The 162,976-nt window shown below is 67.4% G+C and carries 147 protein-coding genes, 2 pseudogenes and 1 riboswitch (1 of these 150 only partly in view); of the genes and pseudogenes, 61 read left to right on the forward strand and 88 right to left on the reverse strand.

What is annotated here, in order from left to right; all coding sequences use genetic code 11:
• Positions 1 to 695, forward strand: partial view of an MFS transporter gene (locus tag HB681_RS09325; RefSeq protein WP_256734869.1) — the 3' portion only. It extends 511 nt beyond the left edge of the window; 695 of the gene's 1,206 nt are visible here — the last part of the coding sequence; its start codon lies off the left edge, out of view; it ends in the stop codon at positions 693 to 695.
• A 24-nt stretch (positions 696 to 719) separates the two neighbouring features.
• On the opposite strand, the gene HB681_RS09330 is transcribed toward HB681_RS09325, so the two are convergent.
• The 8 genes from HB681_RS09330 to HB681_RS09365 all read right to left on the reverse strand — a co-directional run bounded on the left by HB681_RS09330 (position 720) and on the right by HB681_RS09365 (position 11,404).
• A complete protein-coding gene (locus HB681_RS09330) occupies positions 720 to 884 on the reverse strand; it encodes a hypothetical protein (protein WP_213954518.1) in 165 nt (54 codons plus the stop codon).
• Between the two features lie 222 nt (positions 885 to 1,106).
• Positions 1,107 to 2,459, reverse strand: a complete 1,353-nt coding sequence (locus tag HB681_RS09335; protein ID WP_213954519.1) for an APC family permease — start codon at positions 2,457 to 2,459, stop codon at positions 1,107 to 1,109.
• Positions 2,456 to 3,571: a phosphotransferase gene (locus HB681_RS09340; protein WP_213954520.1), complete on the reverse strand. Its 1,116-nt coding sequence runs from the start codon at positions 3,569 to 3,571 to the stop codon at positions 2,456 to 2,458. The genes HB681_RS09335 and HB681_RS09340 overlap by 4 nt, the downstream gene beginning before the upstream one ends.
• Positions 3,572 to 3,599: 28 nt before the next feature.
• A complete protein-coding gene (locus tag HB681_RS09345) occupies positions 3,600 to 4,895 on the reverse strand; it encodes an aminotransferase class III-fold pyridoxal phosphate-dependent enzyme (protein WP_213954521.1) in 1,296 nt (431 codons plus the stop codon).
• A 34-nt stretch (positions 4,896 to 4,929) separates the two neighbouring features.
• Positions 4,930 to 5,925, reverse strand: coding sequence for a YCF48-related protein (locus HB681_RS09350; protein ID WP_213954522.1), 996 nt, complete (start codon positions 5,923 to 5,925; stop codon positions 4,930 to 4,932).
• 16 nt (positions 5,926 to 5,941) lie between these two features.
• Entirely contained in the window at positions 5,942 to 8,329 is a 2,388-nt protein-coding gene (locus tag HB681_RS09355; RefSeq protein ID WP_345944651.1) for an efflux RND transporter permease subunit, read from the reverse strand.
• A 69-nt stretch (positions 8,330 to 8,398) separates the two neighbouring features.
• Positions 8,399 to 10,036, reverse strand: a complete 1,638-nt coding sequence (locus HB681_RS09360; RefSeq protein WP_213954523.1) for a DUF1302 domain-containing protein — start codon at positions 10,034 to 10,036, stop codon at positions 8,399 to 8,401.
• A gap of 24 nt (positions 10,037 to 10,060) precedes the next feature.
• Entirely contained in the window at positions 10,061 to 11,404 is a 1,344-nt protein-coding gene (locus tag HB681_RS09365; protein ID WP_256734892.1) for a DUF1329 domain-containing protein, read from the reverse strand.
• Positions 11,405 to 11,737: 333 nt separating this feature from the next.
• Here HB681_RS09365 and HB681_RS09370 point away from each other — a divergent pair, with 333 nt between their 5' ends.
• The gene (locus HB681_RS09370; RefSeq protein ID WP_213954525.1) at positions 11,738 to 12,529 is read left to right on the forward strand and encodes an SDR family oxidoreductase; all 792 of its coding nucleotides are present in this window, start codon (positions 11,738 to 11,740) and stop codon (positions 12,527 to 12,529) included.
• A 145-nt stretch (positions 12,530 to 12,674) separates the two neighbouring features.
• Here the strand turns inward: HB681_RS09370 and HB681_RS09375 are convergent, their stop codons facing one another.
• Together HB681_RS09375 and HB681_RS09380 are read right to left on the reverse strand one after the other, a co-directional pair.
• Positions 12,675 to 14,135 carry a DUF1254 domain-containing protein gene (locus HB681_RS09375; protein ID WP_213954526.1) on the reverse strand — a complete coding sequence of 487 codons (1,461 nt, stop codon included), beginning with the start codon at positions 14,133 to 14,135 and terminating at the stop codon, positions 12,675 to 12,677.
• A gap of 42 nt (positions 14,136 to 14,177) precedes the next feature.
• Complete coding sequence (locus HB681_RS09380) at positions 14,178 to 15,605, reverse strand: DUF1254 domain-containing protein (protein ID WP_213954527.1); 1,428 nt, start codon at positions 15,603 to 15,605, stop codon at positions 14,178 to 14,180.
• A gap of 98 nt (positions 15,606 to 15,703) precedes the next feature.
• Here HB681_RS09380 and HB681_RS09385 point away from each other — a divergent pair, with 98 nt between their 5' ends.
• Complete coding sequence (locus tag HB681_RS09385; protein ID WP_213954528.1) at positions 15,704 to 17,107, forward strand: DUF1254 domain-containing protein; 1,404 nt, start codon at positions 15,704 to 15,706, stop codon at positions 17,105 to 17,107.
• Between the two features lie 118 nt (positions 17,108 to 17,225).
• On the opposite strand, the gene HB681_RS09390 is transcribed toward HB681_RS09385, so the two are convergent.
• From HB681_RS09390 to HB681_RS09420, 7 genes are all read right to left on the reverse strand, one after another.
• Positions 17,226 to 17,540, reverse strand: a complete 315-nt coding sequence (locus HB681_RS09390; RefSeq protein ID WP_213954529.1) for a hypothetical protein — start codon at positions 17,538 to 17,540, stop codon at positions 17,226 to 17,228.
• Positions 17,541 to 17,575: 35 nt separating this feature from the next.
• Complete coding sequence (locus HB681_RS09395) at positions 17,576 to 18,391, reverse strand: methyltransferase domain-containing protein (RefSeq protein ID WP_213954530.1); 816 nt, start codon at positions 18,389 to 18,391, stop codon at positions 17,576 to 17,578.
• A 252-nt stretch (positions 18,392 to 18,643) separates the two neighbouring features.
• Positions 18,644 to 20,062 carry a DUF1254 domain-containing protein gene (locus HB681_RS09400; RefSeq protein WP_213954531.1) on the reverse strand — a complete coding sequence of 473 codons (1,419 nt, stop codon included), beginning with the start codon at positions 20,060 to 20,062 and terminating at the stop codon, positions 18,644 to 18,646.
• A 197-nt stretch (positions 20,063 to 20,259) separates the two neighbouring features.
• Positions 20,260 to 21,042: an adenylate/guanylate cyclase domain-containing protein gene (locus HB681_RS09405; RefSeq protein WP_213954532.1), complete on the reverse strand. Its 783-nt coding sequence runs from the start codon at positions 21,040 to 21,042 to the stop codon at positions 20,260 to 20,262.
• Positions 21,042 to 22,127, reverse strand: a complete 1,086-nt coding sequence (locus tag HB681_RS09410) for a carboxymuconolactone decarboxylase family protein (RefSeq protein ID WP_213954533.1) — start codon at positions 22,125 to 22,127, stop codon at positions 21,042 to 21,044. The genes HB681_RS09405 and HB681_RS09410 overlap by 1 nt, the downstream gene beginning before the upstream one ends.
• Before the next feature lie 174 nt (positions 22,128 to 22,301).
• Positions 22,302 to 23,774 carry an aldehyde dehydrogenase family protein gene (locus tag HB681_RS09415; RefSeq protein ID WP_213954534.1) on the reverse strand — a complete coding sequence of 491 codons (1,473 nt, stop codon included), beginning with the start codon at positions 23,772 to 23,774 and terminating at the stop codon, positions 22,302 to 22,304.
• A 203-nt stretch (positions 23,775 to 23,977) separates the two neighbouring features.
• A complete protein-coding gene (locus tag HB681_RS09420) occupies positions 23,978 to 24,928 on the reverse strand; it encodes a helix-turn-helix domain-containing protein (RefSeq protein WP_213954535.1) in 951 nt (316 codons plus the stop codon).
• Positions 24,929 to 25,038: 110 nt separating this feature from the next.
• On the opposite strand from HB681_RS09420, the gene HB681_RS09425 reads away from it, so the two are divergent.
• From HB681_RS09425 to HB681_RS38010, 3 genes are read left to right on the forward strand one after another with little or no spacing between them, the layout of a single operon-like run.
• On the forward strand, positions 25,039 to 26,049 hold the full coding sequence (locus HB681_RS09425) for a helix-turn-helix domain-containing protein (RefSeq protein WP_213954536.1): 1,011 nt from the start codon (positions 25,039 to 25,041) through the stop codon (positions 26,047 to 26,049).
• Entirely contained in the window at positions 26,046 to 26,483 is a 438-nt protein-coding gene (locus tag HB681_RS38005; protein ID WP_256734870.1) for a helix-turn-helix transcriptional regulator, read from the forward strand. The genes HB681_RS09425 and HB681_RS38005 overlap by 4 nt, the downstream gene beginning before the upstream one ends.
• A complete protein-coding gene (locus HB681_RS38010; protein WP_256734871.1) occupies positions 26,456 to 26,779 on the forward strand; it encodes a hypothetical protein in 324 nt (107 codons plus the stop codon). The genes HB681_RS38005 and HB681_RS38010 overlap by 28 nt, the downstream gene beginning before the upstream one ends.
• Before the next feature lie 275 nt (positions 26,780 to 27,054).
• Here HB681_RS38010 and HB681_RS09435 read toward each other — a convergent pair whose 3' ends face one another.
• Complete coding sequence (locus HB681_RS09435) at positions 27,055 to 27,870, reverse strand: DUF3313 domain-containing protein (RefSeq protein WP_213954537.1); 816 nt, start codon at positions 27,868 to 27,870, stop codon at positions 27,055 to 27,057.
• Between the two features lie 509 nt (positions 27,871 to 28,379).
• On the opposite strand from HB681_RS09435, the gene HB681_RS09440 reads away from it, so the two are divergent.
• The 4 genes from HB681_RS09440 (at position 28,380) to HB681_RS09455 (ending at position 32,029) form a co-directional block, all read left to right on the forward strand.
• Complete coding sequence (locus HB681_RS09440; RefSeq protein ID WP_213954538.1) at positions 28,380 to 30,275, forward strand: ATP-binding protein; 1,896 nt, start codon at positions 28,380 to 28,382, stop codon at positions 30,273 to 30,275.
• A 223-nt stretch (positions 30,276 to 30,498) separates the two neighbouring features.
• Complete coding sequence (locus tag HB681_RS09445; RefSeq protein ID WP_213954539.1) at positions 30,499 to 30,930, forward strand: DUF202 domain-containing protein; 432 nt, start codon at positions 30,499 to 30,501, stop codon at positions 30,928 to 30,930.
• Positions 30,930 to 31,325: a hypothetical protein gene (locus HB681_RS09450; protein ID WP_213954540.1), complete on the forward strand. Its 396-nt coding sequence runs from the start codon at positions 30,930 to 30,932 to the stop codon at positions 31,323 to 31,325. The genes HB681_RS09445 and HB681_RS09450 overlap by 1 nt, the downstream gene beginning before the upstream one ends.
• 86 nt (positions 31,326 to 31,411) lie before the next feature.
• Positions 31,412 to 32,029, forward strand: a complete 618-nt coding sequence (locus HB681_RS09455; RefSeq protein WP_213954541.1) for a response regulator — start codon at positions 31,412 to 31,414, stop codon at positions 32,027 to 32,029.
• Positions 32,030 to 32,073: 44 nt separating this feature from the next.
• Here HB681_RS09455 and HB681_RS09460 read toward each other — a convergent pair whose 3' ends face one another.
• A complete protein-coding gene (locus HB681_RS09460; RefSeq protein WP_213954542.1) occupies positions 32,074 to 33,243 on the reverse strand; it encodes a cation:proton antiporter in 1,170 nt (389 codons plus the stop codon).
• A gap of 258 nt (positions 33,244 to 33,501) precedes the next feature.
• Here HB681_RS09460 and HB681_RS09465 point away from each other — a divergent pair, with 258 nt between their 5' ends.
• On the forward strand, positions 33,502 to 33,903 hold the full coding sequence (locus HB681_RS09465) for a response regulator (protein ID WP_213954543.1): 402 nt from the start codon (positions 33,502 to 33,504) through the stop codon (positions 33,901 to 33,903).
• Here HB681_RS09465 and HB681_RS09470 read toward each other — a convergent pair whose 3' ends face one another.
• Positions 33,904 to 34,350 (reverse strand): glycine zipper 2TM domain-containing protein, encoded by a 447-nt coding sequence (locus HB681_RS09470; RefSeq protein WP_213954544.1) that lies wholly within the window; start codon positions 34,348 to 34,350, stop codon positions 33,904 to 33,906.
• Positions 34,351 to 34,700: 350 nt separating this feature from the next.
• Here HB681_RS09470 and HB681_RS09475 point away from each other — a divergent pair, with 350 nt between their 5' ends.
• The gene (locus HB681_RS09475; protein WP_213954545.1) at positions 34,701 to 35,303 is read left to right on the forward strand and encodes a hypothetical protein; all 603 of its coding nucleotides are present in this window, start codon (positions 34,701 to 34,703) and stop codon (positions 35,301 to 35,303) included.
• A gap of 87 nt (positions 35,304 to 35,390) precedes the next feature.
• Here HB681_RS09475 and HB681_RS09480 read toward each other — a convergent pair whose 3' ends face one another.
• The 12 genes from HB681_RS09480 to HB681_RS09535 all read right to left on the reverse strand — a co-directional run bounded on the left by HB681_RS09480 (position 35,391) and on the right by HB681_RS09535 (position 50,995).
• Positions 35,391 to 36,590 (reverse strand): fumarylacetoacetate hydrolase family protein, encoded by a 1,200-nt coding sequence (locus HB681_RS09480; RefSeq protein ID WP_213954546.1) that lies wholly within the window; start codon positions 36,588 to 36,590, stop codon positions 35,391 to 35,393.
• A 338-nt stretch (positions 36,591 to 36,928) separates the two neighbouring features.
• Positions 36,929 to 40,672, reverse strand: coding sequence for a molybdopterin cofactor-binding domain-containing protein (locus tag HB681_RS09485; protein WP_213954547.1), 3,744 nt, complete (start codon positions 40,670 to 40,672; stop codon positions 36,929 to 36,931).
• A 124-nt stretch (positions 40,673 to 40,796) separates the two neighbouring features.
• The gene (locus HB681_RS09490; RefSeq protein ID WP_213954548.1) at positions 40,797 to 41,279 is read right to left on the reverse strand and encodes a (2Fe-2S)-binding protein; all 483 of its coding nucleotides are present in this window, start codon (positions 41,277 to 41,279) and stop codon (positions 40,797 to 40,799) included.
• A 10-nt stretch (positions 41,280 to 41,289) separates the two neighbouring features.
• Complete coding sequence (pncA, locus tag HB681_RS09495) at positions 41,290 to 42,000, reverse strand: bifunctional nicotinamidase/pyrazinamidase (RefSeq protein WP_213954549.1); 711 nt, start codon at positions 41,998 to 42,000, stop codon at positions 41,290 to 41,292.
• Positions 42,001 to 42,064: 64 nt separating this feature from the next.
• Positions 42,065 to 42,799 (reverse strand): ABC transporter ATP-binding protein, encoded by a 735-nt coding sequence (locus tag HB681_RS09500; protein ID WP_213954550.1) that lies wholly within the window; start codon positions 42,797 to 42,799, stop codon positions 42,065 to 42,067.
• Positions 42,800 to 42,983: 184 nt separating this feature from the next.
• A complete protein-coding gene (locus HB681_RS09505; RefSeq protein WP_213954551.1) occupies positions 42,984 to 43,751 on the reverse strand; it encodes an ABC transporter ATP-binding protein in 768 nt (255 codons plus the stop codon).
• Positions 43,748 to 45,685: an ABC transporter permease gene (locus HB681_RS09510; RefSeq protein ID WP_213954552.1), complete on the reverse strand. Its 1,938-nt coding sequence runs from the start codon at positions 45,683 to 45,685 to the stop codon at positions 43,748 to 43,750. The genes HB681_RS09505 and HB681_RS09510 overlap by 4 nt, the downstream gene beginning before the upstream one ends.
• A 58-nt stretch (positions 45,686 to 45,743) precedes the next feature.
• The gene (locus HB681_RS09515; protein WP_213954553.1) at positions 45,744 to 46,949 is read right to left on the reverse strand and encodes an ABC transporter substrate-binding protein; all 1,206 of its coding nucleotides are present in this window, start codon (positions 46,947 to 46,949) and stop codon (positions 45,744 to 45,746) included.
• Positions 46,950 to 47,146: 197 nt separating this feature from the next.
• On the reverse strand, positions 47,147 to 47,731 hold the full coding sequence (locus HB681_RS09520) for an amino acid synthesis family protein (protein WP_213954554.1): 585 nt from the start codon (positions 47,729 to 47,731) through the stop codon (positions 47,147 to 47,149).
• Positions 47,732 to 47,816: 85 nt separating this feature from the next.
• Positions 47,817 to 48,458, reverse strand: a complete 642-nt coding sequence (locus HB681_RS09525; RefSeq protein ID WP_213954555.1) for an amino acid synthesis family protein — start codon at positions 48,456 to 48,458, stop codon at positions 47,817 to 47,819.
• A gap of 10 nt (positions 48,459 to 48,468) precedes the next feature.
• Positions 48,469 to 49,377, reverse strand: a complete 909-nt coding sequence (locus HB681_RS09530) for a UPF0280 family protein (RefSeq protein WP_213954556.1) — start codon at positions 49,375 to 49,377, stop codon at positions 48,469 to 48,471.
• A 10-nt stretch (positions 49,378 to 49,387) separates the two neighbouring features.
• Positions 49,388 to 50,995: a 6-hydroxynicotinate reductase gene (locus tag HB681_RS09535; RefSeq protein ID WP_213954557.1), complete on the reverse strand. Its 1,608-nt coding sequence runs from the start codon at positions 50,993 to 50,995 to the stop codon at positions 49,388 to 49,390.
• A gap of 175 nt (positions 50,996 to 51,170) precedes the next feature.
• Here HB681_RS09535 and HB681_RS09540 point away from each other — a divergent pair, with 175 nt between their 5' ends.
• The 4 genes from HB681_RS09540 (at position 51,171) to HB681_RS09555 (ending at position 54,680) form a co-directional block, all read left to right on the forward strand.
• Positions 51,171 to 51,944: a ferredoxin--NADP reductase gene (locus HB681_RS09540; RefSeq protein ID WP_213954558.1), complete on the forward strand. Its 774-nt coding sequence runs from the start codon at positions 51,171 to 51,173 to the stop codon at positions 51,942 to 51,944.
• Between the two features lie 147 nt (positions 51,945 to 52,091).
• The gene (locus HB681_RS09545) at positions 52,092 to 52,790 is read left to right on the forward strand and encodes a TetR family transcriptional regulator (protein WP_213954559.1); all 699 of its coding nucleotides are present in this window, start codon (positions 52,092 to 52,094) and stop codon (positions 52,788 to 52,790) included.
• Between the two features lie 20 nt (positions 52,791 to 52,810).
• Positions 52,811 to 53,437 (forward strand): LysE family translocator, encoded by a 627-nt coding sequence (locus HB681_RS09550; RefSeq protein WP_213954560.1) that lies wholly within the window; start codon positions 52,811 to 52,813, stop codon positions 53,435 to 53,437.
• A gap of 43 nt (positions 53,438 to 53,480) precedes the next feature.
• A complete protein-coding gene (locus HB681_RS09555; protein WP_213954561.1) occupies positions 53,481 to 54,680 on the forward strand; it encodes an amidohydrolase family protein in 1,200 nt (399 codons plus the stop codon).
• A 48-nt stretch (positions 54,681 to 54,728) separates the two neighbouring features.
• On the opposite strand, the gene HB681_RS09560 is transcribed toward HB681_RS09555, so the two are convergent.
• The 5 genes from HB681_RS09560 to HB681_RS09580 form a co-directional block, all read right to left on the reverse strand.
• Positions 54,729 to 55,121 carry a GtrA family protein gene (locus HB681_RS09560; RefSeq protein ID WP_213954562.1) on the reverse strand — a complete coding sequence of 131 codons (393 nt, stop codon included), beginning with the start codon at positions 55,119 to 55,121 and terminating at the stop codon, positions 54,729 to 54,731.
• On the reverse strand, positions 55,118 to 56,122 hold the full coding sequence (locus tag HB681_RS09565) for a glycosyltransferase family 2 protein (RefSeq protein WP_213954563.1): 1,005 nt from the start codon (positions 56,120 to 56,122) through the stop codon (positions 55,118 to 55,120). Before HB681_RS09565 ends, HB681_RS09560 begins: the two co-directional genes overlap by 4 nt.
• On the reverse strand, positions 56,119 to 57,789 hold the full coding sequence (locus HB681_RS09570; RefSeq protein ID WP_256734872.1) for a hypothetical protein: 1,671 nt from the start codon (positions 57,787 to 57,789) through the stop codon (positions 56,119 to 56,121). The genes HB681_RS09565 and HB681_RS09570 overlap by 4 nt, the downstream gene beginning before the upstream one ends.
• 150 nt (positions 57,790 to 57,939) lie before the next feature.
• Positions 57,940 to 60,684, reverse strand: coding sequence for a methionine synthase (metH, locus tag HB681_RS09575; RefSeq protein WP_213954564.1), 2,745 nt, complete (start codon positions 60,682 to 60,684; stop codon positions 57,940 to 57,942).
• Positions 60,685 to 60,709: 25 nt separating this feature from the next.
• Positions 60,710 to 60,806, reverse strand: a riboswitch (S-adenosyl-L-homocysteine riboswitch).
• A gap of 57 nt (positions 60,807 to 60,863) precedes the next feature.
• Positions 60,864 to 61,304, reverse strand: coding sequence for a PACE efflux transporter (locus HB681_RS09580; RefSeq protein WP_213954665.1), 441 nt, complete (start codon positions 61,302 to 61,304; stop codon positions 60,864 to 60,866).
• Positions 61,305 to 61,405: 101 nt separating this feature from the next.
• Between HB681_RS09580 and HB681_RS09585 the strand changes: the two genes are divergently transcribed.
• On the forward strand, positions 61,406 to 62,314 hold the full coding sequence (locus HB681_RS09585) for a LysR substrate-binding domain-containing protein (RefSeq protein WP_213954565.1): 909 nt from the start codon (positions 61,406 to 61,408) through the stop codon (positions 62,312 to 62,314).
• A 6-nt stretch (positions 62,315 to 62,320) separates the two neighbouring features.
• Here HB681_RS09585 and HB681_RS09590 read toward each other — a convergent pair whose 3' ends face one another.
• The 9 genes from HB681_RS09590 to HB681_RS09630 form a co-directional block, all read right to left on the reverse strand.
• A complete protein-coding gene (locus HB681_RS09590; protein WP_213954566.1) occupies positions 62,321 to 63,064 on the reverse strand; it encodes an SH3 domain-containing protein in 744 nt (247 codons plus the stop codon).
• Positions 63,065 to 63,212: 148 nt separating this feature from the next.
• Positions 63,213 to 64,265 carry a homocysteine S-methyltransferase family protein gene (locus HB681_RS09595; protein WP_213954567.1) on the reverse strand — a complete coding sequence of 351 codons (1,053 nt, stop codon included), beginning with the start codon at positions 64,263 to 64,265 and terminating at the stop codon, positions 63,213 to 63,215.
• Between the two features lie 126 nt (positions 64,266 to 64,391).
• Positions 64,392 to 65,519 carry an ABC transporter substrate-binding protein gene (locus tag HB681_RS09600; RefSeq protein ID WP_213954568.1) on the reverse strand — a complete coding sequence of 376 codons (1,128 nt, stop codon included), beginning with the start codon at positions 65,517 to 65,519 and terminating at the stop codon, positions 64,392 to 64,394.
• 208 nt (positions 65,520 to 65,727) lie between these two features.
• Positions 65,728 to 66,543, reverse strand: a complete 816-nt coding sequence (gene hutG, locus HB681_RS09605) for an N-formylglutamate deformylase (RefSeq protein WP_213954569.1) — start codon at positions 66,541 to 66,543, stop codon at positions 65,728 to 65,730.
• Positions 66,540 to 67,919, reverse strand: coding sequence for a formimidoylglutamate deiminase (locus HB681_RS09610; RefSeq protein WP_213954570.1), 1,380 nt, complete (start codon positions 67,917 to 67,919; stop codon positions 66,540 to 66,542). The genes hutG and HB681_RS09610 overlap by 4 nt, the downstream gene beginning before the upstream one ends.
• The gene (gene hutI, locus HB681_RS09615) at positions 67,916 to 69,136 is read right to left on the reverse strand and encodes an imidazolonepropionase (protein ID WP_213954571.1); all 1,221 of its coding nucleotides are present in this window, start codon (positions 69,134 to 69,136) and stop codon (positions 67,916 to 67,918) included. Before hutI ends, HB681_RS09610 begins: the two co-directional genes overlap by 4 nt.
• Positions 69,133 to 69,723: a HutD family protein gene (locus HB681_RS09620; protein ID WP_213954572.1), complete on the reverse strand. Its 591-nt coding sequence runs from the start codon at positions 69,721 to 69,723 to the stop codon at positions 69,133 to 69,135. Before HB681_RS09620 ends, hutI begins: the two co-directional genes overlap by 4 nt.
• Positions 69,724 to 69,943: 220 nt before the next feature.
• Positions 69,944 to 71,683, reverse strand: a complete 1,740-nt coding sequence (gene hutU, locus HB681_RS09625; RefSeq protein ID WP_213954573.1) for a urocanate hydratase — start codon at positions 71,681 to 71,683, stop codon at positions 69,944 to 69,946.
• 42 nt (positions 71,684 to 71,725) lie between these two features.
• On the reverse strand, positions 71,726 to 72,733 hold the full coding sequence (locus HB681_RS09630; RefSeq protein WP_213954574.1) for a cytosine permease: 1,008 nt from the start codon (positions 72,731 to 72,733) through the stop codon (positions 71,726 to 71,728).
• A 138-nt stretch (positions 72,734 to 72,871) separates the two neighbouring features.
• Here HB681_RS09630 and hutC (HB681_RS09635) point away from each other — a divergent pair, with 138 nt between their 5' ends.
• Positions 72,872 to 73,612, forward strand: coding sequence for a histidine utilization repressor (gene hutC, locus HB681_RS09635; RefSeq protein WP_213954575.1), 741 nt, complete (start codon positions 72,872 to 72,874; stop codon positions 73,610 to 73,612).
• A gap of 376 nt (positions 73,613 to 73,988) precedes the next feature.
• Here hutC (HB681_RS09635) and hutH read toward each other — a convergent pair whose 3' ends face one another.
• The 5 genes from hutH to HB681_RS09660 all read right to left on the reverse strand — a co-directional run bounded on the left by hutH (position 73,989) and on the right by HB681_RS09660 (position 79,282).
• Positions 73,989 to 75,548 (reverse strand): histidine ammonia-lyase, encoded by a 1,560-nt coding sequence (hutH, locus tag HB681_RS09640; RefSeq protein WP_213954576.1) that lies wholly within the window; start codon positions 75,546 to 75,548, stop codon positions 73,989 to 73,991.
• A 52-nt stretch (positions 75,549 to 75,600) separates the two neighbouring features.
• On the reverse strand, positions 75,601 to 76,344 hold the full coding sequence (hutC, locus tag HB681_RS09645; protein WP_213954577.1) for a histidine utilization repressor: 744 nt from the start codon (positions 76,342 to 76,344) through the stop codon (positions 75,601 to 75,603).
• Positions 76,345 to 76,498: 154 nt separating this feature from the next.
• A complete protein-coding gene (locus HB681_RS09650) occupies positions 76,499 to 77,284 on the reverse strand; it encodes an ABC transporter ATP-binding protein (protein WP_213954578.1) in 786 nt (261 codons plus the stop codon).
• A 58-nt stretch (positions 77,285 to 77,342) separates the two neighbouring features.
• Complete coding sequence (locus HB681_RS09655; protein ID WP_213954579.1) at positions 77,343 to 78,173, reverse strand: ABC transporter permease; 831 nt, start codon at positions 78,171 to 78,173, stop codon at positions 77,343 to 77,345.
• Between the two features lie 149 nt (positions 78,174 to 78,322).
• Positions 78,323 to 79,282: an ABC transporter substrate-binding protein gene (locus HB681_RS09660; protein WP_213954580.1), complete on the reverse strand. Its 960-nt coding sequence runs from the start codon at positions 79,280 to 79,282 to the stop codon at positions 78,323 to 78,325.
• A 336-nt stretch (positions 79,283 to 79,618) separates the two neighbouring features.
• Here HB681_RS09660 and HB681_RS09665 point away from each other — a divergent pair, with 336 nt between their 5' ends.
• Both HB681_RS09665 and recQ read left to right on the forward strand, forming a co-directional pair.
• A complete protein-coding gene (locus HB681_RS09665) occupies positions 79,619 to 81,013 on the forward strand; it encodes a hypothetical protein (RefSeq protein ID WP_213954581.1) in 1,395 nt (464 codons plus the stop codon).
• Between the two features lie 124 nt (positions 81,014 to 81,137).
• The gene (gene recQ / locus HB681_RS09670) at positions 81,138 to 83,009 is read left to right on the forward strand and encodes a DNA helicase RecQ (RefSeq protein ID WP_256734873.1); all 1,872 of its coding nucleotides are present in this window, start codon (positions 81,138 to 81,140) and stop codon (positions 83,007 to 83,009) included.
• A 9-nt stretch (positions 83,010 to 83,018) separates the two neighbouring features.
• Here recQ and HB681_RS09675 read toward each other — a convergent pair whose 3' ends face one another.
• The 3 genes from HB681_RS09675 to HB681_RS09685 form a co-directional block, all read right to left on the reverse strand.
• Entirely contained in the window at positions 83,019 to 84,569 is a 1,551-nt protein-coding gene (locus HB681_RS09675) for a S41 family peptidase (RefSeq protein WP_345944652.1), read from the reverse strand.
• 56 nt (positions 84,570 to 84,625) lie between these two features.
• Positions 84,626 to 86,137 carry a S41 family peptidase gene (locus tag HB681_RS09680; RefSeq protein ID WP_256734874.1) on the reverse strand — a complete coding sequence of 504 codons (1,512 nt, stop codon included), beginning with the start codon at positions 86,135 to 86,137 and terminating at the stop codon, positions 84,626 to 84,628.
• A gap of 165 nt (positions 86,138 to 86,302) precedes the next feature.
• Positions 86,303 to 88,627: an ATP-binding protein gene (locus HB681_RS09685; RefSeq protein ID WP_213954584.1), complete on the reverse strand. Its 2,325-nt coding sequence runs from the start codon at positions 88,625 to 88,627 to the stop codon at positions 86,303 to 86,305.
• Positions 88,628 to 88,746: 119 nt separating this feature from the next.
• On the opposite strand from HB681_RS09685, the gene HB681_RS09690 reads away from it, so the two are divergent.
• From HB681_RS09690 to HB681_RS09700, 3 genes are all read left to right on the forward strand, one after another.
• Positions 88,747 to 89,946 carry a threonine ammonia-lyase gene (locus HB681_RS09690; RefSeq protein WP_213954585.1) on the forward strand — a complete coding sequence of 400 codons (1,200 nt, stop codon included), beginning with the start codon at positions 88,747 to 88,749 and terminating at the stop codon, positions 89,944 to 89,946.
• 168 nt (positions 89,947 to 90,114) lie between these two features.
• On the forward strand, positions 90,115 to 90,267 hold the full coding sequence (locus tag HB681_RS09695; RefSeq protein ID WP_213954586.1) for a hypothetical protein: 153 nt from the start codon (positions 90,115 to 90,117) through the stop codon (positions 90,265 to 90,267).
• A gap of 154 nt (positions 90,268 to 90,421) precedes the next feature.
• Entirely contained in the window at positions 90,422 to 92,272 is a 1,851-nt protein-coding gene (locus HB681_RS09700) for a phosphoenolpyruvate carboxykinase (GTP) (RefSeq protein WP_213954587.1), read from the forward strand.
• Positions 92,273 to 92,474: 202 nt separating this feature from the next.
• On the opposite strand, the gene HB681_RS09705 is transcribed toward HB681_RS09700, so the two are convergent.
• Complete coding sequence (locus HB681_RS09705; protein WP_213954588.1) at positions 92,475 to 93,014, reverse strand: hypothetical protein; 540 nt, start codon at positions 93,012 to 93,014, stop codon at positions 92,475 to 92,477.
• Positions 93,015 to 93,121: 107 nt separating this feature from the next.
• On the opposite strand from HB681_RS09705, the gene HB681_RS09710 reads away from it, so the two are divergent.
• From HB681_RS09710 to HB681_RS09730, 5 genes are all read left to right on the forward strand, one after another.
• Positions 93,122 to 94,114 carry a LysR family transcriptional regulator gene (locus HB681_RS09710; RefSeq protein WP_213954667.1) on the forward strand — a complete coding sequence of 331 codons (993 nt, stop codon included), beginning with the start codon at positions 93,122 to 93,124 and terminating at the stop codon, positions 94,112 to 94,114.
• Complete coding sequence (locus tag HB681_RS09715) at positions 94,111 to 94,914, forward strand: metallophosphoesterase (RefSeq protein WP_213954589.1); 804 nt, start codon at positions 94,111 to 94,113, stop codon at positions 94,912 to 94,914. The genes HB681_RS09710 and HB681_RS09715 overlap by 4 nt, the downstream gene beginning before the upstream one ends.
• 158 nt (positions 94,915 to 95,072) lie before the next feature.
• Positions 95,073 to 95,600: a hypothetical protein gene (locus tag HB681_RS09720; protein ID WP_213954590.1), complete on the forward strand. Its 528-nt coding sequence runs from the start codon at positions 95,073 to 95,075 to the stop codon at positions 95,598 to 95,600.
• A 188-nt stretch (positions 95,601 to 95,788) separates the two neighbouring features.
• Positions 95,789 to 97,018, forward strand: coding sequence for a spore maturation protein (locus HB681_RS09725; RefSeq protein ID WP_213954591.1), 1,230 nt, complete (start codon positions 95,789 to 95,791; stop codon positions 97,016 to 97,018).
• Positions 97,019 to 97,143: 125 nt separating this feature from the next.
• Positions 97,144 to 97,683: a flavin reductase family protein gene (locus tag HB681_RS09730; RefSeq protein WP_213954592.1), complete on the forward strand. Its 540-nt coding sequence runs from the start codon at positions 97,144 to 97,146 to the stop codon at positions 97,681 to 97,683.
• A gap of 27 nt (positions 97,684 to 97,710) precedes the next feature.
• On the opposite strand, the gene HB681_RS09735 is transcribed toward HB681_RS09730, so the two are convergent.
• On the reverse strand, positions 97,711 to 98,016 hold the full coding sequence (locus tag HB681_RS09735) for an NIPSNAP family protein (protein WP_213954593.1): 306 nt from the start codon (positions 98,014 to 98,016) through the stop codon (positions 97,711 to 97,713).
• A 9-nt stretch (positions 98,017 to 98,025) separates the two neighbouring features.
• Positions 98,026 to 98,946: a 2-oxoglutarate and iron-dependent oxygenase domain-containing protein gene (locus HB681_RS09740; protein ID WP_256734875.1), complete on the reverse strand. Its 921-nt coding sequence runs from the start codon at positions 98,944 to 98,946 to the stop codon at positions 98,026 to 98,028.
• Positions 98,947 to 98,996: 50 nt separating this feature from the next.
• Between HB681_RS09740 and HB681_RS09745 the strand changes: the two genes are divergently transcribed.
• Both HB681_RS09745 and HB681_RS09750 read left to right on the forward strand, forming a co-directional pair.
• Positions 98,997 to 99,548 (forward strand): BON domain-containing protein, encoded by a 552-nt coding sequence (locus HB681_RS09745; protein WP_256734876.1) that lies wholly within the window; start codon positions 98,997 to 98,999, stop codon positions 99,546 to 99,548.
• Positions 99,545 to 100,477: a DMT family transporter gene (locus HB681_RS09750; RefSeq protein ID WP_213954595.1), complete on the forward strand. Its 933-nt coding sequence runs from the start codon at positions 99,545 to 99,547 to the stop codon at positions 100,475 to 100,477. The genes HB681_RS09745 and HB681_RS09750 overlap by 4 nt, the downstream gene beginning before the upstream one ends.
• A 46-nt stretch (positions 100,478 to 100,523) precedes the next feature.
• Here HB681_RS09750 and HB681_RS09755 read toward each other — a convergent pair whose 3' ends face one another.
• The 3 genes and pseudogenes from HB681_RS09755 to HB681_RS09765 form a co-directional block, all read right to left on the reverse strand.
• Complete coding sequence (locus HB681_RS09755) at positions 100,524 to 100,694, reverse strand: hypothetical protein (RefSeq protein ID WP_213954596.1); 171 nt, start codon at positions 100,692 to 100,694, stop codon at positions 100,524 to 100,526.
• A gap of 192 nt (positions 100,695 to 100,886) precedes the next feature.
• Positions 100,887 to 102,248 carry an amidase family protein gene (locus HB681_RS09760; protein WP_213954597.1) on the reverse strand — a complete coding sequence of 454 codons (1,362 nt, stop codon included), beginning with the start codon at positions 102,246 to 102,248 and terminating at the stop codon, positions 100,887 to 100,889.
• A 201-nt stretch (positions 102,249 to 102,449) separates the two neighbouring features.
• A pseudogene (locus HB681_RS09765) lies at positions 102,450 to 102,816 on the reverse strand (carboxymuconolactone decarboxylase family protein).
• A gap of 132 nt (positions 102,817 to 102,948) precedes the next feature.
• Here HB681_RS09765 and HB681_RS38015 point away from each other — a divergent pair.
• From HB681_RS38015 to HB681_RS09775, 3 genes are all read left to right on the forward strand, one after another.
• Positions 102,949 to 103,413: a GntR family transcriptional regulator gene (locus HB681_RS38015; protein WP_256734877.1), complete on the forward strand. Its 465-nt coding sequence runs from the start codon at positions 102,949 to 102,951 to the stop codon at positions 103,411 to 103,413.
• A 68-nt stretch (positions 103,414 to 103,481) separates the two neighbouring features.
• Positions 103,482 to 103,961 carry a hypothetical protein gene (locus HB681_RS38020; RefSeq protein WP_256734878.1) on the forward strand — a complete coding sequence of 160 codons (480 nt, stop codon included), beginning with the start codon at positions 103,482 to 103,484 and terminating at the stop codon, positions 103,959 to 103,961.
• Positions 103,962 to 103,980: 19 nt separating this feature from the next.
• On the forward strand, positions 103,981 to 104,907 hold the full coding sequence (locus tag HB681_RS09775) for a glutaminase (protein ID WP_213954598.1): 927 nt from the start codon (positions 103,981 to 103,983) through the stop codon (positions 104,905 to 104,907).
• A gap of 12 nt (positions 104,908 to 104,919) precedes the next feature.
• Here the strand turns inward: HB681_RS09775 and HB681_RS09780 are convergent, their stop codons facing one another.
• The 4 genes from HB681_RS09780 to HB681_RS09795 are packed head-to-tail and all read right to left on the reverse strand — an operon-like array spanning position 104,920 to position 106,832.
• A complete protein-coding gene (locus HB681_RS09780; RefSeq protein ID WP_213954599.1) occupies positions 104,920 to 105,480 on the reverse strand; it encodes a DUF427 domain-containing protein in 561 nt (186 codons plus the stop codon).
• Positions 105,477 to 105,995, reverse strand: a complete 519-nt coding sequence (locus HB681_RS09785) for a DUF2867 domain-containing protein (RefSeq protein WP_213954600.1) — start codon at positions 105,993 to 105,995, stop codon at positions 105,477 to 105,479. The genes HB681_RS09780 and HB681_RS09785 overlap by 4 nt, the downstream gene beginning before the upstream one ends.
• Positions 105,996 to 106,005: 10 nt before the next feature.
• Positions 106,006 to 106,485 (reverse strand): RidA family protein, encoded by a 480-nt coding sequence (locus HB681_RS09790; protein WP_213954669.1) that lies wholly within the window; start codon positions 106,483 to 106,485, stop codon positions 106,006 to 106,008.
• Positions 106,485 to 106,832: a hypothetical protein gene (locus HB681_RS09795; protein WP_213954601.1), complete on the reverse strand. Its 348-nt coding sequence runs from the start codon at positions 106,830 to 106,832 to the stop codon at positions 106,485 to 106,487. Before HB681_RS09795 ends, HB681_RS09790 begins: the two co-directional genes overlap by 1 nt.
• A 168-nt stretch (positions 106,833 to 107,000) precedes the next feature.
• Here HB681_RS09795 and HB681_RS09800 point away from each other — a divergent pair, with 168 nt between their 5' ends.
• The 4 genes from HB681_RS09800 (at position 107,001) to HB681_RS09815 (ending at position 110,861) form a co-directional block, all read left to right on the forward strand.
• Positions 107,001 to 108,479, forward strand: coding sequence for a PLP-dependent aminotransferase family protein (locus HB681_RS09800; protein ID WP_256734879.1), 1,479 nt, complete (start codon positions 107,001 to 107,003; stop codon positions 108,477 to 108,479).
• Between the two features lie 146 nt (positions 108,480 to 108,625).
• Positions 108,626 to 109,582, forward strand: a complete 957-nt coding sequence (locus HB681_RS09805) for a 5'/3'-nucleotidase SurE (protein WP_213954602.1) — start codon at positions 108,626 to 108,628, stop codon at positions 109,580 to 109,582.
• Between the two features lie 10 nt (positions 109,583 to 109,592).
• Complete coding sequence (locus HB681_RS09810) at positions 109,593 to 110,279, forward strand: hypothetical protein (RefSeq protein WP_213954603.1); 687 nt, start codon at positions 109,593 to 109,595, stop codon at positions 110,277 to 110,279.
• A gap of 72 nt (positions 110,280 to 110,351) precedes the next feature.
• Complete coding sequence (locus HB681_RS09815; protein ID WP_213954604.1) at positions 110,352 to 110,861, forward strand: hypothetical protein; 510 nt, start codon at positions 110,352 to 110,354, stop codon at positions 110,859 to 110,861.
• Between the two features lies 1 nt (position 110,862).
• Here the strand turns inward: HB681_RS09815 and HB681_RS09820 are convergent, their stop codons facing one another.
• On the reverse strand, positions 110,863 to 111,537 hold the full coding sequence (locus HB681_RS09820; RefSeq protein ID WP_213954605.1) for a class I SAM-dependent methyltransferase: 675 nt from the start codon (positions 111,535 to 111,537) through the stop codon (positions 110,863 to 110,865).
• 195 nt (positions 111,538 to 111,732) lie between these two features.
• On the reverse strand, positions 111,733 to 112,170 hold the full coding sequence (locus tag HB681_RS09825) for a YXWGXW repeat-containing protein (protein WP_213954606.1): 438 nt from the start codon (positions 112,168 to 112,170) through the stop codon (positions 111,733 to 111,735).
• Positions 112,171 to 112,297: 127 nt separating this feature from the next.
• On the opposite strand from HB681_RS09825, the gene HB681_RS09830 reads away from it, so the two are divergent.
• Complete coding sequence (locus tag HB681_RS09830) at positions 112,298 to 113,191, forward strand: ion transporter (protein WP_213954607.1); 894 nt, start codon at positions 112,298 to 112,300, stop codon at positions 113,189 to 113,191.
• A gap of 90 nt (positions 113,192 to 113,281) precedes the next feature.
• Positions 113,282 to 113,599 (forward strand): EthD family reductase, encoded by a 318-nt coding sequence (locus HB681_RS09835; protein WP_213954608.1) that lies wholly within the window; start codon positions 113,282 to 113,284, stop codon positions 113,597 to 113,599.
• 5 nt (positions 113,600 to 113,604) lie between these two features.
• Here the strand turns inward: HB681_RS09835 and treF are convergent, their stop codons facing one another.
• From treF to HB681_RS09850, 3 genes are read right to left on the reverse strand one after another with little or no spacing between them, the layout of a single operon-like run.
• The gene (treF, locus tag HB681_RS09840; protein WP_213954671.1) at positions 113,605 to 115,239 is read right to left on the reverse strand and encodes an alpha,alpha-trehalase TreF; all 1,635 of its coding nucleotides are present in this window, start codon (positions 115,237 to 115,239) and stop codon (positions 113,605 to 113,607) included.
• Positions 115,236 to 116,471 carry a CaiB/BaiF CoA-transferase family protein gene (locus tag HB681_RS09845; RefSeq protein ID WP_213954609.1) on the reverse strand — a complete coding sequence of 412 codons (1,236 nt, stop codon included), beginning with the start codon at positions 116,469 to 116,471 and terminating at the stop codon, positions 115,236 to 115,238. The genes treF and HB681_RS09845 overlap by 4 nt, the downstream gene beginning before the upstream one ends.
• Positions 116,472 to 116,473: 2 nt before the next feature.
• Positions 116,474 to 117,673 carry an acyl-CoA dehydrogenase gene (locus HB681_RS09850; RefSeq protein ID WP_213954610.1) on the reverse strand — a complete coding sequence of 400 codons (1,200 nt, stop codon included), beginning with the start codon at positions 117,671 to 117,673 and terminating at the stop codon, positions 116,474 to 116,476.
• Between the two features lie 178 nt (positions 117,674 to 117,851).
• Between HB681_RS09850 and HB681_RS09855 the strand changes: the two genes are divergently transcribed.
• Together HB681_RS09855 and HB681_RS09860 are read left to right on the forward strand one after the other, a co-directional pair.
• Positions 117,852 to 118,754 carry a LysR substrate-binding domain-containing protein gene (locus tag HB681_RS09855; protein ID WP_213954611.1) on the forward strand — a complete coding sequence of 301 codons (903 nt, stop codon included), beginning with the start codon at positions 117,852 to 117,854 and terminating at the stop codon, positions 118,752 to 118,754.
• A gap of 130 nt (positions 118,755 to 118,884) precedes the next feature.
• A complete protein-coding gene (locus HB681_RS09860) occupies positions 118,885 to 119,571 on the forward strand; it encodes a hypothetical protein (RefSeq protein WP_213954612.1) in 687 nt (228 codons plus the stop codon).
• On the opposite strand, the gene HB681_RS09865 is transcribed toward HB681_RS09860, so the two are convergent.
• A complete protein-coding gene (locus tag HB681_RS09865) occupies positions 119,559 to 121,361 on the reverse strand; it encodes an NAD(P)/FAD-dependent oxidoreductase (protein WP_213954613.1) in 1,803 nt (600 codons plus the stop codon). The genes HB681_RS09860 and HB681_RS09865 overlap by 13 nt on opposite strands.
• Before the next feature lie 191 nt (positions 121,362 to 121,552).
• Here HB681_RS09865 and HB681_RS09870 point away from each other — a divergent pair, with 191 nt between their 5' ends.
• Genes HB681_RS09870 through HB681_RS09880 form a run of 3 tightly spaced genes read left to right on the forward strand, consistent with a single transcriptional unit; the run spans position 121,553 to position 124,524 of the window.
• On the forward strand, positions 121,553 to 122,341 hold the full coding sequence (locus tag HB681_RS09870; RefSeq protein WP_256734880.1) for an enoyl-CoA hydratase: 789 nt from the start codon (positions 121,553 to 121,555) through the stop codon (positions 122,339 to 122,341).
• Positions 122,342 to 122,390: 49 nt separating this feature from the next.
• Positions 122,391 to 123,797 carry a selenium-binding protein SBP56-related protein gene (locus tag HB681_RS09875; protein ID WP_213954614.1) on the forward strand — a complete coding sequence of 469 codons (1,407 nt, stop codon included), beginning with the start codon at positions 122,391 to 122,393 and terminating at the stop codon, positions 123,795 to 123,797.
• A gap of 43 nt (positions 123,798 to 123,840) precedes the next feature.
• Positions 123,841 to 124,524 (forward strand): hypothetical protein, encoded by a 684-nt coding sequence (locus HB681_RS09880; RefSeq protein ID WP_213954615.1) that lies wholly within the window; start codon positions 123,841 to 123,843, stop codon positions 124,522 to 124,524.
• 51 nt (positions 124,525 to 124,575) lie between these two features.
• Here HB681_RS09880 and HB681_RS09885 read toward each other — a convergent pair whose 3' ends face one another.
• Complete coding sequence (locus HB681_RS09885; protein WP_213954616.1) at positions 124,576 to 124,968, reverse strand: cupin domain-containing protein; 393 nt, start codon at positions 124,966 to 124,968, stop codon at positions 124,576 to 124,578.
• Positions 124,969 to 125,081: 113 nt separating this feature from the next.
• On the opposite strand from HB681_RS09885, the gene HB681_RS09890 reads away from it, so the two are divergent.
• Positions 125,082 to 125,975 (forward strand): AraC family transcriptional regulator, encoded by an 894-nt coding sequence (locus HB681_RS09890; protein WP_213954617.1) that lies wholly within the window; start codon positions 125,082 to 125,084, stop codon positions 125,973 to 125,975.
• Here the strand turns inward: HB681_RS09890 and HB681_RS09895 are convergent, their stop codons facing one another.
• Entirely contained in the window at positions 125,976 to 126,539 is a 564-nt protein-coding gene (locus HB681_RS09895) for a hypothetical protein (RefSeq protein ID WP_213954618.1), read from the reverse strand. It lies immediately after the preceding gene.
• A gap of 178 nt (positions 126,540 to 126,717) precedes the next feature.
• Here HB681_RS09895 and HB681_RS09900 point away from each other — a divergent pair, with 178 nt between their 5' ends.
• The 4 genes from HB681_RS09900 to HB681_RS09915 all read left to right on the forward strand — a co-directional run bounded on the left by HB681_RS09900 (position 126,718) and on the right by HB681_RS09915 (position 132,336).
• Positions 126,718 to 127,377: an ATP-binding cassette domain-containing protein gene (locus tag HB681_RS09900; protein ID WP_213954619.1), complete on the forward strand. Its 660-nt coding sequence runs from the start codon at positions 126,718 to 126,720 to the stop codon at positions 127,375 to 127,377.
• 302 nt (positions 127,378 to 127,679) lie between these two features.
• Complete coding sequence (locus HB681_RS09905; protein ID WP_213954620.1) at positions 127,680 to 130,514, forward strand: molybdopterin cofactor-binding domain-containing protein; 2,835 nt, start codon at positions 127,680 to 127,682, stop codon at positions 130,512 to 130,514.
• The gene (locus HB681_RS09910) at positions 130,511 to 131,065 is read left to right on the forward strand and encodes a (2Fe-2S)-binding protein (protein ID WP_213954621.1); all 555 of its coding nucleotides are present in this window, start codon (positions 130,511 to 130,513) and stop codon (positions 131,063 to 131,065) included. The genes HB681_RS09905 and HB681_RS09910 overlap by 4 nt, the downstream gene beginning before the upstream one ends.
• 2 nt (positions 131,066 to 131,067) lie before the next feature.
• Positions 131,068 to 132,336 carry a cytochrome c gene (locus HB681_RS09915; RefSeq protein ID WP_213954622.1) on the forward strand — a complete coding sequence of 423 codons (1,269 nt, stop codon included), beginning with the start codon at positions 131,068 to 131,070 and terminating at the stop codon, positions 132,334 to 132,336.
• A gap of 233 nt (positions 132,337 to 132,569) precedes the next feature.
• Here HB681_RS09915 and HB681_RS09920 read toward each other — a convergent pair whose 3' ends face one another.
• Together HB681_RS09920 and HB681_RS38710 are read right to left on the reverse strand one after the other, a co-directional pair.
• The gene (locus HB681_RS09920) at positions 132,570 to 132,896 is read right to left on the reverse strand and encodes a DUF427 domain-containing protein (RefSeq protein WP_213954673.1); all 327 of its coding nucleotides are present in this window, start codon (positions 132,894 to 132,896) and stop codon (positions 132,570 to 132,572) included.
• Complete coding sequence (locus HB681_RS38710) at positions 132,866 to 133,189, reverse strand: hypothetical protein (RefSeq protein ID WP_213954623.1); 324 nt, start codon at positions 133,187 to 133,189, stop codon at positions 132,866 to 132,868. Before HB681_RS38710 ends, HB681_RS09920 begins: the two co-directional genes overlap by 31 nt.
• Before the next feature lie 58 nt (positions 133,190 to 133,247).
• Between HB681_RS38710 and HB681_RS09930 the strand changes: the two genes are divergently transcribed.
• Entirely contained in the window at positions 133,248 to 135,143 is a 1,896-nt protein-coding gene (locus HB681_RS09930) for an adenylate/guanylate cyclase domain-containing protein (RefSeq protein ID WP_213954624.1), read from the forward strand.
• 86 nt (positions 135,144 to 135,229) lie between these two features.
• Here the strand turns inward: HB681_RS09930 and HB681_RS09935 are convergent, their stop codons facing one another.
• The 6 genes from HB681_RS09935 to HB681_RS09960 all read right to left on the reverse strand — a co-directional run bounded on the left by HB681_RS09935 (position 135,230) and on the right by HB681_RS09960 (position 142,192).
• Complete coding sequence (locus HB681_RS09935) at positions 135,230 to 136,024, reverse strand: SDR family oxidoreductase (RefSeq protein ID WP_256734881.1); 795 nt, start codon at positions 136,022 to 136,024, stop codon at positions 135,230 to 135,232.
• A 26-nt stretch (positions 136,025 to 136,050) separates the two neighbouring features.
• Positions 136,051 to 136,980 carry a branched-chain amino acid ABC transporter permease gene (locus HB681_RS09940; protein ID WP_213954626.1) on the reverse strand — a complete coding sequence of 310 codons (930 nt, stop codon included), beginning with the start codon at positions 136,978 to 136,980 and terminating at the stop codon, positions 136,051 to 136,053.
• Positions 136,981 to 137,005: 25 nt separating this feature from the next.
• Positions 137,006 to 138,322 carry an ABC transporter substrate-binding protein gene (locus tag HB681_RS09945; RefSeq protein ID WP_213954627.1) on the reverse strand — a complete coding sequence of 439 codons (1,317 nt, stop codon included), beginning with the start codon at positions 138,320 to 138,322 and terminating at the stop codon, positions 137,006 to 137,008.
• Between the two features lie 94 nt (positions 138,323 to 138,416).
• Entirely contained in the window at positions 138,417 to 139,319 is a 903-nt protein-coding gene (locus HB681_RS09950) for an NAD(P)-dependent oxidoreductase (RefSeq protein ID WP_213954628.1), read from the reverse strand.
• A gap of 13 nt (positions 139,320 to 139,332) precedes the next feature.
• Complete coding sequence (iolC, locus tag HB681_RS38715) at positions 139,333 to 141,273, reverse strand: 5-dehydro-2-deoxygluconokinase (protein WP_213954629.1); 1,941 nt, start codon at positions 141,271 to 141,273, stop codon at positions 139,333 to 139,335.
• A 37-nt stretch (positions 141,274 to 141,310) separates the two neighbouring features.
• Entirely contained in the window at positions 141,311 to 142,192 is an 882-nt protein-coding gene (locus HB681_RS09960) for a MurR/RpiR family transcriptional regulator (protein ID WP_213954630.1), read from the reverse strand.
• 110 nt (positions 142,193 to 142,302) lie between these two features.
• Here HB681_RS09960 and HB681_RS09965 point away from each other — a divergent pair, with 110 nt between their 5' ends.
• Genes HB681_RS09965 through HB681_RS09980 form a run of 4 tightly spaced genes read left to right on the forward strand, consistent with a single transcriptional unit; the run spans position 142,303 to position 145,437 of the window.
• Complete coding sequence (locus HB681_RS09965; RefSeq protein WP_213954631.1) at positions 142,303 to 143,346, forward strand: branched-chain amino acid ABC transporter permease; 1,044 nt, start codon at positions 142,303 to 142,305, stop codon at positions 143,344 to 143,346.
• A complete protein-coding gene (locus HB681_RS09970) occupies positions 143,343 to 144,089 on the forward strand; it encodes an ABC transporter ATP-binding protein (RefSeq protein WP_345944653.1) in 747 nt (248 codons plus the stop codon). Before HB681_RS09965 ends, HB681_RS09970 begins: the two co-directional genes overlap by 4 nt.
• Positions 144,086 to 144,793 (forward strand): ABC transporter ATP-binding protein, encoded by a 708-nt coding sequence (locus HB681_RS09975; RefSeq protein WP_256354230.1) that lies wholly within the window; start codon positions 144,086 to 144,088, stop codon positions 144,791 to 144,793. The genes HB681_RS09970 and HB681_RS09975 overlap by 4 nt, the downstream gene beginning before the upstream one ends.
• A gap of 5 nt (positions 144,794 to 144,798) precedes the next feature.
• Positions 144,799 to 145,437 carry an ATP-binding cassette domain-containing protein gene (locus HB681_RS09980; RefSeq protein WP_256734882.1) on the forward strand — a complete coding sequence of 213 codons (639 nt, stop codon included), beginning with the start codon at positions 144,799 to 144,801 and terminating at the stop codon, positions 145,435 to 145,437.
• Positions 145,438 to 145,467: 30 nt separating this feature from the next.
• Here the strand turns inward: HB681_RS09980 and HB681_RS09985 are convergent, their stop codons facing one another.
• From HB681_RS09985 to HB681_RS09995, 3 genes are all read right to left on the reverse strand, one after another.
• Entirely contained in the window at positions 145,468 to 147,468 is a 2,001-nt protein-coding gene (locus HB681_RS09985) for an acetoacetate--CoA ligase (RefSeq protein ID WP_213954633.1), read from the reverse strand.
• A gap of 32 nt (positions 147,469 to 147,500) precedes the next feature.
• Positions 147,501 to 148,769: a GAF domain-containing sensor histidine kinase gene (locus HB681_RS09990; protein ID WP_213954634.1), complete on the reverse strand. Its 1,269-nt coding sequence runs from the start codon at positions 148,767 to 148,769 to the stop codon at positions 147,501 to 147,503.
• A 93-nt stretch (positions 148,770 to 148,862) separates the two neighbouring features.
• Positions 148,863 to 150,167, reverse strand: coding sequence for an AsmA-like C-terminal region-containing protein (locus tag HB681_RS09995; RefSeq protein ID WP_213954635.1), 1,305 nt, complete (start codon positions 150,165 to 150,167; stop codon positions 148,863 to 148,865).
• Positions 150,168 to 150,238: 71 nt separating this feature from the next.
• Here HB681_RS09995 and HB681_RS10000 point away from each other — a divergent pair, with 71 nt between their 5' ends.
• On the forward strand, positions 150,239 to 150,661 hold the full coding sequence (locus HB681_RS10000) for a hotdog fold thioesterase (RefSeq protein ID WP_213954636.1): 423 nt from the start codon (positions 150,239 to 150,241) through the stop codon (positions 150,659 to 150,661).
• Positions 150,662 to 150,762: 101 nt separating this feature from the next.
• Positions 150,763 to 152,064, forward strand: coding sequence for a solute carrier family 23 protein (locus HB681_RS10005; protein ID WP_213954637.1), 1,302 nt, complete (start codon positions 150,763 to 150,765; stop codon positions 152,062 to 152,064).
• Positions 152,065 to 152,219: 155 nt separating this feature from the next.
• Here the strand turns inward: HB681_RS10005 and HB681_RS10010 are convergent, their stop codons facing one another.
• From HB681_RS10010 to HB681_RS10020, 3 genes are read right to left on the reverse strand one after another with little or no spacing between them, the layout of a single operon-like run.
• Positions 152,220 to 153,368 (reverse strand): acyl-CoA dehydrogenase family protein, encoded by a 1,149-nt coding sequence (locus tag HB681_RS10010; protein ID WP_213954676.1) that lies wholly within the window; start codon positions 153,366 to 153,368, stop codon positions 152,220 to 152,222.
• Positions 153,369 to 153,421: 53 nt separating this feature from the next.
• A complete protein-coding gene (locus tag HB681_RS10015) occupies positions 153,422 to 153,940 on the reverse strand; it encodes a MaoC family dehydratase (protein WP_213954638.1) in 519 nt (172 codons plus the stop codon).
• A 48-nt stretch (positions 153,941 to 153,988) separates the two neighbouring features.
• On the reverse strand, positions 153,989 to 154,807 hold the full coding sequence (locus HB681_RS10020; RefSeq protein ID WP_256734883.1) for a CoA ester lyase: 819 nt from the start codon (positions 154,805 to 154,807) through the stop codon (positions 153,989 to 153,991).
• Between the two features lie 134 nt (positions 154,808 to 154,941).
• Between HB681_RS10020 and HB681_RS10025 the strand changes: the two genes are divergently transcribed.
• From HB681_RS10025 to HB681_RS10040, 4 genes are all read left to right on the forward strand, one after another.
• Positions 154,942 to 155,727 (forward strand): GntR family transcriptional regulator, encoded by a 786-nt coding sequence (locus HB681_RS10025; RefSeq protein WP_213954640.1) that lies wholly within the window; start codon positions 154,942 to 154,944, stop codon positions 155,725 to 155,727.
• Positions 155,728 to 155,811: 84 nt separating this feature from the next.
• A complete protein-coding gene (locus tag HB681_RS10030; protein ID WP_213954641.1) occupies positions 155,812 to 156,795 on the forward strand; it encodes a tripartite tricarboxylate transporter substrate binding protein in 984 nt (327 codons plus the stop codon).
• Positions 156,796 to 156,928: 133 nt separating this feature from the next.
• A complete protein-coding gene (locus HB681_RS10035) occupies positions 156,929 to 158,410 on the forward strand; it encodes an MmgE/PrpD family protein (RefSeq protein ID WP_213954642.1) in 1,482 nt (493 codons plus the stop codon).
• Positions 158,411 to 158,420: 10 nt separating this feature from the next.
• Positions 158,421 to 159,683 (forward strand): CoA transferase, encoded by a 1,263-nt coding sequence (locus tag HB681_RS10040; RefSeq protein ID WP_213954643.1) that lies wholly within the window; start codon positions 158,421 to 158,423, stop codon positions 159,681 to 159,683.
• Positions 159,684 to 159,746: 63 nt separating this feature from the next.
• Here HB681_RS10040 and HB681_RS10045 read toward each other — a convergent pair whose 3' ends face one another.
• Both HB681_RS10045 and HB681_RS10050 read right to left on the reverse strand, forming a co-directional pair.
• Complete coding sequence (locus HB681_RS10045) at positions 159,747 to 161,492, reverse strand: wax ester/triacylglycerol synthase family O-acyltransferase (RefSeq protein ID WP_213954644.1); 1,746 nt, start codon at positions 161,490 to 161,492, stop codon at positions 159,747 to 159,749.
• Between the two features lie 59 nt (positions 161,493 to 161,551).
• Entirely contained in the window at positions 161,552 to 162,367 is an 816-nt protein-coding gene (locus HB681_RS10050; RefSeq protein ID WP_256734884.1) for an alpha/beta hydrolase, read from the reverse strand.
• 231 nt (positions 162,368 to 162,598) lie between these two features.
• Here HB681_RS10050 and HB681_RS10055 point away from each other — a divergent pair.
• Positions 162,599 to 162,976, forward strand: a pseudogene (locus HB681_RS10055) (septum site-determining protein MinC); the annotation flags it as partial.

Consider the following 162,976-nt stretch of genomic DNA (forward strand, 5'->3'; position numbering starts at 1 on the left):
TGTGGGTGCTGGCTGCGATCCACCTCTGCATCTGCGTGCCCTTGCATGCCACCATCTTGCTTGGCGCACCACGGCCGCAGGCGCGCCACGAGGCCGGCGCCGCGCCGACGGCACAGCGATCCGCCTCGCACTTCCTGCGCAGCAAGCCCTTCCTGCTGATCGGCGTGTTCTCGGTGCTGCTGATGGCCGTCACGGCCGCGCTGCCACCGCACATGGTGAGCCTGCTGCGCGGCAGCGGCCTGCCGGAGGCGTGGGCCATCGCGGTGCCGGCCAGCATCGGCATCGTGCAGGTGTTCGGGCGGGCGCTGCTGTATTTCTTCGAGCACCGCTTTGACCTGCATCTGGCGAACCGGCTGATCCCCTGCCTGATACCGCTGGGCTTGATGGCGCTGCTCGCGGGCAGCGGGCACGCGGGCGCGGCGCTGTTGTTCGTCGCGCTGTATGGCATGGGCAACGGCATGCTGACCATCGTCAAGGGCACGGCCATTGCGCAGTATGTGAGCCGCGAGCATGTGGCCACGCTGAATGGCGCGCTTGGCTTGCCGATGGCGATTGCACGCGCCCTCGCACCCCTGATGCTCGGCGTGCTGTGGTCACCCGCGAACGGCTATGCCGCCGGGCTGTGGATGCTGCTCGTCGCCAGCGTGGTCGCCGTGCTGGCGCTGGTCGCGGCGCAACGCGCTCGCACGCACTGAGCCGATCGAGCGCCTGGGCGACGCTCAGTGCACCCAGTGGCAGCTGCGATGGTGGTGATGGTCGTAGTGGCAAACCTCGTGAACGTGATGATGATGGTCATAGGACGCCGCAGAGGCGAGGCCCGGAATGAAGGTGGCGAAGCCGCCGAGGAGGATGGCGACGGAGAGGACGATGCGCTTGGTATTCATGTGGCCTGCGATGTGGTTTGTGAAAGACGGATCACATCGTGCTGCGCCACATCGTTACGAGATGTAGGAAGGCGCCCGCAGGTTTCGTGAGCATGAGGGGCGACAGCAGGCCGCGCACGGCCGGGTTGCGCATCGAAAGGCAAGCGTGGTGGCGGTGCTGCCGCCAGTGGCGGCGCAGTGAAGTGCAGCATGCCGAGCGTTGCCCTGCAGCGCCCGGACGCCTCACACGCCGACGCGCGAGTCCATCACTTCATCCACAGGCAACCCATCCGAAGCCGGCCGCCCGCGCAGCGCCACCGCCCACAACAGCAACCCCGCCACCAGCCATCCCGCACCCACTTCCAGCGCCAGCGGACTCAAGCTCAGCATCAGCCCCACGCTCACCAGCAAGCCGATGCACGGCACCAGCCGATGGCGCACGAATCGCACGCTCTTCTCGCGCTTGCCAAAGAAGCGCAGCACCGACAGATGCAGCAGCAGGAAGCCCCCGAGCGCGCCGAAGTTGATCATGGTCGACAACTCATCCGCATGGTCCACGCCCACCAGCGCCACGACCAGCGCGATCACCGAGGTCAGCAGCATCGCCACATGCGGCGTGCCGTGCTTCGCATGGACGCGGCCGAGCACGCGCGGCAGCTGGCCGTCGAGCCCCATCGCGTACATGAGGCGCGCCACGCCCGCGCAGATCGGCACCATCGCGACGATCGCTGCGACCACCACGGTCCACGTCATGACCGCACCCAGCGTCGGGCCCAGCGTGGCATTGGCGACGTCGTAGGCCAGCGATGCCGGATCGCGGATGTCGAAGCCCACCATCAGGTCACTCAGCAACGAGGCCTGCACCACGAACAGCACGCCGGTCAGCAGCAGGCTCAGCATGATGGCGCGCCCGATCAGGTGGCGATGCTCCGGCCGCACCTCTTCGCTCAGCGTCGAGATGCCGTCGAAGCCCAGGTACGACATCACGCCCAGCGCCACGCCCGGAAGCAACGACTGCCAGACGATGTGCGACGGCCAGAGCGATTGCATGCCCACGTGGCCCGCACCCTTGCCACCGTTGAGCGCGATCACCGCCGCGATGACGAAAGCCCCGACCGCCGCCACCGACACCCAGAACAGCACCGCGCTGATGCGCGCGCTGACACCGATGCCGAACCAGTTGACCGCCAGGGTCACGAGCACCAGCCCCACCACCCAGGCCTCGCGCGGGATCGCCGGGATCTGGCTGTTGAGCCCGATCGCCGCGAACACGCAGGTCAGCGCCGGAAAGAGGATGTAGTCCAGCAGCATCAGCCAGCCGGCCATGAAGCCCGCGAACGGCCCGAGGGCTTCGCGTGCATAGGCGTACACCGAGCCCGCGCGCGGCACGCGTTCCACCATCGTCGCGTAGCTGGCCGCGGTGAAGACCATGCAGCCCATGCCGAGCAGGTAGGCCAGCGCCGGCGTACCGCCCGACGTGACGTGCAGGAAGCCGAAGATGACCCACGGCGCCACCGGCACCATGTAGGTCATGCCGTAGATCAGCAGGTCGGAGAAACGCAGGACCGGTCGCAGCTTGCCGTGGGCTTGGCTCATGTGGACTCCAGGGATGGACGTTGCGCTGAAGAAATAGAAGGGCCGTTCGATGCGGCGCCGGATGTCGGCGTGCCGAGTGCTTCGACACGACGGCGAGCGCGTTGCGCCAGGTAGTCCTCGACCACGCTGCAGGCCAGTTCGATGAGCATCGGCGTCAGCTCGATCGCCGTGGCCGTGCCCTTGCGCTCGTGCACCCAGCCGAGGTACGTGGTGCTGCGCGCGGCGAGGAACATCGGCAGGCTGGCCAGGGCCTGGTCGCCCAGGTCACGGTGGCGCCGATAGCCTTCGATCAACGCGGCTTGCGCAACATCGAAGTACGGCTCCAGCTTGAGGAAATAGAGCGAAGTCGCCACGTCGAACAGGTGCCAGCCGAAGCCCGCATCGTCGAAGTCGATCACGCGCACGTCATCGCCATCGACGAGGAAGTTCTCCGGCACCAGGTCCGCATGGATGAGGCCGTACACCTGCGCGGACTTGCCGATGGCGAGCAGGTCTTCGCGGATCGCCATGCGCGCGGAGCCGAGCAGGCTGCGCTGCGACGGCAGCAGCGCATCGAGTTCCCAGAAGCGCCCCCACAACGGACGCAACCCGGCCAGTCCTTCCTCGCACCAGCTATGCCGCTCGAAGCCCTTCGCCGGCTGCCAGCGGCTCGACTGGTTGTGCATGCGCGCCATGGTCTCGCCGACGATGCGGTACTTGCGCGCGATCTCGGCGTCGCCGCCGCTGACGCCGGCCTCGACCGAGCCGAGTTGGCGGCCGTCGATCCACTCGATGATGTCGACCTGGTGGCCGATCGCGCTGCTGGTCGCGCCGATGAGTTCGAAGGGCCGGCCATGTCGCGATGGGATGACCCGTGGCACTTGCAAGCCATCGCGTTCCAGCGCGGCCAGCCATTCGGATTCGGAGCGCAAGGCATCGTCGGAGTGATAGCCCTGGCGATGCACGCGCAGCACCGCCTTGCGGCCATCCGCGCAGTCGACGCGGAACACCGCGTTCTCGCGCACCTTGATGAGGCTGATGCCGGTCGACCGCAGGTTCCAGTGGATCAGGGCCTGCAGCGCGATCTGCCGGAAGGCGTGTTCGTCCGGCGACGAAGGCATGGCGTCGTTCACGTCGTGCGGTTCCGTGTGTTCCGGTGCGTCAAGCCGTGACGCGCAGCGTGGACATCACGCGGTCGAGCGTGTCGATCAGCTGGTCCGCGTTGGCGCTGGTGAAGGGCATCGGCGGGCGGATCTTGAGGATGTTGTCGAAGGGGCCGATGCGGCTGATCAGTACGCCGGCGCGGCTCATCGCGTTGATGATTTCCTTGGCGGCATCGGTGGCCGGGCGCTTGCTCTCGCGGTCCTGCACCAGCTCCACCGCGAAGAAGAGTCCCCTCCCGCGCACGTCGCCGATCAGCTCATGCCTTTGCGCCAAGTCGCGCAGTTGCGCCAGCACGTAGTCGCCGGTGGTCTTCGCGTTGGCCACGAGGCCTTCGTCTTCCAGCACGTCCATCACGGCCATGCCCGCTGCGCACGACACCGGGTTGCCGGCGAAGGTGTTGAAGTACATCGGGTTCAGCTCGGTGAACCGCTCGACGATGTGACGGCGCGCGATCACCGCGGCCATCGGATGACCGTTGCCCATGGGCTTGCCCAGCGTCACGATGTCGGGCACCACGCCCTGCACCTGGTGGCCCCAGAAGTGGCTGCCGAAGCGGCCGAAGCCGCCCTGCACCTCGTCGGCGATGAAGTAGCCGCCGGCCGCGCGCACCTGCTCGGCGACGCGGCGCATGTAGCCCGCGGGCTGGGTCGGCAGGCCCTCGGACGACAGGCCGGTGCAGAGGATCATGCCGGCGAACTTCCTGCCGTTGTTCTGGAAGCTGGCGATGGCGCTGTCGACCTCGGCGCAGTACCCATCGACGAGCGGGGCGTCGTCTTGCTGCACGCGGTCACGGTACGGGTCGATGACCGGGATCATGCGCACGTCCGGGCCGCGCTGGTCGGGCGTGCTGAGGATGGCGCTCACCTGCGACACCGCTGCCGTGTTGCCGTGGTACGAGTGCGCCGTAGAGATCACGCCCGTGCCACCGCTGCATTCGCGCACCATGCGCAGCGCGAGTTCATTGGCCTCGCTGCCGCTGCAGCAGAACATCACCATCATGTCGGGCTGCGCGAAGGTGGCGGCGAGGCGTTCGGCGTAGCGCACGATGGTCTCGTGCAGATAGCGCGTGCTGGTGTTGAGCGTGCGCGCCTGGGCGCAGATCGCATCGACCACGCGCGGGTGGCAATGGCCGACGTGCGCGACGTTGTTGTAGGCGTCGAGGTACTTCCTGCCGTCGGCGTCGTGCAGCCACACGCCTTCGCCGCGCACGATGTGCAGCGGCTTCTCGTAGAAGAGCGGTGCGCGCTTGCCGAGGATGTCGAAGCGGCGCTGGAGGAGTTCGGTGGATGACATGCGATGTCCTTGGCGTGTGATGTGTGTGTCGGGGTCAGCGGCTGGCGGCATCGACAGGGCCGCTGCGCGAGAGCAGGATGGCCTTGTCGTCGGGCAACAGCGTGGCTGCCGTGAGGCTGAGGCGGTCCTCGCGCAGGGCGGGTTTGAAGTGCGCGCCGCCGTCCTGGCTGTCCAGCACGAGACCGTCCAGGCCCACGGCCAGCACGCGGCTGCCGCGCGCGGCCAAACCGGTGATCGATGAGGTGCTGTGGGTGTCGATGCGGTCCCAATGCGCGCCGTCGTCGGTGCTGCGATAGAGCGAGCCGCGCAGGCCGGCCACGACCCAGGCGTTGTCGACGGCCACACCGGTCCAGAACGAGCCCTTGTAGCCCGTCTCGATGTAGCGCCACGCGTGGCCCTGGTCGTCGGAGACCAGCAACATGCCCTTCTCCGCGGTCGCGAGGAGCCGACCCTTGCCATCCGCGAACAGCGCGAGCAGGTTCAGGTCCGCGGTCTTGCTGCCGGGAGGCGGCGTGAGCTTCTGTTCCTTCCAGCTCTTGCCGCCGTCGTCGGTGACGAGCACCAGCGACCACAGGCCGACCGCCACGCCGTGGCTGGCGTCGAAGAAGTGAACGGCGAACAGCGGCCGGTCTTCCTGCGCGGCCATGCGCTGCAGCGCCCAGGTCTCGCCGCCGTCCTGCGTGTGCAGGATCACGCCGCGATGGCCTACGGCCCAGCCCTGCTTCGCGTCGACGAAGCTGGTGCTGTTCAGCTTGACGTCGACCGGCACCGACTTCGCCTGCCGCCATGCCTTGCCTGCGTCATCGCTGAGCAGCACGACGCCGTGGTCGCCGACGGCGACGAAGCGCGGGCCGGCGCCGGCGATGCCCAGCATCTCGGCCTGCAGGGCATGCGCCACACGTTGCGCCGGGACCGCCACGGGCGGGGCGCCGTCCGCGGAAGCCTGCGCGATGGCTGCGAGGCTCGCCAGGCCGCAGCCCAGTGCGACGAGCGAGGCACGCAGGGTGCGCGTGATGAATGCGTTGTTCATGGTCTTGCTCCGCATCTCAATGGCTCAGCAGGCCGGGCGCGCGCATCGGCACCTTGCGCGGGAAGATCCGCTCCAGCCACACGGCAAAGGCCGGCAGCGCAGTCATCGCCATGATCATGTTGACCATGAACATGAAGGCCAGCAGCTTGCCCATGTCGGCCTGGAACTTGAGGTCCGAGAACGACCAGGTCGCCACACCCACCGCCAGCGTGATGGCGGTGAAGATCGTCGCGGTGCCCACCTCCAGCATCGCGTGCTCGATCGCCTTCTCGATCGGCTCGCCCTGGCTCAGGTGCAGTTGCAAGCGGTTGTAGATGTAGAACGCATAGTCCACGCCGATGCCCACCGCCAGCACCATCACCGGCAGCGTCGCGACGGTCAGGCCGATCTGCAATTCCTTCATGAACCAGTAGCCGATGAAGGTGCCGACCGTGAGCGGCAGGCAGCAGGCCAGCACGGCGCGGAAGTCGCGGTACACGGCGAACACGAGGATCACGATGGCCGCGTAGACGTACAGCATCATCGGCAGTTCGCTGCGCTCGACTTCCTCGTCCACCGCGGCCAGCACGCCGGCGTTGCCGGTGGCGAGGCGGATGGTCACGCCCGGCTGCGGATGGGTGTCGCGGAAGGCCTTCACCGCTTCCACCACGCGCTGGATCGTCGTGGCCTTGTGGTCGGTGAGGAACAGGTGCACGGCCGTCATGCTGCAGTCCTTGCGCATGGTGCCGCGGATGCGCGCGATCTCGGCGGCCAGCGCGGCATAGTTGCCGGCGTCGGTCGGCACCACGCTCATCTTCGGATTGCCTTCGTTGTAGCCCTCGTTGTAGAGGCGCAGTTGCTGCGAGAACGACGACACCGAGAGCACGCCTTCCACTGGCTGCAGCGCCCAGGTGAAGCGGTCCTGGTAGAGGCCGATGTCGATGTTGCTGCAACTGTCGGCCGGGGCCTCGAACACCACCGTGAGCCAGTCGAGGCCGGTGTCGTAGTTGGTGGAGATGGCCACCGCGTCGCGGTTGAAGCGCGACTCGGGCCGCAGCTCCGGCGCGCCCGGCTGCAGCGTGCCGACCACGCGGTCGCTGCTCTGCCACACCGCGGTCGCGAAGATCGCGCCCACCACCAGCAGCGTGATCGCCGCATTGCGCGGCTGGGCCACCTTGACGAGCACGCGCAGCCAGCGCGCGCGCTGCTCCTGCTGCACCATCGCGCGGTCGGCATAGGACTTCGGCACGTCGAAGAAGGATGCGGCCACGGGCAGCATCACCAGGTTGGTGACGATCTTGAAGGCCACGCCGAGCGAGGCGGTGATGGCCAGCTCGCGCACCATCGGAATCGGGATCAAGAGCAGCGTGACGAAGGAGACGAAGGCCGTGACCAGCGCCAGCGTGCCGGGGATCAGCAAGCCGGTGAAGCTGGCGCGGCAGGCGTCGTAGCAGCTCTTGCCGAGCGAGATCTCGCGCACGATGAAGTTGATCTGCTGCACGCCATGCGACACGCCGATGGCGAACACCAGGAAGGGCACCAGCACCGCCAGCGGATCGAGCCCGAAGCCCAGCAGCCGCAGCGCGCCGAACTGCCACACCAGCGAGGTCAGCGAGCACAGGATCGGCAGCACCGTGAAGCGCACCGAATGGCTGTACCAGTACACCGCGCCCGCGGTCAGCAGCAACGCCAGCGCGCAGAACTCGATCACGGCCGAGGCGCCGTCGGCGATGTCGCCGATCTGCTTGGCGAAGCCGATGATCTGCACCTCGAAGCCCGCGTCCTCGAACTTCTGGCGGATCTGTTCCTCGAGGACGCGGTTGTAGGCGACGTAGTCGAGCTTCTTGCCGTCCTTGTCGAACTCGATCAGCTCGGCGGTGACCATCGCGCTGGTCTGGTCGCGCGAGACCAGCGAGCCGACGAAGCCGCCCTGCGCCGTGGCCTGGCGGATGTCGGCGATGCGCTCGGGTGTGAGCTGGTCGGGCGCGATGGTGCCGTCGATCAGCGGATCGGCGCGGAAGCCTTCCTCGGTGATCTGGTTGACGAAGCTGTTGGGCGTCCACAGCGACTGCACGCCCAGGCGTTCCACGCTCGGCAGGAAGGTCACGGCCTGCGTCACCTCGTAGAGGCGCTTGAGCCCGGCCGGCGTCCAGATGCTGCCGTTGCGCGCCTTGACGACGATGTTGAGCCGGTTGGCGCCAAGCACGTCGTTGCGGTACTGCTGGAAGGTGCGGATGTACTCGTGGCCGATCGGCATCTGCTTTTCGAAGCCGGCGTCCATGCGCAACTGCGATGCGAGCACGCCCATCACCGCGGTCAGGAGCGCGAGCGCGATCAGGAGCGGCTTGCGCCGCGTGAAGAAGAAGTCCTCGAGGCGGGCCAGCAGGCGCACCGCGAAGGAAGTGGCGAGGGATGAAGATGACACGGCGTGGAATCCGGTGAGCGCCGGGCGAGAGGCACGCGGCCCCTTCGCCCGGCAGGAGCGGCAGGGCGCCTAGAAGTTGCGCGAGGCGTAGACGCCCACGAAGTCGCGGTCACGCAGCGGCTGGTCGAACACCGATTCGCCACCCCAGAACTTGGCGTAGTTGACGCCGAACTGCCAGGTCGCCGGGTTCTTGATGAAGCTGACCGTCAGGTTGACCGACTTCGCGCCCTTCATGAAGGTGGCAGCGAGGTTGGGCGTCCGGCCGCTCAGTGCCTGGAAGTAGTAGACCTCCGGCACCACCTGCCAACCCGGGATCAGGTTGCCGTCGTAGGTCCAGCTGAAGTCGAAGTTGAAGCCGCTGGAGTACTTGCTGCCGACCGGGTATTGCGCGTTGGTCGCCGCATTGATGGCCAGCTCGTTGCCCCAGCCCCAGCCGCCCGCCGCCACCGGGTCGCCGCCATAGGTCTGCTTCAGGTTCGGATAGCCGATGACGACGGCTTCGGCCAGCAGCGTCGCGGTCTGCGCGCCGAGGAACTTGAGCACCGGCTCGGCGTTCGATGGCGTGAGGCTCAGCATGCCCGTCAGCGCCCACTGGAAGCGGCTCGAGTCGACCCAGCAGTTGCCGCCCTGGCTGGAACAGCCCGAGACGTTGGGCGAGATGAAGACCGCGTCCTTCGGCCGGTATGACAGCTCGCTGCCGATGGCCCAGTCACCCACCGGCAAGTTCATGCTGACGCCGAACATCTTGCGGTCTTCCAGGTACTTCCACTGCGGGCCGTATTGGGTCAGCGCGAGGTTCGGTGTCTTGTCGGTGTAGCTCATCGCGTACAGGCCGAGGTTCAGTGCCGTGCCGTCGGGCTGGTAGCGCAAGGCCACGCCGCCCTGCCCGGTCTGCTTGGGCTGGCTGTCCTGGATGCCGTAGGTGTTGGCGCCCTTGCCCAGGCCGTTGGTGACGGACCAGTAGCTGCCGCTCGGCGGGAAGTAGCTCTTGTTCCAGTCGGTCTGCACATAGGCTTCGGCCGCGAAGCCGTGGCCCAGGCCGGAGGCAACGCTGATCATCGGCGCGGGCAGCACCGCTTCCTTCAGTTGCGTGCCCGGCTGCGACAACCGCATGATGTCCATGGCGTTGGTGGCATTGATGCCGCCCGGCAGGAACAGGCTTTCGCCCCAGCTGATCACCTGGTTGCCGACGCGCACGCGCACCTGCTCGTCGCCGACAGAGAAGGACTTGCTCACCCACAGGTCGAGCAGGCGGGCCTTGAAGTTCAGGTCGCTGCGCGCGTCCGGGGCGAGCCCGTCGGCGGAATTGATCGGCGGCGTGGAGCTGATGAAGCCAGTGGTGTTCGTGGCCGTGAGGTCCCTCAGCCAGGTAAACCGGCCCATGACCGTGACGCCCTCGGGCATCTTCAGCACCAGTTCATGGCTGCCCTTGAGGTAGGTCGTGAAGGCATCGCCCTTGGCATAGTTCAGGTTGCCCTGGTCGCCCATGCCCGACAGCGGCGAGAGCTCGCCCGCCGGGCCGCCTGTGTTGCCGGCGTTGATGAGCGTGGTGCTCGGGTCCTTCAGGCGGACGCCTGTCCCCGCGCTGACGGTGGAGTCGAAGCTGCCCGAGAGGCTCTCGGTCTGGAAGGTGACGGCGTGCGCGCCCGACATGGCGAAGAGCGCACAGGCGGCGGCGATGCAGGTGGGAGCGAGGCGATGAAGCATGGTGTGTTGCACGGTGCCGCTGCCTCAACGCTCGCTGATCGCGCGCAGGTTCTCGGAGGTGTAGAAGTTCTCCTTGAACTTCGGCTCCTTCGACTCGACGACCCAGCGGATGTCCTTGCCGGCGGCCAGCGGCGTCTGGTCGAACAGGTAGCGGCCTTCGGGCAGGTTGTATTGGACGAAGGCCGGGTTGTCGCAGCTGCCCGTCTCGTACACGGGGATCACGAAGGACTCGCGCACCTTGGCGATCTTTCCCTGCGCGTCGTAGTCGTCGGCCACCACGGCGGACCAGCTGTCCTCGTCGAGGTAGAAGGTGCGCTTGGGCGCGGAGTGGCGCACGCCGGCCTTGACCGTGGCCTCGACCACCCACACGCGGTGCAGCTCGTAGCGGCGGCTGGCCGGGTCGATGGAATCCTGCTTCGCCACCTGCTCGAACTTCACCGACGGGTCGTACATGCCGAAGGCGTTGTAGCCGACGTAGATTTCCTTCTTGCCGACCAGCTTCCAGTCGAAGCGGTCCATGGTGCCGTTGAACACGCGCGGCTCGTCCACGGTGTACTGGTTCTCGAAGCCGACCTGCGGCGCGTCGTAGGCGTAGGTCGGCATGCGGCGCACGCGGCGCTGGCCGGGGAAGTAGTAGAAGGCTTCGCTCGGCTTGTCGGTGTAGAGCACGTACACCAGGCCCTGGCCCGCGAGTGCGGCTGGCGACTCGTAGGCGAAGTAGGTGTAGTACTCGACCGGCGGCAGGGTGGACAGCAGCGTCGAGCCCTTCTTGCCCCACGGGAAGTAGTAGCTTTCGGTCGCGCCGGCCTGGACCCATTCGGTGCTGCCCTTGCGCGGCGACAGCGACACGTAGTTGAGGGGCCATTCGAAGCCCACGCCCGCGTACTTCATCTTGTAGTTCCACATCGCCTCGGCGCCGTTGGATGGCATCGGGAAGGGCACGCCGGGCACGACCGCCTCCTTCAGGCTCCAGCCGTCGTCGCCGAGCCTGGCGACGCCGACGTTCTTCTTCGTGTTCTCCTGCACGAAGTCGGGCACGCTGCAGGTACGGCGCGTGGGGTACACGTCCATGCGGTAGCCCTTGGTCTGCTTGATCAGCGCGACCTGGCCGGGCGAGAGCTTGTCGGCGTACTTGTCGACGTTGCCCGCGTCGATGGAGAACAGCGGCTTGTCGCCCTTGAACTTGAAGAAGTCCTCGCGCTTCTTGCCTTGCGACCAGCCGCCCGTGGACGGATCGGCCGCGGCGAAGGCGGGGATCGTGCCGTCCTTGCTGGCGGCTTTCTCGGCGCCGGTGGCCGTCAGCTCCGCACCCAGGCGGGAAGCGTCGGCAGCGAAGGACGAAGTCGCTGCCGACAACGAAAAGGCCATGGCGATCGCGACTGCGATGCCGGTGGGGGCGGATCTGGATCTCATGAAAAAGCCTCGCTTTGAGTGGTGCGCAAGCGTCTGAATCAGACGGGTGTGTGGCCGCTGGAGCGGACATGTCAAAGGTACGTGCGCACCCTCGCGGCCGCTTGGACTGGCGTGCACAACCTGCCGGACTAGCGTGCAAGCGCTGCGCGCGTGTTGCACGCGTGTCCGGCATGACGTGCACGCAAATGCCAGCCGCATCGAGGCGTGCTGCCTACGCTCGACGCCGAGGCGGGCCGGTGCGCCGCACCAGCGCCTGCGCCTCGCACGCACACGGCATCAAGGAACACCATGATTGGAGATTTGAAGGGCAAGGTCGCGCTGGTCACAGGCGCGGGGCAAGGCATCGGGGAAGGCATCGCGCGCGGGTTTGCCGCGGCGGGCGCGAAGGTCGTGATTGCCACGCGCACCGCGCAGAACGGCCAGGCCGTGGCGCAGGCCATCCACGACGATGGCGGCGAAGCGCTGCTGGTGCAGGCGGACGTCGGCCGGCGCGAGGAGATCCGCAAGGCCGTCGCCGCTGCCACGCAGGCATACGGCCGGCTCGACATCGTCGTGCACAACGCGGCGGTGTACCCGGTGATCGCGATCGAACAGCTGAGCGACGACGACCTCGAACGCACACTGGCGGTGAACCTCAAGGCCGCCTTCTGGCTGATCCAGGAATCGCTGCCCGAATTGCGCAAGCAAGGTGGCGGGCGTGTGCTGTTCACTTCGTCCGTGACCGGCCCGCGCGTCGCGATGCCGGGCACCGCGCACTACGCGGCGTCGAAGTCGGGCATGAACGGATTGATCCGCACCGCGGCGCTGGAGTTCGCGCGCGAGAACATCACGGTGAACGGCGTGGAGCCGGGCTACATCATGACGCCTGCCATGTCGGCGCTGGGCGATGGCGACGAGTTGAAGCAGATGGCCGCGTGCATTCCGATCGGGAAGATCGGCAAGGCTGCGGACATCGCGAATGCGATGCTGTTCCTGGCGTCGGACGAGGCGTCATACATCACGGGGCAGACGATCGTGGTGGATGGCGGGTCGACGCTGCCTGAGAGTCCGATCGTGCTGGATGCGTTTTATCGGGGGTGATGGGCTTGCTTTAACGGCAGGTGGTATTTTCGTCTGGAGCGGATTCCATTGGCTGCGCACGAGGGGCTGGGACGACGCTGATGGGCCCTTAAGCGACGTCCCTCCGAACTCTTTGAAGGGCCGCTCCTCGACCCGGAGCACTCGTTCAGACGGCCTTCTCTATGTCCGGCAGCGCCCAAGTCCGATCGAAGTACGGCCCCAGCGGGCCATAGAACCTGAACAACCCAAACCACGCCTTGCCCGGAATGGTTGGGATCCAATTCTTTTCCAAGCCAGCAGGTTTCGTTGGCCCCATGTAGAGATCCACAGAACCGTCCGGGTTCTTGACGATGTCCGCGCGCGAGGATCGATCGACGATCCCGCCCGGCGTGTCGTCGAGGAAGGATCGCGTCCCGGTGTCGTAGACAGTCAGGGACCAGAAGAGCTTGGCCGGTGCATTCGCAGGAACGTGCAGCCGATAGTTCTGGCTGCCATCCAACCAGGCGCCATCCTTGTCGTGCGCGGTCCCGATGTATGCCTGGCCCACGCCGGGCGTGCGACTGACCATGCCGTGGCTGGTCGTGACAGCCTGGTAGAAATACGAAGTCCGCTCGTCCAGTGGCGCGAAGGTGCCGACGTCTTGGCCGGGATCGAAGGTGAAGAGGTATTCCCAGCGCGCGTCGGGCCGATAGCGTGCCGCCGGATCCCGGTTCGAGAATGCCAGCGACTGGCCCATCAGTTCACCTGCCGCAGCGCCGTCCACCAGCAGCTTCTTCTGGCGATCGTCCGGTGCGAACGTCTTGCCCTTCTCGATGCCGAGTGGTTTAAGCATGGCCATGTAGAAGCGGTCGCGCTCAAGCACCGGTTCACGCTGCAAGATGTCGTTCAGTCGCTCCCAATAGGCCACGCCCTTCGGCGGAATTTGGGTCCACGCCCTGCCATCGGGCTTCAGGAGATGGGTCGGCGCGGGCTTGGCACGATCGGCATACGAATACATTCGAAAGCGCGAGATCGCCTCCTTGGCCTTCACGGGATCCGGATCGAGAGCCCGAAAAGCGACGAACACGTTGGTCGTCGGCGACTTGACGATGCGGTAGCCCGTCGCGCCGGCCGGCACCTCCTGCCCGGGGCCGACCACCAGGTACTTGCCACCCTTGCCCTTGTCAGGTCCCGACTCGCCCATGTCCGTGACCGGACGCTGCCAGAAGTCGCCGATGCCACCCGCGGTCGCGCCCGATGGGTAGTCGACGACGAGCGGGCCGGTCTTCGACAGATCCGGCAAACCGATGATGTAGGGCGTGGTGGCGTTTGGCGTCAGGATGCCGAGCTTGTCCTTGACGCTCTCGTATATGACCATGTCCGTCTCACCCGCCCCGAACACGCGGCGATGCGCGTCCTGCCACGACGCGAAGCCGACGATCGGCAAGGCCCACAGATAGGCCTGGCTGGCTCGCTGGAAGTCCATCTCGTCGTAGATCTTCCCGACCGTGGCGCTGTCCGCCGGAAGGCCGAGCTGCATAAGGATGGGACCGAATCGTGTATCCATGGTTTGCGCTCCTGCAAAGGATGACAAGAACAAAGCGCACGCACCCAGCGCGGCCGTGAGTGCCTTTTCATGGTGACGCATGTTTGGAGGGTTGTCTTGTGGTTTTAAAGAGGAGAGAGCACATCAGGCTTGGCGCTCGATGTCCGCAGGAATCCAGGTCTTGTCGAAGAAGGCTTCGGTGGGACCGTAGAAGCGCAGGATCGGAAACCACCCCTTGCCCTCCAGCGTGCGAATCCAGTTTTTCTCCCTGCCTGCAGGGGCCTCGGGGCCGAAGTCGATGTCCACCGAGCCGTCCGCGTTGACCTCGGGACCGGTGTATTGGCTGACCGTCGGAAAGGCCTGCCCGTTCTGCAGCATCGAGCGGCTGGCGGCGTCGTAGACCACCACCGACCAGAAGTCCTTGACGGGCACGCCCGCCGGAATCCGCAACCGATAGCGGCGAGCGCCGTCGAGGTAGTCGCCAGTGGCGTCGCGGCAGGTCCAGATGTACTGAGAGCCGGCACCCACGATCTTCATGGCCATGGCTGGCGTGTTGCCGGTCGCCGAGTAGGCGAAGCCTGAACGCAGGTCCGGGTTCGGATAGCCGAGCGGAGAGAACGTGTAGCTGCCGCCCACGAAGGCCCATTGCCATTGCCGGCTCTCGTAGATCAGGGCCCCGGGCGCACGGTAGGCGAAGCCGTTGGCCCTCGCTGCCGCCTGGCCGACGACAGCGGCCTCGGACAGCAGCTCCCTGAGCTTGGCGTCAGGCTCGAACGGCTGGCCGAACTGCATTCCGATCTGCGTCAGATAGAACCGCTCCATCGGTAAGACCGCGTCGGGCGGCTCCTGCTCGACGAGCGCTCCCAATTGCTCGAAGAAGCGATAGTCGTCGGGCGCGATCGTGTCGATCGCTTGCCCGGAGCCATCGAGAAACTGCATCGGCGGCGGGTTGGATGCGCGGGCCAGCGGGTAGACGCGAAGACGCTTCGACCGCGCCGCGGCATCCGCTGGCTTCGGATCGATGGCCCGCAGCAGCATCCACACGCCGAAGGTCGGCGAGCGCAAGACGAAGTGGTCCGACGGCACCTCGCCGTCATAGCCCGGAGGCAGCACCAGGTACTTGCCACCTTGTCCCTTGTCCTGGCCGGTCGGACCGACATCGCCGACAAAGCGCATCCACATGTCGTCGAGCACGCCGAGCATGCCGGCCGGTGCCTCGACGACGGTCGGCCCGTCCTGCTTGAGGTCGAGGAAACCGATGAGGTAGACGGTTTCGGAATTGCCGGTCAGGAGCAAGGTGTGGGCATCGAGCAGGCTCTCCCAGACCACGACTTGATGGCTGCTCTGGGCGCCAAATTCAGCCAGGCCGCGGCGGAACTGGAACATCGACACGGCAGCCAGATGGTGCTGGTAGATCTCGACGGCGCGGTTGAAGGTCATCATCTGCGCAAGCCGATCGGCGGAGTCGCTGTCGGGGAAGCCATTCTTGAAGGAGAACTCTCCGAAGCGCGTCTTCACGCGGGTGTTCTCGAACCAGGCATGGTCCTGCTGGGCGTTGCTCTTGGGGGGCATTCCAGGCTCCTGAAAACGCCACACTCTACCTGAGCGTTGTCGCAGGCCGATGATGCTGCGCTGCTATGCTGGCATCAAGTTTTTTGCTGGAGTGGCGCATGCGCAGCATTCATCAACTCGCTCTCGTCTTCGGTGTCATCGCGGCCGGTGTCGGCGTGCAGCACCCCGTGCTTGCAGGTCCGGCGCCAGCGCAAGCTCGCTCGATTGCCCAGGAAGCCTACATCTACGGCTACCCGATCGTAGAGGCCTACAAGACGCTCTACGCGCAGGCCGTTGATAAGGGCGGCCCGAACTTCAAGGCCCCCTTCAATGAAATCGGCAACTCAGCTAACGTGTTCACGCCCAAGGACACGGCGATCATCACGCCCAACTCCGACACGCCCTATTCCTTCGTCTGGATGGACCTGCGTGCGGAGCCCATCGTGCTGACACTGCCGCCGATCGACGCGAAGCGCTACTACTCCGTGCAGCTCATCGACCTGTACACGCACAACTTCGCCTACCTCGGGACACGCTCAACCGGCAACAAGGGCGGCGTCTTCGTCATAGCAGGACCCGGCTGGAAAGGTTCGAAGCCGGCAAAGGCCACGAAGCTCATCCGCAGTGAATCGAGCATCGCGTACGCGATCTACCGGACACAGGCCTTCGATGCCGACGATCTGGCCAACGTGCGCAAGATCCAGGAAGGTTACAAGGTCCAAACGCTGAGTGCCTTCCTCGGCAAGCAGCCGCCGGCGCCCGCAGTGGCCATCGAGTGGCCGCGCCCCCAGGACGGCATGACCGACTCACCCGCGCTGTTTCGATACCTCAACTTCATGCTGCAGTTCGCGCCGACCGATCCGAGCGAAACCGCGCTGATGAAGCGCTTCGCGAGCATAGGTGTGGGCGCTGGCCGTCCTTTCGACGACGCCAAACTCGACCCCACCATGCAAGAGGTGCTCGCGGGCGGCATCGCAGACGGCAAGGCGCAGTTCGCGCAGTTCAAGAAGACGAAGGTGGACTCGCGGGAGGTCGCAAGCGGCGACTTCTTCGGGACGCGCGCCTTTCTGAAGAACAACTACCTTTACCGGTATACGGGCGCTGCTCTGGGCATCTTCGGCAACTCGGCCGAGGAGGCGAGTTATCCCGCCTACTTCACAGACAACCACGGCGAGCCACTCAACGCGGCTGCCTCCCGCTACACGATGCACTTTGCCAAGGGCGAATTACCACCTGCAGAGGCCTTCTGGTCGGTGACCATGTACGACGGCAAATCCAAACTGCTGGTGGACAACCCGATCAACCGTTACCTGATCAACTCGCGCATGGTCGATGCACTGAAGCGCGACCCGGACGGCAGCTTGACGCTCTACGTGCAACATGACTCTCCGGGCGCGGACAAGGAAAGCAACTGGCTGCCGGCACCCAGCGGACCTTTCTACGCGATCATGCGGATTTATATGCCGAAGCCTGAAGTCGTGAGCGGCAAGTGGCAGAGGCCCCCACTCGCGAAGGTCGAATAGCGTGAGTCCGTGAGGACTGATCAATCTTCTCTGAGGGTCTGCAATTCGTTGCAAAGGGGACTGTTCCCGCTGGGCGGCGAACGACCGGGTCTGGCCGATCGCCCCCTCGCGGCAAGATCTACCTGCCAGCTCGAATTTCCACCGCCGCCACAACCGGCTTCGATTCGTCGACGGCACCACCGGGCTTCGACGTCAGCGGGATCGTGCGCCGATCAATGACGCGAATGCGCCGAACGACAAGCTCGTCGATCTCCAGCCGCCGTATTCGTGCCTGGCCCACAAAGAGCCGGCCGATCGCCAAGGCACCGATGGCCAAGGCGCCAAGGGCCGCGGCGCCAATCACGATGGAGCCCAACGCGGCCGTGCCGATGGCGTGCGCGCCCGTTGCGGCAGCTGGCAGGGCCCGCGGGGACTTTGACGGCCTCAAGTTCATGGCAACTCCTGCAGGAAGCGCGATCGATCCGCCGGTCAGGGCTTCGTGACGGTCACCCGCAGGAAGGTGGCCGGAACCTCCGTGTGGCCGCTGCGGCCGCTCTGGTTCTGCGCTGCGAACAGGGTCTCCAGCTCGCCCTGCAACAGCGCCTCCTTGCCGTTCTTCGCGGCCGCATCGAAGGCGTTCATCGTGGGGCCGTACCACTGCCGGAACTCGTCGACGAATCCAGCTGGCGAACCCTCGAACCGAAAGACGAAGGTGTCGCGCGAAAAACTGATCGCGTCGGCCGGCACGCCCGCCGCCGAGAATCGCTCGAGCACATGGCTCTCCACACCCCACAGCATCGGGCTGACAAAGCCCTCTGGCGGCGGCGGCGCGTAGGCGGCGCTGATCTTCAGGAGCTGCGCGACCAGCGTCGGGTCGTTCGGGATCCAGTTCCCCATGACGATGCGTCCACCGGATCGGGTGACGCGAACCATCGCTTTCGCGACGTCCACGGGTCGCGGCGCGAACATGGCGCCGAAGATCGTCACGACCAGGTCGAAGAGGCCGTCGCCTATGCCTTTCAGGTCGCAGGCATCGCCCTGCCTGAAGGTGATGTTCGAGAGCCCCATCTCCACGGCGCGGCGCTGCCCGGCTTCGACCAGGTTGCGTGCGATGTCGACGCCCAGCACTTCGGCGCCCAGCCTGGCCTCCGGAATCGCGGTCGTCCCGTCGCCGCACCCGAGGTCCATGACCCGCATGCCGGGTCGAATACCCAGCGTGCTGACCAGTGCTTCTCCGCTGGACCGCATGGTCGATGCCAGGCGCGTGAAATCGCCTTTCTCCCACAGGACTTGATTGGGGTTCATCTCGATTCCTCCAAGTTGTTGCGGAAGTCGGGTGTGGCCGGGCCGGCCGAAAGACTAGCCGATATTCCCGGCCGAAACCAGCCAGGACGATGCCGCGCGCGTCGGCGTCGCAGCGCCCGCGATACGCCGCTCATATGAATGGCCATGAGCGGTGCTCGGCCTGCGCCAACCGAAGGTCGGCGACAGACTGTTCCTGCCTGTCATTGGAGAATCAACGCAGCAAAGCGGCCCTTCTCGGTCGCCGTTCCTTGCCTACTTCACTGGCTCGATGTCCGGCAACTTCCACGTCTTGTCGAAGAACACCTTGGTCGGCCCGTAGGCCCGGAACATCACCTCGAAGCCGCGCTTGGGGTCGGTGGGCACCCAGTTGCTCACCTTGCCGGTGGGCGCCTTCGGGCCGAAATACACGTCGACCGAGCCGTCGGGGTTCTTCGCCATCTCCGGGATCCGCGACGAGCGGCTGGCGCGCGACATGTTGCGGATGAGCGCATGCGTCTCGCGGTCGTAGGCCGTCGTGGACCAGTACTGATCCACGGGTGCGTTGGCCGGCACCCGCAGTCGATAGGTCTTGCCGCCGCTAAGCGATTGCCCCCTGCTGTCCTTGAGGCTGATCAGATAGAACTGGGCCGTCCCCAGGCGCTTGAGGCCGATGAAGACGTAAGAGTAGGTCACGCCCCGAAGGTCGATGGGGTATTTGTCGGCATCGGTGTAGGAGGTCTGGGCGGCATGGACCAGTTCGGGGAAGGCCGGCGTCAGCCATCGGCTACCGGGGTAGAACGCCTGCAGGTCGGAATCGTATTTGGCTGCCAGCCACGCATGCGCCTCCTTGGCGGCTGAATTCAGCGTAGCCTTTGTCTTGGCATCGGGATTGAAGGGCTTGCCCTTTTCAATACCGAGCGACCTGAGCGGGTCGATCATCGCCCGATCGCGCTCCAGCCAGGGCTCAGTCTGCACGATGCGGTTGAGCGAATCGAAGAAGCTCGAGTCGTAGCGGATGGTCGAGTCGAACACAACGCCGATCGCGTCGGTGAACACGGTGGCCGAAGGTGCCGCGGCCTGCGACAGCGGGTAGACCTTGAGCTTCTTGGCGTAGGCCACCGACCTGGCCACGTCAGCGTCGCCGTGGCTCTTGAGGTTGGAGCGCAGGAGCGCGTAGCTGCCGAAGGTGAGCGGGCGCAGCACGAAGTAGCCCTCGGGCACCGCATCCTTGTAGCCTGGGGGCAGCAGGAGGTACTTGCCGCCCTTGCCGGCATCGGCGCCGGCGGGGCCGGCATCTTCGAGCGGCATCTGCCAGACGTCGTCGATGTTGATGTTGAGCGAGCCTTCTTCATCCGCCGGCGGCACCTCGAGCACGACCGGGCCGACCTCCTTCGTGTTGAAGAAGGCCATCACGTAGATCGCATCGGGGTTTGGCGTGAGCGACTGGTTGTGCCAGTCGAGCGGGCGCGACCAGTAGATGATCTGGTTGACCTTGCCCGAGGTCTTGTTGAGCATCTCCTGCAGCATCAGGTCGTAGTTGACAGCCGGCATGCCCCAGCTCACCGCCTCGACGGCGCGGCGATGGACAGTGCGCTCGGTCAGCTGGGCGGGCGTCGGTGGTTGCGCCTGGCTTGCGGAGGAAGTCGCCATCAGCGCAAAGATGGCGATGCGGGGGACGAGAGATCGACGCATTGAGGAGTCCTCGAATTTGTCCGCAGGTGGCATCCTCATCTTCCCACAGGGCTTGGTTGGGATTCATCTCGATTCCTCCAGGTTGTTGCGGGCAGTCGGATTGGCCGGGACGGCCGAAAGACCAGCCGATATTCCCGGTGCAAACCAGCCTGGACAATGCCACGCGCGTCGGCGCCGCCGCGCCCGCGCAACGCCGCTCAGGCTTCGCCTTCGACGCAATAGGTCTGCACCGGCTCCGCCTTCCCCTTGACGATGGCCGGTGGCATGGGCCGCAGCCGGAATTGATCGTGGACGGCGCGCCGGATGTCCTCCGTGACCAACAGGTCGACTTCGAACTTGCTGGTCAGTCCCTCGACGCGCGAGGCGACATTGATCGGATCACCCGTCACGCTGAACTTCGACAGGCCCGCGGTGCCGATCACGCCCGCCACCACTTCCCCGCCATGGATGCCGATGCCGAAGCGCAGTTCCGGCAGGCCCTTCTCGCGCAGGCCCGCGTTGTAGCGCGCCAGTTCCGCGCGCATGTCCAGCGCGGCCATGACGGCGTCGCGCGCCTGCCAGGGATTGGGCTCCATGGCGCCGAACAGGGCCAGCAAGCCATCGCCCACGAACTCGGTCACATGTCCGTGGTGGCGAAGGATGGCGGCCGTCATGTGGCGGAAATAACCGTTCAGGATGCTCACCGTGACGGTGGGGTCGAGCCGGTCGCACAGGGCCGTGAAGCCGCGCAGGTCGGCGAACAGCATCGTCACCTCGCGCCGCTCCGGCGTGAAGGCGTCACCGAAATGGGTGAGCCGCTCGACCACGTCGGCCGGGACGAAGCGCTCGAACTGGCCTTGCAGTTGCTCCAGCTTGTCGTCGGCCGCCAGCAACAGCCGCTCGAGTTGCCGGTTCTGGCGGCGCCCGCGCAGGACCAGCGCCGCCAGGCCGACGAAGGCAAGGGTGCCGAACGCGGCCAGGACCGACCAGGCCAGGGCCATCACGCCAGCAGCATGGCAAGCCGGACGGTCGCGTTCGCCAGCGAGGCGATGCCGATGGCTTCCAGCAGCTTGGCTTCGCCTATTTCGGCGCCGAGGGCCCGTGTCCGCTGCTGGATCGCGGACGGTTCGTAGTACACCGTGTCGCGCGCCCACGCCAGCAAGCCGCTTTCGCCCGCCGCCAGGCGGGGGCAGCGCAGCGTTGCCAGGGCGCTCTCGATCTCGGCCTGGTCCAGGCCTTCGTCGAGCAGCATCCGGGTCGCCGCGGCATCGCAGTGCGGGCATCCCATCGTGCGCGAGACCACCGCGAACATCAGCGCCTTCGCGCTGCGGCTCAGCGCCCCGGTCTGGAACGCACCGTCGAGCGCGGCCTTCATGACGTTCCCTGCCCGCAGGCCGGCCAGCGGCGCCACCACCACGCCGAAGGGGCCGGCGGCCAGCGCCGCATCATCGAGCGGCGCTTCCGCCGGCTTGCCCTTCGCGAACTTCTTCATCAAGGGCAACGCGAAGCCGAGTAGCCCCCGCAAGGGCCCGCTGGCCATGCGTTCGAAGTCCTTCTCCGGCGGGCAGGCCAGCAGGGTGGTGATGCGGTTGAAGAGGCAGCCTAGAGAGATCGCAAAGGCGATCTCTCCTATTTGCGCCTGCGTGTAGCCGCCCTTCAGCAGCGCGGCACGCTCGGCGGCGGCCGGGCGCGGCCTCGATCGGGCCAGGCTGCGGCAAAAGGCGATGTACGCGCGCTCCTTGTCGTCCAGTTCGGCCATCTGCGTGTCGCGCTCGACCTGCTGGATGAAGGATTCCGGATAGCCCAGGACCTTCATGTAGGCGCGCGTCGCGCCATAGCAGTAGCGGCATGCGTTCTCCTGCGCGGTTACCATGTTGCCGATGCGGTACAGCCGCTCCGGCAGGTTGACGGGCACGTAGCTGAGCGCTTCGTAGGCCGCCTCGCGCAGCCAGGGAATGGGCGCGACGCGGCGGTCCACGTCCATGATCCGGACGCCCCGACGCTTGAGTTCGGCTTCCCACTCCGCGTCGTGCGCCACCGGCAGGACCGGGTCACTCCACTGGATTTCGTTCAGCAAGACAGCCATGGCCACTCCACCGAGGATGAACACGAGGGTTCCTCGCCGGCATTGTCGCGCGGAGCGTGGCTGCGCGGAGGCTTTCGAGATGCGGCCCCGCTGCAGGTGTTGGCGCAGGATGGCTGAGCGCCGGGCGCGACGATCCGGGGCGCAGCGAGCCGCGTGCGCCCCGCCCGCTAACGGTCACATCACCACGGTCACGACCTTCTCTTCCAGGTAGCCATCCAGCGCGCTCTGCGACAGGTCACGCCCGATGCCGCTGTCGCCGCGGCCGCCCCATGGCAGGCGCGCATCGAGCGGGCTCCAGCCGTTGACCGCCACTGCGCCCACGCGCAACCGCCCCGCGATCTGATGCGCCTTGGCCACGTTCTGCGTCCACAGCGAAGCGGACAGGCCATAGACCGTGTCGTTGGCCATCGCGATGGCTTGTTCCTCGGTGTCGAAGGGCATGATGGTGCCGACCGGGCCGAACACTTCGTCGCGTGCGATGCACATCGACGGATCCACGTCAGCGAAGATGGTCGGGCGCACGAAGAAGCCGTTCTCCGGCAGCGCCTCTTCGCCGGCCACCATGCGCGCGCCCTGGCGCACCGCGTTGTCGATGTGGGCCTTCACGCGGGCCTGGTGCTTCGCGCTGATGAGCGCGCCCATCTGCGTTTTGGCATCGAAGGGGCAGCCAAGCTGGATCGAGCGGGCCGCGCCGCCGATGGCGCCGACGAATTCCTCGTAGCGCGAGCGGTGCACCAGCACGCGCGTGCCGGCCGCGCAGGTCTGGCCCTGGTCGACGAACAGGCCCATCGCCACGCCGCCGATCGCCTGCCCGATGTCCGCGTCTTCCAGCACGATCTGCGGCGCCTTGCCGCCGAGTTCCAGCGTGAGGCGCTTGAACCTGGGACCGGCCTCGCGGGCGATGCTGCGGCCGACCTCGGTGCTGCCGGTGAAGCTGACCTTGTCCACCCCGGGATGGTTGACCAGCGCGCTGCCGACCGTCGCCCCGATGCCGTGCACGAGGTTGACCACGCCTTCCGGAAAGCCCGCTTCATGGGCCAGTTCGACCAGCGCCGCGACCGCCAATGGTGCATCCTCCGAAGGCTTGAGCACCACGGCGCAGCCTGCGGCCAGTGCGGGTGCGAGCTTCCAGCAGGCGATCATCAGCGGTGCGTTCCACGGCACGATCAGCGCGGCCACGCCGACGGCTTCGCGCACGGTGTAGTTGAGTGTCGGGCGGCCCATGAAGCCGCCGGTCGGGATCTGGCGGCCTTCGAGCTTGTCGGCCCAGCCGGCGAAGTAGCGCAGCGTGTCGATCGACACGGGCAGGTCGAGCATGCGCATTTCCATCAGCGGCCGGCCCTGCTCGCGGGCCAGCACCTCGACCATCTTCTCGGCATCGCGTTCGAGCAGGTCGGCCAGCTTGTTCAGCAGCTTGCCGCGCTGGGCGCCGGGCATCCTGCTCCACGCGCCGCCATCGAACTGCGCACGCGCTGCGGCGACGGCGGCATCGACGTCCTGCGTGGTGCCGGCCGCGACGCGCGCGAGGACCCGGCCGCTGGCGGGCTCTAACTTGTCGAAGCAGGCACCGTCGGAAGCGTCGCGTTGCTGGCCGGCGATGAAGTGCCGGGTGGAATAGGTGGCGGTCGACGTTGCGGTGGCGGACACGGAGTCTCCTGTCTTGGGAATGGCGTTGAACGAGGCCGGCGGAAGGCCGGCCCCTGCGTTTCCGAAGCTTAGGAAGATCGATGCGCAGCAGCTTGCACTGGCGTGCAGGGACTATGGGACTTGCGTGCAGACTCGCGGGAAGAGAGCCGAACAGTTGCGAGTCCTGCGGGAAGAGCGGCGCGCCGGCAGTGCGCGCCCGAGGCTCAATGTGCGAGCGCTTGCGCGCGGTACTTCGACGGCGTGCTGCCAAAGCGCTGGCGGAACACGCGCGTGAAGTAGGCCGGGTCGGAGAAGCCGAATTCGAGCGCCAGTTGCGTGATGCTCGGGCCCTGACCTCCGGCATGCGAGAGCACGTCCCGGCAGCGCTCCAGGCGCAGGCGCTGCACCATGGCCTGCGGCGTTTCGCCCGCCAGTTCGAAGGCGTGATAGAGCGTGCGACGGGACACGTGGATGGCCGCGGCGATCTGGTCGGGCGAGAGGTCGTTGCGGTCCAGGTTCTGGCGCACATAGTCCTGCGCCTCGCGCAGCAGCGCATCCTGCGCGCGCTTGCGGGCCGCGCCATTGCTGCTGTCGACGTGCTGGATTTCCTGGGCCAGCAGCGAGGTGACGAAGTCGGCCACGCCAGCCTGGCTCTGCGGCGCCACGCGACTGCCCTCCCCGCGCATCGCGGCCAAGGCGGCCAATGCCACCGCGGCGCCGCCCTCCGTCGGCATCGCCCGGCCGGCGACGCGCTGCGCCAGCGAGGCCAGGCCATCGTGGCCGCCGGTGTCGCAGACCATCGCCGTGAAGGTCGTGTCGCCTTCCATGCGCAGCGCGTAGGAGCGGCTGGCCTCGTAGACGGTCCAGTGGCCGGCCGGCAGGTCGACCGCGCGCGCGCCCATGTCCAGGTGCCCGTGCCCGCGTTCCTGCCACAGCACCTTGATGTAGCGCTGCCCCAGATGCCGGCAGTCTTCGCCGCTCATCGAGGCCGAGTGCGCGCCGGCGCGCACCTGGGCGACCTTGCAGCGCGAGAAGTTGCCGAGCTGCACGGACGCTTCGAACGGCTGGCTGCGGTCCACCGAAAGCTCCAGTGGAAAGAAATTGCGCCGGACCTCGGCGGCCCAAATGACCGGGTTCACTTCGGTCGGCGACATGACGGAGGCTGCGTGCGTCATCGTGTTTCTCTTGGCCAGTGGCGTGTGATGTGGAATGATATTTAGGTATGAATCAATTCAAATTCATGGTTTCCCCGCGGTTGATGCAAATTCCGGACCAAGAGCAACCAATGAATGACATTTCCTTCGCCACCCGGACTTCGCGCGATGTGGACGAACACGCCACCAGCGTGAGCGCCTGGGACCAGCAGTACGAGCAACTCACGCCCGGCCCCTTCGAGGGCCGCACCGAGGAGCTGCGCCTGGGCCCGGTGCAGCTGTTCCACGAATCGGCCAACCGCGCGGTGCTCCAGTGCGGCAGCTCGCGCCCCGGCACGCACACGCTCGGCCTGGTGCAGCCGGCGGGGGACGCCGGCTGGTTCTGCGGCCACCCGATCGAGGCGGACCGCCTGCTGGCGGTTTCCTCGGACCACGCGTTCGAGTTGATCGCCGGCGCGGGCATGCGCATCACGGGCGTCTCGATCGACACCGCGCACCTGCGGCGCACTGCCGCGCGCCTGCATGCCGGGGACGACGGGCCGCCATCGCGCCTCGGGCCCCGTGCCGTCGACATGCCACCGCCGGTGCGCGAGGGACTGAAGGCGCTGATCGCGTCGGCCCTGTCGCTGGCCCGGCAGCAGCCGGCCCTGATGCAGCAGCCGACGGTGCAACACTCGCTCGCGCAGACATTGACCGAAGCCGCGCTCGACTGCATCGCGCCCGGCCCGAGGTCGGCATCGGTGCGGCCCGGCGCGGCGACGCGCCGGCGCATCCTCCACGGCGCGCGCGAGTACATGCGTGCCCACGTCGACGAGCCGATCACCGTGCCCGACCTCTGCGCGGCCACGGGCGCCTCGCGCCGTGCGCTGCAGTACGCCTTCGAGGAGACCCTGCAGCTGAGCCCCGTGACCTACCTGCGCGTGATGCGCCTCAACCGCGTGCGCAGCGAACTGGTCGCGCAAGCCCATGCGACCGTCGGCGACATCGCGGCGCGCTGGGGCTTCTGGCATCCGTCGCGCTTTGCGACCGAGTACCGGCGGCACTTCGGCGAACTGCCCTCGGCGACGCGGGCGCGGCGGGGGCAAGGCGGCTGCAACTCGCTTGTGCTTGCACAGGGGTCATCGGCAATTTCGATGAAATGACCGGCAAACTGGTCATTTATGGCGTGAATGTCTGGAATTCTGGACAGATGACTGCTCCCAGCGACTCAAGTTCGGTTCTGGATCGACAACTGCTCCTCCAGTTGGGCGAGCGGCTCAAGCGCGTTCGTCGGCAGCAAGGCCTGTCAGGCGCCGCCCTGGCTCAGCGCGTCGGCATCTCGCGCACCACACTCGCCGCCATCGAATCCGGCGACCCGTCGCCCTCCATGGGGAACTACGTGCGCGTGATGTCAGCGCTTGGCGTCTCGGCAGACCTGGCCCTGTTGTCAAGCGACGCCATGCAAGTCACCCCGCGTATCGCCGAAGGGCCGCGCGAGCGCCGGGTGCCCGCTGTTTCGGTGCTGGTCAAGGCGGAGGCAGTCACGACGCACAGGATCTTCAAAGCCCGATGCTGCACGAGGAGGCGATCAAGTTGATGCGCAGCGATCCGGCATTGATCGCGCAAGCCCTCGCGACCCTGGAAAACTGGCGCGACTCGGGAAGCACGCACTCACGCTTTCTGTGGGACGAATGGTCGGTCATCCTGCACCGGCGCGAATGGCGTCGCACCCTCAGCACCTCTCGCCGAGGGAAGGAGTTGCGGCAAGCCTCGCCGGTGCCGACGATCCTGCCGCCGCTCGTCCGTGCTGCCGTCCTTGAACAGGTCGGCGCGCTGAAAAAGGGCGTACAGCTCGGGTCGAAGCCACGCGCGACACAGAAGGGGGTTGGATGAACCGGGAAGATCTCGAGCACACCATCCGAGCCGCTGCCGATGTGACCAACGAGTACGAGTTCATCGTCGCTGGCAACCGATCCATCCTGGGTCCGATCTCGACGATACGGACAAGCGGAACATGCGGGCGCGCATCAGACGCTAGGTGAAGCTGCTGCGCGAGCGCGGTTATGCCGTACCGTAGCCCCGGCACGGTCAACACGGCAGCGCGGCGGGCCGCACGGTTCGCGTGAGCGGCCCCGTGCCGGATGTCCGACGCCCGTGCCGGGAGGCCGCTATGGCGCGCCACCAGCGCCGCGCAGCTCGGCCAGTCGCCGGGCCACGAGCAGCGACCACTTGTCGAACGCATTCCTGGCGTACGCCCAGCTCTGGAACGAGCTCATGTAGCCGTTCGCCCAGGTCTGTGCGGCGCCTGCTGTGCCGTTGTCGACGTCGGCCGCGTACTTCCGGCCGATCTCCGTGTCGCGGCATTCCGCAAGGACCTTGCCTGCGGCGCCATCGCGGAACTGCATCTCCATGCCGGTCTGGCCAAGGTACGGCGTCGAGCCTGCGGGCCGGCCCGTGGCGACGCCGGAACCCGCTTCCGCAATGAACGCATAGGGCACGAGGGTGCCGGTCACGCTCTCGGCGACACCCGTGGGCACCAGGTCCGTGAGCGCGACCCGGATCACCACGACGCCCGGGCCGGCCTGTTCGACGACCTGCATATTGGCCTGGAGGGCCGTCTGCAACGAACGGTAGAAATAGTCGGTCAGCGTCTTCAGGTCGCTGGGGTCGACGGTCGACGGCGCTGCGTTCTTCGCGGGCGCGAGCGACACCACGATGCGCGAGACCATGGCCTTGTCGTAGCGCTTTGGGTCGAGGGCCGCGTCGCGCCAGCATTCGATGCCGTCGAGCCCGGCCGCCGGCTTGAGCCTTGCGTAGTCGCTCAGGAATCCGCTTCGCGTCATGCGCGTGGCGTCGCTGGCTGTCACCGCGGTGCCGCTGCCGAGCGCCGCGTTGTAGGCTTGGCATCCGGCCAGGCATGCCGCGGCCAAGGCAAGGAGCGCGAGGCGCGAGAGGCGTGCCGTTGCCCCAACCCGTCGGGACATGCGTCTACTTGTGGTCATCGATTTTTTCCATTCAGGGTTGCGCGCGATCGCGCGGAGTGGGCGGGCGAGGGACGCCCGTCCGAAGCGAGTCGCAGCGCGCCACGAAGTTGACCAGCACGCTCGCCGTCCAGGCAACGGCGAAGATACCCGACATCGCAATGACGGGCGGCACCATTGGGGCCCACGAAGTGGGCCGGTCACGGCGGATCGCTGGATCTCGACTGTCCCGACCAGGCCGAATCAGGGCAAGCCAATCCGCTGGAATTTGGTTAACGTCCGGCGGCGGGGAGCAGACACCATCCAAAGGAGTTCGCTGTGCCCGAGACTGCCCATCGCGGGACCACGCAGGCCCGCCCCGCCGCGCCGACCCTGATGTCACGCGCGCCCGCCTGAGGTCCCACCTCCCCTTGCCGGCTCATCCCTTGCCCATGTCGCTTGCGGCGCTCCCGCAGCGGCTGCCGTCGCGCCAACCGCGTTCGGGGCTTTGGCTGCATCTGGTCGCACTCTGCTTGCTCCTCGCGTGTGGCAGCGCCACGGCGCAAGCCAGCCGTAATGTCCTCGTCCTGTATTCCAACGGCAGGCTGGTGCCCGGCAACGTCGATGTCGAGGCCGGACTGCGAGCATCGATCGTCAGCACCATCGACAGGCCGGTGCACATCAACAGCGAATTCCTCGACCGGCCCGAGTTCGTGGGAGATGGCTACGAGCAGGTGATGCTTGCGTACCTGCGCGACAAGTACGTGGAGCATCCGCCGCAGGTGGTCGTGGCGGTCGGCCGCGATGCGCTGGACTTCCTGCTGCGCCAGCGTTCGCAGCTCTTTCCGGGCGTGCCCGTGGTGCATGCCGCGGTCATCGCCGCGATGCCGCCACGCCTCGGCCCGCTGCCCGACGACGTGGTCGGCGTTCCGATCGACTACGACATCCAGGGCACGGTGCTGCAGGCCTTGCGCTGGCATCCCGCGGCGACGCACTTGCTCGTCGTCACCGGATCGACGAAGCGCGACCGCGAGTGGGAATCCATGCTGCGCGAACGCACCGCGCCGTTGCGCGATCGCGTGCAGATCGAGTTCGCAGCCGGCGTGCCCACCGACCAGCTCGAGCGGCGCCTCGGCAACCTGGATAGAGACTGGCTGGTGCTGACAGGCGGCTTCTACCAGAGCGGCAACAGCCTGTGGTCCACGCCGCGTGACGCGGCCGAGTTCATCGCGCAGGCATCCGCCGTGCCCGTCTACGGGCCGATCAGCACCTTCATCGGCACGGGAGTGGTCGGCGGCCGGGTGCCGCGCTTCCAGAACGCCGGCGACCAGGCCGGCGAGATCGTGAACCGGCTGCTCGACGGTGAGCCGCCCGCCTCGCTCAAGCTCCCCGCGGTGATGGCCAATACGCTGATGGTCGACTGGCGGCAGGCGAATCGCTGGGGCATCGCCGACGAGGACATCCCGCTCGACGCCGTGGTCCAGTTCAAGCGGCCTTCGTTCTGGGAGACCTACCGGACGGCCGGCCTGCTGGGCGGTGCGGCCATTCTTCTGGAGACCGGCCTGATCGCGCTGCTCCTGTTCGAGCACCATCGCCGACTCAACGCGGAGACCGCGCTCGCCCAGCGGGGCACCGAGCTGGCGCACGCCTCGCGGCTGGCGGTCGCCGGCGAACTCACCGCATCGATCGCGCATGAGATCAACCAGCCGCTGGCCGCCATCCTGTCCAACGCCGAAGCGGCCGACCTGCTGCTCAAGTCGGGCCGCGGCAGCCCCGAGATGCTCGATGCCATCCTGGCCGACATCCGGCGCGACGACATCCGCGCCAGCGAGGTGATCTCGCGATTGCGCACGCTGCTGGCCCGGGAGGTCGGCAAGCGCGAGCCCTTCGAGCTCAACGCCGCGATCGCGGATGGTTGCGAGTTGCTGGCTGCGGAAGTGCGACGGCGCGACATGCGGCTCGCGGTGCGTCCTTGCGCAGATCCGGTGCAGGTCGTCGGCGACGCGGTGCAGCTCCAGCAGGTTCTCATCAACCTCGTCATGAACGCGATGGATGCCATCGGCGACCGACCGGAGAACCGCCGCTCGATCCGGGTGGCGACCGTCGAGCAAACCGAACATGTCGAGATCAGGGTGAGCGATCGCGGCGAGGGCGTGACCCCGGAGAACCTGGCCAGGTTGTTCGATTCCTTCTTCAGCACCAAGAGCCGCGGCATGGGTCTTGGACTGTCGATCACGCGCAGCATCGTCGAAGCGCACGGCGGAAGAATCTGGGCCGTGAGCACGCTCGGCGTGGGCACCACGTTCCACATCCAGTTGCCGAAGTACGTCCAGGCAAGCGGCGCGCCGATGCAGCACACGGGCCCCGAGGCGAGCCATCCGGGAGAGCCTCATGCGGGCCACGCCGCTGGCGATCCTGCCCGGGCATGAAGTCCTGCAGCGGCCTGCGTGCTCGTGCTGGGTCCTGGCGAAGATGGGGGCTTGGTTGCCATTCATCTCTCCATTGGTTGCAGACCTTCGGCGCAGCATCGTGGCAGGGCATGCGGCCTTTGGAAATCAGAACGACGGGCAGCCGATTTGCCTCGAAGGGCAATCGCTCGCCAGGCTGTAGACGCGTGCCTTCGCTGCATGCATAGTCGCGTCCGAACGCGCCATGAACGATCCATCCGCACCATCGCCTACACCATCGCCCGCCCCAAGGTCCGCGAACGACCTCGCGCAGGAGCGCACCGACCTCGCCATCGATCGCACGGTGATGGCAGCGGACCGCTCGCTGATGGCCTGGGTGCGCACCGGCCTGTCGATGATCAGCTTCGGTTTCACGATCTACAAGATCATCGAAGGCTTCACGCAGCAAGGCGGCCAGGTGCACAGCGCCAGCATGGCGCGCAACGTCGGTCTCTTCCTCACGGGCCTCGGCACGGTGGCCGTCGTGATGGGCACCGTCGAATACTGGTATCGGCTCAAGGGCCTGCGCCGCGACCGCCCGAACCTGCGGATCCTGCAGCCCTCGCTCGTGATGGCGCTCGTCATGTCGGTTGCGGGCGTGCTCATGTTCCTCGGCATCGTCTCGCGCGTGCTCTGATGCATGAGCTGCTCGAACCCTTCGTCCGCACCTGGGCGGACATCACCAACGGCAGCCATCGGCATGTGCCGCTGGCTTTCCGCTTCATCCTGCAGCCCTGCGTCGCGGCCTTCTTCGCCTGGCGTGCCGGCCGGCAGGACGCGCGCGAAGGCCGTCCGCTGTACTTCTGGGGCCTGCTCACGGACTCCGCCCACCGGCCCGACGCGCTGCGGGAGGGCTGGAAGCACATTGGCAAGGTCTTCAGCCTCGCGATCGTCATGGACTGCGTCTACCAGCTCATCGAGCTGCGCTGGATCTACATCGGCGAGGCCTTGATGATCGCGACGCTGCTCGCGGTGCTTCCCTACCTCGTGGTGCGGGGCCTGGTGCATCGCGTGCTGCGGTCGCGAAAGTAGGGACTGCGCCTGCGCTGCCCCAACGTGCAATTGGCGGCGATGCGATGCCTCGGGAGAATGCCCACTCCCCGCCACTCCCGCTGCGCATGCGCCAGAACCCTGTTGTCCACGTCATCGACGACGACGACGCCCTGCGCGTCGCGCTGCTGCGACTGCTCGACGCGGCCGGCCATGAAGCGCGCGGCTATGCATCGACTGGAGAATTCCTCCTCCATACGATGCCGCCCGAGCACGCCGGCTGCCTGTTGCTCGACGTCAACCTGCCCGGCCCGTCCGGCCTGGAACTGCAGGAAGTGCTGGAGCAGCATGGCTGCACCTTGCCCGTGGTCTTTCTCACCGGCCGCGCCGATGTCGCCTCCGGCGTGCGAGCGATGAAGGCCGGCGCGGTGGACTTCCTGCAGAAGCCGGTGCAGCGCGAGACCCTGCTCGCCGCGCTCGAGCGCGCGCTTGCCAAGGATGCCGCCCAACATGCACTGCGCGACGAGTCCCGGGAGCTGCATGCCTTGTTTGCCAGCCTGACCCCGCGCGAGCGCGAAGTGTTCGACCTCGTGATCGCGGGCAAGCTCAACAAGCAGATCGCGGACCAGCTCAAGACCAGCGAGCGCACGGTCAAGACGCATCGCGCGCAGTTGATGCTGAAGCTCGGCGCCGAGTCCGCAACGGATCTGGGCGCGCTCGCCGAGCGGCTTCGCCGGACAGGCTGAGCGCATACCCCGCGCGGGGACCAAGTCGAGATGGCAAAGCCACATCAACTCAAGATCTTGGGCCGCGGCTGCAGCACGCCCGCCAGCGTGGGGAACAGCAGCACGCTCAGCAGCGCGGCGCCGAGCAGCGCCGCCGAGGCGTCCGGCCTCATCGAGCCGGTGTGCGAGCCGATCTCGCTGATCACGACGACGATCGACAACGACGGCACCGCAGAGGACAACGCGAAGGGCAGCGACTCCCCCTTGGCCAGCTGCCCGCGATAGAGAAGCACCGGCACGCCACGCACCAGCAGGAAAAGCAGCGCGAACGCCGGCACCAGCAGCATCGTCCTGGTGTCGCGAGCGAGCGCGGTGATGTCGAACTTGATGCCGGTGCCGACGAAGAAGAAGGGATAGAACCAGGCGAACGACAGGGTCTCGAGCTTGTGGCGCAAGGGTTTACCGACCGGCCCGCGCGTGGCCTGCCCCACCACCATGCCGGCGGCGAACGCACCCAAGATGTTCTCGAAGCCGAAGGACTGCGCGATCAGCAACATCACACCCAGCAGCAGCAACGAGAAGCGCACCGGCATCTGCGTGCTGCTGTTGATGTGCCGGTCCAGCATGGCCTGCAACCGCGGCGGCCGCGCGCGCAGGCCCGTGACGATCGCAGCGCCGACGATGACGAGGAAGACGAGCAGGAAGCCGGCCTCCTTCAGGCTGCTGTACTGGGTGGACAACAGCACCGACATCGCGACGATCGGCGCCACCTCGCCCATGGTGCCGGCCGCCATGAGGAGCCGGCCGAAGCGCGAGTCCATCCGTCCGTCGTCGCGCAGCGCGGGCACCAGCATGCCGAGCCCGGTCGTGCAGAGTGCGAGCACCGTCATCAGCGGCGCATCGACGTTCGGAATGAGGTGCATCGCCCCCACCACGGCGAGGCCCACCCCCACCGACAGGACCCAGCCGCCGACCCCGAGCAGCAGCGGCCTTCCCTTGATCTCGCCGAAGTCCAGTTCGATGCCGGCCATCAGCAGCGTGGCCGCCATGCCGAAGGTGAACATGTGCAGGATGAAGCCATCGAAGGTCGCGAAGCCGAGCACGTGCGGACCGATGACGATGCCCAGCGAGACCTCGAACACCACGACCGGCACCCTGGATCCGATCGGGATCTCGCCGAGCAGCGGCGCCAGCACCGATGCGACGAGGACCCAGAAGACCGGTATGTGGTTCAAGGGAGTGACTGCGGGTGATGTGCCCGCCATGGTGCGATGTCGCGAGCCGCAGAACCATCGGGTCGAAGGGCAGGCGAGCTTCCCTTTCGGGCAGCCGGATTGCCCAACGACCCGCTTTCGCCGGGCCGGCGCGCGCGCAATGATGAGACGCGATGAACGCATCCATCAGAAAAGGACGGCAAGCCATGACCCTGCTCACCCGAGGCGTCGGCCGACCCGGCAACCCCTGACGCGTTGCGGTCGCCACCGGTCCGCTCGATGAACCCGATCCCCAGCGGCGCAGTTCTTGTGGTGGACGATGACGACAGCATGCGGCAGGCCATCGAGCGGTTGCTGCACGCAGCCGGATCGAACCCGCGAACGTATCCGTCGGCGGAAGCGCTGCTGGCCGAGAGCCCTGTCGAAGGCGCCGCCTGCATCGTCACCGACTTCCAGTTGCCGGCGATGTCCGGTCTGGAACTGCTCACGGAATTGCGGTCACGGGGCAACCAGACGCCGGTGATCGTGGTCACCGCGCACGACGCGCCAGCGCTGCGGCAGGAGGCGATGCGGCGCGGTGCGTGTGCCTACCTGGCCAAGCCCTTCCTTGGCAGCGACCTGCTCGCCGCGATCGAAGTGGCGCGCGGATCGGCGCCCTCACCTACCGCCGAGGATGCATGACTACTGCCGCGGGACGACGCGCGCGCCTTCGCCGCTGCCTTCGATGTAGACGCGTTGCCCCACGCGCAGGCCCGGGTTGACAGGCTGCGAGATGGACAACAGCACGCCGCTGCCGGTGCGCACGACGACCTGCTGCCCCGGCGCGGGCTGGTCGTATCTCTTCTGCACCTCGTTGCCGGCCACGGCGCCACCCACGGCGCCCAGGACCATGGCCACGTCGCGCCCGGTGCCGCCACCGATCAGGCTGCCGATGCCCACGCCCGCGAGCCCGCCAGCGACGGCGCCGAGGCCTGCGTGATGGTTGCTCTGCAACTGCGTCGGGGTGATCTGTTCGATCGTGGCCTGGCGGACCTCCATCGCGCCGGGTTGCGCGCCAGGCGCCGCGCAGGCTGCAAGCGCCACGGTCAAGGCCACAGCGACGATACGGGAAACGAGATGACCAGTCATGAATGCTCCTTGGGTTGGGATTCGTGCATGCAACGCAGGAGGAAGGCCTTTGAGTTGCACACGCGCGTGAGACCTTGAATTTACGCAATCCAACATATCGCTGGCCACAATTGTTGATCAATTGTTATAATAAAGTTCTAGGGTGTAGCGCCGCAATCGTGCGGTGCACAGGTCAAGCGTCGGTCGGGCCGCCACGCGGATGAACCACGACCATGCACCACAGGCCTCGCGCCCCGCGGCATTCCCACGCGACCTCGAATCAAACTTCGCACGATCATGTCGACTCGGCATGGCTGCCTGAGGGCTCGACCTCCACATCCACGCCGAGTGCCCGGCGGGCGCGCGATGAATTGCCGTGGCGCAAGTTGATGCGTGCAATTGCCGGCAAGAGGCAGCCATTCCATCGACGGACACCTCAAGAGCTCGCGCGGTTCCTGGAGCAACAGCACGCGGGCTGCAAGGCGCCGCTGCTTGCGGAAGATGTCCTGCAGATGATCCACGAGGGCCGCGGCGAGTTGGTGGCAAGCCGATCGGCGCTGGCCTTCGTCGTCGACCACGGGCCGCAGGTGGGCCTTGAGCTTCGATACCTGTTCGTCATGCCCGGCCACCGCAAGCGTGGTGCAGGCCGCGCCTTGATCGCAAGGTTGCGCGCCCGGTATGCAGACTTTCAATTCTTCTGCAGCTTCCGGGATGCGCACTGGATACGCTTCGCGCAGCTCGCCGGCTTCGAACCCCGCCAGCACGACGACGGCCTGTGGCATGTGACGACCGCGCCCGCTCAATTGCAGGGACATCCGGCACCCAGCCAGTCGCTTCGCGCGCCCGGTTCGCATGCGCCGGGCTCCGCACCGGACGGCGCAGGAATCCAGCGCCCGGGTCGACCACGGGGCAGGTTCGCGCGATTCCTGGGCCGTCTGCGCGGCCGTAGCGACCGCCGCGGTTTCATGCCTTGAGGCCTGAACCGCCCGGCGCGGCAACATGCGCTGCGCCTGCAGGCGCTCGCGCCGGCTGGGCGCGTGAACCCCTGGGCCGAAGGCCGACTACGACTGCTGCCCGAGCAGCCCGCGCTTCGCCAGGTTGCGCATCAACGCCCCGATGCCGAAAGTCCAGCGCTCGGCCTGCTGCGAATGCACGACCCGGTTGGTCAGCGCGCCCAGTTCGGGGGCCGAGACCGTTACCCAGTCGCCCACCATGTGCGTGAAGCCCTGGCCCGGGCCGTGCCGGTCCTGCGTCGGCGCGAACATGGTGCCGAGGAACAGCATCAGGCCATCGGGGTAGTCGTGATGCCGGCCGATGGCCTGGCTCACCAGGTTGAGCGGATCGCGGCTGATCTTCGAGAGCGAACTCGCGCCTTCCATCTCGAAGCCGTCCGGCCCGGTGACCTGCAGGCCGACCGTGATGCGGCGCACGTCCGCGATGCCGAAGTGCTCGTCGAACAGGCGAATGAACGGCCCGATCGCGCAGGAGGCGTTGTTGTCCTTGGCCTTGCCGAGCAGCAGCGCGCTGCGGCCTTCGAAGTCGCGCAGGTTGACGTCGTTGCCCAGCGCCGCGCCGCGCACGTGGCCCTGGCTGTTGACGGCCAGCACGACCTCGGGCTCGGGGTTGTTCCAGACCGAGCCTTCGTGGATGCCCGCATCGGCGCCGGTGCCGACCGCGGACAGCACGGGCGCCTTGGTGAAGATCTCGGCGTCGGGGCCGATGCCGACCTCGAGGTACTGCGACCACACGCCCTGCGCGATCAGCACCTCCTTGACCTTCGCGGCTTCCGGCGAGCCCGGCACGATGCCGGCCAGGTTGTCACCGAGCACGCTGCTCAGCCCGGTGCGGATCGACTCGGCCTTGGCCGCATCACCGCGCGCCTGTTCCTCGATGACGCGCTCCAGCAGGCTTGCGACGAAGGTGACGCCGCTCGCCTTGATGGCTTGCAGGTCGCACGGCGCGAGCAGCCACGGCTTTTCCGTGTCTCGCAAGCCTTCGTCGCTGTTGGCCAGCACGTCGTCGAGCGCGGCCAGGGACGGGGCGGAGCCGTCTTTCAGGGCCGCACGGATCTTCGCGACCGGCACGTCGAGTTCGAGCAGCTGGCTGGCGGTGGGCGCGATGTGCGACAGGTCATGCAATTGCCCCTGATGCACCGCCACCAGCACCGGCCCGACATCCGGCTGCCACATGCGCCCGACCAGCGTGGCGCGGTCGGCATCGGCTGGCAAGGCTTGCTGGGAATTGAACGTGGCTGTGGGCATGGAGGTCTCCGGAGGCGGTGGTTTCGGGAAGGCGGTCTGCGACGCCGGCATGCAGGGCCGGCGCGCGTGCTGCGTTTCGGCAGCGTTGTGCGAGCTGCCGATTCAACCACGCTGAGGCGCATTGCGCACGCATCGAGGTGCGAGCGGCCAGGCTGCGGTCGCGGTGTGGCATCGGGCAGTCATCGGCTCGCTTGCGGAGACTCTGGACACGGCCCCATGAGGCGCTTCGCTACTTGCGAATCACCGCCGATCCATCCGGCTCGGTGCAATCTGCGCGGTAGACGCCGTAGACGTGGTGGGCAGCCACTTGACCGCGACGGCCCGTTCGGCCCACGGACTCAACGTGCAGCGGTCTGCGCGGCATGCGCTTGTGCGGCACGCACCCGCGCAACCTGCGCCGGCAGATCGGCCCACACCGGTTCCTGCGGCGCAAAGCGCGCCCGCATGTAGGCGGCCAGTTCCGCAATCTGCCGGTCGTCGAGCGCGTCGCGGAACGCAGGCATGAAGCCGATGTCGCGCGATGCCGGCTCGCGCACGCCGTCGAGAATCGTTTGCAGCAGGTTGTCAGGCGAGGCGCTCGTGAGGTTGCTGTTGAGCGCGAGCGGCGTGTTGACGCCGAGCAGGGTCGGGCCGTTGCCGTCATGGTGGCAACTGGCGCAGGCGCTGTCGAACATGCGTTGCGCGGGGCCCAGCAGCAGGCCCTGGCGGCTGGCTGCATTGGCAACGACCTGCCTTGCCTTCATGGCGGCGGCCGCTTCGGTCGATGCCGGGTTGAACGACGCGAGGTAGGTGGCCATGGCGCGGATGTCGGCATCCGCCACGGCGCCGAGTTCGCGCACCACCTCGGCCATCGGGCCGCCGGCGATGCCGTGCTGCGCGCTGTGCCCGTTGCGCAGGTAGCTGTAGAGCGCATCGGCGTTCCACGGCACCGCCGATGTAGCACGCGCGGTGAGCGCGGGGGCCTCCCAGCCGTCGACCATCGTGCCGGCAAGGTAGGCGTTGCCGCCCTGCTCCGCGCCGAGCGCGTTGCGCGGCGTGTGGCAGGCGCCGCAGTGGCCGAGTCCGTTGACCAGGTAGGCGCCACGGTTCCATTCGGCGCTCTGCGTGGTCACGGGTTGATACGGCGTGGGGTCATGGAACATCGCGTTCCAGAAGCCCATGAGCGGGCGCACGCTGAACGGGAACTTGAGTTCGGATGCCGGCGTTTCGTTGCGCACCGCGGGCTGCGACATGAAGTACGCATAAAGCGCGGTGAGGTCGTCGTCGCTGGTCTTCGCGAAGGCGGTGTAGGGGAAGGCCGGGTACAGGCGATGGCCGTCGCGCGAGATGCCTTCGCGCATGGCGCGCTGGAAGGCGCTGAACGACCATTGGCCGATGCCCGTGCCGGCGTCCGGCGTGAGGTTGGTGCTGTAGAGCGTGCCGAAGGGCGTTTCCATCGCGCGGCCGCCGGTGTTGGGTTGCCCGCCGGGCGCGGTGTGGCATACGGCGCAGTCTCCGATGGACGCGAGGATGCGGCCGCGCTCGATGGTGGCTTCGGTGTAGACCGGGGCGCTCAAGGCCACTGGCGCGATGGTGGAGCGCCAGCCGAACAGGCCGGCGATGGCGCCGATGCTGCCGAGGACAAAAGCCGTCACCCAGGCGGCCTTGCTCCTTCTCCCTCCGGGAGAAGGCTGGGATGAGGGTGCGGCTGAGTCAGCGCTTGGCGACCGCTCGCCCTCACCCCTGCCCTCTCCCGGAGGGAGAGGGAGTAAGTCCGGTGCACCTTGTCCTGGAGGGAGCGGATTCAACGCCGCCAGCACCACCTCCGGCGTGAACGGCGGCGAGCGGAAGCGCACGCCAGTAGCGTCGAAGATCGCATTGGCAATGGCCGCCGTCCCCGGCACTGACGACGACTCGCCTGCCCCCAACGCCGGCTCTCCGGGGCGCGGCATGTGGACGACATCGATCACCGGCACTTCGCGGAAGTTGATGATCGGGTAGCTGCCCCATTCGCGACTCGCCACCGTACCGGCGTTCGGCGTGCCCTGCGGCGTGAACCGCACCTTCTCCTTGAGCGCACGGCTGGTGGTCTGGATCACGTTGCCGTGGATCTGGTGTTCGACGCCGGCCGGATTGATGACCAGCCCGGCGTCATGCCCGACAACCACGCGGCGCACATGCACCTCGCCGGTCTTCTGGTTGACCTCGACATCGGCCACCCAAGCGGCCCATGCGGCGCCGAAGCCCGGCCACTTGCTGTGCATGTAGCGGGCATAGGCCACGCCCTGTCCGAAGAGGATGTCGCCACCGGCCCCAAGCCCGCCATCGGCGTTCTCCCGCGGCCCGGTGCGCATGCGCCAGCCGGCCTTTTGCGCGGTGGCGCGCAGCAGTTCGGCCGCGCGCGGATCGGGCAGGTGCCGCAGCCGGAATTCGACCGGGTCGATGCCCGATGCGGTCGCCAGTTCGTCGACGTAGGACTCGTGCGCGAACGAACTCGGCAGCGCCGACACGCCGCGCAGCCACGATGCGCGCACGATCGGCGGCATGTCGTTGACCTTGACGCGCAGGTTCTCGTACGCATACGGCGGGCGCGCAGTGCGGTCGCCCATCTCGAAGGCCTGCGCGACAGGCTCGATGGTGCGCGTCAGCAGCAGCGCGAGCGTGGGCGCGCCGTTCGAGGGGTACGAGGTCTCGAAGTCGTAGGCAGCCACGCTGCCGTCCGCCGCCAGCCCGCCATTGACCTGCATGAGTTGCGCGGCGCCCTTGGGCTCCCACACGTGCTCCTGCTCGCGCGTGAGCTGCACGCGCACTGGCGCATGAACCGCGCGAGAGAGGAGCGTGGCATCGGCCGCAACGTCGTCGGCGCCGTTGCGGCCGTAGCAGCCGGCCGCTTCCATGCGGATAACCTCGATGGCGACATCGGGCTGACCAGTGAGGCGCGCGAGGTCGGCGCGCAGCACGTGCGGGTTCTGCGTGCCGGCCCACACGGTCAGCATCGGGCCGCCATGCGCATGCGTCGAAGCGTCACCGCGCCAATCCGCCAACGCGCACGACGGGCCGATCGACGCATGCATCTGGTACGGCCACACGTAGGTGCGCGGCATCGGCTGGGCCGCGCCGGCGAGCGCGCCTTCGACATCGCCCTCGTCGACCAGCAGGCGCTGCGTCGACGGATTCGCACGCAGGGCGCCTTCGAGGTCATCCAGCGAAGGCAGGCCCGGCCACGCCTTCCATGTCACGCGCAGTTCGCGCAGCGCCTGCTCTGCATGTTCCTCGCGCTCAGCCACGACGCCGACGAAATCGCGGATGACGACGACGGCGCGAATGCCGGGGATGTGCGCGATCGACGACTCGTCGACCGATTCCAGCGTATTGCCGATGAAGTCGCCGTGGTCCGCGCCGGCATACGGCGGCCGCACGACGCGACCGTGCAGCATGCCGGGCACCCGCATGTCGTGCACGAACACGGTGTCGCCCGCGAGCTTGGCCGGGATGTCGACTCGGGGCACGCGGGTGCCGACGAGGCGGTAGTCGCCCACCGGCTTGAGGCGGATGTCGCCTTCGAGCATCAGCACGCTGCGCTGGCCTTGCAGCAACTCGGCGAAGCTGCGGCCCACCGTGGCATCGGCGCGCGCATGCACTCGGCCTTCGGTCACGGTGAGTTCGGCCTCCTGGATGCCGAGCCATTCCGAGGCCTGCGCGATGAGCCAGTGGCGTGCCTGCGCAGCCGCCATGCGCAGCGGCGCGGCATGGATCTGGATGGAGGCGCTGGCAATGGTGGCGCCCTGATTGGGAGCGCGCGAGGTGTCGCCGAGCACCATCTTCAAGCGCGCCAGCGGCAGGTCGAGTTCCTCGCACACGATCTGCGCGAGCGAGGTCTGCAAGCCGGTGCCGAGGTCGACGTGGCCGTTGAGCGCGGTGGCGCTGCCGTCGTCCCAGAGTGCGAGCAGGATATCGGGGCCTTCGGCTGGATTGCCGGGTACGCCGGGGGGCTGGCCCGGCGCGGGTGCGGGCGGAGGCGGGGTGTCGCGCACGATGACGAGTGCGCCATCGACCTGGAGGAAATCCGCGCGGGTGCGGGGCTGGTCGGCGCGGCGTGTCACTCCCTCTCCCTTCGGGAGAGGGCTGGGGTGAGGGTTTGCGGCGGTGGCATGGGCCGCGCTTCTTCGACCGCTGCGGCCCTCCCCCTGGCCCTCTCCCCGAGGGGAGAAGGGATAAATCCGGCGCTCATGATTTGGCGCTCATCAGCACGGCGGCGCGCCGCACGGCATCGAGGATCTCGATGTGCGTGCCGCAACGGCACAGGTTGCCCGACAGCTCGGCGCGGATGCGTTCCTCGCTCGGCTGCGGATCGCGTGCCAGCAGGGCTGCCGCCTGCATCACCATCCCGTTGAGGCAGTAGCCGCACTGCGCGGCCTGCGCATCCTCAAAGGCCTGCTGGACCGGATGCCAGTCTCCGCGTGAGCCCAATCCTTCGAGCGTGGTGATGGCGCGCCCGGCCACGCCATGCGCCGGGATCACGCAGGCGCGCGCCGCCACGCCATCGACCCAGACGGTGCAGGCACCGCACTGGCCGAGGCCGCAGCCGTACTTGGGCCCGTTGAGCCCGAGGTCGTTGCGCAGCATGTGCAGCAACGACGCCTCGCGCGACACGCCGGGCAGCTCGACTTCGCGTCCATTGACCGTGCATGCGAGCCCGCTGCTTCTCATGCGTCCGTCGTCAGGCGATGTCGGAGGACTGGATGCGCTTGACGCCCTTGGCCGTCATCTGCTTCCACGCTGCGGCCAGCGAGCCGTTGAGGTCGATGCCGCGCGTCGCGTCCTCGATCACGTAGACCTCGAAGCCGGCCTTGCGCGCGTCCATCGCGGTCCAGGCCACGCAGAAGTCGGTCGCCAGCCCGGTCACGAAGATCGTCTTGATGCCGCGTCCCTTGAGGTAGCCCGCCAGCCCGGTCGCGGTCTTGTGGTCGGCTTCCTCGAAGGCCGAGTAGCTGTCCATGTCCTTGTGGAAGCCCTTGCGGATGATGAGCTGCGCGGTGGGCAGCGCGAGCTCCTTGCCAAGGCCGGCGTCGTCCGTGCCCTGCACGCAGTGGTCGGGCCACAGCACCTGCGTGCCGTACTTGAGCTTCGTGGTCTCGAACGGCTTCTTGCCCGGATAGGTGCTGGCGAAGGATGCATGGCCTGCCGTGTGCCAGTCCTGCGTGACGACGATGTTGTCGAAGGCCGGCGCGAGCTTGTTGATGACCGGGATCACCTCGTTGCCGCCCTTCACCGCGAGCGTGCCGCCGTCGAGAAAACAGTTCTGCACGTCGACCACGATCAATGCGGAATTGCCGGCGGGCTTGACCTTGGCGGCCGCCCAGACGAGTTGCGGCGCGATCGCGGCCAGCCCGAGTGCGGCGCCGGCGTGGAGGATGGTTCTGCGTTGCATGGTGGTCGCTCCTGTGACGGTTGAGGAAACTTCTTCGGTCAAACGCTGATGTCAAACGCTGATGTCAAACGCTGAGGTAAGCGCGGCGCACTTCGTCGTTCGCCGCAAGTTCGTCCATCGAGGCCTGGTAGCGGATCTGGCCTTTCTCGAGCACATAGGCACGGTCCGACACCAGTTCCGCGAAGTGCATGTTCTGCTCCGACAGCAGGATGCTCACGCCCTGCGCCTTGAGTTCCAGGATCATGTGCGCCATCTGCTCGACGATCACAGGCGCCACGCCTTCCGACGGTTCATCGAGCAGCACGAGATACGGATTGCCCATCAGCGTGCGCGCCACCGTGAGCATTTGCTGCTCGCCGCCGCTCATGCGTCCGCCGGGGCGGTTCGGCATCTCGCCGAGATTGGGGAACAGCTTGAACAGCCGCTCCGGCGTCCACACCGGCGCGACGGAGCCGTCGGCCCAGCGGCGCTCGGGCTGCTTGCCGACTTCGAGGTTCTCCATCACCGTGAGATCGGTGAACACGCGCCGGTCTTCCGGCACGAAGCCAAGGCCCAGCCGTGCCGCGACGTGCGGCTCGCGCTTGGAGATGTCATGGCCCAGGAAGCTCACCGCGCCGCGCCGCTTGGGCAGCATGCCGATGATGGCCTTGAGCGTGGTCGACTTGCCCGCGCCGTTGCGCCCCATGAGCGCGACCACCTCGCCGCGCCGCACTTCGAGGTCCACGTCGTAGAGGATCTGCGCGGCGCCGTACCAGGCGCACAGCGCCTTGGTGGTGAGCAGGGTTTCCGGGGTGCTCATGAGGTCTCCTGAATGCGGACTTGACCGTACGCGAAGGGCGCGAAGATACGCGAAGGACGCGAAAGAAGACAAAAAAATTCTTTGCGGTTTTCTCTTCTTCCTTCGACTTCTTTTCCTCTTTGGTTTTCTTTCGCGTCCTTCGCGAAACCTTCGCGTCCTCTGCGTACGGTTCCCGATCCCGTATTCATACCGCCTCCACCTTCTCAAAGGTCTTTCCAGTGCCGAAGTACACCTCCTGCACCTTCGGATGGTCGCGGATCTCCAGCGGCTTGCCCTGCGCGATGAGACGGCCGCGCGCCAGCACGATCATGCGATCGGCGTAGGCGAACACGACGTCCATGCTGTGCTCGGTGAACAGCACCGCCAGGCCGCGCTGGATCACGAGTTCCTTGGTCAGCGCCATCAGCGAATTGCGCTCCTTCGGCGCCATGCCGGCCGTGGGCTCGTCCATGAGCAGCAGCTTGGGGGAGTTGGCCATCGCGATCGCGAGTTCGACGCGCTTCACGTCGCCATACGCGAGTTCGCTGCAAGGCCGGTCGGCCTGCGCCTTCATGCCGACCTGGTCGAGCAGCGCCAGCGCCTCGTCGCGCTTGTGGTCCGACGCGCGGCGCCACATCGCATAGAGCTTGCCGTCGTGCGACAGCAAGGCCATCTGCACGTTCTCTGCCACGGTGAGCGAGGCGAAGGTCTCCGCAATCTGGAAGGTGCGGCCCACGCCGAGCTTCCAGATCGCGCGCGGCTTCTGCCCGACCAGTTCGTGCCCGTCGAACGTGATCGAGCCCTGGTCCGCACGGAGCTGCCCATTGACCATGTTGAAGGTCGTCGACTTGCCCGCACCGTTCGGGCCGATCAGCGCGAGCAGTTCGCCCGCCGCGAGGTCGAAGCTGATGCCGTCCACGGCCTTCACGCCGCCGAAGGACTTGCCGAGGTTGTTGACTTGAAGAAGCGTCATGTGGATTGGCTCCCGCTCGCGCCCGCCGTGGACGGTGGCGCCACAGCCTTGCGCCCTCCGGTGGCCCGTTCGAACAACTGCTTCGCGAAGCCCGCGATGCCCTGCGGGAACAGCAGCACCAGGATCAGGATGATCGCGCCCAGCATCGCGCGCCAGTAGTCCGTGTTGCGCGCCACCGTGTCATGCAACCAGCTGAACGTCACTGCGCCCACCACCGGCCCGGCCAGCGTCTGCACGCCGCCGAGCAGCACCATCACCAGGCCGTCGACCGACTTGTCCACGCTCAGCGTCTCGGGCGAAATGCTGCCCTTGGAGAATGCATACAGCGCGCCCGCCAGGCCCGCCGCCGTGCCCGCGATGACGAAGGCCGTCCACTGCATGCGCTTCACGTCGATGCCGATGGCGTCGGCGCGCAGCACCGAGTCGCGCCCCGCGCGCAGCGCATAGCCGAAGGGCGAGAACAGCACGCGGCGCAGCAGCAGGATGCCGGCCGCCACCAGCACCAGCGTGAGCCAGTAGTAGGCACGCTTGTCCGACAGCCATTCCGATGGCCACACGCCCGTGAGGCCGTTGCTGCCGCCGGTGAACGCATCCCACTGGTAGACGATGGCCCAGGTGATCTGCGCGAAGGCCAGCGTGAGCATCGCGAGGTACACGCCCGACAGCCGCACCGCGAACCAGCCATAGACGAAGGCGCCGATGGCCGCGACCAGCGGCGCGACGACCAGCGCGAGTTCCATCGGCATGCCGCTCGACTTCACGAGCAGCGCCGCGCCATAAGCACCGAGGCCGAAGTACGCCGCATGGCCGAACGAATGCATGCCGGCCGGGCCCATGATGAAGTGCAGGCTGGCGGCGAAGAGCGCGGCCACCAGCAGGTCGATCATCAGCACCGTGGTGTAGGGCGAGTCGGCCGTGACCAGCGGCAGCGCCATCAGCGCGATGCCGAAGGCGGCCATCGCCCACGCATAGCCCTTGCTCGCGCGGCGCAACGGCTCCTCCGCCATGCCCACATAGCGGCTCGGCGCCTGCGGCCGGCCGAACAGGCCCCACGGTCGCCACACGAGCACGATCGCCATCACGACGAAGTCGGCCACCAGCGTGAGCTTGGAGAAGGACACGTCGTAACCCAGGATGTTGACCACCCCGAGCCAGATGCAGACCGCCTTGATTTCCGACAGCAGCAATGCCGCCGCATAAGCGCCCGGGATCGAGCCCATGCCGCCCACCACCACGACCACGAAGGCCGCGCCGATGGTGTTGAGGTCCAGCACCAGCGTCGCCGGCTCGCGCGGCAATTGCAGCGCGCCGCCGAGCCCCGCGAGCGTCGCGCCCAATGCGAACACCGCCGTGAACAACCACGCCTGATTGATGCCCAGCGCGCTCACCATCTCGCGGTCCTGCGTGGCCGCGCGCACCAGCGTGCCCCAGCGCGTGCGGGTCAGCAGCAGCCACAGCAGGCCCAGCACCACCGGCCCGACCACGATCAGGAACAGGTCATAGCTCGGGAACTGCCGCCCCAGGATCTCGACCGAGCCCTTGAAGCCCGGTGCGCGCGGCCCGAGCAGTTCGTCAGGCCCCCAGAGGTACAGCACCGCGTCCTTGATGACCAGCACCAGCGCGAAGGTCGCGAGCAACTGGAACAACTCCGGCGACTTGTAGATGCGGCGCAGCAGCACCATCTCGATCAGCGCGCCCAGCACGCCGACCGCCAGTGCCGCCAGCACCACGCCGGGCCAGTAGCCGACGCCGCCGCCGAACCGGTCGACGATGGTGTACGCCAGGTACACGCCGAGCATGAAGAACGAACCGTGCGCGAAGTTGACGATGCGCGTGACGCCGAAGATCAGCGACAGTCCCGCGCCCACGAGGAACAGCGAGGAAGCCGAGGACAGCCCGGTGAGGAATTGCAGCAGCAGCGACGAGAGACTCATCCGGACTTCCCTTGAGACAGCAAACGATCAGGTCAGACGCGAGGCGTGCGGCCTCGGCTTAGTTGGCGGCGCGAGCCTTCTTGATCTCGGCCGCCGGCGGCTGGAACTTGGCACCGTCGAGGTACACGTAGTCCACCATCACACCCTTGCCGTTGTCGTTCTTCGTCTTTCCGACGAAGGCGCCCATGGTCGACTGGTGGTCTTCGGCGCGGTAGGTGATTCGGCCGAACGGCGTGTCGACAGGCAGCCCCTTGAAGGCTTCGACCAGCTTGGCCGAATCGGTGCTCTTCGCCTTCGCGATGCCGGCCGCGACCGACTTGATCATGCTGTAGCCGACGACCGAGCCGAGGCGCGGATAGTCCTTGTACTTCTCGTGATAGGCCAGGAAGAAGGCCTTGTGCTCGGGCGTCTGGATGCCGTACCACGGGTAGCCGGTCACGATCCAGCCGTTGGGCGAATCGTCCTTCAGCGGGTCGAGGTACTCGGGCTCGCCGGTGAGCACGCTGACGACGGCGCGGTCCTTGAACAGGCCGCGCGTGTTGCCCTCGCGCACGAACTTCGACAGGTCCGCGCCGAACAGCACGTTGAAGATCGCATCGGGCTTGGCATCGGCCAGCGCCTGCGCCACCGCGCCCGCATCGACCTTGCCCAGCGGCGGCGCCTGTTCGGCGACGAACTCGACGTCGGGCTGCGCGGCCTTCAGCAGGTTCTTGAACGCGGCCACGGCCGACTGGCCGTATTCGTAGTTGGGGTACACGATGGCCCAGCGCTTCTTCTTCAGCTTGACCGCCTCGGGCACCAGCATCGCGGCCTGCATGTAGGTGCCGGGGCGCAGGCGGTAGGTGTAGTCGTTGCCGCCCTGCCAGGTCATCTTGTCGGTGAGCGGTTCGCCGGCCAGGAAGAAGATCTTCTTCTGCTTGGCGAAGTCGGCCACGGCCAGGCCGGTGTTCGACAGGAAGGTGCCGGTCAGCACGTCGATCTTCTCGCGCGCCACCAGTTCCTCGGCCACGCGCACGGCGTCGCCGGGGTTGGCGTTGTCGTCGCGCGTGATGAGCTCGACCTTCTTGCCGTCGATGCCGCCCTTGGCATTGATTTCCTCGACCGCCAGTTCCATGCCCTTCTTGTAGGGATCGAGGAAGGCGGGCTGCGCCTTGTAGCTATTGACCTCGCCGATCTTGATGACGCCCTGCGCATGCGCGGGAACGAGGGCGGTGGCCAGCGTCGCGATCGCCGCGGCGGTGAAGGTGTGGCGCAGGGGGTTCATGGAAAGCTCCTTAGGGAATGGAAAGATCTTGAATTCGGACTTGACCGTACGCGAAGGTCGCGAAGATACGCAAAGGACGCGAAAGAAGACAAAGAAAACCCTGAAGATCTTTTCGGTTTTCTTTCGCGTCCTTCGCGAAACCTTCGCGTCCTCTGCGTCCGGATGTCCGCATCTGTATTTGCAGCATTTGACGCGCCTCAGCGCAAGCCATCCTGGCCCTTGATCTCAGACACCTGCAATCCGCCGATGCGCGGCAGCGGGCGGCCGCTGTCGGTGACGGCGACGGCGACGACGATCTCGTTGGCGCGCGGCGCATCGGACACGCGGGCCTCGACCGCATCGAAGTGGCTGCGCACGAACGCAGCGTCCTTGTGGCCGAGCGGTACGTCGATGGCGGTGCCCAGCGTGCCGCGCTTCTTGCTCGACGGCACGAGTGCGGCGCCCTTCTCGACGGCCACGCGCAACGGTGCGCCGAGCTTGGGGTGCAGGATGGCGGCGGCGTGTTCCAGCTCGCCGGCCTCGCCGACGATCGCGGCCTTGCCGTAGCTCTGCGCCTCGCCCGGCGCGATGCCGAGCGCCTTCACGCACTTCTCGCCAAGCAGCGCACCCAGCTCCTCGCCGATGGCAATCAGCTCGTCGAGGTTTTCGGAATAGCGTCCCGCGTAGGGGTTGTCGATCACGGCGATGGCAACGGCACGGCGCGTCGGCGGCTCGATGGCCTTGCCCATCTCGATGCGGGTCTCGTCCACCTGAACGACGAGCTTGCGAATATTGGCTGGCATGTCTGTCCTTACTCTTTCATGTCTTCTTTTGCGACTTCTGCGAAACCTTTGCGACTTCTGCGTTCGGCTGCCCGGATTCGGAGGTTCAACGCAATCCATCCCACTTGCTGATGTTCTCCGCCAGCAGCCCACCGACACGCGCGTGGACGCGATAGCCCGTCGTCATCGCGAGGATGAACACGATCTCGTCGGCCGCCGGCGCGCCGGGCACGCGCACTTCGATCGCGTCGAACTGGCCGCGCACATAGCTTGCATTGATGTTGGTGAGCGGCACGTCGAGCGTGGCGCCGGGCGCCCCGACCTTCTTGGTCGAGGGCACGATCGACAGCGCGTTGCCGGGCTGCCCAGTCTTCTCCTCGACCTTGCCCGCACGGTAGGCGGCGCGATCGCCCTTCCATCCGAGCAGTTCGCGCATCGCGTAGCCGCCCGGCACATGCCACAGCGCGCCGTGTTCCAGTTCGCCGGCGGCGCCGACGATCGCGCCCTTGCCGTAGGTGGCGATCTGCTCGACGCTCACGTCCATTGCGGCCAGCAGCTTGTGCGCCATCTCGACGCCCACCGGGTCGAGCAGGGTCATCATCGGCAGGATGTCGGGCTCGTAGCGGCCGGCGAACGGATTGGTCAGCACGGCACCGATGGCGCCACGCACCAAAGGCGTGTCGGCGCGCGGGCCGAACTCGTGGTGGATCTGCTCGACCTGGGTGAAGACGCGGCGGATTTCGATCATGCGGATTTCATTAAGCAAATACTGAACCAACTGCCATCGCCGGCGCCGATTCAGGCGCTGCGGCAATGGAGCATAAGGGCTCGACGACACGGTGCTGGTTCTGGCAAACCAGCACGGCCGAGAAGATGAGGCCGGCGCGTTGCAGCTCGCGTGCACGTGCCACGCCCGCATCGAGTGCGCGGCGCACCTGCGCGGGCGGCAGGGTGTCCACGCCGACCGTCACCGGGATGTCGCCGAGATCGCTGTCGTCCTTGCATTCGCTGGCCGGCCGGCGATGGATGCCGGCATCGTCGACGTTCACGGCGTTGCCGATGATGGTGGCCGCTGCATCGGCCTGTGCGGCGGTCGCGGCGAGCACCGTCGCGCTGTCGGCGATGCCAAGGGAAAAGCTGCGCCCACGCCAGCCGCTGGTGGCCACGCCACGAACCGGCATGTCGGCCGTGATGTCGAAGTGGCCGTCGACGTCGATGCGGCCCGCGTCGCGCGGATCGAAGCGCGCGATGTCGGCGAACAGCCCGACACGCGCCGACTGTCCTGACGCGAGATGCAATGCAATGTCGCCTCCGTTGTTGAGCCATGCGCGCTCGATGCCGGGGCGTTGATAGAAGGAAATCAGCTCCTGCGCAACCGAGCCGGCCACGGCCGCCATCGGCGTGATGAAGCCTGCACGAAACGGTTCGCACGCACGCCACATCCGGCATGCCGCGACGCCCTTCACCGCGCAGTGCGCACCAACAGGCTGACGCAATGCCGGCAACTCGCCCACGAGTTCGCCCAGCACCGTGCCGAAGCGCTGCCATGCCGCCTCGTGCGCCTCGGCGACGACGTCAGGGGCGCCATGCGCCTCCGCCACGATGTCGATCGGGCCGTGGCTCCAGTGCAAGCGATGGTTGTCGAGCGCGACGCGCAGTGCGTTCATGGCGAGCGGCCTAACCCAGCATCGGCGGCTGCCCGAGCGGCCAAGGGTTGGCCTCGTCGACGGCCAGCCATTGGCGCGAGAGCGGCGCACCATCGTCCTGCCACGCGCCGCGCGCCAGCGCCTGCTCCAGCGGGAACACATGACCGGTATGCCCGCCCAGCGCCGCATAGTCATCCAGCCGCATGCTGAACTCGATCGGCGCGACGATGGCCGGCGTGGGGACGGCGCCGAAGCTGTTGTCCGGCATGCGCATCACATCCACCATCACGGTGATGCCACCGCCCGGCCACACATAGGCCGGCGCGCCGCCGCAGGTCACGTTGACCAGCGCCTTCTTGATCGCTCGTGTCAGCAGCACCGGGTTCTCGCTGACGCCCGCACGCAGGCTGCCGCCAGCGCCGCCGAGGAACAGCACGGTGCACAGCGAGGGCTCGCAGTTCTCGCCAATGCGCTCGACGATGCGGCGCACCTCGGGCGGCATCGGTTGCTCGACCGGCTTGAGCTCGCCGTCGAGCACATACCACTGCGCATGCTCGCCGGTCGTCGACGTCATCAGCAGGCGCAGGCCGGGCTTCGCGACGCCCTCTTCCCAGCCTTCGATGATCGACAGCGGATCGGCGATGTCGGTGCCGCCCCATCCATCGCCCGGATTCGCCACCTGGAAATAGCGCCCCGGCGTGGACTTGCGCCCGCGCATCTCGATGCCCGACTTCGGCATGTCGAGGCAACGGCCGGCCTGGTGCTCGGTCAGCACGCCGGTGATGTGGTCGTCCACCACCACTACCTCGTCGGCCACCCCCGCGAACTGCCGCGCGAAGATGCCGACCGCCGCCGAGCCACAGCCGACGCGCATGCGGTGCTCTTCCACGCCGTTGACGATCGGCGCCTTGCCCGCCTGCACGATGAGAGTGGCACCGCCGTCGATGGTGATGTCCACCGGCTTCTTGTTGCCGAGCAGTTGCATCAGCTCTGCCGTCATCCGGCCTTCCTTCTTGCTGCCACCGGTAAGGTGATGCACGCCGCCGAGCGACAGCATCTGCGAGCCGTATTCCGCCGTGGTCACATGCCCCACCACTTCGCCCTTGTAGCGAACGTTGGCCTGCTCCGCGCCGAGGAAGCGGTCGGTGTCGATCTTGATCTTGAAACTGCAATAGCTGAAGATGCCTTCGGTGACCACGGTGACCATGTCGACGCCGTTCGCCTTCGAGCCGACGATGAAGGGCGCGGGCTTGTAGTCCGGGTAGGTGGTCGACGAGCCGACGCCGGTCACGAACACCTCGTCGGCCAGCAGGAGGTCGCCGTTCCAGTCCGGCTCGCTATCGGCCGGCGCTTCGGCCGCAGGACGCACGAAGGGCACCAGTTCGCCCGTTCCGCCGGTCACCGCGCGACGCAAGAGCACCACCGGATCGACCCGCACCAGCGTGCCCGCCCGGTTGGCGTAGCGGTCGCACGCCCCGGTGCGGCCTTCGGAGATCTGGCACAGCACCGGACAGGCGTTGCACTCGACCTTGGCCGTGCTCATCTTCTCGTTGCGCAGGGGTGCCCGCTCGGGGATGCCGGCGCCGATCACCGGCATGTCCATGCCGGGAAGCCCGTCAGTCTTTGTGTGTTCGGTCATCGTGGAAAATCGCTGGTTTCACCGGCACGGCCCGCGATGGGTGGTGCTTGTGATCGTCTTGCTCTTTGTGTAGCATTCACTCCAATTTGATGTTGTGAACGCTACATCAAACCAATGTAGCAAACGCGACGCCAATGTGCAACGGCGTTTTTACCGAACCAACCTCAAGCCAGCCATGAGCGCCTTCAGCGAAGAAACCGTCCTCACCGTCCATCACTGGACCGACCGCCTGTTCACGTTCACCTGCACGCGCGACCCGGCGCTGCGGTTCTCGAACGGCCACTTCACGATGATCGGCCTGCGTGTCAACAACAAGCCGCTGCTGCGCGCCTACAGCATCGTCAGCGCCAACTACGAGGAGCACCTCGAGTTCCTCAGCATCAAGGTGGAGGAAGGCCCGCTCACCTCCAAGCTCCAGCACATCCAGCCCGGCGACAAGATCATCGTCGGCCGCAAGCCCACCGGCACGCTGCTGATCGACTACTGCCTGCCCGCCAAGCGGCTCTACCTGCTGGGCACCGGCACCGGGCTCGCACCGTTCATGAGCGTGATCCGCGACCCGGAGACGTATGAGAAGTTCGAGCAGGTCATCCTGGTGCACGGCGTGCGCGAGGTCGACGAACTGGCCTACCACGACTTGGTGGTCGACCACTTGCCGGCGCATGAATTCCTGGGCGACCTGGTCAAGAAACAGCTGCTCTACTACCCCACCGTGACGCGCGAGGACTTCCGCAACATGGGCCGCATCACGGAGCTGATCGAGAGCAACAAGATGACCGACGACCTCGGCCTGCCACCGATCAACGTCGCCGAAGACCGCGTGATGCTCTGCGGCAGCCCCGGCATGCTGACGGACCTGAAGCACATGCTGGAATCGCGCGGGTTCAAGGAAGGCAACACCTCGACGCCGGGCGACTTCGTGGTCGAGCGGGCCTTCGCGGAGAAATAAAAGAAAGCGGATTGCCGAACGCAGAAGGAAGACAAAAACTTCGCAGAAGTCGCAAAAGGACTTGCAGATTTCTTTCTGAATTCTTTTGCGTCCTTCGCGAAACCTTCGCGTCCTCTGCGTCCGGACCCCGCATTCATCGACCCATCCATGACCAAGGCCACCAGCACCGTCAACAGCGCCCCGCGCCGCGGCACCGGCGTGCGTGACGCTGCTGCCCAGGCCACGCGCAAGGCCATCCTCAGGGCCGCCACCAAGGTGTTCGCGAAGTACGGCTACGACGGCGGCAGCGTCGAGAAGATCTCGAAGGCGGCCAAGTCGTACGACCGCATGATCTACTACTACTTCGGCAGCAAGGAAGGCCTGTTCATCGCGGTGCTCGAAGGCATCTACCGCGAGATGGACGAGGCCGAGTCGGCGATCCGGCTCGACGCCGACCGGCCCGTCGAAACGCTCACCGAGGTGATCCGTTTCGTGCACGGCTACTACCGCAAGAACCCCGAGTTCGTCACGCTGCTCAACACCGAGAACCTGCACAAGGGCCGGCACATCGCAAAGTCGTTGCGCGCCGGCGAATACTCGTCGCATGCGATCGCCGTGATCCACGAGGTGCTGGCCAGCGGCATTGCGAAGGGCATCTTCCGCGGCGACGTCGCGGCACGCGAGGTGTACCTGCTGATCGCATCGACCGGTTACTTCTACATGTCGAACCGGCACACGCTGACGGCCTTCCTCGGCGAGCCGCTGGAGACGGCGGAAGCGGTCAAGCGCTGGGAAGACTTCGCGGTCGAGACGGTGTTGCGCGCGGTCAGCGCGAGCACCTCCATTGCTTCCATGGCACACGCCTGACAACCACCGAGGAACCCCAAATGCCCGTCGAACTCTGGCTTGCCTTCGTCGCCGCATCGGCAGTGCTGCTGGTGATTCCGGGGCCGACGATCCTCACGGTGATCAGCTACTCGATGGCGCATGGCCGCCGTGCCAACGTGCCGCTGGTCGCGGCGGTGGCGCTGGGCGACTCGACGGCGTTGGTGCTGTCCCTGCTCGGCCTCGGCGCACTGCTGTCGGCCTCGGCCTTCTGGTTCACGGTGATCAAGTGGGCCGGCGGGCTGTACCTGCTGTACCTCGGCATCAAGATGCTGCGCGCAGGTGTCTCGTCCGCCGAGATGGTCGCGCCGGCCGCGCCGCATTCGCGCTGGCGCCTGTTCGCCAACACCTGGCTGGTCACCGCGCTGAATCCGAAGGGCATCATCTTCTTCGTCGCCTTCCTGCCGCAGTTCATCAGCCCGGCGCGGCCTGTGGGACAACAGATGTGGGTGCTGGCAATCACCTTCGTCGCGATGGCCACGCTCAACGCCACCTTGTATGCGGTGTTCGCGGCGTCGGCGCGCAAGCTGCTCGCTTCGCCACGGGCGCAACGGCGCTTCAACTTGGCGGGCGGCTCGCTGCTCTCCGGGGCGGGCATCTGGGCGCTGCTTGCGAAGCGGCCGGCGTAGGCGACAGACAAGAACGAGATTCACAACCCACGAGGACAGTCCCATGGCAGAAGCAGTTGCAGGCGCGAAATCCGGCAAGGTCGTCATCCAGAACATCGGGCTGCTGCTCTCGGGCGACATCGACAAGCCCATCCTCGACGCCGACACCATCGTCGTGAACGACGGCGTCATCGTCGCGGTCGGCAAGCTCAAGGATTGCGACGTCGAGGGCGCGAAGACCGTCATCGACTGCAAGAAGACCTGCGTCGCGCCCGGCCTCATCGACAGCCACGTGCACCCGGTGTTCGGCGACTGGACGCCGCGCCAGGGCCAGATCGGCTGGATCGATTCGACGATGAACGGCGGCGTGACCACGATGATCTCGGCCGGCGAGGTGCACCTGCCCGGCCGGCCCAAGGACATCGTCGGCCTGAAGGCGCTGGCCATCACCGCGCAACGCGCCTTCGACAACTTCCGCCCCGGCGGCGTGAAGGTGCTGGCCGGCGCGCCGGTGATCGAGAAAGGCATGGTCGAGAGCGACTTCAGGGAACTGGCGGAGGCCGGCGTGGGGCTGCTGGGCGAAGTGGGCCTGGGCTCGGTCAAGGCCGGCTACGAGGCGAAGGAGATGGTTGCCTGGGCGCGCAAGTACGGCATCCAGAGCACGATCCACACGGGCGGCCCGTCGATCCCGGGCTCGGGCCTGATCGACAAGGACGTGGTGCTCGAAGCCGACGCCGACATCATCGGCCACATCAACGGCGGCCACACCTCGCTGCCGGAGGCGCATGTGTGCGAGCTCTGCGAGAAGTCGTCACGCGCGATCGAGATCGTGCACAACGGCAATGAGAGGGTGGCCATCGCCGCCGCCAAGGCGGCGCTGGAACTCAAGTGCCCGCACCGCGTGATCCTCGGCACCGACGGGCCGGCCGGCTCGGGCGTTCAGCCGCTCGGCATCCTGCGCATGGTGGCGATGCTGTCGTCGATTGCGAACATCCCGGCGGAGCTGGTGTTCTGCTTCGCGACCGGCAACACGGCGCGCATCCGCAAACTCAACTGCGGGCTGATCGAGGTCGGCCGCGATGCCGATTTCGTCTTCATGGACCGCGCGCAGCATTCGCCCGCGGCCGGCCTGCTCGAGAGCGTGCAGCTCGGCGACATCCCGGGCGTGGGCATGGTGATGATCGATGGCATCGTGCGCTGCGGGCGGAGTCGCAATACGCCGCCTGCCACTGAGATCCCAGTGGTCGTCTCAGGGGCTCACTGAATACGGACATCCGTACGCAGAGGACGCGAAGGTTCCGCATTCAATGCGCTACCGGTGCGCCTTGAACACCAGATACCGTGCCGACAGGAAGTTGACCGTGAGCCCCGACAAGCTGCCCAGCGCCACACCCAGCGCCGCCACCCACACGCCCTCCAGCCAATGCAGGGTCAGCACATACACCGTGTAGTTGACCGCCGCGCCGCCCAGCATCGCCATGAGGTAGCCCAAGTACTCACGCAGCAGGGACGCGTGCCGCGCGGCATCCGCGAAGGCGTAGTTGCGGTTCACCAGCCATGTCGTCGTGGCCGCCGCAAGGAAGGACAGCACGCGCGCCGCATACCAGCCGAACAGCGGCGCCAGCACGTACAGCACCACCACGTCGACCACCAGCCCCAGCACGCCCGCGACGACGAACCAGGCAAAGCTGCGCGCCCTCTTCATGGACGGCGGACGGGGTCGCGTGCGTTGCCTTGCGCGACCGACAGCACCCCGGGGATGACCAGGTAGCGCAGCCGCTTGGCCTCCTGCCGGCCCACAGTCACGGTGTTCAGCACGATGCCGCACACCAGCGACAGCATCGCGCCCAGCATGATGCCGGTGACCAGCACGGCGGTGGGTAGCCGCGGCACCAGGCCGGTTTCCAGGTAAGTGAGCACCAACGGCTCGACCAGCACCAGCGACAGCAGGAACAAGGCCGTGGCCACCAGGGAGAAGAAATCCAGCGGCCGCTCGCTGATGAAAAGGCGCGTGATGGTGCGCATGATCCGCCAGCCGTCGCGGTAGGTGGATAGCTTGCTTTCCGACCCCTCCGGCCGCGCGAGGTAGCGGCAGGGCATCTCGGCATAGGGCATGCGCAATTCCAGCGCGTGCACGGTCAGTTCGGTCTCGATCTCGAAGCCCTTGGCGAGCGCCGGGAACGATTTGGCATAGCGGCGCGAGAACACCCGGTAGCCCGAGAGCATGTCGGTAAAGCCGCTGCCGAAGAGCCACGCGACCGAGCCGGTCAGCACCCGGTTGCCGAAGCGATGGCCGCGGCGGTAGGTCTGCCCTTCCTGCGGGTCCTCCACGCGCGTGCCCACGACCATGTCGAGGTTGCCGGCTACCAACATGTCGACCATCTGCCGCACGTTGCTCAGGTCGTAGGTGGCGTCGCCGTCGACCATCACGTACACGTCTGCCTCGACGTCGGCGAACATCCGCCGCGCCACGTTGCCCTTGCCGCGCAGGGCCACGTGCGTGACGTGAGCGCCCGCCTCCGTCGCAACCGTCGCCGTGTCGTCGCTGGAGTTGTTGTCGAAGACGTGGATCTCGGCCTCGGGAAGCAGCGCGCGGAAATCGGCCACGACCTTTCCGATCGCCAGCGCCTCGTTGTAGCAAGGGATGACGGCGGCCACACGAAGTGCAGGCAATGCAGCAGGCTTGCTGGCGGAAGACTCGGTCATGGCTCGATGGGAAGGATGCGGTAGGCCCTGACGCCGTCCTTTTCGAGGATCAGGCGGAAGTAGCGGTCGAAATCGGGTTGGGTGTGAATGTAAGGCGCAAGCGCCGTCTTGATGACGATGCTGCCGAAATCCTGCGCACGCAGTTTGCGCGCCAGTTGGGCCGGCGGCAGCATGATGAAGTCGGCATAGCGCCAGGGTCCGAACACGTCGCCATACATCAGGTCCGGCCCGAAGTAGAGCGAATCGTTCAGCATGACCTGGTAGGTCTTGCCTTCGACCGGATGCTCGCGCAGATGGTGCAGCACCTCGTAGCCGGCGACGCGGCGCCTGAAGAACTCCTCGCGGCTTTCAGGCGTGGGCGAGATCTCGCGGATGTTGCGCGCGGAGTGATAGACGCAGGCAGCGCCCAGCAGCAGGATGGCCACGACGCCGATCGCCTTGCCCAGCGTGGTCTCCCGCCCGCCAGGCGGCAGGCTGGCAAGGTCCGCCGCGCCCGCGCCGCGCTTGCGCCAGGCATTGCGGATCCACAGGCCAAGCTGATGCCAGCCGACCGCCGCCATCAACGCGATCAACGGCAGCGCCGGCGTGAGGTAGCGCGGGTAGCGCGAGGTCACGGCCCACACCAGCAGCGACCAGCCGCAGAACAGCATGGCGCCACGCGCGGCGCGCGATCGCCGCACCACCTCGCCGAAGGGCGCGAGCAGCACGGCCCACAACACGCCGTTGGGCGGGTTCGAATGGTTCTCCTGCACGTCGACGAGCTGATGCTGGTAGTCGGCCTCGTTCCAGTTGGTGAAGCCGAAGAGATGCGCGCCCAGGGGATTGAAGGGGTCGCCCGTCATCAGCGCGTTGCGCGCGTACCAGTAGATGCACGGCAACAGGAAGCAGCCTATGGCCAGCAGCCACACCTGCGGCCGGCGCTCGCGCACCAGCACGATCAGGCCCACCAGCGGGAGGAAAGTCAGCGCCTGGTACTTGGAACCCGCCGCCAGACCGAGGAAGAAGGCGCAGAGCGCGAGCCAGCGCACCCCGCGGTCCGGCGCCTCGGCATCGTCGAAATTGCGCCACCACCACCACAGCGCGACGAAGGCCACCAGCACGAACAGCGACACGGCCATGTCGATGTAGGCGTTGTCGTACTGCCCCATGAACAGCCAGATCGCGGCGCCCATGCAGGCGACGACCCGGCTCGCGTACATCACCCCCAGCCGGTAGATCACCAGCACCGAAAGCCAGCCCGCCAGCGCATGCACCAGGTGCGGGAACACGTCGTCATAGACCTGCAACACGGCCGCGTAGAGCAGGTCGTAGTTGTACGGGAACCAGGGATAGCGCAGCCAGTCGTAGACGCCCAGCCGCCCGCTTTCCGCGACCTGCCGCGCATAGGGCAGGTGGTACATGATTTCGTCGTAGGTCACCGGCGGCGCGAGCGGCGCCGACAGCGTGGGCACCAGCGCGAGGAGGAGCCCGACCAGTGCGTAGCGGTCCACCCACGTGACCACGGGCGGCGCGGCAAAGGTCTGCCTGCGCCATCCGCGCCACTGCAAGAGGGCAGCGATCACCCCGGCCGCGACAAGTCCCAGCACCGGCGCCCGCTGCAATGCGCCCACCAGCCCGAGCGCCTGCATCGCCACCACGAAGAGGCCCAGGCCCAGCGAGGTCGCCATGCCCCATTCGAGCCAGCGATCACGCTGCGCCGGTTCAGCCAGGCGTGCAAGGACGGCCTGGCCCAGGCCCCAGCAGGCCGCGACGATGACGGCGAGCGCAGCGTAGTGCGTCGCCGCGAATATCAGCTTCAGAATGTCGGTTCCCCCGCGTCAGAGATTGGGCGCCAGCAGGCGCTCGAGATCGGCCTCGCTGGCCTGGCGCCGCTGCGCCTGGTCCACCAGCTGGTCGTGGCCGATCTTGCCGACATTGAAATAGGTTGCGTCCGGGTGCGCAAGGTAGAAGCCGCTCACGCTCGCAGCCGGCAGCATGGCCAGGCTTTCGGTGACGCTCATGCCGATGTCGTTGCAATGCAGCAGGTCGAACATCGGGCCCTTCACGCTGTGGTCGGGGCAGGCCGGATAGCCGGGCGCGGGGCGGATGCCGCGGTACTTCTCGTGGATCATGTCTTCGTTGCTCAGCGACTCCTGCGGCGCATAGCCCCAGAGGTCGGTGCGCACGCGGTGGTGCATGGCCTCGGCAAAGGCTTCGGCCAGGCGGTCGGCCAATGCCTTGAGCATGATGGCGGAGTAGTCGTCGAGGTCGTCGATGAAGTACTTCTCCTTCTTCTCGACGCCCAGGCCCGCTGTCACGGCGAACATGCCGACATAGTCCTTGATGCCGCTGTCCTTCGGCGCGACGAAGTCGGCCAGGCAGCGGCTCGGGCGCATCACGCCGTCGATCATGTGCTTCTCGGTTTGCTGGCGCATGCCGTACCAGGTGAGCGCGGCCTCGGTGCGTGATTCATCCGTGTAGAGCACGATGTCGTCGTCGTTCACCGTGTTGGCCGGCCAGAAGCCGACCACGCCGCTCGCCGTGAGCCAGCGGCCTTCGATGAGGCGTTGCAGCATGCGCTTGGCATCGGCGTAGACGCGCACGGCCTCGGTGCCGACCACTTCGTCCTTGAGGATCGCGGGGAACGGCCCGGCCAGGTCCCAGGTCTGGAAGAACGGGCCCCAGTCGATGTACTTGGCCAACTCGGTCAGGTCGAAGTTCTTGAACACGCGGCGGCCGATGAACTTGGGCACCGTGGGCGTGAAAGCGGACCAGTCGACGGGCGTCTTGTTGGCGCGCGCCTTGGGCAGCGGCCACAACGGCACCTGCTTCTTGTTGGCATGCTGGTGGCGCACCTTGTCGTAGTCGGCATTCACCTCGTCGATGTACTTGCCGGCCTGGTCCGAGAGCAACGATTGCGCCACGCTCACGCTGCGCGAGGCATCGGGCACGTAGACCACCGGGCCTTCATAGTGCGGCGCGATCTTCACCGCCGTGTGCACGCGGCTGGTGGTCGCGCCGCCGATCATCAGCGGGATCTTCCTGATGCGGAAGTGGTCGTCCTTCTGCATCTCGCCGGCAACGTACTGCATCTCCTCGAGGCTTGGCGTGATGAGGCCGCTGAGCCCCACGATGTCCGCGCCCTCGACCTTGGCACGCGCCAGGATCTCGTGGCACGGCACCATCACGCCCATGTTCACCACTTCGAAGTTGTTGCACTGGAGCACGACCGTCACGATGTTCTTGCCGATGTCGTGCACGTCGCCCTTCACCGTGGCGATGATGATCTTGCCCTTGGTGCGCACGTCGCGGCCTGCGGCTTCGTCGCGCTTCTTCTCTTCCTCGATGTACGGGATGAGGTGGGCCACGGCCTGCTTCATCACGCGGGCCGACTTCACGACCTGCGGCAGGAACATCTTGCCCTGGCCGAACAGGTCGCCCACGATGTTCATGCCGTCCATCAGCGGGCCTTCGATGACGTGAAGCGGTCGGCCGCCCCTGGCAACGATGGCTTGGTACGCCTCTTCCGTGTCCTCGACGATGAAGTCGGTGATGCCGTGCACCAGCGCGTGGCTCAGGCGCTGGCCCACCGTCTGCGGCGCCTCCGGCGTGCCGCGCCATTCGAGCTTCTTGCTCTCGTCCTTGGCGCCGCTCCTGGCGGTCTCGGCCACTTCGACCAGGCGCTCGCCGGCATCGGGGCGGCGATTCAGGATCACGTCTTCCACGCGCTCGCGCAGCGTCGGCTCCAGGTCGTCGTACACGCCGACCATGCCGGCGTTGACGATGCCCATGTCCATGCCCGCCTTGATCGCGTGGTACAGGAACACCGTGTGGATGGCTTCCCGCACCGGGTCGTTGCCACGGAATGAAAAGCTCACGTTCGACACGCCGCCCGACACCTTCGCCCCCGGCAGGTTCTGCTTGATCCAGCGCGTCGCCTCGATGAAATCGACCGCGTAGTTGTTGTGCTCCTCGATGCCCGTGGCCACCGCGAAGATGTTCGGGTCGAAGATGATGTCCTCAGGCGGAAAGCCGATCTCGTCGACGAGGATGCGGTAGGCCCGCTCGCAGATCTCGGTCTTGCGCTCGTAGGTGTCGGCCTGGCCCTTCTCGTCGAAGGCCATGACGACCGCCGCGGCACCGTAGCGGCGCAGGAGCTTCGCATGGTGCTTGAACTGCTCCACCCCCTCCTTCATCGAGATCGAGTTGACGATGCCCTTGCCCTGGATGCAGCGCAGGCCGGCCTCGATCACTTCCCACTTGGAGCTGTCCACCATGATCGGCACGCGCGCGATGTCGGGCTCGCTGGCGATCAGGTTGAGGAAGCGCACCATCGCGGCCTTGCTGTCGAGCATGGCCTCGTCCATGTTGATGTCGATCACCTGCGCGCCGTTCTCGACTTGCTGGCGCGCCACGGCCAATGCATCCTCGAACTGGCCGTTCAGGATCATCCGCGCGAAGGCCTTGGAGCCGGTGACGTTGGTGCGCTCGCCGATGTTGACGAAAAGCGAGCCCTCGCCGATGGAGACCGGTTCGAGGCCGGACAGCAGCATGGGAGGAACGTGATCGGTTGTCTGGGACATGGCACTCACCTGTGTGAATCGGGTCAGCAGGTGAGCGTCGTTGCGGAAAGACCTGGAGAAACCCCAAGCCTGACATGCCCGGCGTGCATGACGCCGGGGATGTTGCAACGCTCCTTGGGAGCCGGGGATTTTAAGCGCTATGCCCCCACGTCTGTCGCGCCACCCTCAAGACGAAAGGCTCAGGCCGCCTGGGCCTTGCCGCCCATCGCCGAGGCCGGCAAGCCGAAGACGCGGTCGAAGCCCCAGTTGAAGGCGAAGGTGTAGACGAGGAAGTAGGCCGACAGCGCCAGGTCCATCACGAGCGCCTGCCAGAGCGTCACGTCGAGCCACCAGGCCACCAGCGGCGCCAGCAACGCGATCAGGCCGCCTTCGAAGCCGATGGCATGCACGATGCGCCGCTTGAGGCTGCGGCCGTGCGTCGTCTGGCGCGATTCCCAGGCCTCGAAGCCCAGGGTGTAGAAAAAATTCCAGGCCAGCGCCACCGCCGACATGCTGACCGCCAGCGGACCCGAATGTGACAGCTGCTGGCCCGACATCAGCGACAGGCCCACGCTGGAGCACAGGATCGCGATGCCCTCGTAGAGGCTGAGGTAGACGACTTTGCGCTGGATGCCTTGCATGATGGAACTGCCACTGGATTCGTTGGGATGGGGTGACTTTATGGCCATCTTTCTGATATAAAAAGTCATCTTCTTTCAGTTTCATTGATAGATCAGACGTCGTGGCCTTCACCAGCGAAACCGTCGAACTCTTCCTGGCCGTGCTGGACCAGGGCTCGTTTTCAGCCGCTGCGCGTTCGCTGGGCCGGGTGCCTTCCGCCGTCAGCATGGCCGTGGCGCAACTCGAGGCGGAGCTCGACCTTCAGCTGTTCGACCGCACCGGCCGCGAACCCAAGCCGACCTCGGCGGCGCGCTCGCTGGAGCCTCAGGCGCGGCTGCTTTCGGCGCAGCTCAAGGCGCTGCAGGTTCAGGCGCTGGGCCTGACCCAGGGCCTGGAGAACCGGCTGACGCTGGCGATTGCGCCGGAACTGCTCTCGGCACCCTGGAGCGCACCCCTGGCCGCGCTGGCGCAGGAGCATCCGCTGCTCGAAGTCGAGGTGCTGGCCGCGCCGCAGGCCGACGCGCTGGCGATGCTGCACACCGGCCGCGCCCAGCTCGCGCTGGTGTTCGAGCGCCCCAGCATCGACGGGCGCGAGGGCTTCCAGGAAGTCGCGAGCGAGGTGCTGGTCACGGTGATCGCACCCACGCATCCGGTCTACGTCGCGGCCGGCAGCCGCCTGGGCGAGCAGCACCTGATCAATACGCGGCAGGTGGTGGTGGCAGGCCGCGACTTCGCATCGCGCGATCCGCGATTCGTGTTCGCGCGCCACACCTGGCGCAGCGACAACGCGCTGGCCGCGCTGAGCCTGATCACGGCGGGCGTCGGCTGGGGCTGGCTGCCGCGCAGCTTCGTGCAGCCGCATGTGGCGACCGGCGCGCTGGTCGAGATCGTTTTCGACAACCTGTCGAACGGGCTCGACCTGTGGGTCGACGTGGTGTGGTCGCGCGAGCGGCCGCTGGGGCTGGGTGCTCAGCGCTTCATCCAGCTTGTTCAACGCGCCGACAAAGGTGCGCTCAAGGCAAAAGGCTGATCCCGTTCAGAACTTGTTCGCCGGCACGCCCGGCGCAAAGTCCTTCATCGGTTCCGTGTACTGCCCCGGCTGCCCCGGCACGCCTCCGGCGCGTGGCGGAGGGCCGCCCGGCGCCTGGGGAGGCCGACCCGGGTTGAATCCTGGCTGAGCGGCGTGTCCCGGATGCGGGGCATAACCCGGATGCGCGTCGTAACGCGGTCGAGGGTCGTAGTAGCCCGGGTGCCCATAGCCGGGGCCGCCCGGCGGCCTCGGCGGCGGCACGTAGCCCGGACCGGGCGGGCGGGGTTGCCAGCCCGCGTGCGGCGGCGGCGGTGGCCGCCATCCGGGCACGGGCGGCGGCGGCGGGCGGCCACCCCACCAGCGGGGTTCGCCGTACCACGGGCGGTCGCGGTAGTAATTGCCCCAGTAGTTGCCGATGCTGAAAGTGACGATCGGCACGCCGATGATCGCGCCGTAGCTGGCCAGCGGCACCGTCGCGCCACCGTAGGGATACGCGAGCCGCGTCGCCGCGGCCCAGCCGCGCAAGCCGTCTGGCAGGACCACATCGCACCAGCCGTAGCCGCCCGTGCATCCGACGACGGAGACCGCCTGGCCCGGCGCGAGCCGCGTAATCAAGGGGTAGTCGTTCGAGGGGCCGGCCCGGAGGTTCACCGAACCACGGGTGTAGGCCTCCTGGGCGGATGCCACGAGCGGGAGCATCAGCGCAAGCGCCCCGATGCCGATCCATCGCATGCCGAAGGTGTTGCTCATGGGTTTGTTTCCTTTATGCGTCAGGGTAGGCCGCACGTGAAACAGTTGTCAATCGGCGGTCACCTTGGCAGACAACGGCTCGAAAGCGCGCTCCGTGCACCGATGCGCGCGTTGGCGCCGGGCTTTACGCCCGCTTCACATCAAGCCTTCAGGCGTCTGCGTCGGCAGGCTCGCGATAGAACGGCTTGAGTGCACGGCGCGCCAATGGCGCCACGGCCTGACCGATCGCCGCGATGTGGTCCGGCGTGGTGCCGCAGCAGCCGCCCACGATGTTGACCAGCCCTTCGGCCGCGAATTCATGCAGCAGGCGCGAAGTGTCGGCCGGCGTCTCGTCGAAGCCGGTGTCGCTCATCGGGTTGGGCAGGCCGGCGTTGGGATAGCAGCTGATGAAGGTGTCGCCCGCCACCTTCGACAGTTCCTGGATGTAGGGCCGCATCAGCGCCGCGCCGAGCGCGCAGTTCAGGCCCACGGCCAGCGGCCGGGCATGGCGCACGCTGTGCCAGAAGGCCGTGACGGTCTGGCCGCTGAGGATGCGGCCCGAGGCGTCGGTCACGGTGCCGCTGATGATCAACGGAAGCCGGTGGCCCGAGTTGTCGAAGTACTCGTCGACAGCGAACAGCGCGGCCTTGGCATTGAGCGTGTCGAAGATGGTCTCGACTAGGATCACGTCGGCGCCGCCTTCGACCAGCGCTTCCGTCTGCTCGTAGTAGGCGGCGCGCAGGGTCTCGAAGTCGACGTTGCGCGCGCCGGGGTCGTTCACGTCGGGGCTGATGCTGGCGGTCTTGGGTGTCGGGCCAAGGGCGCCGGCGACGAAGCGGGGCTTGTCCGGCGTGCTGAACTTGTCGCAGGCTGCGCGCGCGAGCCTCGCGCTTTCGAGGTTCATCTCGCGCGCCAGGTGGGCCATCTTGTAGTCCTCCTGCGCGATGGTGGTGGCGCCGAAGGTGTTGGTCTCGATGAGGTCGGCGCCGGCTGCGAGGTAGGCCTCGTGGATGTCGCGGATTACGTCGGGCCGGGTGAGCGAGAGCAGTTCGTTGTTGCCCTTGACGTCGCGTTCGAAGTCCTTGAAGCGCTCGCCGCGGTACTGCGCCTCGTTGAGCTTGAAGCGCTGGATCATGGTGCCCATCGCGCCGTCGAGGATGGCGATGCGCTCGGCGAGGATGCCGGGCAGTTGCTGGGCGCGGGTGTAGGGGATGGGCTGCATGGCGGGAATTGTAGAAAGCCCGGCAAAGCCGGCGCGGCGCAGGGTCAGCCCGCGATGCACATCACCGAATCGTGGCTGCCACCCGATCGACCTCCGCGTCACGCCCGGCCTTCGCCGGCGCCACGTTCAGCGCAGGAACTTGCCGTCCGGGCGCACCTGCACCAGTTCGACGAATTCCGAGCCCGTGATGCGGCCGCCGGTGAAGTCGGCGTTGAGCGTCGCTACGCGCGTCTTCAGCTTGCGCAGGCTGCTGTGCAGGCTGGCCCGGGTGAGATCGCGGCCGGCCGCGCGCATCGCCTGGACCAGGATCCGAGCGGAGATGTAGCCCTCGTAGCTGTGATAGCCCACCGGCACGCTGGCCTTCTGCGCCAGCTCCCGGAACCGGACGGAGTCTGCCTGGGAGGAATCCCAGGGATAGGGCGTGACCTGGGAGATCGCGATGCCACGCGACTGGTCGCCCAGCAGCTTGGCCGCGACCTCGCCGGCCAGGATCGACATGCCATAGAACGTGGGCGTGGCGCCGTTGGCCCGGGCGGACTGGATGAAGCTCACGGCCGGCGCCGCGGTGAGATACAGGATGGTGGCCTGCGCCTGCATCGGCGCCAGCGCCTTGCCACCGGCGGCGGCATTGCTGGCGTCGGGCTCCACGGGGACCGCACCCACGATCGCGACCTTGGTCTTCGCCGTGGCCTGCTTGATCTGGGCCAGCACTTCCTCGCCGCCCGGCGTGCCGATGTAGGCCACGGCGATGCGCTCGATGCCCAGCGTGTCCAGGTGCGCCACGAGCGTGGCGGCCTCGCGCTGCTGGTTGGCACGGGTGTAGTAGGCGACGCCCTCGGACTTGTCGCGCACCGAGTCGACCACGGCGGTCGCGCCGACCAGTGGCGTGTCGCTGGCGCGCAGCAGGGGGAGGCCAGCCAAGGTGGGCGCGGCGCCCACGCCGCAGTAGCAGGCCAGCGCGTTGTGCTTCTCGATCAGCGTCTTGTAGTTGGCCTGCGCGGTCGCGGGATTGAAGGCGTCGTCCAGCGCGATCAGGTTCAGCGTGCGCCCGCCGATGCCGCCTTGCGCGTTCACCTCGTCGAACACCAGCCGCCCTCCGCTTTGCATGAGCAGGACGCTGGGGCCCAGCGCGCCGCTGAGAACGGCACTCTGGCCGATCACGATGTCTTTGCCGGATTCGCTGGCGTGAACCACCGAGCCACATCCCAATGCAACGCCTGCGCCAGTCGCCAGGACAAATGAACGTCGATCCATGAAGGCAATGTCTCCGATAGGTGGTGCTTCAGCGCGCGGCGCGCCCTTGCATCGCAGCGATGCGGGCCGCTGCGCGCGGCGATGTTAGCCGCGGTGGTAACGCTTGGAAACAAACGTGGCGGAGGGCCTACACCGCGCTTACATCGATTGCCATCGCGAGAGACATGGGGTTGGAAACGCGTGCGCGCATGCGCAGCGTTGCTCGATTTCAGCGTGCCTCGACGAACCCCAGCACCGCCTCCACCATCCGCCGCACATGCGGCTGCACCTTCGCCGCCACCTCCGGCAGGTAGTCGAACGGCAAGGCTTCCTGCATGTAGCTCGACTGCGTCATCTCCAGCTGCACCGCGTGGATGCCGCGCGAGGGGTCGCCGTATTGGCGCGTGATGTAGCCGCCCTTGAAGCGGCCGTTGAGCACGCCGGTGTAGCCAGCGGCCGAGGTGGCGATGCCTTGCAGCTTCAATGCGAGGCCAGGATCGCAGCTCGCGCCATTGGCGGTGCCAAGGTTCAGATCGGGCAGCTTGCCGTCGAAGAAGCGTGGCAGCACGGAGCGGATCGAGTGCGCGTCCCACAGCGCAGCGGTGCCGTGCGCGGCCTTGAGGCGGGCCAGCTCGGTCTGCAGTTGCGTGTGATACGGGCGCCAGATGGCGTCGCGCCGCGCGGCGATTTCCATCTTGCCCGGCAGGTCGCTGGCCGAGTAGATGGGCGTCTTGTCGAAGGTGTCGACCGGGCACAGGCCGGTGGTGTCCTGGCCGGGGTAGAGGTTCTGGTCGTCGGGCGGGCGGTTGACGTCGATCACGTAGCGCGAGTGCGTGGCGACGAGCACCGAGGCGCCGAGTTCGTCGGCGAAGTCGTAGAGGCGCTCGAGGTGCCAGTCGGTGTCGGGCACGTGGCGCGCCTCGGCGGTGAAGCGGCTTGCCAATGCCAGCGGCACATGCGTTCCGACGTGCGGCATCGAGATCAGCAGCGGGCGGGTGCCCTGCCGAAAGCGGAACGGGGGTTCGGTGGTTTGGAAAAGGCTCATGGGGTGTTCGACAGCAGTTGACTGCGCGCGGCGACGAAGCCCGCCGTGGCGCTTTCGCGAAGCATATGCCGGCCGGACGTCGTGCGCGGCTGGCCTGCGACCCAGACTTCATCGATGGCACTGGTGCGGTGGCTGGCGAAGACATGCGAGGAGAGCATGTCGGGCGCCGGCAGGCCGGCCAGCGCGGTGTGCGTCGCGTCGAGCATGACGAAATCCGCTTGCTGGCCAACGGCCAGGCCGGCGACCGATCGGCCTGCCGCCTGCGCTCCGCCGCGCACCGCTGCCAGCGTCATTGCGGTGGCAACCTGCGGATGCGTTGTATCGGCCGCGACATTTCGCTGGCGCGTGGCCAGGCGCTGGCTGTATTCGAGCATCAGCAGTTCCTCTGCCGCATTGACGCAGACATGGCTGTCGGAACCGATGCCCCAGGCGCCATGCCACTGCGGCAGGTCGAAGATGCCGTCGCCGAGGTTGGCCTCGGTCGTCAGGCACAGTCCCGCCACCGCGCCCGTCGCCGCGGCGCGGCTGTACTCGCCAGCATCCATGTGCGTGGCGTGCACGAGGCACCAGCGTGCGTTCACGTCGGCGTGATCGAGCAGCCATGCGACGGGGCGTTGGCCGCTCCATGCGATGCAGTCGTCGACCTCTTTGGTTTGCTCGGCGATGTGGATGTGGATGGGCGCGGTGGAGTCGATCGCGTTCAGTCCGGCGAGCGCCTCGCGCAGGCCATCCGGCGGCACGGCGCGCAGCGAATGCGGCGCGAGGCCGAGTCGCACTCCCTGTGCATCGCACGCCGGTTTGAGCCGTTCGAGCAGGCGCAGCATCGAATCAGTCGAGCGAATGAAGCGCTTCTGTCCGTCGTTGGGCGGCAGCCCGCCGAAGCCGCTGGTCTGGTAGAGCACCGGCAACAGCGTGAGGCCGATGCCCGCGCGCCGTGCCGCGCTCAGCAGCGCCAGCGACAGGGTGGCATCGTCGGCGTAGGGCTGGCCATCGGCATCGTGGTGGACATAGTGGAACTCGCAGACCGAGGTGTAGCCCGCCTCGATCATCTCGACGTAGAGGCCGAACGCGATGGCTTCGAGTTGCGCGGGGTCGAGGCGCGATGCGAAGCGGTACATCAGCGTGCGCCAGCTCCAGAAGCTGTCCTGCGCTTCACCGCGGTATTCGGTGAGGCCGGCAATGGCGCGCTGGAAGGCGTGTGAATGCAGGTTGGGCATGCCGGGGATCACCGGGCCGCTGGCGGTCGGCATGTCCGCCGAGGGTTGCGCGCCGGGCTCCGCGCGCGTCAGCCGGCCTGCGTCGTCCCATGCGAGCAGGACGTTCTTTGCCCAACCAGCAGGCAGCAGTGCATCGGCTGCGAACAGCGAGGTCGTCATGCTCCCTCCCCCACGGCGATGCAGCCCTGGCGCACCACCGTCCGCACCGGGCGCTGGCCGAACCAGTAGGCGAGCTCGGCGGCATCGTTCAGGTTCCACAGCACGAAGTTGGCGGGTCGCCCGACGGCCAGCGTGCCGTGCGTGTCCTGCAGGCCGAGCGCGCGTGCTGCATGCACGGTGATGCCGTCGATGGCTTCCGGCACCGTGAGGCGGAACAGCGTGCAAGCCATGTTCGCCATCAGCAGCAGGCTCAGCGCGGGCGAGGTGCCGGGGTTGTGGTCCGTGGAGACGGCCATGGGCACGCCGGCGGCGCGCAGTGCGGCGATCGGCGGGACTTGGGTGTCGCGCAAGGTGTAGAAGGCGCCGGGCAGCAGCACGGCCACGGTACCGGCCGCGCGCATCGCCTCGATGCCGGCTTGCGACAGGTGCTCGATGTGGTCGCACGACAGCGCGCCGTAACGTGCCGCCAGGGCCGCGCCGCCCATGTCGGAGAGTTGCTCCGCATGCAGCTTGACCGGCAGGCCGAGCGCTTGAGCCGCCTTGAACACGCGCTCGGTCTCTTCGAGCGAAAAGGCGATGCGCTCGCAGAACACGTCGACCGCATCGACCAGGCCATCGGCGGCCAGCGCGGGGAGCATCTCGTGGCATACCAGGTCGATGTAGTCGCTGCTGCGGCCCGCGTATTCGGGCGGCAGCGCGTGCGCGCCGAGGAAGGTGGTGCGCACCGTGACGCCATGCGCCACACCGAGCCGCCGGGCGACGCGCAACTGTTTGCGTTCGTGTTCCAGAGCCAGGCCGTAGCCGGACTTGATCTCGATGGCGCAGACGCCTTCGGCCAGCAAGCTCTGCAGGCGCTTCGATGCGCTGTCGAACAAAGCGTCCTCGCTGGCCTCCCGCGTGGCGCGCACGCTGGAGACGATGCCGCCGCCGGCCTTGGCCACTTCTTCGTAGGTCGCGCCTGCGAGGCGCATCGCGAACTCGTTGGCGCGCTGGCCGCCGTAGACGAGGTGCGTGTGGCAATCGACGAGGCCCGGCGTGACGAGCGCGCCGCCGCCGTCGCGCGAGGGCCGGTCGGCTGCCGCGGCCGGCAGCGCAGTGCGCTCGCCGATCCAGCGGATCACGCCTTGCGCGACGACGATGGCGATGTCCCTGCCGTCCCTGTCGCGCAGGCCGGTCCAGAGGCCATCGGCCGAGGGAAGCGAATCGAAGGGTTTCATGTTTCCTGTGTTCCGGTTGTCGTGCGCCGCGACCAGTGCACCGCCACGAGCGCGGCATTGGGTGTGAGCGGCTCCAGCGTCCACGGACGCGGGGTGTCGGCCCACCAGAGGCCTTCGCCGCTCGCAAGCGTTTCATCACCGGCGCGCCAATCGCCGTGGAGGCTCAGCAGCAGGCCTTCGCGTGCGGCGTCGAGTGCCTGCGCCTGCGCGATCACCGCCACCTGCGCGGTGCAGCGTTCGCGGCGGCTCATCACGTTGAAGTCGCTCGACGCGCCGCCGAGCAGCGTGCAGTTCAGCGCCACATCGCCACTGAACGCGAATGGCTGCAGCGCCTCGTCGAGGCGGTGCTGCACGCCCTCGCCTTGCAATGCGACGCCATCGCCGTCCAGCAGCATGATGGTGCGGTCCACGCCCTCGAACTTCGAGAACGGGCCGCTGGCGGCGATGGTCGCGATGCTGACGCGCCAGTCGAAGTCATCGAGCCCCGCACCGGGCGGCCAGCACGCGATCTCGCGCGTGGCGCCGCCGCCGTTTTTCCAGGGTGTGGGCACGAGGTCGGCGCGGGAGAAGCGATGAAGCGTGGTCATTGTTGGGAGCTGTGGCTGTCACTCCCTCTCCCTCCTAGAGAGGGTCGGGGTGAGGGAGCATGAGCCCAGCGCAGCGCCACTGCGCTACGTTCACTCCCTCTCCCGCTCGCGGGAGAGGGCTGGGGTGAGGGCCGGCGGCGCGAAACAGGACCTGCGCCTGATCGAAGGCCACCCGCCTTCACCCTGCCCTCTCCCGGAGGGAGAGGGGAAAGGCAGGAAGTCACTTGACCATCGGCAGCTTGAGGCCGTGCTTCTTCGCCGTTGCGATGGCCTGCTCGTAGCCAGCGTCCGCATGGCGCATCACGCCCGATCCGCAATCGTTCACCAACACGCGCGCCAGCCGTGCGGCGGCTTCGTCGGTGCCATCGGCCACGATCACCATCCCCGAGTGCTGCGAATAGCCCATGCCCACGCCGCCGCCATGGTGCAGGCTGACCCACGTCGCGCCGCCCGAGGCGTTGAGCAGCGCATTGAGCAACGGCCAGTCGCTCACGGCGTCGGTGCCGTCCTTCATGCTTTCCGTCTCGCGGTTCGGGCTGGCGACGGAGCCGGTGTCGAGGTGGTCGCGGCCGATGACGATCGGGCCCTTCAGCTCGCCGTTCTTCACCATCTCGTTGAAGGCCAGGCCGGCCTTGTCGCGCTCGCCCAGACCGAGCCAGCAGATGCGCGCCGGCAGGCCCTGGAAGCTGATGCGCTCGCGCGCCATGTCCAGCCAGCGGTGCGTGTGCTTGTTCTCGGGGAACAGCTCCTTGATCTTGGCGTCGGTCTTGTAGATGTCTTCCGGATCGCCCGACAGCGCCACCCAGCGGAACGGGCCCTTGCCTTCGCAGAACAGCGGGCGGATGTAGGCCGGCACGAAGCCCGGGAAGTCGAAGGCGTTGGCAACGCCCTTGTCGAACGCCACCTGGCGGATGTTGTTGCCGTAGTCCACCGTCGGGATGCCCATGGCCTGGAAGTCGAGCATGGCTTGCACGTGCACGGCGCAGCCTCGGGCGGCTTCGTCGGTCAGGCGCTTGTGCTGCGACGGGTCCTTCTGCGCGGCCTTCCACTGGGCCACGGTCCAGCCCACCGGCAGGTAGCCGTTGATGAGGTCGTGGGCAGAGGTCTGGTCGGTGACGAGGTCGGGCTTGATGCCGCCGGCCTTCGCGCGCTTCACCAGTTCGGGCAGCACGTCCGCCGCGTTGCCCAGCAGCGCGATCGACACGGCTTCCTTGGCGGCCGTGTGCTGCTGGATGAGTTCGATCGCGTGGTCGATGTCGCGGGCCTGCTTGTCGACGTAGCGCGTGCGCAGGCGGAAGTCGATGCTGCTCTGCTGGCACTCGATGTTGAGCGACACCGCGCCCGCCAGCGTCGCGGCCAGCGGCTGTGCGCCGCCCATGCCGCCAAGGCCGGCCGTGAGGATCCACTTGCCCGACAGGTCGTTGTCGTAGTGTTGGCGGCCGGCTTCGACGAAGGTCTCGAAGGTGCCCTGCACGATGCCCTGGCTGCCGATGTAGATCCAGCTTCCAGCAGTCATTTGGCCGTACATGAACAGGCCCTTGCGGTCGAGCTCGTTGAAGTGTTCCCAGTTGGCCCACTTGGGCACGAGGTTCGAGTTGGCGATGAGCACGCGCGGTGCGTTGGCATGCGTCTTGAACACGCCGACCGGCTTGCCAGACTGCACCAGCAGGGACTCGTCGTCGTTCAACTCTTTCAGCGAAGCCAGGATCTGGTCGAAGCAGGCCCAATCGCGCGCCGCGCGGCCGATGCCGCCGTAGACGACCAGGTTCTGCGGGTCTTCCGCCACTTCGGGGTCGAGGTTGTTCTGCAGCATGCGGTAGGCGGCTTCGGTGAGCCAGCTCTTGCAGTTGAGCGTGGTGCCGCGCGGGGCGCGGATGACGCGGGTCGGGTCGTGGCGCGGATCGGTGGCGGCGGGGGCGGTTGCTGCGGCCTTGGCGAGGAACTTGTCGGGTGCGTTCATGGTGGGGTCCTTGGAAGAAGTCGAATGTTTGGAGGATGGTGCTCAGGCCGGTTGCCGGGCCTCGGACGTGGCGACGGGTGCCGTCGGGTGGGCGGTTGGCGCACTGCCGGGCCGCACTGCCCCTTGGGGATAGATCATCGTGGCCGGCACTTTCATCGTGCGCTTGGCCAGCGGGTAGTACACGAGGCAGGTGACGACCAGGCTCACGATCCAGGACACGTCGGCGCCGCCGAGCATCGTGGCGATCGGGCCCTTGTACATCGCCTGGTTCAGGAACGGGATCTGCACCACCACCCCCAGCACGTAGCAGCCCAGCGCCACCGGGTTGTAGGCGCCGTAGCGGCCATTGCAGTCGTACAGGGCGGGAATGTCCACTTTTTCCTTCGAGACCAGGTAGTAGTCGACCAGGTTCACCGCGCTCCAGGGCACGAAGACCGCCAGCAGCAGCAGCACGAAGTTCTTGAAGTTGTTGAGGAAGTCGGCGCTGGCCAGCAGCGCCACGCCCATCGAGACCAGGTAGCCGAAGCCCAGGATGCCGACCACGGTGGCGATGCGGCCGACCACGTGGATCAGCCGGTAGCCGACCACCGCCACCAACGCGGTGAGCGAGCCGAACACGAGGATGCCGAACTCCGGCGCCGCGACGCCGAAGATGCGGTTGATCGCCTGCCCCGACAGCACGGTGCCGGTGGCCGCGAAGCCGAGGTACATCAGGATGACGAGCACCAGCGGCAGCGCGGCGCCGCGCACGCCGAACTGCACGCGGCTGGAGATCATCTGCGGCAGTCCCAGGCGCGGGCCTTGCGCCGAGTGCAGCGCCATCACGATGCCGCCGAGCACGTTGCCGATCAGCAGGCCGACGATGGCTGTCAGCGCCTCTGCGCCGAAAACGATGGCCAGCGCGCCGTCGACCACGGCGGTGATCTGCATGTTGGCGCCGAACCAGAGGGTGAACTGGCTGCGCGGCGCGCCGTGGCGCTCGTGCTCGGGAACCATGTCGATGGTTCGGGTTTCGACGCCGGCGACGGGCGTTGTCGATTCGATGTGCATGTGGGGCCTTGCGTGTGGACTCGGAAAATCAACCGTACAACTTTTCTATTTCTCCACTAAGTTGTATATACCAATTGTGTGGTTTACTCCGGCAAACGTCAATACGTTTGACTAGCCATTACCCACTGGTAAACCCCTATGAAGACGCTTTCCCCGCCTGAGCCCACGGACGCCAAGGCTGACGCCAGCGTGCCGGCCTTCCAGCGCATCAAGGACCATGTCCTGCACCAGATCCACACGGGCCAGTGGCTCGAGGGGCAGTCGATTCCCAGCGAGGCGATGCTGGCCAGGCAGTTCGGCGTGTCGCGCATGACGGTGAACCGCGCGCTGCGCGAGTTGAGCGACGACCAGACGCTGGTGCGCGTGCAAGGGTCCGGCACCTTCGTGGCACAGCAGAAGTACCAGGCCACGGTGGTCCAGTTGCGCAACATCGCGGAGGAGATCGCGGCGCGCGGCCATGTGCACCGGGGCGAGTTGCAGCGGCTGGAGCGTTGCAAGGCCGAGCCCGCATTGGCGCGCCAGTTCGCGCTGCCGGGACATCCGACGCTGTTCCATTCGGTGGTCATCCACTTCGAGAACGACCTGCCGATCCAGCTGGAAGACCGTTACGTCAACCCGGCCGTGGCGGCGGACTACATGGCGCAGGACTTCTCCAGCCAGACGCCCAATGCCTACCTGATGCGCGTGGCGCCGCTGCAGGGCGTGGAGTTCTCGATCGAGGCATGCCTGCCCCCTGCGGAGGTGGCGGAGCAATTGCACATGGCGGCGATGGAGCCGTGCCTGGTGCTGCGGCGGAAGACGTTGTCGCAAGGGCAGGTGGCGAGCGTGTCTGCGCTCTGGCATCCGGCTTCGCGCTACCAGTTCACCGGGAGCTTTTGAAGACATCGCAGCAGCGCGCTTACAGGCTGCGGGCGGGATCACGCCGACGGCGTACTCCCCTCCGCGAATGTCCCCCGCCGTCAGTCTTCGACTGCCGCCTCCTCCTTTATTTCGCTGCGGGGAGCACACCATCGACGTGATCCGAGACGCGCAGTGGTCGATCAACCGAATCCACGGACGCCACGAACCGTCCCTCGTGTCGAGGGCATCGGGTGTCTCCCGCAGCGAAACAAAGGAGGAGCGGCGGGAGCCGAAGGCGGGGGACATTCGCGGAGGGAGATACCCGGTGTCCTCGGCACGCGCCCCCGATTCGACTCGATCCGCCGAGTAAGGTGCTCAATGTCAATCGAGCACCGATACGAGCACCAGCGCCGGGTCAGCCGGCGTGGCTCGGCAGGATGTCCAGCAAAGCGCCCGGCATGTCCGCATTCAATGCCCACAGCCGCATGGCTTCGATGTCGGGCGCGAGGTAGCGGTCACGTTCGAGGTAGGCGACCTTCGTGCGGATGGTGGCGAACTCGGCTTCGACCAACGGCGAGCTCTTGAGTCCGCGCTTCAACTCGATGCCTTGCGCTGCGGCCATCGCTTCAATGCCGACGACGACTGCCGTGTTGTTGACCATGTCGCCCAAACGGCGCGCGGCATAGGTCGCCATCGACACATGGTCTTCCTGGTTGGCGGACGTCGGCAGGCTGTCGACGCTGCCGGGATGCGCGAGCGACTTGTTCTCGGAAGCGAGCGCGGCGGCCGTGACCTGCGCGATCATGAACCCCGAGTTGAGGCCGCCGTCGTGCACGAGGAATGGCGGCAAGCCCGAGAGGCCGGTGTCGAGCAGCAGTGCCAGGCGGCGTTCCGAGATCGCGCCGACTTCGGAGATCGCCAGCGCGATGATGTCCGCGGCAAAGGCCACCGGCTCCGCATGGAAGTTGCCGCCGGAGATCACCTCGCCGGTGTCGGTGAAGACGAGCGGGTTGTCCGAAGCGGCGTTCGCTTCGATGACCAGCACGCGCGCGGCATGCGCCAGGTTGTCGAGGCACGCGCCCATGACTTGCGGAATGCAGCGGACCGAATACGGGTCCTGCACGCGGCCGCAATCGGGATGCGACGGCACGATCTCGCTGCCGTCGAGCAAGGCACGCACCGCGCCCGCCACCGCGATCTGACCGGGCTGGCCGCGCGCCGCATGGATGCGCGCATCGAATGGCTTGATCGAACCCTGGATGGCTTCGAGCGACAACGCGCCCGACATCAGCGCCGACGCAAAGACGTTTTCCGAACCGAAGAGGCCCGCCAGCGCAAGCGCCGTCGACACCTGCGTGCCGTTGAGCAGTGCCAAGCCCTCCTTCGGGCCGAGCACGAAAGGTTCGAGCCCGATCAGGCGCATCGCCTCGGTGCCGCTCACCGTCTTGCCATCCGCCGTGATCGCCTCGCCCTCGCCGATCAGCACGCAGGCCATGTGCGCCAGTGGCGCCAAGTCGCCGGATGCACCGACGGAACCCTTGCACGGGATGCTCGGCGTGATGCCGGCGTTGAACAGCGCCAGCAAGGCATCGACCAACGCCGGCCGCACGCCCGAATGCCCGCGGGCCAGGCTCACCGCCTTGGTCGCCAGCACCAGCCGGACGACCGCTGCACCCAGCGGCTCGCCCGTGCCCACGCTGTGCGACAGGACCAGGTTGCGCTGCAATTGGGCCAGGTTATCGTTGCCGATGCGCGTGCTCGCCAGCTTGCCGAAGCCGGTGTTGATGCCGTACACGACCTCGTCGTTGTCGACGATGTGTTGCACGGCATCGCGCGCGGCCAGCATGCCGGGCAGCACCGAGGGGTTCAAGGAGAGCTTCAGCCCACCGAGGTGGATGCGGCGCAGCATCGCAAGGTCGACCTTGCCGGGCGTGAGTTCGAGCGTGTTGCTTGTGGTGGTATCAGTAGGTTTCATATGCCTGTCTATACAAGTGGTTGCGGCCGAGGGCCGGGGAGGAAACTGGGCCTCAGTGGCTGGGATTGCCGTCCGAGCGGAAGCGGCTGCCGAGCCGGTAGCGTGAGGCGGGATGAAGGCAGCGCACCACCGTCACCGGCACGGTGCGCGTCCAGGTGCGGCGCGTGAGCAGCAGGCACGGCTCGGCGACGGGCATCGCGAGACGGGCGGCCTGTTCGGCGGTGGGCAGCACGGCGTCGACCAGGTGCTCGATCTGGTCGAAGGGCACGCTGCGCACCAGGTATTCGCTGGGCGGCGTGACGGCCAGGTCCTGCTCCATGAAGTCGGGCACCACACGCGGGTTGACGTAGCGGTCTTCGAGCTGCACCGGCACGCCGTCCTCGAGGTGCAGGCAGGTGGCGTGGAACACCGACTCGCCGGCCCGCACGTCGAGCCATGCCGCCACGTCGGTCGAGGCGGCGATGCGTTCGGCGGCGATGAGCTGGTAGCCGTAGTCATGGCCGCGCGCACGGATCTCGCTCGCGATGTTGGCGATGTGCAGCAACGTGGATTGCGGCTTGTCCTCCGCCACGAAGCTGCCGACGCCGGCGACGCGCGTGATGCGGCCTTGCTCGACCAGTTCGCGCAATGCGCGGTTCACGGTCATGCGCGAGATGCCGAACTGCGCCACCAGTTCGTGCTCCGACGGGAGACGATGCCCGGCCGGCCAGGTGCCGTCCTGGATCTTGCGGGCGATGTGGTCCTTCACCTGCGCGTAGAGCGCGAGTTCGGGGGACTTGCGGACGGTCTTGGTCATGCGAAGACCTGGAATACGGACTTGACCGTACGCGAAGGACGCGGAGAAACGCAAAGGCCGCGAAAGAAACCTGAAGACATTTTTTGGTGTCTTCTTTCGCGTCCTTCGCGGAACCTTCGCGTCCTCTGCGTCCGGCTGTCCGTCTTCATGATGCTCAATGCGCCTCCGCCGCCATCGACTCCGCGCGGATCTCTTCGGTCAACCGCGCCTTGATCTCCATGAACTCCGGCGAGGTCTTGATCGTGTAGTGGCGCGGGTGCGGAAAGTCCACCGCGATCTCGGTCTTGATGCGGCCCGGCCGCGCGCTGAACACGGCCACGCGGTTGGCCATGAAGATGGCCTCGTCGATGTCGTGCGTGACGAAGAGCACCGTCTTCTGCGCCGACTCCCAGATGCCGAGCAGCAGCTCCTGCATCAGCACGCGCGTCTGGTTGTCGAGCGCGCCGAAGGGCTCGTCGAGCAGCAGCATCTTGGGGTCGTTGGCGAGCGCGCGTGCGATGGCGGTGCGCTGCTGCATGCCGCCGGAGAGCTGCTTGGGAAAGTGGTTCTCGAAGCCGCGCAGGCCCACCTTGGCGATGAAGAAATCGCTGCGCTCCTTCTGGTCGGCCTCGCTCATGCCGCGTTCGCGCAGGCCGAAGCGGATGTTCTGCGCAACCGTGAGCCAAGGGAACAGCGTGTAGCTCTGGAACACCACGCCGCGGTCGGCGCCCGGGCCGTCGATGTGCTGGCCGTCGAGCAGCACCTGGCCGGTGGTCGGGAAGTCGAGGCCGGCCACGATGCGCAACAACGTCGACTTGCCGCAGCCCGAGGGGCCGAGGATGGTGACGAAGTCGTTTTCCTTGACCTCGAAGTCGATCGGCAACAGCGCCTGCGTGCGCTGGCCCTTCGTGCCTTCGAAGATGCGTGAGACGCCCTGGATGGAGAGTTGGTTGCGGCTCATGCAGCGCTTTCTGCTTCTTGCTCCCTCTCCCGCTCGCGGGAGAGGGAGTGAAGCGGGTTCATATCGTGCTCCAGGCGAAGAGGCGGCGGTTCAGCGCCTTGAAGGCGAAGTCCGAGACCAGCCCGATGATCCCGATCACGATGATCCCGAAGATGATCTGCCCGGTGTTCAGCAGCGCCTGGCTGTCCGTGATCATGTGCCCGATGCCCGACGACGAGCCGATCAGCTCCGCCACGATCACATAGGTCCAGGCCCAGCCCAGCACCAGCCGCAAGGTCTCCGCGATCCCCGGCGCCGCGCCCGGAATCAGCACGCGCTTGACGATGCCGCTGCCGTTCGCGCCCAGCGTATATGCCGCCTCGACCAGGTCCTTGCGCGCACCACCGACGATCACGGCCACCATCAGGATGATCTGGAACACCGAGCCGATGAAGATGACCAGCAGCTTCTGCGCCTCGCCGATGCCGGCCCACAGGATCAGCAACGGAATGAAGGCCGACGCCGGCAGGTAGCGGCAGAAAGAAACGAAGGGCTCGAAGAAGGCCTCCACCGGCTTCCACGCCCCCATCGCAATGCCGAGCGGCACCGCGATGACCGACGCCAGCACGAAGCCGCCGAACACCCGCCACACCGTCATGCCGATATCGTGGACGAAGTTGTATTCGGCGAAGAGCAGCCAGCCCTCCTTCACCATCGTCACGGGGCTCGCGAGGAAGGTCGGCTTGACGAAGCCGCCCAGCGTGGCCGCGGCCCAGAGCGCGACGAAAAGCACGAAGAAGCCGACGCCGAGCAGCCAGCGTGCGCGTGGGCTCACCGGCTCGAGGGGCGCCACTGGCCGACGTCGGCGCGGAGCGATGACGGAGCCGGGCACCTGAACGGATGGCTTCATGGCGGTGGAGGTATTCTCGGGCGACAGGAAGTCGTGAGGATTTCGTAGCGAGGGCGCCGAGGTCGGGCCGAGGAGTGGAGACGCACTCTCGTGCGTCGAGCACCGCAGGCCCGAGATCGGTGGCCGCAGTAGAAATACTCGCGGCTTCCTTATTTGATGTAGCTGGCGTCGAATGTCACCGCCAGGTTCTCCGGCGCCTTGCGGATCACGCCGGCCTCCAGCAGGATCTTCTCGGCATCCTTCATGAAGCTCGTGATCTCGCCCGCGAAGAACTTCTGGTTCGCCGCCTTGTCCTGCCAGCGCAGGTAGGCCGACGACTTGGCGAACTGCTCGCCGCTTTGCTTGACGGCCGAGCCCATGATCTCGTTGGCCTTGGCCGGATCGGCCTTGATCATCTCCAGCGCCTCGAAGTACGAATTGGTCAGCGCCTGCGCCGCCTTGGGGTTGGCCTTGAGCCAGGTCGGCGCGCAGCCCACCGTGTCCATCACCATCGGGTAGTCGAGCGTGGTCGCGAGGATCTTGCCGGCGTCGGGATTGCTGCGGATCGTCGAGAGATAGGGCTCATAGGTCATCGCAGCATCGTTCTGCCCGGCGACGAAGGCGGTGGCGGCGGGTTGCGGCTCCAGCGAAACGAGCTTCACGTCTTTCAGCGTCATGCCGTTCCTGCTCAGCATCCAGGCCAGGCCGAAGTACGGCGAAGTCCCAGGCGCGCTGACGCCGATGGCCTTGCCCTTCAGGTCGGCGAAGGTCTTGACGTCGTTGCGCACGGCCAGGCCATCGGCGCCGTAGGACTTGTCCATCTGGAAGATCTGCACGATCGGCACGCCGTTGGCGTTCCAGGCGACGTGCGTTTCCACGGTCGTCGCGGCGCACTGGATCGCGTCGGATGCCAGCGCCAGGTGGCGGTCCTTCTGCGGAATCATCTTGAGGTCCACGTCCAGCCCGTTCTTCTTGAATATGCCGGACTTGTCGGCCAGCGTGAGCGGCGCAAAGCCCGTCCAGCCCGACATGCCGAGCGCGATCTTGGTGACGTCCTGCGCCTGCGCGGCGCCCACGGCGCAGAGGCCGGCCGCAAGAACTGTGGCAAGTTTGAAAATCGTTTGGACCATGAAAACTCCTGGGGTCTGGCTGGAAGGTGAGCGGATTGTGGCCGGATGCACCAACTTGTCTATACAGGGTGAACCCTGTGTGCACTGACGGTGCAGTTCTCTTGGAGGGATGCACCATTATGCTGTCTATACAAGTTGCTGCCAAGCGGGTCATGGTTGATGCGCAAAGGCCGTGCCAGGGGCGCAGGCCGGCGCATGCATGACGCCCGCCGAGGCCGATCGGCCGAAGAACTTTCCGAGGCCAAGCCGGCGAACAGGCTCATGGGCATCTTTGCAATACTTGCTTGACCCTCCCCCCATCGGCAGCCCCACGACAAGTCTCGGAGAGACATGGACATGCAGGCAACTTTCAAGCTGGCCACGCTGGCCGTCGCCATCCTCGCGGCGCTCGGCGGATGCGCAGGAACTTCGAGCAACAACGGCGCGCCGATCGGACCGGCGCTTGCCTCCACCATGCCCGAGGCGACGGAGACACCCCCGCGGCCCACTGCCTGCCCGCCTGCCGTGCCCGCCGCCGCAAGCTGCCTCACGGGTGTCGATTCGAGGGGGGCCATCTACCTCATCGCCAAGCCGGCCAACTGGAACGGCGTGCTCGTGCTGCACGCGCACGGCGGGCCGAACCTGGAAGCCCCCTCGGCCCAGCGCGCGGCCGAAGACCTGACGCGCTGGGCCGTCATGGTGGACGCCGGCTATGCCTGGGCCGGCTCCACCTTCCGCCAGGGCGGTGTCGCGGTCCGCGCCGCCGCCGAGGACACGGAGCGCCTGCGCGGCATCTTCCGCCGGTACGTCGGCAAGCCCACCCGCACGATCCTGCACGGGCAGTCCTGGGGCGCCGGCGTGGCAGCCAAGGCCGCCGGGATGTTCACCGCGCAGACGGTCGGCGAGACACCGTACGACGGCGTGCTGCTGTCGAGCGGCGTGCTGGCCGGCGGCAGCCGCTCCTACGATTTCCGCACCGACCTGCGCGTGGTCTACCAGTCCCTCTGCCACAACCATCCGCGCCCGGCCGAAACGCAGTACCCGCTGAACCTGGGCCTGCCGGCCGGCGCGAAGATGACACAGGCCGACCTCAGCGCCCGTGTCAACGAATGCCTGGCCCTCGACAAGCCCGCCGCCAACCGCACGCCCGAGCAGCAAGCGCGCGTGCAGACCATCGAGAAGGTCATCAGGATCCCGGCCAGCGCGATCCACTCGCACATGAGCTGGGCCACCTTCCACTACCAGGACATCAGCAGCAAGCGCACCGGCGGCGCGAGCCCCTTCGGCAACATGGGCGTGACGTACGCAGGCTCGCCCGACGACGCAGCCCTCAATGCCGGCGTGGCCCGTTACAGCGCCGACCCGGCCGCCTACCAGCGCTTTGCCGCGGACACCGACCCGACCGGCAAGATCCCCGTGCCGGTGCTCGCGGTCAAGTGGATCAGCGACCCCACGGCCTTCGTCGAACTCGACTCGTACTTCAAGTCGGTGATGGACCGCGGCGGCAGCGGCGAGCGCCTGGTGCAGACCTTCACCACGCAGGGCACGCACAGCTACATCAGCAGCCCGACCTATCCGACGCTGGTGACGGCTCTGCTGGCATGGATCGAACAGGGCGCCAAGCCGACACCCGCCAGCATTGCCGCGGCCTGCCCTGCCAACGAAGCCAGGTTCGGCGCAGGTTGCAGCTTCGACCCGGGCTACACACCTGCCGCGCTGGAAAGCCGCGTGCCGGCGCGCAATCGACCCTGAAGGACAGGAAGTCACGTTTCGACCCGCCTGATGCTGGCGACGCCGCAAGGCTGAGACAATCGGGACCTTGCGTGCCGGGGAGGTGCGCCCCACTTTCCAAGCCCGCCGCCGCACCTTGTCCGCCTTGCCCTTGACCACCGCCGCCACCGACCCGCTGGAGATCCTCCTCGAGGTCTTCGGCTACACCGCCTTCCGCGGTCCGCAGGAGGCCATCGTCGACCACGTCGTCGGCGGCGGCGACGCGCTGGTGCTGATGCCCACGGGCGGGGGCAAGTCGCTCTGCTACCAGGTCCCGGCCATCGCGCGGCAGCGGGCGGGCCAGGGCGTGGCCATCGTCGTGTCGCCGCTGATCGCGCTGATGCACGACCAGGTCGGCGCCCTGCACGAGGCCGGCGTGAACGCGGCCTTCCTCAACTCCACGCTCGACTGGGCCGAGACGCAGGACGTCGAGCGCCGCCTCGCCCGCGCCGAGATCACGCTGCTCTACGCCGCGCCGGAGCGCGTGACCACGCCGCGCTTCCTGGAACTGATGGACGGCCTCGCCTCGCGCGGCAAGCTCAGCCTCTTCGCCATCGACGAGGCGCATTGCGTGAGCCAGTGGGGCCACGACTTCCGGCCCGAATACCGCGCCCTCACCGTGCTGCACGAACGCTATGCCGGCGTACCGCGCATCGCGCTCACCGCCACCGCCGATGCGCTGACGCGGGCCGACATCGTCGAACGCCTGCAGCTCGAGCAGGCGCGGCAGTTCGTCTCCAGCTTCGACCGCCCCAACATCCGCTACCGCATCGTCGAAAAGAAGGATGCCACCACCCAGCTGCTGCGCTTTATCGAGGCCGAGCACGAGGGCGATGCCGGCGTGGTCTATTGCCAATCGCGCAAGCGCGTCGAGGAGGTCGCCCTCGCGTTGCAGGACGCTGGCATCAACGCCCTGCCCTATCACGCCGGGCTCGACGCGGCTGTGCGGCAAAGGCACCAGAACCGCTTCCTGCGCGAGGACGGCATCGTGGTGGTCGCGACCATCGCCTTCGGCATGGGCATCGACAAGCCCGACGTGCGCTTCGTCGCCCACCTCGACATGCCGAAGAACATCGAGGGCTACTACCAGGAGACCGGCCGTGGCGGCCGCGACGGCGAACCGGCAGACGCGTGGATGGTCTACGGCCTGCAGGACGTGGTGAACCAGCGCCGCATGATCGACGAGAGCCCGGCCGGCGAGGAGTTCAAGCAGGTGATGCGCGGCAAGCTCGACGCGTTGCTGTCCTTGGCCGAGGCCAGCGATTGCCGGCGTGTGCGGCTGCTCGGCTACTTCGGCGAAAAAAGTACGCCCTGCGGCAACTGCGACAACTGCATCACCCCGCCGCAGGTGTGGGACGGCACCGACGCCGCGCGCAAGCTGCTCAGCACCGTCTACCGCGTGCAGCAGCAAAGCGGCATCAGCTTCGGCGCGGGCCACATCATGGACATCCTGCGCGGCAAGGAGACCGAGAAGGTCAAGCAGTTCGGGCACGAGCGCATCAGCACCTTCGGCATCGGCAGCGAGTTCAGCGAGGTGCAGTTGCGCGGCGTGCTGCGGCAACTGATTGCGATCGGCGCGCTGGCCGTGGACACCGAGGCCTTCAACACCTTGAAGCTCACCGACGGCTCGCGCGCCGTGCTCAAGGGCGAGTCCAGCGTGGCGTTGCGCGAGTCGGTGTCGGCGCCGGCGCCGCGCAAGGCCCGGCGCGAGAAGAGTGCGCGCGGCGCCGCATCGCCCGCCGCCGCCTCGCTCGACAGCGCCGGGCAGGCGCGTTTTGCCGCACTCAAGGCCTGGCGCGCCGAAGTGGCCCGCGAGCACAACCTGCCCGCGTACGTCATCTTTCACGACGCCACGCTCGCCGCCATCGCCCAGCGCGCGCCCGCCACACTGGAAGACCTGCAGGGCATCAGCGGCATCGGCGCCAAGAAGCTGGAAGCCTACGGCGCCGACGTGCTGCGGGTCAGCGCGGCTTTCTAGTCACCTGGGCTAAGAGGGCTGCCGACCCAGGTTCGTGATCACCCGGTTCTCGCGCGAGGGCGGGCGGTTCAACAGCGGCGCCCAGGCCTTCGCATCGGCCTTCTGCCGCGCCGCCTCGGACTTGGACAAGCCGTTGTCGATGCATTGGCCTGTGAGCGCGGTCGCCAGCAGTGCCTCGGCTGGGTCGCCCAGCGCATGGCTGAAGTCGTCGGCCACGAAGCAGTCCGGCTGGAAGCCATCGCCGTAGTCGCCGAAGCCTTGCTGGTTCACGCCCTTGAACTGGATCGCGAAGTAGGTCGTTCCGCAGTTGTCCTGCGGCACGAACGCATACGGCTTGCCGCAGGTGGCGCCGCCGATGAGCTTGACCTTCACGCCGATGCCGCGCAGTCCGTTCACCACCGACTCGCTGGCCGAGCAGGTGTCCGGCCCGGTGAGGACCGTGAGCTCCTTCAGCCCCAGTTGCGGCAGCGCCTGGTACGTCGGCGCCGAATAGCCCTGCGCGAAGGCGTAGAAGGGGATGCTGGCCTGGGCCGGCGTGAGTCGGAACGGGTTCTTGCTGTTGAACTCCAGCCGCTCGAAGGTCTTGCCGTCGCTGGCCTCGCGCGAGCTCACCATGGAGGCGAGTTCGCTCGCGATGCTCAGCATGCCGCCGCCGTTGTAGCGCATGTCCAGCACCAGGTCCCGCGCGCCGGCGCCGTTGAGCGCGTTGACCGCGGCGATCAACTGGGCCTCGGACGGCCCGTTGTGGTCGTTGAACTGGAAGTAGCCGACGCGGCCCTTCGCGGTGTCGAAGGTCTTCACGTTCTGCACCGGCGACATCGTGACGTTGGCCGACACCAGCGTGAGGGTGCGCGTGCCGCCGTCGAGCAGGCCCAGCTTGAAGGTGTGCACTTCGCCGGTATTCGCGGGCGACAGGCCCGCGTTGAGCCTGGCCGTGTCCGTGCCGTTGACCACGTCGACGCCGTCGATCTCCAGCAACTTCATGCCCCGGCTGACGCCAGCCACGGCCGCAGCCGAGTCGGGCTCGAGGTAGGCCACGCGCACGTCGCGCGGACTGGTGCGCTGCAGGAAGGCCAGTTCCATGCCGTAGCCGACCGACTGCCCGGCGGACAGGTTGAGGTATTCGGCCGTGTCCTCGGTGAAGTGGAAGCGGTCCTTGTCGCGGCCGGTCACGGTCTTCTGCGGCGTCTTCAGCACGTTGAAGTAGTCGACCGGCGTGGCATAGGCACTCGCCAGCAAACCGCCCGGCACCTCGTCGAACCAGAGGTAGGTCTCGTCGATCCAGCTGCGGACCCAATGCTTCTCGTCATCGAGCGTGCCGGCGCGGTCGCGGAACGGCGTCCCGGTTGCGGGGTCGGTGCCGGTGCGCGCCGCCGCGCATCGGTTCGCCACCGTGGAAGACGCGACGATGGGCTCCGCCTGCGCCGTCGGCGGCGCCTGCATCAACGCCAGCGCGGCGAGGTTGCCGCCCCCTCCGCCACCGCCACCGCCGCCACCACCGCAGGCGGTCAACGCCAAGCCGGTCACGATGCCGGCGCCCCAACGCATGTTCAGCCTCACTGCCTTGCCCTCCCGGAAATTTGCGGGAGAGCCTAACAGTGTCGACGCCGCTTCGACTACCCCTTCAACGTATCGATCAACCGGTTTTCCCGAATCGGGGCGCGCCGCAGCGTGGGCGTCGCACCGTTGGCCGCCTTCTCGAGCGGGATGGCCGTCTTCGCCGCGGTCGGACAGGCGCCGCCGCGCAGCATCGTGAGCGCAGCGGCAAGGCGGCCCTCGGCCGGGTCGCCGAGCTCGTGGGCGAGGTCATCCGCCACCATGCAGTTGGGCGCGAAACCGTCGTTGTAGTCGCCGAATCCCTGGTGGTTCACACCCTTGAACTGGATGGTGAAGTAGGTGGTGCCGCAGTTGTCCTGGGGGAAGTAGCCGTAGGGCTTGCCGCAGGTCGTGCCGCCGACAAGGTTGACGCCGACGCCCACGCCGCGCAGCGAGTTGATGATCGACTCGCTGGCCGAGCAGGTGTCCGGCCCGGTCAGCATCGTCACGCGCGCGAGGCCCAGTTGCGGCAGCGGCTGGCCGGGGGTCGTCGAGTAGCCGCGCGTGGTGCCATAGAAAGGCACGCGGGTCTGGTCGTCGGAGAGCTGGAACGGATTCTTGCCGTTGAACTGCAGCGATTCGAAGGTCGTGTCCCGGGTGGCCGCGGGCGTGGCCACCATGTAGGCCAGCTGGCTCGCGATGGAAAGCAGGCCGCCGCCGTTGTAGCGCAGGTCGATCACCAGGTCGCCGATACCGTCGTCCTTGAACTGATGGACCGCGGCGATCAGTTGCGCTTCGGCCGCCTCGTTGTGATCGTTGAAGAGGAGGTAGCCCACGGCGTGTCCACCGACGTCGAGCGTCCTGGCGCGCACGGTCGGGCTGCTGCGCACGCCGGCCGCGACGAGCGACGCAACGATGGTGCTGCCGTCCGGCCGGGCCAGCTTGAACAGGTGCCGCTCGCCCGCCGCGATGGGCGCCAGGCCCGCATCGAGCGCGGCGACGTCGCTGCCGTTGACCACGTCGACGCCGTTTACCTCCAGCACCTTCGCGCCCCGCCCGATGCCGGCGGAGCCTGCCGGCGTGCCGGGCTCCGCCGAGACCACGCGCACCTCGCGCGGCGGCGCCGCGCTGAGGAACGCCATCTCCATGCCGTAGCTTGCGGTCGCCACGCCCGTGCTTGCGACCTGGCGATAGGCGGCCGTGTCGTAGGTGAAGTGGAAGCGGTCCTTGGGCCGGCCCGAGGGCGCAGTCGCCGGTGTCTTCAGCACGGCGAAGTAGTCGACGGGCGTCGCGTAGTTGGCGGCCACCAGGTTGCGGGGCACCTCGTCGTACCAGAGGTAGGTCTCGTCGGTCCAGCTGCGCAGCCAGCGCTTTTCGTCGCCGCTCGTGCCCGCGACGTCAGGGTAGGCGGCGCCAGTGTCCGGATCGATGCCCTGGCGCGGCGCCGCACACCGCGCCGCCACCGAGGACGACGCGACGATCTCGTCCGTCGGCGCGGCGCCGGACGCCACGGGCAGTGCCGATACCGGCAGGACGCCGCCTCCCCCGCCCCCACCGCCGCCGCCACATCCACACAGGATGAGCGCACCCATGAATCCCGCGCACCATCGAACTCGCCGCTTCATTTGCCAGGCCCTTCCCAGAACAGGAGGGGTGAAGCCTAGCAATTAACGAAAGTTTGCAATGACTCGAAAGAATTAGCTTTCAGGCCGCGGCGCCGTGAAAGTTGCCCACTTTGAGAATATTTTTTTGGGCAACTACTGGACGAAGCCAATGCCGCGCGATTCGCGCACCTCCGGCTTAATCCGATGTTCTGCTTCGAGCTGGTCGAGGAATTCGGACGCGGAAAATTCAGTCGCGAGGATATCGGTCTGGCGCTTCACCGCCGCGAAATCGCCAGGGCAGAGCTCGGAAAGCCTGGCCAGCCGCACGCTCAATTCGCCGGTCAGGAGCGCCGCATCGCCGGCCAGCGCCTCCACGACGAACATGCGTTCGCGCTGCGCCGCCGTCAGCGGCATGAACTTGATCTTGAAGGTGAAGCGCCGCAGCGCCGCCTGGTCGAGCCGGTCGAGCAGGTTGGTGGTGCAGACGAACACGCCGTTGAAGCGCTCCATGCCCTGCAGCATCTCGTTGACTTCGGTGACCTCGTAGGTGCGCTGCGCGCCGCGCCGGTCCTGCAGGAAGGAGTCGGCCTCGTCGAGGAGCAGCACGGCCTTCTCGGCCTCGGCTTCCTTGAACATGGCGGCCATGTTCTGCTCGGTCTCGCCGACGTACTTGCTCATCAGGTCGCTGGCCTGCTTGATGATCAACGGTCGCCCGATGGCCTTGGCCATGTGCTCGGCCAGCGCGGTCTTGCCGGTGCCCGGCGCGCCGTAGAAGCACAGCGTGCCATGGCCGCGCGCCTTGACCGCCTCGACGATGCGCGGGATCTCGAAGCGCGTCTCGACATTGAGCATGTCGAGGTCGTAGGTGGTGACGCTGCGGCGCTCGCCATGCCCCGTCTCGCCGGTGCCGAGCGCCAGGTCCGCGTTCTTGAGTTGCCGCTCGATGAGCGATTCGACGGTCACGTCATCGGTCTTGGCGAGTTCCGCGAAGCGCGCCGCCGTGCGGATCTGCGCCGGCGTCAGGCCCTTGCGCTCGGCGAGCTTGGCGGTGAAAGCCTCCGACACCGGAATGCCTTCGAGCGTCTTGCGCACCAGTTGCTCGCGTGCGCCGGGCGGCGGCGACTTGAGCTCGAGGTGATAGGCGAAGCGGCGCCGGAATGCCGGGTCGATCTGCTCGATGCGGTTGGTCACCCACAGCGTGGGCACGGCATTCGATTCGAGGATCTGGTTGACCCAGGCCTTGCCGCTGACGCTGCCGCTGGTCGGCGCGGAGATCTGCTCGGCGCGCGCCATGTATTGCGCGGCCTCGGTGCTGATCGGCGGGAACACGTCCTCGACCTCGTCGAACAGCAGCGCCGCCTGCGCGCTGCCCTTGAGGAACACCTGCGCGATCTGCAGTGAGCGATAGCGGTCGCGCCCGCTCAGGGAATTGCCGTCGCGGTCGGCATATTCGACTTCGAACAATTCGAGCCCCGCGGCCTGCGCGACGACCTTGGCCAGCTCGGTCTTGCCGGTGCCGGGCGGTCCGTACAGCAGCACGTTGACGCCAGGCTCCTTGCGGTGCACCGCGGCGCGCAGCAGCGTGACGAGCATCTGCGCTTCGTCCGCCACGAAGGAAAAATCGTCGACATGGAGCGCACTCTTGGCCGACGGGCGGGTGAACACGGCCATCAATTCATTCTGGTCGCGGTACTCGCGCATCAGCACGGGCGGCAGCTTCTCGCTGACCTTCATGAGGTCGGCCAGGTCGGTGATGTTGTGCTCGGAAATGAGGTTCTCGACCAGGCCGATGCGCTCCAGCCGCGAGCCGGCGCGCAAGGCCTCGCCCACGTCGCTCGCATTGACGCCCGCCACTTCCGCGATGGCGGCATAGGCCTCGGGCGCGTTGTTGACCTTGAATTCCACCAGCAGCGAGCGCAGGTCGCGCTGGTAGCGCGCGAGCGTGCCGTAGAGCAGCAGCGCGCGCTCGGCCTTGTTCAGCAGCAGCAGGCCGGCCAGCGCATCGATGTTCTTCTCGACCAGCGTGGATTGCTTGCGCAGCGCGTGCGTGAGCCAGTCGCGCGTGGCCGACAGCACCGAGAGCAGATCCTTCGGCTGGTCCTTCGCGTATTCGTCGAGGTAGAAGAACAGCGTGCCCTCTTCATAGGGGCCGCGCCACACGCCGTGGCGCTCCAGCAGTGTGCGGCTGTCGAGCAATTCGACGCCTTTCCAGATCTCGTTGCCCGCGCAACGCCGACCGAGAAATTCACGCAGCCGCTGCAGCACGGCCGTCGGCCAGACGAGGTGACGCCCCGTCAGCGAGAGCAGGCCGTTGAGGTCGCGCCGCACGTTGAAGCGCGGACCCTGCTTGGCCGCCAGCGTCAGCACGAAATGCGAACACATGAGTTCCAGCACCGGCGCGCCCTTGAGTCCAGGCGAAGGCACGGCCTGGCTGCGCGACGCAGCCGCCACCTCATCCACACCGGAACGCTTGACCATGCGGGACTACCCTTCTCCAAGAGCCGACTTCAGCGCGACCATAACGCAGAGTTTTAGGTTCGGGAAGAAATGGGAACAGTAAAAACCCTGATGTTACGAATCCGTCCACAATTCCAGACATGGTTGAAATAGAACAGATCGTCAAGGCGGCCGCCCGACTGCGCGGGCAATTGCTCGACACCCCCTGCGTGGAATCGCGCACGCTCTCCGAAATCGTGGGGGCGCAAGTCTTCCTCAAGTTCGAGAACTTGCAATTCACGGCGTCCTTCAAGGAGCGCGGTGCCTGCAACAAGCTGGTGGATTTGTCGGAAAGCGGCGTGCGCGGCGTCATTGCGATGTCGGCGGGCAACCACGCGCAAGGGGTCGCCTATCACGCGCAGCGGCTGGGCCTGCGCGCGCTGATCGTGATGCCGCGCTTCACGCCCGGCGTGAAGATCGAGCGCACGCGCGGCTTCGGCGCCGAGGTGGTGCTGCATGGCGACACGCTCGAAGCGGCCCGCACCCATGCCTTCGAATTGGCCGAGCGCGAGGGCCTGAGCTTCGTCCACCCGTATGACGACGAGGCCATCATCGCCGGCCAGGGCACGGTGGCGCTGGAGATGCTGGACGCGGTGCCGGACCTCGACGCGCTGCTGGTCTCGGTCGGCGGCGGCGGGTTGATCGCCGGCATGGCGGTTGCGGCGCGCTCGCGCAAGCCGGGCATCGAGATCGTCGGCGTGCAGACGACCCGCTTTCCGGCCATGGTCAATGCCGTCAAGGGCACGCAGCATCCGCAGGGCAACAGCACCATCGCCGAGGGCATCGCGGTGGGCACGCCCGGCGTGCTGACGAGCGAAATCATCAAGAGCCTGGTCGACGACCTGTTGCTGGTCGACGAAGGCGACATCGAGCAGGCCGTGCTGATGCTGCTCGAAATCGAGAAGACGCTGGTGGAAGGGGCTGGCGCGGCCGGCCTCGCCGCCCTGCTGCGCCACCCGGAGCGATTCCGCGGCAAGAAGGTGGGCCTGGTGCTCTCGGGCGGCAACATCGACCCGCTGCTATTGGCCGCCATCATCGAGCGCGGCATGGTGCGGGCCGGCCGCCTGGCCCGGGTGCGGGTGAGTGCACGCGACGTGCCGGGCTCGCTGGCCCACATCACGGCCACCGTCGCGGAAGCGGGCGCCAACATCGACGAAGTCCACCACCAGCGCGCCTTCACCATGCTGGCCGCGCAGAACGTGGACGTCGAACTGGTGCTGCAGACGCGCGGGCGCGCACACCTGGCGTCGGTGCTCGAGGCGCTGCACGCGGCCGGGTTCGCGGCTGAGGAGCAACGATAGTGGCTGTCGCCCTGCGCCTGCGCTGACCCGCGAATGCGCCGGAATCCGACTTCAGGCGCCTTGGCTATAGGCCAAAAGTCGCACACTTTACGGGGGCGGACCCTGACATGATGCGCTTTGGCCTGCCCCTAAAATGTGCGCCAGTTTTGCGAACCTGAGGTATCCCTGATGTCCAACCCGACCCCCGTCCAACCGGGCCAAGACGCCGTCGTCGAACACGACGCCGTCGAATCCATCGTCCACCTGATGCCGCTCGTGCTCCCGATCGTGGGTGGCGTGCTGATGCTGCTGCTGGCATCCATCGCCGTCTACATGGCCTGATACCGGCCCGGCCGGGCGCCTTTGCGCAGTCCGGCCTCGCCCTCCCGCATGCGATACCGGGCTCCGGAAGAAAACGTTTTCTCCAACGGTCTTTGCGCACCACTGCGCCCAGGTCCGTTCGAAAAGACGATTTTCAAAGACCAGGAGATTTCCGATGAACGCACCCGTGATGAATGGCCTGACCATTCAAGCACCCCAATATGTCAAGAACGCGAAGCTGATCGCCTGGGTGGCCGACATGGCCGCGCTGTGCAAGCCCGAGCGCATCCACTGGTGCGACGGCACGACTGAAGAGTACGACCGCCTCTGCCAGCAACTGGTGGACGCCGGCACCTTCAAGAAGCTCAACCCGGCCAAGCGGCCCAATTCCTACCTCGCGTCGTCCGACCCGAGCGACGTGGCCCGTGTCGAGGACCGCACCTACATCTGCTCCGAGAAGAAGGAAAACGCCGGTCCCACCAACAACTGGATGGCCCCGGCCGAGATGCGCAACACGCTGCACCCGCTGTTCGACGGCTGCATGAAGGGCCGCACGATGTACGTGGTGCCCTTCAGCATGGGCCCGCTGGGCTCGCCGATCGCCCACATCGGCATCGAACTCTCCGACAGCCCCTACGTGGCCGTCAACATGAAGATCATGACCCGCATGGGCAAGGCCGTTTACGACGTGCTCGGCGTCAACGGCGACTTCGTGCCCTGCGTCCACACCGTCGGCGCGCCGCTGGCAGCCGGCGAGAAGGACGTGGCCTGGCCCTGCAACAAGACCAAGTACATCGTCCACTACCCCGAGACGCGCGAGATCTGGAGCTACGGTTCCGGCTACGGCGGCAATGCGCTGCTGGGCAAGAAGTGCTTCGCGCTGCGCATCGCTTCCAACATGGGCCGTGACGAGGGCTGGCTGGCCGAGCACATGCTGATCCTCGGCGTGACCAATCCCGAAGGCAAGAAGTACCACGTCGCTGCCGCCTTCCCCAGCGCTTGCGGCAAGACCAACTTCGCGATGCTGATCCCGCCGGCCGGCCTGGACGGCTGGAAGGTCACGACCATCGGCGACGACATCGCCTGGATCAAGCCCCAGCCCGACGGCCGCCTGCGCGCCATCAATCCCGAGGCCGGCTACTTCGGCGTGGCACCGGGCACCAACGTGCTGACCAATCCCAACTGCATGGCCAGCGTCGAGCGCGACACCATCTTCACGAACGTCGCGCTCACCGACGACGGCGACGTGTGGTGGGAAGGCATGGGCGATGCGCCCGCGCATGCCATCGACTGGCAGGGCAAGGACTGGACGCCCGCCATCGCCAAGGAAACCGGCGCCAAGGCCGCGCATCCGAACGCTCGCTTCACCGTCGCGGCCACCAACAACCCCGCCCTCGACGAAGCCTGGGACGACCCGAAGGGCGTCGCCATCGACGCTTTCATCTTCGGCGGCCGCCGCTCCACCACCGTGCCCCTGGTCACCGAAGCCCGCAGCTGGGTCGAAGGCGTGTACATGGCCGCGACGATGGGCAGCGAAACCACCGCCGCCGCCACCGGCCAGGCCGGCGTGGTGCGCCGCGACCCGTTCGCGATGCTGCCCTTCATGGGCTACAACATGAGCGACTACTTCCAGCACTGGCTCGACCTCGGCAAGAAGCTCGACGCATCCGGCGCCACGCTGCCGAAGATCTACACCACCAACTGGTTCCGCAAGGGCGCCGACGGCAAGTTCGTCTGGCCCGGCTACGGCGAGAACATGCGCGTGCTGAAGTGGATGATCGAGCGCATCGAGCAGAAGGCCGACGGCCAGGAACACGTGTTCGGCGTGAGCCCGCGCTACCAGGACCTGAGCTGGACGGGCCTGGACTTCAGCGCCGAGCAGTTCAATACCGTGACCAGCATCGACAAGTCGGCCTGGCGCGACGAACTGAAGCTGCATGAGGAACTGTTCGCGCAACTCGCGCACCATCTGCCGAAGGAGCTGCCGGCCACGAAGGCAGCCATCGAAGAGCGCCTCGAAGCCTAGATGGTATGAATTTTTCTGCTGCGGACGCCGATCTCGGGCCTGTGCTGCTCGCCGTACGAGAGTACGGCTGCGCTGCTCGACCCGACCTCCGCGCCCTCGCTGCGAAATCTTCACCCCTCTCAGCGCCGCGCTGTCCGTCGCAAACTCTCCAGGCATGAAAAAACCGCCCGAGGGCGGTTTTTTCATGGTGACAGCAGCTTGATCAGTGGAAGTGGCCGGACTGCACGCGGGCCAGGGCCGTGTACAGGGAAGGCGTTTCGTGCAGGCCAGCCATGCGGGTCAGCAGGTTCGGGGTTGCGGCGGCGACTTCGGTCACTTCGGTCACTTCGCTTTCGGCCTTGCTGCGCTCGATGGCCAAGCGCAGTTCTTGCATGATGCGCGGGTCGCGTTGGGCGCTTGCCAGGAACAGTGCGTCTGCGCGGGCGTTGGCACGGCGTTCCGCTCCGGCGGCGAGGACCTTGCCGATGCGCTTCGCACCGGCCAGCAACACGTCTGCGTAGAGGGCGGTGCCGGCGAACAGGGCGGCGCAGAACACGGCCCATGCGGCCAGCAGGCTGCCTTCGTCCCAGTTCGTCACCAAGGCTTCCGCCACCACCAGCGCCGAGGAAAGGGCCGCCACCAGCAGAAAGGCGATCACGTGGCGAGCGCCAGCGCGCTTGCCGTTCACGATGTCGAACAGCACCTCTGCGCGTTCGACGCCAGGGTGGATCGTGGGATGGTTTGCGTTGACGAAGCTGGTCATGATGGTCCTCTCAGAATTGCGTTTGGCGTGAGCCGATGCCTGAATATTAGGGGTTTCCCTAGTGCTTCGCCACTTTATATTCCTGATGTTTATCATTCACTGAAATGATGAATGTCAACTTTCGCACACTGGACCTGAACCTCCTGCGCGTCTTCGACGAGGTAATGGCCGAGCGCAACCTGACGCGCGCCGCCCGCAACCTTTCCCTGACGCAGCCCGCGGTCAGCAATGCCTTGCGCCGCCTGCGCGACCTGCTGGGCGACGAGTTGGTGCGCCGTTCGGGCGCCGGCGTCGAGCCGACGCCCCGCGCGCTGGCGCTGTGGCCCACCGTGCGCGATGCGCTGCGGCACCTCCAGCATGTGCTGGCGCCCGGCGACTTCACACCCGCCACCGCCGACACCGCCTTCGTCCTGGCCATGGCCGACGCCACCGCCGCGGAACTGGTGCCCGGCCTGGTACAGATCATCGAGCGCGAGGCGCCGGCCGTCTCATTGCGCGTGGTCCCGCTCACCACGCGCGATCCGCGCGCGCTGCTGGAGAGCGAAGGCGCCGACATGGCAGTCGGCTACTTTCCGGCGGTGCTGGCTGCGCTGACGGCGCGCGGCCAGTCCGGCGTGGCGGTGCCTTTCGAGACGCAGCGGCTTTACGTCGGGCAGTACGTCTGCGTGATGCGGCGCGGACATCCGCTGGCGGACAAGCCGCTCACGCTGGACGACTACTGCGCCGCGCGGCACCTGCTGGTCAGTTTCTCGGGGCGGCCCTACGGCTTCATCGAGCAGACGCTGGGCGCCCTCGGCCGCGAGCGGCATATCACCGTCACGGTGAACCAGTTCTACACGGCCGGGCGCGTTGTCGCCAGCTCGGACCTGCTGGCCGTGATGCCGCGCCACTTCGTCAAGGTGACCGGCATCGCCGACCAATTCGAATTGCGCGACCTGCCCTTCGACCAGCCCCTGGTGCATGTGGACGCGCTCTGGCACCGGCGCACCCAATATGGCCAGGCGCACGCCTGGTTGCGCGATGCACTGGCGCGCGCGGCGGAGGTGGCGTTCGCGAAGTCCCCCGACGAGGTCGCGTTGCCGGCGAAGATACGGCCATGAAGCTTCAACTCCTGTCCGACCTGCACCTGGAATCGCACCCGCGCTTCGAAGCAGAAGCCGCGCCGGGCGCCGACCTGCTGGTGCTGGCCGGCGACATCGGCTCCTACCAGAACGGCTCGCGCCTGACCGAGCCGGATTTCGGGTTGGGTCGCTTTTCGCCGCGCCAGGGCTGGCCGGCGCCCGTCATCTACGTGCCGGGCAACCACGAGTACGACGGCGACGACTTCGACGCCGTGCACGCGCGCCTGCGCGCCACTTGCGACGCACTCGACATCCACTGGCTGGAGCGCGAGACGCTCGTGATCGATGGCATCCGATTCGTCGGCACCACGCTGTGGAGCGACTTCGATGCGCTGGCCGACCCGGCGGGCGGCATGACCGACTTGCTGAAGGCCCGCGGCAAGGCGATGCGCGCGGCCGACTTCTACCTGGAAAAGGCAGCAACGGTTCGCGACGGCAAGCCGTTCATGTCGGCGGAGTTGAGAGAGCAGGCGCTGCTGTGCCAGGACTGGTTGCGCGATGAACTGGCCCGGCCCTTCGAGGGAACGACGGTGGCGATCACGCATTTCGCGCCGACGCTGGCCAGCGCCGATCCACGCTACGGGCTGTCGCCGGGCACCGCCGGCTTCTGCAATTCGCTGGACGAGCTGCTGCCGCTGGCCAAGGTATGGCTCCACGGCCACCTGCATTGCGCCTTCGACTATGTGAAGGACGGCTGCCGGGTGGTGGCCAATCCCCTGGGCTACCGGAGCAAGGGGGAGCAGGAGGCGTTCCAGCCGACGCTGCTGATCGAGGTGTGAGGCTGGTGCGAAGGACACCGGGAGCGCTCTCAGGCGACGTCCCGCGGCTCTCGTCTTTAGAGCAAGTGCTCCAACTATCGCCCCGTTCTAGCTTTTGCCGACTAGCCCTTCAGCGAGAAGATACGTTCATACCAACTTAATTCCTCAAGGAAAAGATCATGTCGAACCCATCCCTCGCTACCGTTGCCACCCACGTCGTCGACCAGTACAGCGTTGCCGGCAAGACCCTGAACCAGGCCTACCGCGCCACCGTCGAGCGCGTGCTCGGCAACGCCAAGGCTCGTTTCGTCACGGCCCTGGAAGCGCGTTCGATCCCCATGGTCAACGACAAGGTCAAGTCGCAACTCGTGAACGCGCAAGACGTGCTGGCCGGCTTCATGCTCAAGGGCGTGCAAACCGCCTACGACCGCGCTGACCAAGCCATCGACGCGATCGCCACCCGCACCAACAGCGGCATCCAGTCGGTCGACAGCACGGTCACCCGCGTCGAATCCGCTTTCAAGATCGCCAACCTCGACGCAGTGCGCGCCCTGGCCGCTCCCGCCGCTTCGCTGGCATCGCAAATCGCCGACAAGGCCGTCGAAGGCGCCAAGGCCGTTGAAGCCCGCATCGGTGCCGTCGCCGAAGAAATGACCGAAGTCGCCGTCGCCGCCAAGCCGGCACGTCGCGCTGTTCGCAAGGCTTAATCCGCCTTCAGCGCACACTTTCGGCAGCAGCTACCCGTCCAGGTAGCGCCGCCGTATGAATCGGCCGGGGGATCGTGTTGCACGATCCACCCGGCCTTTTTTCGTCTGTCCCGGCCCGATGCGCGCCTGGAGGGCCGCCAGTGCGCCCCCCTATGATCGACCGGCATCTTTCAGCAAGGGACAAACGCATGCTCAACGGGCTGTGGCTCGGATTCTTTCTCGTCGCGGCCGTGGCATCGTTGGGCCGCTGGCTGCTCGGCGGCGATGCAACCGTGTTCGCGACCGTGGTGGAGAGCCTGTTCGCGATGGCGAGGCTGGCGGTCGAGGTGATGGTGCTGCTGTTCGGCACGCTGACGCTGTGGCTCGGCCTGCTGCGCATCGCCGAGGCGGCCGGGCTGGTCGGCTGGCTGGCGCGCCTGCTCGGGCCCTTGTTCCGGCGCCTTATGCCCGAGGTGCCCGCGGGCCATCCTGCGCTGGGCCTGATCACGATGAATTTCGCGGCCAATGCGCTGGGGCTGGACAACGCGGCCACGCCGATCGGGTTGAAGGCGATGCGCGAATTGCAGTCCCTGAACCCGAGCGCCACCGCTGCCAGCAATGCGCAGATCCTGTTCCTGGTGCTGAACGCCTCCTCGCTCACATTGCTGCCGGTGACGGTCTTCATGTACCGCGCGCAACAGGGCGCGAGCGACCCGACGCTGGTGTTCCTGCCGATCCTGCTGGCCACGAGCGCGTCGACGCTGGTGGGATTGCTCTCGGTGGCGCTGGTGCAGCGGCTGCGCTTGTGGGATCCGGTGGTGCTGGCATACCTGCTGCCCGGCGCGCTGGTGCTGGGCGGCTTCATGGCGTTGCTGGGAACGCTGTCGTCGGCGGCCCTGGCTGCCTTGTCCTCGCTGCTCGGCAACCTGAGCCTGTTCGGCATCGTGATCGTGTTCCTGCTGGCCGGCGCGTTGCGGCGGGTGAAGGTCTACGAGCAGTTCATCGAGGGGGCGAAGGAAGGCTTCGACGTGGCGAAGAACCTGCTGCCCTACCTGGTCGCGATGCTGTGCGCCGTGGGCGTGCTGCGCGCGTCGGGCGCGCTCGACTTCGCGCTCGACGGCATTCGGTGGGTGGTGACGCAAGGCGGATGGGACACGCGCTTCGTCGACGCGCTGCCGACCGCGCTGGTCAAGCCGTTCTCCGGCAGCGCCGCCCGGGCGATGCTGATCGAGACGATGAAGAGCCAGGGTGTCGACAGCTTTCCGGCGCTGGCCGCCGCCGTGATCCAGGGCAGCACGGAGACGACCTTCTATGTGCTGGCGGTGTATTTCGGCGCAGTGGGCATCCAGCGGGCACGGCATGCGGTGGCTTGCGCACTGGCGGCTGAGCTGGCAGGGGTGGTGGCGGCGATCGCGGTTTGCTATTGGTTCTTCGGGTGACCCGATGGGGCGGCAGCTCGCCCGCTTGGCCAAGTCATCGGGAAGCCGTAGCCAGAAGGTGCCGATTGCGGCGTCAGGGCGCCCGCGACAGCCTTCCACGGCGGCAATGGCGATGATCGGCCAGAATGCAACTCCCCTTGCCTCCCGCCTCTTTCGTGACCGCTCCTGCCCAGGCGCAAGCGCCCACCTTCTCGCCCGACGAATTCCGCGATGCGCTCGGCATGTTTGCCACGGGCGTCACGATCGTCACGGCGCGCGCGGCCGACGGCACGTTGGTGGGACTCACGGCCAATTCGTTCAACTCGGTGTCTCTCACGCCGCCGCTGGTGCTCTGGAGCCTGGCGCGCTCGTCGGGGTCGATGCCGGCGCTGGACACGGGCTCGCACTACGCCATCAACATCCTGGCCGCGACCCAGAAGGAACTGGCCGAGCGCTTCGCGCAGAAGCGCCAGGACCGCTGGGTCGACGTGGCATTCACCGAAGGCGTGGGCGGCGCGCCTCTGCTGGACGGTGCGGTGGCGACCTTCGAGTGCTTCAACCGCAGCCGGTACGACGAGGGCGACCACGTGATCTTCGTCGGCGAGGTGGAGCACTGCACCATGCGCGCAGGCGCGTCACCGCTGTTGTTCCATGGCGGACGGTTCTATACCGAGCATCCGCTGTAGGGGTCGATCCACGCCGACCCGGCAGACCTACTGGAAGACCGGCCTGAAGAAGCTGCGCTCGTAGCTGAGGATGCAGCGCGTGTCTTCCGCATACCTGAACGCCGCCTGGCACTCCGCATCCGCGAAGGACAGCGCGCGGTATTCCTCGTATGCCGCGAGGCTGGGAAACGTGAACATCGCCAGCGCGATGTTGTTGGCACCTTCGGAGGGCAGGAAATAGCCGTGGTGATGGCCGCCGAACCTCTGGACGAGCGGTATCCACAGCTTTCCGTAGTGTTCGAATTCCTTGAGCTTGAACGGATCGATGACGTAGCGCAGGTAGCAGGTGACCATGGTGGTTCTTCAAGCCTTCTTGTAGGTCGCATCGAAGCGCGACTGCAGGTACGCCTGCGCGGTGATCGCCTCGTAGCGCGGGGCCTGGCCGGCCGGCACGCATGACGGGATCGCGCTCACCAGCGCGTCGGGGTTCGGATCGAGGAACAGCGCGATCGAGTAGCGCTCGCGCGTCGGCCGCAGCACGCGGTGCGGCGTCGACACGTACACGTCGTTGGTCCATCGCATGAGGCAGTCGCCGATGTTGCAGAGGAAGGCGCCCGCCGGCAACGCGGGCGCGTCGATCCAGTCGCCGTTGCGCGGGCGCACCTGCAGGCCCGCGACGCCGTCGGTGGCGAGCAATGTCACGTTGCCGTAGTCGGTGTGGGCGCCGGCACCAATGCCGTCTGCATTCGTGCCCGCGGCCGGTGCCGGGTAGTGCAGGAAGCGCAGCGTGGCCATGGGCCGGTCGATCTTGTCGTCGAAGTAAAGGGGCGCCAGGCCGAGGTCGGTGGCAAAGGCCGCATGCAGCATGCGGGCCGCTGCCATGCCGGCATCGAAATACGCCTGCACGCGCGGGCGCCAGCCGTCGATGGGTGGCCAGGCATTGGGCGGGCGCGCCTGCTCGTCGGTCCAGATGAAGTTGAGGGCTTCCTTCTGGTCGGCACCTCTTTTCTCGTCGAGCGCCTCGGCGCCGAAGTCGACGTAGCCGCGGTTGTGGCCCAGCTTGCCGATGGCGATCGATTGCTTGGTCACCGCGTCGAGCGCGAAGAACTCGCGGCTTGCGGCAAAGGCGTCGGCGAGCAGTTCGGGCGCAACGCCGTGGCCGGTGATGGCGAAGAAGCCGACGTCGCGGCAGGCGGCGCCGACTTCCGCGGCGACGCGCGCGTGCTGAGACGTATCACGGGTTGCCAATGGGGAAATGTCGATGATGGGAATGGCCGTATGCATGCGTCGAGTTTGCCCCAGCGGCCTTGGCCCTGCGCGGCTACCATCGACGCATGACCCGTTGCCGCATCGGCGCTTGCCGGCTCGCGTTTTCGATGGCGTGGCTGGCGGCAGGAACCGTTGGCGCGGCGCCGGCCACGAGCGACCCCCACGTGGAGCGGCGCAACTGGTTCGACGACCCCTTCTTCCAGGTCGCATCCGGCCTGCCCGGTTGTCCTGTGCCGCTGGGGCCGTTCTATACCGAGGCCGAGCGGCGCACGCAGATGCACAGCCGGCTGGAGCGCGGCACCAGTTGCTGGCTCGAGCACCGCTGCGAGGACAGCAACGCCTACCGGTACGACAAGGACATCGCGCCGCGTGTGCGCGATGCATTGGCGACGGTGCAGGGCGTGAGGCGCGCCAGCGTGTGGGTGACAGTGCAGCGCCGTTGGGTGTACCTGCAAGGCTGCGTGCCGACGCGTGACCTGGCGCTGCGCCTGGAGCGCGCGGCACGGGGCGCGAAGGACGTGGAGACCGTGGTGCCGGACCTGATGGTCGGCACGCGGGGCCGGGCGCCGTATCCGGTGAATGAAGACGAAGACAAAGTGAACGCACGGAAAAAATGATCGAACGCAAGACCCATCTCGACACCCGCGCCATCAGCCTGCTCGTTGCATGCTGCGCCTTCTGGGGGCTGCAGCAGATCCTCATCAAGACCACCGTGGTGGAAGTGCCGCCGCTGTGGCAGGCCTCGATCCGCATGGCGGGTGCGGTCGTGCTGCTGTGGCTCTGGTGCGTTGCGCGCGGCGTGCCGCTGTTCGACCGCGACGGCACGCTGCCCGGTGGACTGCTGGCGGGCCTGCTGTTCGCGGGCGAGTTCTGCTGCATCTACCTCGGGCTGCAGGACACCACGGCCTCGCGGCTGACGGTGTTCCTCTACACCTCACCGTTCTGGGTGGCGGTGTTCCTGCCGCGCTGGGCGCCGTCGGAGCAGTTGCGTGGCTGGCAATGGGTGGGGCTGGCGCTGGCCTTCGGCGGCGTGGTGCTGGCTTTCAGCGAAAGCTTCGGCCACAGCAGCCCCAGGCAGTTGCGTGGCGACCTGCTGGCGCTCGCGTCCGGCATGCTGTGGGGCCTGACCACGCTGTCCATCCGTGCGACAAAGCTGGCGACGGCCAGCGCCGAGAAGACGCTGTTCTACCAGGTGGCGGTGACGGCAGCCGTGTCGCCCTTCCTGTCGCTGGCGCTGGGAGAGACCTGGGGCTTGTCGTACTCGCCGATGGCCTGGGGCTCCATCGCGGTGCAGACCGTGATCGGCGCGTTTGCCAGCTACCTGACGTGGATGTGGCTGCTGCGGCACTACCCGGCGACGCAGATGTCGTCCTTCACCTTTCTGACGCCGCTGTTCGCGCTGGCCTTCGGCGTGATGCTGCTGGGCGAGCCGCTGACGCTGCGGCTGGTGCTGGCGCTGGCGGGCGTGGGCCTGGGCATCGTGATGGTGAACCGGCGCAAGGCGCCTGCCGTGGGCGCAAAAAAAGCCGCCTCGAAGGCGGCTTGATCCGGCGCCTGGAACGCCGCGGTGTGCCGGGAGGGGCGGAGGAGGCTTAGCCGCCCTTCTTGGCGCGCTTGCCGGGGTTCTTCTTGCTGCGCGTGGCGGTGCCGCGCTCGAGGCTGCGCTTCTGGCCGACGCCCGACTTGGTGAGGGTGTAGCCCGGTGCGGGGGTGGGCTTGGGCGAGGCTTTGCGCTCGGCTTCGGTTCTGAACGTGGTAGGCATGGTGGGCTCCGGTAAAAAAATGTCCGGGCAACATTAGGCCACAGCGGGAAAACCCACCCGCGGGCGCCGGCCGTTCGCTGGCGCCGCGGGGCCGAGCGCGAACCGCAGCCACAGCGATGCCGGGGATTCGCAACGCCGCGGATTGACCGAGCCGAGCATGCGCGGTCCGCCAAGGACTTGTCCGGAGCCTCCTTACGGGTTTTGCTGGAGCCAGCGCGCCACCGCGATCGACGTGCGGTCTTCCAGCAGCGGCCCGATGATCTGCGCGCCGATGGGCAGGCCGCCCGCGCCCTTGCCCACCGGCGCGACCGTCGCGGGCAACCCCGCCAGGGTGGCGGCGCCGGCCCAGGCCAGTTGCTCGTGGTAGAGCGTCGCCTGGCCGTCGACGTCCAGCATGGTCGTGCGCCAGTCGATCGGGCCCTCGATGTGCGGGAAGGCCGCGGTGCCGAAGGGCGGGCACAGCACGATGTCGAAGGTGGCGAAGAGCTTGCGCCAGGTCGCACGCAGCTGCGCACGGCGGTCGAGCATCGTGAGCCATTCATGGGCCGGGACGGAGGGCGGCGCGTCGGGAGCCCCGCGTGTGACGATGGTCTTGAGCATGGCCGCGTAGAGCTTGTGCAGCGCTTCGAGGTCGGGCAGCAGCTCGCTGCCGTGGCTGACTTGCGCGCCGGCACGCGCGAGTCGTTGGGCTGTCTGCTCGACCGCCGTCTGCACCTCGGCCGAGGCACGGGCGCAAGGATGCGTCGTCATCACGAGCACGCGCAGGCCATTCGGCTGCACGTGGCGCGCGGGTGGCAGCGACAGGCGCCATGCGGCGGCGTCGTCCACGTCGGGGCCGGCAAGCACGTCCAGCGCCAGCTCGATGTCGTCGGCACTGCGCGCCAGCGGTCCGATCACGGCAATGACGTCGGCCGCGCCGCTCGGCGCGCCGGGGAAATCATGGCCGCGCGACGGCAGCAGGCCCGCGCTGGGCTTGTGCCCGTAAAGACCGCAGAAGTGCGCGGGCACGCGGATCGAACCGCCGATGTCGGAGCCCAGTTCCAGCGGCACCATGCCCGAGGCCACCGCCGCAGCGCCGCCGCCGGAGGAGCCGCCCGGCGAGCGGGTCGTGTCGAGCGGGTTCAGCGTGCGGCCATACACCGGGTTCGCGCTCTGCCACTCGCCCAGCGCCAGGGCGACGTTGGTCTTGCCGAGGATCACCGCGCCGGCCGCCTTGAGGCGCGACACGGCCACGGCGTCCTGCTTGACGGGAATGTTCCTTGCAAATTCGAAGCCCCAGGTGGTGGGCAGGCCGGCGACGTTGAAGGATTCCTTCACCGTCATCGGCACGCCCAGCAGCGCGCCCCGCTCGCCGCGGGCCAGTGCCGCGTCGGCGGCGCGGGCCTGTTCTCGGGCGCGGTCGAAGTCGCGCACGACGACGGCGTTGATGTCGCCGTCGCGCTGTTCGATGCGCGCGATGGCGGCGTCGCAGAGTTCAAGGGCGCCGACCTGGCGCGCGGCCAGGGCTTCGACGAGTTGGGTGGCGGTGGCCGTGGCGAAGTCGGTGGAGTTCATGGACTGCATTGTTGACGCAGGTTCGCGCCTTCGCCTGATCGAACTTGCTCAGTTCAGCGCTCGAATACAGGGGCAATACATGAAGCCAAGGTGAGCTGAGGAATGTCTGTTCGTGGGCACCCGCGGAACCGGCTTTGTCGGGCCGCTGGGTGCGCCCCTCGGAGGGGGAGCGCCGAAGGCGCATTCGGGGGTGGGCTCATTTCATGCGGCAGGCACGGAGCGGAAGCCGACCGCCAGCCGGTTCCACGCATTGATGGCGCTGATGGTCAGCGTGAGGTCGACGCGCTCGCGTTCGTTGAACTCGGCGCACAGCGCTTCGTAGTCGGCGTCGGGTGCGTGCGTGTCGGCGACGCGCGTGAGCGCTTCGGTCCAGGCCAGCGCCGCGCTTGCGGGCGTCGGTGGAATGCATGTCGACGCAGTAGGCGCAGCCGTTGATCTGCGAGGCGCGCAGCTTGACCAGTTCCGACAGCAGCGGCTCGAGGCCCAGCTTGCTGACGGCAGCCGACAGCGCGAGCATGGCCTTGGTGGCTTCGGGCGAGGCTTTGTAGAAATCGAGGCGGGGTTCCATGACGGTGGTGTCCTTTGGTCGTTGAGGGTTCGAGTCGAGGGGGCAAAGCCACATCGCCTTGATGGGGAGAATTGTCGAAGCGCAAGCGCCCCCGCGAGGAGGCCAATGCCACCCGAATCGAGGAGTCCACGCTTGGAACTGCATGTCGTCATCGAAGGCCGCAAGGACCTCTCCGGCCAGCTCCATGCCCAGCTCAAGGAGGCGATCCGCACCGGTCGCCTGGCGGCAGGCGAGCAGTTGCCGCCGACGCGCCTGCTGGCCGCGCAACTGGCCGTGTCGCGCAAGACCGTGGCCGAGGCCTACGCCCGGCTCACGTTCGAGCAGTTGCTGGTCGCGCGCACCGGCATCGGCACCTTCGTCAACGCCGGCATGGCGACGCGGCCCGCGCCGCAGCGCACCGAGGACCTGGCCGGCGCGGCCGTGGTCGAACAGTGGGGTCGCATGGCCACGCCCTTGCGCCACATGATCCAGGAGGCGCATGCGCGCTTCGAGTTCATTGGCGGCGCGCCCTCGGCCGCGCTGTTCCCCACCGACGACTGGCGCCGCTGCATGCTGCACGGCCTGCGCGAGAGCGCGCGGTCGCGCGGCTTCTACTGACCGGCGGAAGGCCTGCCGTCCCTGCGGCAGGCGATCGCGCGGCACATCGCGTTCTCGCGCGGCGTGCAATGCGCGGCCGACGACGTGAATTGCGCCTGGGCTACCTGATCGCGCCGCCCTCGATCCGCGATGCGGTCGCCACGGCCAAGCACCTGCGCGATTCGCACACGCCGCCGGTGCAGCAATGGGCGCTGGCCAGGTTCATCGACGAGGGCCTGCTGGGCAGGCACATCCGGCGCTGCCATGCGGCCTATGCGCTGCGGCGCGAGAAGCTCGTCGCGCGCTTCGAGGGCGACCTTGCGCCGTGGTTCAGCGCGGTGGCGCGCGCGGCGGGCTTTCACATGGCGGCGATGTGCACGCGGCCGGTCGACACGGCCCTGCTGGTGACGCTGGCGCGCCGCGTCGACGTCGGGCTCTACCCGATCGCGCCCTTCTTCCATTTCACGCCGCCGCAGGACGGGCCGATGATGGGCTTCGGCGGCATCGACACGCTCGACATCGACCCGGCGCTCGACCGCGTGCGGGACATACTCGCGCAGATCGCATGAACCCCCACGGCAATCCTCCATGAACCACCGCGCCGACTTCCAGGCCGTGCTCGACGAGATCGACGCGAAGATCCGCCCGATGCTGGGCCACGGCGGCAAGGTCGCCAGCTACATCCCCGCGCTCGCACGCGTGCCGGCCGGGCGCTTCGGCATCGCGCTGCGCACCTGCGAGGGCGTCGAGGCCTGCGCCGGCGATGCGGCCGAGCCCTTCTCGATCCAGAGCGTGTCGAAGCTGTTCACGCTCACGCTCGCGATGCAGCACCTGGGCGAGCGCCTGTGGGAGCGCATCGGCCGCGAGCCTTCGGGCAATCCGTTCAACTCGCTGGTGCAACTGGAGAGCGAACAGGGCAAGCCGCGCAACCCGTTCATCAATGCGGGCGCGATTGCCGTGGCGGACCGGCTGCTGGGCCTGGGTTGCACCCAGGCCGACATCCTCGCGCTGATGTCGAACCTGGCCGGCGAGGCGATCGCCTTCGACGAAGAGGTGGCCGCGTCGGAGGCCGAGACGGGCTATCGCAACATCGCGCTGGCCAACTTCATGAAGAGCTTCGGCAAGCTCGACAACGACGTCGACCCGGTGCTCGACATGTACTTCCACCAGTGTTCGATCCGCATGTCGTGCATGCAGCTGGCGCGCGCCGCGGCCTTCCTGTGCCGCGACGGCGCGCATCCCATCGCCGGCCAGCCGGCCGTGACCACCGAGCGCCAGACCCGGCGCATCAACGCGCTGATGCTGACCTGCGGCACCTATGACGCAGCGGGCGACGTGGCCTTCTCGATCGGCCTGCCCTGCAAGAGCGGCGTGGGCGGCGGCATCGTCGCGGTGGTGCCGGACCGGCTCACGCTGGCCGTGTGGTCGCCCGCGCTGGATGCCACGGGCAACTCGCTGCTGGGCATGAAGGCGCTGGAGCTTTTTGTCGGGAAGACCGGGTTGTCGGTGTTCTGAGCCATCAGGGGCCTACCAGCCTTCCGAACCCGGCTCGCCCTTGAACGGCCCGACCAGGTCCGGCGTGATCCAGCCCGCATAGAACCGGCCGGGCTGCGGCTGGACGCGCAAGCCGTCGACGCGGCAATCGAGTCGCTGCGGATAGAACGCCACATGGCCTCGCAAGGCTTCATACCCCGGCAGCGGCACCGGGTAGAACCATGCGACGGCATCGAGCCGCCCCTCGGGCGTGACGACCGATGCATAGCGCGCCTCGCCCTTCCATTCGCAATGCGAGGCCCCGGCCGCGGGCTGCAACAGCGCCATCCGCACGTCGGCTTGCGGCAGGTACCAAGTCGGCGGGCTCGCGGTCTCGCACACGCGCAAGGAATGGGAAGTGCGGGCGATCTCCGTGTCGCCGAGCAGGACCATCACTTCCCGCGCGTCGGCGTCGATGCGCGGCGGGCGCGGGAAATCCCACACCGATTGCTGGCCCGGCTGCGGCGCGACGGCAAACGCGGGCCGCCCGTCGCCCACGTAGCGCCAGAGCGAGCGCGCCCACGCGCGCCGTTCGTCGTCGGATGCCCCCGTCATCGCGCACCGCCGAATGCCCGGTTCAGCGACGAGCGCACGACCATGCGATGGAAAGGCGCGATCAAGCGGATGTAGTTGCGGCCCAGCAGGTTGTGGCAATGCACCACCGTCACCAACACCATCTCGTGGCCACCGGCGGCGGCGGGTCGTCTCAGCACCGACACCCGGAAGTCGAGATGCCGGTCGTCCTCGCCGAGCACCACTTCGTCCCCGTGCGTCTCGTAGATGCGGAAGAAGCCGACGCGGGGCGTGCGCGTCGTGTCGGCACGCAGGGCATCGGCGGTCTTCAGGCCGAACAACTTGACCACGCCATCGCGCACGTCCATGAGCCGCTCGACCCACGGCGCCTGCTTCTCCAGGGTCATCCTGGCGAGCGACAGCGCGTCGTGCGGGGGGTCGCCGGGCGGCAAGTCGATGGCGAAGGCATCGGCCAGGAAGGCGCCGGCGTAGAGCGGCGCCACGCGGGCTTCCTTCGGCAGCGCACTGACATGGGCACGGAGCGAGGTCGAACGCATCGGCGGCGCTTCAGTCGCCGTGCGTGCGCACGACCATGTCCAGTTCCACCGACGCATTCTTCGGCAGGCTGTAGACGCCGACCGAAGTGCGCGTGTGCACGCCGGCCTCGCCGAACACACGGTACAGAAGGTCCGACGCGGCGTCGGCCACCTCGCTTTGCTGCGCGAAGTCGGGCGTGGTCTGCATGTAGACAGTCAGGCGCAGGATCTTGTCGACCGCATCGAGCGAGCCGAGCGTCTGGCGCAGGATGGCCAGCGCGCGCAGCGTGCAGACCTGCGCGGCTTCGCGCGCCTGGTCCAGCGAGGTTTCCGCGCCGATGCGTCCCGTGACGACCACCGCGCTGCCGACACGCGGCACCTGCCCGCTGAGCCAGACGTTGCGGCCATCCCGCACGGCCGAGGCATAGTGGCCGCCGATGCGGATCTCGCCCTCGAAGCTGTGGCCCAGCTCGGCGGCGATCTGGTCGGCGATGGCGTTGCGCGTGGTCATCATGGCTTCAATGGGCTTGCAACACGGGAAAGCCGTGCAGCATAGGCCATGACCCGGCGCCGCAGGGCTTGCCACACGGCGAAGGCCGCCGGCGCGGGCCGATGGCTGCGGATCACTGCCGCGCCACCGCATGCCGCCAGTTCGATCCAGCCGCCGCGCTCCAGCCGATGGAACTCGCCGTGCGTCAGCGTGACGCCGCGCGACAGCATGGTTTCGCCGAGCCAGTGCAGCGGCTCGCGCACCACGACGCGGCCGCTGTCGACCTCCAGCGTGGTGAGGCGGTCGAGCGGGATGTGCAGCGCTTCGCCGCGCTGCAGGCGGGTGGTGGTGGTGAGGCAGTGGGTCATCGAAAGCTCCTTGAACGAGGCCTTCATGGTCACGTTTTCGATGCGCGGAAAACAGGCACAGCCTTCCCTGTTGCCACCGGAACAGTGGCGCCGGCACCGCATCTGTTATGGTCGTTTTCGCGCCAACTGCATCTGTTTCATCCGGCGTGGATTGGCCACGATCACGCCATGCCCACGTCATCGAACATGCCGCAAACGCCTGCGCCATCGACTGCGCCCCCGCTGTACCGCCGCCTGGCCACGCACTACCGCGGCGCGATCGAGGCCGGCTCGCTGGCGCCCGGCGAACGCATGCCTTCGCTGCGCCACCTGATGCGCCTGCACGACATCAGCCTGTCGACCGCGCTGCAACTGTGCCGCACGCTGGAGTCCGATGGCTGGGCCGAGGCGCGCGACCGCTCCGGCTACTTCGTGCGCAAGCCGCAGCGCCTGCGCATGACGCCGATGGACGAGCCGCCGGCCGGCCAGCCGCCAGACCCGGCGCAGTTCGTCGGCATCCATGCACGCGTGTCGAACTTCGTCACGCAGCGGCGTGCCGCCGAGGTCAAGGTCAACTTCTCGGTCGCCCGCGCCGCGCCCCACCTGTACCCGGCCGAAGCCCTGCGGGCCGGCATGACGCGCGCCCTGCGGCACCGGCCCGAACTCCTGACCGGCGCACCGCCGCTGCAGGGCGATCCGCAGTTCCGCTCGGTGCTCGCCAAGCGGGCGATGGGCGCGGGCATGACGCTGTCGCCGGAGGAGGTGCTGGTCACCAACGGCTGCATCGAGGCGCTGAACCTCGCGCTGCGCGCGGTGGCCAATCCGGGCGACACCATCGCGGTGGAGTCGCCCACCTTCTATGGCCTGCTGCAGGTGCTGGAAAGCCTGGGCCTGCGCGCGCTGGAGATTCCGGCGAGCCCGCAATCGGGCCTCTCCGTCGAGGCGCTCGAACTCGCGCTGCAGGCCTACGACGGCATCAAGGCGGTGGTCGTGATACCGCACCTGCAGAACCCGCTCGGCAGCGTGATGCCCGATGCGCACAAGGAGCGGCTGGTGCGGCTGTGCGAGTCGCAGGGCATCGCGCTGATCGAGGACGACACCTACAGCGAACTGCTCGATGTCGACAGCGCCCCGCGCGCGATCAAGTCATGGGACCGCACCGGCAACGTGATCCATTGCGCATCGCTGCACAAGATCCTCGCGCCCGGCATGCGGCTCGGCTGGATATCGGCCGGGCGCTGGCAGGCGCGCGTGGAAATGCTCAAGTACGCGCAGACGCGCAACAACGAGGTGCTGTCGCAGATCGGCGCCGGCGAGTTCATGGGCAGCGGCGGCTACGACCGGCACCTGCGCCGTCTGCGCACTGCCTTGCGCGAACAGCGCGAGCGCACCACCGAGGCCATCGCTGCGTACTTCCCCGCGGGCACGCGCCTGAACCTGCCGAACGGCGGGTTGCAGGTGTGGGTCGAGCTGCCGAACCAATGCCCATCGAGCGCGGTGTTCGACATGGCGCTGCGCGAAGGCATCCTCGTTGCACCGGGCCTGCTGTTCTCGAACACCTCGCGCTGCGACCACTACCTGCGCATCAACTGCGGCTGGCCGTACGACGAGGCGGTGGACAGCGCATTGAAGCGGCTGGGGCAGATCGTGGCTTCGCTGGCGCGCTGACTGTCGGCTGCGCGACACGGCCAGCCGCGCGCAACCGCACTGACACGCCACCGTCACTTTGCGCCGCGAACATCCGCGCCGCACCGCAGCTTGCGGCGCCGTCGCGCCCTTGCGCGCGATGCGTGCAACCTTGTTCCCCCTCCATCATGAAATTCCGCCTTGCCGCCACTGCGGCCCTGATCGGGCTGGCCAGCCCGGCCTTCGCCCTCCACATCGTGCTGGTCAACGACGACGGCCTCACCAGCAACACCAAGGCGCTCTACGAAGCCCTCAAGGCTGATGGCCATGACGTGATCGTGTCGGTGCCCTGCACCGGCCAGAGCGGCCGCGGCGCCGCGATCGTGATGTACAGCACCAACACCATCGTCCCCGACAACGACAAGACACAGGTCGAAGCCGAAGGCGGCTGCCACAACGGCGCCGCACCCACCGGCGCACCCGCCGTGGGACCGTTCACCAGGAGCGGCTTCACCAACGGCGACTACAACTACGTGCACGGCACCCCGGTGATGGCGACCATGTACGGCCTCGACGTGCTGGCGCCCGCGCGCTGGGGCGCGGCCCCCGACCTGGTGCTCTCCGGCCCCAACGAAGGCCAGAACGTCGGCCGCATCGTCAACAGCTCGGGCACCGTCGGCAACGTGCAGTTCTCGGCCGCACGCGGCCTGCCTTCCATCGCGCTGAGCGCGGGCACCGACACGGTCGACAACGCCGGCCTGGCCAATGCCAACTCGGCCGTCGTCGCGCAGCTCTCCATGAAGCTGCTGAAGGCATTGCAGGCCAAGGCCGGCACCGGGCCGCTGTTGCCTGCCGGGCTGGCGCTCAACGTCAACTTCCCGAACGCGCCGAAGGCCGACATGGCCTTCGCGTTCTCGCGCATTGGCAGCTTCGATCTCTACAGCCTGAAGTTCAGCAACAAGGTGCCCTACGGCTTGGGCGGCGCGGCTGCATCGGCCGCGCCCACGGCGGAGCAATCGGAAGACGAATCGCTCGTCGTGCAGACGAAGGTCTCGGTGTCCGCGATGCAGGTGAGCTTCGACCATCGACCCGCCGGGCAGCAATGGCTGCGCCTGCGCCTGCGTGACCTGCTGACGGCGAAGTGAGATGAGCGTGATGAATCTCTTGAAACCGGGTTGGTTCGCGGCAGCATGCGGCGCCGCGCTCCTGATGACGGCTTGCGGCGGCGGCGGTGGCAACAGCGGCTTGTTCCTGCCGACGACCACCACACCGACGGCCGCGAAGCCGACCGTCAGCGTCGACGACCTTTCCACGGGCAGCTATGTCGTGAGCACCGACGATGCCAACGCGCCGACCATCGGCAAGTACTACGCGGCGGCGGACGGCTCGCGCCTGCTGGTGTTCAGCGACAGCGACGACCGCGCCAAGCGGGTCTATCGCCGCGACGCCGGCGGCGCATGGGTCGGCGTGCCGGCTGCCGACAAGGACGTACAGGTGACGCTGCTGCAGAGCAATGCGCTGCCGGCAGCCACCGTCGACCTGGCGACGCTCGCCGGCAGCTACGCGGTGCAGGTTGCCACGGGCGTGAGCGCGAGCCTTGCCGTCGCGGCGGACGGCACGATCACACCGGGCGCTGCGTCGGCTTGCAAGCTCTCGGGAAAGCTGTCGGCCGGCACATTGCCCAGGACGCTGAAGCTCGCGCTGTCGACGAGCGGCTGCTCCGGCTTGCCCGCGACGGCGAGCGGCGTGCTCGTGGTGGACAGCGACTACGCACCCGCGTCGTTCCGGCTGCTGGCCGACGACGGCGCGCAGGTGATCGACCTCTGGGCTTTCAAGGAATAGTCGCGTCGGGCCGGGTGCGTGCAGGGGCCGGTGCGTTGCAACGCCCGGCGCCTGTGCAAGACTCTGGCCCTCATGAACGACCATTCCAGCCCCGACCCCACCCACGAAGGCGCCGACGACCTCGCCATCCAGGAACCCCGCCTCTGGCGCGACAGCGCATGGACCGCGCGCGTCATCAAGAACGAGGACGACGACGGCTGGGCCGTGTCGATGACCCGCCATGGCGAGGCCGAGCCCGCGCTGGTCGGCCCCTGGACCATGGGCCGCGACAAGAAGAACCCCAAGCCGCTCGACACGCCGGCCTTCCACACGCTGGTGAAGACCGCCAACGAAGTGCTGCGCCGGCATGAGCAGCAACTGCATGCGCAACTCAACAGGCACCTCAGCATCGGCGCGGGCTCCGAGCGCATCCGCGTGGCGCTGCGCATCGTGCCCGACGAAGACAACCCGCATGCGCTGCTGACCGCGCAGGACGAGTTCGGCGCGCAGTTGGGCGAGGCCCGCACCGCGCCAGGCTTCAAGCTGACGTCAGCGAGTGCGCAGGCGTGGATCGAAGCGGGCTACCCGGCGCGGGTGCGATAGATCAGGAAGCGGCCGGGGTGGCCTGCCGGGGCTGGTCGATCACGTAGTACGACTTGACCATGCCCAGCGCCCGTTCGAAGCTCACGTCGGCCGAGGGGAAGAGCGCATCGATCTCCGCGCGCCGCAGCAGCCGCGTGCCCCAGTAGTAGTTGCGGATGGTCGGCGCGTCCGGATGCGAGAGCAGGCGCCACGGGCTGACGTGGATCAGCAGGTAGCCCAGCCTGCGCGGCAGCCAGTGCACGAAGGGCATGAGGAAGTGCGGCTCGAACGGAAACGACCACGCCGGCGTCTGGCAGAACACCCGCTTCGAGACGCGCCGCATCTCCTGGGCGAGTGCCTTGCGCTGCTCGCGCGGCACATGCTCGATCACGGAGTTGCAGATCAGCAGGTCGAAGAACCGGTCCGGCGCGGGGATGTGCTGGCCGTCGTAGATGACGGTCTTGATGTCGCCGGCCGAGACATCCGCGCCCTGCTGGACCTCGCCGTCGTCCACGTTGTAGATGGTGATCTGCTCGCGCGGGATCGGCAGCTCGATCTTGTCCCAGAAGTGCCGTGAGCCGCCGAGGTCGCAGATGCGCATCGAGGCGATGCCCGGGAACGCTTTCAGGATGAACTTTCCGCGGCGCAAGCGAAAGTGCCGCGTGATCGGACCGATGACCTGGTGCCATAACGACATGCTCGACGCCCTCCCTGTGATATTCGGCAACGCCTCGCGACCTTGCTTGCAGGCCGATGGTATGCACGGACAAGGGCAGGTCAACGGTACGCTTGGCCAGTACCTTTGGCGATCCCGGGCGCCCCCGGTCGGTCCATACTGGTGACGACAAGCATGGCCGATGGGCACGGGGCGCAACGACTCGGCAATTGCCCTTCAGCAGTTGCCCTTCTTCGCCTGCCCCGGCGGGCAGTGATAGCCGCCGCCGTGGTGATGGTCGTGAGATTCGTAGCGCTGCTCGCGCTCCCATTCGCGGCGTTCCTCGTGCCGCTCCGCACGGCGCCAATCGCCCTCGCGCCAGCGCCATCCGCCATCCACCGGCACCCAGGCGCCCGGCGCATAGGCGTAGTCGGGCCGCGCCTGCTGCCAGTGACCGGCACGCCACGCGTAGGCGCGTCCATCCCACTGCCAGTGGCCCGGCACCCAGGCCTGGCTCGGGCGAGGCGCCGGCATGACTTCGTAGCGCGGCGGCGGGGGCGCCACTTGCACCACACCGGGCAGCGGCACGTTGATATTGACGGAGACCTGGGCGGCCGCGCTGAATGCGGCGGCCGACAAGGCCGAGGCGATGACGAGTGGAATGGCTTTCAACATGGGATCTCCTTCGTAGTGCGGTTGCGAGGCGGTCGCTGCCAAACTGCGCCCGGCGCCTCGCAAAAGGGCGCAAGGGTATCCGACCCCGGCCATGGTCAACCCGGGCAGGCTGTCATACGATGCCCGCATGCCGCCCCCCTCCGCATCGCGGAACCCCGACCCAGACCGCTTCGGCAAGCCCACGTCGGGCCTGCGGCTCGCGCTCTACACCATCATCTTCGAGGCCGACACACGTGCCGGCAAGGCCTTCGACGTCGGGCTGATCATCGTCATCCTCGCCAGCGTGACGGCCGTGGTGCTCGACAGCGTGGCCTCGATCCATGCGCGCTTCGCCTTCGAGCTGAGGGTGTTCGAAGTGCTCGTGACCGCCACCTTCACCATCGAATACCTGGTGCGGCTGGCCTGCGTGCGCCGGCCGGACCGCTATGCCTTCAGCGTGTTCGGCATCATCGACCTGCTGGCGTTGCTGCCCACCTATCTCGCGGTGCTGGTGCCGGGCCTGCATGCGCTGATCGACGTGCGCGTGCTGCGCTTGCTGCGCGTGTTCCGCGTGTTCAAGCTGACCGAGTACGTGGCCGAGTACGGCGCGCTGGGCCAGGCGCTGGCGGCGTCGCGCCGCAAGATCCTGGTGTTCATGTCCTTCGTGCTGATGGTGGTGGTGGTCATGGGCACGCTGATGTACGTGGTCGAGGGCCCCGAACATGGGTACACCAGCATCCCGGTGGGCGTGTACTGGGCCATCACGACGATGACCACGGTGGGCTTCGGCGACATCGCGCCGAAGACCGGCGTGGGCCGCATGATCGCGTCGGTGATGATGCTGCTGGGCTGGGGCACGCTGGCCGTGCCGACCGGCATCGTGAGCGCCGAGTTCACGGTGCAGCGCCAGGGCCGCCGCACCACCACGCGCACCTGCCACGAATGCCTGAGCGAAGGGCATTCGCCGAATGCGCGCTTCTGCAGCGACTGCGGCGCAAAGCTGCCGGCCTACCAGCACGACGCGGCGGATGCGCGTGCGTAGCGTCCGGGCGAGCTGCGTCGGCCCGGCGGCGCTTGCCGGCGCACGGTTGGCCCTCTATCCTCTGGAGCCCAACTACAAGGAGACCAGACCGTGATCAAAGTGAGCGTGATGTACCCCTACAAAGCAGACGCGCGGTTCGACCACGCCTACTACCGCGACAAGCACATGCCGCTGTTGAAGGCCCGCATGGGTGACGCTTGCCTCTACTACACGGTGGACAAGGGCCTGGCCGGCGGCGCGCCGGGCGACCCGCCGACCTACATCGGCATGTGCCACATCTTCAGCGAATCGGTCGAGAGCTTCCAGGCCGGCTTCGGGCCGCATGCGAAGGAAATCCTGGGGGACATCCCGAACTACACCGACCTGTCGCCGATCATGCAGATCAGCGAAGTGGTGGTCGAGAAGTAGGAACCCTATCGATGCATCGGCTCGGCTGCGTGCGCCACGCACGCATGCGCCGTGTGCTGCGGATGCGCATGCAGCAGCGCGCGCGTGACGCCGTTGGTCCAGCCGAAGCCGTCCTGCAACGGATATTCGCCACCTCCGCCGCCGGTCGATACCTGGTGCTCGACCTGGCGCAGCGCGTACTTCTCGACCAGCTTGCCTTCGCGTTCGTAGACCGCCGCCACGGTAGCGAGCCAGCGGTGCGCGATGGTGCGCGCCAGGTCGTCATGGCCGTACTGGTGGAAGCCGCTCATCGCCATCCACTGCAATGAGGCCCAGCCGTTGGGCTGGTCCCATTGCTGGTCGCTGGTGCATTCGGTGGTCGACAGGCCGCCGGGGGCGAGCAGGCGCTGTTGCACGGTGGCGGCGAGCGCGTCGGCCTGCGGCGGGTCGGCCAGGCCGGCGAACAACGGCGCGATGCAGGCGGCCGTGAGGCAGCTTCGGCGCTGGCCGAGGCGCCAGTCGTGGTCGAAGAAGGCGCCCTGGGCTGCGTCCCACATCCACGTCATGACGGCGGCCTTGCGGGCGGCTGCATGCCCTTCGAATTCACGCGCGGTGCCGGCATCGCCCGCCTGCCGGGAGAGATCGGCGATCGTCGTCTCCAGCTTGAAGAGGAAGGCGTTGAGGTCGACCGGCACGATGTCGGTGGTGCAGATGCTCACCAGCGAATCCGGCGCGTCATGCTGCGCGTGTTCCGCGAGCCAGCGCGTGCTGAAGTCCCAGCCCGACTCGGCCGCAGCGCGCAGGTGCCGGTACACCTCGGCCGGCTCGCGCCCCGAGAGGCGCGCGGTCGTCACGTCTTCCAGCCAGGCCTCCTCGCGCGGCTGGTCGCGCTCGTCCCAGTAGCGGTTGAGCACGCTGCCGTCGGGCAGGCGCACCGCCCGGCGATCGGCACGGCCGGGCGCCAGGCCATCGCCGCCGCGCATCCACCACGCATGCTCCTGCCGAAGCTGCGGCAGGAAGTCGGTCGCGCTGCATTTGTCGATGCGTTCCGACAGCTCGACCATGAACGCGAACAGCGGCGGCTGCGAGCGGCCGAGGTAGTAGGTGCGCGTGCCGTTGGGCACGTGGCCGTAGGTGTCGATGAGGTGCGCGAAATTGACAACCATGTCGTGCAGCAGATCGGTGCGCGCGCTCGCCACCAGGCCGATCATGGTGAAGTACGAATCCCAGTAGTACATCTCGCCGAAGCGCCCGCCGGGCACCACGTAGGCATGCGGCACCTGCAGCGACGAGCCGCCCGGGGGATGCTCGAGCGGCTGCCGCGTGAGCACCGGCCACAGGTCGTCGATGTGCGCGCAGAGCGGCTGCCCCGGCACCGAGACGTAGTCGCTGGGCGGGGGCAATTGCACCTCGAAGTGCCGGTCGACGAAGGCTTTCAGGTCGAAGTCGTCGGCCTTGTTTTGCGCGCGATAGGCAGACAGGATTTCCTGCGGGTCCTGCAGCGGCGCGCAGTCGACGAAGGTCTTGCTGTCGGGGAACACGCGTGCGCCCTGCACGGCCGTGAACAACTCCTGGTAGCGGTCGGCCGGCGTCAGCGTGTCCGGCGCCGGGCAGGCCGAGGCGCGCGCCGCGGCATGTCGTCGAGAGTGGCCCTGGCTCAGACCACCCCCGCGGCGCGCAGGGCCGCGGCCTGCTGCGCGTCCACGCCGAGTTCAGCCAGCACTTCGAAGGTGTGCTGGCCCAGCGCGGGCGGCGCATGGCGCAGCACGGGCGGGGTGGCCGACAGGCGCAGCGGGCTCGCCACGCCGACGATCTCGTGGATGCCGTCGCCGGCATCGCGCGGCATCGTCACGGCCAGGCCGCGCGCCTTGACCTGCGGGTCGTCGAAGGCCTGGTCGATGTTGTTGATCGGGCCGCAGGGCACGGCCTTGTCTTCGAGCAGCGCGATCCATTCGGCCGTCGTGCGCGTGCGGGTGACGGCTTCCATGTCGGGGATCAGCACCTCGCGGTGTTGCACGCGCAGCGTGTTGGTGGCGTAGCGCGGGTCGGTGGCCCAGCCCGGACGGCCGGCCGCTTCGCAGAAGCGCGCGAACTGCCCGTTGTTGCCGATGGCCAGCAGCATCGCACCGTCCTGGGTATGAAAGTCCTGGTACGGCGCGAGGCTCGGATGGCTGTTGCCCTGCCGCTGCGGCGCGACGCCGGTGTTGAGGAAGGCGCTGGCCTGGTTGGCGAGGATGGCCATGCCGACATCGAGCAGTGCCATGTCGATGTGCTGGCCCTCGCCGGTCTTGTGACGCACATTCAGCGCGGCGAGGATCGCGGTGCTGGCATAGACGCCGGTGAACAGGTCGGTGAGCGCCACGCCCACGCGCAGCGGGCCACCGCCGGGTTCGTCGTCGGGGCGGCCGGTGATGCTCATCATGCCGCTGGTGGCCTGGATCATCAGGTCGTAGCCGGCGCGCGAGGCATGCGGGCCATCGTGGCCGAAGCCGGTCACGCTGCAATAGATGAGGCGCGGGTTGATGGCGCGCAGGCTCTCGTGGTCGAGGCCGTACGCCTTGAGGCCGCCGGTCTTGAAGTTCTCCACCACGATGTCGCTCTGCGCGGCCATCTGCTTCAACAGCACCTGGCCTTCCGGTGTCGCCATGTCGATGGTGACGGAACGCTTGTTGCGGTTGCAGGAGGTGAAGTAGGTCGACTGGTGCGTGTCGTTGCCCTGTGCGTCTTTCAGGAACGGCGGGCCCCAGGTGCGCGTGTCGTCACCGGTGCCGGGCCGCTCGATCTTGACCACGTCGGCGCCCAGGTCCGCGAGGATCTGCGTGCACCACGGGCCCGCGAGCACGCGCGAGAGGTCGAGGACCTTGATGCCGTCGAGTGCTGCGGGCGTGGTCATGCTCAGTTGGCGAAGGCGGCGATGCCGGTGATGGCGCGGCCCAGGATGAGCGCGTGGACGTCGTGCGTGCCTTCGTAGGTGTTGACCACTTCGAGGTTCACCAGGTGGCGTGCCACGCCGAACTCGTCGCTGATGCCGTTGCCGCCCATCATGTCGCGCGCCAGGCGGGCGATGTCGAGCGACTTGCCGCAGTTGTTGCGCTTCAAGATCGAGGTGATCTCGACTGCCGCGATGCCTTCGTCCTTCATGCGGCCCAGGCGCAGGCTGCCTTGCAGGCCCAGCGTGATCTCGGTCTGCATGTCGGCCAGCTTCTTCTGGATGAGCTGGTTGGCTGCCAGCGGGCGGCCGAACTGCTTGCGGTCCAGCACGTACTGGCGGGCGCGGTGGAAGCAGTCCTCGGCCGCACCGAGCGCACCCCAGGAGATGCCATAGCGTGCGCTGTTCAGGCAGGTGAACGGGCCCTTCAGGCCTTGCACTTCGGGGAAGGCGTTTTCCTCGGGGCAGAACACGCCGTCCATGACGATCTCGCCGGTGATGCTGGCGCGCAGGCCGACCTTGCTGTGGATGGCGGGGGCGCTGAGGCCCTTCATGCCCTTTTCCAGCACGAAGCCACGGATCGGGCCGACGGTGCCGCTCTCGCTGACTTCCTTGGCCCAGACGACGAACACGTCGGCGATCGGCGAGTTGCTGATCCACATCTTGCTGCCGCTGAGCGAGTAGCCGCCCGGCACCTTCTTGGCACGCGTGGCCATGCTGCCGGGGTCGGATCCGTGGTCGGGCTCGGTCAGGCCGAAGCAGCCGATCCATTCGCCGGTGGCCAGCTTGGGCAGGAACTTCTGCTTTTGCGCCTGGGTGCCGAACTCGTTGATCGGCACCATGACGAGCGAGCTCTGCACGCTGGCCATCGACCGGTAGCCCGAATCCACGCGCTCCACTTCGCGGGCGATCAGGCCGTAGCAGACGTAGTTGAGGCCGGGGCCGCCGTATTCCTCGGGGATGGTCGGGCCAAGCAGGCCGAGTGCGCCCATCTCGCGAAAGATCGCCGGGTCGGTGATGCCGCTGCGGAAGCCTTCGACGACGCGCGGCAGCAGGCGCTCCTGGCAATAGGCGTTGGCCGCGTCACGCACCATGCGCTCGTCGTCGGTGAGTTGCTGGTCGAGCAGCAGCGGGTCGTCCCAGTGGAAGTGCGCTTTGGTGGCCATGAGGGCTTTGTCTCCGGAAAGATGATGAACGGGAATGGGGCTGATCGTAGCGGCGCGAGGGGTGCGGCGCAAACGAGTTCTTTGCACCCAGTTATGCAATGGACGCATGTCTCGGCATGGTTCCGCCACACCACGCCATTGATGGCGAGGGGCCGCGAGTCATACACTGCCGGTATATATGCGCCGCAAAATACCGCCCCTCCAGACACTCGTCTGCTTCGACGCTGCCGCCCGCCACGAGAGCTACACGCGCGCGGCGCAGGAACTGTCGCTCACGCAAAGCGCGGTGTCGCGCCAGATCGGCACGTTGGAATCGTTCCTGGGCGTCGCGCTGTTCCGCCGCACGCGTCACGGCGTCGCGCTCACGGCCAGCGGCGCGGCCTATGCGCGGCAGATCACCAAGCGGCTCGAAGCGATGGAGCGCGACACGCTCGACGCGATGTCGCACCAGGGCGAAGGCGGCTCGCTCGCGCTGGCCGCTGTGCCGACATTTGCGACGCGCTGGCTGATTCCGCGCTTGCCTGCGTTCGCGCAATTGCGGCCGGATGTGGTGGTGCACATCGAGACGCGCACGCGGCCCTTTCTATTTGCCGATGCCGAGTTCGATGCCGCGCTGTATGCGGGCACGCCGGCGCAGGTCGCCAACTGGGCCGGCACGCGGGCGTTGCTGCTATTGCACGAGGACGTAGTGCCGCTGTGCAGTCCGAAGCTGCTGCCCCGCGGCAAGCCGGTCATGCCGGCCGCGGTCTCGAAGCTGCCGCTGCTGCAGCAAAGCACGCGACCGGACATCTGGAGGCAATGGTTCGACGCGCAGCAAGTCGATGCGCCCAACGCGCGCGGCGGCCCGCGCTACGAGTTGTTTTCGATGCTCGCTGCGGGCGCAGCGCATGGGCTCGGCGTGGCGTTGATGCCGACCATGCTGGTGGCCGACGAGCTCGCGCGCGGCGATCTGGTTGTGGCTTGTCCGCGGCCGCTGGCAGGGGAACGTAACTACTACCTCGTCACGCCGGATCGCGGGGATCCGCCACCGTTGCTGAGGGTCTTCGCCGATTGGATACTTGCGCAGGACGCAGGCCGATAAATGACGCACCGTGGCAACTCAACAGGGGCGGGTTCAGCGGGGACCTGTTGCGCGTAACCGCGTTTCTACCGGGCTTCAATCTGGATTCAAATTGTTACGATTGATGTTTCAGGTCGCAAGAAGGTGATTTGTGCCAGACATCAAAAAGTTTCCAGCCTACTTCCGCAGCTACGAATGGAACGACAAGCACACGTTGTTCGGGTACCCGGCGGATGCCTATGGCGAATTCGAATGGATCGCGTCCCTGGAAAAGCGATTCGCCTGGCTCAGGCGCAATCATGCTGCCAGCCGCACGTCCTCTCTGCACTTGATTCGGGAATTGATCCAGTGGGGCGGAAGCCAGAACGGCGTGTTGCAGAAGTTCGACGAGCGCCTCGGAGAGGTCCACCTGTACGAAATGATCGCCAAGGTCATCGCCAACATCCAGGATCCAAAGGCGGCCCTGGAGGCTGCGCTGGAGATTCCCGGCATGGGTCTCACGTACGCATCGAAGCTGTTGCGTTTCCTGGACCCGGAGAACTATGGGGCACTGGACAGCCGCGTCCGCGGAGCGCTGGCGGAACACGCCGAGTCAACCGGCGTCCCCAAGATCTATGACGGGAACTTGAACAGCATGGTCAAGGGCTATGTCGCCTTTCTCAAGTACCTGGCTCACCTTCAGAAGCAACTGGCCCACGCTGCCATCGCCCGGCCGCAATGCAATCTTCCAGCGGGCGCATCGGCCATGAAGTGGCGCGCCGCGGATATCGAAATGGCATTGTTCAGGTGGGCTGACACTATCTCTTCCCGGCCGGTCGCAAGCGCTCACCGCCTGTGATACGTCGGCGCCCGCTCATACACCGGCGTCGACATCCCCTCCATCCGCGCCTTCAACTGCAACGCCAGGAACTGCGAGTAGTGTCGCGACTGGTGCAGGTTCCCCCCATGGATCCACAGGTTCTCGACCTGCGTCGGCTTCCACATGTTGCGCAGTTCGCCTTCCCACGGCCCTGGGTCCTTGGTGGTGTCGGAGCCCAGCCCCCAGCACTTGCCGACCTTGTCCGCCACCTCGGGTGACACCAGGTCCGCGAGCCAGCCGTTCATCGAGCCATAACCCGTCGCGTACACGAGCAGATCGCAAGGCAGTTCGGTCCCATCCGTCAGCGTCACCGAGTGCTCGTTGACGCGCGCGATGTTCACGCCGCTCTTCAGCTTGATGCTCCCGTTGGCCACCAGTTCGGATGCGCCCACGTCGATGTAGTAGCCCGAGCCACGCCGTAGGTACTTCATGAACAGTCCCGAGCCGTCGTCGCCGAAGTCGAGCATGAAGCCCGCCTTCTCCAGCCGCGAATAGAGGTCCGCATCACGCTTCTTCATCTCCTCGTACACGGGGATCTGGAAGGCGTGCATGATCTTGTACGGTACCGACGCGAAGATCAGGTCGGCCTTGTGGTGGTCGATGCCGTTCTTCACCGCCTGGTCGGAATACAGCCCGCCGAGCGCCAGTTCCATCAACGAATCCGATGGCGCGATGTGCGTCGACGAGCGCTGGATCATCGTCACGTCGGCGCCGTTCTCCCAGAGCGCCGCGCAGATATCGTGGGCTGAGTTGTTGGAGCCCAGCACCACGCACTTCTTGCCCTTGTAGGCTTCCGGCCCAGGGTGCGCGCTGGAGTGGTGCTGCTCGCCCTTGAAGTTCTCCGCGCCTTCGATCTTCGGCGTGTTCGGATAGCCCGACACGCCGAGCGCGAACACCAGTTGCTTCGGCCGCAGCACGACTTCCTTGCCGTCGCGCTCGACGGTCACTTCCCATTCCTTCTTCGCCTCGTCGAAGCGCGCCTTCTTCGCCGTGGTGCCGCCCCAGTAGTTGAGCTCCATCACCTTGGTGTACATCTCCAGCCAGTCGCCGATCTTGTCCTTCGGCGAGAACACCGGCCAGTCGTCCGGGAAGGGCAGGTACGGCAGGTGGTCGTACCAGACCGGGTCGTGCAGGCACAGCGACTTGTAGCGCTTGCGCCAGGAGTCGCCGGGCTTGGCGTTGCGCTCCACGATGATGGTCGGCACGCCCAGCCGGCGCAGCCGAGCGCCGAGCGCGATGCCGCCCTGCCCGCCGCCGATGATCACGACCTCGGGCTGCTTCGTGTAGCCGAGCGTGGCTTCTTCTTCCCTGCGCTTTTCGAGCCATGACTTGCGGCCCGGCTGCTGGCCATGTTCCGCGCCCCTGACGCGTTCCGCACCGGTCTTTTCCTCATGGCCCTTGAGCTGCGTCATCGTGGTCAGCAGCGTGAAGGCCTTGCCGTCGCGCAGCCGCAGGTGGCCGCGCCCGCGCGCCACGCGCGTCTCGAAGGTGAACCATGCGTCGACGATGCCGTCGGCCTCGGTCGCCTCGCCCTCGATCGCGAAATTGGACGGCGCGACATCGGCCAGGCGCGCCTTCAGCATCGCGCGGATGGCATCGGCGCCCTCCTGCGTGCGGATGTTCCAGGTGAAGGACACCAGGTCGCGCCAGTAGCCATCGGCTTCGAAGAGGGCGACGCTGGCGTCGATGTCGCCCTTGGCAAGTGCGGCGCCGAAATCGGCGAGCCATGTGGTCGCGGCCTGGGTCGGGTCAACGGTCACTTCGGTCATTGAGCATGTCTCCGTAGCGTTGAAAGTCGGCCGGACATGATCTGCCTGCGAGGGCGTGCGTGCGCCGGGGTTAACCCGGAAGTCGTCGACCGCTGGTCAGGAAACTGCCGGGCTCAAGCGGCGGCGTCGCGCCGCATGGGCCGGCGATCCGGGTGTAGCCTTGCAGGCGCCCACATTCCGCCGAGGAGCCCATGATGCTTGCCGCCCTGCCCGTTTCCGAACCCCTGCTGCAGCGCGAAGACCGGGACGGCGTTGCAACCTTGCGGCTGAACCGGCCGCGCCAGTTCAACGCGCTGTCGGAGGACATGCTCGCCGCATTGCAACGGGCGCTCGACGAGTTGTCGGCCGACGCCAGCGTGCGCTGCGTCGTGCTGGCGGCAGCCGGCAAGGCCTTCTGCGCCGGCCACGACCTGCGCGAGATGCGCGCGCGCCCGGAACTGGCTTACTACCAGGCGCTGTTCGCGCGCTGCAGCCAGGTCATGCAGGCGCTCCAGGCGCTGCCCGTTCCGGTGATCGCGCGCGTGCAGGGCATTGCCACGGCCGCAGGCTGCCAACTGGTCGCGAGCTGCGACCTGGCCATCGCCTCCGACACGGCGCGCTTCGCCGTCTCGGGCATCAACGTCGGCCTGTTCTGCGCCACGCCGGCGGTCGCGTTGACGCGCAACGTGTCGACCAAGCGCGCCTTCGACATGCTGGTCACCGGCCGCTTCATCGACGCCGCAACCGCGGTCGACTGGGGCCTCGTCAACGCGGCCGTGCCGGAGGCCGAACTGGACGCCGCCGTGGCGCGCAAGGCCGCGGAGATCGTGGCGAAGAGCCCGGCCGCCGTGCGCCATGGCAAGGCGATGTTCTATCGCCAGCGGCAGATGGCGCTGGACGCCGCGTACGCCTACGCCGGCGAGGTGATGGCGCGCAACATGATGGAAGAGGATGCCGGCGAAGGCATCGACGCGTTCCTCGCGAAACGAATTCCGAAATAGCGCCGGGCGGCGCATACTGGCGCCCCGTGTTTTTTGCAGGAGCGCTGACATGCTCGAGTCTCTGCGAACCGACCCGACCTTCCATCCCTCGCCGCGCCTGGCGATGGAGGCCGAGCCCGAGCGCATCGCCTACACCGCGCTGCTCTCGCCCGACGCGTCGCGCCCCGATGCGCTGGCCGTCGTGGACGTCGACCCGGCCTCCCCCACCTATGGCACCGTGCTGCACCGGCTCGACATGCCGAACAAGGGCGACGAACTCCATCACTTCGGCTGGAACGCGTGCAGTTCCGCGCTCTCGCCGATGTCGGGCCATGCCTTCCTGAAGCGGCGCTACCTGGTCGTCCCGGGCCTGCGATCGTCGCGCATCCACATCATCGACACCCACCCCGATCCGGCGCGTCCCACGCTGGCCCGCGTGGTCGAGCCCGACGAGGTCACGCGCAAGACCGGCTACTCGCGGCCGCACACGGTGCACTGCGGGCCGGAGGGGCTCTACATCAGCACGGTGGGCGGTGGCGGCGCCGAGGGCATGGACGGGCCGCCCGGCGTCTTCCTGATGGATTGCAAGAGCTTCGAGGTCATGGGCAAGTGGGAGATCGACCGGGGGCCGCAGAAGCTGCACTACGACTTCTGGTGGAACCTGCCGCGCGACTACATGGTGTCCAGCGAATGGGCCCTGCCCCCGCAGATCGAGAACGGCATCGTGGCCGAGGACCTGCTGGCCAACCGCTACGGACACCGGCTCCATTTCTGGGAGCTGAGCGCCCGGCGCCATGTGCAGACCATCGACCTGGGCGAGAACCACCAGATGGCGCTGGAAGTGCGCCCCGCGCACGATCCGGCGCGCGAGTACGGCTTCGTCGGGGTGTGCGTCGATACCACCAACCTCGAGGCCTCGATCTGGACCTGGTGGCGCGAAGGCGGCAAGTTCCACGCGAAGAAAACGGCGACGATCCCGCCCGAGCCCGCCGACGCCGCGCTGCTGCCGCCGCTACTCAAGGGCTTCGGCGCCGTGCCGCCGCTCGTCACCGATATCGACCTGTCGCTGGACGACCGCTTTCTCTACGTCGCCTGCTGGGGTACCGGCGAATTGCGGCAGTACGACGTGACCGATCCGATGAACCCGAAGCTCGCCGGCAGCGTGCATGTCGGCGGCATCGCGCGGCGCACGCCGCATCCGAACGGCTCGGCCTTCGGCGGCGGCCCGCAGATGACCGAGATCAGCCGCGACGGCAAGCGCGTGTACTTCACCAACTCGCTCTACAGCAAGTGGGATGCGCAGTTCTATCCCGATGGCGTGCCGGGCCGGATGGTGATGTGCAACGTCGGCGCCAATGGCGGCATCGAGCTGGACAGGAAGTTCGTCGTCGACTTCGGCGCGGAATACGGCGCGCACCAGGTACGGCTGCAGGGCGGCGACTGCTCCACCGACTCGTTCTGCTATTCGTCTGCATGACCGAAACGAGCCGATTCGCCTTGCAGGCTCATCGAAGGCCGGGGTGAACAACCTTGCACTCTCGTGGCCGCTGTGGGCCGGCGTGGTGGCGATCGGCATCTACCACGGGCTCAATCCCGCGATGGGCTGGCCGCTGGCCGTGGCGCGCGGGCTGGACCAGAAGCGCGGCGCGGCGGTGTTCGGCAGCTGGATGCCGCTGGGCGCCGGCCATCTGCTCGCGATGGCGATGGTGCTCGTGCCTTTCGCGGTGCTGGCCTGGCTGCTGCAGTGGAGTCGCGAGATCCGCATCGCCGTCGGCGCGCTGGTGCTGCTGTTCGGCATCGCGCAACTGGTGTTGCCGCAGCGCCATCGCCGCCTCGCGCGCATCAAGCCGACGCAACTGGCGCTCTGGTCCTTCCTCATGGCCACGGCGCACGGCGCGGCGCTGATGCTGCTGCCGATCCTCATGGGGCTGTGCGATGCGCCGGCCGCCACGGCAAGCCTCGTCGATCACGCGGGCATGGCGGACCTCATGCGGACCAGCCTGGGCACCGCCGTCATCGTGTCGCTGGTGCACACGGTCGCGATGATTGGCTCGGGGCTTTCGGCCGCGTGGATCGTCTACCGCTACCTCGGCCTGCGCGCGCTGCGCACCGCCTGGCTCAACCTGGAAAAGGTGTGGGCGCTCGGCCTGATCGCATCCGGCGGCGCGGCGGTGATGACGGCGCTGGCGATGACGGGCGCGTAGCCGGCATGAGCCTCCCCGCGGGGCTGGCCGGGCGCGGACCGCCGCCACGGCTCACGGGTAAGGCCTCACCTTGTCCTGCTCCGCCGGGTCGTTGCGCGACACCACCGCGCGCGCCGGCTCGGTCGTGCTGAGGTTGATGGCCACGTGCGGCACGCCGGGCGGGATGAACAGGAAGTCGCCCGGCTCGCTGATCACCGACTGCTGGAGCCCTTCGCCATACATCGTCTGCACGCGCCCCTGCAGCACGTAGATGGCGGTTTCATGCCCCTCGTGGAAATGCGGTTGCGAGCGCGCGCCCGGTGGAATCACCACCAGGTGCATCGACAGGCCGCAGGCACCTGCGCTGTGCCCCGAGATGCCCACGAAATAAGGCAGTCCTTGCGCGGTGGCCACCTCGAGGTCGGGACGAATGGCGGTCACCGACGGTGTTGAGACGGACGACATGACGCTCCTTCCCGGCACGACAGATTGAACGGGCAAATAGTGCCAGATCGTCGGCGGAAATGCGTCACCGCGGGCGCTTGTCCTCCTCCCCATAATGCCCGGGGAGACGAAACATGACTTCGCGCGACAGCCGATCCGAATACGAATGGCGCATGCACAAGGTGCTGACGCACATCGACGCCCACCTCGACCAGCCGCTGGAGCTGGCCGCGCTCGCCGACGTGGCGCACTTCTCGCCCTATCACTTCCATCGGCTGTTCGCGGCCTGGATGGACGAGACGCTGGGCGACTATGTGCGCCGGCGCCGCGTCGAAGTGGCCGCGCTGCGCTTGCAGACGCGGCCGCGCCTGTCGGTGCTGGAGGCGGCGCTGTCGGTGGGCTTCGGCTCGGGCGAGGCGTTCTCTCGCGCGTTCCGTGCGCGCTTCGGCAATTCGCCCAGCGCCTGGCGCGCGAATCGCAATCCGGATCAGGACGGCTTGCCCGACCTTGCGAAGAATCCGGCATCAGTACGCAACGTCCAGCGCTCCGAGGAACCCATGACCGTCCGGATCATCAGCCGCCCGCCCACGCTCGTCGCCTACCTGCGCCATATCGGCCCCTTCGGTGCGCCGGTCGGTGCGTTCTGGCAAGACCGGGTCGCGCCGTGGATCGGCGACCACAAGCTGTGGCACCGGCCGCGCTACGGCATCAGCTACGACGATCCGAGCATCACCCCGCCCGAACAATGCCGTTATGACGCATGTGTCGAAGTGGACGAAGACTTCACCCCGACCGACGGCTTCCAGAAGACCACTCTGCCCGGCGGCCGCTATGCCGCGTTGGCGTATCGCGGCACGCCAGAGGGGATCCTCCAGGCATGGAACGCGCTGCTGCGCGACTGGCTGCCAGCAAGTGGCTTCCAGTTCGACCACCGGCCCGCGTTCGAGTACTACCCGGTCGACAACGCCTACGACCCGGCGACGGGCGCATTCGCATGCCAGATCTGCATTCCGATCGCGCCGTTGTAGTCAACGCCCCGGTCGCAGGTCGCGCAGCGCGATCGCCAGGCAGCCGCCGAAGAACAACGCGCCCAGCGCGCCGTTCCACTTGTCCGTGCTGCTGCGCCCTTCCAAGACCATCCACAGGCCACCGAGCACGAACAGCAGGCTGGCCACGGCCAGGGTGGTCATGAGGATCCGCTGCCCCAGGGTGGCCGGGCGGCGCGGCGGGCTGTAGCGCACCGCGGGCCCGGTGAAGCCCAGCCGCTGCGGGAGCAGGTCGAGCGCCTCGTCGGCCTCGCCCGGCGACAGGCGGAACACGCGCTTCACCGCATCGATGCGCAACTGCCGCCAATGGCCCTGGCTGTCCGTCACCGGCACCGCCGCGACACCGGGCGCCGGAAAGACGACGGGCTCCGTCGTCACGCCGCGGTTGGGCACTTGCACCAGCACCTCCTCGGCCGGCAGCGCGACCACGCGCACCGTGTCCCAGGGCCCGCCGCGATCGTCGTCGTAGTGCCGGTGCTCCACGCGCAGCATGCCGTCGGGCGACAGCGCCACGACGGGATCGTCTTGCGGTGGGTCGAGGGGCATGGTGTGGCTCAGTGTCGTTGGCGCACTTCCTTCATGGCCGCAGATTAGCGAGGCCGGCGCACCCGCGCGATCCCCCGCGTGGCCTATGCCATGCGCTGTGCCGTGCGCCCCGCCGCCGGAACCCGGCTGGCACAATCGCGCGAACCACCTCGCGCACCCAGCCGATCGCAGACCCCGTATGACCGCGACCCCCGACGCCATCCTGCACCTGCAAGACCTGGGCTTTGCGTATCCCGGGCAGCCCGCGCTCGCCGCGCGCTGGACCGCTTCGATCGCCGCCGGCGTCACGCTGCTGCACGGCGACACGGGCAGCGGCAAGTCCACCTTGCTGCGCATCCTCGCGGGCACGCAGCCGGCCACGGGGCGCCTGTCCATCGGAGACGTTCGCCTCGATGCCTCGCCGGAAGCCTATCGCCGCAAGGTGTTCTTCATCGAGCCGGACACCGACGCGTTCGACAAGCAGAAGACCGCACGCGAATGCAGCGCATCCTTGCATGCCGGCGATCCTCACTTCGACGCGAGCCGCTGGCAATCGCTCGTCGATGGCTTCGCGCTGGCGCCGCACATCGACAAGCCGATGTACATGCTCTCCACCGGCTCCAGGCGAAAGGCGTGGCTTGCCGCCGCGCTGGCATCGGGCCGCCCGCTGACCCTGCTGGACGAGCCCACAGGCGCGCTCGATGCCGCATCGATCCGTTGCCTCTGGCGCACGCTGGCCGAGCTGTCGCGCGAACCGCGTCGCGCCTTCGTCATTGCCAGCGGTGAGCGGATCGCCGGCGTGGCGTTGGCAGCCACCATCGACTTGCCGTTGCAGGCTGCCGGTGCTCGAATCGCGTAGCTGCATTCCCGCAGCGCCGGCATCGAACCCGGCCGCAACAAGTATTTGCCAACGACATGGAGATCATTTGAATTCGTGGATGCGGTCCATTGAATACTCGGCAAAGATAGTTGACATTCGCAATTAATTCGCGACGTTTCCGCGCGTCATCAAGGGCACGCAATTTGTCATTTTTCCTTTGCTTCTTTGCGGTCCAGACATGACACTCACCGCTGCCGAAAACGGGGCACGATCCCGTTGCCGGCAACACGATGGATAAATCCGATGCCTTGTCGAATGGGCACGGAATCAAGGAGGTGACAATGAATCAACGCACTGGCGTATCCAGGCGCAATTTGCTGAAAATGGGCGCCGCCGGCGGCCTTGGCGTCTGGGTGGCGCCACTCTTCAGCCCGGCATACGCGGCGCTGTTCGAAAGCAGGATGCTCACGCCCATTGCTTTCAACGGCGCAGACGGATCGGTCAAGTTCCGCGTCGACGGAACGGCCAAGGTCACAGGCGACAAGGTGTTCGCCTATGACATCCGCTCCCGCGACATGCCGCACTGGCCGCAAACCCAATCGCACGCATTGCTGTTGCGCGCCACCTTCGCCGATCGCGCCTTCACCGGCATCGACATCTCCGCGCTCGGCGACGACCTGAAGCCCGATCGCATCGTCACCGCCGAAGACCTGGCGCGCGACAAGATCGCCTTCCCGGGCTTCTACGGCGACGACATGCTGCTGCCCGCGGGCAAGACGCCGGCCTACCTGGGCCATGCGGTCGCGCTGCTCATCTACAACGACTTCGTGCGCTTCCGCTATGCCAAGACCCGGCTGCGCTCGCTCGACAACAACAGCGTGGTCCAGGGCGGCCCCGTGACCGGGCCGCTGGAGCGCGAGCCCTGGGCCGGCTTCCGCTACATCCGCGTCGGCGGACGGACCGCCTTCGACGACGACAGCTTCTCCACGTTGAAGGACACGGTCCTGTTCCCGTCGTTCAAGAAGCGCCAGGCCAACTGGCCCGACGCGCTGATGGACGGCAAGGTCAACGAACAGGGCATGGCGCATGCCAAGGCCATCGCCGACGAGCTGGACAAACCCGGCGAAGACCTGCTCGTCGTGAGCCGCGAGTACTTCTCGCAGTCCATCGACACCGCCGCGCTCGAGCCCGACAACGCCAACTGCTGGTACGACCCCGACAAGCAGGAACTGCACATGGTCGTGCCCACGCAAGGGCCGGTCGAAGTCGTCGAGTCGATGACGCAGATGCTGGCCAAGGCCGGCTTCCCGGTGAAGAACCTGTTCCTGCACCCGTGCTACACGGTCGGCTACGGTTCCAAGGACCACTACAACTTCCCGTACTACGGGGCGATGGCCGCGTTCTACTCGCCGGGCAAGCCGGTGCGGCTGGCCAACGACCGCTTCGAGCAGTTCCAGACTTCGCTCAAGCGCCACAGCATCCGAATGCAATACAGGATGGCGGTCGAGAAGAAGAGCGGCCTGATCCGCTCCTTCAAGGGCGACTTCCAGCTCGACGGCGGCGGCCGCATGAACTTCACGCCATCGGTCACGCTGGTGGCCGCCACCTCGGCGCAGAGCATCTATTACCTGCCCAAGAGCGACTTCACCGCCGTCGGCCTGGCCACGCGCGCCATCGACTGCGGCTCGGCGCGCGGCTACGGCACCCTGCAGGCCATGGGCGCGACCGAGATGCTGGTCGACGACGTGGCCGCGCAACTGGGCCTCGACCCAGTCGAGTTCAGGCTGCGCAACGTGCTCAAGTCCGGCATGAAGAACAGCCAGGGCGCCATTCCCGGCGGGGCGATCCGTGCCGACGAGGTCATGCTCAAGTTGCAGAAGCACCCGCTCTGGACCAGCCGCGCCAAGCGCAAGACCGAGTACGAGACGGCCAATCCGGGCAAGCGCTACGGCGTCGGCTTCGGCTGCGTGCAGAAGGACTTCGGCACCGGCGCCGAGTCCTGCTTCGTGCGGGTCGAGATCACGCCCGAGGGCGCCATCGTGATGCGCCACAGCGGCGCCGAGATGGGCACCGGCATGCAGACCTCGCAGGCCGTGGTGGTGGCGCGCTGGTTCGGCCGCGCGGCCGACGTGATCGAGACCTCGGTCACCGAATGGTCCGACCTGCCGATGGTGACCAGCGGCGACCCCTACCTGTCGAGCCAGGCCGACCAGGACAAGGCCGTGGCCGACCCGGCCTGGACGCCCAGCTATTGCTCGCCCTCCAGCGCCAGCAACTCGGCCTACTACTTCTCGCACGGCACGCGCGAGACGGCGCGGGTGGTGTTCGAGCATGGCCTGTGGCCGGCGGCGCTGTCGATCTGGGGCGCGGGCATCGGCGGCGGCCAGTCGGCGCCGCACGTCGTGCGCATCGACGACGCGCGCTGGGTCAACGGCAGCCTCACCTGCGCCGGCATGGAGCCGCTGACGCTGGCCCGCCTGGCCCGCAGGGCGCACGAGCAGGGCTTCGTGACCGGCGCGATCGGCCACACCTTCAACCGCTGGCAATGGGCGGAGGCCGACTTCGAGGTCGACGGGCAGAACCAGCGCCGTCCGCTCGACGGCCTGTCGGTGCGCTACGGCGACAACGCACCCGAGGCCAGGCGCAAGACCGGCGCGACAGGGGGCGGCTATCACTTCATCACGCGCAAGAAGCTGTTCTATCCGCCGATCCAGCGCAACAACGCGGGCGTGACCTACTACGCGGCGATCGCGACGATCGCGGAGGTCTCGATCGACCGGGCCACCGGCAAGGTCGACCTGATGAGCCACCAGTCGGTGCTCGAATGCGGCAACCAGATCGTGAAGCAGCTGGTCTCCGGGCAGATCCAGGGCGGCATCGCGATGGGCATCGGGCACGCGCTGCACGAATTCCTGCCGCTCTACGAAGACGGGCCCGGCAACGGCACTTGGAACTTCAACCGCTACACCCTGCCGCGCGCGGCCGACGTCGCGGTGTGGAGCCAGGGCGCCGAGGTCCTGCCGGCGCTGTCGGACACCGACCCGCCCAAGGGCATGGGCGAGGTGGTGATGATCGCCATCGTCCCGGCCATCGTCAACGCGGTGGCGCATGCCATCGGCCATCGATTCACCGAACTGCCGATCACGGCGGAAAAAATCAGGGGGGTGCTGCAATGAGCACAATGCCGGCGGTCAAACCGCTCAAGCTCACGATCAACGGCAAGGACGTCGGCCCGACGGACGTGCCCGATGGTCTGATGATGATCGACTTCCTCCACGAGTATGCGGGCCTCACCGGTTCGCGCCTGGGTTGCGGCATCGGCGAATGCCGGGCCTGCGTGGTGATCGTCGACAAGCCGGGCGGCGCCAGCGAGGAGGTGCGCACCTGCATCACCGGTGCGCACTACTTCGCCGACAAGAAGGTCCGCACCGTCGAAGGCCATGCGCAGCGCAACGACAAGGGCGAGGTGGTCATGCTCTCGCCGGTGCAGCAGAAGTTCCTGGAGCACTACAGCTTCCAGTGCGGCTACTGCACGCCGGGCTTCGTCAACGGCGCGACCGTGCTGGTCGAACGGCTCAAGCGCCAGCCGATCGCCAAAAGCAAGGTCGAGGCCGAGATCACCCGCTCGCTCAACACGCACCTGTGTCGTTGCACGGGCTACGTTCGCTACTACGAGGCGGTCAAGGACGTGATCCTGTCGACCCCTGGCCTGACCACGGAGGGCTGAGCATGCGCGCCCTCTTCCATCACCCCCTCGCGCGGGTTGCGGCTGTGCTGGGCGCGGCCCTGGCCATGACGGCCTGCGGCGGACCGACCGGCGACGGCAAGCCGGTGAAATCGAGCGCCGACGAGATCGCGCGCGGCAAGTACCTGGCCAGGGCCGCGGACTGCGCGGCCTGCCACACCGCGCCGGGCGGCGCACCCATGGCGGGCGGTGCGGCGCTGGAGTCCGAGTTCGGCGCCCTCTACGGCAGCAACATCACACCGGACCCGCAGCACGGTATCGGCAAGTGGAGCAAGGACGACTTCTACAAGGCGGTCCACGACGGCACCTCGCCCGGCGCCCGGCAACTCTATCCGGCCATGCCCTACGCCTCCTACCGCGCCATGCCGCGCGAGGACGTGGACGCAATCTATGCCTACCTGATGCAGCTGCCCGCGGTGGCGCAGCCGAGCAAGCCCGACGAGCTTCGTTTCCCGTACAACATGCGCTTCGGCATGTTCTTCTGGAAAATCTTGTTCCTCAAGGACGAGTTGCCGGTAGCCTCGCAAGGCCAGTCGCCAGAGTGGGTGCGCGGGCGCTACGTCAGCAACGTGCTCGGCCATTGCGCCGAATGCCACACGCCGCGCGGCGCGCTGGGCCAGCTCGACCTGGGCCTGCAGTGGCAAGGCGCACAGCTCGGCCGCTGGCTGGCGCCCGACATCACGCCCAAGGGCCTGGCCGAGCGCGGCTGGACCGAGAAGGACATCGGCACCTTCATGAAGACGGGTGTCGCGCCGCAGGGCTCCGCCTGGGGCGAGATGCACACGGTGGTCGCGCTGAGCACGCAGCACCTCACCGACGAGGACAGCAAGGCGATGGTGCGCTTCATGACCGGCGACAAGCCGCTCGCGGCCGTGCCGGCGAAGGAAGACCCGGGCGCCGACCAGAAGCTGGGCCCGGGCCGTCAGACCTACCTGAACGTCTGCGCCGGCTGCCACGGCGTGAACGGCGAAGGCCGGTCGCATGTGGCGGTGGCCATGGCCGGCAACTCGACGCTGCGCATCGGCGACCCGCGCAACCTGGTGGTGTCGGTGCTCGACGGCATCGAGGCGCAGCAGTTCACCGGCTACGAGCGCATGCAGGAGATGCCCGGCTTTGCCGACAAGCTCAGCGACGCCGAAGTCGCCGACCTGAGCAACTACCTGCGGGTTCGCTTTGCGGGCCAGCCGGCATCAGTGACGGCGGAGGCCGTGTCGAAGATGCGGGCGAAGGAAACGACAGCCGCGAAGCACTGACCTCTCGACTGACGCGCCACACCACCGGCCTTGCGGAGCAATTCGCAAGGCCGGTTTTTTCTTTTGGCTTTCTGGTCGCCGCGAGGACGCCCGTGATGCGATGAATCGCTTGGCGCCTTCACTGCGCCGGTCGGTTCATCGCATCCCAGGCTTGGGGGTGATTGAACAGCCCCGGCGCTTCGACGGAACAGACACGCGCGTGGGACTCTCATCCATTCAAAGGCGAACCCAGATCAGCCGATCGCATCGACCCGGTCCGGATAAAAGGCCAGGTGGTCCTTGATGGCCGCCACGGCGTCATAAGGCGCCTCGTAGGTCCAGACTGCGTTGATCGACCGCTCGCCGCCCGAAGGGATGCTGTAGTAGGCACAGTCGCCCTTGTAGGGGCAGTAGGTCGCGTGGTCGGTGCGTTGCAGCAGCGCCATGTCGACGTCCTTGCGCGGGATGTACTGCACCGCCGGGTAGCTGGCCTCGCGCAGGCTCAGCGCTTCGGTGGTGTCGGCGATGACCTTGCCGGCCACGGTGACGGTCACGCGCGCTGGATTGCGCGAGATCGTGATCGGGTGGTCGGGTGGTCGGGGCCGGGGATCTTGATGGGCTTGGCAGGCATGCGGCGAACTTTCTTGATGGGCGCTTCAAGATAGCGCTGGATTGAAGCCGCTTGAGCGTCGGGGTCTTGAACCGGCGCCTGCTCGCTCGCGGTGATGCCGCCGACCAGGTACGTCGACCTGAGCAACCACTCTGTCGCACACCGACCATCAGGCCCGCGAATTCCCGCCGGCACGACAAAATGCACATGCTTGCCGTCCGCAAGAAGCCGAGCGGCCGCGTTGACTGACCTGTAGAGTTCCATCGCGGGTCAAACCTCCGGACGGCCCGCCCCGCGTTGCTGCCCCACTTGCACCCACTCCATGCCTGTAGCGCCCCCAACTGCCGTGCCGCTGCGCCTGCGACGCTTCCGCGTCGACGTCGGCACCATCATCACGGTCGTGATCCTGGTCGAGTCGCTGCTGCTCATTGCGCTGGGCTACTGGGGTTCGCAGCGGCTGGTGTCGCGCATCGGCGAGTCGGCGCACCAGGCCGACCACCTGCGCATCGAGGACCGGACCATCGCCTTCCTGAACCATGCGTCGACGGCCGTGCGGTCCATGAGCGAAAGCCCGAGCCTGCAGACCGGCGGCGAGGGCGCCGGCCAGTCGGGCGAATTGATCTGGACGCTGTTGCAGCAGTCGCCTGAACTCGACAGCATCTACGTCGCGGCCGCCGATGGCCGCATGCTCATGGTGACCCGGCATCCCGAACCGGCGGTGGTCAACATGAAGGCCGAGCCGGAGGGCACCACCGAGGTCTGGCACTTCAAGCCGCGGGCCAGCGACAGCACCGATGTGCAGGAGCGCTTTCGCACGGTGCGCGTGGAGACCTTGCACACCCAGTACAAGCCGACCGAACGAGGCTGGTTCAAGAGTGCAATGAACGGCCAGCGCAGCGAAGCGGTCTGGTCGCAACCCTACGTGTTCGCCGCGCAGCAGGAGGAAATCGGGGTGACCTATTCGCTGCCGGCATGGCGGCGCGGCGCGGACGGCAGCACCCAGGAACTGGTGGCCGCCGGCGACGTCTCGCTGGGTCGGCTTTCCGAGTTCGTGCGCCTGTTCAGCCGCGACGGCCAGGGCGAGGCAGCGCTGCTGGGCACCGAGTTCCAGGTGCTGGCGCGCAGCGATGTCGAAGGCGATGTGAAGCACCTCGAGGTGCCGCGCGATGGCGTGCTGGGCGCGGTGATTGCGCGCATGCAGGGCGGCGCCGGCGCGCGCGGCGCCACCGCGGACGCCAGCTTTGCGCTGGACCACGCGGGCCGCCGCTACCTGGTCCGCACCTCGCACCTGCCGTCCACCCACTGGCTGCTGGCCAGCTGGGTGCCGGAGGACACGGTGCTCGGCGGCCTGCAGCGCAACGTGCTGTGGCTGCTCGCACTGGTGCTGGCGTCGCTGGCCATCATCCTGACGGTGTCGCTTCGCCTGTCGAAGGTGGTCACGCTGCCGGTCGAGCAGCTGTCGCGCATCGCGCGCCGCATCGGCCGCTTCGACCTGGACAACATACCGCGCGTGCCGAGCCGCGTGCTGGAGATCCAGCAACTCGACCAGGCGCTCGACGACTCGGCGCGCGGGCTGAAGGCGTTTCGCAAGTTCGTGCCGGTCGACCTGGTGAACCAGCTGGTCGATGAAGGCCACACGCTCACGCCGAGTGGCGAGCCGCGCCGCATCACGGCCATGTTCACCGACATCGAGGGCTTCACGCGCATCTCCGAAGCCGTCGAGACCAGGGTGCTGGTGGAGCAGCTGACGGCGTACTTCAACGTGGCCACGCGCGTGATCGCGCGCCACGGCGGCACGGTCGACAAGTTCATCGGCGACGCGATCATGGTGCTGTGGGGCGCACCCTCGCCGCTCGATGACGCCGAGTACAAGGCCTGTGTGGCCGCACTGGAACTGCGAGCGGAACTTGCCGTGCTCAACACGCGCTGGGCCACGCAGGGCCTGCAGGCCTTCGCCACGCGCATCGGCATGCACACCGGCACCGCGGTGGTGGGCGCGCTCGGCTCGAACGAGCGGCTGGCCTATACGGCATTCGGCGACACCATCAATGTCGCGAGCCGCATCGAAGGCCTGAACAAGGACCTGGGTACGCGCGTGCTGTTGTCGGAGGCGACCTTCGAAGGGCTCCGGGGACGGCTGCGCACGCGGCGCATCGAGGAGATCGCGCTGCGCGGGCGGATGTCGAAGGTGGTGCTGTACGAATTGCTGGAAGGCTGAACGGATTCACTTCGATGGCGCCGCCGCACCATCGCGTAGCCGGCGCACGTGAAGCCGGCGCTGCGAGATCAGCGCTTCGGCGGTGTCTACTGGCTCGCCGTGATCCCACCGTCCAGGTACAGCACCTGCCCCGTGATGAACGCAGCCGCCGGCGAGCAGAAGAACACCGCGGGGCCGGCCACGTCCGATGGCTCGGCGACGCGGCCGAGCGGAATGCGGTCGAGCACCTGCTGGTGCGTGGCGGGGTTGTCGAGCCAGTGCCGGGCCATCTCGGTGCGCACCACCGTCGGCGCGAGGCCGTTGACGGTGATGCCGTGCGGCGCCAGTTCGCTCGCGTGCTGACGGATCAGCATGACCAGCGCGCCCTTGGTGCTGGCGTAGGCGGAGTAGCCGCGACCGCGCAAGCCCAGTTGGGCGCGCACCGACAACAGGTGAACCTGCCTGCCGCCGCGCCCGCCAGTGATCTGGTGCCTCGCCACCGCCTGCGCGAGGAACATCGCCGACTTCAGGTTGACCTGCACCACTTCGTCGAAAGTCTCCTCGGACACATCGAGCAAGGCCTGCTCGCGCTGGATGCCGACGCAGTTGAGCAGCAGGTCGAGCGCGCCGAAGTGGCGATGCACCGCATCGACCGAGCGCTGGATGTCCGCGACGCTGTGCGCATCCATCGCGAGCCCGAGCGCGTCGTGTCCTGCGGCACGCAGCGTGGCAGCGAGCGCCGTCGCCTTCGCTTCGTCACGGCCCGACACGGCCACCCTGGCACCTGCCCGCGCGAGGGCCCACGCAATCGCCTCGCCGATGCCACCATAGCCGCCGGGCACATATGCCACGCGACCGCGAAGGTCGAAAAGGCCCGTGAGGGAGCGAGGATCAAAAGCCATGGGGGTCGCGGTCATCGGACCGTCTTTCATGCGTCGAGAACGCTCTTTTTTCCAAACAGCCCGCGCGAGCGGAACGTGACGACCGCGATGAACAGCAGGTACATCGACATCAGCGACCACTCCGACGCATAAGCACCCGTGAGCCCCACCACCATGCCGACCATCAGTCCCGCGATCACCGCGCCCCACAGCGAGCCGACGCCGCCGAGCACGATGATGAGGAACGCCGGCACCACCGCGTCGACGCCGACGTGCGGCCGGATGCCCCAGATCGGCGCCATCACCACGCCGGCGATGGCGGCCAGGGCCACGCCCAACGCGAAGACGAACAGCCGCAGCCGCGAAAGGTTGATGCCGAGCGCGCGCACCATCTCGCTGTCGTGCGCGCCCGCCTTGATGATGGCGCCGTAGGGCGTCTTCTGCAGGAACAGCCACAGCAGCCCGATCATCAGCACCGCGAAGGCGCTCGCGAAGAAGCGATAGCGCGAGTACACGAGGTCGCCCATCAGCACCGCACCCGAGATCGCCTCCGGCAGCGCGAGTTGCTTCTCCGACGAGCCCCACACGAGGCGGATGCCCTCCTCGATCACCAGCGCCGCGCCGAAGGTGAGCAGCAGGCCATAGAGCGGATCGCGCCCGTAGGTTCGCCGCATGCACAGTTCGAGCAGCATGCCGAAGAGGCCGACGAAGACCGGCGCAAGGAACAGCGCCAGCACGTAGCGAAGCCCGATCGGCAAGCCCATGTACCAGGCCTCCGCTTCCGGAAACAGGCCGAGCTTCGGCGCGACGATGAACAGCGCCGCATACATGCCGAGCGCGAACAGCGAGCCGTGCGCGAGGTTGATCGTCTCCATCACGCCGACGATCAGCATGAAGCCCAGCGCGACCAGTGCGAACAGCAGGCCGAGCGAGATGCCGTTGACCAGGAACGGCAGCAGGTTGCCGATGAATTCCATCGCGTGCGTTGCCCGGTGTTTCGGTTCAGACGTCGTAGCTCGGCGTTGCGTCGTAGCTCTCGAGCTTGCAGGCGCCCTGCGCGTCGGTGTCCATCACGTCCTTCGGATTCGCCTGCGTCATGATCTTGAAGATGTCGTCCTTCTCGGCCGGCTGTTCGTTGTAGCGCGCCATGTAGATGGTCTGCTGGCACTGGTGCGTGACCGGATCCATCCACGCGTCGAAGTGCTGCAGCCTGTCGACCGCATTCATCTGCCGGCCTTCCAGTTTCTTGATGACGGCGATGTTCTGCGTGGTGCCGGCTTCCTCGGTGCAGCGCAGCAGTTCGCGCGTCGCCATGTAGCTGTTGTGATAGACGTTGCCCGGCACGCGGATCGCCATGCCCGGGAACTGCTTCTGGTAGGCCGCGACGAACTCCTTCACGCCCGGCAGGTCGAGCCGGTAGTACCAGGTGGTGCCGAACACGCCGAAGATCGCTTCCGGCCCGAGGCCGTACACGTCGGGCCAGTCCTGCTGGTTGTTGATCCACGCGATGCTCTGGTGCATCTTGAGTTGCACCACCTGCTGGCGCAGCGCCTTGATGTCGTCGCCGCCGACCGCAGTGGCCACCACGTTCGGCTTGAGCTGCTGCAGCTTGAGCAGGTAGGCAGAGAAGTCGCGCGTGTTCTGCGGCACCAGCAGTTCGTCCACGATCTTGCCGCCGTTGGCCTCGACGATGGCGCGCGTGGCCTTCGAGGTGGTGTGGCCCCACACGTAGTCGTTGGTCAGCAGCACCCAGTTCTTTCCGCTCGTGGCGATGGCGTTCTTGACGATCGCGTTGCTGAAGTTGGTGCCGTTGCCGTCCCACACGAACTTGGTGCGGTGGCAGTCCTTGCCGGCCTCGGTCGGCGAGCTGGAGTTGGTGTTCAGGAAGATCGTGCCGTACTTCTGCGCGACCTGCGAGATCGCGTTCGACACGCCCGAATGCACCGCCCCAATCAGGTAGGTCGCCTCGTTGCGCGTGATCATGCGCTCGGCCACGCGCGAGCCGGTGGCGGGCGTGGTCTCGGTGTCGATGTGGATCGCCTCGATGCGCCGGCCCAGCACGCCGCCCTTGTCGTTGAACTCCTTGATCGCCATCATCGCGCCGAGCCGTTCCTCGCCGCCCGAGGCCGCGTACATGCCCGACGCGTCCATCGTGAGCCCGATGACCAGCGGCTTCTTCTGCGCGCTCTGCGCCCATGCGCGGTTGTGCTTCCATGGACCCATGAAGGGCGCGACGCCGTAGAGGCCCACGCCTGCGAGTGCGAGGCCCGTGCCCTTGAGCAGGCTGCGGCGCGAGGAAGGAAGATCCGTCTTGTTCATGGTTTGTCTCCAGCAAGGTTGAGAGGGCGAGCGCCTGTTCACACGACGAACGGAGATCGCGCTGGCCAGGCTTGCCAGCGCGAAGGGGAAGGCCCTAGCGCGGAACGATCTTCACGTCGTTGAGTTTTTCCTGCGCCTCGAACAGCGAGGCGATGAGCTTGTCGCCGTAGCCCATGTTCACGGCCTGCACCAGGCTCTGGTGCGCGGCCTCGCCCATGAAGCTGGACACGGGCAACATCTCTGCCAGGTGGGTGTAGTAGCGCAGGTCTTTCTGCGCGTTGGCGATGCCGAACTTGAAGCCGTCGACCGTGCCCTCGGTCAGCGTCTTCGCGGTCATCATCTGGAAGATGCCGCAGTTGACCCCGCCCACCGACACCACGTCGTAGAGCCGCTTGAGGTCCAGCCCCGACTTGGCCGCAACGGCAAATGCTTCGGCGATGCAGGCCGCGAAGCTCATGGCCATCATGTTGTTGACCAGCTTGAGCACATGGCCGTGGCCGGGCGGGCCGACGTGGAAGATGTTCTCGCAGAAGGCCTTGAGCACGGGCTCGACGACCGCGAAGTCCTCGGGCGTGGCGCCGACCATGGTGTTGAGTCGGCCCTCCTCCGCTTCCTTGGGCGTGCGTGCCAGCGGCGCATCGACCATCTTCACGCCGCGCGCGGCGAGGTCGGCGCGGACCCTGGTGGTGGACGACGGTTCCGCGGTCGAGCAGTCGACCACCATCAGCCCGTCGCGCGCGCCTTCGAGCACGCCGTCCTTGTCGTACACGATGGCCTCGACCTGCGGCGAGCCGGTGACGCAGATGAAGACGATGTCGCTCGCCTGCGCGACCGCCGCATTCGTCGATGCTTCGGTGGCGCCGGCCGCCAGCAGGTCCTCGACGTTGGCGCGGTTGCGATGCACCTTGATGGTGACCGCGAAGCCCTTGGCCAGCAGGTTCTTCACCATGCCGTGGCCCATCATGCCGATGCCGATAAAACCGATGCGTGGATTCATGTGATTCACCTTTTCAAAGAGGAAGTGCGATGGTGCCCTTGCTTTCGTGGCGTGCGGCACGCCAGAGGGCAAGCAGCCGCGCATAGCGATCTGCGATGTCGTGCACGGCCTGGCCGTCGTTCATGCGGCCGGCGAACCATTCGCTGGCGGCCGGCCCGAAGATCGAACGGCCGACGGCAAAGCCGCGGCAGATGGCGTGCGAAGCGGCGGTGCGGAAGCCGCGCTCCAGTTGTTCTTCCGGCGCCTCGAGGCCCAGCAGCAGCACGCCGCGGCAATGCGGGTCATGTCGGGCGATGGTGGCGGCGATCTGGGTCCAGGCTTCTGCCGATGCGGGCGGCGGGAGCTTCCACCAGTCGGGGCGGATGCCGACCGCGTAGATCTGCGCCATCGCCTCGGCGAGCACGCCGTCGTCGGCACGCAGGTCGCGCGGCAGGATCACCTCGATGAGGAATTCATGGAAGGTCTCGACGCTGGCGCTCTGCAATGCCGTGAGCGATGCGAGTTGTGTGTCGCGCAGCGACTGCGTGTCGTCGGGGTGGTAGCTCACCAGGCACTTGGCCACATGCTCGGCGGGCCATGTGCGCATCTCCAGTGCGAGCGACCTGGCGGGTTCGAATTGCAGCGGCCGCGAACCGGGCACCTCGACCGGCCGCGCGACCCACCAGCCGCGCCCCGTGAGGCCAGGCAGGATGTCGGCGCCGAAGCGGCTGTCGAGGATGATGCCCGGCGCCAGTCCCGGCTGTGCATGCACTTGGGCCGCCACCTGCGCGGCTTCGGCAACGAGGCGCTTGAAGGCCTCGATGCGCTGCGGCGCCGCGTGGTGCTGCTGCGCCAGTTCATCGAACTGCACGCGGTGATCGAATGCCAGGATGCCGAGCTCGTCCCAGTGCCGCGTGCGTGTGCTGACGCGATGCAGATGTTCCAGCGCCGCGTCTTCGCGCAGGCGGCGTGTAGGCGAACCATGTGCCAGGAAGGATTGCAGCTCTTCCCAACTCGCCATCGCCGGCGCGCAACCGTGGCGGGACACCACCAGCGCCCCGCACGCATTGGCGAACGCGCAGCAGCGCGCGAGCCGCTCGTCCTTCAGCCAGCCGCGCAGGAAGCCCGCCATGAACGCGTCGCCCGCGCCGAGCACGTTGTAGACATCGACCGGAAAGCCCGGCCCGCGCAGGCCTTGCTCGATATCGTCGGGGATGGCGCCATCGAAGACGACGCAGCCCATCGGCCCGCGCTTCACCACCAGCGTGCCTTGCGTCAACGCGCGCAGTGCACGCAGCGCGGCGAGCGTGTCGGTGCTGCCGCCGGCGATGTGGATCTCTTCCTCGGTGCCGACCACCAGGTCGCAGTACCCGATCACCGACTGGATGTGCGCGCTGACCCGGTCCGACGGCACGAAGCGCTGCTCGCCCATGCCGGGGCTGGTCAGGCCCCACAGCACCGGGCGGTAGTCGATGTCCAGCACCACGCGGGTGCCGGCCTCGCGCGCCAGCTGCATCGCCCTGACGCAGGCCCGATACGGCTGCGGCTGCGAAAGGTGCGTGCCCGAGATCAGCAGGCCGGTCGCCGACGCGAGGTAGGCCGCGGAGAAGTCGTGCTCGTCGATCGCCATGTCGGCGCAGTTGTCGCGGTAGAAGATCAGCGGAAAGGTCTCGCGGTCCTGGATGCCGAGGAAGACCAGCGCGGTGAGGCGCTTCGGGTCGGTCGCGACATGCGTCACGTCGACGCCTTCGGCCGCGAGCGTCTGCCGCACGAAGCGCCCGTGATGTTCGTCGCCGACGCGCGTGAACATCGACGGCTTGAGACCCAGCCGTGCGAGGCCGACCGCCGTGTTGGCCGGCGAGCCGCCGAGGTACTTGCTGAAGCTCTGCATGTCTTCGAGCCGGCCGCCGATCTGCTCGCCGTAGAGGTCGACGGCGGCGCGTCCGACGCAGATGATGTCGAAGGGACGCGTCACTGGAACCTCCGTGCTTCGCACTGCGGTGCGAGCTTGCTCATGCCACCCCCGCCCGCGCGCCCGCGCGCCGCACCTTGCGCTGCGTGCCCTGCTCCGCGATCAGGTGGCCGGCGCTGACCACCAGCGCCTGCGCCAGGCATAGCGGCGCGACGAGGGAGCGGAAGGGCTTGGACGAATCGTCCTGCAGCTCGAAACACACCCTGGCCGACGGCTTCAGCGGCGACAACGGACCATCGGTGATCGCGATGACGTGCGCGCCGATGCGCTTGCCCTCGGCCGCGGCCTCGATCACGTCGGGCGAGTAGTTGCGGAAGCTCGCCACCACCAGCACCTCGCCCGGCGCGATGGCGCGCAGGCTCTCACGCAGCATGCCGCCGGCGCCATCGAGCAGGTGCGTTCGCAGTTCGAGCTGGCTCAGCGCATAGGCGAGGTAGGCCGCGACCGGGAAGGCGCGCTTCTGCGCCAGCACATGGATGCGCGGCGCGGCCGCCACCAGCTTCACGGCGGCCTTGAGATCGGCCTCGCGCACGCTCTCTTCCAGGTGGCTCAGCTCGGCCATGGAATCTGTGGCCAGCTGGTGCAGCACGCCGGCCGGCGCGGTCGCACCGTTGCCGACTCTGGCCTGCGTGCGCCGCATGGTGTCGATGCGGTCGCGGTAGCTCGACGAGCGCTCCACCAGGTGGCTGCGAAAGAGCTGCTGCATCTCGGAAAAGCCACCATAGCCCAAGGCGTTGGCGAAGCGGATCATCGCGGAGGGCTGAACCTCGGTGGCTTCGGCGATGGCCGCGACTGTGCCCAGCGCCAGCTCGCTCGGCCGCTCCAGCGCAAAGCGCGCGATGCGCTGCAACTGCTTCGACATGTCGGGGTAGGCCAGCGCGATCTGGTCCTTGAGTTGTTCGTAGGTGCCGACGGAAGCCATGGAGTGGACTGGAACGAAATCGAATAAATGTTCTTGAGTGTTTTTATATTAGAACGTACATTCTGTTTTGTCCAGTTGCCGTTTCCTTTGTTTTTCAGGACTCCGTTTCCATGCAACTTCCCGCCGGCCGTGCAGCCCTGTTCCCCGCCCCGATGTGGCTGGTGGTCGTGCTGCTGCTGTCCACGCCGCTGTGGGTGTCACGCGTCGGGCTGTACCAATACCTCGCGCTCGAAATCATGATCTGGATGATGTTCGCGCTCGGCTACAACCTGCTGCTGGGCTTCACGGGGCTGCCGTCGTTCGGGCATGGCGCCTACTTCGGCATCGGTGCCTACGCCTTCGGCCTGATCCAGCACAAGCTGGTGGCGAACCTCTGGGTCGACCTGTTCGGCGCGGTGCTGGTCGCGGCCGCCTGCGGTGCGCTGGTCGGGCTCTTCATCTCGCACCGGCGCGGCATCTACTACGCGTTGCTGACCATCGCCTTCGGCCAGGTGGCATGGTTCATCGCGAACAAGTGGCACAGCATCACGGGTGGCGAAGACGGGCTGCTCAACATCCGCCGCCTGCCGGCCGACTTCGGCTTCGTGGCCTTCGACCTGAAGAGCAACGAAGCCCTCTTCTTCTTCGCGCTGGCCGTGTTCACTGCGGTGCTGGTGGCGCTCTGGCGGCTCGTGCATTCGCCGTTCGGGCGCGTGCTCAGCGCGATCCAGCAGAACGAGACGCGCGCCAGTTTCGTGGGCTACAACGTGTGGCTCTACAAGTGGTTGTCCTTCACCCTGTCGACCGCCCTCGCAGGCCTGGCCGGCGCGCTGTTCGCGATGACGCAGCAGTCGGCCTACCCCAACGTCATGAGCCTGCACAACTCCGGCTTCGTCGTGATGATGGTGCTGATCGGCGGCGGACTCGTGAGCTTCTGGGGGCCGCTGATCGGCGCGGCCTTCTTCATCCTGGCGCGCGACCTGCTCGGTGCCTACACCGAGACCTGGCTGCTCTGGTACGGGCTGGTGTTCATGGCGATGGTGCTGTTCCAGCCCGACGGCATTGCCGGTGCGTGGCAGGCGTGGCGAGCGAGGCATGGGCGCAGAAGCGGGCCAGCGCGCGTGACGAAGCACGGCGTCGAACCGGCAGTGGCCGCGGAAGGCGGTGCCAAGTGAGCGCGTTGTTCCAGGCCACACACCTGTCGAAGCGCTTCGGCCAGCAGGTCGTGCTGGAAGACATCACGCTGGGCTTCGAGGAAGGCCAGCTCTCCGGGATCATGGGACCGAACGGCGCGGGCAAGACGACCTGCTTCAACGTGCTGACCGGCCGCTACAGGCCCGACCGCGGCAGCGTGACCTTTGCGGGCGAGGACATCACCGGCATGGCACCCCGTGAGATCGCGCGGCGCGGCATCTCGCGCTCGTTCCAGATCATGAATCTGTTCAACGATTTCTCCGCGCTCGACAACGTTCTGATGGCGACGCCGCTTGTGCGGATGAAGGGCTTCAACACGTGGCGCGACCTCGGCGCGGACAGCAGTGCGCAGGACCACGCGGCCGGGGTACTGGCGCAGGTTGGGCTGGGCAGCAAGGCGCGTGCGTTGGCGAAGGATCTCTCGTACGGCGACCGCCGCGCGCTGGAGATCGGCGTGGCGCTGGCGGCCGAGCCGCGCCTGCTCTTTCTCGACGAACCGACCGCCGGCCTCGGCGCCGAAGGCACCGCACGATTGGCCGACCTGGTGCGCAGCCTGAAGCAACGCATCACCATCGTCATCATCGAACACGACATGAAGTTCCTCTTCGACCTGGCCGACCGGATCTCGGTCATTCACTGGGGCCAGGTGATCGCGGAGGGCACGCCGCAAGCGCTGAAGCAGAACGAGTGGGTCGCGCGCTCGAACCTGGGTGCGCTGACATGAGCGCCGGGATGCTGTCCGTCGCCAACATCGACACCTCCTACGGCGAGACGCAGGTGCTCTTCGACGTGTCGCTGAATGTCGGCCCCGGCGAAGTGGTCGCCTTGCTCGGCCCCAATGGCGCCGGCAAGACCACGGCGCTGCGTTCCATCCTCGGCCTCACGCCCGCGCGGCGCGGCGCGATCCGCTTCGACGGCTGCGACATCACGCGCGCCCACACGCACGACATCGCGCGCAGCGGCATCGGCTGGGTGCCCGACGACCGCCGCATCTTTCCCACGCTCACCGTGGCGCGCAACCTCGCCATCGCGCGCAAGCGCACCCGCTTCCGCGCCTGGCAGGAGAAGGATTGCTTCGAGATCTTCAGCGCGCTCGAATACCTGATGGCGCGCGAATGCGAGAACCTCTCCGGCGGCGAGATGCAGATGGTCGCGATCTCACGCGCCCTGCTCGGCTCGCCCGGCCTGGTGCTGTTCGACGAGCCCAGCCAGGGCCTCGCGCCGAAGGTGGTGCAGGACGTGATGAAGACCATCACGCGGCTGAAGTCCGAAGGCATCTCGGTGCTGGTGGTCGAGCAGAACGTGCAGAGCGCGCTGGCCGTGGCCGACCGCGCCTACGTGATGCACGCGGGCGCCATCGTCCACGAAGGGCCTGCCCATGCGCTATTGCACGACGCGCCGCTGCAACGCCGGCTGCTGGGCATATGAACGCGATGAACCCGCCCCTCCTGCGCGTCGAGAGCATCGAGCGCCAGTACACGCGCGGCACCTTCCGCAAGCAGGTCACCTTCACGCTCGCGGCCGACTTCGAAGTCGCGACGCCGCGCGTCATCGGCGTGCTGGGCCCGAACGGCTCCGGCAAAACCACGCTGTTCGAACTCATCACCGGCAGCAACCAGCCCAGCGCAGGGCGCGTGCTGGTCAAGGGCCAGGACATCCACAACGTGCGCACGCGCGAGCGCGACCGCCTGGCCATCCACTACCACCAGAGCTACCAGGTGCGCCACTTCAAGCAGGGCAGGCCTGACTTCATGCTCGAACATGCGGCTAGCAATTCGCCGTGGGTCCATCTCTTCGACGAGCCGCAGTTCAACACACAGGACGGCTACATCGGCTTCATGCTCGACTTCTTCCAGCGGCTGAAGCAGTCGGGCCGCCTAGTGTTCCTGTGCATGCACCCGAACGAGCCGTACCACGTCGACATCCTGCGGCAGAGCTGCCAGGAGTTCATCTTCGTGCACAAGGGTGTGGTCACGCATGCGCCCGACCTCCCCTCGTTGATGCAGGACGAACTTGCGCGCAGTTACCTCGGTGCGCTCGCCGGGCGCGCAGGTGCAGCGATGGCGCAATGACTTCGCATCGACGGCGCCTTCAACGGCCCCTCAGACCGCCTGCGCCGCCAGCCTACGCTCCGCCAGCGCCGCGTACCACGCGATGCACCCGGGGTTCGCCATCGCTTCCTTGTTGATGACCTTCTCCGCCGGCTGGCCCAGCAGCAGCTTCTTGATCGGCAGCTCCTGCTTCTTGCCCGACAGCGTGCGCGGGATCTCCGCCACCTGGAAGATGTCGTTCGGCAGGAAGCGTGGCGACAGCGAGGTCTTGATCGCGTGGTTGAGCTTGCCGCGCATCGCGTCGTCGAGCGCGATGCCGGGGCGCAGCACGACGAACAGCGGCATGTAGCTTTCGCGGCCCAGGTATTCGAGGTCCACCACCATCGAGTCGAGCACCTCCGGCAGCGCCTCGACTGCACTGTAGATCTCGCTGGTGCCCATGCGCAGGCCCTGGCGGTTGATGGTGGCGTCGCTGCGGCCGTAGATGACGCAGCCGCCGTCCTCGCCGATCTTGAGCCAGTCGCCGTGGCGCCAGACGCCGGGGTAGGTGTCGAAGTAGCTCGACAGGTAGCGTGCGTTGCCGGGGTCGCCCCAGAAGCGCAGCGGCATCGACGGCAGCGGCTGCGTGCAGACCAGCTCCCCGACTTCGCCGATGACCGGTTCGCCGTTCTCGTTCCATGCCTCGACCGCGCATCCGAGCCAGCGGCATTGCATCTGGCCCGGCACCTCGGGCAACTCGCGGTTGCCACCGACGAAGGCGCCGCAGAAGTCGGTGCCGCCGGAGATGTTGTTCCACCAGACCTTGCTGCCGGCCCGCGCCAGCTGCTCCGTGCCCCAGCGCTCGACCTCCTCGGCCAGCGGCGAGCCGGTGCTGCCCAGGGCCCGCACCCGCGACAGGTCGCCGCAGGCGGCCACGTCGACGCCGGCCTTCATGCAGGCGGTGAAATATGCCGCGCCCGCGCCGAAGTACGTCACCCGGTGGCGTGCGACGAAGCGCCAGAGCACGCCCCAGTCGGGCTTGTCCTTGCTGCCGCCCGGATTGCCGTCGTAGATGCAGATGGTCGCGCCGAACGCGAGCCCGGAGAGTTGCGCGTTCCACATGACCCAGCCGGTCGAGCTGTACCAGTGGAAGCGCTCGCCCGCGCTGTTGGCCTTGTAGCCCGCGCCGATGTCGTAGTGCAGCCCGCAGGCATACATGGTGAGCAGGATGCCGCCCTGCCCGTGCACGATGGGCTTGGGCAGGCCGGTGGTGCCGCTCGAATAGACGATCCAGACAGGATGGTCGAACGGCAGCCACTCGGGTTCGAATGCCGCGACTTCCGCATCGTCGCGCGCGATCGCCTCCGTCCAGTCCGAATCCGCGGGGACCGGGTGTGCGGCAAAGGGGGTCCGGATCAGCAACAGCTTCTTCACGCTCGGCAGCGCGTCGCGCAGTTCCTGCACCGTCGCGGCGCGGTCCAGCGCCTTGGCGCCGTAGTACACGCCGTCCACGGCGATCAGCAGCTTCGGTTCGATCTGCCGGAAGCGGTCGACCACCGCGGCCGTGCCCATGTCGGGCGCGCACACGCTCCACACCGCGCCGATGCTGGAGCACGCGAGGAAGGCGATGAGTGTCTCCGGCACGTTCGGCAGGTAGGCGGCCACGCGGTCGCCGCGCTGCACGCCGAGCGATTTCAGTGCGAGCGCAACGGATGCCACCTGCCGCCTGAGTTCGCGCCACGACAGTTCGCGCACTTCGCCCCGCTCGTTGTCGCTGATGATGGCCGGCAGCCCCGCCGCATGCGCCGCGTCGACGTGCCGCAGCACCTCGCGCGCGTAGTTGACCTGCGCGCCGGGGAACCATACGGCGCCGGGCATCCGGTTCTCGGCCAGCACCGCGCTGTGCGGCGTCGGCGAGCGCATGCCCTGGTAGTCCCAGATGCTTTGCCAGAAGGCGTCGAGGGCGGTGGTAGACCAGCGCCACAGCGCATCGTACGAATCGAACGAGAGGCCGCGGGTGTCGCGCAGCCAGTCCTGGTAAAGCCGGATCTGGGGAATGTGGGGTGCTGTCATGGCCGCGAGCCTAATGCCACGCGGCGGTGCACTCAATGGGGCTTGACCTGCGGTTGGCCGCACAGGTCGCCGAATCCGTCGCCGGAGGGCTGCATCGGCATGCGCGCCGTGAAGCGCGTGCCGGCCTCCGCCGACGAACTCACTTCCAAGCTGCCGCCGTGCGCCTTCACGATCATCGAGCAGATGTGCAGGCCCAGCCCCAGCCCGCCCCTGGCGCCGCTGTCCGCAGGGCGCCAGTAGGGCTCGAAGATCCGCGCGAGGTTCGCGGGCGCGATCGGCTCGCCGCCGTTCAACACCGACACCTGCAACTGGCCCTGGGCCGATCGGGCCTCCACCACCACCGGTTGGTCGCGCGCGCCATGCGTCAGCGCATTGCCCAGCAGGTTCGACAGCAATTGCTGGATGCGGCCGCGGTCGCACCAGACGTCGGCCGCGACGTCAATGCGCTCGTCGATCCACCGGTCGGGGTGCGCGAGTTGCAGTTCGGACACCACTTCCGACAAGGACGCACCCAGGTCCGCGACCTCCGCCGGCACCACCACCAGCCCCGACCCCATGCGGCCGCGCGCGAAGTCCAGCACGTCGTCGATCAGCAGCGCCATCCGGCGCGTGGTGCCGCGGATGCGCTCGCCGACCTTGGCGGCCTCGGGCTCCGACGCCCGGCGCACCAGCAGTTCGCCCAGTGCGCTGACCGACGCCAGCGGGTTGCGCAAGTCGTGCCCCAGCACCGCGATGAACTGTTCGCGCAGCTCGGCGGTGGTGCGCGCGTCGAGCAGCGCGGTCTCGGTCGCCATCTGCGACTCTTCCTGCTCGAACTGGCGCCCGATCAGCTCGGCAAAGCTTTCGAACATGGCCACCGTCTTCTGGTCGGACACACGCAAGGGGCGCGGGTCGATGGCGCAGAGGTTGCCGAAATACTCGCCGCCCGGCCGCACGATCGGGACGGAGATGTAGCTCTCGATGTTGTACAGGCGCGGCGTGTGGTGGTCGCGGTACACCGGGTCCAGGCTCGCATGGTCGAACACCACCGGCTTGCGTGCCGCGCGCGCCTCGATGCACAGGGTGGTGCGCACGTCGAGCTGGCCGCCCGGCTGCAGGCCGAAGTGGATGTCGTCCTGCACCGCGCACGCCGTCCAGGTTCCGTCCGTCACCCGCGCCACGGCGGCGAAGCCCATCCCGGTGTTGGCGCAGATGATCTTGAGCAGCGTCGGGACCGAGCTGATGCGGCCGATGAGGGCGACGTCGCGGCGGATCGCGTCGGGGGAGTCGATGAGAAGCGATTCAGTCAGGTTTGCATCCATGTTGTCAACGGATTGTCAATGAATCTCCTCGGCGGTGCTTGTCGCGGCGATTGCCGCCGCTTCGACGCGACGACGGTTGTTGCCGCGAAGCGATCAGGGCGCGGCGCGCTTTTTCTTCTTCGCCGCGCCCTTTGGCGATGGGTCGCCGAACAGCTGTTCCATGCGCTGCCCGATCCGCGCGCCGATTGCAGTGCCTACCCCCGGCAACACCGCGCTGCCGATGGCCGCGCCCGCCAGCGCGCCGCCGGTCAGCGACAGCTCCGGCGCATCCAGCGTGCCGCCGACCTTGAGCGGCACGCCGACCACGCCATCGACGATGTCGACCGCCAACTCGCCGTCGACCTTGCGGTTGAGCATGGTGGCGCTGCCGCTCGCGGTGAGCAGGCCGGAACGCGCCTTCAGGTTGGTGTAGCGCAGCACGATGCCGTTCTCGGTGCCCTGCGTGTCGAGCGTGCCGGCGAGTTCGTCGAGCGGGGTCTGGCCGCCGCGGCTGATGCCGGCCGTGCTCACCGCCCGGGCCAGGTCGAAACCGCGCAGCAGCGCGGGCCGCACGGTGAACCGGGTGCGTGTGTGCAGCACCTGCCACCACTCGATCGGATTGGCGCCTTCGGCCATGACTTCGGTGCGGCCGTTGATGCGGCCCTCCACGGCTGTCTTGCGCCCGAATGCCGACGTCAGGCCGACGATGTCGACATCGCGCGGCACCAGGTCGGCATGCAGGCGCAGGTTCCCCTCGGGCAATGCCTGCACGGCCGCGGTGCCGCTCCAGGTGCCGCCGGCCACCTCGATGTCGGTGCGCCAGCGGTCGATGCCCTCGCCCTCTCGCGTGAGCTCCAGGCGGGCCGGAGGCGTCACGCCGCGGCGTGACACCTCGGCACGGCGCGGCATCCAGCCGGGGTCGAACTCGATGCGGCCGTCGTAGGCCAGCGCGATGCCGCGCCGGTCGATCCAGGTGACGTCATCGAAGCGGACCTGTCCCACCGGCACCGGGTCCATCGTGAAGGCGCCCAGCGCCGCCGGCGATCCATCGCCACGACCGCGGAACTCCCGCGCCGACGCGCGCGGGAACACCGCCCCTTCGATCTCCACGTCGTCGACGCGAATCCGCCGCGCCAGCAGTTCGCGCAGGCTCGCGTGGAGCACCAGGCGGCGCACGGTGATCGGCTCCTTCTGCGCGGTGGCGAGTTCATCCAGCTCCAGAGAAAGGCCGGGCCGCAGCGTCCAGTGCGCGGCGCCTACCCGCAAGGCGACGCCGGTGCGCTGCTCGAACTCGGTCGCCACCCGCGCCGCGACCTGCGCATCGCTCGGCAGCCACCAGGCAAGGCCGCCGAGGGCGATCACCAGCACGCCGACACATGCGGCGGCGATGCCGATGATCCAACGTCGAGAGGCGCTCATCCTTCAAGCTTAGTGCTGGCCGCACGCTCGCTATAGTTTTGCTCCTCTTCTCCTACATACCGAAAGCATCCATGGCCATCTGGCAAAAACCCATCTCGCTCGAGGCGCTGAACGCCGGCAACAAGGGCACCGCCGTCGGGCACCTCGGCATCGAATTCATCGAGATCGGCGACGACTACCTGCGCGCACGCGTGCCGGTCGACGAACGCACCATCCAGCCCTACGGCCTGCTGCACGGCGGCGTGTCGGTGGTGCTGGCAGAGACGCTGGGCTCGACGGGCGCGCACTTCTCGTCGCCCGAGGGCCATCGCGCGGTCGGCCTGGACATCAATGCCAACCACCTTCGCTCGCCCAAGAGCGGCTGGGTCACCGCCACCGCGCGACCGGTGCACCGCGGCAAGAGCACGCAGGTGTGGCAGATCGACCTGGTCAACGAGGAAGGCGACTTGACCTGCGTGTCGCGCCTGACAATGGCGATGCTGCTGCCGAGGTAAGTCCCGGGGCCGCGCTTCGGCCCCGCTGGCGGTGTGAATTCGACGCCCCCGCCGCGGCAGGGCCGCCGCGATGTTTCACGAATAATTCAAGGAGATACCGAATGAGCCAGTCTCAAGATTCCTTCCTGCCGCACTGGCGCGAGGTGCAAGCCGTGCAGGGCACCGTGGTGGCGCCCGACGAACGCCTGCCCTGGCCGCAGACCGCGGCGATGGGCGTGCAGCACGTCATCGCGATGTTCGGCGCCACGGTGCTGGCGCCGATCCTCATGGGCTTCAACCCCAACCTCGCGATCCTGATGAGCGGCGTCGGCACGCTGATCTTCTTCCTCGTCACAGGCGGGCGCGTGCCCAGCTACCTCGGCTCCAGCTTCGCCTTCATCGGCGTGGTCATCGCCGCGAGCGGCTATTCCGGCAGCGGACCCAACAACAACATCGCGGTGGCGCTTGGCGGCATCGTCGCGTGCGGCGTGGTCTACGTGCTGATCGGCCTGCTGGTGCAGGTGGTCGGCGCGGGCTGGATCGAGCGCTTCATGCCGCCGGTCGTCACCGGCGCAGTGGTGGCGGTGATCGGGCTCAACCTGGCCAGCGTGCCGATCAAGAACATGGCGTCGAGCAACTTCGAGTCGTGGATGCAGGCGGTGACCTTCCTGTGCGTCGGGCTGGTCGCGGTGTTCACCCGCGGCATGGTGCAGCGGCTGCTGATCCTGATCGGGCTGATCCTCGCGAGCATCGTCTACGCGGTGCTGACCAACGGCATGGGCCTGGGCAAGCCGATGGACTTCAGCGGCATCGCCAATGCGGCCTGGTTCGGCGCGCCGGCGCTGACCGCGCCCGTTTTCGCCGGCCCTGCGATGCTGCTGATCGCGCCCGTGGCCATCATCCTGGTGGCCGAGAACCTGGGCCACCTGAAGGCCGTGACCGCCATGACCGGCCGCAACCTCGACCGCTACATGGGCCGCGCCTTCATGGCCGACGGCATCGCGACCGTGGTGAGCGGCAGCGTCGGCGGCACCGGCGTCACCACCTATGCCGAGAACATCGGCGTGATGGCGGCCACCCGCATCTACTCGACGGCGGTGTTCGTGGTGGCCGCGCTGATCGCGCTGGTGCTGGGCTTCAGCCCCAAGTTCGGCGCGGTGATCCAGGCGATTCCGCTGCCGGTGATGGGCGGCGTGAGCATCGTGGTGTTCGGCCTGATCGCGATCGCCGGCGCCAAGATCTGGGTCGACAACAAGGTCGACTTCTCGCAGAACAGGAACCTCATCGTGGCGGCGATCACGCTGATCATCGGCACGGGCGACTTCACGCTGAAGTTCGGCCAGTTCGCGCTGGGCGGCATCGGCACGGCGACCTTCGGGGCGATCATCCTGTACGCGCTGCTGGGGCGGTCGCGCAACGCGTAGGTCTTTGAATACGGACAGCCGAACGCAGAAGTCGCAGAGGTTTCGAGAAGTCGCAAAAGAAATACCGGAAGAACTTTCCTTGTCTTCTTTTGCGACCTTTGCGTAACCTTCGCGACCTCTGCGTCCGGTATCCGAACCCGTACCCAGGGCCCCTGTCAAACCCTGTAGCGGTCGACCAGTTGCTTTGCAATCACCGTGCGCAGGATCTCGTTGGTGCCTTCGCCGATGCACATCAGCATCGCATCGCGGTAGAAGCGCTCGATCTCGTATTCCACCGAATAGCTGTAGCCGCCGAAGATGCGCATCGCCTCCTGCGCGCAGAAGGCGCCCGCCTCCGAGCCGGCCAGCTTGGCCATCGCGGCCTCCAGGTCGCAGCGCTCGCCAGCGTCGAACTTGCGCGCCGCCTGCTCGATCAGGCGCTTGGCCCCTTCCACCTGCGTGACCATGTCGGCCAGCTTCATCTGGATCGCCTGGTGCTCGCAGATCGGCTTGCCGAAGGCGCTGCGCTCCTGGGCATAGCGCAATGAATGCTTCAGGGCGCCCTCGGCGATGCCGGCGCCGCGCGAGGCGACGTTGATGCGGCCCAATTCCAGTCCGCCGGCTGTCTGGTAGAAGCCCTTGCCTTCGACCCCACCGAGCAGGTTGGCCTTCGGCACGCGGTAGTCCTCGAAGTTCAGTTCGCACGTGTCGATGGAGCGGTACCCCATCTTCTTGAGCTTGCCGACCACGTTGAAGCCCGGCCCCTTCTCGGCGATCAGCAGGCTCATGCCCTTGTGGCGCGGTTGCGCGGCCGGGTCGGTCTTCACGAGCAGCAGCGTGCCATGGCCGTGCATGCTGTTGGTGATCCAGGTCTTGTTGCCGTTGACGACGTAGTTGTCGCCTTCCAGCCTGGCGACGGTGCGGATGGCCTGCAGGTCGGAGCCGGCGTTGGGCTCGGTCAGCCCGATGCTGCCGCGGAACTCGCCGCTCGCCATCAGCGGCAGGTATTTCGCCTTCTGTTCCTCGGTGCCGGCGCGCTCGATCGCGGACGCCATGATGAGGTGCGAATTGACGATGCCCGACGGCGCCATCCAGATCGACGACAGCTTGATCACGATCTGCGCATAGGTCCACGACGACAGGCCCAGCCCGCCGTATGCCTCGCCGATGGTGGCGCCGAACAGGCCCAGTTCCTTCATCTGCTCGACGATGTCGTGTGGGTACTCATCGGCCAGGTCGTACTTGCGTGCGACCGGGCGCAGTTCCTTCTCTGCCCAGGCTTCGACGGCGTCGACGAATTCCTGCTGGCTGGAAGAGTCGTGCATGGCGGGCGCGGGGCGTGTGGTGACGGCATCCATTCGTTTGTCTCCTGGCCGGCTCAGTAGCCGACCTTGTCTTCGACGCTGTGGCCCTGCTTCGCGATGAGCATGGTGCGGGTGAAGGTGCAGACCACCTTGCCGTCCTGGTTGGTGCCGATGGTGCGCACGGTGACGATGCCGGCGCCGGGGCGCGAGGCGGACTCGCGCTTGTCCAGCACTTCGGAGGCGGCATAGAGCGTGTCGCCGGCAAACACCGGGAAGGTCATCTTGATGTCGCCCCAGCCGAGGTTGGCGATGGCCTTCTGGCTCACGTCGGTCACGCTCATGCCAACCATCAGCGCCACGGTGAACGGGCTGCACACGATGCAGCGGCCGAACTCGCTGGCCTTGGCGTATTCGCCGTCGAAATGCATCGGATGCGTGTTCATCGTGAGCAGCGTGAACCAGGTGTTCTCCGTCTCCGTGACGGTGCGCCCGGGCCGATGCTCGTAGACGTCGCCGACGTGGAATTCCTCGTAGTGGCGACCGAAGCTTTCGCGGTAGCGCTGCTCGCCGATTTTCTTGATGACCTGGACCATGGTGTCTCCTGTTGGCTGTTGATTTCGGGGGTGAAGAGGGAAGGCGGTTCAGCGCTGGCCGGCCCGGGCCAGGATGCGCAGGGCGTTGCGGACCACCGGCGCATCGACCATGCCGCCGCGGAACATGAAGGCGCCCGAGGCACCCTCCGCGGGGAGCGCGTCGCGCAGCGCAAGGGCCCATTCGATGCGCTCCGCCGGCGGCATGAACGCGTCGTGGATGACCGGTATCTGCTGGGGGTGTATCGCCGTCTTGCAGTCGAAGCCGAGCGCCAGCACACGCCGGGTTTCGTCGGCCAGGCTTTCGGGCTTCTGGAGGTCGATGTGGGGCACGTCCCAGGCCTGCAGATCCGCGGCGCGGGCCGCATGGAGGATGCGGGCGCGCGCATAGAGCAGCGCGTCCCAGCCGAACTGCGCGCCCAGTTCGGCCGACAGGTCGGCGCCGCCGAGCATGAGTGCGGCCAGCGGCCCCCCGGCCTCGGCGATGGCCGCGGCACCGTCGATGCTGCCGGGCGTTTCCAGCAGCGCCACGAGGCTCGGGCACCTGGCGCCCAGCCACGCGTGGATGCACTGGACGTCTGCGGCGGCTTCCACCTTGGGCAGCAGGATCCAGTCGGGCATCGTGGCAGTTTGCGCCAGCGCGAGCACGTCGCGCAGCCCTTCCAGCGTGCGCACCGCATTCAGGCGCAGCGCCACGGCGGGCTGTGCCGGGCCGGCGGAGCGCTGTGCGAGCCAGTGCAGCGCATCGGCGCGGGCCGCCTCCTTCCTGGCGGGAGCGACTGCGTCTTCCAGGTCGATGCAGACGAGGTCGGCGCCGGCCGCCATGGCTTTCGCGAATCGCTCGGGCTTCTCGCCGGAAACGAAGAGCATGGAACGGGGCGGGGCGGCGGGAGAGGCGGTGGAGGTGGGCAAAAGGCTTGTCTCGTCGGCGTTTAATTGTCCGTACAATAACCCAAGTTTTGCCATGCTGTCAACAAAACAGTCGGCAATGGGATGATTGGCACGTGAGCACCACCCCCACCACCACTCTCCCACCCGCCGTCGACGAAGACGCCCCGCGCTACATGCAGATTGCGCGCGAGTTCATTCGCGGCATCGCCGACGACAGCTACCCACTCGGCGCGCACCTGCCGACGGAAGCCGAACTGTGCGAGCAATTCGGCATCAGCCGATTCACCGCGCGGGAGTCGATCCGCGTGCTGGTGTCCGCCGGCCTGGTCACGCGGCGCCCCCGCATCGGCACCGTCGTGATCGCCAAGCCGGACACGGCCCGCTACGCGCAGGAAGCCAGCGCGCTGCCCGACCTGCTGCAGTACGCGCGCGACACCGACATGCGTTTCGTCTACATCGGCAAGGTCACGCTCGGCAAGGCACAGGCGCAGGAGTTCGGCGTTTCTCCAGGGGAAGAGTGGACTTATGCGCTTGGCATCCGCTATGCCAGCGACCCCGGAAGCACCGATGCGCCGCCCGCGCAGTCGCGGCCGTTCTGCATCACGCGGCTCTTCCTGAATCCGCAGCTCGAGGGCATCGGCGCCCTCCTGCGCGAGCGAAAGACGGCCGTGTACGCCCTGATCGAACGCGAGTACGGCCTCGCGATCGACCGCGTCGAACAGGAACTCAGTGGCGCCGTGCTCGACGCCGACGATGCCGCCAATCTCGGCGCCCCGCCGGGCGCGCCGGCCCTGCGCATCGTGCGGCGCTACTACGGCAAGCAGGACCGCCTGCTCGAGTACGCCGACAACGTGCATCCGAGCGATCGCTTCACCTACCGGATGAATCTGCGGCGCTGAGCGTCCCGGCCGGGCGCGCCGGGCAGTTGACACTGCGGCCAAAGACTCCTATATTTGTCCGTACAAATACCGGAGACATCATCCATGCCCAAGCTTCGCCGCCCACTCCTCCTCGCTTCGCTGCTCGTCGGCGTCGTGCTGGCCCCGCTCACCGCGTTGGCGCAGAGCGACTACCCCAACAGGGCCGTCAAGGTGCTGACCGGTTTTCCGCCGGGGCAGGCGACCGACACCCTGGGCAGGATCGTCATCAACAAGCTTCAGATGGCGCTGGGGCAGGCCTTCTTCGTCGACAACAAGCCGGGCGCTGCCGGCATCATCGCGACGCAGGCGGCGATGGCCGCGCCGCCCGACGGCTATACCCTGCTGCTCACGTCGTCGGGCCCGCTGGCGGTGAACCCCGGCCTCTATGCCAAGCTGCCCTACGACCCGGTCAAGGACTTCGTGCCGGTCGGCGGCATCGCCATCGTGCCGGAGGTGCTGGTGATCAACATGGACGTGCCGGTCAAGGACGTAAAGGGACTCGTCGCGCTGGCCAAGTCGGAACCCGGCAAGATCAACTACGCCTCCGGCGGCGTGGGCGTCACCAACCACCTGGTCACCGAGATGTTCCGCAGCACCACCGGCATCGAGATCAACCACGTGCCCTACAAGGGCGGCCCACCGGCCCTCACGGACTTGATTGGCGGCCGCGTGCAGATGATGTTCGAGACCTCCGTTGCGACGCTGCCCTTCGTCAAGCAGGGCAAGCTGCGGGCGCTGGCGGTCAGCAGCCCCGAGCGCATCGCCGCCGCGCCCGAACTGCCGACCATCGCCGAGCTGGGCTACCCCGGCTTCAGCGGCGTGCCATGGATCGCGATCATGGCGCCGGCGCACACGCCGCCGGCCATCGTCGCGAAGCTCAACGCCGAGATCAACAAGGCCCTCAAGAGCAAGGACGTGCACGACAGCTTTGTCGCGCAAGGCGTCGAACCGCTGGTGAAGACGCCGGAAGAGCTGGGCATCTTCGTCAAGTCGGAGATCGCCAAATGGACCAAGGCCGTCAAGGACTCCGGCGCCAAGGCCGAGTAGATGCTTCCTCCGAGGCGCTGCGGCGCTGCCCCTCGAAGGGCGCGCACCCGGCGGCCCGGCCAAGCCGCCTCGCGGTGCCCCCGAACGGGCCTCACTGCGCTCGCCACCCGTTGAACAACCCACCTGGATCGACATGACTGCTACGACCGACCCCCGCCCCGACCGCATCGCCACGACGCTGGCCGGCTTCACGCACCGCCTGCGCCTCGGCGAAGTGCCCGCCGAGGTGAGCCTGCGCGCACGCCACCTCATGCTCGACGCCATCGGCTGCGCGCTGGCGGCACGCCAGGAGGATTTCGCCCTGCGCTTCGAGAAGGCCGTGCATGCACTGCCCGGCGCCAATGTGCCGGCGGCATGCACCGCCGGCGCGATCGGCTTCGCGCGCCGCCTGCCGCTGCGTGACGCCGTGCTGCTCAACGGCGTGCTGACGCACGGCCTCGACTACGACGACACCCACATGGCCGGCGTGCTGCACCTCAGCGTGAGTGTGCTGCCCTCGCTGTTCAGTCTGGCCGCCGCGAACGACGCCAGCGGCGCCGACATGCTGGCCGCCTACATCGCCGGACTGGAGACGGGCGCGCGCATTGCCAGCGTCGCCAGGAGCGGCTTCCACGGACAGGGCTTTCATCCGACGGGCGTGGTCGGCGCGTTCGCCAGCGCGCTGGCGGTCGGCCGGCTGCTCGGCCTGGATGCCGACGCGCTGGTGGCGGCGCAGGGCGTTGCGCTGTCGCTGGCCAGCGGCAGCCTGCAGTTCATCGAGGACGGCAGCTGGACCAAGCGCATCCACCCCGGCTGGGCCGCCAACGCGGGCCTGACCGCCGCCACTTTTGCGCAGCAAGGCATCCCCGCGCCGGACGCACCGTATACGGGCCGCTACGGGCTGTTCCGCAGCTACCTCGACGCCACACGCCAAGCCCAGGTCGACATGGCCCTGGGCACCGCCGGCATCGGCGCCGATGGCCGGGCCAGCACCTGGGAACTCGACAACATCGCGGTCAAGCCCTTCCCGATGTGCCACTTCGTCCATGCCAGCGCCGACGCGGCCATCACGCTGCACCGCAACGGCATCGACGTCGCCAGGATCCGCAGTGTCGAAGTGGCGGTGCCCGCCGGCGTGGTGCAGTCCGTGTGCGAGCCGCTGGCCGCCAAGCAGCGCCCCAACAGCGACTACGAGGCCAAGTTCAGCCTGCCCTATGCGGTTGCGAGCGGCCTGCTGCGCGGCCGGCTGGGCCTGAAGGAACTCGAACCCGCGGCCTTCGGCGACGCCACCGTGCGGGCGCTCATGCAACGCATCCACTACGTCGCGGACCCGGCGTCGACCTTCCCGCGTCATTACACCGGCGAGGTGCGCGTCGAGATGGAGGATGGCAGCACGCAGGTCCAGCGCGAGCCCATCAACCGCGGCCATGCCGAACGGCCACTGACCAACGACGAGGTGCGCGAGAAGTTCATGGACAACGCCACGCTCTGGTTCCCGCGCAGCCATGCGGAAGCGGTGTGCGAGCAAGTGCTCGCGCTCGACAAGCTTCCCTCGGTGCGCACGCTCGAATCCCTGCTGGCGACGGACCCATCCATGCCGGCCCCTGCCACCACGTCCGCGGCAGTCATGCACTGAACACCCCATCATGTCCAAGCCCACCTCCTCCCTTCCCCTCGCCGGCCTGCGCGTCCTGGCCGTCGAGCAGTACGGCGCCGGCCCTTTCGGCACCTCCTACATGGCCGACCTCGGCGCCGAGATCATCAAGATCGAGAACCACAAGGACGGCGGCGACGTCGGCCGCCATGTCGGCCCGCATTTCTTTGGCGAGGAAGACAGCCACTTCTTCCAGACCTTCAACCGCAACAAGCGCAGCATCACGCTCGACCTCAAGCATCCCGAGGGCATGGCCACGTTCCGCAAGCTCGCGGCCGGCGCGGACGCGGTGCTCGACAACCTGCGCGGCGACCTGCCGGTGAAGCTCGGCCTGACCTACGCAGCGCTCAAGGACGTGAATCCGGCGATCGTCTGCACCCACCTGTCCGCCTACGGCCGCGAGGGTTCGCGCCGCGCCTGGCCTGGCTACGACTACCTCATGCAGGCCGAGGCGGGCCACCTCACGCTCACCGGCGAGCCAGAAGGTCCGCCCACGCGCTACGGCCTGTCGATCGTCGACCTCATGACCGGCCTGGTCGCAGCCTTCGCGCTGCTGGCGGGCGTGACGCGCGCGCGGCGGACCGGCGTGGGACTGGACATGGACACCTCGCTGTTCGACGTGGCCCTGCACAACCTCAACTACCCCGGCACCTGGTTCCTCAATGCCGGCGTGGTCACCGGTCGCACGGCGCGCAGCGGCCATCCGAGCCTGGTGCCGAGCCAGCTCTACCGCACGCAGGACGGCTGGATCTTCATCATGTGCAACAAGGAGAAGTTCTGGCCGATCCTGGCGCGCGAACTCGGGCATCCCGAATGGGCGACCGACCCGCAACTCGCCACCTTCGCCGTGCGACTGGCCAACCGTGACCGCGTGACGCGCCTGCTCGACGACGCGCTGATGCAGGCGCCGACGGCCCACTGGATCGACCGGCTGTCCGGCAAGGTTCCGGTGTCGCCGGTGTTCGACGTGGCGCAGGCGCTGGAGAACCCCTTCGTGCAGGAACGCGACGGCGTGCTCGACTACGACTACGAAGACGGCCGCGCCGCACGCATGATCGCCAACCCCATCCGCGTGCCGGGCGTGACCTTGCCGCACCGCGCCGCGCCCTGCATGGGTCAGGACAACGACGCGCTGCTGCGCGAAGCGGGCTTCGACGATGCGGCCATTGCCAAGTTGCGCGATCTGGGCGTGATCGCCGAGTCGCGCGAGGCGCATGCACTGGCCGAAGACATCGGTCACGCGGCCGGGCCCTGAGCCACGCGCTCGCTCCAATGAAAACGGCGCCCTCGAGGGGCGCCGTTCTTCATGGCGGATGCCTTATTCGGCGGCGGCGGCTTCAGCGGGCTTGGCCGCGGTCTTGCGCGCGCGCGTCTTCCTTGCGGGTGCGGGGAGTTCCGCCGCGGCGACCTTCTTCGCGGGGGCCTTCCTGGCTGCGGGCGCCTTCGCAACGGGCGCCTTTGCAGCGGGCTTCCTTGCAGCGGGCTTCCTTACGGCGGACTTTTGCGCAGCGGGCGCCTTCGCCCGGCCGCTCGCCGGCGCCTCGACGACTTCCGCCTTTGCCTTCGCCACTTCGGGCGCAGCGTGCGGCAGGGCCGTCTTTGCGGCGGCAGCCTTGGCGGCGGAGCCCGCGGACTTCGCATCGCCCGGCAGCGTATTCGTCAGCTCCAGCAGCATGCGGTGCTCGGCCAGCATGTAGTCGCCCAGGTCGGTCAAGTCGGGCAGCACGCGGCGGCATGCGATCAGGCCGTAGTCCATGCGGCCGTTGTAGCTCTGCACCGTGATGTTCAGCGCCATGCCGTGGCTGGCGATCGACACCGGGTAGTAGCAGGTGACGTAGGCGCCGGCGAAGTACATCGGGAACGGCGCGCCGGCCACGTTCGAAATGGCGACGTTGGCCATCGGCGGCACCACGTTGACCAGGCCCGAGCGGCCGTACATCGTGGCCATGCCCGACATGAGCCAGGGCGCGGCGAACATCGGGAAGTCGTCGATCATCACCGACTTGAAGCGGTTCATCACACCCTTCGCCGAGGTCGACGAGGTGTTGATCGCGCGCATGCGCTCGATCGGGTCCTTGATGTCGGTCGCCAGGCTCACCAGGATCATGCTGGCCTGGTTGTTCTGGGTGTCGTCGCCGGCTTCGCGCGTGCTCACCGGCACGCCGGCCACCAACGACTGCTCGGGCAGCTCGTTGGTGTCCTTGAAGAAGTGGCGCATGGCGCCGGCCACGGTGGCCATCACCACGTCGTTGAGCGACACGCCGAAGTGCTTGCCGATCGCCTTGGTCTCGGCCAGCGAGATGGTGCGGCCGGCAAAGGTGCGCTGGTTGGTGATGGAGACGTTCAGCACCGTGCGCGGCGCGAACAGGTTGAACTTCTTCGGCGCCGCCTTGGCGTCCTTGCCCTCGGCGGACTCCACCGGCTTGGCCAGGCCCGCGATGGCCTTGACCAGCGCAGGCGCCATCTTGTACAGCTTGACGTATTGCTGCACCGTGTTCTTCATCGCCGCGCTGGCGAGTTCGGCCATGCCGAGCTGGTACTTGTTGCCGCGCGGCTTGATGCGCGGCGGCTTGATCACGCGGCCGGTGGGCGCGGTGTCGAAGATCGCCTTGCCGACCTCGACGCCGGCCTGCCCGTCGATGCCCGCATGGTGCACCTTGGTGTAGAGGCCGACCTGGCCGCTCTTGAGGCCGTCGATGATGTAGAACTCCCACAGCGGGCGGCTGCGGTCGAGCAACGCCGAATGCAGCCGCGCCACGACCTGCTGCAACTGCCGGTTGGTGCCGGGGCTGGGCAGCGTGATGTGGCGGAAGTGATGGTCGATGTCGAGGTCGTCTTCCTCCACCCAGACCGGGTTCGACAGATCGAAAGGCATCAGCGCCAGCTTGCGGGTGAACACATCCGCCAAGTGGATGCGTGCCAGCATGTTGGCCTTGGCGTCCTCGAAGAAGTTGCCCTTGTAGCCCTCGGGCAGGTCGAGCACGTTCAGCGAGCCGACGTGCATCGGCATCTCGGGGGTTTCAAGGTGCAGGAAGGTCGAGTCGAGTCCGCTCAGGTGTTTCATGTGTTGTCTCGCTGTTCGTACGTAGCTGTGAAAGTTCTTCTCGCCGGCGCCCGCAGCGCTCAGCGGGACGGGCTGACGGCAGGATACAAGGCGCGTTCGGGGCCGGTCGGCTTGAAGTGTTTCCATCCGTCTTCCGGCTGCGCCAGCCGGTCGCCGATGGCATAGAGCGCCAGTGGATGCACTCCGAGACCGGAGTGCGAAGCACAGACGATCTCGATATTGTCGCTGAGGGGCCCCTTCTTCTCGATGCTGCAGCCCCAGGCGACGATGCCGTCGGAGCGGGTGAAGATCGCCGTCATCGGCACGCCCGGCGGCGGACCGTCGCCGCGCTCGCCGGGGTCGACGTCGTTGCGTCCGCTGACGAACTTGTAGAGCTGCGACGCATTGCTGCTGCTGTCCGGGTCGCCATAGAGCGGGCTGCCGAGCGCCATGGCCTGGCGCACCCTGTCGGGCGACTCGCGGGCCATTTCACGGGCATACACCCCGCCGAGGCTCCATCCGATGACGCTGACCTTGCGGCCGGACTGCGCATGCAGGTCGGCGAGCGTCTTGCGCAACCGGGTCAGCACGCCCTTGCGCGGCCCCAGGTTGGGGCCCTGGCCCCAGCCGGAGGTCTGGTAGCCACGCGAGTTGAGAAAGCGGCGCAGCGGAATGGTGGAGTTGTCGTCGGCCATCAGGCCCGGCAGAACCAGTACCGTGTGCCCGTCGCCCTTCGGCACGCGCGACATGAGCCAGGGCATCGCCAGCGGCAAGGCCGACAACTCGAGAAGAGCCCGTCCCTCGAGCAACATCAGCAGCCTGGAAGGCCTCCTCTCGTCGGGGGTCTTGCCGAAGATGCTGCTGAAAGGCAGGACATCGTTGAGGTTGAGGTTCAAAGGCACTCCCTGTTGGATATTGACCATGAAGGGCATTCTGAGAGCACGGCCACAAAAGTGGAGCACTTCCGCGTCGCGGCCGCGACTAGGGTTTTTCCGCACGCGTTGGGCGGGCACCGGGAGCGCCGCAAGTGCAACCTCATGCAAAGAATGTTGGCGCAGGCGGTCCTCCACGCCGGGGCATCCCGCTGCGCCCGTTAGACTCCAACGCTTTCCGCAAAGACGTTTTCCATGGCAGATGCATCCGCCGCGCGTACCCGAGCGGTTTTCGAATTCAAGAGCGCGACGCTTCCGCTGATTGCGGTGATCCTCAAGACGGCCGACCTGGCCGTGCTCACCGAGGCCATCGACGCACAGCTTGCGGACTCTCCCGATTTCTTCGAGCAGGAGCCGGTGGTCATCGACCTCTCGCAATTGCCGGGCGAGGACGTCGCGGCGACGCTCGATTTCGCCGCCTTGCGCACCTTGCTGGCGCGCCACCAGACGCAGCCCATCGCGGTGCGCGGCGGGGGGGACGCGCAGAACAGGCCGCGCCGCCCGGGGCGCTCGGCTCGGGCGCCACTCCGTGCGCGGCGCCCGCCCCGCCGCCCTCGCCCCCGCGCCCCCCAC

The organism is Variovorax sp. dw_954, assembly GCF_018449755.1.
GTDB lineage: Bacteria > Pseudomonadota > Gammaproteobacteria > Burkholderiales > Burkholderiaceae_C > Variovorax.

Excerpts from the sequence above, each read along its gene's own strand:
- HB681_RS09330 (WP_213954518.1), bottom strand. The coding sequence starts at position 884 with ATGAATACCAAGCGCATCGTCCTCTCCGTCGCCATCCTCCTCGGCGGC.
- HB681_RS09335 (WP_213954519.1), bottom strand. The coding sequence starts at position 2,459 with ATGAGCCAAGCCCACGGCAAGCTGCGACCGGTCCTGCGTTTCTCCGAC.
- HB681_RS09345 (WP_213954521.1), bottom strand. The coding sequence starts at position 4,895 with ATGTCATCCACCGAACTCCTCCAGCGCCGCTTCGACATCCTCGGCAAG.
- HB681_RS09350 (WP_213954522.1), bottom strand. The coding sequence starts at position 5,925 with ATGAACAACGCATTCATCACGCGCACCCTGCGTGCCTCGCTCGTCGCA.
- HB681_RS09360 (WP_213954523.1), bottom strand. The coding sequence starts at position 10,036 with ATGCTTCATCGCCTCGCTCCCACCTGCATCGCCGCCGCCTGTGCGCTC.
- HB681_RS09365 (WP_256734892.1), bottom strand. The coding sequence starts at position 11,404 with ATGGCCTTTTCGTTGTCGGCAGCGACTTCGTCCTTCGCTGCCGACGCT.
- HB681_RS09370 (WP_213954525.1), top strand. The coding sequence starts at position 11,738 with ATGATTGGAGATTTGAAGGGCAAGGTCGCGCTGGTCACAGGCGCGGGG.
- HB681_RS09375 (WP_213954526.1), bottom strand. The coding sequence starts at position 14,135 with ATGCGTCACCATGAAAAGGCACTCACGGCCGCGCTGGGTGCGTGCGCT.
- HB681_RS09380 (WP_213954527.1), bottom strand. The coding sequence starts at position 15,605 with ATGCCCCCCAAGAGCAACGCCCAGCAGGACCATGCCTGGTTCGAGAAC.
- HB681_RS09385 (WP_213954528.1), top strand. The coding sequence starts at position 15,704 with ATGCGCAGCATTCATCAACTCGCTCTCGTCTTCGGTGTCATCGCGGCC.
- HB681_RS09390 (WP_213954529.1), bottom strand. The coding sequence starts at position 17,540 with ATGAACTTGAGGCCGTCAAAGTCCCCGCGGGCCCTGCCAGCTGCCGCA.
- HB681_RS09395 (WP_213954530.1), bottom strand. The coding sequence starts at position 18,391 with ATGAACCCCAATCAAGTCCTGTGGGAGAAAGGCGATTTCACGCGCCTG.
- HB681_RS09400 (WP_213954531.1), bottom strand. The coding sequence starts at position 20,062 with ATGCGTCGATCTCTCGTCCCCCGCATCGCCATCTTTGCGCTGATGGCG.
- HB681_RS09405 (WP_213954532.1), bottom strand. The coding sequence starts at position 21,042 with ATGGCCCTGGCCTGGTCGGTCCTGGCCGCGTTCGGCACCCTTGCCTTC.
- HB681_RS09410 (WP_213954533.1), bottom strand. The coding sequence starts at position 22,127 with ATGGCTGTCTTGCTGAACGAAATCCAGTGGAGTGACCCGGTCCTGCCG.
- HB681_RS09420 (WP_213954535.1), bottom strand. The coding sequence starts at position 24,928 with ATGACGCACGCAGCCTCCGTCATGTCGCCGACCGAAGTGAACCCGGTC.
- HB681_RS09425 (WP_213954536.1), top strand. The coding sequence starts at position 25,039 with ATGAATGACATTTCCTTCGCCACCCGGACTTCGCGCGATGTGGACGAA.
- HB681_RS38005 (WP_256734870.1), top strand. The coding sequence starts at position 26,046 with ATGACCGGCAAACTGGTCATTTATGGCGTGAATGTCTGGAATTCTGGA.
- HB681_RS38010 (WP_256734871.1), top strand. The coding sequence starts at position 26,456 with ATGCTGCACGAGGAGGCGATCAAGTTGATGCGCAGCGATCCGGCATTG.
- HB681_RS09435 (WP_213954537.1), bottom strand. The coding sequence starts at position 27,870 with ATGTCCCGACGGGTTGGGGCAACGGCACGCCTCTCGCGCCTCGCGCTC.
- HB681_RS09445 (WP_213954539.1), top strand. The coding sequence starts at position 30,499 with ATGAACGATCCATCCGCACCATCGCCTACACCATCGCCCGCCCCAAGG.
- HB681_RS09450 (WP_213954540.1), top strand. The coding sequence starts at position 30,930 with ATGCATGAGCTGCTCGAACCCTTCGTCCGCACCTGGGCGGACATCACC.
- HB681_RS09455 (WP_213954541.1), top strand. The coding sequence starts at position 31,412 with ATGCGCCAGAACCCTGTTGTCCACGTCATCGACGACGACGACGCCCTG.
- HB681_RS09465 (WP_213954543.1), top strand. The coding sequence starts at position 33,502 with ATGAACCCGATCCCCAGCGGCGCAGTTCTTGTGGTGGACGATGACGAC.
- HB681_RS09470 (WP_213954544.1), bottom strand. The coding sequence starts at position 34,350 with ATGACTGGTCATCTCGTTTCCCGTATCGTCGCTGTGGCCTTGACCGTG.
- HB681_RS09480 (WP_213954546.1), bottom strand. The coding sequence starts at position 36,590 with ATGCCCACAGCCACGTTCAATTCCCAGCAAGCCTTGCCAGCCGATGCC.
- HB681_RS09490 (WP_213954548.1), bottom strand. The coding sequence starts at position 41,279 with ATGAGAAGCAGCGGGCTCGCATGCACGGTCAATGGACGCGAAGTCGAG.
- pncA (WP_213954549.1), bottom strand. The coding sequence starts at position 42,000 with ATGCAACGCAGAACCATCCTCCACGCCGGCGCCGCACTCGGGCTGGCC.
- HB681_RS09500 (WP_213954550.1), bottom strand. The coding sequence starts at position 42,799 with ATGAGCACCCCGGAAACCCTGCTCACCACCAAGGCGCTGTGCGCCTGG.
- HB681_RS09505 (WP_213954551.1), bottom strand. The coding sequence starts at position 43,751 with ATGACGCTTCTTCAAGTCAACAACCTCGGCAAGTCCTTCGGCGGCGTG.
- HB681_RS09510 (WP_213954552.1), bottom strand. The coding sequence starts at position 45,685 with ATGAGTCTCTCGTCGCTGCTGCTGCAATTCCTCACCGGGCTGTCCTCG.
- HB681_RS09515 (WP_213954553.1), bottom strand. The coding sequence starts at position 46,949 with ATGAACCCCCTGCGCCACACCTTCACCGCCGCGGCGATCGCGACGCTG.
- HB681_RS09520 (WP_213954554.1), bottom strand. The coding sequence starts at position 47,731 with ATGCCAGCCAATATTCGCAAGCTCGTCGTTCAGGTGGACGAGACCCGC.
- HB681_RS09525 (WP_213954555.1), bottom strand. The coding sequence starts at position 48,458 with ATGATCGAAATCCGCCGCGTCTTCACCCAGGTCGAGCAGATCCACCAC.
- HB681_RS09530 (WP_213954556.1), bottom strand. The coding sequence starts at position 49,377 with ATGAACGCACTGCGCGTCGCGCTCGACAACCATCGCTTGCACTGGAGC.
- HB681_RS09535 (WP_213954557.1), bottom strand. The coding sequence starts at position 50,995 with ATGACCGAACACACAAAGACTGACGGGCTTCCCGGCATGGACATGCCG.
- HB681_RS09540 (WP_213954558.1), top strand. The coding sequence starts at position 51,171 with ATGAGCGCCTTCAGCGAAGAAACCGTCCTCACCGTCCATCACTGGACC.
- HB681_RS09545 (WP_213954559.1), top strand. The coding sequence starts at position 52,092 with ATGACCAAGGCCACCAGCACCGTCAACAGCGCCCCGCGCCGCGGCACC.
- HB681_RS09550 (WP_213954560.1), top strand. The coding sequence starts at position 52,811 with ATGCCCGTCGAACTCTGGCTTGCCTTCGTCGCCGCATCGGCAGTGCTG.
- HB681_RS09555 (WP_213954561.1), top strand. The coding sequence starts at position 53,481 with ATGGCAGAAGCAGTTGCAGGCGCGAAATCCGGCAAGGTCGTCATCCAG.
- HB681_RS09560 (WP_213954562.1), bottom strand. The coding sequence starts at position 55,121 with ATGAAGAGGGCGCGCAGCTTTGCCTGGTTCGTCGTCGCGGGCGTGCTG.
- HB681_RS09565 (WP_213954563.1), bottom strand. The coding sequence starts at position 56,122 with ATGACCGAGTCTTCCGCCAGCAAGCCTGCTGCATTGCCTGCACTTCGT.
- HB681_RS09570 (WP_256734872.1), bottom strand. The coding sequence starts at position 57,789 with ATGGCGACCTCGCTGGGCCTGGGCCTCTTCGTGGTGGCGATGCAGGCG.
- metH (WP_213954564.1), bottom strand. The coding sequence starts at position 60,684 with ATGTCCCAGACAACCGATCACGTTCCTCCCATGCTGCTGTCCGGCCTC.
- HB681_RS09580 (WP_213954665.1), bottom strand. The coding sequence starts at position 61,304 with ATGCAAGGCATCCAGCGCAAAGTCGTCTACCTCAGCCTCTACGAGGGC.
- HB681_RS09590 (WP_213954566.1), bottom strand. The coding sequence starts at position 63,064 with ATGAGCAACACCTTCGGCATGCGATGGATCGGCATCGGGGCGCTTGCG.
- HB681_RS09595 (WP_213954567.1), bottom strand. The coding sequence starts at position 64,265 with ATGCAGCCCATCCCCTACACCCGCGCCCAGCAACTGCCCGGCATCCTC.
- HB681_RS09600 (WP_213954568.1), bottom strand. The coding sequence starts at position 65,519 with ATGGATCGACGTTCATTTGTCCTGGCGACTGGCGCAGGCGTTGCATTG.
- hutG (WP_213954569.1), bottom strand. The coding sequence starts at position 66,543 with ATGAGCCTTTTCCAAACCACCGAACCCCCGTTCCGCTTTCGGCAGGGC.
- HB681_RS09610 (WP_213954570.1), bottom strand. The coding sequence starts at position 67,919 with ATGACGACCTCGCTGTTCGCAGCCGATGCACTGCTGCCTGCTGGTTGG.
- hutI (WP_213954571.1), bottom strand. The coding sequence starts at position 69,136 with ATGAAACCCTTCGATTCGCTTCCCTCGGCCGATGGCCTCTGGACCGGC.
- HB681_RS09620 (WP_213954572.1), bottom strand. The coding sequence starts at position 69,723 with ATGACCACGCTTCATCGCTTCTCCCGCGCCGACCTCGTGCCCACACCC.
- hutU (WP_213954573.1), bottom strand. The coding sequence starts at position 71,683 with ATGAACGCACCCGACAAGTTCCTCGCCAAGGCCGCAGCAACCGCCCCC.
- HB681_RS09630 (WP_213954574.1), bottom strand. The coding sequence starts at position 72,733 with ATGCACATCGAATCGACAACGCCCGTCGCCGGCGTCGAAACCCGAACC.
- hutC (WP_213954575.1), top strand. The coding sequence starts at position 72,872 with ATGAAGACGCTTTCCCCGCCTGAGCCCACGGACGCCAAGGCTGACGCC.
- hutH (WP_213954576.1), bottom strand. The coding sequence starts at position 75,548 with ATGAAACCTACTGATACCACCACAAGCAACACGCTCGAACTCACGCCC.
- hutC (WP_213954577.1), bottom strand. The coding sequence starts at position 76,344 with ATGACCAAGACCGTCCGCAAGTCCCCCGAACTCGCGCTCTACGCGCAG.
- HB681_RS09650 (WP_213954578.1), bottom strand. The coding sequence starts at position 77,284 with ATGAGCCGCAACCAACTCTCCATCCAGGGCGTCTCACGCATCTTCGAA.
- HB681_RS09655 (WP_213954579.1), bottom strand. The coding sequence starts at position 78,173 with ATGAAGCCATCCGTTCAGGTGCCCGGCTCCGTCATCGCTCCGCGCCGA.
- HB681_RS09660 (WP_213954580.1), bottom strand. The coding sequence starts at position 79,282 with ATGGTCCAAACGATTTTCAAACTTGCCACAGTTCTTGCGGCCGGCCTC.
- HB681_RS09665 (WP_213954581.1), top strand. The coding sequence starts at position 79,619 with ATGCAGGCAACTTTCAAGCTGGCCACGCTGGCCGTCGCCATCCTCGCG.
- HB681_RS09680 (WP_256734874.1), bottom strand. The coding sequence starts at position 86,137 with ATGGGTGCGCTCATCCTGTGTGGATGTGGCGGCGGCGGTGGGGGCGGG.
- HB681_RS09685 (WP_213954584.1), bottom strand. The coding sequence starts at position 88,627 with ATGGTCAAGCGTTCCGGTGTGGATGAGGTGGCGGCTGCGTCGCGCAGC.
- HB681_RS09690 (WP_213954585.1), top strand. The coding sequence starts at position 88,747 with ATGGTTGAAATAGAACAGATCGTCAAGGCGGCCGCCCGACTGCGCGGG.
- HB681_RS09695 (WP_213954586.1), top strand. The coding sequence starts at position 90,115 with ATGTCCAACCCGACCCCCGTCCAACCGGGCCAAGACGCCGTCGTCGAA.
- HB681_RS09700 (WP_213954587.1), top strand. The coding sequence starts at position 90,422 with ATGAACGCACCCGTGATGAATGGCCTGACCATTCAAGCACCCCAATAT.
- HB681_RS09705 (WP_213954588.1), bottom strand. The coding sequence starts at position 93,014 with ATGACCAGCTTCGTCAACGCAAACCATCCCACGATCCACCCTGGCGTC.
- HB681_RS09710 (WP_213954667.1), top strand. The coding sequence starts at position 93,122 with ATGAATGTCAACTTTCGCACACTGGACCTGAACCTCCTGCGCGTCTTC.
- HB681_RS09715 (WP_213954589.1), top strand. The coding sequence starts at position 94,111 with ATGAAGCTTCAACTCCTGTCCGACCTGCACCTGGAATCGCACCCGCGC.
- HB681_RS09720 (WP_213954590.1), top strand. The coding sequence starts at position 95,073 with ATGTCGAACCCATCCCTCGCTACCGTTGCCACCCACGTCGTCGACCAG.
- HB681_RS09725 (WP_213954591.1), top strand. The coding sequence starts at position 95,789 with ATGCTCAACGGGCTGTGGCTCGGATTCTTTCTCGTCGCGGCCGTGGCA.
- HB681_RS09730 (WP_213954592.1), top strand. The coding sequence starts at position 97,144 with ATGCAACTCCCCTTGCCTCCCGCCTCTTTCGTGACCGCTCCTGCCCAG.
- HB681_RS09735 (WP_213954593.1), bottom strand. The coding sequence starts at position 98,016 with ATGGTCACCTGCTACCTGCGCTACGTCATCGATCCGTTCAAGCTCAAG.
- HB681_RS09740 (WP_256734875.1), bottom strand. The coding sequence starts at position 98,946 with ATGCATACGGCCATTCCCATCATCGACATTTCCCCATTGGCAACCCGT.
- HB681_RS09745 (WP_256734876.1), top strand. The coding sequence starts at position 98,997 with ATGACCCGTTGCCGCATCGGCGCTTGCCGGCTCGCGTTTTCGATGGCG.
- HB681_RS09750 (WP_213954595.1), top strand. The coding sequence starts at position 99,545 with ATGATCGAACGCAAGACCCATCTCGACACCCGCGCCATCAGCCTGCTC.
- HB681_RS09755 (WP_213954596.1), bottom strand. The coding sequence starts at position 100,694 with ATGCCTACCACGTTCAGAACCGAAGCCGAGCGCAAAGCCTCGCCCAAG.
- HB681_RS09760 (WP_213954597.1), bottom strand. The coding sequence starts at position 102,248 with ATGAACTCCACCGACTTCGCCACGGCCACCGCCACCCAACTCGTCGAA.
- HB681_RS38020 (WP_256734878.1), top strand. The coding sequence starts at position 103,482 with ATGCGCGGCCGACGACGTGAATTGCGCCTGGGCTACCTGATCGCGCCG.
- HB681_RS09775 (WP_213954598.1), top strand. The coding sequence starts at position 103,981 with ATGAACCACCGCGCCGACTTCCAGGCCGTGCTCGACGAGATCGACGCG.
- HB681_RS09780 (WP_213954599.1), bottom strand. The coding sequence starts at position 105,480 with ATGACGGGGGCATCCGACGACGAACGGCGCGCGTGGGCGCGCTCGCTC.
- HB681_RS09785 (WP_213954600.1), bottom strand. The coding sequence starts at position 105,995 with ATGCGTTCGACCTCGCTCCGTGCCCATGTCAGTGCGCTGCCGAAGGAA.
- HB681_RS09790 (WP_213954669.1), bottom strand. The coding sequence starts at position 106,485 with ATGACCACGCGCAACGCCATCGCCGACCAGATCGCCGCCGAGCTGGGC.
- HB681_RS09795 (WP_213954601.1), bottom strand. The coding sequence starts at position 106,832 with ATGACCCACTGCCTCACCACCACCACCCGCCTGCAGCGCGGCGAAGCG.
- HB681_RS09800 (WP_256734879.1), top strand. The coding sequence starts at position 107,001 with ATGCCCACGTCATCGAACATGCCGCAAACGCCTGCGCCATCGACTGCG.
- HB681_RS09805 (WP_213954602.1), top strand. The coding sequence starts at position 108,626 with ATGAAATTCCGCCTTGCCGCCACTGCGGCCCTGATCGGGCTGGCCAGC.
- HB681_RS09810 (WP_213954603.1), top strand. The coding sequence starts at position 109,593 with ATGAATCTCTTGAAACCGGGTTGGTTCGCGGCAGCATGCGGCGCCGCG.
- HB681_RS09815 (WP_213954604.1), top strand. The coding sequence starts at position 110,352 with ATGAACGACCATTCCAGCCCCGACCCCACCCACGAAGGCGCCGACGAC.
- HB681_RS09820 (WP_213954605.1), bottom strand. The coding sequence starts at position 111,537 with ATGTCGTTATGGCACCAGGTCATCGGTCCGATCACGCGGCACTTTCGC.
- HB681_RS09825 (WP_213954606.1), bottom strand. The coding sequence starts at position 112,170 with ATGTTGAAAGCCATTCCACTCGTCATCGCCTCGGCCTTGTCGGCCGCC.
- HB681_RS09830 (WP_213954607.1), top strand. The coding sequence starts at position 112,298 with ATGCCGCCCCCCTCCGCATCGCGGAACCCCGACCCAGACCGCTTCGGC.
- HB681_RS09845 (WP_213954609.1), bottom strand. The coding sequence starts at position 116,471 with ATGACCACGCCCGCAGCACTCGACGGCATCAAGGTCCTCGACCTCTCG.
- HB681_RS09850 (WP_213954610.1), bottom strand. The coding sequence starts at position 117,673 with ATGGCCACCAAAGCGCACTTCCACTGGGACGACCCGCTGCTGCTCGAC.
- HB681_RS09855 (WP_213954611.1), top strand. The coding sequence starts at position 117,852 with ATGCGCCGCAAAATACCGCCCCTCCAGACACTCGTCTGCTTCGACGCT.
- HB681_RS09865 (WP_213954613.1), bottom strand. The coding sequence starts at position 121,361 with ATGACCGAAGTGACCGTTGACCCGACCCAGGCCGCGACCACATGGCTC.
- HB681_RS09870 (WP_256734880.1), top strand. The coding sequence starts at position 121,553 with ATGATGCTTGCCGCCCTGCCCGTTTCCGAACCCCTGCTGCAGCGCGAA.
- HB681_RS09875 (WP_213954614.1), top strand. The coding sequence starts at position 122,391 with ATGCTCGAGTCTCTGCGAACCGACCCGACCTTCCATCCCTCGCCGCGC.
- HB681_RS09885 (WP_213954616.1), bottom strand. The coding sequence starts at position 124,968 with ATGTCGTCCGTCTCAACACCGTCGGTGACCGCCATTCGTCCCGACCTC.
- HB681_RS09890 (WP_213954617.1), top strand. The coding sequence starts at position 125,082 with ATGACTTCGCGCGACAGCCGATCCGAATACGAATGGCGCATGCACAAG.
- HB681_RS09895 (WP_213954618.1), bottom strand. The coding sequence starts at position 126,539 with ATGCCCCTCGACCCACCGCAAGACGATCCCGTCGTGGCGCTGTCGCCC.
- HB681_RS09900 (WP_213954619.1), top strand. The coding sequence starts at position 126,718 with ATGACCGCGACCCCCGACGCCATCCTGCACCTGCAAGACCTGGGCTTT.
- HB681_RS09905 (WP_213954620.1), top strand. The coding sequence starts at position 127,680 with ATGAATCAACGCACTGGCGTATCCAGGCGCAATTTGCTGAAAATGGGC.
- HB681_RS09910 (WP_213954621.1), top strand. The coding sequence starts at position 130,511 with ATGAGCACAATGCCGGCGGTCAAACCGCTCAAGCTCACGATCAACGGC.
- HB681_RS09915 (WP_213954622.1), top strand. The coding sequence starts at position 131,068 with ATGCGCGCCCTCTTCCATCACCCCCTCGCGCGGGTTGCGGCTGTGCTG.
- HB681_RS38710 (WP_213954623.1), bottom strand. The coding sequence starts at position 133,189 with ATGGAACTCTACAGGTCAGTCAACGCGGCCGCTCGGCTTCTTGCGGAC.
- HB681_RS09930 (WP_213954624.1), top strand. The coding sequence starts at position 133,248 with ATGCCTGTAGCGCCCCCAACTGCCGTGCCGCTGCGCCTGCGACGCTTC.
- HB681_RS09935 (WP_256734881.1), bottom strand. The coding sequence starts at position 136,024 with ATGGCTTTTGATCCTCGCTCCCTCACGGGCCTTTTCGACCTTCGCGGT.
- HB681_RS09940 (WP_213954626.1), bottom strand. The coding sequence starts at position 136,980 with ATGGAATTCATCGGCAACCTGCTGCCGTTCCTGGTCAACGGCATCTCG.
- HB681_RS09945 (WP_213954627.1), bottom strand. The coding sequence starts at position 138,322 with ATGAACAAGACGGATCTTCCTTCCTCGCGCCGCAGCCTGCTCAAGGGC.
- HB681_RS09950 (WP_213954628.1), bottom strand. The coding sequence starts at position 139,319 with ATGAATCCACGCATCGGTTTTATCGGCATCGGCATGATGGGCCACGGC.
- HB681_RS09960 (WP_213954630.1), bottom strand. The coding sequence starts at position 142,192 with ATGGCTTCCGTCGGCACCTACGAACAACTCAAGGACCAGATCGCGCTG.
- HB681_RS09965 (WP_213954631.1), top strand. The coding sequence starts at position 142,303 with ATGCAACTTCCCGCCGGCCGTGCAGCCCTGTTCCCCGCCCCGATGTGG.
- HB681_RS09975 (WP_256354230.1), top strand. The coding sequence starts at position 144,086 with ATGAGCGCCGGGATGCTGTCCGTCGCCAACATCGACACCTCCTACGGC.
- HB681_RS09980 (WP_256734882.1), top strand. The coding sequence starts at position 144,799 with ATGAACCCGCCCCTCCTGCGCGTCGAGAGCATCGAGCGCCAGTACACG.
- HB681_RS09985 (WP_213954633.1), bottom strand. The coding sequence starts at position 147,468 with ATGACAGCACCCCACATTCCCCAGATCCGGCTTTACCAGGACTGGCTG.
- HB681_RS09990 (WP_213954634.1), bottom strand. The coding sequence starts at position 148,769 with ATGGATGCAAACCTGACTGAATCGCTTCTCATCGACTCCCCCGACGCG.
- HB681_RS09995 (WP_213954635.1), bottom strand. The coding sequence starts at position 150,167 with ATGAGCGCCTCTCGACGTTGGATCATCGGCATCGCCGCCGCATGTGTC.
- HB681_RS10000 (WP_213954636.1), top strand. The coding sequence starts at position 150,239 with ATGGCCATCTGGCAAAAACCCATCTCGCTCGAGGCGCTGAACGCCGGC.
- HB681_RS10005 (WP_213954637.1), top strand. The coding sequence starts at position 150,763 with ATGAGCCAGTCTCAAGATTCCTTCCTGCCGCACTGGCGCGAGGTGCAA.
- HB681_RS10010 (WP_213954676.1), bottom strand. The coding sequence starts at position 153,368 with ATGCACGACTCTTCCAGCCAGCAGGAATTCGTCGACGCCGTCGAAGCC.
- HB681_RS10015 (WP_213954638.1), bottom strand. The coding sequence starts at position 153,940 with ATGGTCCAGGTCATCAAGAAAATCGGCGAGCAGCGCTACCGCGAAAGC.
- HB681_RS10020 (WP_256734883.1), bottom strand. The coding sequence starts at position 154,807 with ATGCTCTTCGTTTCCGGCGAGAAGCCCGAGCGATTCGCGAAAGCCATG.
- HB681_RS10030 (WP_213954641.1), top strand. The coding sequence starts at position 155,812 with ATGCCCAAGCTTCGCCGCCCACTCCTCCTCGCTTCGCTGCTCGTCGGC.
- HB681_RS10035 (WP_213954642.1), top strand. The coding sequence starts at position 156,929 with ATGACTGCTACGACCGACCCCCGCCCCGACCGCATCGCCACGACGCTG.
- HB681_RS10040 (WP_213954643.1), top strand. The coding sequence starts at position 158,421 with ATGTCCAAGCCCACCTCCTCCCTTCCCCTCGCCGGCCTGCGCGTCCTG.
- HB681_RS10045 (WP_213954644.1), bottom strand. The coding sequence starts at position 161,492 with ATGAAACACCTGAGCGGACTCGACTCGACCTTCCTGCACCTTGAAACC.